Annotated in this window: 207 protein-coding genes and 4 pseudogenes; 125 read left to right on the top strand and 86 right to left on the bottom strand. The window is 67.9% G+C overall.

Annotation, left to right across the window (positions count from 1 at the left end; genetic code table 11):
- Nucleotides 1–341 precede the first annotated feature (341 nt).
- Nucleotides 342–3278: an RICIN domain-containing protein gene (locus ACIHAO_RS19465; protein ID WP_396559652.1), complete on the bottom strand. Its 2937-nt coding sequence runs from the start codon at nt 3276–3278 to the stop codon at nt 342–344.
- A gap of 572 nt (nt 3279–3850) precedes the next feature.
- Nucleotides 3851–4117 carry a hypothetical protein gene (locus tag ACIHAO_RS19460; protein ID WP_396559650.1) on the bottom strand — a complete coding sequence of 89 codons (267 nt, stop codon included), beginning with the start codon at nt 4115–4117 and terminating at the stop codon, nt 3851–3853.
- A gap of 6 nt (nt 4118–4123) precedes the next feature.
- On the opposite strand from ACIHAO_RS19460, the gene ACIHAO_RS19455 reads away from it, so the two are divergent.
- The 5 genes from ACIHAO_RS19455 (at nt 4124) to ACIHAO_RS19435 (ending at nt 11335) form a co-directional block, all read left to right on the top strand.
- Complete coding sequence (locus ACIHAO_RS19455) at nt 4124–4711, top strand: hypothetical protein (RefSeq protein ID WP_396559648.1); 588 nt, start codon at nt 4124–4126, stop codon at nt 4709–4711.
- A 154-nt stretch (nt 4712–4865) separates the two neighbouring features.
- On the top strand, nt 4866–9161 hold the full coding sequence (locus tag ACIHAO_RS19450) for a DNA/RNA non-specific endonuclease (RefSeq protein WP_396559646.1): 4296 nt from the start codon (nt 4866–4868) through the stop codon (nt 9159–9161).
- Nucleotides 9162–9210: 49 nt separating this feature from the next.
- A complete protein-coding gene (locus ACIHAO_RS19445) occupies nt 9211–9768 on the top strand; it encodes an SMI1/KNR4 family protein (protein ID WP_396559644.1) in 558 nt (185 codons plus the stop codon).
- Nucleotides 9769–10181: 413 nt separating this feature from the next.
- A complete protein-coding gene (locus tag ACIHAO_RS19440) occupies nt 10182–10736 on the top strand; it encodes an SMI1/KNR4 family protein (protein WP_396559642.1) in 555 nt (184 codons plus the stop codon).
- Between the two features lie 86 nt (nt 10737–10822).
- Nucleotides 10823–11335, top strand: coding sequence for a hypothetical protein (locus ACIHAO_RS19435; RefSeq protein ID WP_396559640.1), 513 nt, complete (start codon nt 10823–10825; stop codon nt 11333–11335).
- A gap of 350 nt (nt 11336–11685) precedes the next feature.
- Here the strand turns inward: ACIHAO_RS19435 and ACIHAO_RS19430 are convergent, their stop codons facing one another.
- Both ACIHAO_RS19430 and ACIHAO_RS19425 read right to left on the bottom strand, forming a co-directional pair.
- A complete protein-coding gene (locus tag ACIHAO_RS19430; RefSeq protein WP_396559638.1) occupies nt 11686–12015 on the bottom strand; it encodes a hypothetical protein in 330 nt (109 codons plus the stop codon).
- Nucleotides 12016–12403: 388 nt separating this feature from the next.
- Nucleotides 12404–12871, bottom strand: a complete 468-nt coding sequence (locus ACIHAO_RS19425; RefSeq protein ID WP_396559636.1) for a hypothetical protein — start codon at nt 12869–12871, stop codon at nt 12404–12406.
- A gap of 689 nt (nt 12872–13560) precedes the next feature.
- Here ACIHAO_RS19425 and ACIHAO_RS19420 point away from each other — a divergent pair.
- From ACIHAO_RS19420 to ACIHAO_RS19380, 9 genes and pseudogenes are all read left to right on the top strand, one after another.
- The gene (locus ACIHAO_RS19420) at nt 13561–13797 is read left to right on the top strand and encodes a hypothetical protein (protein WP_396559634.1); all 237 of its coding nucleotides are present in this window, start codon (nt 13561–13563) and stop codon (nt 13795–13797) included.
- Nucleotides 13798–14610: 813 nt separating this feature from the next.
- Entirely contained in the window at nt 14611–14856 is a 246-nt protein-coding gene (locus ACIHAO_RS19415; RefSeq protein WP_396559632.1) for a DUF397 domain-containing protein, read from the top strand.
- Nucleotides 14857–15052: 196 nt separating this feature from the next.
- Nucleotides 15053–15880, top strand: a complete 828-nt coding sequence (locus tag ACIHAO_RS19410; RefSeq protein WP_396559630.1) for a helix-turn-helix transcriptional regulator — start codon at nt 15053–15055, stop codon at nt 15878–15880.
- 56 nt (nt 15881–15936) lie between these two features.
- On the top strand, nt 15937–16818 hold the full coding sequence (locus ACIHAO_RS19405) for an SAM-dependent methyltransferase (protein ID WP_396559628.1): 882 nt from the start codon (nt 15937–15939) through the stop codon (nt 16816–16818).
- Between the two features lie 173 nt (nt 16819–16991).
- Nucleotides 16992–17195: a hypothetical protein gene (locus ACIHAO_RS19400; RefSeq protein WP_396559626.1), complete on the top strand. Its 204-nt coding sequence runs from the start codon at nt 16992–16994 to the stop codon at nt 17193–17195.
- Between the two features lie 348 nt (nt 17196–17543).
- Nucleotides 17544–17774 (top strand): annotated as a pseudogene (locus ACIHAO_RS19395) (NAD(P)-binding domain-containing protein); the annotation flags it as partial.
- Nucleotides 17775–17802: 28 nt separating this feature from the next.
- Nucleotides 17803–17943: a hypothetical protein gene (locus ACIHAO_RS19390; RefSeq protein ID WP_396559747.1), complete on the top strand. Its 141-nt coding sequence runs from the start codon at nt 17803–17805 to the stop codon at nt 17941–17943.
- A gap of 24 nt (nt 17944–17967) precedes the next feature.
- Complete coding sequence (locus ACIHAO_RS19385; RefSeq protein ID WP_396559745.1) at nt 17968–18237, top strand: hypothetical protein; 270 nt, start codon at nt 17968–17970, stop codon at nt 18235–18237.
- Nucleotides 18238–19051: 814 nt separating this feature from the next.
- Nucleotides 19052–19426, top strand: coding sequence for a DUF2188 domain-containing protein (locus tag ACIHAO_RS19380; RefSeq protein ID WP_396559741.1), 375 nt, complete (start codon nt 19052–19054; stop codon nt 19424–19426).
- 227 nt (nt 19427–19653) lie between these two features.
- On the opposite strand, the gene ACIHAO_RS19375 is transcribed toward ACIHAO_RS19380, so the two are convergent.
- The 6 genes and pseudogenes from ACIHAO_RS19375 to ACIHAO_RS19350 all read right to left on the bottom strand — a co-directional run bounded on the left by ACIHAO_RS19375 (nt 19654) and on the right by ACIHAO_RS19350 (nt 24011).
- Nucleotides 19654–20334 carry a PAS and ANTAR domain-containing protein gene (locus tag ACIHAO_RS19375; RefSeq protein WP_396559624.1) on the bottom strand — a complete coding sequence of 227 codons (681 nt, stop codon included), beginning with the start codon at nt 20332–20334 and terminating at the stop codon, nt 19654–19656.
- A 162-nt stretch (nt 20335–20496) separates the two neighbouring features.
- Nucleotides 20497–20640, bottom strand: a pseudogene (locus ACIHAO_RS19370) (short-chain dehydrogenase); the annotation flags it as partial.
- 39 nt (nt 20641–20679) lie between these two features.
- Nucleotides 20680–21141 (bottom strand): NUDIX domain-containing protein, encoded by a 462-nt coding sequence (locus tag ACIHAO_RS19365; protein ID WP_396559622.1) that lies wholly within the window; start codon nt 21139–21141, stop codon nt 20680–20682.
- Between the two features lie 71 nt (nt 21142–21212).
- Complete coding sequence (tmk, locus tag ACIHAO_RS19360) at nt 21213–21833, bottom strand: dTMP kinase (protein WP_396559620.1); 621 nt, start codon at nt 21831–21833, stop codon at nt 21213–21215.
- Between the two features lie 17 nt (nt 21834–21850).
- Nucleotides 21851–23314 carry a B12-binding domain-containing radical SAM protein gene (locus tag ACIHAO_RS19355; RefSeq protein ID WP_396559618.1) on the bottom strand — a complete coding sequence of 488 codons (1464 nt, stop codon included), beginning with the start codon at nt 23312–23314 and terminating at the stop codon, nt 21851–21853.
- Nucleotides 23292–24011: a hypothetical protein gene (locus ACIHAO_RS19350; RefSeq protein ID WP_396559616.1), complete on the bottom strand. Its 720-nt coding sequence runs from the start codon at nt 24009–24011 to the stop codon at nt 23292–23294. Before ACIHAO_RS19350 ends, ACIHAO_RS19355 begins: the two co-directional genes overlap by 23 nt.
- Nucleotides 24012–24514: 503 nt before the next feature.
- Here ACIHAO_RS19350 and ACIHAO_RS19345 point away from each other — a divergent pair.
- Both ACIHAO_RS19345 and ACIHAO_RS19340 read left to right on the top strand, forming a co-directional pair.
- The gene (locus tag ACIHAO_RS19345; RefSeq protein WP_396559614.1) at nt 24515–25801 is read left to right on the top strand and encodes a helix-turn-helix domain-containing protein; all 1287 of its coding nucleotides are present in this window, start codon (nt 24515–24517) and stop codon (nt 25799–25801) included.
- Between the two features lie 14 nt (nt 25802–25815).
- Nucleotides 25816–26175, top strand: a complete 360-nt coding sequence (locus tag ACIHAO_RS19340) for a hypothetical protein (RefSeq protein ID WP_396559612.1) — start codon at nt 25816–25818, stop codon at nt 26173–26175.
- Nucleotides 26176–26508: 333 nt separating this feature from the next.
- On the opposite strand, the gene ACIHAO_RS19335 is transcribed toward ACIHAO_RS19340, so the two are convergent.
- The 3 genes from ACIHAO_RS19335 to ACIHAO_RS19325 form a co-directional block, all read right to left on the bottom strand.
- Nucleotides 26509–27042 carry a hypothetical protein gene (locus tag ACIHAO_RS19335; protein ID WP_396559610.1) on the bottom strand — a complete coding sequence of 178 codons (534 nt, stop codon included), beginning with the start codon at nt 27040–27042 and terminating at the stop codon, nt 26509–26511.
- Nucleotides 27039–27947 carry a helix-turn-helix domain-containing protein gene (locus ACIHAO_RS19330; protein ID WP_396559608.1) on the bottom strand — a complete coding sequence of 303 codons (909 nt, stop codon included), beginning with the start codon at nt 27945–27947 and terminating at the stop codon, nt 27039–27041. Before ACIHAO_RS19330 ends, ACIHAO_RS19335 begins: the two co-directional genes overlap by 4 nt.
- 445 nt (nt 27948–28392) lie before the next feature.
- The gene (locus tag ACIHAO_RS19325; RefSeq protein ID WP_396559606.1) at nt 28393–28635 is read right to left on the bottom strand and encodes a hypothetical protein; all 243 of its coding nucleotides are present in this window, start codon (nt 28633–28635) and stop codon (nt 28393–28395) included.
- Between the two features lie 1882 nt (nt 28636–30517).
- Between ACIHAO_RS19325 and ACIHAO_RS19320 the strand changes: the two genes are divergently transcribed.
- Together ACIHAO_RS19320 and ACIHAO_RS19315 are read left to right on the top strand one after the other, a co-directional pair.
- Nucleotides 30518–31903, top strand: a complete 1386-nt coding sequence (locus ACIHAO_RS19320) for a multiprotein-bridging factor 1 family protein (protein WP_396559604.1) — start codon at nt 30518–30520, stop codon at nt 31901–31903.
- Nucleotides 31900–32454, top strand: coding sequence for an NUDIX domain-containing protein (locus tag ACIHAO_RS19315; RefSeq protein ID WP_396559602.1), 555 nt, complete (start codon nt 31900–31902; stop codon nt 32452–32454). Before ACIHAO_RS19320 ends, ACIHAO_RS19315 begins: the two co-directional genes overlap by 4 nt.
- A 48-nt stretch (nt 32455–32502) precedes the next feature.
- Here the strand turns inward: ACIHAO_RS19315 and ACIHAO_RS19310 are convergent, their stop codons facing one another.
- The 4 genes from ACIHAO_RS19310 to ACIHAO_RS19295 all read right to left on the bottom strand — a co-directional run bounded on the left by ACIHAO_RS19310 (nt 32503) and on the right by ACIHAO_RS19295 (nt 35868).
- The gene (locus tag ACIHAO_RS19310; protein ID WP_396559600.1) at nt 32503–33675 is read right to left on the bottom strand and encodes an FAD-dependent monooxygenase; all 1173 of its coding nucleotides are present in this window, start codon (nt 33673–33675) and stop codon (nt 32503–32505) included.
- Nucleotides 33672–34781, bottom strand: coding sequence for an MAB_1171c family putative transporter (locus ACIHAO_RS19305; protein ID WP_396559598.1), 1110 nt, complete (start codon nt 34779–34781; stop codon nt 33672–33674). The genes ACIHAO_RS19310 and ACIHAO_RS19305 overlap by 4 nt, the downstream gene beginning before the upstream one ends.
- Nucleotides 34778–35323 (bottom strand): hypothetical protein, encoded by a 546-nt coding sequence (locus ACIHAO_RS19300; protein WP_038520651.1) that lies wholly within the window; start codon nt 35321–35323, stop codon nt 34778–34780. The genes ACIHAO_RS19305 and ACIHAO_RS19300 overlap by 4 nt, the downstream gene beginning before the upstream one ends.
- Before the next feature lie 65 nt (nt 35324–35388).
- Nucleotides 35389–35868 (bottom strand): XRE family transcriptional regulator, encoded by a 480-nt coding sequence (locus ACIHAO_RS19295; protein WP_396559596.1) that lies wholly within the window; start codon nt 35866–35868, stop codon nt 35389–35391.
- A gap of 300 nt (nt 35869–36168) precedes the next feature.
- Here ACIHAO_RS19295 and ACIHAO_RS19290 point away from each other — a divergent pair, with 300 nt between their 5' ends.
- Complete coding sequence (locus ACIHAO_RS19290; protein ID WP_396559594.1) at nt 36169–38469, top strand: helix-turn-helix domain-containing protein; 2301 nt, start codon at nt 36169–36171, stop codon at nt 38467–38469.
- A gap of 401 nt (nt 38470–38870) precedes the next feature.
- Nucleotides 38871–39230, top strand: a complete 360-nt coding sequence (locus tag ACIHAO_RS19285) for a DUF6355 family natural product biosynthesis protein (RefSeq protein WP_396559592.1) — start codon at nt 38871–38873, stop codon at nt 39228–39230.
- A 360-nt stretch (nt 39231–39590) separates the two neighbouring features.
- Here the strand turns inward: ACIHAO_RS19285 and ACIHAO_RS19280 are convergent, their stop codons facing one another.
- Complete coding sequence (locus tag ACIHAO_RS19280; protein WP_396559590.1) at nt 39591–40256, bottom strand: prepilin peptidase; 666 nt, start codon at nt 40254–40256, stop codon at nt 39591–39593.
- Between the two features lie 150 nt (nt 40257–40406).
- On the opposite strand from ACIHAO_RS19280, the gene ACIHAO_RS19275 reads away from it, so the two are divergent.
- On the top strand, nt 40407–41036 hold the full coding sequence (locus ACIHAO_RS19275) for a hypothetical protein (RefSeq protein ID WP_396559588.1): 630 nt from the start codon (nt 40407–40409) through the stop codon (nt 41034–41036).
- 508 nt (nt 41037–41544) lie between these two features.
- Here ACIHAO_RS19275 and ACIHAO_RS19270 read toward each other — a convergent pair.
- On the bottom strand, nt 41545–41820 hold the full coding sequence (locus ACIHAO_RS19270; RefSeq protein ID WP_396559586.1) for a hypothetical protein: 276 nt from the start codon (nt 41818–41820) through the stop codon (nt 41545–41547).
- Nucleotides 41821–42171: 351 nt separating this feature from the next.
- Here ACIHAO_RS19270 and ACIHAO_RS19265 point away from each other — a divergent pair, with 351 nt between their 5' ends.
- From ACIHAO_RS19265 to ACIHAO_RS19225, 9 genes are all read left to right on the top strand, one after another.
- Entirely contained in the window at nt 42172–42867 is a 696-nt protein-coding gene (locus ACIHAO_RS19265; RefSeq protein WP_396559584.1) for an SAF domain-containing protein, read from the top strand.
- A 38-nt stretch (nt 42868–42905) separates the two neighbouring features.
- The gene (locus ACIHAO_RS19260) at nt 42906–43790 is read left to right on the top strand and encodes a MinD/ParA family protein (RefSeq protein ID WP_396559582.1); all 885 of its coding nucleotides are present in this window, start codon (nt 42906–42908) and stop codon (nt 43788–43790) included.
- Nucleotides 43787–45166, top strand: a complete 1380-nt coding sequence (locus ACIHAO_RS19255; RefSeq protein ID WP_396559580.1) for a CpaF family protein — start codon at nt 43787–43789, stop codon at nt 45164–45166. Before ACIHAO_RS19260 ends, ACIHAO_RS19255 begins: the two co-directional genes overlap by 4 nt.
- Nucleotides 45163–46077, top strand: a complete 915-nt coding sequence (locus tag ACIHAO_RS19250) for a type II secretion system F family protein (RefSeq protein ID WP_396559578.1) — start codon at nt 45163–45165, stop codon at nt 46075–46077. The genes ACIHAO_RS19255 and ACIHAO_RS19250 overlap by 4 nt, the downstream gene beginning before the upstream one ends.
- The gene (locus ACIHAO_RS19245) at nt 46074–46967 is read left to right on the top strand and encodes a type II secretion system F family protein (RefSeq protein ID WP_396559576.1); all 894 of its coding nucleotides are present in this window, start codon (nt 46074–46076) and stop codon (nt 46965–46967) included. Before ACIHAO_RS19250 ends, ACIHAO_RS19245 begins: the two co-directional genes overlap by 4 nt.
- Nucleotides 46968–47048: 81 nt before the next feature.
- Entirely contained in the window at nt 47049–47216 is a 168-nt protein-coding gene (locus tag ACIHAO_RS19240; protein ID WP_396559574.1) for a hypothetical protein, read from the top strand.
- A gap of 2 nt (nt 47217–47218) precedes the next feature.
- Entirely contained in the window at nt 47219–47671 is a 453-nt protein-coding gene (locus ACIHAO_RS19235; RefSeq protein WP_396559572.1) for a TadE/TadG family type IV pilus assembly protein, read from the top strand.
- Between the two features lie 52 nt (nt 47672–47723).
- The gene (locus ACIHAO_RS19230) at nt 47724–48659 is read left to right on the top strand and encodes a hypothetical protein (RefSeq protein ID WP_396559570.1); all 936 of its coding nucleotides are present in this window, start codon (nt 47724–47726) and stop codon (nt 48657–48659) included.
- 62 nt (nt 48660–48721) lie between these two features.
- A complete protein-coding gene (locus ACIHAO_RS19225) occupies nt 48722–49126 on the top strand; it encodes a TadE/TadG family type IV pilus assembly protein (RefSeq protein WP_396559568.1) in 405 nt (134 codons plus the stop codon).
- Nucleotides 49127–49131: 5 nt separating this feature from the next.
- Here ACIHAO_RS19225 and ACIHAO_RS19220 read toward each other — a convergent pair whose 3' ends face one another.
- Nucleotides 49132–49656: a hypothetical protein gene (locus tag ACIHAO_RS19220; RefSeq protein ID WP_396559566.1), complete on the bottom strand. Its 525-nt coding sequence runs from the start codon at nt 49654–49656 to the stop codon at nt 49132–49134.
- A gap of 87 nt (nt 49657–49743) precedes the next feature.
- Between ACIHAO_RS19220 and ACIHAO_RS19215 the strand changes: the two genes are divergently transcribed.
- From ACIHAO_RS19215 to ACIHAO_RS19125, 19 genes are all read left to right on the top strand, one after another.
- Nucleotides 49744–50133 carry a hypothetical protein gene (locus ACIHAO_RS19215; RefSeq protein ID WP_396559564.1) on the top strand — a complete coding sequence of 130 codons (390 nt, stop codon included), beginning with the start codon at nt 49744–49746 and terminating at the stop codon, nt 50131–50133.
- Between the two features lie 33 nt (nt 50134–50166).
- Nucleotides 50167–50586, top strand: a complete 420-nt coding sequence (locus ACIHAO_RS19210; RefSeq protein WP_396559562.1) for a hypothetical protein — start codon at nt 50167–50169, stop codon at nt 50584–50586.
- The gene (locus ACIHAO_RS19205; RefSeq protein WP_396559560.1) at nt 50586–53495 is read left to right on the top strand and encodes a BTAD domain-containing putative transcriptional regulator; all 2910 of its coding nucleotides are present in this window, start codon (nt 50586–50588) and stop codon (nt 53493–53495) included. Before ACIHAO_RS19210 ends, ACIHAO_RS19205 begins: the two co-directional genes overlap by 1 nt.
- Before the next feature lie 942 nt (nt 53496–54437).
- Nucleotides 54438–54602: a hypothetical protein gene (locus tag ACIHAO_RS19200; RefSeq protein ID WP_396559558.1), complete on the top strand. Its 165-nt coding sequence runs from the start codon at nt 54438–54440 to the stop codon at nt 54600–54602.
- 39 nt (nt 54603–54641) lie between these two features.
- Nucleotides 54642–54938, top strand: a complete 297-nt coding sequence (locus ACIHAO_RS19195) for a hypothetical protein (RefSeq protein ID WP_396559556.1) — start codon at nt 54642–54644, stop codon at nt 54936–54938.
- A 46-nt stretch (nt 54939–54984) separates the two neighbouring features.
- Nucleotides 54985–55311 (top strand): hypothetical protein, encoded by a 327-nt coding sequence (locus tag ACIHAO_RS19190; RefSeq protein WP_396559554.1) that lies wholly within the window; start codon nt 54985–54987, stop codon nt 55309–55311.
- A 76-nt stretch (nt 55312–55387) separates the two neighbouring features.
- Nucleotides 55388–56587, top strand: a complete 1200-nt coding sequence (locus tag ACIHAO_RS19185) for an AAA family ATPase (RefSeq protein ID WP_396559552.1) — start codon at nt 55388–55390, stop codon at nt 56585–56587.
- 52 nt (nt 56588–56639) lie between these two features.
- The gene (locus ACIHAO_RS19180) at nt 56640–58397 is read left to right on the top strand and encodes a VWA domain-containing protein (RefSeq protein ID WP_396559550.1); all 1758 of its coding nucleotides are present in this window, start codon (nt 56640–56642) and stop codon (nt 58395–58397) included.
- 92 nt (nt 58398–58489) lie between these two features.
- Nucleotides 58490–58720: a hypothetical protein gene (locus ACIHAO_RS19175; RefSeq protein WP_396559548.1), complete on the top strand. Its 231-nt coding sequence runs from the start codon at nt 58490–58492 to the stop codon at nt 58718–58720.
- Nucleotides 58720–59268: a hypothetical protein gene (locus tag ACIHAO_RS19170; RefSeq protein WP_396559546.1), complete on the top strand. Its 549-nt coding sequence runs from the start codon at nt 58720–58722 to the stop codon at nt 59266–59268. The genes ACIHAO_RS19175 and ACIHAO_RS19170 overlap by 1 nt, the downstream gene beginning before the upstream one ends.
- The gene (locus ACIHAO_RS19165) at nt 59265–59906 is read left to right on the top strand and encodes a hypothetical protein (RefSeq protein ID WP_396559544.1); all 642 of its coding nucleotides are present in this window, start codon (nt 59265–59267) and stop codon (nt 59904–59906) included. Before ACIHAO_RS19170 ends, ACIHAO_RS19165 begins: the two co-directional genes overlap by 4 nt.
- Nucleotides 59903–60820, top strand: coding sequence for a hypothetical protein (locus ACIHAO_RS19160; RefSeq protein ID WP_396559542.1), 918 nt, complete (start codon nt 59903–59905; stop codon nt 60818–60820). Before ACIHAO_RS19165 ends, ACIHAO_RS19160 begins: the two co-directional genes overlap by 4 nt.
- Nucleotides 60821–60848: 28 nt before the next feature.
- Nucleotides 60849–61322 carry a hypothetical protein gene (locus tag ACIHAO_RS19155; RefSeq protein ID WP_396559540.1) on the top strand — a complete coding sequence of 158 codons (474 nt, stop codon included), beginning with the start codon at nt 60849–60851 and terminating at the stop codon, nt 61320–61322.
- Nucleotides 61323–61365: 43 nt separating this feature from the next.
- Entirely contained in the window at nt 61366–61809 is a 444-nt protein-coding gene (locus ACIHAO_RS19150) for a hypothetical protein (protein ID WP_396559538.1), read from the top strand.
- A 63-nt stretch (nt 61810–61872) separates the two neighbouring features.
- Entirely contained in the window at nt 61873–62064 is a 192-nt protein-coding gene (locus ACIHAO_RS19145) for a hypothetical protein (protein WP_396559536.1), read from the top strand.
- Between the two features lie 13 nt (nt 62065–62077).
- Nucleotides 62078–62566: a hypothetical protein gene (locus ACIHAO_RS19140; protein ID WP_396559534.1), complete on the top strand. Its 489-nt coding sequence runs from the start codon at nt 62078–62080 to the stop codon at nt 62564–62566.
- A complete protein-coding gene (locus ACIHAO_RS19135) occupies nt 62563–63375 on the top strand; it encodes a hypothetical protein (protein ID WP_396559532.1) in 813 nt (270 codons plus the stop codon). The genes ACIHAO_RS19140 and ACIHAO_RS19135 overlap by 4 nt, the downstream gene beginning before the upstream one ends.
- A 39-nt stretch (nt 63376–63414) precedes the next feature.
- Complete coding sequence (locus tag ACIHAO_RS19130) at nt 63415–63774, top strand: hypothetical protein (RefSeq protein WP_396559530.1); 360 nt, start codon at nt 63415–63417, stop codon at nt 63772–63774.
- A 577-nt stretch (nt 63775–64351) separates the two neighbouring features.
- Nucleotides 64352–65602, top strand: a complete 1251-nt coding sequence (locus tag ACIHAO_RS19125; protein ID WP_396559528.1) for a DNA/RNA helicase domain-containing protein — start codon at nt 64352–64354, stop codon at nt 65600–65602.
- 309 nt (nt 65603–65911) lie between these two features.
- On the opposite strand, the gene ACIHAO_RS19120 is transcribed toward ACIHAO_RS19125, so the two are convergent.
- The 13 genes from ACIHAO_RS19120 to ACIHAO_RS19060 form a co-directional block, all read right to left on the bottom strand.
- On the bottom strand, nt 65912–66766 hold the full coding sequence (locus ACIHAO_RS19120; RefSeq protein ID WP_396559527.1) for a hypothetical protein: 855 nt from the start codon (nt 66764–66766) through the stop codon (nt 65912–65914).
- 370 nt (nt 66767–67136) lie between these two features.
- Nucleotides 67137–67595, bottom strand: coding sequence for a hypothetical protein (locus ACIHAO_RS19115; protein ID WP_396559525.1), 459 nt, complete (start codon nt 67593–67595; stop codon nt 67137–67139).
- A 104-nt stretch (nt 67596–67699) separates the two neighbouring features.
- Entirely contained in the window at nt 67700–68839 is a 1140-nt protein-coding gene (locus ACIHAO_RS19110; RefSeq protein WP_396559523.1) for a hypothetical protein, read from the bottom strand.
- Between the two features lie 6 nt (nt 68840–68845).
- Nucleotides 68846–69439, bottom strand: a complete 594-nt coding sequence (locus ACIHAO_RS19105; RefSeq protein ID WP_396559521.1) for a hypothetical protein — start codon at nt 69437–69439, stop codon at nt 68846–68848.
- Between the two features lie 324 nt (nt 69440–69763).
- Entirely contained in the window at nt 69764–70738 is a 975-nt protein-coding gene (locus tag ACIHAO_RS19100) for a C40 family peptidase (RefSeq protein WP_396559519.1), read from the bottom strand.
- Nucleotides 70739–70809: 71 nt separating this feature from the next.
- Nucleotides 70810–71889 carry a replication-relaxation family protein gene (locus ACIHAO_RS19095; protein ID WP_396559517.1) on the bottom strand — a complete coding sequence of 360 codons (1080 nt, stop codon included), beginning with the start codon at nt 71887–71889 and terminating at the stop codon, nt 70810–70812.
- Nucleotides 71890–72019: 130 nt separating this feature from the next.
- Complete coding sequence (locus ACIHAO_RS19090; protein ID WP_396559515.1) at nt 72020–74581, bottom strand: type IV secretory system conjugative DNA transfer family protein; 2562 nt, start codon at nt 74579–74581, stop codon at nt 72020–72022.
- Between the two features lie 68 nt (nt 74582–74649).
- Nucleotides 74650–76620: a VirB4 family type IV secretion system protein gene (locus ACIHAO_RS19085; RefSeq protein WP_396559513.1), complete on the bottom strand. Its 1971-nt coding sequence runs from the start codon at nt 76618–76620 to the stop codon at nt 74650–74652.
- 6 nt (nt 76621–76626) lie between these two features.
- Nucleotides 76627–77880 carry a PrgI family protein gene (locus ACIHAO_RS19080; RefSeq protein ID WP_396559511.1) on the bottom strand — a complete coding sequence of 418 codons (1254 nt, stop codon included), beginning with the start codon at nt 77878–77880 and terminating at the stop codon, nt 76627–76629.
- 13 nt (nt 77881–77893) lie between these two features.
- Entirely contained in the window at nt 77894–80125 is a 2232-nt protein-coding gene (locus ACIHAO_RS19075) for a hypothetical protein (RefSeq protein ID WP_396559509.1), read from the bottom strand.
- A 153-nt stretch (nt 80126–80278) separates the two neighbouring features.
- Complete coding sequence (locus ACIHAO_RS19070) at nt 80279–80602, bottom strand: Mbov_0395 family pilin-like conjugal transfer protein (protein ID WP_257489866.1); 324 nt, start codon at nt 80600–80602, stop codon at nt 80279–80281.
- A 197-nt stretch (nt 80603–80799) separates the two neighbouring features.
- A complete protein-coding gene (locus ACIHAO_RS19065) occupies nt 80800–81876 on the bottom strand; it encodes a sigma-70 family RNA polymerase sigma factor (protein ID WP_396559507.1) in 1077 nt (358 codons plus the stop codon).
- Nucleotides 81877–82419: 543 nt separating this feature from the next.
- Nucleotides 82420–82602 carry a hypothetical protein gene (locus ACIHAO_RS19060; RefSeq protein ID WP_396559505.1) on the bottom strand — a complete coding sequence of 61 codons (183 nt, stop codon included), beginning with the start codon at nt 82600–82602 and terminating at the stop codon, nt 82420–82422.
- Between ACIHAO_RS19060 and ACIHAO_RS19055 the strand changes: the two genes are divergently transcribed.
- The 5 genes from ACIHAO_RS19055 (at nt 82592) to ACIHAO_RS19035 (ending at nt 87148) form a co-directional block, all read left to right on the top strand.
- Nucleotides 82592–83380, top strand: a complete 789-nt coding sequence (locus ACIHAO_RS19055) for a hypothetical protein (protein ID WP_396559503.1) — start codon at nt 82592–82594, stop codon at nt 83378–83380. The two genes, ACIHAO_RS19060 and ACIHAO_RS19055, sit on opposite strands and share 11 nt — an antisense overlap.
- Nucleotides 83381–83448: 68 nt before the next feature.
- Nucleotides 83449–84558 carry a TRM11 family SAM-dependent methyltransferase gene (locus ACIHAO_RS19050; RefSeq protein ID WP_396559501.1) on the top strand — a complete coding sequence of 370 codons (1110 nt, stop codon included), beginning with the start codon at nt 83449–83451 and terminating at the stop codon, nt 84556–84558.
- Nucleotides 84559–84699: 141 nt separating this feature from the next.
- Nucleotides 84700–85545 carry a DNA cytosine methyltransferase gene (locus ACIHAO_RS19045; RefSeq protein WP_396559499.1) on the top strand — a complete coding sequence of 282 codons (846 nt, stop codon included), beginning with the start codon at nt 84700–84702 and terminating at the stop codon, nt 85543–85545.
- A gap of 375 nt (nt 85546–85920) precedes the next feature.
- Nucleotides 85921–86409, top strand: coding sequence for a hypothetical protein (locus tag ACIHAO_RS19040; protein ID WP_396559497.1), 489 nt, complete (start codon nt 85921–85923; stop codon nt 86407–86409).
- 253 nt (nt 86410–86662) lie between these two features.
- Nucleotides 86663–87148 carry a recombinase family protein gene (locus ACIHAO_RS19035; RefSeq protein WP_396559495.1) on the top strand — a complete coding sequence of 162 codons (486 nt, stop codon included), beginning with the start codon at nt 86663–86665 and terminating at the stop codon, nt 87146–87148.
- On the opposite strand, the gene ACIHAO_RS19030 is transcribed toward ACIHAO_RS19035, so the two are convergent.
- Nucleotides 87149–87295: a hypothetical protein gene (locus ACIHAO_RS19030; RefSeq protein WP_396559493.1), complete on the bottom strand. Its 147-nt coding sequence runs from the start codon at nt 87293–87295 to the stop codon at nt 87149–87151.
- Nucleotides 87296–87339: 44 nt separating this feature from the next.
- Here ACIHAO_RS19030 and ACIHAO_RS19025 point away from each other — a divergent pair, with 44 nt between their 5' ends.
- From ACIHAO_RS19025 to ACIHAO_RS19015, 3 genes are all read left to right on the top strand, one after another.
- Nucleotides 87340–88155, top strand: a complete 816-nt coding sequence (locus ACIHAO_RS19025; RefSeq protein ID WP_396559491.1) for a hypothetical protein — start codon at nt 87340–87342, stop codon at nt 88153–88155.
- A gap of 251 nt (nt 88156–88406) precedes the next feature.
- The gene (locus ACIHAO_RS19020) at nt 88407–88682 is read left to right on the top strand and encodes a helix-turn-helix domain-containing protein (RefSeq protein ID WP_396559489.1); all 276 of its coding nucleotides are present in this window, start codon (nt 88407–88409) and stop codon (nt 88680–88682) included.
- The gene (locus ACIHAO_RS19015; protein WP_396559487.1) at nt 88675–90243 is read left to right on the top strand and encodes a tyrosine-type recombinase/integrase; all 1569 of its coding nucleotides are present in this window, start codon (nt 88675–88677) and stop codon (nt 90241–90243) included. Before ACIHAO_RS19020 ends, ACIHAO_RS19015 begins: the two co-directional genes overlap by 8 nt.
- 406 nt (nt 90244–90649) lie before the next feature.
- On the opposite strand, the gene ACIHAO_RS19010 is transcribed toward ACIHAO_RS19015, so the two are convergent.
- The gene (locus ACIHAO_RS19010; protein WP_396559485.1) at nt 90650–91717 is read right to left on the bottom strand and encodes a hypothetical protein; all 1068 of its coding nucleotides are present in this window, start codon (nt 91715–91717) and stop codon (nt 90650–90652) included.
- Between the two features lie 23 nt (nt 91718–91740).
- Nucleotides 91741–92688, bottom strand: a complete 948-nt coding sequence (locus ACIHAO_RS19005) for an NACHT domain-containing protein (protein ID WP_396559483.1) — start codon at nt 92686–92688, stop codon at nt 91741–91743.
- 424 nt (nt 92689–93112) lie between these two features.
- Here ACIHAO_RS19005 and ACIHAO_RS19000 point away from each other — a divergent pair.
- Nucleotides 93113–93622: pseudogene (locus ACIHAO_RS19000) on the top strand (IS701 family transposase); the annotation flags it as partial.
- A 454-nt stretch (nt 93623–94076) separates the two neighbouring features.
- On the opposite strand, the gene ACIHAO_RS18995 reads toward ACIHAO_RS19000, so the two are convergent.
- Nucleotides 94077–94700, bottom strand: a complete 624-nt coding sequence (locus ACIHAO_RS18995; RefSeq protein ID WP_396559481.1) for a hypothetical protein — start codon at nt 94698–94700, stop codon at nt 94077–94079.
- Nucleotides 94701–95063: 363 nt separating this feature from the next.
- Nucleotides 95064–95276, bottom strand: a complete 213-nt coding sequence (locus ACIHAO_RS18990) for a PadR family transcriptional regulator (protein WP_396559479.1) — start codon at nt 95274–95276, stop codon at nt 95064–95066.
- Between the two features lie 1067 nt (nt 95277–96343).
- On the opposite strand from ACIHAO_RS18990, the gene ACIHAO_RS18985 reads away from it, so the two are divergent.
- The 4 genes from ACIHAO_RS18985 to ACIHAO_RS18970 all read left to right on the top strand — a co-directional run bounded on the left by ACIHAO_RS18985 (nt 96344) and on the right by ACIHAO_RS18970 (nt 103182).
- Nucleotides 96344–97288 (top strand): DUF4231 domain-containing protein, encoded by a 945-nt coding sequence (locus ACIHAO_RS18985; protein ID WP_396559477.1) that lies wholly within the window; start codon nt 96344–96346, stop codon nt 97286–97288.
- A gap of 166 nt (nt 97289–97454) precedes the next feature.
- On the top strand, nt 97455–101084 hold the full coding sequence (locus ACIHAO_RS18980; protein ID WP_396559475.1) for a DUF4062 domain-containing protein: 3630 nt from the start codon (nt 97455–97457) through the stop codon (nt 101082–101084).
- Nucleotides 101085–101233: 149 nt separating this feature from the next.
- Nucleotides 101234–102322, top strand: a complete 1089-nt coding sequence (locus tag ACIHAO_RS18975) for an IS630 family transposase (RefSeq protein ID WP_396559473.1) — start codon at nt 101234–101236, stop codon at nt 102320–102322.
- A gap of 608 nt (nt 102323–102930) precedes the next feature.
- Nucleotides 102931–103182, top strand: coding sequence for a hypothetical protein (locus ACIHAO_RS18970; RefSeq protein WP_396559471.1), 252 nt, complete (start codon nt 102931–102933; stop codon nt 103180–103182).
- Nucleotides 103183–103411: 229 nt separating this feature from the next.
- On the opposite strand, the gene ACIHAO_RS18965 is transcribed toward ACIHAO_RS18970, so the two are convergent.
- On the bottom strand, nt 103412–103924 hold the full coding sequence (locus ACIHAO_RS18965) for a toll/interleukin-1 receptor domain-containing protein (RefSeq protein ID WP_396559469.1): 513 nt from the start codon (nt 103922–103924) through the stop codon (nt 103412–103414).
- 360 nt (nt 103925–104284) lie between these two features.
- Between ACIHAO_RS18965 and ACIHAO_RS18960 the strand changes: the two genes are divergently transcribed.
- The gene (locus tag ACIHAO_RS18960; protein ID WP_396559467.1) at nt 104285–105988 is read left to right on the top strand and encodes a toll/interleukin-1 receptor domain-containing protein; all 1704 of its coding nucleotides are present in this window, start codon (nt 104285–104287) and stop codon (nt 105986–105988) included.
- 700 nt (nt 105989–106688) lie between these two features.
- Here ACIHAO_RS18960 and ACIHAO_RS18955 read toward each other — a convergent pair.
- From ACIHAO_RS18955 to ACIHAO_RS18940, 4 genes are all read right to left on the bottom strand, one after another.
- Complete coding sequence (locus tag ACIHAO_RS18955) at nt 106689–108755, bottom strand: hypothetical protein (RefSeq protein ID WP_396559465.1); 2067 nt, start codon at nt 108753–108755, stop codon at nt 106689–106691.
- A 90-nt stretch (nt 108756–108845) separates the two neighbouring features.
- A complete protein-coding gene (locus ACIHAO_RS18950) occupies nt 108846–110606 on the bottom strand; it encodes a hypothetical protein (RefSeq protein ID WP_396559463.1) in 1761 nt (586 codons plus the stop codon).
- A 239-nt stretch (nt 110607–110845) separates the two neighbouring features.
- On the bottom strand, nt 110846–111562 hold the full coding sequence (locus ACIHAO_RS18945; protein ID WP_396559461.1) for a hypothetical protein: 717 nt from the start codon (nt 111560–111562) through the stop codon (nt 110846–110848).
- Between the two features lie 303 nt (nt 111563–111865).
- Entirely contained in the window at nt 111866–112699 is an 834-nt protein-coding gene (locus ACIHAO_RS18940) for a hypothetical protein (protein ID WP_396559459.1), read from the bottom strand.
- 143 nt (nt 112700–112842) lie between these two features.
- On the opposite strand from ACIHAO_RS18940, the gene ACIHAO_RS18935 reads away from it, so the two are divergent.
- The 4 genes from ACIHAO_RS18935 (at nt 112843) to ACIHAO_RS18920 (ending at nt 122394) form a co-directional block, all read left to right on the top strand.
- Nucleotides 112843–113841, top strand: a complete 999-nt coding sequence (locus tag ACIHAO_RS18935; RefSeq protein WP_396559457.1) for a DUF4238 domain-containing protein — start codon at nt 112843–112845, stop codon at nt 113839–113841.
- Nucleotides 113842–114262: 421 nt separating this feature from the next.
- Nucleotides 114263–120577, top strand: a complete 6315-nt coding sequence (locus ACIHAO_RS18930) for an AAA family ATPase (RefSeq protein WP_396559455.1) — start codon at nt 114263–114265, stop codon at nt 120575–120577.
- 249 nt (nt 120578–120826) lie between these two features.
- Nucleotides 120827–121039, top strand: coding sequence for a hypothetical protein (locus ACIHAO_RS18925; protein WP_396559453.1), 213 nt, complete (start codon nt 120827–120829; stop codon nt 121037–121039).
- 1148 nt (nt 121040–122187) lie between these two features.
- Entirely contained in the window at nt 122188–122394 is a 207-nt protein-coding gene (locus ACIHAO_RS18920) for a hypothetical protein (protein WP_396559451.1), read from the top strand.
- Here the strand turns inward: ACIHAO_RS18920 and ACIHAO_RS18915 are convergent.
- Genes ACIHAO_RS18915 through ACIHAO_RS18900 form a run of 4 tightly spaced genes read right to left on the bottom strand, consistent with a single transcriptional unit; the run spans nt 122361 to nt 125015 of the window.
- Nucleotides 122361–122774, bottom strand: coding sequence for a lasso peptide biosynthesis B2 protein (locus ACIHAO_RS18915; RefSeq protein ID WP_396559449.1), 414 nt, complete (start codon nt 122772–122774; stop codon nt 122361–122363). The genes ACIHAO_RS18920 and ACIHAO_RS18915 overlap by 34 nt on opposite strands.
- Entirely contained in the window at nt 122771–123031 is a 261-nt protein-coding gene (locus tag ACIHAO_RS18910) for a lasso peptide biosynthesis PqqD family chaperone (protein ID WP_396559447.1), read from the bottom strand. Before ACIHAO_RS18910 ends, ACIHAO_RS18915 begins: the two co-directional genes overlap by 4 nt.
- Nucleotides 123028–124839 carry an asparagine synthase-related protein gene (locus tag ACIHAO_RS18905; RefSeq protein ID WP_396559445.1) on the bottom strand — a complete coding sequence of 604 codons (1812 nt, stop codon included), beginning with the start codon at nt 124837–124839 and terminating at the stop codon, nt 123028–123030. The genes ACIHAO_RS18910 and ACIHAO_RS18905 overlap by 4 nt, the downstream gene beginning before the upstream one ends.
- 29 nt (nt 124840–124868) lie before the next feature.
- Nucleotides 124869–125015, bottom strand: a complete 147-nt coding sequence (locus ACIHAO_RS18900) for a lasso RiPP family leader peptide-containing protein (protein ID WP_396559443.1) — start codon at nt 125013–125015, stop codon at nt 124869–124871.
- 787 nt (nt 125016–125802) lie between these two features.
- Between ACIHAO_RS18900 and ACIHAO_RS18895 the strand changes: the two genes are divergently transcribed.
- Nucleotides 125803–129519 (top strand): FAD-binding protein, encoded by a 3717-nt coding sequence (locus ACIHAO_RS18895; protein ID WP_396559441.1) that lies wholly within the window; start codon nt 125803–125805, stop codon nt 129517–129519.
- A gap of 136 nt (nt 129520–129655) precedes the next feature.
- On the opposite strand, the gene ACIHAO_RS18890 is transcribed toward ACIHAO_RS18895, so the two are convergent.
- The 3 genes from ACIHAO_RS18890 to ACIHAO_RS18880 all read right to left on the bottom strand — a co-directional run bounded on the left by ACIHAO_RS18890 (nt 129656) and on the right by ACIHAO_RS18880 (nt 131941).
- Nucleotides 129656–129850, bottom strand: a complete 195-nt coding sequence (locus ACIHAO_RS18890; RefSeq protein WP_396559439.1) for an antitoxin — start codon at nt 129848–129850, stop codon at nt 129656–129658.
- Nucleotides 129851–130228: 378 nt separating this feature from the next.
- Nucleotides 130229–130936: a hypothetical protein gene (locus ACIHAO_RS18885; protein ID WP_396559437.1), complete on the bottom strand. Its 708-nt coding sequence runs from the start codon at nt 130934–130936 to the stop codon at nt 130229–130231.
- Nucleotides 130937–131941, bottom strand: coding sequence for a DUF4268 domain-containing protein (locus ACIHAO_RS18880; protein WP_396559435.1), 1005 nt, complete (start codon nt 131939–131941; stop codon nt 130937–130939).
- A 549-nt stretch (nt 131942–132490) separates the two neighbouring features.
- On the opposite strand from ACIHAO_RS18880, the gene ACIHAO_RS18875 reads away from it, so the two are divergent.
- On the top strand, nt 132491–132859 hold the full coding sequence (locus tag ACIHAO_RS18875) for a DUF3817 domain-containing protein (RefSeq protein WP_396559433.1): 369 nt from the start codon (nt 132491–132493) through the stop codon (nt 132857–132859).
- A gap of 131 nt (nt 132860–132990) precedes the next feature.
- On the opposite strand, the gene ACIHAO_RS18870 is transcribed toward ACIHAO_RS18875, so the two are convergent.
- Both ACIHAO_RS18870 and ACIHAO_RS18865 read right to left on the bottom strand, forming a co-directional pair.
- Nucleotides 132991–133257 carry a hypothetical protein gene (locus ACIHAO_RS18870; protein ID WP_396559431.1) on the bottom strand — a complete coding sequence of 89 codons (267 nt, stop codon included), beginning with the start codon at nt 133255–133257 and terminating at the stop codon, nt 132991–132993.
- Between the two features lie 367 nt (nt 133258–133624).
- The gene (locus tag ACIHAO_RS18865; RefSeq protein ID WP_396559429.1) at nt 133625–134020 is read right to left on the bottom strand and encodes a VOC family protein; all 396 of its coding nucleotides are present in this window, start codon (nt 134018–134020) and stop codon (nt 133625–133627) included.
- Between the two features lie 326 nt (nt 134021–134346).
- On the opposite strand from ACIHAO_RS18865, the gene ACIHAO_RS18860 reads away from it, so the two are divergent.
- Nucleotides 134347–134886 carry a hypothetical protein gene (locus ACIHAO_RS18860; protein WP_396559427.1) on the top strand — a complete coding sequence of 180 codons (540 nt, stop codon included), beginning with the start codon at nt 134347–134349 and terminating at the stop codon, nt 134884–134886.
- A 448-nt stretch (nt 134887–135334) separates the two neighbouring features.
- Here ACIHAO_RS18860 and ACIHAO_RS18855 read toward each other — a convergent pair whose 3' ends face one another.
- On the bottom strand, nt 135335–138121 hold the full coding sequence (locus tag ACIHAO_RS18855) for an ATP-binding protein (RefSeq protein ID WP_396559425.1): 2787 nt from the start codon (nt 138119–138121) through the stop codon (nt 135335–135337).
- Nucleotides 138122–138355: 234 nt separating this feature from the next.
- Between ACIHAO_RS18855 and ACIHAO_RS18850 the strand changes: the two genes are divergently transcribed.
- From ACIHAO_RS18850 to ACIHAO_RS18830, 5 genes are all read left to right on the top strand, one after another.
- The gene (locus ACIHAO_RS18850; RefSeq protein ID WP_396559423.1) at nt 138356–139876 is read left to right on the top strand and encodes a S8 family serine peptidase; all 1521 of its coding nucleotides are present in this window, start codon (nt 138356–138358) and stop codon (nt 139874–139876) included.
- A 30-nt stretch (nt 139877–139906) separates the two neighbouring features.
- Complete coding sequence (locus ACIHAO_RS18845; protein WP_396559421.1) at nt 139907–141364, top strand: trypsin-like serine protease; 1458 nt, start codon at nt 139907–139909, stop codon at nt 141362–141364.
- A gap of 143 nt (nt 141365–141507) precedes the next feature.
- Entirely contained in the window at nt 141508–142479 is a 972-nt protein-coding gene (pip, locus tag ACIHAO_RS18840) for a prolyl aminopeptidase (RefSeq protein ID WP_396559419.1), read from the top strand.
- Nucleotides 142480–142654: 175 nt separating this feature from the next.
- A complete protein-coding gene (locus ACIHAO_RS18835; protein WP_396559417.1) occupies nt 142655–147226 on the top strand; it encodes a DUF6531 domain-containing protein in 4572 nt (1523 codons plus the stop codon).
- An 11-nt stretch (nt 147227–147237) separates the two neighbouring features.
- Nucleotides 147238–147609, top strand: coding sequence for a hypothetical protein (locus tag ACIHAO_RS18830; RefSeq protein ID WP_396559415.1), 372 nt, complete (start codon nt 147238–147240; stop codon nt 147607–147609).
- A 562-nt stretch (nt 147610–148171) separates the two neighbouring features.
- Here the strand turns inward: ACIHAO_RS18830 and ACIHAO_RS18825 are convergent.
- Nucleotides 148172–148684 (bottom strand): hypothetical protein, encoded by a 513-nt coding sequence (locus ACIHAO_RS18825; RefSeq protein WP_396559413.1) that lies wholly within the window; start codon nt 148682–148684, stop codon nt 148172–148174.
- Between the two features lie 183 nt (nt 148685–148867).
- The gene (locus ACIHAO_RS18820) at nt 148868–149146 is read right to left on the bottom strand and encodes a DUF3892 domain-containing protein (protein WP_125793322.1); all 279 of its coding nucleotides are present in this window, start codon (nt 149144–149146) and stop codon (nt 148868–148870) included.
- 221 nt (nt 149147–149367) lie between these two features.
- On the opposite strand from ACIHAO_RS18820, the gene ACIHAO_RS18815 reads away from it, so the two are divergent.
- Nucleotides 149368–149943, top strand: coding sequence for a hypothetical protein (locus ACIHAO_RS18815; RefSeq protein WP_396559411.1), 576 nt, complete (start codon nt 149368–149370; stop codon nt 149941–149943).
- Between the two features lie 87 nt (nt 149944–150030).
- Here the strand turns inward: ACIHAO_RS18815 and shbA are convergent, their stop codons facing one another.
- Entirely contained in the window at nt 150031–151200 is a 1170-nt protein-coding gene (shbA, locus tag ACIHAO_RS18810) for an RNA polymerase sigma factor ShbA (protein ID WP_396559409.1), read from the bottom strand.
- Nucleotides 151201–151391: 191 nt separating this feature from the next.
- Between shbA and ACIHAO_RS18805 the strand changes: the two genes are divergently transcribed.
- A complete protein-coding gene (locus tag ACIHAO_RS18805) occupies nt 151392–151643 on the top strand; it encodes a WhiB family transcriptional regulator (protein ID WP_125793324.1) in 252 nt (83 codons plus the stop codon).
- 95 nt (nt 151644–151738) lie between these two features.
- Here the strand turns inward: ACIHAO_RS18805 and ACIHAO_RS18800 are convergent, their stop codons facing one another.
- Together ACIHAO_RS18800 and ACIHAO_RS18795 are read right to left on the bottom strand one after the other, a co-directional pair.
- Nucleotides 151739–153301, bottom strand: a complete 1563-nt coding sequence (locus tag ACIHAO_RS18800; RefSeq protein ID WP_396559407.1) for an MDR family MFS transporter — start codon at nt 153299–153301, stop codon at nt 151739–151741.
- A 37-nt stretch (nt 153302–153338) separates the two neighbouring features.
- Nucleotides 153339–153965, bottom strand: coding sequence for a TetR/AcrR family transcriptional regulator (locus ACIHAO_RS18795; RefSeq protein ID WP_396559405.1), 627 nt, complete (start codon nt 153963–153965; stop codon nt 153339–153341).
- A 100-nt stretch (nt 153966–154065) separates the two neighbouring features.
- On the opposite strand from ACIHAO_RS18795, the gene ACIHAO_RS18790 reads away from it, so the two are divergent.
- A complete protein-coding gene (locus ACIHAO_RS18790; protein ID WP_396559403.1) occupies nt 154066–154809 on the top strand; it encodes an SDR family NAD(P)-dependent oxidoreductase in 744 nt (247 codons plus the stop codon).
- A gap of 175 nt (nt 154810–154984) precedes the next feature.
- A complete protein-coding gene (locus ACIHAO_RS18785) occupies nt 154985–156181 on the top strand; it encodes an LCP family protein (RefSeq protein WP_396559401.1) in 1197 nt (398 codons plus the stop codon).
- Between the two features lie 624 nt (nt 156182–156805).
- On the opposite strand, the gene ACIHAO_RS18780 is transcribed toward ACIHAO_RS18785, so the two are convergent.
- Nucleotides 156806–158059, bottom strand: coding sequence for a DUF222 domain-containing protein (locus ACIHAO_RS18780; protein ID WP_396559738.1), 1254 nt, complete (start codon nt 158057–158059; stop codon nt 156806–156808).
- A 361-nt stretch (nt 158060–158420) separates the two neighbouring features.
- Between ACIHAO_RS18780 and ACIHAO_RS18775 the strand changes: the two genes are divergently transcribed.
- Complete coding sequence (locus ACIHAO_RS18775) at nt 158421–159722, top strand: neutral zinc metallopeptidase (RefSeq protein ID WP_396559399.1); 1302 nt, start codon at nt 158421–158423, stop codon at nt 159720–159722.
- Nucleotides 159723–159791: 69 nt separating this feature from the next.
- Here ACIHAO_RS18775 and ACIHAO_RS18770 read toward each other — a convergent pair whose 3' ends face one another.
- The 10 genes from ACIHAO_RS18770 to ACIHAO_RS18725 all read right to left on the bottom strand — a co-directional run bounded on the left by ACIHAO_RS18770 (nt 159792) and on the right by ACIHAO_RS18725 (nt 168405).
- Nucleotides 159792–160961 (bottom strand): acyl-CoA dehydrogenase family protein, encoded by a 1170-nt coding sequence (locus ACIHAO_RS18770; RefSeq protein ID WP_396559397.1) that lies wholly within the window; start codon nt 160959–160961, stop codon nt 159792–159794.
- A 1-nt stretch (nt 160962) separates the two neighbouring features.
- Nucleotides 160963–161901, bottom strand: a complete 939-nt coding sequence (locus tag ACIHAO_RS18765; protein ID WP_396559395.1) for a 3-hydroxyacyl-CoA dehydrogenase NAD-binding domain-containing protein — start codon at nt 161899–161901, stop codon at nt 160963–160965.
- A complete protein-coding gene (locus ACIHAO_RS18760; RefSeq protein WP_396559393.1) occupies nt 161898–162644 on the bottom strand; it encodes an acetoacetate decarboxylase in 747 nt (248 codons plus the stop codon). Before ACIHAO_RS18760 ends, ACIHAO_RS18765 begins: the two co-directional genes overlap by 4 nt.
- 1 nt (nt 162645) lies before the next feature.
- On the bottom strand, nt 162646–163413 hold the full coding sequence (locus tag ACIHAO_RS18755) for a crotonase/enoyl-CoA hydratase family protein (RefSeq protein ID WP_396559391.1): 768 nt from the start codon (nt 163411–163413) through the stop codon (nt 162646–162648).
- A gap of 9 nt (nt 163414–163422) precedes the next feature.
- The gene (locus tag ACIHAO_RS18750; RefSeq protein ID WP_396559389.1) at nt 163423–164580 is read right to left on the bottom strand and encodes a CaiB/BaiF CoA transferase family protein; all 1158 of its coding nucleotides are present in this window, start codon (nt 164578–164580) and stop codon (nt 163423–163425) included.
- A 328-nt stretch (nt 164581–164908) separates the two neighbouring features.
- Nucleotides 164909–165817, bottom strand: a complete 909-nt coding sequence (locus ACIHAO_RS18745) for a LysR family transcriptional regulator (RefSeq protein ID WP_396559387.1) — start codon at nt 165815–165817, stop codon at nt 164909–164911.
- 4 nt (nt 165818–165821) lie between these two features.
- Complete coding sequence (locus tag ACIHAO_RS18740) at nt 165822–167177, bottom strand: histidine kinase dimerization/phospho-acceptor domain-containing protein (protein WP_396559385.1); 1356 nt, start codon at nt 167175–167177, stop codon at nt 165822–165824.
- Nucleotides 167174–167863 (bottom strand): response regulator, encoded by a 690-nt coding sequence (locus tag ACIHAO_RS18735; protein ID WP_396559383.1) that lies wholly within the window; start codon nt 167861–167863, stop codon nt 167174–167176. Before ACIHAO_RS18735 ends, ACIHAO_RS18740 begins: the two co-directional genes overlap by 4 nt.
- Nucleotides 167864–167875: 12 nt before the next feature.
- Complete coding sequence (locus tag ACIHAO_RS18730) at nt 167876–168040, bottom strand: hypothetical protein (RefSeq protein WP_396559381.1); 165 nt, start codon at nt 168038–168040, stop codon at nt 167876–167878.
- Nucleotides 168037–168405, bottom strand: a complete 369-nt coding sequence (locus ACIHAO_RS18725) for a hypothetical protein (protein WP_125793336.1) — start codon at nt 168403–168405, stop codon at nt 168037–168039. Before ACIHAO_RS18725 ends, ACIHAO_RS18730 begins: the two co-directional genes overlap by 4 nt.
- 73 nt (nt 168406–168478) lie before the next feature.
- On the opposite strand from ACIHAO_RS18725, the gene ACIHAO_RS18720 reads away from it, so the two are divergent.
- The 3 genes from ACIHAO_RS18720 to ACIHAO_RS18710 are packed head-to-tail and all read left to right on the top strand — an operon-like array spanning nt 168479 to nt 171318.
- Nucleotides 168479–170287, top strand: coding sequence for a CocE/NonD family hydrolase (locus ACIHAO_RS18720; protein WP_396559378.1), 1809 nt, complete (start codon nt 168479–168481; stop codon nt 170285–170287).
- A gap of 51 nt (nt 170288–170338) precedes the next feature.
- A complete protein-coding gene (locus ACIHAO_RS18715; RefSeq protein ID WP_396559736.1) occupies nt 170339–170920 on the top strand; it encodes a TetR/AcrR family transcriptional regulator in 582 nt (193 codons plus the stop codon).
- Between the two features lie 35 nt (nt 170921–170955).
- Entirely contained in the window at nt 170956–171318 is a 363-nt protein-coding gene (locus tag ACIHAO_RS18710; protein WP_005166650.1) for a helix-turn-helix domain-containing protein, read from the top strand.
- Here the strand turns inward: ACIHAO_RS18710 and ACIHAO_RS18705 are convergent.
- On the bottom strand, nt 171303–171920 hold the full coding sequence (locus tag ACIHAO_RS18705; protein WP_396559376.1) for a TetR/AcrR family transcriptional regulator: 618 nt from the start codon (nt 171918–171920) through the stop codon (nt 171303–171305). The two genes, ACIHAO_RS18710 and ACIHAO_RS18705, sit on opposite strands and share 16 nt — an antisense overlap.
- A gap of 84 nt (nt 171921–172004) precedes the next feature.
- Between ACIHAO_RS18705 and ACIHAO_RS18700 the strand changes: the two genes are divergently transcribed.
- The 5 genes from ACIHAO_RS18700 to ACIHAO_RS18680 all read left to right on the top strand — a co-directional run bounded on the left by ACIHAO_RS18700 (nt 172005) and on the right by ACIHAO_RS18680 (nt 176654).
- On the top strand, nt 172005–172517 hold the full coding sequence (locus tag ACIHAO_RS18700; RefSeq protein WP_396559374.1) for a PH domain-containing protein: 513 nt from the start codon (nt 172005–172007) through the stop codon (nt 172515–172517).
- A complete protein-coding gene (locus tag ACIHAO_RS18695; RefSeq protein ID WP_396559372.1) occupies nt 172514–174019 on the top strand; it encodes a PH domain-containing protein in 1506 nt (501 codons plus the stop codon). Before ACIHAO_RS18700 ends, ACIHAO_RS18695 begins: the two co-directional genes overlap by 4 nt.
- A gap of 134 nt (nt 174020–174153) precedes the next feature.
- The gene (locus ACIHAO_RS18690; protein ID WP_396559370.1) at nt 174154–174915 is read left to right on the top strand and encodes an isocitrate lyase/phosphoenolpyruvate mutase family protein; all 762 of its coding nucleotides are present in this window, start codon (nt 174154–174156) and stop codon (nt 174913–174915) included.
- Between the two features lie 10 nt (nt 174916–174925).
- Nucleotides 174926–175945 (top strand): aminotransferase class V-fold PLP-dependent enzyme, encoded by a 1020-nt coding sequence (locus ACIHAO_RS18685; protein ID WP_396559368.1) that lies wholly within the window; start codon nt 174926–174928, stop codon nt 175943–175945.
- 88 nt (nt 175946–176033) lie between these two features.
- Nucleotides 176034–176654, top strand: coding sequence for a hypothetical protein (locus ACIHAO_RS18680; protein ID WP_396559366.1), 621 nt, complete (start codon nt 176034–176036; stop codon nt 176652–176654).
- A gap of 120 nt (nt 176655–176774) precedes the next feature.
- Here ACIHAO_RS18680 and ACIHAO_RS18675 read toward each other — a convergent pair whose 3' ends face one another.
- On the bottom strand, nt 176775–177713 hold the full coding sequence (locus tag ACIHAO_RS18675) for a ferritin-like domain-containing protein (protein WP_396559364.1): 939 nt from the start codon (nt 177711–177713) through the stop codon (nt 176775–176777).
- A 135-nt stretch (nt 177714–177848) separates the two neighbouring features.
- On the opposite strand from ACIHAO_RS18675, the gene rimP reads away from it, so the two are divergent.
- From rimP to ACIHAO_RS18640, 7 genes are all read left to right on the top strand, one after another.
- Nucleotides 177849–178388: a ribosome maturation factor RimP gene (rimP, locus tag ACIHAO_RS18670; RefSeq protein ID WP_396559362.1), complete on the top strand. Its 540-nt coding sequence runs from the start codon at nt 177849–177851 to the stop codon at nt 178386–178388.
- Entirely contained in the window at nt 178385–179425 is a 1041-nt protein-coding gene (nusA, locus tag ACIHAO_RS18665; RefSeq protein ID WP_396559360.1) for a transcription termination factor NusA, read from the top strand. The genes rimP and nusA overlap by 4 nt, the downstream gene beginning before the upstream one ends.
- On the top strand, nt 179422–179751 hold the full coding sequence (locus tag ACIHAO_RS18660) for a YlxR family protein (protein ID WP_396559358.1): 330 nt from the start codon (nt 179422–179424) through the stop codon (nt 179749–179751). The genes nusA and ACIHAO_RS18660 overlap by 4 nt, the downstream gene beginning before the upstream one ends.
- 144 nt (nt 179752–179895) lie before the next feature.
- Nucleotides 179896–182928, top strand: coding sequence for a translation initiation factor IF-2 (infB, locus tag ACIHAO_RS18655; RefSeq protein ID WP_396559356.1), 3033 nt, complete (start codon nt 179896–179898; stop codon nt 182926–182928).
- Between the two features lie 73 nt (nt 182929–183001).
- Nucleotides 183002–183295: a DUF503 domain-containing protein gene (locus ACIHAO_RS18650; RefSeq protein ID WP_125785253.1), complete on the top strand. Its 294-nt coding sequence runs from the start codon at nt 183002–183004 to the stop codon at nt 183293–183295.
- A 29-nt stretch (nt 183296–183324) separates the two neighbouring features.
- Complete coding sequence (gene rbfA, locus ACIHAO_RS18645) at nt 183325–183801, top strand: 30S ribosome-binding factor RbfA (protein ID WP_396559354.1); 477 nt, start codon at nt 183325–183327, stop codon at nt 183799–183801.
- On the top strand, nt 183782–184648 hold the full coding sequence (locus ACIHAO_RS18640; protein WP_396559352.1) for an alpha/beta hydrolase: 867 nt from the start codon (nt 183782–183784) through the stop codon (nt 184646–184648). The genes rbfA and ACIHAO_RS18640 overlap by 20 nt, the downstream gene beginning before the upstream one ends.
- 22 nt (nt 184649–184670) lie before the next feature.
- Here the strand turns inward: ACIHAO_RS18640 and ACIHAO_RS18635 are convergent, their stop codons facing one another.
- Complete coding sequence (locus tag ACIHAO_RS18635) at nt 184671–185714, bottom strand: TRM11 family SAM-dependent methyltransferase (RefSeq protein WP_396559350.1); 1044 nt, start codon at nt 185712–185714, stop codon at nt 184671–184673.
- Nucleotides 185715–185754: 40 nt separating this feature from the next.
- Here ACIHAO_RS18635 and ACIHAO_RS18630 point away from each other — a divergent pair, with 40 nt between their 5' ends.
- Genes ACIHAO_RS18630 through ACIHAO_RS18620 form a run of 3 tightly spaced genes read left to right on the top strand, consistent with a single transcriptional unit; the run spans nt 185755 to nt 188642 of the window.
- Nucleotides 185755–186753: a bifunctional oligoribonuclease/PAP phosphatase NrnA gene (locus ACIHAO_RS18630; RefSeq protein WP_396559734.1), complete on the top strand. Its 999-nt coding sequence runs from the start codon at nt 185755–185757 to the stop codon at nt 186751–186753.
- Nucleotides 186754–186811: 58 nt separating this feature from the next.
- Complete coding sequence (locus ACIHAO_RS18625) at nt 186812–188002, top strand: preprotein translocase subunit SecY (protein WP_396559348.1); 1191 nt, start codon at nt 186812–186814, stop codon at nt 188000–188002.
- A gap of 52 nt (nt 188003–188054) precedes the next feature.
- A complete protein-coding gene (locus ACIHAO_RS18620; protein WP_396559346.1) occupies nt 188055–188642 on the top strand; it encodes a histidine phosphatase family protein in 588 nt (195 codons plus the stop codon).
- A 539-nt stretch (nt 188643–189181) separates the two neighbouring features.
- Here ACIHAO_RS18620 and ACIHAO_RS18615 read toward each other — a convergent pair.
- Genes ACIHAO_RS18615 through ACIHAO_RS18605 form a run of 3 tightly spaced genes read right to left on the bottom strand, consistent with a single transcriptional unit; the run spans nt 189182 to nt 192203 of the window.
- Entirely contained in the window at nt 189182–190498 is a 1317-nt protein-coding gene (locus tag ACIHAO_RS18615; protein WP_396559344.1) for a PEP/pyruvate-binding domain-containing protein, read from the bottom strand.
- Complete coding sequence (locus ACIHAO_RS18610) at nt 190495–191109, bottom strand: transcriptional regulator (RefSeq protein ID WP_396559342.1); 615 nt, start codon at nt 191107–191109, stop codon at nt 190495–190497. The genes ACIHAO_RS18615 and ACIHAO_RS18610 overlap by 4 nt, the downstream gene beginning before the upstream one ends.
- Nucleotides 191106–192203 (bottom strand): TetR/AcrR family transcriptional regulator, encoded by a 1098-nt coding sequence (locus tag ACIHAO_RS18605; RefSeq protein ID WP_396559340.1) that lies wholly within the window; start codon nt 192201–192203, stop codon nt 191106–191108. Before ACIHAO_RS18605 ends, ACIHAO_RS18610 begins: the two co-directional genes overlap by 4 nt.
- A gap of 89 nt (nt 192204–192292) precedes the next feature.
- Between ACIHAO_RS18605 and ACIHAO_RS18600 the strand changes: the two genes are divergently transcribed.
- The 13 genes from ACIHAO_RS18600 to ACIHAO_RS18540 all read left to right on the top strand — a co-directional run bounded on the left by ACIHAO_RS18600 (nt 192293) and on the right by ACIHAO_RS18540 (nt 205056).
- Nucleotides 192293–193108 (top strand): alpha/beta fold hydrolase, encoded by an 816-nt coding sequence (locus ACIHAO_RS18600; RefSeq protein ID WP_396559338.1) that lies wholly within the window; start codon nt 192293–192295, stop codon nt 193106–193108.
- A complete protein-coding gene (locus tag ACIHAO_RS18595) occupies nt 193105–193548 on the top strand; it encodes a GbsR/MarR family transcriptional regulator (protein WP_396559336.1) in 444 nt (147 codons plus the stop codon). The genes ACIHAO_RS18600 and ACIHAO_RS18595 overlap by 4 nt, the downstream gene beginning before the upstream one ends.
- A 53-nt stretch (nt 193549–193601) precedes the next feature.
- Nucleotides 193602–194930 (top strand): MATE family efflux transporter, encoded by a 1329-nt coding sequence (locus ACIHAO_RS18590; protein WP_396559334.1) that lies wholly within the window; start codon nt 193602–193604, stop codon nt 194928–194930.
- 196 nt (nt 194931–195126) lie between these two features.
- The gene (locus ACIHAO_RS18585; protein WP_396559332.1) at nt 195127–196437 is read left to right on the top strand and encodes a nitrate/nitrite transporter; all 1311 of its coding nucleotides are present in this window, start codon (nt 195127–195129) and stop codon (nt 196435–196437) included.
- Nucleotides 196438–196466: 29 nt separating this feature from the next.
- Entirely contained in the window at nt 196467–197390 is a 924-nt protein-coding gene (gene truB, locus ACIHAO_RS18580) for a tRNA pseudouridine(55) synthase TruB (RefSeq protein WP_396559330.1), read from the top strand.
- A gap of 39 nt (nt 197391–197429) precedes the next feature.
- A complete protein-coding gene (locus ACIHAO_RS18575; protein ID WP_396559328.1) occupies nt 197430–198392 on the top strand; it encodes a bifunctional riboflavin kinase/FAD synthetase in 963 nt (320 codons plus the stop codon).
- A gap of 114 nt (nt 198393–198506) precedes the next feature.
- Nucleotides 198507–198989 (top strand): XRE family transcriptional regulator, encoded by a 483-nt coding sequence (locus ACIHAO_RS18570; protein WP_396559326.1) that lies wholly within the window; start codon nt 198507–198509, stop codon nt 198987–198989.
- Nucleotides 198986–199495, top strand: coding sequence for an RNA 2',3'-cyclic phosphodiesterase (thpR, locus tag ACIHAO_RS18565; protein ID WP_396559732.1), 510 nt, complete (start codon nt 198986–198988; stop codon nt 199493–199495). The genes ACIHAO_RS18570 and thpR overlap by 4 nt, the downstream gene beginning before the upstream one ends.
- Before the next feature lie 128 nt (nt 199496–199623).
- Nucleotides 199624–199893 (top strand): 30S ribosomal protein S15, encoded by a 270-nt coding sequence (rpsO, locus tag ACIHAO_RS18560; protein ID WP_003084034.1) that lies wholly within the window; start codon nt 199624–199626, stop codon nt 199891–199893.
- 253 nt (nt 199894–200146) lie between these two features.
- A complete protein-coding gene (locus ACIHAO_RS18555) occupies nt 200147–202411 on the top strand; it encodes a polyribonucleotide nucleotidyltransferase (protein WP_396559324.1) in 2265 nt (754 codons plus the stop codon).
- Nucleotides 202412–202505: 94 nt separating this feature from the next.
- Nucleotides 202506–203870, top strand: coding sequence for a pitrilysin family protein (locus ACIHAO_RS18550; protein ID WP_125793361.1), 1365 nt, complete (start codon nt 202506–202508; stop codon nt 203868–203870).
- A complete protein-coding gene (gene dapB, locus ACIHAO_RS18545; RefSeq protein ID WP_396559321.1) occupies nt 203867–204613 on the top strand; it encodes a 4-hydroxy-tetrahydrodipicolinate reductase in 747 nt (248 codons plus the stop codon). Before ACIHAO_RS18550 ends, dapB begins: the two co-directional genes overlap by 4 nt.
- Nucleotides 204610–205056 carry a tetratricopeptide repeat protein gene (locus ACIHAO_RS18540; protein WP_396559319.1) on the top strand — a complete coding sequence of 149 codons (447 nt, stop codon included), beginning with the start codon at nt 204610–204612 and terminating at the stop codon, nt 205054–205056. The genes dapB and ACIHAO_RS18540 overlap by 4 nt, the downstream gene beginning before the upstream one ends.
- A 67-nt stretch (nt 205057–205123) precedes the next feature.
- On the opposite strand, the gene ACIHAO_RS18535 is transcribed toward ACIHAO_RS18540, so the two are convergent.
- Nucleotides 205124–205645: a YqaA family protein gene (locus ACIHAO_RS18535; protein ID WP_396559317.1), complete on the bottom strand. Its 522-nt coding sequence runs from the start codon at nt 205643–205645 to the stop codon at nt 205124–205126.
- Between the two features lie 149 nt (nt 205646–205794).
- Between ACIHAO_RS18535 and ACIHAO_RS18530 the strand changes: the two are divergent.
- Nucleotides 205795–206202, top strand: a pseudogene (locus tag ACIHAO_RS18530) (GtrA family protein); the annotation flags it as partial.
- Nucleotides 206203–206268: 66 nt separating this feature from the next.
- On the opposite strand, the gene ACIHAO_RS18525 reads toward ACIHAO_RS18530, so the two are convergent.
- Nucleotides 206269–206829: a GNAT family N-acetyltransferase gene (locus tag ACIHAO_RS18525; protein ID WP_396559315.1), complete on the bottom strand. Its 561-nt coding sequence runs from the start codon at nt 206827–206829 to the stop codon at nt 206269–206271.
- Between the two features lie 59 nt (nt 206830–206888).
- On the opposite strand from ACIHAO_RS18525, the gene ACIHAO_RS18520 reads away from it, so the two are divergent.
- Complete coding sequence (locus ACIHAO_RS18520; protein WP_396559313.1) at nt 206889–208109, top strand: winged helix-turn-helix domain-containing protein; 1221 nt, start codon at nt 206889–206891, stop codon at nt 208107–208109.
- 368 nt (nt 208110–208477) lie between these two features.
- Here the strand turns inward: ACIHAO_RS18520 and ACIHAO_RS18515 are convergent, their stop codons facing one another.
- On the bottom strand, nt 208478–209386 hold the full coding sequence (locus ACIHAO_RS18515) for a DUF4097 family beta strand repeat-containing protein (RefSeq protein WP_396559311.1): 909 nt from the start codon (nt 209384–209386) through the stop codon (nt 208478–208480).
- 11 nt (nt 209387–209397) lie between these two features.
- Nucleotides 209398–209928: a toxin-antitoxin system HicB family antitoxin gene (locus ACIHAO_RS18510; RefSeq protein ID WP_396559309.1), complete on the bottom strand. Its 531-nt coding sequence runs from the start codon at nt 209926–209928 to the stop codon at nt 209398–209400.
- A gap of 133 nt (nt 209929–210061) precedes the next feature.
- Between ACIHAO_RS18510 and thyX the strand changes: the two genes are divergently transcribed.
- The 7 genes from thyX to ACIHAO_RS18475 all read left to right on the top strand — a co-directional run bounded on the left by thyX (nt 210062) and on the right by ACIHAO_RS18475 (nt 218321).
- Nucleotides 210062–210814, top strand: a complete 753-nt coding sequence (thyX, locus tag ACIHAO_RS18505) for an FAD-dependent thymidylate synthase (protein ID WP_005156312.1) — start codon at nt 210062–210064, stop codon at nt 210812–210814.
- Nucleotides 210814–211206 carry an ACT domain-containing protein gene (locus tag ACIHAO_RS18500; RefSeq protein WP_396559307.1) on the top strand — a complete coding sequence of 131 codons (393 nt, stop codon included), beginning with the start codon at nt 210814–210816 and terminating at the stop codon, nt 211204–211206. Before thyX ends, ACIHAO_RS18500 begins: the two co-directional genes overlap by 1 nt.
- Nucleotides 211207–211288: 82 nt before the next feature.
- Nucleotides 211289–212803: a serine/threonine-protein kinase gene (locus ACIHAO_RS18495; RefSeq protein ID WP_396559305.1), complete on the top strand. Its 1515-nt coding sequence runs from the start codon at nt 211289–211291 to the stop codon at nt 212801–212803.
- A gap of 110 nt (nt 212804–212913) precedes the next feature.
- Complete coding sequence (gene dapA / locus ACIHAO_RS18490; RefSeq protein ID WP_396559303.1) at nt 212914–213927, top strand: 4-hydroxy-tetrahydrodipicolinate synthase; 1014 nt, start codon at nt 212914–212916, stop codon at nt 213925–213927.
- A 5-nt stretch (nt 213928–213932) separates the two neighbouring features.
- A complete protein-coding gene (locus ACIHAO_RS18485) occupies nt 213933–215621 on the top strand; it encodes a ribonuclease J (RefSeq protein WP_221472739.1) in 1689 nt (562 codons plus the stop codon).
- Nucleotides 215622–215688: 67 nt separating this feature from the next.
- The gene (locus tag ACIHAO_RS18480; RefSeq protein WP_396559301.1) at nt 215689–216522 is read left to right on the top strand and encodes a pentapeptide repeat-containing protein; all 834 of its coding nucleotides are present in this window, start codon (nt 215689–215691) and stop codon (nt 216520–216522) included.
- Nucleotides 216523–216764: 242 nt separating this feature from the next.
- Entirely contained in the window at nt 216765–218321 is a 1557-nt protein-coding gene (locus ACIHAO_RS18475) for a VWA domain-containing protein (protein WP_396559299.1), read from the top strand.
- Here ACIHAO_RS18475 and ACIHAO_RS18470 read toward each other — a convergent pair.
- Nucleotides 218251–219660, bottom strand: a complete 1410-nt coding sequence (locus ACIHAO_RS18470; RefSeq protein WP_396559297.1) for an amino acid permease — start codon at nt 219658–219660, stop codon at nt 218251–218253. The genes ACIHAO_RS18475 and ACIHAO_RS18470 overlap by 71 nt on opposite strands.
- Before the next feature lie 152 nt (nt 219661–219812).
- On the opposite strand from ACIHAO_RS18470, the gene ACIHAO_RS18465 reads away from it, so the two are divergent.
- The gene (locus ACIHAO_RS18465) at nt 219813–220403 is read left to right on the top strand and encodes a DUF305 domain-containing protein (protein WP_396559295.1); all 591 of its coding nucleotides are present in this window, start codon (nt 219813–219815) and stop codon (nt 220401–220403) included.
- Here ACIHAO_RS18465 and ACIHAO_RS18460 read toward each other — a convergent pair.
- From ACIHAO_RS18460 to ACIHAO_RS18435, 6 genes are all read right to left on the bottom strand, one after another.
- Complete coding sequence (locus ACIHAO_RS18460) at nt 220380–221351, bottom strand: EamA family transporter (protein WP_396559293.1); 972 nt, start codon at nt 221349–221351, stop codon at nt 220380–220382. The two genes, ACIHAO_RS18465 and ACIHAO_RS18460, sit on opposite strands and share 24 nt — an antisense overlap.
- 186 nt (nt 221352–221537) lie before the next feature.
- A complete protein-coding gene (locus ACIHAO_RS18455) occupies nt 221538–222086 on the bottom strand; it encodes a hypothetical protein (RefSeq protein WP_396559291.1) in 549 nt (182 codons plus the stop codon).
- A gap of 71 nt (nt 222087–222157) precedes the next feature.
- Nucleotides 222158–223690 (bottom strand): alpha/beta hydrolase, encoded by a 1533-nt coding sequence (locus ACIHAO_RS18450; RefSeq protein WP_396559289.1) that lies wholly within the window; start codon nt 223688–223690, stop codon nt 222158–222160.
- Nucleotides 223690–223980: a hypothetical protein gene (locus ACIHAO_RS18445; RefSeq protein WP_396559287.1), complete on the bottom strand. Its 291-nt coding sequence runs from the start codon at nt 223978–223980 to the stop codon at nt 223690–223692. Before ACIHAO_RS18445 ends, ACIHAO_RS18450 begins: the two co-directional genes overlap by 1 nt.
- A 70-nt stretch (nt 223981–224050) precedes the next feature.
- Nucleotides 224051–224665 (bottom strand): NAD(P)H:quinone oxidoreductase, encoded by a 615-nt coding sequence (wrbA, locus tag ACIHAO_RS18440; protein WP_396559285.1) that lies wholly within the window; start codon nt 224663–224665, stop codon nt 224051–224053.
- Between the two features lie 48 nt (nt 224666–224713).
- Nucleotides 224714–225523 (bottom strand): lysophospholipid acyltransferase family protein, encoded by an 810-nt coding sequence (locus ACIHAO_RS18435; RefSeq protein WP_396559283.1) that lies wholly within the window; start codon nt 225521–225523, stop codon nt 224714–224716.
- 298 nt (nt 225524–225821) lie between these two features.
- On the opposite strand from ACIHAO_RS18435, the gene ACIHAO_RS18430 reads away from it, so the two are divergent.
- The 4 genes from ACIHAO_RS18430 (at nt 225822) to ACIHAO_RS18415 (ending at nt 230544) form a co-directional block, all read left to right on the top strand.
- The gene (locus ACIHAO_RS18430; protein WP_396559281.1) at nt 225822–228149 is read left to right on the top strand and encodes a DNA translocase FtsK 4TM domain-containing protein; all 2328 of its coding nucleotides are present in this window, start codon (nt 225822–225824) and stop codon (nt 228147–228149) included.
- Between the two features lie 84 nt (nt 228150–228233).
- Complete coding sequence (locus ACIHAO_RS18425) at nt 228234–229463, top strand: ATP/GTP-binding protein (RefSeq protein ID WP_396559279.1); 1230 nt, start codon at nt 228234–228236, stop codon at nt 229461–229463.
- Nucleotides 229460–230035 carry an RloB family protein gene (locus ACIHAO_RS18420; RefSeq protein WP_396559277.1) on the top strand — a complete coding sequence of 192 codons (576 nt, stop codon included), beginning with the start codon at nt 229460–229462 and terminating at the stop codon, nt 230033–230035. The genes ACIHAO_RS18425 and ACIHAO_RS18420 overlap by 4 nt, the downstream gene beginning before the upstream one ends.
- A gap of 44 nt (nt 230036–230079) precedes the next feature.
- Nucleotides 230080–230544, top strand: a complete 465-nt coding sequence (locus ACIHAO_RS18415; RefSeq protein WP_396559275.1) for a hypothetical protein — start codon at nt 230080–230082, stop codon at nt 230542–230544.
- Nucleotides 230545–230686: the final 142 nt, after the last annotated feature.

Here is a 230686-nt window from a genome sequence, read left to right as displayed (position 1 = left end):
TGACTGGCGACGCCCGCAGCTCCCGACGTCGGTCAAGCCATCACGATGGCCACGTCCACCGACTCGTTCCCATCCTGCCGAGGGGACGGGCCAAAGACGGCCTTGATCGGCTGGGGTCGGATTCGGCAAGCCCCCTGTGATCCGACCACGTCAATGGCGACCACGCGCAGATCTATGCGGCCAGGCAGGCTCCTGTGCGGCTGGGCCGTCGAGGACCTGGACGGCTAGTCATCGTCCGTATAAGGGAGTCATGACCGAGCGCGGGATCTACCACTACAGCCTCTCGCCGGCTTAGCGATCCGGGTGCTGGCTCCACCGCCGTGGAGCCAGCACCCGGGGTGTTATGGCGTGGTGCTGATCTGGATGGTGCTCCAGCGTTGGTTGGGGTTGCCGAGGTCGGCCCACTGGCCTACGAGTGTCGCGTTGGCGGTGCCGTTACCGAGGGCTTCGATGATCTTGGCGGAGTAGACACTGCGGAGGGCGAGTGTGCCGTTGGCCGCTGTGGTGAATTCCCATTGCTGGTTAACACCGTTGTGGCAGGTGTATTGGGTGATCGGTGTTCCGTTGTTGTAGTTGGTGGGCAGGTCGAGGCATTTGCCGGAGTTCTGGTTCTTGAGGTTGTACTTGTTGTCGCCGAGTGGGGTGAGTTTCCAGACCTGTTTGGTGCCGGCGACGCAGTCCCAGAGTTCGGTGCCCGCGCTGTCGCGTAGTGCGTCCTGGCCGACGCCGGCGACCTGGATGCACCGTCCACCGTTGGCGTTCTTGAGCTCGATCGAACCGGGGGTCATGGTGACGGTCTTGTAGTCGATGGTGCTGCCGCTTTCGTTGCTCCAGTCGATGCGCCCGTTCTGGAAGACGTTGCGGCGTCCCTTGGGCAGGGGGAGTTCGTCGGTGGTGGGGTAGCCAAGGTAGGACTTCTCGGCTCCGAGGGCGTTCCATCGGGCGCGGATGTTGCCGTAGATGGCGTGGGCGCCGGTGGCGGGGTGCCAGTAGATGGCGGTGCCGTTGCTGAAGTTGACATACTTGCCGACTCCGTCGGAGGCGGTGAGCACTTCGGAGCTGGGCAGACCGAGGATGCCGGTCTCGTAGCCGAGTTCGGCGTATTTTTTGTAGATCTCGCCGTGGACGGCCAGGACGCCGTTGGCCTGGGTGCGGTAGAGCGCGCCGGTGGAGAAGCGCTGGCGCGGGACGCTCGGGACGCCCGCGTCGGCGAGCGCCGCGGCGCGTTCGTTCTCAATGGGGTGTCCCAGGAGCCCCGTTTCGTAGCCGAGAGCTTTGTGACGGGTGTGGAAGTCGCCGGTGACAGTTAGACCGCCGACGTTGGGCATCCAGTAGACCGATCCGCCGGTAAACCGGTTGTAGTAGCCGGTGCCGTTACCGAAGCCGGTCTCGTCGGTGGTGGGGTAGCCCAATGGTCCGGTCAGGCCGCCGGCTTGGCTCCAGGTGACGCCGATCCCACCGTGCACCTCGTGGACACCGCTGGCCGGGCTCCAGAGGATATAGAGAGTGTCCTCGCCCCCCAAAGCATAGAGGAACTCGAGCTCCTGGCCCTGGCCATCTTTGGTCGTGGTCTGGCTGGTCATGATGCCGGGGATGGCGTTGGGGCCGCCCATGGCGAGGAGTTTGTCGAGTATCGGCCCGTTGTAGACGGCGCTGATCCTGTAGGACTCGTAAACTCCGCTGCCACTGCGGGTGCGATAGAGGCGGCCTTTCTCATAGGGGCGATAGCCGAGGTGGTTGGCGTCCAACACGGGGTCACCCAGTGGCTTGCCAAGCTTGTCCCGAAGTTCCGGACGTTCGGAGAGCGCCACGTCAAAGGGGGTGGGGGGTAGCGGGGTGTCGACGTCTAAGTAGTCGTCCCGCGAGCCGTCTACGTGCAGGGAGTGGTTCGGTGCCGCTTTGGACTTGAAGACAGGTGTCGTGGGGTCCAGGCACCAGGTCGCTGCGGTTTTGAACTCGGGTGTGCCATCGGTGGGGGACACGGTGAGGTGGTCCGACGACGGGGGGGAGGTGTCGCTGTTCCAGCGGATGTAGTTGTTGGGACGGGTGACCGGCTGGATCGAGTAGCAGGTCGGGTCGCTGAGCCCGGGTTCGATCTTCCAGACCACTTCCGGGTGGTTGCCCGGCTGCCAGTGGGTGAGGGTTACCCGGCCGCCGCCGCTGTCGGTCAGATACATGTCACCGTTCAGCCAGGTCATCGTGCGCAGGGACTGGGTCAGGTGCCGAGACTGGCCCTCGCGGAGGAACCGTTCTCTGTCGGTCGGTGAGCCTGCCAGGGCGGTGTCGGCGGCGGTGACGAGTGCGGGATGAACTCGGCTCTTGGCGGCGCGGGTGCGGATCTCGGTGATCTGGCGGACGTATTCCTCGTCGCGTTTGCGGAGTGCGTTGTCGATGTCGCGCAGGTGCGCTTCCTTCGCGCCGCGGTCGATGAAGGCTTTCCAGTCGGCGGGGTTGCGGCTGCGGACGGCTGCTTCGGCGGCTCCGTGTACCTCGGTGTCACGAGGTGCGCGGCTCCAGATCTCGATGACGAAGTCTTGGTCGCTGAGGTTGACCAGGGCCTCGTCGCCGCGGATGCCGAGGGCGTGCCAGGCGGCGTTGGCCTTGGCCTCGCGGGCTCGCGCGGCTGCCTTTTCGGCCTCGGTCTTGGCCTCGTCTTCCTGGGTCAGGCGGTCGATGTCCTTGCTGTGCTCGTCGAAGACCCCGACAGTGAGGAAGGTCCACTGTGCTTCGGCGGTGCCGCGCAGCGCGGCCCGCGCCGCCTCTTTGACTGCGGTGTCCTTGTGGTTGTCGGCGTTGAGGTCGAGGTAGACGATGAACTCGTAGACCGACTTCCCGAGCACGGTGTTGTCGGCCGGAATGTCGAGCAGGGCGGCGGCTTTGGCTTTAGCGGTGCGTTCCTCGTCCTGCCGGGCGCGGCGCTCGGTCACGATGGTCTGGTCCTGGATGTTAGCTGCGGCCATGCCGGTCTTGATGAACGTGGTGCAGGCGTCGTCGCTCTCACCGAGTGCGGCGATGGCCGCCTCCTTGACCTTCTGGTGCTCTGGCTCGAGCGGCTTCCGCTTGTCCAGGTCGTCGGCCGCGTAGTACATGGCGGCGGTGAAGTTGCGGTCGGTGAGGATCAGCAGTTCCGGGCCGGCGACGATGCCGAGGATGGCCGCGGCCTTGGCTTTCTCCGCTTCCGTCGACTGAGCCGATGTGGCCCGCTGAACTGCGGCAGCCGTCGCAGACCTGCCCGGGGTACCTGTTGCTGGTGGCGCGGAGAGCAGGCTGACCGCCATGACAGCCGCGGCGACGACCGCGGCCGTCTTTCCCGTACGTGCTCTGGGCGGGCGGGATACCGCCGCCGATCTGGCCGAATGTCTCACAAGAATTCCCCCTCTTGATGGCATGATGATCAATCAAATGGCGTATTACCGCTCAGCGGGAACCGCTTTCCTGGAAGGCGGTTCGCGAACGCGAGCCTGTGAGAACTAGCGCCCTCAGATAAATTCGGTCAATAGTCTCGGGTAACCGAAATGCAGACGTGATCAACGTCCCGTAATTGTAGTGACGGGTATCACATTGGATGGGTTGGAGGTCTTGGCGGTGTGCCATAGTTTCCCGGCCGTGTGATCACGTGGCTACTGGGGGGAGTGGGCTTGTGGGGAAGTTTTCTGCCGCGTGCAGGGTGCTCGTGATTGGGTTGATAGTCACACTTTCCTTTGCTGGCACGGCTTCTGCTGCAGGTGGCCGTGTGGGGCAGGTGCGGGCCGCGGGGATCGAGCAGTCGCCGTGGTATCCGATGGTGCGCCAGATCGCCCTCTATCACGCCGAGACACCGGTTCGTGTCTCAGCCTGGCAGGCCATATGGTCAGACGAAGGGGAATCCGCACTCCAGCGATTCGTGCTTTCCGGATTCGGTGAAGCCAGGGAACGCGCCCAGCAGAATTCCGCCCGAAACCGCGATTTCGTCCAGCGTGTACTGGCGACATATTCCGTCGAGTACTCGCCGCGGGTACACGCTGCCGCGAAACAGGCCTCCCAGGGCAGTGACGCTGACCGGGACCGTTTCGTGCGGACCGGTTTCGCCGAAGCGAAAGCGCTCGACACCGCCGCCCGAGAATCCGACGAGCAGCATCGGCAGGTGATCGCTGCGGAGGAGCGGGACTTCGTCCGCCTGCTGAGCGTCTCCGATCCCGGTGAGCAGGTCCGGCTGGCCGCACAGCATGCCCTGCGCCCGGGAAGCACGGACACCGATGTGCGGGAGTTCTTCGCCACCGGGTGGATGGCCGCGGCCGCCCTGGATGTGGAGATCTTCCGGCTCCGCACGCAGGACGCGGGGATCCAGTACCACGCGGTGATCCCACGGCTGGTGGCCGATGCCGAGGCGGCCGAGCTTGAGGCCCGCAACGCGGGGGAGGCCGCGGCGGAGCAGGCCCGTCTGGTCGCCGCCCGGGCCTGGGCCACCACGCGGGAGAAGGCCGAGGAAGCCCGGCAGGCGTGGGAGGCCGAGCGGCAGCTCTGCCTGGAGCAGGCCCGGTACTGGCAGACGGTGAAAGACCGCGCGACCGCGGAAACCGACCCGGTCTGGGCGGCGATCGTGACGGGCGCGGAGAAACAGCGCGGCGGCTGGACGACGGAAACGACGTTCGCCGGCGACGAGGCCGGGCGGTGGGCGGGAGCCCGCGATCAGGCTCAGCAGGGCTATGACCGGATGACCACCCGCCCCTGACCCGGCAGGTGCGTTCCGCCTGGCCACGACCCGACCGTGAGCCAGGTGTTTCTGACACAGATCGTTCTTCGAGGGTGGGGTTGTTGTGCGAATGCCGAGACGGATGCGCCGCGCGAGACAAGGGATCCTGGCCCACCGGTGGTGCCGGCGAACCGTGGTGGTGACCCTCGCCGCCGCCCTGGTGGCCGGGGGAGCAGGACCGGGCAGCTCGGTCGCCGCCCTCTCCGCGCCAGGCGCCCGTCATAGCGAGTGGCAGCCGCCCGCCAGTCCCGCCGCGGCCAGCGAGCCAACGCCGCCCGCGTCCGGGCCGGAAGGTGATCCGGAACTGGAAGCAGTCCTGCGGCAGCTGCAGCTGGACTTGCTGGCCGACATCGCCGCGTTCGACGAGGACGAGGAAGTCCGCGCCGCCGCCCGGGCCACCCTGCGCAAGACCGAAGCCGGCGACGCGACCGCGATCCCCGCGTTCTTCGACCACGGCCAGCAGAACGCCAAAGCGGCGGCGAGGAAACGCAAAGCCGACGCCGACGCCAACAACCGTGCCCTCATCGAACCGCTCACCGGCACCGGCGGCCCCGTGTTCAACGCCGCTGTGGGCCGCGCGCTGGCCGGCAACGCCTACGACCGGGCCGACTTCCTGGCCTTCGGCCGCGACATCGCCGCCGAACAGGACCGCCGCGAGGGCGCCTATGACAAGGAACTGAAGAACCGGCGGCGGATGCACGTCCAGGTCGCCGCCGACCGCGGCACCCCCGAGGTGTCCGCGGCGGCGAAGGCGGCGCTCGCCGCCGGGGACGCCGCGATCGCGGAGTTCCTCAAGACGGGATACCTGACCGCGGCACAGCGTGATGCCGACGCGCGGGAGCAGTACCTGGCAGAGCTGGAACAGAAACGCAAAGACGCGGTCGCGGCATCGGATCTGGCGCAGCGGACCGCGCGGGCGATGCGCGCCCGGACCAACCTGCTCGCCGCGCACGCGGACGGGGTCAAAGCGCTCGAGCGCACCGCGAACGACATGACCTCCGCAGCGAACGTCTCCCGCGAGACCGCCAGGTTGCTGGCCTCGGATCAGGCCGGGCACACCTACCACCCGGAGCTGTATCAGCGCGCGAAAGCCGACGTCGCCCGCGAGGCCGGCCGCGCCGTCACCGACGCCCGGGCCGCGCAGTCCGCGGCCGCGGGTGCGAAGACCCAGGTCGACATCCTGCTGCAGAACGGGATGCCGCACGGCGCGCAGTGGGCGAAGGTCGTGGAAGGCATGGCCGCCGCCGCGGATGCGGCGAAACGCGCCGCCGAGACCGCCGCCCACGCCGTCGACGCGATCTCCGCCGACGCGGCGGCCACCGACGCCGCCGAGAAGGCCAAAGCGCACGAGGAGAACGCCCGGCAGTGGCGGCTCAACGCCGAATCCCACGCCGCCGCGGCCGCCCAGCTCGCACAGGCCGCCAAAGATCAGGCCACCGCGGCCGCCGAGGCCTCCGAGCTGGCGCGCCAGGCCCGGGTCGACGCCGAAACCGCGCTCCGCAACGCCCGCGTTCACGCCGCGAACGTCAAACAAGCCCGTGTGGACGCCGAACGCGAACGCGACGTCGCCGCCGCGAAACGACAAGAGGCCGAGCACTGGCGCCAGCAGGCCGCCGCGAAACGACAGGAAGCCGAAGCAAAGCAACTCCAGGCCGCCCAGCACCGCGACGCCGCCCAACGCGACGCGGCCATCGCCCACCAGAAACGACTGGACGCCGAGGCCCAACAGCGGATCGCTGCGGGGAAACGCGGCGACGCCCAAGCCCAGGAACAGATCGCCGCCGACGCCTCCCGTGACGCCCGCGCCCAAGAAAAGGCCGCCCAGGACGCCAACACCAGCGCCCGCAACGAGGAAGCCAACGCGTTCCGGGCACGGGACGAGGCCGCGGCGATCGCCCAGTCCGCGGACACCGCGGACAAGAAGGCCACCGCCCTGGAAGGCCTGGCGCAGCGGATGCAGCAATCCACCGAGGTCGTGCAGGCGGACAAAGACAAGGCATGGGCCGCGGCTCACGCGGCGCGAACCGACGCCAACAAGGCCAAGGGCGCCGCACTGATCGCCCGTGGCCACGCCGACGACGCTCAAGCGGCGGCGGGCCGGGCCCGCGGCGCCGCGATCGAAGCCGACGCCGCCGCCGGACGGGCCCGCGCCCACGCCGACGCCGCGCAAGCCGCCGCCGCCGAGGCACGAGCCGCCGCCCGCGAAGCCGAAGTCGCCGCCGAGAAGGCCCGCACCGCCGCGAACGAGGCCCAGGCCGCCGCGGCCCGCGCCAACGAGGCCGCCACCCGCGCCGAACGAGAAGCCGCCGCCGTCCACGCCGAAGCACTGCGCGCCCGCGCTTCCGCCGAGGAAGCGACCGCGGCCGAGGCCCGCGCAGCGGAGAACGCGCGCAACGCCGCGAACCTCGCGCAGCAAGCCGCCGTGGAAGCAGCCATCACCCTGGACGCGGCCCACCGCACCCGGGATGAAGCGAACGCCGCCGGTGTCGAGGCAGCCACCGCCGCCACCCAAGCCGGCATCGCCGCCCGCGCCGCGACCGCGTCGGTACAGTCCGCGTCGGGCATCGCAGCGCCCGCCGATCAGGCCATTTCGATCGTCAGCCCCTTCACCGGCGCGGACATCGACGCCGACTTCATCATCGTGGTCGCCAACCGCGCCAAAGACGTCGGGGACACCCAAGTCAAGACCGCCCAGGCCGCCGCCGTGGACGCCGCCGCCCAAGCCCAGCGGGCAGCCGACGCCGCACGCAACGCTGCCGCCGACGTCGCCCCCGCCTACCAGGCAGCAGCCCAGGCAGCCAGCTCCGCCGCCGCTGCTGCCCGCTCCGCCGCGGCGGCACAGCAGTCAGCGGCCGACGCCGCCATCCACGGAGCCGCAGCCCGCAAGGCCGCGGCGGATGCCGCGGTCGTTGACGCCGGCGCCCAAGCCGATGCTCAAGCGGCCCGCGCGGCGGCGAACCAGGCAGCCGCTGACGCCGCCCTCGCCGGACGCCTCGCCGACCAGGCCGAAGCCGACGCCCGCGCGGCCCGGGCAGCCGCCGACTCCGCCACCCGCGCGGCGAACGAAGCGAGCGCCGCGGCCACCCGCGCGGAAAAGGACGCCGCAGCCGCCCAGCAAGCCGCCGCACAGGCTCAGGTTGACGCTGACGCGGCCCGTGCCTCGGCGAACCGGGCCGCGGAACACGCCCGAAACGCCGACGAGGCGGCCACCAACGCCGAGAACTACGCCAAAGACACCGAAGCCCGCGCCGGCAACGTGGCTGCCATCTCCAACGACATCCAGAAGCAACTCGCCGAGTTACAGGAACAGCTGAGACTGGAGAACGAACGACGGCAACGGGAGGAGGTCGAGCAAACGCTCGGCGATGACACGGACATTCCCGAGCTGACCGCGGAGGACATCGAGCTTCTGCGCGCCGAGCAGGGACAAGCCGGCGTCGACGAGTACAACCGCGCCCGCGCCGACGCGAACAAGCCGCTGCTGGACTTCATCGCCCAAGAAGGCGGGCAGATCATCCTCGACATCATCGGCTACAACGACGCCAAACGCTGCTTCACCGAAGGCGACTTCATCTCCTGCGTCATGACCGTCATCAACGCCCTGCCGATCCTCAAGATCGCCTCCGTGCTCAGCAAAATCCCCGACGCCGTCTCCGCCGTCGTCCGCATCGTCAAAGGCATCCGCACCTTCAAAGACCTCAAAGTCGCCGGGCGGCGGATCGCCAACAACCTGCGCGACGTCATCCGCCAACTCCGCAACTGCCGCGGCGCCACCACCCTCACCGCCGGCGCACCCGCCCACACTCAAGGCACGTGCAAAGTCCTCGATCGAGAAAAACGCATCAAGGCGGAGATGGACGAGCACAACAAGCAGCCGCAGGTCGCCCCGAGTCCCGGACGTCGCCTGACGCACGTCGCCAGCAAGACCGACCTCGATCAGTGCTTCCAGGGACGGATGCAGGCCAACATGCCCCAGAACTTCCCCATGGAACCCTTCACCTGGATGGGCACCCCCGCTCAACGAGCCACAGGCGGTATCGTGTGCGCAACACGCACCACCACGAACGACACCGCGCGCGCAACGCCTGTAGGGCATCCACTCGACGGCATGCTCAACGGCGTGAGGGTTGAGAAAGGCCATCTCATCGCAGCCCGGCTGCACGGCTCCAACTTGGTGGACAACATCGTCACCCAGTACCTCCGCGTGAATAAGTCAGACGTCAAGCTCATCGAGAACGCGGTGGCCAGAGTGCTCGACAGGAGCCCTGTTGGAGTATCCGTCCTGTACAAGGTGTGGGTGCAGTACCCCAGCCCCACAGCCGCTATGCCGCAATGGGTGTTCATCGACGCAGTAGGGTCCAACGGGTTCACCTGCTCCGCGGAAATCCAGAACGTCCCGAACGGAAACGCGACCAAGGTTCGATGCTAGAGTGGACGAAATCTGAATCCGGATATTCGCAACGGCTCCTGGAGGGGCGATGAATAACGAGCGCTACGCCTCGCTCGTAGGCAGCATTGCCCGCCTCGTCGATTGGCACGACGTGGCCAAGCCGAAGAAGTCTTGGTCCAGCGTCGAACGGGAGCTGGGAACAAGTCTCCCATCAGACTATAAAGAGTTGTTGACCCGGTTTCCTGGTGGTGTATTCCGCGGCGTCAACATCCACAGTCCTGTCGCCAACGAACAGGCATGGAACAACTTCAAAAACAATCTCGACCAAGAACTTCAAATCCTCGGGGACGAGGATCTCGAGTATCTCGAAAAAGTGACCTACCGGGTTTTCCCGGAGCCTGGTGGCCTGCTTCCCTGGGGAAGCGACGGCCAAGGTGGCACGTTCTGCTGGATCACCGAACCAGCCGATCCGGACCGCTGGCGGATCGCCTACTACAGTCAAGGCGCCGATGAATGGCGCGAGCATCCCGGCCCCGTTGCGCAGCTTCTTTATGAGATCTTGACGAACACGGGCGAAGACAACGTTCTCGGATGGGACTTCACCGAACTGCCCGTCGAGTTCGTTCCATCGTCCACTCACCACTAGAGACACCGTGGGCAACAGTGGCGCCACAAGCCTGGCCGAACACAGAGCCTTCGTCGCCAAGCTGGCAGCAGCCGGGATCGGCTGGTAGCCGTACCTGATCGAGAGGCACCTCCACAACAACGCGCACGCGTACCGGGTGGCAAGCCCAGCGGGCAGCAGAGGCGGCCCGCAACGCCGCCGCTGACGTCGCCCGTATCGCTATTCAGGCAGCTCGCTGCTGCTAGTTCGGCCGCTGCGACGCGGCAATCAGCGGCGGATGCTGGCTTCCATGGTGCAGCTGACCGCAAAGCTGCGGCAGCTCCAACGGCTTCGTCTGCTCCGCTGAAATCCAGGACACATTAGAGGAAACGCGACCAACTCGATGTTGACCGTCGCCAGCCACCCTAGCTACTTCGACCAACCCCGGAAAGTCGATGAGCCACTCCGAAATTTCGTCCCGCGTCGATGAGATCGCCGTCCTGCTGGGCTGGCAGCGGCAGTTCACTGTCGAGAAGTCCTGGGAAATCGTGGAGCAGAATCTGGGCATCGCGTTGCCGGCGGACTACAAGGAACTGCTTGCACGGTTCCCGGGCGGGGTGTTCAGGCGAATCGAGATCGACAGCCCAGTCGCGAACGAAAAGGCCTGGACGAAGTACAAGCGCGCCCTCGAAGAAATCCTCCAGATCCTCGGCGACGAGGATCTCGAATACCTCGACCAAGTCGACTACACCCTGTACCCCGAATTCGGGGGCCTGCTGCCGTGGGGATCCGACGGTCAAGGCGGAACCTTCTGCTGGATCACCGATTCCAGCGACCCCGACCTCTGGAGGATCGCCTACCACGACCAGGGTGCGGACCAATGGCGTGAACACGCTGGCCCGATCACCCAGCTGCTCTACGAAATCCTCACCAACACCGGGCAGGACAACCTGCTCCGTTGGGACTTCACGGACCTGCCCGTGGAGTACATCCCCTTTTCCAACCGCTAGCCCTTCACCGGCTGTCCGAGCGGGTGTAAGCGCGAGCCCCCTGCGGCCGCGGCGGTTAGGAACGTCTCGTGGCCGGAGGAGGCATCATGCCGGGGCAGGAACCTGTGGACATGCCGCGGACCGGCGATGTCGGTCACCGGCGCGCGACAGGTCGACGCAGGGTTCGGCGGCGAGGCGCGATGATGTCCGTTCCTGTGCTGGTGCTACTCGGTGCGCTGGGTGGAGTCGCGTTCATCCCGAAGGTGGCGAATCACTTCGGTTACGCCCTGCCGGGAGCGAAAGGTCTTCCGTACCGGATTCACTACAACGGCAGGGACTATCGCAGCGATGTGACCTGCGCAGGCGCGCGATGGTGCGAAGACGAGCGAACTCCTGAACAGCGAGTAAAACCGTACTGCGTCACTCAGACCGCGCTCGACCGTGCGCGTGGCAACAGCGGTACAGAGCTAGCGAAGGTCGATGACGTGTTCACCCTGTTCGGGCCTGCGCGCTCAGTCTTCACAGCTGGAGCCCTACCGCCGGGAGAGACAGTGACAACGGTCATCGTCGAGGCCTCCGTTGACTGCTATCTGACCTACGCCCTGATGGGTGGTCCTTAACGATCGGTGTCGGAGACGGTGAAGGAGCTTGGAATGTCTGTGACTGGCCCGCTTGCGGTGAATGCTATCGGCGCACTTGTTTGGGGGGCGCGGCCGCAACTCATGACGTTGACTGGGGCGTCGTCGAGCGGCACCTGGGGACCACGCTGCCTGGTGACTACAAGAAACCTATGGTCAGGTTCCCGTCGGGGATGCTCCGTAGCGTGATCAGATTCGTGAGCGCAGTGCAATCCAAAACCACCTGCGGTCGTTCAGCGAGTTCGACCAGGCTCTGACCAACGTGGGGACAGCCTGGGAATACGACACCTACCTCCCGCTTCCGGAGTCGCCCCTGGTTCGTGTTGAGCCTGTTAAAGGCGATCGGCGGGCAACCGGCCGGAGACGTCGATCAGGAAGTCGGCCTCTGCAAGGAGTGTCTCCCGGGTCAGCGGCCGATGCCCGCCGGTGCGAAGGGTCGCCCGCTCCAGATATATGGGCCACTGGGCGAGGCGTGTTTCCGTTCGCAGCCAGTCGCGCACGTCCTGGGTGAGCAGCTCCGCGGCCCGCTCGCGGTCGGCCGCGCGGACCTTCACTGCCCTGTCGAAGTCCCGGTCGAACGTCTTCACCTGCTCGAACTCCCGCATGACGCGGGTCGGGAACGCGCCGTGGGCGGACACGAACAGTGGGGCCGACTCCGGCATCCGCAGCTGGACCGAATGGAATGCCCGCTGTGTGCTGTCCCCGCCCGGCTGGTGCCGGACATCTCCGTAGCGAAGCCCGCCATCCAGTGCCAGCGCTCCCGCCGTCCGCTCACTTTGGACGCGACGATCAGCACAACGGCGAGGAGCCCGGCCCCGACCACGAGCATGAGGATCGCGCCGATCACCGTCGCTGTCGGCGAATCGGCATCGAGCGCCGAGACCATCCCGAACACCTTCCGTCGCCGTTCAGAAATCCAGGTCGTTCTTGGTCTCTTGATCGGACTGCACCTGGCCTCGGTCACCGTGGTCCGCGGCCTTCTTGCCGTCCTTGGCGTAGCCCGATCACCTTGCCGCCGGCGTCGAGGATCGCCCGGCCGCGCTTGTCCTGTCAGTCCCCGGTCGTCGAACCGGTCAGGCCCTTGACGACGCCGTCTTTCGCCGCTTTGCCCACGTCCCTGAGCATCTCGCCGCGCAGGGTCGCGTCGACGTCCACGGCGTCCTTCGTCGCGTTGAATACCGGACGAGGTGTGTCGAGCCGCTTGCCCAGCATGCCCTTCCCGCCCATCAGCGCGTCGACGTAACCCTTGCCTGACTCGGTGTTCGTCATCCGGTCGGCGAACCGGTCGGTTGCCCGGTTGCCGTCGGTCAGGAACTTGCCCATCTTGCTGCCGGCGAGTTTGGCCTGCATCTTGCGCAGCCAGGCCAGCACGTCGGACAGGAGCTTCCGGAGCCGGATGACGTACCCGGTCGTCTTCGTGGCCGTGGCCGCGAGCTTCGGTGGCGTCGCGGCACCGGCGGCGGCCGTGGAGGCGCCGCACGTGGGGACGGCCGCGGCGATCTCCGGTGGCTCCGACATACCTTGGAATATTCACGGTTCGTCTCGCACGTACACACTGTGCCCTCCTGGAAACTAGTCTGCATGGGTAGATGCACGTGCAGAACCACTCCTGCGCATCCCGTCCTCAATCCATGATCGCGACAACGGTGCCATCAAGACCCGCTCGAGTTGCCTATACCGTGAACCTGGAGGCCTGATCGCAACTAAAAGTAGCTTTTCATGCGACGTTCACTCGAACGAGTTATGAACCATATTCATGTCCGGAGACTGTATCTAGTGTGGTCGTCGCGCACCTTTGCGCATTGCGCAAAATCGGTTCTATAAATGATCTTGCTCCGTATGAATCAAAAGATCAGGAGGTGTCATCATGTCGCCAGAGGCAGCTCGAGCTGATTCTGGTGCCGATTCGCTTCCTCTCGATATAGAACGGCGCGACCCCCTCCGACAAGGGAGTCGCGCCTGTGTTGCCAGCCCAACAGCTAGTGAACGAAGGAATTGACAACATGCCGATGTTAGAGGCTGTCCCGCCGTCTAAGCCAGGCGAGAGGGACGGAGACCCGGCACGGCCGCTGAAGACCACCCGACCGGGCCCGGATCCGACGCGGGTCACGATCATCTTCACCGGTGACGGTCCGGCGTTTTGCCGGCAGTCGCCCATCGTGGCGTCCCTGGGGCCACGACGGGCGCGGGGTGCGCATCGTCGACCGGTGCCCTCGGTGATCGAGCTGATCGGGGACATCGTGGACAGCTCGGCCAGGACGTTGCGGACATTGTTGCTGGCCAGCGTGCTACTCACGCTCCTGCTCGCCGGAGTCGTCCTGAGTGCACGAAGTGTCCTCGCCGGCATCGGCGCGGTGCCCACTACGATCGTCAGTGTCCTGCTGGCTGTTTTACTGGGTCGCCGACGCGACGGCCGAACCTCGGAAACGGACCGGAAGAGCTGACCAGGTGAAGGATGGGGCCGGTTCCGCACCTGTATGCCGCCGCGGAACCGGCCCTACCTCCCAGCACGATCCCGTCGGCCGCTTGCCACATTGCCGGAGGATCACCTGCGCATTCAGCAACGAGGAGCGAATCGTGCCATAGGAGCAGCTGCACTGCCCGGCCAGTGCTCAGTGGAACAGACGGGATCAATTCCGATACCCCACCCTTCCTGAGTTAGGACGCGGCGAGCAGTGCACCGGGATATCCCGACCTCGTCGACGAGCAGCTCGACACCGTCGCCGGCCCGGCATCGAGGCGTCACCCGTTCGCGCACGTCGATATCCTGCGCCTCCACACATGCTCCCGGGTGCCGCGTCGCACCGGGAAGTTGGATACCAGCCTCCAGCAGTAACCGCCGGACCGTGTCCGGTCGGCGCTGCACCTCCGCATCGAGCAGCGGGATGGACACCTCACCTTGCTGGGACCGCGCAGTGAGCTGAGAGGCTACGTGTTTCCGGCGGTGGTCACGTAACGGACGGATCCCGCCAGTCATCGGCACGGCCAGAGATTCGCGGGCCACGATATCGGTCAGTTTGGGACAGAACCGCCGCATTCCCGCCCTGTATTCGGCGAACGGTTGGCTGGCGCCCACAAAGGCTTGGGTGACTGCGCTCGTGAGTTAGCACGAGCATCTGCTCGATACGCGAGCCATTCGGGTGAATGTCTGCCATGCAACCAGCCGATTGCCCTCCATGCCCTTGCGCTCGGAATATTCAAGTCCGACGCTGGAACTAGAATAGTCCAACATTTCAAAGGTACTTGACGAGGGGGCAGTGATGAGGTTTTACGAACCTGGCGGCGTCGACGGGACCTTCGCTGATCAGGGGTGGCAGCGCCCGCACCTCTGCGGGCCCAACTCCGGCTCCTGCGTGGAGGTCAACTTAGGGAATCGAGGCTTAGTGGGCGTTCGCGACAGTAAGAATCCCGACTCCCCGGTCCTGGTCTTTGACGACGAGGAATGGGAGCGCTTCCTCGAAGCGGCCAACGCGGGGCAGTTCCGGCGCAACCACAGGGAGTAACCCGCGGCTGGTGCTCACGTGGTTTCATCAACCCCACACGGCTGATGACCTCAATTGACGTGCCACACTCAGGCGAATTAGGCCGCGCCGTGTCCTACAATTGAGGAGTACTTCACCGCCGATTGGACGACACACTCTCGTGGCTCGTTTCGCTCCACCGCCCTCAGTCGCGACCCAACAGCGTGAACTCGGTCGCATGATCGCCGCCGCGAGGCGTGCGCGGGGACTGACCCAGCAGGACCTCGGGGACGCTATCGGCTACTCACAACCGAACGTCAGCAAGATCGAACGCGCCACCCTGCAGATCCGGCCGGCGGAACTGAAAAAGATCATCGCCACACTCGAGGTCACCTCAGCGGACGCCGAGAAAATGCAGGCGCTCAACGAAGCCGCCGAGGCGAGGCGGGTACGAGCGGAATTCCGGCTCGCCGCCACACCCGGCTGGTTCCGCGACATCCTCACCGCGGAAGGGGAGGCGAAGGCGATCTACAGCTGGACCGGTGAGCGGATCTCGGGGCTGCTGCAGTGCGAAAGCTACATGCTCGACCAGTTCCTGGCGAGCGGACGCGACGACGTGGACGACGCTGTCCACGAACGGCAGATCCGCACCCAACTGTTCGAACGGCACCCCGACCGCGACTACCACTTCATCATCAGCGAGAGCGCGGTCGAGCGGCTCCGCGGAGCACGCAAGATCGGCGGGATGGCGGTCGCACTCGAGCAACTCCGCCACATGATCGACCTGGCCGAACGACACCCGTCGGTCACCATCCAGATCGTCCCGTTCGACGACGGACCACTGTACGCCGAACTCGACTTCCATGTGCTCCAGTTCGACGACAGCGACCAGGACTTCGCCTACAACGAATCGATCAACGGCCTCACCACCCACGACAAGAAAGAAGTCCCCCACCATCTCGACGCCTGGCAAGCCATGCACAACAGTGCCCTCACCCCCGAGAAATCGATCGCCCTACTCCGCCAGGCCGCGGCCGGGTGCACACGCCCACCGCACCAGACCTGATCCGAACAGCTACCCGACGCATCTTCGACACCACGACCTGGAAGGAGACACACTCCGTGTCCGAGCCGAATGAGGAACAGTTCCCCCCGCCCGGGGTCGATCTCACACACCCGAGCCCGGCGCGAATCTACGACTACGCCCTCGGCGGCACCAGCAACTGGGAAATCGACCGGCAGTTCGCCGACAGGCTGATCGCCGACTATCCCATGGTCAAGTCCATCGCCCTCGCCAACCGCATGTTCCTGCACCGCGCCGTACGACACCTCGTCAAAGCTGGCATACGCCAATTCATCGACATCGGGTCCGGCCTGCCCACCATGGGCCATACCCATGAAGTCGCCGATCGCCTCGCCCCCGAGCAAGCTCGGGTAGTCTACGTCGACTACGAGCCCGTCGCCGTCGCCCACTCCCGCAGTATCCTGCATGAACACGGCGACGAAAACCGGCACACTGCCATCCACGCCGACATGCGCGATACAGACCGGCTTTGGGACGCCATCGCCGATACCGGCATCCTCGACCTCGATCAACCCGTCGCGCTGCTACTCATCGCCGTCCTGCATTTTCAGCAACCCCCAGCGCAACCCGACACCGACAGCGATGACATCGGCGCGAGCGTCGTCGCCCGCTACCGCGAACTCCTCCCCCCGAATTCCTACCTGGCTATCTCCCATGCCACCAACCACAACGTCCCCGCCACCCAAGCCAAATTGCTCGCCGACCTCAAAGCCCTCTACGACAACCTCAGCAGCCCCGCGATCTGGCGTACCCACCAGGAAGTCACCGACCTCTTCGGCAACTTCACTCTCCTCCCACCCGGCGTCACCTGGACCCCCCTCTGGCACCCCGAAGAAGCCACCAGTCACGACATCACCATCCAATTCAACGATCCCAGTGAATCCGTCATCCTCGCCGGCATCGCACAAAAGGAAACCTGACGACCTCGGTACAGCGTTTCCTTGGGCGGGTTAGCAGTCTCGGATGGGACATTCGTGAGTCTCACGGACCGATTTGCCCACGGCGAGAACATGTTCCAGATCTGCCATGCGAGCCGATCCTGGCGACGTCGAGGGAAGGTCCTGGCTTGCCGAATGGCGGGCGTGCTGACGTGGTGGAAGCGACGAGAGTCAATCCAGCGGCCCTCGCTTACCTCGGTCGCTACACCGGTTTCTTTCGGGCGCATTCGGAGTCAGACCTGCGGATCTTCTTCGTCTGGTGTCAGGATCGCGAACTCGTCCCGTTGGCAGCGGGCGAGCCCTACATCGTCAAGGGCAACCGGCCCACGCTGCACGCCCAGCACGCCGACCTGCCCTAGAAGACGATCCCTGTCCTCGACCAGGCCCGCGGACGCGGGCACAGCCGGACCGAGACCCGCACCCCGCGACTATGCGCGATCACCGGACCGGGCGACGCGGGTATCAGGTTTCCGCACGCCCGCCTGGCTGCCCGGATTGTCCGCCGCCGGCGCCCGAGCAGCGATACGAAGCGGTAGTCCACCGAGACCGTCTACGCAGTCACCAGTTTCGGGTATGCCGACGTCCGCGCCGCCAGGCTCTCGGAGAAACCCGAGGAAGCCAACAAGAACATCCTCGACTTCCTCGCCCGCTGATCACGCGCCAACCGCCAGATCAGTGGAATCACCAAACGAAGGAAAGGAAACGACATGATCGCTGAGAAGACTCCCGTCACCGTTATCGGTCTCGGCCCGATGGGGGCGGCCCTCGCGGCCGCATTCGTGAAGTCCGGCCACCCCACGACGGTGTGGAACCGCACGGCGGCCAAGGCGGACGCGCTCGTTGCCGACGGGGCCGTCCTGGCCGAATCTCCTGCCAAGGCGGCCGCTGCCAGTCCACTCGTGATCGTCTGTGTGCTCGACTACGACGCGTCGGACGCGATCCTGGAGCCGATCGCCGAAGACGCTGATGGGCCGCACACTGATCAACCTCACGGCCGACACCCCGGCACGATCCCCGCCCGCCGCGGCCTGGGCCGCCGAACACGGCGTCCACTACGTGGACGGCCGTCGATTCCGGCCGTTGCTCACCGAGGAGATGCGCGAATGAGACGCTTTCGCCGAACGGTATCCGGTGCTCGTCGGCCCGGTCTGCACCTGGCGCCCGTTCGATGCCGACCCGTTCGACTCGGAGCAGGGCCTGCGCGTCGTGTTCGGCATGCGGCTGTGTACGGCGACCACCTGCGTCGGCGTCTCGGTGGTCGCGGGGCCCACCGGTGTCGACGACGGTCAGCCACTCGGCGTGCAGCTGGTCGGGCCGTGCGACCGCGAAGACGTCTGCCTGGACGCGGCTCGCGCACTCGGGTCCCGCTTTGGCATCCTCGGCCCTGTCCGTCAGCCATAGGTATCGACGCAGGTTGCAGGCGTACCCGCGGGTGCCGGCTTTGGTGAGCCCGTCGAGTCCGTCGCAGGTGTTCACGGCGGTGCCGGCGGAGTCGGTGCGGGACTGGATCTGGCCGGTGTCGTGTCGTCGGCACGGCTGTAGCGGTAGCTGCAGGAGAACGCGACCTTGCCGATGGGTCGGTGACAGAGCGCTCGTCTTCTACGTCATTGACCCGTGGGTGAGGCGGGGCGGGGCAAGGGCGTTGTCCACGCTTCCGGCGTCGCTGCGCTGGGGAGTTCTGGTGCTGTCCACGCAGACTCTCGGTTGGGTGACGCTGACGAAGGCGGTGTCGGCGTGGAGACGGGCGGGATGGAAGTGGCCGGTTCCCGGCGTGCGTGCGTACGCCGGGAACCGGCCACAGTGGCCAGGCGGCGTGATCTAGGGGAGGGTCGCGCCGCGACCAGGTAATCCCACCCTGGGATTCCTGGAGATCTACCCGTATTTCCGAGGGTGGGAAACCGCACGTTCAGGTGGTGTAGCGAGCGACGTCCCGCACCGTCAGACACGCGACCGCGAGCAGGGTGGGGAGGTACGCCCGGCGGTCAGTTACACGAGGCGGGACTAGAGGGCAGCGCCATGAGTACGCACCCGCCTGCGCCATTCCGGCGAGAGACCGATCGGACGACGTTCGTACAGCTATGGGACCGGTACTCGCTGGCGCGTCGGTGTTGATGCGGAGGAGTGCAGCGGTGCATGGTGACGGCGCGACTACTTCGAGGTCGGCCGGTGGAAGAACAAGGTCGAGAGCAGCACGTGCGCGGCCAGTGTCCATGACATCAAGGCCGAGGCCACAGAGAAGGGCCGTGACATGGCGCGGGAACGTAAGGTCGAGCACTTCATCCGGAATCAGGACGGCCAGATCGGCGAGCGCAACACCTGCGGTCATGCCCCCGCAACATCCCCGGCTGAGCACCCGAAGCCCCGCGCTCTGTTTAAGCACCCCAGGGGGTGGCACTCATGGCACAGGGTGTTGTTCAGAGAACAGCAGCGCTCTGGTCCCGCCGGTTTACCCTGTGTCCGGCGGGACACAGGTAATTTCCCAAGGACGAGCCCAGTAAGGATCCGGGTCTCCGCCGGCGCTCCCTACTCGTCTGGCGCCGACCTCCGGTTCGCGGAACGCGGCTCGGGAGGCCATACGCCTGCAGCGTGACACCGAGTTCGGTGAGATCTCTGAATCCATACCCCAAGTTGCCGCCGAGCGCTCCGCAGTGGACCGGTGAGGTCGTAACTCGCAACGCGATGACGGCGCCTCGGCGACGTGGTATCTCCGTCAGCTGCGCGACCCTGATCATCGCGGTGCCGCGAGCGACAAGGTACGGCCGGCGAGCGGAGGCCCGGTTGCGTAGTGGGTCTCGGACCGTGGGCGCGCCCGGTGGCCTAGGCGGTGGGCGGGTCGGGGTGGTGGATGGTCAGCAGGAGGTGGTCGAACCGGGTGCGCTGGTCGGCGGGGCCGCCGCCGAGGGTGCTGAGGGCGGCGGCGAGTTTCTCGGCGAGTACCCGCAGTTTGGTGTTGGTCTCCTGGGATCTCCACTGCAGGACGTGGAAGGCCTGCTCGGCGTTGATGCCGTAGACGAGCATGAGCGCGCCTTTGGCCTGTTCGATGGCGGCGCGGGCTTCGAGGAGTTCGGGAAGTGTTTCGTTCAGGATCTGTCGGCGGTGGTCGTCCGAGTTTAGGTCGATGTAGTAGCCGGTGGTGCCGATGGTGGAGCCGGTGTCGTCGTAGAGCCGGTCGCCGACGACCAGCACGTGGTGTTCGAGGCCGGTGGTGTCGATGATGCGGTGACGGCTGCAGAACACGGCGCCTTCGTTGACCGTTGCGGCCAGGGTCCCAGCGACCGTGTCGCGGCCCTCGGGGTGTTTGTGCGACAGTAGTAACTCGGTGGTGGGCTGGATAGTTCCCGGCGCGTAGCCGTGAAGCCTGGCGACTTCGTCGGACCATTCCCATGTCTGGTCGGCGAAGTAGAACCGGAAACTGCCGACGGCGTGCGGGCGTCCAGCGATGATGCTGCTCAACTGTGAACGCGGAGCATTCATCTCGGAGGCGGCGGTGTCGGTCACCGGCTCATTTTGCCAAGGCCGCGACCGGCGCGGAAGTCCACTCCAAGGGCAGATCGGTCCCGCCTCAGGGACGACGTCCTTTCCGCCTCGGGTGCCACCGTCTGGATTACGGCTCTGGGTTTGGATCGAGGCTGAGCGGTGCAGCTCGACGTGCCGGTGCGGGTGCCCGAAGCTGCTGACGGTCACCACTCGGGAGTCGGGCGAGCGCAGCATCGCCTCGAGCAGGAGTCCGGTGAGCGCGAAGTGCCCGAGGTGGTTCACCCCGAACTGCAGGTCGAATCCGTCCTGGGTCTTCTGCCGAGGCGGTGCTCGAATCCTGTTTTGATGGGATCGAGCACGGGCTGTTCAGGCCAGTGCGGGCTGCGGCTGGTCTGCCCAGCCGAGCAGGCCGAACGGGACGCCGTCGAGGTAGGCGCGGATGCCGGCGAGCGGGTACGGGATGACGTCGTCGGGCAGGTTGTCGAGCGGGAACCACTTGACGGCCGAGCACTTGTCGGGCTCGCGGTTGTGCGGCTCCCCGGACCACCGGCGGGTTTCGAAGAACACGCCGAGCCTCGGTACGGGGCCGGAGCCAGTGACGTGCACGGTGCAGGCGTGGCGTAGATCGGCGGGGTCGATGGTCACTCCGACTTCTTCGGTGGCCTCCCGTGCTGCACCGGCTGGAAGGGATTCGTTGGCGTCGAGTTTGCCGGAGGGAAGGTGCCACATTCCGTCGCCGTAGGTGCCGCGTCGCTGTGTGAGGAGTAGCTGGTCGTCGCGGATGAGCAGGATGTGCACGTCGATGATGGTGTGTTGGCCGTCGAACATCCGGCGAGATCCTCACGAGGTAGCGGTGTCGAACCTGCGAGCCCGCCCGCGCTGGCGGGCTCGCAGGCAGGCTACGCCGTGGCCGCTTCCTGGGTGGGACCGTCTATGAGGTCGGCGATTCGGCCGGTGAGGTAGGTCGCGATGTCGACTGGGGAAGCTTCGCTGGTGTCTACCGCGACGATCGGGTGTCGCCACCATGTCAGCCGTCGGGCTGCTTCTTCGTAGAGCTTGCTTTCCTGTCGGCTGCTGTCCTCGCCGCTGTGGAACCGGTCGTGCGCGCCTCGGGCGGCTACTCGTTTCGCGGTCACGGCGGGCGGCGCTTGCAAGATGATGGAGAGGTCGGGTCGGTCGGCCGCTGCGTTGATCGCTTCGATGAACGGCAACGGGACTTCGTCCATGCGTTGCAGCACGAAGGACGAGGCGACGTAGCGGTCGCACACGACGATATGCCCGCTCTCGAGGTATGGACGTACTTCGGTCTCGAGGTGGTGATACCGGTCTGCGGCGACCAAACACGCCAGCGTGTACCCGCGGTAAATCTCGGTGTTGTGCCGGGCGGTCTCGCCGAGCGCGCCGTGCGACGGTTCGGTCGTGGCGTGCACCCGGTATCCGCGTTGGGCGAGGAATTTGCGCAGCAGGCGGGTTGTCGTGGTCTTGCCGACGCCGGCGGGTCCGTCGAGGGTGACGAACACTCCGCGGTGAGTGGGGGTCACGCGGCCGCCCTGCGGTCGTACTGCGCGCGGGAGACCGTGACGAGGTTGCGCCGGATGTAGTCGATGGGTGCCTCGCTCAACTGGATGTTGACGGAGAAATTGAACTCGTCGCGCTCGCGCATCGACTCGTCGACGCCGTCGGAGGTGAGGTCAACGGCGGTGTAGTTGAGCAGTTGCTCGGCCGTGTACTTGCCCGTCTTCATCAGCTCGCCCCAGTCAGGCGTACCGGGGTACGGGCGGTACTCGAACGCCGAGGCCCGGAACCGGCCCGGTAAGGGGTCGGTGATGTCCCACAGGTCGTGCACGAGCCGCACGGTGTCGTCGATCTCGGCACAGGTCTCGGTCGGAAAGCCCAGGATGAAATAGCCCTTGACGTTGATCCCGCGCTCGGTGAGGCGGCGCACCACCGTGCGTGCCATGTCCGGGGTGATGCGCTTGTCGATCCGGGCGAGCATCCGCGCGTTGCCGGACTCGACGCCGAGTGCGACCTCGCGCAGGCCGTTCTCGGCGAGGGTGTCGAGCATGGCGTCGCTCGTGCGGTACAGCACGTTGATTCGGCCGGTGGCGTCCCACTTCGCCCAGTCGCCGACGTGGTCCGCGGTGAACGCGTTCATCATCGTTGTGATGACGCGGGGGACGCCGAGGAACAGGTCGTCGACGAACCGGAAGGCGTTCACGCCGGTCCCGCGGAGCTGGTCCATCTCGGTGAGGATGTTGTGCGGCTCGCGGGTGCGGATGGTGATGTCCGGGTTCGCCGAGACTGCGGCGCCGCAGAACGAGCAGTCGTAGGGGCAGCCGCGGGCGCCGACCATGTTGGCCTCAAGGCGGCCGTTGTCGCGGTGTGGGTCTTGGATGAGGTAGCCGCGGTTGACGAACGGCAACGCGTTGATGTCCGGCGTCAGGTAGTGCTCGTTTTTGAGGCCGATTCCGCCTGTGACCGGCTTACGCATGATCGGGTCGAGCCACATCACCCCGGGCAGCTCGGTCCGCCGCTTGTGGTCGTCGAGCAGCGCGGCGACTCGCGTCTCGCCTTCGCCGATCACCAGGGCTTCGCACTGGCTCATCCGCTGGTCGCACAGGATCTCGGCCGGCATGGCTTTCGCCTGGTGGCCGCCAAGCATGACCATGATGTCGCGGTCGAGCCGCTCGGCGATCCGGGCGCTGATCTCGTACGTAGGGGCCAGCAGGTTGAACCCGGCCCACCGCGGCACGGACGCGTTCACCAGTCGGGTGGTCTGCTCGACGCCGAGCCCGTGCGCCTCGGCGTCGAGCACGCCGACGTTGAACCCTTGCGCGGCCGCGTAGGTGGCGATGTAGGCCATGCCGAGCACCGGGAGCGTGAAGTCGTTCACCCGCGGGCGCTCGTCGTAGTCGCGCAGCGGCGCGTTGACGAACAGGAGATCGATCTCCCGGCGGAGGTCGGCGCCGGCGATCAGGTCAGAGGGCAACTCCGGTTGCATGTCGAACTCCCCAAGCGAGGGTGAGCAGCGTCCACTCGGACAACTGCGCGCCGGCCATCGCTTGCCACAACCGCCCGAACTCAGGTTCGGGTTTCGGCCAGTCGACCGAAGGGGCGAGCTTGCCCGCCCAGGTGCGCACCGCGAGGTCAGCGAACGGATAGAGGCTGTAGTCGTTGGTGACGTCGGCGACCGTGGCCCCGGCCGTCCACGGGCCGATCCGACGGACGCCCTGCATCGCGCCGACGAGCTGCTCGCCCGTCATGCCCGCCCAGTCCTCGGCCGCCTTGAGGCTCGCCTCGGCGGCCGAGCGCAGGCCGCCGCGGAAGAACTTCATCCGTAGCACGTCGAACTCGTCGTCGGATAGGGCGAGCACGGTCTCGGGTGAGGGGAATAACCACGCCGGACCGGCTGCGGTGTCGTACCGCTCGCCGTAGGCTTCGCAGAATCGGCGGTAGTTCTCGCGCGCGGTCCCGGCCTTGATCACCTGCCGGGTCACCGCCAGGCCGAGGGCTTCCCACACATCCGAGGTCCGTACGCGAGCGACCGGGCCGTCGGATCGCAACGGATCGCACACCGCGGCATCGCCCACCAGAGTCCGCGGGTCGACCGTGTCGACAACAGGCGCGACGTCAGTGTCGCCGGAGAGCCGGATTGTGTCGACCAGATGCCCGCCGGTTGGCGCCGGTGTGCAGGTCACCGACCACACCGAACCTGCCGATCGGAGCACGCGCCGAGCGCGCCCGTCATCGTCACGCAGCCATCCGTAGTGATCAAGCATCATGATTGGGTGCGACACGTTCGGCCCTTCTCGCGTTGGTTCCCGGCATTCTCGCGGGCGGTGAACGCCCGGTTCCGCACCGACCGCATATTGCGGCTAACACGGCTTGCCTGCTGATGGCTCAAGGGCTGTCACAGGGTTCTCCTCGTGTGTCGCGGTCTGCGCGAGGCGTCCGTGGACGGCTTATAGAGGAGCCGACGACGTTCGGGTTATCTGATCTCAGGCAACCCTCGATGGCGTCCGGGTACCAGAGCGCGCACTGCGCATCAACTACGCACAAAGCAGGCATCGAAGCGCCTGACCTGCATAAACGTCCCTTTTTGCGGTCGTGGTCCGAACGGGTACAGCTGGCTGAACAGTGATCAGGCATGGCAGGTTTCTGGCTATCGTGACCGGTGACCAACGGGGCAGGGTGGTGTTACATGGGCGACCGGCGGACTGCTTTCGCCGTACGGCGGGAGGCGATGGGCTACACCCAGGAGACCTTCGCGGCCGCGGTGATGGTGGAGTCCTCCACCGTCAGCCGGTGGGAACGGGGAGAAGTGGCTCCGCAGACCTTCCGCAGGCCCCTGATCGCGAAGGCGCTCGGCGTCACCCTGCACGAACTGGGTACGTTGCTAGGGCAGGCACCGGCTCCGGCGCGGTACCCGGCGACCGTGGCCGTAGCTCCACCCGATCTTGCGGAGGCCGACGACATGAACCGTCGCGACCTGCTGCGCCTGTTCAGCGTGACAGGGGCACTGCTGGCGCTGCCCCCGGCAGCCGGAGAAGTCGACCGGGCCGCCGCGGTGGTGAGCGGCGGCGCCCTCGACACCGCGAGGGCGGAGGAAATCGCTGTGTTCGCCAATCATCTGTGGCGGGTGTATGGGCTGGCGTCGAACAAGAGCCAGGTGCTGCCGCTTGTGCGGACCCAGCTCGAGGTGCTCACCGACGCCCTGCGCCACTCGCAGGCACCCACGATCCGGCAACAGCTTTGCCGGATGGCCGCGGACCTGTTCCAGTTGGCCGGCGAAATCTACTTCGACGGCGACCGCTACACCGACGCGGCTCACTGCTACACCCTGGCCGCGGACGCGAGTAAGGAAGCCGGAGAGCCGGATCTGTGGGCCTGCGCGCTGACCCGGCACGCGTTCATCGCTCTCTACGAACGCAAGTTCGTCGACGCTGCCCTGCTGCTCGATCTGGCCGCCACTCTGGCGTCCCGGGGTGACACCGACTTGTCGACCCGGCACTGGGTGGCCGCTGTCCAAGCGGAAACCTTCGCGGGCCTCGGCGACCTCGACGCCTGCCAGCGTGCGCTCGACACAGCGGCAGGAGTCCAGCACCTGAACGGGCCCGTGCACAACGGCGGCTGGCTCCGCTTCGACGGTTCCCGCCTAGCCGAGGAACGCGGCACCTGCTATGTCGCGCTCGGCCGTCTCGACCTGGCCGAAGAAGCCCTGGCCGATGCCCTCACCGGCACGCTCACCACCCGGCGGAAGGCCGGCGTACTGACCGACCTGGCCATGATCGGGGTCCACCGCGCCGATCCCGACCAGGTCATCACTTACGCCGAGGCCGTCCTAGTCACCGCACGCCAGACGGGATCCGGGGTGGTCGCTCGCAAACTGCGTGACCTCCGGCCACACCTGGCCCCGTTGCTCGCCGATCAGAACATTCAGCGACTCGACGCCGAGATCGCCGACCTCGTCAGCGGCCACGCCGCATAGTGGAGGAAGACAGCATGTCCAACGACCGTGGCCGTGTATTTCGCGAAGCCTGGATCGCCGGAGTCATCAAGCACTACCCCGGCGAACCGAAACCCGGCTACATCACGCCCTGGGACGAGACACCGGACTGGGAACGCGACGCCGCCACCGCCGTCTACGACCAAGTACTGGCGTTCATTACCACCACGAACGGCGCCACCGCCAAGCTCACTCCAAACCAGAAGGGCCGCTTCGTCGCCTTGTGCTGGATCGGCCAAATCTTCAAACACTTCCCCGACCCGAAACCGTCCTACGTCGCGGACTGGGACAACCTCCCCGGCTGGCAGCAAGCCACCGACATCGACATCTTCGAACGCATCGAACAGGACGCTTAGAACCTGCCCTAGGCAGGCCGCAACCACAGGCAGGGACTCGTCACTGAAGCCCCGAGACTCCGTCTCAGTGACAGGTTCCTTCGCACGGGCGGTCTGCTTCTGGCCCTACATCGCCGTCCAAGTTGTTGTATCCCGTGACCGCGGCCGCGAAGAACGTTCGCCCTTCGTCCCATTGGTACTCGATCGCTTCCTGGGGCGCTGTGATGTTTGTCGGTGACGATCTGTCGCACGTTCTCGAAGTCGCGTTTGGTGTCTTCGCTGCTCATGGTGCTCTCTTACTTCGGGGAATGATGCGCTGAGGCCAGTGGCCAAGTGCGTCCTGACGTCGTATCGCTACTGATGACCACGCTCCGGGGCCGGGCGACCGGAGACAAGATCTGCCAGGGTGCCGTGCGGCAAAATATCGAGCCGGACCCACAGCAGCCTGTCTGCGGTCGTCTCCTCGCGGCCGCTGCTGCGGATCGCGTCACGGTGGTCGGCCACGGCCTGCGCGAGTGTCCGCAGCGTAGTCCGGACCTCGTCGATCGCGCGGTTCCGCGTGAGAAGGCGGACTCGGTGCTCTAGCTCGGCTCGGCGTTCACGTGCGCGGTTCGCGAAGTGGACGGTACGTGACTTCCATTCCTCGTACTCGGATGCCGCTTGCCGGTACTCCATACGGTTGCCCTCGAAGGCGCGCAGTTCGGCCCTGCGTTTGAGGAAGGAAACCTCGACCTGTTTGATCAGCATGCCGAGCGCGCGATAGGTCTGCTGGAGCCGCTCATCATCGGCTGTCATCGCCCGCCAGCGTGCCGCGTCCGGCCGGTTGATGTCCTGGCCGACCGCTTCGACGGCTGCACGGGCATCGTCGACGGCGTAGGGGAGCCTCATTCCCGCGCTTCCAGCGACGCCTCATCACGGCCCTGGGTCAGCGGCTGGTCTTGTTCTAGATGCCGCTCGATATCCGCCAGTGTCCTGGTGAACCATTCTCGAGTCTCTCGCCGACTGAGTGCCAGGTTCGCCAAGTGTTCCAGCTGACTTTCGTAGAAAGCGATGTCCCCTGGGCGCTCGAGGAAGAGGCTGGCGGTGGGCGCCTGAAGGTGGAGAACCGGCGGATGCTCGTCGTGCCGGTACAACGTGAACCCTGTGCAGAACTCAGCTGTCGAATCGCCTGCGAGTACGAGTCGGACGTGGCAGTGGGGAAGTGAGGACAGGATCGACAGATGCACCAGCTGCTCGTGTGCGACTGCCAGGTTGGCGGGAAGTGCCGTCTCGGAAATATAGAAGGTGAACGGGCCGTGTCGGCGTGTCCACGATGTTTGTCGATCGAGGCGATCCTGCACTGCGGCGTCGAGCGCGGGCCCGTCCTGATAGCGAAACTTCGTGAGGACAGTACGGATGTACGGCTCGATTTGGAGATGCCGGGGGATGCCTCGGGGGTCGTAGGTGGTGAAGGAGTCGCTTTCGGTATCGAGCAGGGTGACGACGAGAAGTCCGTCGGGACAGCCCGCAGGGTGGAGTCTGGCCAGGTAGCCGTCGTCAGGTTGGCGGTCTAAGGCCACGAGGCGGTCGAACTCGGCGGTCGTCGCTTTCGCCCATCCGAGATAGAATCCGACCCTTCCTTCCTTGGCTTTTGTGATTCCGGCCTCTAACCGCGAAATAGACGAGTGAGCCCAGTTCAGCTTGGACGCCATGGTTGCTGCCTGATATCCGGCGCGTTCACGGATTCGTCGAAGTTCGGCGCCCAACTCCCTTCGTTTGATGCTGGAGGTAAATTTCTCATCTTTCGCGTGCATGGGATCCTCGTTGTCGTGCTGGGCTATGGAATAGCATCGGGAGCTTGTTGCTGTTTGCCGTGCTCGTGTCGCTGGATGAGCGGTCTCGTGCTTTCGCATGGCGGCGAGGCGCAAGAAACGTTGTGGGGCAAGGCGAGTGAGAGGAACGCCAAGCCTGTCATTGAATCGGGTCACCGGACATGCCGGTGACACACGGAGTGCCGGTGATAACCGTCGCTCGGTACACGAGCGCGCCGTTGGGTGCCTCGAACGTTAGGACGGCGGCCCAGTCCGTGTTGCCAGTGGCGTTCTCGCCGCCTACGGTCCTTGGTTGGACGTCGTCGGCCGCCGCTGCGGACATCGTAAGAGCACTTGGTTGTTCGTTATGGCTAACTCCAGCCTCTATCGTGGACAGCGAAGGAGACTGAGTGTCGACCTCCGCTGTCGAGGTCTCCCCGGCAAGGAACTATTCGGTGACCTCCCGTACGAGCCGGGGCTTGTCGAAGCGTTGGTAGAAAAGCTCCAGGTAGATCAGGTCGTCGGACTCGATGTACAGCCGGCCTTGCTGGTCCAAGTTGAGACCCCACACCGACACGTCGGCCTGTGCAGGTGCGGAAAACCATGCGGCCGCAGCCGCGAATACCTCGGCGTAGTCGCGGCCACTGACCGCCTCGATCAGAACCGTGTTGTCGGCGAGCTGAGGGGACATGGGACTGTTCCTTTCAGAGGTACGAAGTTGGACGGCATGGAGTTCCAGGCATCTTCGGATGAAAGTAAGATCGCTGGTTCTAGACGCGGGACGATGGCGGATAGCAGGTGCCGCACCAGTTGACGGTCTGCTCGCCCGGGGGGAACGGCGGGCCGCACAGCTTCCCGCACTCGCTCACGCTCACGGTGATCCGACCGTAACGCAGCCGACGCAGATAGCGAGGAGAAACCCGGTGTAGGACAACGCGGCCGAAGAACCAGTACTCGACCAGCTCCGGCCAGACCCCATCGAGGGCCCCGTGGAACACCTGACCGGCCACGCCGCTCACCTCGCCGATTCATCGAGACCCAAGGCGTTATGCCGATCAGCGGGCTTCTGCCCCGTGATGCGGGGAACGACGTGCAAAGAAGACTGCTGAAGCGCGATCCCTAGCTGCCGCACCGTCATCGAGTGCGCCACAAGGATCGACTGAGGTACAGCCTCGACGACAAATGTCACCGGGGAACCAGAGCTGCGACCTTTGAATACCTGAGTTGCTGCCCCACCGCTCAGCAGTAGACAGTCCAATAGTGATGCCGTCAACACAGATGCCTTACCCACGTGGCCACCTCAGAATCGCGTCGACGACCGCCCCCGCACACCCAGTCACGGCCTGCCTCGTACGACCAAGAATCCTCGGGAAAACTTGCTCGCCGGTATAGCGGTGAGCAAAGGCGCGCTCGCAGGAATCCAGGAACAGGACATCCGTGTATTTCCCGTCGACACGGACGTACCATGCAGCGGCTACAGGGTCTGCCGCGCCGGGATACAACCGGTGAAACCCGTCTGCCATGGCGCGGTTAAGCACTACTCCCTCAGTCGCGCTCCACGGGCGCCCACAGTGAAGCAGTGATTCCGGGTTCACGACGCCTCGTTCGCATCGATAGTCACGAGATCCTCGGTTCTCGACCTGGGTGTGTCCACTCGCCGCGCTGTGGTGCCGCTGCGGTGCAAGAGCCGGAGAAGAGCACAGCGCCGCCGGTGTCCAGCCCGACCAGGCTCCGGCGGTTTCCTTTTTTCGCGCGCATACAGATCCCGAACATCGATCGGAACCGGGTGGGTGCCCTCGCGCGCCTGCGGGTGATTGAGTGCCCAGGCGCACCCTCGGCAGGCACGTCCTGAAGGCAGCTCATCAACCTGAGGAAGGATCACTGCCCCGCAGAGTGCGACCACCCCGACATTCGATCGGTCCGCAGTGTTCCCGTCACCGGAGACCTGGTGCTCAATCTTGGTAATGGCACAAGTGACCGGAGACGCGGCACGCGTCGCGGAAGGTCGACGTTTCTCGAGCATGATAGCGTCCATTGATTGACCGATTTGGAACGTTCGCGTTGTGAGGGAGTACGTAGGTCGGTTCCGGATTCATGAGAACCTCAAAATCTGTCCCAGTCGCAGGGATGTCAATTTGCCGGTCGGGAACGCGATATCCACGCTGCCCTAGCTGAATAGCAGGGACTGGGTGACACTGACGGCAGAGTTTGCAAACCCCGACGAACGCGCGCCAACAAAGCCCAAGTGATGTCATCGACAGACGGCAGCGGCATGGACGTTGAAGAACGGCTAGTGCTGTTAGAACGAGAAGAGTTAAAACGCGTTCGTCGCGTATCGGCTCGGATGGGCAATCGAGAGGGAACACAGTTTCCGCGTGCTTCGACAGCTGAAGGAAGGCAGTCGGTAGTCACAGGCACCAGCTCCTTGGACGGTGTGATGCCACGACACTGGTGTGCTTCGCCGTTGATGACCAGAGCACAAACCCAGCAGCAACTACGCAGGAACCTCGCACGCAATCGGCTGACCTGCGGTAATGTATGACCTGTCACGATATGTATTGGCAGGTGAACCTATGGCAACCAAAGAATCAGCCTTGGCTGCGGCCCGCTCGACGGTCGGGCTCACCCAGGAGAACCTTGCCTTCGCATTGGACGTGAGCGTCAGCACCCTCAGCCGTTGGGAGAACGGCTTAACCAAGCCGCTTCCTTCTAAACGTCCGAAGCTGGCCAAGCTTCTCCATGTATCCGTCGTAGAGCTGGACCAGCTGCTCACGCGGGATCGTAAGAATGCGTCAGACGTTGTCCTCGTAGCAGCTTCGCCGACTGGTGCGGCTCCCTTGGAGCCCTTGTCGATAGGGCCAGCTACGTCGCCGCGCTTCCCTCATACTCTCGATGATGCCTTGCGTGGCTTGGAAGCGATAGCCCGTGTTGACGACGGAGCCGACATGATGCCCGGAGCGCGTGCCTTTGAGGGTCGGCTGCCTGCTCAGGCTGTTCGTGCTTGGCGTCTCAGGGGAGAGAACATCGATATCCCGACCGCCGGTGTTCCCACGAGTGTCCGTGACATCGCCGAGATTACGGCGACGACAACTGCGCTTGATCGGCTCGACCGCCAGTTCGGTGGCGACTACAGTCGCGGGCTGGCGGTGAAGTACCTGACGAGCCGCGTGCTGCCCATACTCCGCAGGCCGGCATCCGATTCGGTGCGGCGGGAGCTATTTCAGGCTTCGGCGGTTTTGAGCGAGGTCATCGGCTATATGGCGTATGATTCGCAGCTCCACCGACTCGCCCAGCACTATCTCATCCTGTCACTCCGGCTAGCCAAGCAGGCGGGCAACCCCGCGTACGGATCGTTTGTGCTCGCCACCATGAGCCATCAGGCGTTGTACCTGGATCGGCCTGATCAGGCGTTGACTCTTGCTCTGGCCGCGCAAGAGACTGCTTCGTCCGCCTCCATCGCCGCCGTGAAGACTGAAGCAGCCATGCTCGAGGCTGCGGCGTGCGCGACTCTGGGCGATCAGGGGAGCAGTACTGAGGCCCTACGTCGAGCAGAGAAGTCATACGACCAGCACGGGCCGGCAGACGAGACTCCCTATTGGATGGCGCACTGGGATGATGCAGTGTTCGCGAGTTTCGCCAGCTCAGCGTGGCTTGAGCTCGGGAATGTTCGAGCGGCGGAACCGTACCTCCAGACCCTGTGGGACAACGCCCATGGGCAGGTCCGCCGCCAGGTCTTCGCCGCCGGGCAACAAGCCAAAGCGGCACTGCTTGAACACGATGTAGAGCGGTGTGCTCGCTATGGCACGATAGCGGCCGAAGCCGCTGCGGCCGCCAACTCGAAGCGCTCGCATCACATCGTCCGCGACCTGCTCAGCCAGCTTGAAGGGCGCAGGCAGCTGCGGCCTGTACGCGAGTTGACAGAGACGGTGGCCACGCTCCTACCAAGTGAGGCACCTTGACGCATGAGCAGCCCAACCACTGCGGTGATCGCACAGTCTTCCAGCACGACTTGAAGGACGAGGGCGATCCAGAGCCCGAGTTCAACGTGGGAATCGCCGAGCACCTGCCGCGAAAGAACGTTGCAGCAGGTGTACTCATCCGTGACGATTCGGGTCGGATCCTCTTCATATCACCGACCTACAAGCCGTTTCTAGACATACCAGGAGGCTTGACCGAGGACGAGGAATCGCCGCTAGCCGCTTGCTACCGCGAGGTTCGGGAGGAACTTGGGGTCGACTTGCAGATTGGCCGGCTGTTACTCATTGACTGGATGCCAACTCACGGCGTGTGGCGTGACAGTGTCCAGTTCATCTTTGACGGTGGCGTACTCGGCGTCGAGCAGATCGAGGCGATTCGACCGGCGGCCAACGAGGTCAGTCGCCTCGAGTTCCTCCACGTTGACGCTGCCAAACAACACCTCCGCCCATCAATGGCTCGGCGAGTTCGGCTGGCGCATCGAGCACTTCTGGACGGTTCGACGTATTACGCCGAGTTCGGTCGAACCCTGTAGGGTCGCAGCAGAAATAGAAGTAGAATAGATAGCCGTCGCTGAACTTTCTTAGTCCCAAACGATTTGGTGGTCGTGTAACCACGCTGGTGGATCCATGGCACCGCTTTGCGCTGCCTGGGCGATTCTGCGGTCGCGGCTTCGCTGTTCGATCCACCGCGGCGTGCCGCGTCGGTGCGTCGTGCGGCTGCGGCGGCTTGTCCCAGCTCGAATGACTCTTTCACGTCGCATGGCTTCGAAGGCTTCGAGTGCCGTCGCTGTCTCTTCGTTGCTGCGAAGTTGTTGGGCGAGAACAACTGCGTCTTCGAGGGCTAACGCGGCGCCTTGCTCTGTAGCTGGTGGGACGGCGTGGGCTGCGTCGCCGATGAGGATGATCTGGTCTGTGCGCCATGTCGGCATGGTGTCGAGGGTGCGTGTGTTGGAGGGCAGGATGACTGTCGCGGCTCGGATGATGTCCGCGGCAGGCGTACGGTCGCGTCGAAAGAGCTTCGTGAGGCGTTTGCGCCAGGTTTCGGTGTCGCGCGGTTCCTCGGTTGATAGTGGCTCTGGGGAGGCGATGTTGGCATACCAGTAGATGTCGCCGCCGGCGGTCGTATAGCCAAACGTTGCCTTCCGCCCCCAGTAGATGTGAAAGGCGTCCGGCGACGGAGGAGCGGCGGTGCTCGCGGGGGCGTAGCCGTAGACGAGGTGGGTTCCGGCGTAGTGGGGTTCTGGTGCGGAGGGAAAGGTCATCCGGCGGGTTGTGGAGTTGAGTCCGTCTGCGCCGATGAGCACGGTGCCTTCGGCTGTGGATCCGTCGTCGAAGGTTGCGAGAACGCTGCCGGAGTGGCTAGTCGCGGCTATCAGGCGCTTGTTCATGGTAACGGCCGCTCCGCGGGCGGCGGCCGCGGCGCGCAAGACGCGGGCGAGGCGGGCGCGGGGCATCGTGCGGGGGACGTCGTTGTATCCGTTGCCGGTGAAGGAGACCGTGCCGAGGTGTCGGCCGGTGCCTGAGCTGAGTTCGGTATTGGCGACGGGGTAGGAGAGCTCGGTGACGATGTCGTGTGCGTCGATGGCGCGCAGGGCGTTGAGACCGTTGCGTGGAAGGCGTAGTGCGGCTCCGCTGTAGTCGCCTCCGTCGTGCCGAGCTTCATAGACCTCGGCTGTGATGCCGGCTTTGCGCAGAGCTATGGCAGCTGCGGATCCCGCGATGCCGCCGCCGACGATGATCGCGTGATGGGTCACGCGGCCCTCCCCGAGGTGGCTGAGTGTCTTGCAGCGTAGGCACGTGAGAGCGCTACGAGTTCGTCGACCTCGTCGTGCGGCGAGTTGGTCTCCGGGATTGCGAGAGGGACGGCCCGCTGATGCTCGCCGTGGTCGACAGGGGAGCACTGGAGCGCTTCGGCGATGAGGTCTGACAGCGGTGTGTCGGCTGGACGATCCTCGCGGAGTTTCGCTACGCGTGGGCTAATTCGGACGAGTCCGTCTCGGCATTCGATCATCCGGCGGTAGTAGCGCCGGTGCACGTCCCATACGCGAAGGGAGTCCCACGGCGTGGTGGAGGCGCGGAGAAATTCGTCTTCAGGGAACGCATGGTGTAGAGCTGTCCACAATGGCCTAAGTGCTTGGTAGGCCTGACGTTGCCGCCACCAGATACGTATGGCGGTCAGTCGCATGCGGGCCGCCGGATAGAGGAGGCCAACCACGATCGCGACGATGCCGGTGAACGACAGCGTCCCGTTCGCGCCGATGATGTTCATGAACAGGGTTCCAGTGAACCAGTACTCCACGTCGATCGCGGCGAATATTCCGCTGGTTACGGCTGTCAACGCGAAGCCGACCGCCGCGACGCGGAGTCCCAAGGCCAGCCGCCGCTCGGCCTGGCGCGCGTAGCGCAAAGCTGAGATTGCGCAGGCGGCCAGCGCACAGCCCATGAATGCGTTCGCGGCGAAGTAGATGACCGACATATACGGGACGGACATCGGCGTCGGCGCCAGGGCGGCGGCACCGATCATGACGACTTCGGCGGCGAGGAGGACCAACAAATTGCGACGGGTGCGGCGTTTGGCCACCTGTCGCGACAGCGTCGCCGCATCGAAGAAGAACAGCAGGGAGAGAACGGCGGCCGACGTGGGAGCGTGCCATGCGACGGCGGACCACACCGGGCCCCCGCGCACGAGCGACGCGTCGCCGACGACGTCACGCAGGATGCGCCCAATGAGCGCGAAGGCGAGGAAGCCGACGATGCCTTGTAGGGGGAGGTTCCAGGGTTGCCGGCTGAGCTGATAGCCCTTCCAGACCAGGCCGCCGAGGAGGCAGCAGATCAGTGCGGCGCTGATGAGCCAGCTCATAGCCAGCCGATCCGGGCGCCGAGAGCGGTGTCCATGCCGCGCGCGGCGCCGTCAGAGGGCCGCGGGGCCGCGATGTTCAGGATGGACGCCCACTCGAGGATAATCGTTGCGACAGCTTCGGCCTCCCGTTCGTGGTCGGTGTCGTAGGCAGTTCTCCGAAGCGCCCGTTTCACCGCATCATCGCCGATATCCGGGTACTGCTCGCTCAGCGATCGTGTGTCTGGCGTCGTGAGCCCGTCGGGAAGGACGTCGCTGTCGAGAGCGCCCTGGTGGCCGCCGAGGATGTGGCCGAGTTCGTGCAGGACGATGTGGTCCTGGTGCAGTTTGGACGTTTCCTTCTGGAAGAGTATGTAGTCCGCTTCTCGTGTGGAGATCCACATGCCGAAAGGGCCGGGGACGGGGATGGGGTAGGCGATCAGGCGGATCGGTTTGCCGCGGATCTCGCCCATCTGACGGCATAGCTCGGTGACGTCCAGGGGTGGGCGAATATCGAGCTTGCTCAGCATCTCGCGGCATTGTCGGCGTATGCGCCGTTCTGACACCCGCACCCTCCCTTCGCACCAGCGACTTCAGGCAGCATCGCAGAAATCGCTATGGCCAGTCCGTTCTAGACGCCTGGAAGCCCTCCATCGGGTGGCGGCGGCCTCTCGGCTTGCTCTTGTTGGTAGACGAGTTCGAGCATGTCCTTCACCAGCTTCAAGCGTTCGGGGGACAGCTGCCCGGCGCGCATCGCCAGCAGCTGAATCTCCTCGTCACCCGAAAGGCTGGCCATCCTGGCGCGCTCCGCCTTCAGCGCTTCCAGCTGCTGGTCGACTTGCCGCACCAGCTCGTCGTCGTCATCGAAGAAGTACGCGACCGGGACCTCGAAGAAGGCGGCTAGCCCTTCCAGGTAGCTCTTCGTCGGATTGGTCTTCGTGCCGTTACGGAGTCCCCAAATGTAGCTCTGAGATGCCGTCCTGGCGTATCCGCCAGCGACAATGAATTCGGCGACCTGCTCGTTGCTGTACTCCTTGCCGTCCGGTCGCTTCTTCGTCGCGAAGAGGTCGTTCAGCTTCGCGGCGAGCGTTCGCGTCGCTTGCCCTGCCACCCCAGGCCTCCATGACAGCCGCCGTGTCTTCACTGATGAGACACCCAATCGGGTGATCACTTTCTCGTCAGTTGAAAAGAGCTTTCTCCTGAGAATAGTCTCGACTCAACGAATCCTCAACTGAGGAGAAAGTTCGCCACCCAGGTGGGCTAGCGGGCTTGGAGCCTCAAGGTCGGAGGAAGTTGATGGTGACCGCAAAGGCGCCAGTGCAGAAGGCAGGTCCGGGCTCGCCCCGGCGCAGCGGGGCAAGAGCGGCTCGCGTCTAGCGCGGTCGATTGCTCTGCGGATGGGGAGACGCAGATGCGACAGATCAACAGCTTTGCCGAGGCGGTGCACCGGCTGCGCCGTGAGCGTGGAATGAGCCTGGGTGACGTGGCCGCGAAGGCTCGCTACAGCCCGAGCTACTTATCCAAGCTGCTCCATGGCCACCGGCGCCTTCTGCCGGAGGTCGTGCGCCAGATCGACACCGTCCTCGACGCGAAGGGGCAGCTCGAACGCCTCGCCGAACAACAACGCTCCGAAGGTTCGGCGGGTGGGGGCAAGCCGATGCAGTTGCCCGCCGACGTCCCAGGCTTCGTCGGACGCGCAGACGTCCTGCGGACGATGGACGCCGCACTCGCGAGCCGGGTAGAGGGAGGTGCCCACACGATCGTGATCGAAGGAGGCTTCTGGGTCGGCAAAACGGCCCTGGCCGTGCACTGGGTCACCCGAAATCTGGATCGGTTTCCCGGCGGCTGCCTCTTCGCCGATATGCGCGGGCTCGGCCCCGGTGCACCCAGGACGCCGGAGGAGGTACTCGATGGCTTCTTGCAGGCATTGGGCGCCGGTCAGGCAGACCTGAACGGCGAACTCGAGGTCCGGTCCGCGCGGTTCCGATCGATCCTCGCCGAACGCCCCGCCGTGGTGGTCCTCGACAACATCGCCGACTACAGCCAGGTGCGGCATCTGCTGCCCGGCGGCGGCAGCGTCGTCGTCGCTACCAGCCGTGAGCACCAAGCCAGTCTGCTGCTGCGGACCGGCGGCGTGTCGATCGACTTGGCCGCCTTGCCGGTCGCCGACGCGCTGACCTTGCTCGCCAGCCGTGCCGGCCGTCATCGGCTAGCCGCGGACCCGGTGGCCGCGGAAGCGGTCGTACGGCGCTGCGGCCGGCTTCCCATGGCGGTCCTGATCGTCGCGGAACACCTCCAACAGCGTCCCGGCAGCACACTGGGCAAGATCGCCGCCCAGCTGGCGACTGACCGCCACCGGCTAGACCTTTTCACCTCGCCGGACCCCACGGTCAACATCCATGGCGTTATCGACCTGTCCTACCTCGCTCTGCCGCCGGCCGCGGCACGGCTGTTCCGTCTGTTGGGGATCAGCCCCGCGTACATCGTCAGCGCGGACTCCGCTGCCGTTCTCGCCGACATCGAACCCGACCTTGCGGAGTCGCTTCTCACCGTGCTTCGAGAGGCTCACCTGGTAACACCCATGCCGGATGGCCGCTACTGCATCGACTACCTCCTCCGGGCATACGCACACCAACGTGCGCTGGTCGAGGAACACCTCCGCGACGTTGAGAAGGCCCAAGACCGGGTTCTCAGGTGGTACACGGCGCGAGCGCTTTCCGCCAACAACTCGCTCATCCCGAACTGGCGTGACTCGATGATTAACAGCCTGCTCGCGGACTTCGACCAAGGCAGCCCTGGCTTCGATGAGGCAATGTCCTGGTGCCATACCGAGGTCGCGACCGCCCTGCAAATCGCGAAGAACACCCGCAGCCACCTCGCAAAGGACCTCCTGTGGGTCCTGCCGACGGCATTCCTCCCGTACTTCGCTATCACCAGGAGCTGGACGGACTGGCTTATCGCCGCCAACGACGGGCTCGACGCCGCAATCGCGGCGGAAAGCACTCCAGGGACTGCTCGTAGTCTGCAAGTCCTCGGCTGGGCCGAGCGTGACCTCGGCCGGACGTCTGAAGCCATCTCGCATCTCACGCAAGCCCTCGAGCTATTCGTCGAACTCGGCGACGAGCTGCCCGCGGCATGGACCGCACACGGCTTGGCGCTCGCTCTCGCCGATAGCCAACGGCACGGTGAAGCAATCACCCACTTCCTGGCGGCGGACGACCGGTTCCAGGCACTTCACCACGGCATCGGCGTCGTCATGAACCGGGCAGCACTCGCCCTTGCCTTCCACGAGGCCGGTGATCGCGAGCGAGCCGTCGACACCGCGCGCGAGGCACTGAGCCTCGCTCAAAGGCGCGACTCTGATGGCATCCACAGCGTCGCGCACCACAGCCTCGGCCTCCTGCTGCAGCGTAGAGGCGAACATAGGGCGGCTCTTACACACTTCGATGCCGCGATGTCCCTTCGGCGGCATCCGTGGCAACGATGGAACCTCGCTGACACACTGATCGCCCGAGCGGATTCCTTGCTAGCCCTGGGGTTCCGTTCGCAGGCCGCAGCCGCCTGCGAAAAAGCTGCCGACATACTGGAAAGCCTCCGCGATTCCCGGGCACATGAAATTCGTGCGCGCGCCGCGATGGGCGGAAAATCTGAGTGGGCAGCGAAGAACGGGCCCGTGGGTACAGTGTCGTGCTTTCCTTCGTGGGCACGGTAAAGCATTTGTAGCCACGATTGAATGCGATGATGTGGCCTGCCGTGCGGCCAAGCTGGCATGCGCTCTCGAGTTCATAAATCTAGCACTCAGTGTGAGCCCAATCAGGCTAGATCTGGTTGGGCTCAACTGGTTTTGGCGCCGGGGTGGCATCCAGTCTTCTTGGGCTCTCGAAGGCTTCGTGGTTAATGAAAAGCATTTCCGTCTTGACAGAGTCATTACAAGATCGACACAGAATCGGCACAACGTTGTGCTCGCCTGAGGGGTTCCCGTTCAACTTGTGACGGTGGATAGTGAATAGCAGAACAACGGAACTTGCCGCAGATCGGTTTCGTCGATCTTGTGGATCATCGGTGGCTCGTTGTTTGACTATTCACTTCCATTGCTCTTAAAGGGTTGAGGATATGATTGGAATTTCGTGGACTCGTGCGGTTCGATACGGTTTGGTCGGAGTGGTCGCAGCGCTTGCGGTCGCCGGGTCGAGTGTGACGGCAAACGCTGCCACGGCAAGGGAAACAGTGGCTGGCGGTCCTGTCGCCGTCAGCGAGGGATGTGGCTATCTCGGCTGGGGAAAGTACCGGCACTGCGACGGCGGAACCAGGTCCACAGTGATGCTGGACGTCGAGGATATCTTTGGTGGTCTCTTCCGCTACTGCGTCGGCCCCGGCACGACCAATCTCCAGCCGGTCATCAGATGGCGAGTGACTGGTGCCTGGTGGAACGGGGGCGTCAACTGCATTCCGGGCTATTACGGCCCAGCGTGATCGAGACTCGCCAGAGCCATCATCACCGGCCCGGGACTTGCTGATCGGCGGTTGCTCTGGTGCTCCGGGGAGGCCAGCGCCCCGGACGCGGCGTGGCGGGAATCCAAGCTCTCCGCCCCAGTTTGGCCCGTCACGCCGCACCCCAACTAGCCGTTCAGCGGCTAGCGCTCCGTCGGTGTCATCGGGGGATCGACGGAAGCCGCCGGGGTGGCACCCCTCCCCTCAAGCGCCACCCCGGCAACCCCGCAAGCGCAGAAGCCAGCAGGTAGGACAGTCCCGCTACGAGCGTTGTCAGGGAAGCAGGGAAGAACGATGACGAGCCAGGCACTCGTGGAGCCACATCACACGGCGACAGGCGTTCTAACCGTTCGCCAGTACCATAACCAGCGCGCCCGCCAGAAGGCACGGCCCGAACGGCACCACCACGGCGCCGTCTTCATCACGGCGTCGGACGCCGGGCGCAGCGACCAAGACCAACGCGAGCAGCGAGGCCGTCAGCAGCGCCCCAGCGACCTGGGCCCAGCCGATCCAACCGGTCACCAGACCGACCACGGCGGCCGCGCTGACGTCGCCGGCACCGATACCCCCGCCGGTGGCCACGGCGAGGATCAGGAACAGTCCACCCGCCGCGGCGAGTGCGGCAAGCGCTCGTACGCCCGGCGCGGGGTCGCGACGGACCAAACACAGCACCGCGAAACCCGCCATGGCGCCCGCAAGCAGCGGCCACATCAATGCCCGGGGCAGCCGATGCTCGCACCAGTCGATTACCGCCAGCGGAACCGCCAGGATGGTCACGAACCCGTAGACGGCGAGTTCGCCGCGTGCTTCCACTCGCCAGCCCAGCAAGCCGAGGGCGGCGGCCGTGAGCACCGCGCCGAACCACCAGGTCGCGGCCAGCCTCCGCTCCTGTCGCAGGAACCGGCGTGTGAGCCCTCTCGCCGCCGCACCGAGCACCAGGCCGACGGCCGCGCTGCCACTCCACCACCAGCTGCTCGCCGCCAGCTGCACGACTCCTCCACCCCTCACTTGATCACCTTGTACGCCATCCTGCCCGCCGGATCTTCCGGCCGACCGGCTCTCAAACCAACGGGTGAACTTCACGCGAGAGCTGCTGCCCGGAGCGCCATCACCACGAAAGTCGGTCTTGGGGCGAACCCGCTGCAGTGGAGCGTCACGGTGGTGCGGCTCGCCCACAACGATCTGCGATCGTCGATGAAACGGGGGACCGTAATGACCCACTACCGCAGCACCCGCCTCGCCCTGACCGGCCTTGCCGCTGCGGCCGGACTTGGCTTGAGCGCCTGCAGCTCGGACGACAGCGCAACTCCGGCTTCCGCGACGCCAGCACCGTCAATCGCACCCAGCACCACAGCCGCCTCGCCCGCCGACGTCGCCAAGCAGAAGGCCACTGCCGCCTACCTGGACATGTGGAGCGATATGGCCGAAGCTGCGACGACCTCGGACTGGCAAACACCAAAACTGGCTCAGAACGCGACAGGCGAAGCGCTGCAGACCATTTCCCGAAGTTTGTACGCCGATCACTACAATGGCCTGGTCACCAAAGGGCAGCCCGTCAATCACCCGAAGCCAGCTTCGGTAGAGCCACTCGACAACCCGACTTCGGTCACGCTCACCGATTGCGGCGACTCGACGAACTGGCTCAAGTACCGGGCTGACAATGGTCAACCAGCCAACGACGGGCTGAGCGGACGCCGACAGATCGAGGCATTGGTGAAGAAAGCCGTCGATGGCTCGTGGAAGGTGACGACCTTCGCGGTACACGAGGTCGGATCATGCACCGAGTAAGCAGGACCGCGCTGACAGCGGGCGCGGCGGTACTCCTTTCTCTCGCTGCGGCAAGCCCGGCTTTGGCCGATGGTTGGGGCAACGTCAAGTGCGGTGAAGCCGGAAACCCGTCCTGCGATCTCGGCGCTGGTCGCGGCGGCCACTCCGCTCCCATCCCGGGCCCAGTGCCCGGCCCGAAACCTGGTGGCCCGAAATCGCCGGCAGGCGAACAGAGCAAAGCCGCTCCGCCGCCCGGCGACCGGATTGTCGGCGGTAACAGCAACCAAGCCGATTGCTCGTACGTGCGCAGCAACTACCAGCCACCGGGGAACGGTGTGCAGACGATTCGCTCCCACCGACTCCGCCCGGGTTCTGATGGGGTGCAGTTCGTGTCGCTGGCCCGTCCGGGGGCCCAAGATGTGGTGCTGGCGCAAGGTCCAGGTTCGAGCGGCGCGTGGTACGTCTATCAGTGTTCCGGTCAGGGGCAGCGGGACGCGCTCTACCGGGCGCCGGTGTGGATTCCCGATGGTCAGGCACCGGGTGCCGCGCCGCTACCCTCGCCAGAAGAGTTGGCCGAGCAGGCGCGGTCGCAGCTGCTGTTGCCGAGTCCGGTGATTGGCTCAAGCCCGGCCGGAACCCAGCTGGTGCAGTTGCCGACGTGGTTGTGGCTGGACCGGGCGGTGTGGCGGCCGCAGTCTGCGACGGCTTCGGTTCCCGGGGTGTCGGTCACCGCGACCGCGACCCCGGCCGGGGTGTCCTGGGCCATGGGTGATGGCAGCACCGTGTCCTGCGCTGGACCGGGCACACCGTTCCCCGCCCACAGGGATCCGCGGGCGGCGTCCCCCGATTGCGGCCACACCTACCAGCGTTCGTCGGCCGGTGCGCCGAGCGAGCGGTTTCCGGCCGTGGCGACGGTGTCGTGGCGGATCACGTGGTCGGGTGCCGGGGCGTCGGGCACCTTCCCGAACATGGCCACCAGCGCAGCGGCATCCTTCCGGGTTGCCGAAGCTCAAGCCTTGGGCACCGGATAGCCGGACGACGTTCCCAACTGAATCAGCAGTTTTTCTCTTTCCTTTTTCTGACCGTGTATTCGCGGCGGCATTTGCTGACCGGGTGAATACGTGGTGCGGGTGAGCTATGCCTGGAGGGGTTTCTCGTGACCAGTACTGACAGTTCCGCGCGCGGCGGCGAAGCCCGGCCGGTGTCGTGGCTGGATTCCTCGGGTTCGCCATCGAGGTCGGCTGCGCGCCGCGGTCGGCGCCGGTTGCCGCATCTGGTGGCGGGGGTGCTGCTGGTGGTGCTGTGTGTCGGTGGCGCGGTGTGGTGGACGACCAGCACCCAGCACCGGGTTCCGGTGCTGGCGCTGGCGAAGCCGGTCCCGCTCGGGCATGTGCTGACGCCCGCGGACCTGCGCAGCATCGACGTGTCCGCAGCGCCGGGCGTGGCACTGATACCGGCGGATCGGGCGGCGAGCGTGCTGGGGCGGCCGATGGCGACCAGCCTCGGCGCGGGAACGCTGCTGACGCCGGACGCGGTGGGCGCTGCCGCGCTCCCCGCGGTGGGCCGGGCGGTGGTCGCGGTCGTCGTGAAGCCAGGGCAGGCCCCGCCCGAGCTAGCCGCCGGAGCCCCGGTGACCGTCGTCGTCACCGCCGCCACCACAGCCGGAAGCTCGGCCACCGGACAAGCACCAGGAACGTCCTGGCGTGCCACAGTCGTCGGGGTCACCCCAGCAGGCACGGACCAGACCACCGTGGTGTCGCTGGAAATCGACACCACCGGGGCGTCACGACTGGCTCAGGTCCCGGCCGGGCAGCTGGCGTTGGTGATGCAACCGGCGGGCGGTGAGCGGTGATGCTGATCGCCTTGTGTTCGGTGAAAGGCTCGCCGGGCGTGACGACCCTGGCCGTCGCGCTGGCCATGACTTGGCCGCATGCCGAGAGCACGCGCCGTCTGGTCGCCGAGGTCGACCCGTCCGGAGGCGATCTGGCGATGCGGTTCGGCCTGCCGGCCGCCCCGGGACTGGTGAGCCTCGCCGCCGCGGCACGTCGCACCCGTGATCCCGCGGTGGTGTGGGACCACACCCAGGCGCTGCCTGGCGGCGCCCGCGCGCTGGTGGCCCCGCCGGGTGGCACGCACGCGCGTGCCACGCTGTCGACCCTGGCCACGGCCTCGGACGGGCCGCTGTTGCCCGTCGTGGCCTGTGACGCGGGTGTGGTGGTGTTCGCGGATTGCGGGCGGGTGGATCCCGGATCACCGGCCGAGGCGATCGCGCGCTGCGCCGATGCTCTGGTGTTGGTGACCGGGGCTCAGGGCGACGACCTCGCCCACGCCGCGGCGCGGCTGGGGGAACTGGCGCGCTGGACGCCACGTCCCGGCTTGCTGCTGACCGGCGAGGGCTATCCGACCATGGATGTCGAGCGTGAGCTGGGGATACCCGCGATCGGGCGTCTCCCCCACGACCCGGCCACTGCCGCCACCCTCACCGGCCACCGGCCGCCACCGGCCCGCCGCCGCGGCAACAACGGTGGCCTTGCCCGCCACGCCGCCGCTCTCGCCCGCACCCTGGCCGAACCCGCCACTCCCATCGCCCCACCACCGGCGACCATGCCGGCCGGAGTCCCGGGTGTACCTGCCCAGCAGGTGCGCCGCCCCGGTGGCGTGCTCATCAGCCCGCCCGGCCTCGGGCCACCCCCGGCGTCCGCGCCGCCGCGGGTGATTGATCCGCGGCGCAACGGCCATCAGCCAAGCACCGCCGGGAAGGAGCCACTGGCATGACTCAGATCCATCACCCAGCCGCACCGTCCGCCGCGCCAGGCAACGGAGGCGATGCCGAGCAGCGGCTGCGTGCCCGGCTCCGGCAGGCGCTGACCACGGACCTACCCGGCCGGGTCGAGACCGTGTCCCGGACGAGCGGCGGCGGGTTGAGTGTGGCCCGGCGTCGCGAGGTGGGCCGCGAGGTCCTCGACACCGCGGTCGCCGCACACAGTGAGACCGAACTCCTGGCCGGGCGTGCCCTGGTGGATTCGGCGACGGAGCAGCGGGTCGTCGACCAGGTTTTGGATGAGGTGTTCGGCTTGGGCGGTCTGCAGCCGCTGCTGGCGGATCGGTCGGTGGAGACGATTGCGGTCAACCGCTTCGACCGAGTGTTCGTGCAGTACAACGACGGCCGCCGTGCTCAGGTGGCGCCGGTGGCGGCGTCGGACGGGGAATTCACCGATCTGATCCGCACTCTCGCGGCTCGGGCGTCGTCGGAGGAGCGCAGGTTCGATCGCGGCAGTCCGGCGCTGAACCTTCAACTGCCCGGCGGCGAGCGGCTCTTCGCGGTCCTCGGCCTGACGGCGGGTGGGGTGACGGCGTGCACGATCCGCCGGCACGGCTACCTCACCACCACCCTTCCGCAGTTACGTCGTCGCGGCACCCTCGACATCGGGCTGGAAAGGTTCTTGCGCGCGATGGTGCGGGCGCGGAAGAACGTGCTGATCACCGGCGGCACCGGCGCCGGGAAAACCACGCTGCTGCGGGGCCTGGCGGCGGAGATGGACCCGCTGGAGCGGATCGTCACGGTCGAGGACGCGTTCGAGCTCGGTCTCGATCGGGATCCCGAGCTGCACGCCGATGTCACCGCTCTGCAGGCCCGCGAACCCAACGTCGAGGGCGAGGGTGCCATCGATCAGGCGGAGCTGGTCCGCTGGGGCCTGCGCATGTCCCCGGACCGGGTCATCGTCGGCGAGATCCGCGGGTCTGAGGTCATTCCGATGTGCAACGCCATGTCGCAGGGCAATGACGGCTCCATGGCCACCCTCCATGCCAGTAGCTCGAAGATCGCGTTCACCCGCCTCGCCTCCTATGCCGCCCAGGGACCGGAACGGCTCCCGCTGGAGGCCACCGCGCTGCTTGTCGCGAGCGCGGTGCATTTCGTGGTTCATCTCGACCGAGCCGTCGATCGGACGACGCGGGTGATCGCCTCGATCCGGGAGGTGATCGACGCCGAGGACGGGGTGGTGATCTCCAACGAGGTCTACCGCCGCGGCCCGGGCCGCCGCGCCGTCCCGGTGGCCGGCGCCCTGCGCGCCGACACCCTCGACGACCTTGTCGCCGCAGGCTTCGCCCCCGACCTGCTGAGCCGTCCGGATGGGTGGTGGACGCCATGAGCATCGACACCACGACTATGCTCGCCGCCGCGCTCGGCTTGGGCGCGGGCGTCGGTCTGCTTCTGATCGTGGCCGCCTGGCACCGGCCCGCGGCGGTGCCGCCACCTTCGCGCCCTCCCATGTTGCTGCGCGCCGCACGCGAGCAGGCCGGAAGCCGGCGGGTGCTGCTGCGCCTGGCCGTGGCGGTCGGCGCGGGCGCACTGACCGGCGCCGCGACCGGGTGGGTGATCGGCGCGGTACTGGCGGCCGCAGGAGCGTGGTTCTTGCCCCGCCTGGTCGGCCCGGACCGCGCCCACGCCAGACGGGTCGCGCGGATCGAGGCCATCGCGTCGTGGACGGAAATGCTGCGCGACGTCCTGTCCGCCGCGGCGGGGCTCGAGCAAGCCATCCTCGCCACCGCCCCGCTCGCGCCCGCGGCCATCCGCGGCGAGGTCACCGCCCTCACCGCGAGACTGGAAAGCGGGCAGCGCCTGGCGCCGGCCCTGCGCACTCTCGCACGCGAGCTGGACGACCCGACCGCAGACCTCGTCCTCGCCGCCCTCGTGCTCGCGGCCGAGCACCAGGCCCGCCAACTCGGCGACCTGCTCGGCTCCCTCGCCACCACCGCCCGCGAACAGGCCGCGATGCGCATGCGCGTGGAGACCGGCCGCGCCCGGACCCGGACCTCGGTACGGGTCATCGTCGCCACCACCCTCGCCTTCGCCGCAGGGGTCGTGCTGTTCAACCGCGCCTACCTCGACGTCTACAACACCGCCACCGGCCAACTCGTCCTGCTACTCATCGGGTCCCTGTTCGCCGCCGGGTTCGCCTGGCTCGCCCGGATCGCGACCGGCGGACGGCAACCACGGGTGCTCATCCTGGACAGCCCAGCGGCTGGCGGCGCGCGAGACGGCGGAGGTGGGCCTTCATGATCCCGGCACTCGCGTTCGGCGCCGGTGCTGGCACAGGGCTCTGGCTGCTCCTGGCCTGGGCCGTGCCGCCTCGCCCGCCGCTGAGCGACCAGCTCGCCAAGGTCAGTGCCAGGCGGCCGGCCACGCCGATCGTCCTCACCGGCGAGGCCGCGTGGGTGCGCGCCTGGGGCCGCGTTTTCGTGCCCGGCCTGCGGATTCTCGGGCTGCCCGGTACGAAGATCGAGGCCGATCTGCGGGTCGCCGGCCGCGGCGTCGACACCCACCTGGCATCCAAAGCCGTGCTCGCCATGTGCGGGCTGCTGGCGCCGTGGCTCTTGCAAGCCGTGCTGGCAATGGGCGGACTGTTGCTGGGTGTCGAGGTGCCACTGCTGGCCGGGCTCGTGCTCGCCGCGCTCGGCTTCCTGGCCCCGGACCTCGAGGTCCGCGCCAAAGCCACCCAGTCGCGGCGCGAGTTCCGCGACGCACTCTCGGCCTTCCTCGACCTCGTCTGGATCACCCTCGCCGGGGGAGCTGGGGTCGAGGCCGCTCTCGGCGACGCCGCGGCCGTCGGGACAGGCCCGGCGTTCGACAAGATCCGCCGCGCGCTGCACGCCGCCCAGCTGACCCGCACCACCCCCTGGGCCACGCTGCGTCGGCTCGGCGAGGAACTCGACATCACCGAACTCGCCGAACTCGCCGCGTCGATCTCTCTGGCCGGGACCGAAGGTGCTCGCGTCCGCGCGTCTCTGGCGGCGAAAGCCCAAGCACTGCGGACTCACCAGGTCACCGACGCCGAAACCGATGCCCAGGCTGCAACCGAGCGCATGGCCTTGCCGGTGACGTTGCTGTTCCTCGGATTCTTGGGATTCATCGCCTATCCCGCTGTCATTCAGGTCCTCAACGGGCTTTAGCCCGCGCGGAGTCGTAGCGAGAAGCCTTGCACGGAAACGAAAGAAGGAGCCATGAAGCAATACGTCCGTACGATATCGACAGTGGTGTCGGTGAGGATCGCCGTGCTGCGAGCGGACCCTGAGCGTGGTGAGATCACCACCACCGTCATCGTCACCGCGCTGATGGCCATCGCCGCGATCACGATCATCGCGATCATCGTTGCGAAACTGACCGAAAAGGCCAACTCGATCAACCTCGGGATCGGCTGACCATGCCGATCCGAAACCGCTCACCGCGGCGACTGCGCGGCCCGCTGGCTCGCCGGATCCGGCACGCCATGTCCGGGGACCGGGGCGAGGTCACCGTCGAGCTGGTCATCGCGACACCTTTGCTGCTGCTGGCTTTGCTGGCGATCATCCAGTTCGCCGTGTGGTCCCACGCGACCCACGTCGCCCAGACCGCCGCCTCACAAGCCCTTGCCGCGGCCCGCGTCCAGCACGGCACCGCCGGCGCGGGACACGCCGCGGGACAACGGCTGCTCGACGACCTCGCCGCCGGCCCACTCCGCGAGCCCCAGCTCACCGTGACCCGTGACGCGACCTCGGTGGCGGTGAGTATCCGTGGTGAGGCCGCCACGGTCCTGCCCGGCGTGCAGCTGCACGTGCACGCCGAAACCGCCGGCGAGGTCGAGCGCTTCGTGCCCGACACGGGCACCACGCCCTGACTTTTCCTTATCCAGAGCCAGATTCTGGTGCGAGATCGACAGGAGTCTCCTAATGGGCAACCTCAGCCGTTCGCCGGTGCTCGACGGGGTGTTCCCGGACGGGCCGGACACCGTGCTGCTTCATCCCGCCGTTACCGCACGCCGCTGGCGGCGTCGGCAGATCGTCGCCGCGGTGCGACCGGGAATTGTCCTGAAAGGACTGTTTGGGGCAACTGTCGTGGGATTCGCGCTGGTGGCGGGAAACGGATTCGCCGGGAAGTTCATTTTCACCGCCGTGGTCCTGATCGTCGTGCTCGCCGGATGGCGTGCTACGTGCGTGGCCCGCGAGGGGCGGGGGCCGCACGGTGATACTCCCGGTACCCGGTTGCGTCGCGGTGAGGGTTGGCGCAGTAGGGACTTCGCCGACCTCGGTCCCGATACCGCGAGGTTGGTACGGGAATTGCTGGCCGGAGTCGACGAGCTGCACCGCACACCGGCCCGCGCCTGGATCGACCCCGCGCTGCCCGGTGAGGCGCACCGGGTGGTGTGGCAGGCCCTATGCTGTCTCGACCGCAGCCGCGACGCGCGCGCCCTCGCCGAGGAACTCGCCACCGATCCCGACGCCGGCGAGGACCTGGTGGCCGCGGCACGCCAGGCGGTCACCACGATCGACCACGGCCTGGGCGAGGTCGCCCGGCATCTGCATGGCTGCCTGCTGCTGACCCGAGCGTGGGAAGCGAAACTGCGGCGCACCGACCTGACTCACCGCACCGGCGATGTTCTGGCCGCTCTGCCCGGCCACGACCACCTTCGCCGACTGACCCAGGCCGCGGAAGTGCTGCCGCAGAACGTGTTCGCTCACGTCACCGCGGCCCGCGACCTCACCCAGGCCGGGGAATTCCCCTGGGAACGGCCATCCACGGAGTGGCCCCGGCTGACGCTGGTCCCACCTCACCGTGCGACCGCACCGCGTGGCGCCGGTGGCCCGGCAGGGGAGGGCTTGTCGTGACGTGGCGAGAGAGCCGACAGGTGGGAAGGATCCGGGTCTGGTGGTGTGCTGAGCGCGGCTCGGTGACTGCCGAAGTCGTGCTGGTGACACCAGTGCTGGTCATGCTGCTGGTGTTGCTGGCCGTGGTGGTGCACCGTGGTGTCGACGCCCGGCTGCGGCTCGACGACGCCGCCCACCAGGCCGCTCGCGCCGCCACCCTGCACCGCTCCACCACGGCCGCCGCCACTGCCGCTCGCGACACGGCCGGCACCGCGCTGGCTCAGGCGGGTGTGGTGTGCCGCGAGGTGACCACCACGCTGTCGGGCACGCTGGTTCCCGCCAGCGCGGTGACCGTGCACGTCAGGTGCACGGTCGACTTTGGACAAGCCACGCTGCTCGGCGTCCCCGGCGAGAAAACCCTGGAATCGTCCGCCAGCGAAGTGGTGGACACCCACCGGTCCCAGGCCCGCCCTGGCGGTGCCCGATGACGTCGTCAGCGCGCGAGTGGAATCCCCGGCACGAGAGCGCGGAGCTGGGCGCCGGTCAGCGTCCGGTGCTCAAGCAACGCCTCGGCGATCCGGCTGATGTCCGTCCAGTGCCGGTCGACGAGGTCCTGCGCGATCGCGGCCCACAGATCGGGCTGATCGACCGCGAGTCTGTACGCGCGGCGGGCTTCGACAATCAGGGCGAGGTCGTCGTGCCCGCCGTGCAGGTAGGCGCCGAGGCGAACATCCTCTGCGGTCACGCCCTCATGCAGCCGTTCGGCCTCGCTGGTCACCTCGAGGACATGACGGGCCTGGGCGAGCGGCCCGGCGTGCGCGACGACCGCCACCGACGACATGTCGACGCGGCGCGGCCGGACAGCGGTGAAACCCACGCGCCCGATGCCACGCGGCCGCAGCGTCACGTAGCGCAGCGACCGGCCCCGCAGCAGATAGACGACCACGTGCCCAGCCTCATGCCACGCGGTCAAACGATCCTCGCCCAGGTCGGGCGGTTCCGTCTCGGGCGCGGTCACGCCGCCCATTCTGCTCACCCCGCAGGCACGCCGGGCAGCGGCACGTCCGTGTACCGCTTGCGGTGGTGGCGGGCGGAGGAAGGCAGGGTGACAGCGTTCGTGCTCGCCCTCCTGCTCGGACTGCTTGCGCTGACCGGGCTGAGCCTGGACGGCGGCCTCGCCCTGGCGAGCAAGATCCGCGCCGGCGGGCAAGCCGAGTCCGCAGCCCGCGCCGGCGCCCAGGCGCTCGACCTCGCCGCATATCGCGCCAACGGCGTTGTCCGCATCGACCCGGTGCGGGCGCGTGAACTCGCGCAGCGATACCTGGCCAGCGTCGGTGCCACCGGCACCGTCACGGCTACCGGGGACACGGTGACCGTCGAGGTCACCGCCGTCTACCGGACCCAGCTGCTGTCGCTGGCCGGGGTCGGCGACATCCACACCCACGGGCGGGGCGCCGCCCATCCGCAGCGCGGGGTCACCGGCATCGAGCCCTGACCCGCTGGCACGTACTGGAGGGAGAACACCGGCATGGTCACCACCAACGACGAGATCACCCGACGCCTCGAGGAGCGAGATTCCGCGCGCAGCGCACGCCGCGCCCAGGCGGCCGGCACGGTGGGCGAGCTGGCCCGCCGACACGCCGACCTGGCCGAGCAGCTCGCCGACCTTGAACGCGAGCTCGGCGAGGTCCTCACCGCGGCCGGCGACGTCATCGACGTGCCCGAGCTCGCCGAGGTCACCGACGTCCCCGCCGCCGACCTCACCCGCTGGCGAGACCAGGTGACCAAGCCCGCCCGCGGCGGCAAACGCAAACGCCCCGGCACCGCGACGAACAACCGTGTCCCAGGCACCCCCGCGGCCACCGAAACCCGCACCGCCCAGCCCGCCGCACCTGCACAGGACGCTGTCCGCCGCGGCAGCGCAGCGGTCGGCGCTGCGAGTAACTGATGTTCGGCCGTGCGCCGCTCACGCACACCGCACGGCTGCCGGGCCGGGCGGTGCGCGGGTTGCTCGCCGCAGTCGTGCTGGCCGCGCTGGTGGCCGGGGTTCCGTGGGCGCTGATCCACGGCGTGGGCTGGCCGTTGCCGGATCACCTGCCTAGCCTGGACGAAATCGGCACAGCGCTGATGACACCCATGTCAGCACGGTTCCTGCTCGACGCCCTCGCCTGCCTGGCCTGGCTGCTGTGGCTCGTGTTCGTCCTCGACCTCGCCGCGTGCGCGGCCGACGTCGCCCGCGGCGGGCTACCGGACCTGAAACGGCAGGCAGGCCCGGTGCGGCGGGTCGCGGCCGTGCTTATCGGCGCCCTGCTCGTGGCCGTGCTGGGCCGCACGGCCACCGCCGCACCCCTCAACCCCGCCGACATCGCGCACCCCGCCGGTCACATTGAGGTGGCCGTCACCGCTCCCGTCTCCGCGACACCGGTCGTCGATGAGCAGCTTCCGGTCCAGCCCGGAACCGAGCGGGTCCAGCCACCGGAGAACGGGGTGTACGACTCGCTGTGGAGGATCGCGCAGCGCTGCCTGGGCGAGGGTGATCGCTGGCCGGAGCTCTGGGCCCTCAACCGCGGCAGCGTCCAGCCTGGAGGACGGATCCTGGCCAATCCGAACCTGATCCACCCCGGCGACACCCTCCACCTGCCCGGCACCAGCCGGCCGCCCGACCCGCCGACGCCGCCCCAACCGGAGCCGCCCGCATCCTCGTTGTCCCCGCCCGAATCAGCACCACCGGCACCGAGCACGACCGCGCCACCCTCCTCGCGAACTCCTCCGGTCGCGACGTCCCGCCCGACGCCAACGGCCGTCCCTGCCGCGGATGGATCTGCCGGGGGCGCGGTGAGCTGGGGGAGCGGTGAGGTGTTCGTCAGCCTGGGCCTGGCCGCGGCGGTCAGTGCCCTGCTCGTGCTCGCGCGACGGCGGCGCCACGCGCGCTACCGGCCCGGCAGCGGCCGGCGCGAAGACGACCTGCCGGTCGCCCCGGTGGTGTATCAGCTGCGGCTGGCCCATCTGTGCGCCCGGCACCGCGACGAAGACCACGATCTGAACGCCGACGCCGACACCGCGATCGGCGACCTGGCCGGTCGTGAACCTGGTGGCGGAGACCTGGCACCGCGGTCGACCACCGCACCAGAAGGAGCTGGTGACGAAGGTCGGCTGAGGGTGCTCGCGCCTCGTGTCCGCCGCGTGATCGGCGCCCCCGGGACCGGCGTCGGACCGGCGACGCTGCCGTCCGTGGTCGACATCGCGCTCGACGCCACGCCCCCTGACCTCGACGGCAAGGCCGCCGCAGCAGGCGAGGGGAACCAGGTCGCCCTCGACCTGGCCCGTGTCCACGGGCTCGGCCTGGTCGGACCAGGCGGTTACGCCGCGGTCCGCGCCCTGCTGCTCACCCTCCTGGCCACCTGCTCCGAGAACGCACCCACGCTCAGGGTTTACGTGCCCGGCGCAGACGTGGCCCGCCTGCTCGGTGTGCCAGGAGCGGCCACAGACCTGCCGACATCGATCACCGTGGTGGACGACCTGGACACCGCCCTGACCGCCTTCGACGCCGCGGCGCCGCCGCGGCGCGCTGTCGTGATCGCAACCCCACCCGGTGACCCCGGGCAGCAGTTGCGGCTGCAGCACCTGCTCGACAACAACGGCCAGCACGGGATCACCGCGCTGCTGCTGGGCCAATGGCGCGCCGGCGTGACCGCCTACGTCACCGCCGGCGGAGTCATTTCGGCCACCGATCCCGGACTCGGCGAACCCCTGCGAGGAGCCCGCGCCTTCACCCTGCCCGAGACCGCGACCCGAGACCTCCTGGCCTTCCTCCGCACCACCGCACCCCACAGCAGCGGCACCACCGACGCCGACCCGCCCCGTGACAACCCCGCACCTGGGAAGACAGTGACACCACCGGGCACGACGCCCCGGGCCGCGCCGCAGAACGCCGCAGGCGACCCGCGACGACTGGAGATCACCGCAGGACCGCCCGCACCGGATTCACCCCCGGCCAGCGAACCGGGCGAGGAACCACGCCCACATGTGACCGGCAGGGATCCGAGCCCACCGGCGCCACTCGCGCTGACAGTGTTCGGTGCCCCTGCCCTGCACTGGCGCTCCGACCCTCGCAAGGCTGAGGGGGAGCTGCGCGACGTGTCCGGCGCGCTGAGCAACCGCCCGCTCGAACTGCTGGTCTTCCTCGCGGTACATCCCGGAGGGGTGTCCCGGGATGCGATCGTCGACGCTCTCTGGCCGAACGACCCGCCCCGCAACCCCGCCAGCGTGCTGCGCACCGTTCTGTCCCGCATCCGCCGCGCCCTCGACACCGCCACCCGCGGCACCGCCGGCGACCTGGTCCTGGCCGAGCACGGCCAGTACCGGCTCGACCCCGCCGTGGTGGAGGTCGACTACTGGTCCTTCGCCGACGCGGTGACCCGCCGGCGCACCGCCGCGGCTGAGCGACGCACCGACGCCTATGAGGCGATCGTGGCGCACTACGGCGGCGCCCTGGCCGACGGCCTGGACTCCGACTGGCTCATCGCCGCCCGGGAAGCGACCCGGCGCGACGCGCTCGACGCCGTGGCCGCGCTCGCCCGCGTCCGCGTTGAGGCCGACCCCGACTACACCTTGGATCTGCTGGAAACCGCGCGGGCGTTCGATCCGCACAACGAACTGATCTACCGCGACATCATGCGCCTGCAGCACGCACTCGGCTGGCACGACGCGATCTCCCGCACCTTGGACCTCCTGCGAACCCGCCTCGCTGAAATCGACACGACGCCCACCGCGGACACCGCCGACCTCGCCAAGCGGTTACGCGCCCGCGACACCGGGATACCGGTCGGGGACTTCTCCCGATCCACGGCGCCATGAATGAACACGCCACCGGTTCGCGAACACGCCATGTCCATTCGGGATCGAGGCGTGTTTCCCGCGCGGTAAAGGTATTTGTGCGGAACAGCGAAATACCTCGATTTCCCGCCGCGATTCCGCCCGTGCCGATGCTAGCGTCGACCGTGGCAGCACAACCATCGAGGTCAAAGAAAAAGAATTTCGTGGGCGCACAATTGCATTCCCCTGCACCTCTGACATCGACTCTCGTCGAGTGTTATCGGCGACTCTCGCGCGCCACAAAAATACTCTGGCGCCACCATGGCGACCCGCATACCCTGCGCGCGGACACCACCTTGAACAGCAGGCCCGAGCCGACGGCGCGGTCACTCAGTGCCGCGCCCGCCGCCTCCGCCTATGCGGAGCGTGACTGCCAACCGTGGGACCGCCGACCCGGCCAATCAGCCTCGTCCTCCGGTATCCGCTTAAGGCGGATCCCCCCGTGTCAGTCGTTCCCGCAGGTCACGCCCCCTAAAGGGGGATCCACCGGTATCCCAGACTCGCTTGACACCAAGCAGGTGAACACATCAGGCCCGGCGGCGATGTCACGCGGCTTCCTCATCGTTTCACCAGCGCTCACCCTTGCACCTCACTCACCTGCCCCCTTTCTTCTGTTCTCTTTCTCTCTTTTATTAAAACAAACTACATTTACCCGCGGTTTCAGCTGTAGCCGGCCACTCCCTTCTTGGGCAATCTGCAACCGCCTGACCTGGGCAAACATGTCCGTGAAATCGCGCGCATTCACGCGAAAATATAGGCAAAATTCCCCGAAATTGACCCCGGAAAACTATTGCGCGGGCGCCCGGGGTCGAGTTACGTTTGTTGTGTCACCGGGAAAACCGGAAATCATCACAAACCACCGCACCGGGCGCGAATGGTCCCCCGGAAAGCGGAAAACCGGCAAACACGTGATTGGGGATTGCTATGTGCTACGCCGACACCACCGACAACCCGGGCGGCACCGCCGCCGCGCACTGCTATTGCGGTTGGTCCAACACCTACCCCGACCACGACACCGCCGACGCGGCCGCCGAATCCCACACCCGCGACGCCGAAGCGGCGGAAGCCGAATTCGCGGCCACCCACTGACCACGCCCACCGTGCCCACCGCGAAAGGGGCCGAACACCATGAACCACAACCCCGCCGCGCCGCACCCGGACGTGCCGACCATGCGCGCGGCCACTGTCGCCACGATCACCGCCCACGACTGCGAACGCTGGGTGTGCGTGTGCGGGAACACGCCACACAGTAGCGGTTTTTGCATGATCGACAGCAACGGCGATGACGCCGCCCACGCCCCCGAACGGTGGGTCGAACCCTTGTACAAGTGCGACGGATGCGGGCACGTGATCGACGCCGCGACCTACGACGACACCACCCACACCGTCGCCGTCGTCGGCCGACTTCCCCACCGCGTCCACTGATTACCCGACTGCGAAACCGCGACACCGCAACGAAAGGGGCAACACCATGAACCACGACGACAACCAGCCGGAACGCGTGGTGTACGTGGTCGACCCGACCATAAGCCGCGACGTGCAACCCGAAGTGGTGACCCGCACCAACACCGAAAACGACTGCACCGTCACGGGTGTGTTGATCGACCCCGCCGACCGTCAACAACTGTTGTACGGCACCGTAACCGGTCCCGACGGGCGTTTCATCGGTAGCTACTTTCCCGCCGACATCGTGCGGCAATCCGAATGGCGGGTGGTGACCGCCGACGGCACCGAATACTCCGCCCCCAGCGAAGGCCACGCCGTGCTCGCGCTCATCACCACGTCGCGCCGCGCGTAGCCATCCCGCGCCACCCGCCCCGGTCCCCGCCCACCATGACCGCCGAAACCCATTGCTGTGAAGGGAAACCAGCACGATGACCACGAACGCCACGACTCCGGCCACGGGCACCGCGCCCGCCGCCCCGGGCGCGGCCCACCGGTTGCGAAACGGCGAACTCCGCCGCATGGTGGCCGAACTGCTCACCCAGCAACCCGCCAACGCCGGAGTGACGGCGGGCGCCGCCGCTCGTCTCCTGAACCGGTCATCCGGCGCGGTGGGCAACGCCCTGGAAACCCTCGCCACGCGCGGGGAAGCGGACTACATGGGGCAGCCGTCCCGCGCCTACCGCGCCAACGCCAACACTCCCGCCGCCGCCGCGACCGTCGTGATCAGTACCCGCACCACCGACCCCGCGACAGGCGACGCCACCACGCCGCCCGCGCCCGTCACACCGAAACGCTGCCCCGGGCCGAAAAAGGTGACCACGCCCGCGCTGGTGACCGCACCGGTACAGCGCCCGAACGGACAGCTCTACCACCCGCGCAAGCTGGCGGGCAGTTCGGATGTGACGGTGTTGCGGCGGTTGCGGCAGAACAAGATTCCCTCGCTGCTGTACGGGCCCCCGGGTACGGGCAAGACGTCGCTGGTCGAGGCCGCGTTCGGTGACGCGGTGACCCTTCCGGGCGACAGTGACACCACGGTGGACGACATCGTGGGCGGGTACGTGCCCACATCGGGCGGGAGTTACGCGTTCGCGCACGGGCCGCTGGTGACCGCGATGCGTGAAGGGCGCGCGTTCTTCATCGACGACTTCACCCTCATCCCGGCGCCCGTGCTCGCGGTGGTGTATCCCGTCATGGACGGGCGCGGGCACATCACGATCAAGGCCAACAACTGGGAGCGTGTCGACGCCGCACCCGGGTTCTACGTGGTGGGCGGGCACAACCCCGGGGTGCACGGCGCGGTACTGAGCCCTGCGCTGGCGTCGAGGTTCCGGGTCAAAATCGAGGTGACCACCGACTACGACCTCGCCGCCCGGATCGGCGTCGACCCGAAAGTGGTGCGGGTCGCGAAAAACCTCGCCGGACGGCAGAAGAAGGGCGAGATCGGGTGGGCGCCCCAGATGCGCGAACTCCTCGCCGCGAAAGACACCGCCGCCGCGCTGGACCCGATGACCGCCGCCGGAAACCTGATCGCCGCCGCGCCGGAAGAAGACCAGGACATCGTCGCCGACGTGGTCCGCAACATCTTCGGCGCCCACGTCGCCCCGCTCACCGTCGGCGAACAGTTCTAGCCGCGTCCCCACCGGTTCCCGCCGCCCACGACCGTCCGGAAAGGACACAACGATGACCGCGCACATCGCCGCACCCGCCGCCACACCGACCGCCGTGTTCCCCGCCGCCCCGGGATGGCTGACCCTGTCGGCCCGGTTCGGGGACGAGGTCCCCGCCATCGCCGACCGCGACGACCTCGTGGTCACCGTCGCCCCCGGTGCGGGACACGACGCCCCAGCGTGTTTCTTCCCCGACCTCGCCGCCATCGAAGTCGACGGAATCCACCTCCCCAGCGGGGTCGACCCCGCCACCGTCGAACCGCACCGGGTCGGGGACCGCAAGCGCTACCGCACAGCATGGGGGCTGCTGACCCACGAATCCGCCCACGCGAAACACTCGGTATGGCGTGAACCTCCCGGGGCGCCACCGGGCGCGGCGGCGGCCGCGATCCTGTTGGAAGAGTCCCGGATCGAGGCCGCGCAGTTGCGGCGCCGCCCGCAGGACCGGTATTGGCTGCGTGGCAGCGCGACGAAGCTCATCCTCGCCGACACCCGCGCCAACGACCCGGCCGCCGCACCGACCATGACGAAACAGGATGCCGCGCAGTCCGCCGCGCTGCTGCTGGCACGTGTGGACGGCGGTGTCCTCAACGGTCGGGAAGTCGCCCGGGTCGAACGGGTCGTGCGCGGCATTCTCGGCGACGACACCCTCGCCCAGTTGCGCGCCATCTGGCGTACGGCGCACCGTGTCGCCGACGACAACGCCACCGCCATGATCGAACTCGGGTGCCGCTGGTGCGAAGCACTCGGCGACGACCCCGACCAGCCGCCGCCCCAGCGCGGCACGGCCGACCCGGGCGCGCAGCCCGGTAGCGGGAACGGCACGCCGTCACCATTGGCGCAAGCGATCACCGCCGCCGCCATCGCCATCGTCAACTCGGCTGCCGCCGACCCCGCGCCCACCGACCCCGTCACCGACGCCATGGAGGCCCGCGCCGCCGAGGACGCCGCCCGCGCCCGCGCGGCCAGCGCGGCGAACAAAACCTTCGGCCACGGGACCAGCCCGTACGCCAGCCACATCACGGGCACCCGCCCGCCGACCACGGCGGAACGGGCCGCCGCGCGGCAACTGGCCCGCGCGCTGACCACCGCCGGGGTCCGTGACCGCACCGCCACCACGACCACCTCGGCCATACCGCCCGGGCGACTCCGGGTGCGCGGCGCGATGACCGCCGCCGCGCAACGCGCGGCGGGCGCCATCCCCACCGCCGAACCGTTCACCCGCACCACCCGCAAAACCGTTCCCGCACCACCGCTACGGCTCGGCATCATCTGCGACGTCACCGGGTCCATGGAGGAGTACACGAAACCGGTCGCCTCGGCCGCGTGGATTCTCGCCGCCGCCGCACACCACACCGACGTGCCCGCCACTACCGCCACCGTGACCTTCGGGTCGCGCCGCATCACGCCGATCACCCACCCCGGAACCACCCCCGCCCGGGTCACCGAGTTCACCACGGGCTATGGCGGTCACGCCATCGACGACGCCACCGAAGCCCTCGACGGCGCCCTCGGCCTGTCTCGCCCGAACGCCGCCCGTCTTCTGGTGATCATCTCCGACGGGATCTTCGAAGACGAGACCCGCGAACCGGGCCAGCGGCTCCTCGATCGCCTACGCGCCACCGGATGCGCGGTCCTATGGCTCCTACCCGACGACGACCCCGCCAACCAACCGATGGACGGCGTCACCCTGCACACCCTCACCAACCCCGCCGCCACCGCCCGCGCCATCGGACAAGCCGCCACCGCCGCACTACGAGCCACACGCTAACCACCCACAGACCCCGGGCGGGGCGGACACCCTCCCCCTCATGCCCGCCCCGCCCGGGCCCACAACCACCCGCGAACTGGAGATGACCACCGATGACCGACACCACCATCGCCACCGTCGGCGAGCTGATCGCCGCCCTCGACCACTACGACCCCGCCGCCCCCGTACGGCTCGCGACACAACCCGCCTACCCCCTGGAAAACCTTCTCGCGCGCGTCGTGTGCATCCAGGATCGCGCCGATCAGCCCGTGGTGTGGCTAGGCGCGAGCGACCAGGTCGGATACGTGCCCGCGCCCGTCACCGACGCGCTGGGGTGGTCGTGATGACCACCGACGAAACACCCAGCAGGACACCTGCCTCGCTGGCCGACCGCGCGATCACCGTCGCCCGCCTTCACCGCGCCATCGCGCCGCGCGCGTTCGCCGATCGCCACGGTGCCCAGTCTTCGTGGAATCGCCGCGCGATCACGACAAGCCATATCGCGGCCGCGCTCGGCGTCGGTGCCGACACCGTGCTCGTGCGGGACGACCCGGACCGCCACTACGGCACCGGGGCCCTCACCCCGGGAGATTTGATCGAGGTCACCAACGACGGCCGCCGCTGGTACTTCATCCCCGACCTGTCCGGGTTCGTGATGTGGTCCTGGCTGCTGCTCGGCCCGTGCCCGGACTGCGAGGCACCGCGGGTCCCCATCGTGCGAGTCGCCGGCCTCGCCGACCTCGGCGCCCACCTCGACCCCGAGTCCGAGGAGCGCTTCTGCGACACCGCGCCCTTCGAATTCCACGACGACCCCGCCCATCACCCGCACTGCCTCTACTCCGCGAACGCGTCGGAACTCCGCGCGGGACACCGAAAGGAGCCCCGGTCATGACAACGACAGCCGTCGAGACGGCTGACAAACCCGCACGCATCAGCAAAGAAGGTCGGGTGGCTCTTGCTGCGATCGACGTCGCGACCGCGCTACCGGGCAAGTGGACGGTTGGCCGTGGCCGTGGCCGAGACCAGGTCGCGGACGTCGTGTGCTTGGCCACCGGAGTCAGTGTCGGTTTCCAACCGGTACCAGGGCCGGGCGCGTGGTGTTACCAGCTCGTTCCCGGGGACCTCCCGCGAGAACTTGACGATGTCTTCCTTTGGCACCGCCGAGACCCATTCCCTGTTGTCAGGTTCGCTGTCGGTGCCCCGGCCGCCGAGGTCGCGACCCATATCCACCAGCGACTGATCCCGGCCTTCCACCAGTGGCTCGACCGCGCCCAGACCGCCCGACGCGAACGCCTCCAAGCCCAAACGCGCCAATACGAAGCTCAGCGCGAGATCGCCGACCAGTTGGAAAGCGCGTTCCCGCAGGCACCCGAGCCCGCCCGCATCTACTTCCTGAGGGGCGACCGCATGAGCATCACGCTGACCATGTCGGTCGACGACGCGCTCGCCCGCATTCCCGCGCTCGCACAGGCACTCCGTGTCGACACCACCACACCATCCACATCGACGGAAACCCAGGAGACGACATGACCGCGATCAACGCCACCCTCACAGGCCTGCGCTCCCGCAATAGTCACAAGGTCTCCCGCGTTGAGGTCTTCCTCGGCACGGGCCCAGGGACCCAGTACGTCGGCTACCTGGAATCCGCATACCCGGACGGGACACCAGATCCCGCGACCGTCGCCTTGCTGCCTGTCGGACGGCGATTCCTGACCGCTGCCACCGAGACCGACTTCTATGCCGCGCTGGACACCCTGGCTGAGGCATGGTCGATGTGCGGTTTCGGGCCAGCGGTGTCCGGCTGCAATCACGACCTCGCGACGTGGAAGACGTGGCGGCGCAGGAACCTCCACGTGGGCGGCGCATACACCTTCGACGGCCGCCGAGTGTTGTACCTGCCCGACGTTGTTCGCGGCATCGACAACGTCGAGAATGACTGGCACAGCATCACTCTTCACAGCGAGAGGCCTCCGGCTTGGCGAGGTACCACGCTTGCCGGGCGCGCTCGCGAGGCCTTCGACCGGGCTCGCCGACAAGACCCGGGTTCTGACGTCGGCCGTGATCCCGCCTACCTCAAGCGTGCCGCCCTCCGCCGCGCCTTGGGGCGTGACGTGGCCGAGGAGTTCGGTGTGGCGAGGACGGCGGTGACGGTGACCGATGACCCCGACCGTCAGCACGGCGGGTGGCACTGGTTTCTGGTGACCATCGCCGACGGCGGCACCGAGTACCGGTTGACCTGTTGCAACGGCACGGTGGACGACCTGCGTGTCCTCGGGCCGTGCCCGGAGTGCGGTGGCGAGGTGCCGCTGCTCGCGGCCAACGACCCTGCCGCGCTGGGCCGCTACCTCGACGCACGGGCCACGGGCACCTCGGTGCCGTGCCCGCCCGGACTGACCTTCGGCGTAGGCCACACACCTGGATGCCCCGTCCGCGAGGACCTCTGACCCAGCAAGCCCGCCAGGAGAGGACTTCGTGTTGGTCACGCGCACCGACTTCTACCTCGGCACCGGACCGACTGCGCACTGGCTGGGTTCGCTGCAGTTCGCCTGCCACCCCGACAACCTCCTCAAGTTGTCTCACGGCCGCGCCACACTGACCGCGCGCGAGCCGTCGGCGTACCGGGCGGTGGTGAAGGACCTGCTGCTGATGTGGGCGGTCGGGGGACTCGGCGCCGCGCACGAACCCCGGAACGGGTGGCCGTGGGACTGGGAATCCAGCCACAGCAACGACTGGATCATCACCCACTTCGACGGTGCCGCGCACATGACGGCGGGTGGTGGCGACCGCTGGCACCGCCTCGACCCTGACGACCCGCGCCCGCCGTTGCGGTGCGGACCGCCGGACTTCGCGACGTGGCTACGCGACCCCCGTGCGGCACCAGCGGTCCCGCTCCCGGTGCACCGCCCGCCCGATTCACCCGCCACCGACTACTCGCACTTGCTCTGACGCAAATCCCACGACCTCAGAGTCCAGAAAGGACAGACCAACGATGACTACGTTCCTGCCTATTCCCCACGACCTCTACCGTCACGCCGAGCCGGAAGCGGGCGAGATCCTGCCCGCCCTGACCGGACGTGATAAGCGGTACCGCCCGGTCGAGCGATTCGACCCGAACTGGGGTTACATCCTCTCCGGTCGCGCGTCGACTGTCGCGGTGGTGTCCGCGCTGTATTGCGGCGAGCTCGACGTGCCCGAGCGCGCGTGGCCCGAGGTGCTGCTCCTGTACTGCCCGGACGCGTGGCGAATGCTCACCGAGGCGGAGGTCTCATTCGAGCAGTGGAATAGCGGCCGTTGCGAGGCGGTGCTGGGCGGCCGGGTCGGGGTCACCGCCAACACCGAACTCGGCGGCTACGCCGTGTTCGCGGTGATGGACGTGCCCGCCGTCGTGGCAGATGTCGTCGGCACGCTGGGCGCGATTCCCACCTTCAGCTGACCAACCCAATTCCCCGCACTACAGAAAGGTCGACACATCATGCGTGACAGGAGGAAGCGTCTTATGTGGACTGTGCTGGCCGTGCTGCTGCCCGGCCCGTGGACCCCGGTGATCGTGCTCGCTTACATCCTCGGCCGCGCCACCGAACACGACCAGGACGCCACCCACGACGGCGACGCTCCGCCGTATCCGCCGCCTGATCCGTACGCCTGTGTCCCGGCACCCGTGACCCCGAACCCGCATGCGTCACGATAAGGAGGACCTGGCGATGTCGAGCAACACCGACTTCTACCTCGGACGCGGCGAGGGCGCGGAATGGATCGGCTCCCTGTACGGGGAGTGCTATCCCGAGAACTTCCTCGCTGTCCCACCCGTGCGGCTGGCGGTGACCGCGACGACCGAGGCCATCTTCCGCGCCGCCGTGGCCGACGCTTTCGATGTGTGGGAGGAGGAACGTCTCGGCCGCGCGTATCGCCGCGAGCTCGGCTGGCCGTGGCTGTGGTATTCCAGCCACAACAGCACCTGGATCATCACCTTCGACCCCGGCGACGGCGCGGTGTTCTCCACGGTGAGCGGTGGTGTCCGCTGGCACCGTATCGACCCGCGCAACCCGTGGTTTCCCGAGGGTGACGACCCGCTCGGGCCGCCCGATTTGTACGCGTGGCTTCGTGATCCGGCCGCGCCACCGTCGGTGCCGATGCCGCTGATGCGGGAGAAACCCGCCGACATGCCCATCATCGGCGGTGACGCCCGATGAGCAGCACGACGCACGACTTCTACCTCGGGCGCGGCCCCGACGCCGACTGGCTCGGATCGGTCCACCTCGGCACCCGCAACGGCCGCTGGCTCGACGAGATCACGCGAGCCCGGTCCGCGGGCGGGTTCATCATCCTCGTCGCCCTCTTCCTGCGCACCGCCGAGATCCACGAAGCCGGCGAGGTGACGCTCGGAAACCATGCGTGGCCGTGGCCCTGGCCCACCAGCCACGGCACCGACTACGTGTATGCCTTCGACACTGACGCGGTGTGGACCGCGCGACGAGGTGACAGGTGGTCGCTACGCGCCGACGAGTACATCCCACCCGGACCCGACGAGACACCACTGGCCTTCCCGCACATGCGCGACAGCTGCGGCTACACCGGGATCGACGCCGCCGACACCACCGCCCGCCGCTACGGCCCACTGCTGGGCGACACCTATCAACACGACCTAACCCAGCTCGGACTGCGGATCCTCGCTGATGTCACAGGACCACCCGGTCCGGGCGAACCTGCCGCCCTCACCGAGCTCCGGGCACAGCTGCCACCGCACCTGCGCTACGCCCTCACTGCCTACGAGACGGACGTGGAGCTGGCATTCGAGGTCTTCGGCTACCACGACGGCGATCCAGCCGCCGCATCCGCCACGCACTCGCTCGCGCAACTGCCCGCCCTCTATGGATGGACCGATCCGTGCGGCGGCCCGCCCCGCTTCGGCGCGCGGGTCCGCGTCGCCGATGACGAGCGCCACACCACGCACCCGGTGCTGGAGGACCCTCGCGCCCGCGCGGTGCTAACCGCCTCCTGATCCCGTCTTCCAGCCCGCAACCCTGAAGGAGAAGACACCATGTCACCGAACAACACCGCACCCGTCGACCCGACCGCCGCAACAGAGGCGGTGGAGCCGCGCAGCGCCGCTGAGCACTGCGCCGCCGCCGAGGCCCTCTTCGCCCAGGCTCGCGCGATGTACCCCAGCCTCAGCAGCCGCGCGTATCACCAGGACGAGTACCGGCGCTGCCTCGACTGGGCACGCATGCACTTGCGCCTCGCCGAGGCCATCACCGCCGGAGCCGGACTGGTCCTCACGCAGCACCACCTGCTAACCAGCCCCAATGGGCGCCCGCCCTACACACATGCGGGCGCCGAGACACAGTTGTGGAACGAGCACTTCGAAAGCCAGCACGACCCGACCAGGAGGCCCGCATGACCACCCCGCTCTGGTTGCGCCCTCGTGGGCCCTTGCAGCCTGCCTGCCCGCGTTGCCACGTCAAGATCGGCCACATCCACGATGAGTGGTGTTCCGTGGCGCGCTGTCTTGGCCACCGGACTGCAGCGCACAGGTCACGACGAAGCGTGCTCATGCCCGCGAGACACCTGGTCTGGGCGATGGCCCGGCGCGGTCGGAATGCTTTGAGTTCGGCTGGACGTACGGGGACGGGCTCCCCGACCTCAACCGCCTGATGATCACCGCGACCTGGGACCCGGACACCCACCGCTGGATTCGTCCTGGCCACCAGACCTCGGCCGACTCGAACACGACCGTCGAAGCAGAGCCGCGATGACCACACTCTCTACCGCCCCGGACCCGCCCGGCGGGCATCGACCTCGCTCGCCGTGCGGTACCAGATCCCGTCTCGGAGAAATCCGAGGGTAGGGTGCGCCCCGGCCGCGACACCGCCGCAGAGCACGTGGTTCCACCACACCCTTCGCCTGGCCGCAGCTCGCCAGGCCACACGTCCAGCTGACGCACGTTCGTCTCACCAGTGAGGAGGACCGAACTCATCATGCCGAGCGCAGGATCCCCCTCGCGCCCCGCGGCGCCCACGCTGTTCGACCTCGCGGCCCGCTCACTCACCCACGCCGACGTGTTCGGCCTGGACCGCGATCAGCAGGCTGTCCTCGACCACGTCCGTCGGTACCTCGCCGACGAGGACGGCCCGAGGGCAGTCGTGGTGGTCGCCGGCGCCGCGGGCACGGGCAAGAGCGCCCTCGCGCTGACTCTGCTCGGCGAGGCGGTGCGCGCCGGCTACCTGGCCCGCCACGCCACCGGCTCGCAGGCGTTCACCACCGCGCTGCGCAAGACCGCCGGACACGGCTCCCGCGCCACCCAGAAGCTCTTCCAGTACTTCGGCACCGCCACCGACACCGACCCCGACGGGCTGGACCTGCTGGTGTGCGACGACGCGCACCAACTGCGGACCACCTCGAACACCCGCTACACCCCTGTCTCGCGCCGCAGCGACCGCACCCAGGCCGCACAGCTGCTCGAGACCGCCCGTGTCGTGGTGTTCCTCCTCGACGAGGACCAGGCGATCCGTCCCGGACAAATCGGCACCCGCGACTACCTCGCGACAGCCGCCCGAGCCTGCGGCACCACCCTGCACATCGCCGAGCTGACGAGCCAGCACCGCCATCACAACGTCCGCTACGACAGCTGGGTCCGTCGCCTACTCGGCCTCGACGACCCACTCAGCCCGCCGACCTCCTGGAGCGGGGACAAGGACTCCGCGCCGCGGTTCGAGCTGCGGGTGGCCGACAGCCCCGGCGAGCTGGAGCAGTTGCTGCGTCCGAAGACCGAGGTCGGGGCGAGCGCCCGGATCACGGCCGGGTTGTGCTGGCCGTGGAGCGACGCGAGTCCAGGAAATCCGTTGGTCGAGGACATCGTGATCGGCGACTGGCGCCGCCCGTGGAGTGTGAAGGGCCAGCGCGCGGTCAACGGGATGCCGCCCTCGCCATTGTGGGCGATCGATCCCGCGGGCGCCGGCCAGATCGGCAACGTCTACAGCGCGCAAGGCTTCGAGTACGACTACGGCGGCGTCATCCTCGGCCCCGACCTCCTGTGGCGCGACGACCGGTGGATCACCGACCCCGCCGCCACCCGCGACGACGCCCTCGACGGCGCGACAGCCGCCGACGTCGACCTATGGGTGCGCCGCACCTACCGCGTGCTGCTCACCCGCGCCACGGCGGGCACCGTGCTCTACTCCACCGACGCCGAAACCCGCGCCCTGCTGCACGCCATCATCGACGCGTAGCCGACAGGCCCCCGGCCGCTGTCACCAGTGCAGGGATGCGGCCCATCGACGGTATGGGCAACATAAGAAACAACCACGTTCGTGCTCGTGGGGGCGGGGAACGATGCGGCCAGTGGGCGGCGGGAAAGTGCCACCGCCGTACTGGACGGGCGCGGCCGAGGTTATCGCTGGCCATCGACCGCTTAACCCGTGGCGTAGGCGATCGCGGCGCTAACGGGGGCGGGACCAGCGCGCCGGAGCTATGAGAAGTCCGCGCGCAGGACCGGTTGCCCAAGAGGCGGTCCTGCGCGCGGATTAGGCGGGCGGGCGTCAGGATTTCAGCGCGGGCTCGGTGGCTTCGTCGCTCGTGTTCGGGACGTCGGTCTTGTCCGGGTTGATGGCGAACCGCTTCGGTGCCTCGCAGGTTTTGCGCGCGTACCCGTCTGCGACGAGCTTCTCCAGGGCGTTGTTGACCGCCCCGGCCGAACGGCCGAGGTCCTTGCCGATTTTGGCGGGCCCGAAGTCCTCGCCCGGGTGTTCGGTCAGGTACTCCTCCACCATGGCTCGCAGCCCGCCCTTGGGCAGTCGGTCCTTGTCCGGGCGGGCGGTTTCGGTGACCGCAGGCGACCCCGTCACAGACGGCTCGGGCTTGGTCGCGCCGTCCGTCGGATCCTCCCGTGCGGTGTCGGGCAACGGGGTGGTCCCAGCGTCGTCGGCGGCAGTAGCCGGACCGGCGTCGTCCTGGGAGGTGTCCGTGGTGGTGGATTCCGGGGCGTCGTCGGTGTTGGAGACGGTCATCTTCGTCGCTTCGGTGGTTTCGGCGATGTTGCCCGCCGCAATGTCCGGCTGTGCGTCGTCGGTGTCGGATGCGGTGGTGTCACGGTCCGACGGAGTGAGCGTCCATGTGTCGGGGTTGCGCGGGCCGTCTCCGGCGGTCCGGATAGCGGTGCCGTCGCGTCCCCAGCGGGCCAGGATCTTCGCGGCGGTCGAACGGCCGACTTCGGCGGCCTTCGCCAGTGCGGCGGTCGTAGAGGCGGGATTGTCGGTCAGCGCGGCCAGCACTTTGTCTTCCGTGGTGGGCGTGTTCTGCTTGCCGGGCGCATCGGACACGGCGTGCAGGTGGCGGTCGCTGTCGGTGGCGTCGGGGATCGTGGCGATGCTGATGTTGCGGTTCTTGCGGGACATGACGGACTCCATGTGTTGGTATGGAATGGGATGGTCATGCCCCGGCCGGGGCCGTTGGCCCGCCGGTGCGCATCCGGTTGTTCGGGCTACACGTCTATGGACGCTTCGTCACCGCGCCATTGTCAAGCGATCCGTCAAACAAGACACGTGTCTCATGTGGACACGTCGTGTCTTTCAGCGTTTGCCCGTATACGAACCGGACCACGTGTGGGTGCCGCCGTCGGGCGTTTCGGCGTTTCGCGATCCGCTCCGGTTGTCACGCAACCGGGGCGGCACCGGTGCGGGCTACGGTGCCGTAGCTGACAGCCCACTACGGGCGCGGCCCGTGATTGCCGCGCCCGTAAGGGGCATGTTGTCGTTTCGGGGTGGGTCAGGTCTGGGGCAGCGTGCCCCAGATCCCGATGCCGCCGACGCCTTCGGCGTAGGCGGTGCCGCTGTTGTGGACGGCTTGGATGACCACGAGGTACCGCAGCTGGTAGGGGCTGCTGACGAACCGGTTGTAGTGGCTGGCGAGTGCGAATGCCGACCGGAAGACCTCCCGCGTCACGTCCATGGTCGGCGCGTCGGCGGTGCCGTGGTCGCTGTGGGGCAGTCCGGTGATCGTGATGCGGATCTGATTCTGCGGACCGGATTCATCCGCCGCGACGGCGAACTCCGCGTCGGCGTGGATCATGTCGTCTTCCTGGATCGCGACGAGGTCCTCGCGGATGCGGGCGGCGATGTCCCGGAGCGGCAGCTCGGCGGTGTCGTCGTGAAAATCGCCCACGATCGCCACGGGGGCCGGAGTTGGTTGGGCCACCGGGGTGCCGATGCTTTCTGTAGTGGTCATGTTGCGGGTTCCTTTCCCATTGTTTTTCAATCGCCTGCGGGTGCAGGTCGTCTATTGTGGACAGTCGCGGCCCGCTCGCATCACGGCAGGTGGCTGTGTCCGGGTTAGCGGCGCAGGACGTGGACGCGTTCGCCGCCGATGAGGGGTTTGTCTTCTGGCCCGGCGAGGTGGTCGGCGATCCAGATGGGGCGGTGGTCGTCTCGGCTGCGGTAGTACTGGTTGCGCCAGTGGCCGCGAACGATCCAGCTGTGGTGGTATTCGCGTGTGCCTTGGCCGAAGGCGTCGCTATGGCGGTCGGCGGGTGTGGTGCGGGCGCGCCGGAGGTCGACGAGCCGGACGCCCTGATTGAGGGCGGGGTCGTAGCGTTCGATGCGGCGGCGGGCGGCGCGGGGCGCGGCTATCCGTTCGGAACGTACGAGGGTCTGGCCCATCAGGAGCCAGGTGGTGAGGATGGTGCGCTGCAACGCGAACTGTGCGTCGATCGTGGCGGCGGCGGTGCCTTCGGTCAGTGCGCTGGGCCAGCCCTTCATGTCGGTGAACGTCATGGGGGTGAGGCCGCACCATTGGTAGCCGTGTGGTGGGGAGAAACTCGGCGGAATCGGTGCGCGTTCGGTATTGCTCATGAACGTGGCCAGGAGGTGTTTGGCGGCTTGGTCGACGGCGTCGTCGTGGCTGGCGGGTTTGTTGTCCAGGGCGGGTAGCGGCAGGTTCAGCGCGGCGGCTTTCCGCATCTGGGACAGGGCGAAGTCGCGGGGTAGCCGGGCGAGCTTGCGGCCCACGTCGACCGCTGTTGGCAGGGGATCGGGGACGGTGCCCCAGGTCTGCACCCACAGGCCGCCACGCCCTGGACCCCACGACACGAGAGAGACGTCGTTGTGCAGTGCGTTGGCGGTCTGGGTGACGGGTGGGTGTTCGTAGACCATGAGTCCCACGGGGGCGGGCAGGTCTTCGGGGTGGAGGCGGTAGTCGACCAGCGTGGTCGCGGCGTGGCTGGCGAGGTCGGTCAGGTTGGCGGAGACGTAGAACAGTTCGGCGGCCGGGATCTGGGCGCGGAGTGTGTCCGCGATCGTGGCGCCGACGTCATCCAGCGGCGGGAACGCGGGCTCTCCCGCCGAGTCCTCGGGCCGGGGGCCGACGAAGAACCGGTACCAGTTGCCCGCGCCGTCCAGGCCGGGGTCCCGGGTCCATTCGGTCATGCGGGCCCGGATCTCGGGGACGTCGTAGGCCGTGACCACCGCTGTCATCGGTGGTCACCGGTCCAGGTCAGTGGCGAGTTTCGCCAGCGCGGTCTCGATGCCGCGCCGTAACGACGACGGCGCACCGGGATGATCGGTCAGGTACGCCACCATGTGCGGGACGGGGGCCGGGGTGTCGTCGCGTGCCAGCGTGACCAGCGCGTCAGGATGCCGCTGATACAGCTCACCGACCGTCACCGGGGTGACGGGGTACCACAGGTCACGGATCTCGTAACGGCCGTCGTCCCCGGGCCGGATCACGCGCGGCGGTGAACCGTCGGCTTCGCCCCAGGGGCCGCCGTCGTGGATTTCCAGGATGTCCCCGCGCCAGGTGAAGCGGTACTCGGCGTTGCTGTAGAACGGTTCCAGATGGATCCCGATCCAGCGCGCGACGGCGGTGCGGCACCGCAGTCCGACCTCGACGTCATTGTCTAGATTGTGCAGGGCGGGGAACCGGGTCTGGTCTTCGATGACGCCCGGTGGTGTCTCGTCGCCGGGGATGATGCCAGGGAATGCCGGTTTGTACGGCATCGCCACCCACACCTCGCCCCCCGGCAACACCGGAAGTGCCGCGGCACAGCCGGGAACGGCTGCCCGTGTTTCGTCCATAAGAGACACATCCCTGTGGCAATGCGGTGCGCGATCCGCGCTATGACATGTCCAGGGACGCTCCATACACGTCGGAATGTCAAGCCAGGTATAGGTTTTGACTCGACGCATCCGTGTAAATATCACGCGATCGGGAATTTCCCGCGATAACCTCGACGGTAACGACGGCGCGCATTTGTCATTCGCGACAGGTCAGGCGTGGATGGCGTTATGAGACCAGCCGAAAGCAAAGCCACGCGTACGATCCGCCGACCTCGAAGGCTGATTTGTACTGCGACTTGAGGCACAAGATCTGCGCGGCAGCAGAGCTCGCTTGCAGCGAGATCACTGTGCGGGCCGTGTGGCGCCCGCGTAGTCGTCGCCGGGACGCCGGTAGTCGTCGATTCGCACGACTTGACCGAAGTCCGGGGCGTTCACCATCTTCCCGGCCCCGATATAGAGCCCTACGTGCCGAATTTTCGAGGGTGTGCCATAGAAGACGAGGTCGCCCGGCAGGAGCTGCCCGTCGGGTACTCTTGGCCCGGCGTGGTATTGAGTGTGTGCGGTGCGGGGAAGCGAGATTCCGGCCGCGTGGTACGCCGCCTTAGTCAAGCCTGAGCAGTCGAATCCGCTGTCACCGTTCAACGGACCGTTGCCGCCCCACACATACGGCAACCCTCGTTGCCCGCACGCGTAGTTGATGGCGGTCATCGCGGCAGCGTTCGGCGCCTGGATGTCGTTGCAGTCACCAGTTCCGGCCGTAGCGGGCGCGGGCTGACAGCGCACCCCGGACACAGCCGCGACGACCGCACGCGCCTTATCCTCGTGCTGTGCGTAAGCATTGGGGAACCCTGAGCCCTGCACGGTCTGTGCGGCGTCGTTGACGCTCATGCTCTGCCAGTTCGGTGTGGCAGTGAGGCGCTCGAAGAACTTTGCCGCCGCGTAGGTCGGTGTGGTGATCTGTTGCGGGGTGCCCCAGCCCATCGAGGGGCGTTGCTGGAAAAGTCCGAGGGAGTCCCGGTCGCCGTAGAGCAGGTTGCGGAGCTTGGACTCCTGCATCGCGGCGGCGATCGCGACCACCCAGCCCGGCTCGGGTATCGCCATCTGTCTGCCGACCGCGACGATGGTGGCGGCGTTGCCCATCTGCTCGGCGGTCAGGCCCGTCACCGTGCCGGTCATCGCCCCGTCGGGTGTGCAGATCAGCGAACTCGCGCCGTTGCCGCCGGACAACGAGCTGACGATGCCGGCGACACCGGCGCCGATGAGCAACGGAATAGCGAGGACCACGGCGCCGACGGCGGCCCCGAGTTTGCTTCCCATGGCTGGATCGCGCTCCTTTCACGGCGATAGGTGGCAACGGGACGCGTTGCGGACGAGATGGCGCTGCCAGGTCAGTTCTCGCCGCGCGCGATCCGGTTCGGCGTTGCCCGCGGTGGGATTGGACTCGGTGGTGGCAGCCGGTACGGCGAGGCCGCCGCGGCGGCCTCGCCGTCACCGTCCTCGGTGCCGGGGCCGGCCGGTGGTTTCAGGCCGGGCCAGGCGTCGGCAAGGTCGGCGAGGTTGTAGCGCGGGACGGCGCGATCGGTGCGGGCCGAGGTCAGTGGTAGCCAGACCGCCTCGGCCGGGCTCGGGTGCGGCGAGGCGGGGTCGAGCAGGTCGGCCGCGGCGGTGGCTACCGGCACCGTGCGAGGGGCGTCGAGTCCGGCGTGGACGCGGGCCAGGGCGGTGCGGGCACCGGCTTCACGGCGGGTGGTCGGTAGCCACATCAGCACCGGCGTCGCGATCCCGGTCGACTCAGCCAGCCGCGCGTAGCCGGTCAGCTTGCGGCCGACCTTGGTGAGGGACTCGGTTCCGGTGTCGAATTCGAGGAACCACTCCACCTCCTTCGTGGTGCCGTGGTGGTGGGTGCGCCAGCGGCCGTAGCCGTCGGGGATGACGAGGTCGCCGAAGTGACGGGCGCAGCGGGATTCCGACCACCAGGCCGTCACCGCCTCGTCGGCCTTGGTGTGGCGGGTGCGGGCGATGAGAGAGGTGAAGAAGTCGTTGACGCCGACGGTGTGGGCGAGGCGCTGGTTGTGGGCGATGGCCATGGCGCGGTCGTGCCGGTAGCCGAGTTCCTTGACCTCGAGGCCGTGTTCGGCGGCGAGCACGGCGGCGCCGGCCGGGCCGAGGACGTAGTGCATCGGGGCGGAGCCGAGTTGCTGGAACGGCCGGAACCGGGAGATCGCGCGCCAGAGGTAGAGGTCGAGCACCCGCTGGCGTGCCGACCGCCCTGAGGGGAACGCCGCGTCCTGGATCTGGAAGCTGGTCAGGACCCGGTGCTCGTGCAGCAGGGCCAGGAGCCACTTGTCGCGGACGGTGAGACGGGAAGCGAGCATGGCTTGGTGCTCGACCGAGCTGGCGGCGCGGGCGGTATGACGTCCGGGCAGATGATCCCGCAAAGTGTGCTGGCGGGTAGTGGTCGTGATCAACGAGCGCTCCCTTGATCGTCAACAGACTGTGGACAACTGCTGTGGGCAGACCGATGCGGGCCATGGACGAGAACCGGGCGGCAGCGGCTGTTCCGTGTGGCGCGAAGGCAAATCCGCGTCCGGCGGGCGCCTAGGGGCGGGTACGGCGTGGGTCGGTCCGGGGCGGCCGGGTCGGGGAAGCCCGGCGCTCTGCCCGCGTCGCGGTGGTTGTGGCCGCTGGGCTTCCGGCGCGGGAGGTCGTGCTGGTTGCGGTGTTGTGTGCGCGGCGCTGGGCGCGGAGCACGGCCCGGATTTCGCGTGCCCGCCCGGGGATCGGGTCGGGCAGGGGTGTGGTGGTCATGGTGAAGGGCTCGGTTTCCTCGCCGTGCACGACCAGGCGTGCGGCGGCGTGGTAGACGCCGAGGTGGGACAGGTCGTGTTCGGAGAGCCGGGGTGTGGTGTGGCGGGCGAGTTCGCGGGCGTCTTCGGGGGAGGAGGAGTAGATGATTTTGTTGCGGGCGTTGGTGGAGAGGCCTTCTTTCAGTTCTCTCGATAGCTGGCCGAGGTGCTGGTGGGCCAGGATGAATCCGTTCCGGAACGCGCGGGCCTCGGCGAGCATGTCTTCCATGGGGTAGGGGAGATGCAGGAAGTTGTGGCACTCGTCGATCACGGTGTGCGCGTCGGGGCGCAGGCGCTGCGGGACACTGGCGCGGGCGGTGGTGGCCTGCCAGGTTCGGGCCACGACCAGCGACCCGACCAGCCGGGTGGTCTCTTCCCCGAGTGAGCCTTTGGGGATGCGCACGAGGCAGATCCCGCCCTCGTTGAGCACCTGCGACATGTCCACTGTGGAGCGTCCTCCGGCGATGGCTTCTTTTACGAAGGGGCGCAGCAAGAACGCACGGAGTTTGTTCATCAGCGGCGAGATCACCTGGGATCGGGAGCTGTCGGTGAGTTCGTCGTACCACTCCCAGAATCCGCGTAGCACGGGGTCGGTGAGGCCGGTGGTGATGCGGGATCGGAAGGCTTCGCTGGTGAGGAGTTTCGGGAGGTCGGCCAGGGTTGGTACGGCTTCTTGAGCGCGCAGGGTGAGGCAGGCTGCGCGCATGAGGTCGTCGGTGCGCGGTCCCCAGAACGCCGAGTACACGCGGCGGAAGACGGAGACGAGGTTGTCGACCTCACGGTCGGTTTCCCCGCCCTCCAGCGGGTTGAGGACGGGTGGGCGGTGCCGGGAGTCGGCGTCGAACAGCACCACCCGCTCGGCCGCGCTGCGGGGGAGCCGGTTGAGGATGTCGGTGACCAGGTCGCCTTTCGGATCGATTAGGACGACACCGCGCTGGTTGTCGACGTCGTCGAGGATGATCTGGCCGAGCAGGGTGGACTTCCCGGAACCGGTCGGTCCGATCAGGTGCAGGTGGTAGCGGGCGTCGGCGAGCCGCAGCCCGACCGGCCGGGCGTGGCCGGTGTCGGAGTGCCCCAGCGGCATCACGCCCGTCCCTGGGGCGGGGATGCCGGGTGGTGGGGCGACGGCTTTGGCTCCGGCGCGTTCGACGCCGGGGATCTCGGCGTCGGTGGGCAGATGCGCGAGCGCTGCGAGTTCAGGCACGGAGAGCAGGTCTCCACGGTCGAGGCGCCGGTCGGCGAGCGCGCGGGCGGGCCGGTGGAGGCGGGTGCGGGTGTAGTGGTTGTGGTCGGTGTAGGCGGCGAACGCGGCGGCCAGCGCGTGCGCCCGCCCGCGTGCGGTGTCGCGCGCCTGGCGCACCAGGTCGTCGGCCGCGTCGGCGGGAAGGTCGGTGGCCACGCCGTACCGGATCACGGTCTCGTACTGCGAACCGCGCTGCTTGCCCACGATCGCCTTGTTCTGTGTCGAGTACTCGAGCGACAGCTGCGGATCCTGGCTAATGCGTCGTGAGTCCGGGGTCCGGCGAGTGCGGGTGGCGTTCGCGCCTGGGGTGATCGCGTCGAGGATCCGTCCCCCGAGCCGTCCCGAGGAGCCGTGGTGGACCCGGCGGGCGGCGCGGCGGGCTTGGGCGACGCGTCGTCCGGTGACCGGGCGGGCGAGGATCTGCACGCAAGCCCGCTCGTCGCGGCCGAGCCCGACCGGCGCGCCGAGCAGACCGCGGATCGGGTCGGCGTCGAACCCGGTGCGGATCGGGAGGGCCTCGGCGCGGGCGAGGCGCAGCTGGCCGCCGACGGTGATCCGCCGGCGCCCGGACTCCAGCGCGGGGAAGGGTGGGGTGGCTGGGTTGGTGCGGGTGTGGGCGCCGGGCCAGGCAGCCTCGACCGCCCGTTCCACCAGCGACGGCGGGATGACGCCGGGGACCCAGAACTGCACGGTGACACCGTGCTCGCCGAACACGTACTCCATCGCCAGATGAGGCTGCCCGGCCCAGAACCGCCGCCAGGCGGGGCGGAGCAGTCCGACGAGGTTGGACCAGACCGCGGCCCCGCCGGCGGGATCGACGGTCGGCGGGGCGAGCACGGTGATCCGGCGAGCATCGGCCAGCAGTGCGGCGTGGCGGCGAGCGCGCCACCAGCGCCGCGCCACGACCGCGCCCGTCAGGACCACGGCCAGGGCCGGGACGGCGACTGGCCCCCAGGTCAGTGCCCAGTCGCCTGCGGCGGTGAGCATGCGACCGGTGACGCCGCCGGGGTCTCGCAGATAGTCACTCACCCCGTTCTGCGTCACCGGGGATGCCGCGGTGTGTACGGACATGACAGAACTCCCTTCCGGGAAAACCACTGTGAGACAAGGGAAAGCCGGGAAGCGGCACGAGGCCGGAATCACGCGGTGTCGAGGTCGACCTGTCTTGCGTCGTCGAACCCATCGTCGATATCGGCACTGCCGGTCTCGTCGACGGAGCCGGTGGTCTCGGCGGGACCGAGGTCGATGTAGGCCTCAGCGAGGCCGCTGTCGGTGGCATCCGGGTCCTGTTCGGCGAACCGGGCCAGTTCGGCGGGATCGGTGGTGATCAAGAAGTTCTCCGTGGGCGAGGCCAGTGACTGGACCGCCACTCGCAGCGTGCCGGAGCTGAGCAGGCCTTGGCCGCGGTCGGCCGACAGCAGGAACCGCCGCTCTCCGACGGAGAGGTCGAAGGCCTCGGCGATCTCGTCGATCGCCTGCGGCGCCGCGCGAAGGAGCACCTGGGTCGCGGCGTTGCTCACGATGGCTTTGCCCAGGTCGCTGCCGAGCAAATCAGCGGCGTCCTGGGTGGCAGTGGTCAGCCCGCACCAGTGTTTGCGGGCGGCTTTGGCCAGGCGCAGCAGGAACAGTGCGGCCTCCTGCTGGCGCATGAGGACTCCGGCTTCGTCGACCACGACCAGCCGGGGTCGGCGGTCGGCCGGGTTCGAGACGCGCCGCCAGACGGTGTCGAGCACGAGCAGGGTGCCGATCGTGCGTAGCTCGTCGGGCAGGTCGCGCAGGGAGAACACCACGAGGTGCCCGTCCGGGGTGGTCGTGGTGGGCCCGTCGAAGAGGTCGGCGAACGAGCCATCGACAAACGGGTGCAGCCGGGCTGCGAGGTCGGCGGCCATCGCGTCGCCACCGTCGCCGGTGGTGGCGAGTACGTCGCGCAAGTCGCGCAGCAGCGGCGCCGGGCGTGTCCAGGTGCGGGCGTCACCGGTGATGCCCGCGCGGTGGTAGGTGGCGGTGATCGCGGTGTCGAGCACGGCTCGTTCGGCGGCGGTGACCTCCGCGCCGAACAGCACAGCCAGGACAGTGTGCAGGAATAAGCTGCGCCTCTTGAGGGCGTCCTGTGGCGCGGTCCGGCGTCCGTTCGCGCCGAGGTGCACAGGCAGGTCGAACGGGTTCAGCCGGACTCCGCCCGCGCCGAGGTGGACGTAGGTGCCGCCGACCTGGGAGGCCAGGCGGGCGTACTCGTCTTCGGGGTCGATGACGAATGCCTGGACTCCGTGGGTGGCCCACCCGTTCTCGGTGTCGCCGAGTCGGCGGTAGAGGCTGCGCAGGGTCTCGAGCTTGACGAAGTACGACTTTCCCGCGCCCGACCTGCCGAGGACGACGGAGTTGTAGTTGTCGCAGGCGAACCGGTCCCAATGGACCAGCCCGGAGGAGCCGACGTTGTAGCCGTAGAGGACCCCTGACGGCGCGGAGGTCGTCGGGTCGGTCGGCGGGAGGTCCGGCGAGGTGAACGGATACGCGGCGCTGACCGCGGCAGTGTCGAACGTCCTCTTCAGACCGAGCGGGTCCAGACCGAGTGGCAGGGTGCTCACCCAGCCCTGCAAAGCCCGGTAGGTCGCGGGTTTCGCGTCCAGCAACAGGGACGCGCACAGCGACCGCAGCGCGGAGACTTCCTCAGCGAGAGAGGTTTCGTCCGGGGCGTGCACGGTGAGATACAGCCCGAAGCGGAACAGGCGTCCGTCGCCGCGGGCGATGCTGCGCGACAGGTCGGCGGCGTCCTCGGCGGCGGCGTCGAGGTCCGGGTCGTCGAGCCGGTCATGCTTCGCGTTGTGGCGGCGGGACGATTCGAGTTTGGCGCGTTGCTTGCGCAGTCCGCTGGCCGCCGTCGCCGGGTCGACGGGCTGGACGTGGACCGACACGTCCAGCCGCGCGGGGTAGGTCAGCAGCGGGGCGAGCCAGCCGGGGTAGACCTCCTGCGGATAGCCCGTGACGCCGAAGCTCGCGACGAATTCGTTGCCGACCTCGAGGTGCCGGGCGGACACCGACAGCGCGTCCGGGGTGAACGCTCCCGCCGACCCGGACCGGGCCACGGTGCTGTGGTTTCTGGTGCGTGCCATCAGGGGTTACCTGCTTTCGATCTCGTCGTCGTAGTCCCAGTCCTCGTCCTCGGACAGCCACGGGCCCGGCGCCTGCGAGCGACCGGAGCGCGGCGCGACAGTGGATGGACGCGGCGGAGCCGGGTGAGACGACGACGCCGCGAGATCGGCATCGCCGGCGGGGTCGTCGGGGCCGTAGAGGTCGGTGAAGGTGGTGGTGGAGGTGACGACCTCGTCGGCCCCCGCCAGCGCGGCCGAGGGCGGCAGGAAGGTGTCGGGGTTGCAGGCCGCCGCGAGTACGCCGGTCGCGGCGGCGGCGTCGAGTGGGGTGGCCACGATCCCGGCCGGGGTCAGCAGCTCGATGGCCTCGCCCAGGCGGCGCACCAGGCGTTGCTCGGCCGCCTGCCGTACTCCGTTCTCCACCGGTCCGTTGTCGTGGCGGTGGTGCCGCCATGGCAGCACGCTCGACGCGGTGGCAGGTGTGGCTGGGCCGGTTCGCAACGGTTCGCGCAGCACAAGCAGCACTTGGCGGCGGAGTAGATCCGCCTGGGCGGTGAGCTCAGCGAGGTAGTCCGCGTGGTCCCGCGCGGCCGCTTCCAAGGCGGGGTGCGGGAGACCGCCGGCGTGGGCCCGGAGTTCGGCGATCTGCGGGGCGAGGTCGAGCCGTTCGGCGCGGATGAGGATCTGCACGGGCGCGGTCAGTGAGTGCAGGTAGCGCGCGAACGAGGCGACGAGCGCCTCCTGCTCCCCGGGTGTGCGCAGCGAGAAGTTGACGGTGCTGCACACGGCGATGACCGCGAGCCCGTCCGTGCCGAGGTCGACGATCCCGGCGTGTGCGCCGGTGTCGGCGACACCGTGGGCGGGCAGCTCCAACGGTGCCGGGGACACCGGCTCGGTCCCGGCCGGTGACCGACGCCGTCCGCCACGGCTACGGGCGCGGGTGTCGGAGTGCTGGGCGGTGAGCCAGGCCGGGGCCGCGCGGACGCCTTCGGGCGCGGCGACCCGGTGCCGCGGAGACAGGTGCTGGCGGATCGCGGCGAGCGCGAGGCGGTCCAGGGGCAGCCCGTCACGCTGCCCGAGAGCCAGCACGGTGGCCGTGATCCCGACCGGGATGGCGACGATGAGGAACACCGGCAGCGGCACGAACCCACGGGTCAGCGAGTACAGGCCGTAGAGCAGGAGGCCGGTGACGCCGAGGATCGCGAGTTGCCGGGCGGTCAGCGGACCGAGCACCCGGTCCGGGCGGTCGACGTCGGCGGGCACACGCACAGGAGAAGTCATGGCGAATCGGTCCTCACTTCGTCTTCGGGCCCCGCCGGGTGGGCAGGTCCAGGGGCAGGCGCAGTTGCGTTCCGGCTCGCCGCTTCGGTGGCGGTGAAGCGCTCGCGCCGCTAGCAGGCTGCGGGGGTTGACGCCGGACGCCGAGGGGAAGCGGGTACTGGCCGGAGGCGAGTGGCCGGTTGCCGGTGTAGGCATCCCGTGCCGGACGACGGGAGGCGCGGGCCGCGCGGTTGATCTGGCCGGACGGGGTGATCAGCCCAGGCCCGGTTTGCCGCGGCGGGCTGGCCGGCGCCGGGTTGGTGAGGTCATCGGCGAGCGACCGCCGAGGCGTGGCCGGGGGTGCTGGACGCAGGTGGATTGGCAGCATCCCGGCGCTCGGCGCGATCAGCGCGCGGGGTAGATGCGCGGGCGGGCGGGCGTTGCGGTTGACCCGCCCATCCGAGGTGAGCAGCCCGGGCTGGGGCACCGGCGGCGGCATCCTGGCGCCTCGTGCGGCGAGGTCGTCTGCCAGGGACCGGCGTCCGACCCGGTCGGGGTTCCTGCGTGTGGTGATCGGCAGCCCGAGCTGGTCACGGGGCAGCGCGCCGGGCAGGGAGTCCGGTGGGAGCGCACGCGGGTTCGTTGCGACTGTCTGCTCGTCCCCGGAGCCACTCGTGGTGAACAGGGACAGCTGTCCCGGCCCGGGTTTCCTCCCCGCTCCGGTGCCGGTGTCCGTCATCTCACCCAGACGCGGGGATCGCCTGGGTGCGGGGCGTGTGCGGCGGACCCGTATCGGCAGCATGAACTGGCCCGAACGGGTCGACGGCGGATCCGCGGGTGCGGTGTCGTGTCCGCGCGCACGATGTGCCGGGCCGGGCTTGCGGCCCTTGCGGCCGAAGAGCGAGGTGGCGCCGCCGAGCAGGCCCATAGTCTTGTAGGCGATCGCGCCGCGCACTAGTGACCCGAGCAGCGAGCGGCCGCCACCGCCGCGCAGCGGTTGCAGGCACCAGAAGGGGATCTTGACCAAAATCCACATCAGCGCGACGCAGAACAGGAGATTGGTCACCCCGTTCAGCGTCGGCCCGAAGATGGTGAAACCGCCGGGGGTGAAGAACACCCGCAGCGACGCACTCAGCGCTCCGGCCTGTCCGATCGGGATGATCAGCAGCAGCCCGTAGGCCTTCCACCAGAACACGGCGACGCCCTCGGTGTGCGGCAATGCGTGCCACATCAGCACGAACGGCGCGGCGGCGATCAACAGCATCGTCGCGAGGACCCGCACGATGAACGTCAGCAGCAGCACGACGAGCATCACCGCGAGCGCGAGCCCGATGAACAGCAGCCAGCCCTGCCCGCCGTTGAGCGAGCCGAGGATCATGTCGGTCATCGCCTTGGCGGCGGTGTTCGGATTGACCGCGTCGGTCATCAGCGTCGCGCTGACGGCGTTGGAGATCTCGATGCCCTGGGTCGCGAGGAACAGTGACAGCGTCCCGGCGAGGAACCCGGCCGCGAGTCGGGGCGCGATCTCTTTGATCGTGTAGCGGGTTTGCAGGGTTTCGTAGGCCATCAGGATCAGGCCCGCGATCACGACGATGCTCCCGTAGAAGGCGAGCATCAGGTGCCAGGACTCGGTCCAGGCCTGGCCGATGCCGGGCAGGAGGCTCGGGTCCGGTGTGGACAGCACCGTTTTGCCCAGCAGATCGAGTAGCGGGTTCAGTGCGCCGATCACCAGGCCGCGGAAGAAGGTGTCGATGGCCTCGGTGACACACGCGACCGGGTCGGTGAACCCGCACTCGCTGTCGTCGTCGCCGGGGTCGCGGGGTACTGGCTGTGGGATGCAGTTCGGTCCGTCACAGGGCTGGCTCGTGGGCGACTGGGTGGGGAGGTTGCCGCACTCGGGCAGCACCGAGCCTGGGAAACACGACACCGGCGCCGACGGGCCGGGAATCAGCGGCGTACTCGGCGGGCCCGTGGGCGGCGCGGGGCGCGGCGACGACGTCCCCGGCAGAAGGCACGCCGGTTCGGCAGAGCCTGGCACGCAGCTGGGATTGGGCGGCAGCGGCAGTACCGGTGGCTGCGCGGGCGCCAGCGGTGCCGCCGCTGCCACGGGTGCAGGCGTGGGCCCGGGTGCGGCCGAGGCGGTCAGCGCGATTCCGGCGACGGCCACCAGCAGCGGCACCAGCACCGCGAGCGCGCGAGCCCACCGCCGCTGGGGCAGCCAGCGTCCGCGACGGCGCCGGGCGGGTGCTGCCGGTGGTCCGAGCATGAGCCGGTCGCCGCGCCCCGACCTCGTGTCCGTGCCGTCATGGTGAGGACTGGAATCGGCACTTCGGGCGGGGCGCACGGTCGGTGCCGCCGGTCGGCGCAGGGCGGGGTCGCGTGGACGCAAGGACGGTGTGTGGCGTGGGGTGGTCATCGCTCACACCCCGCCCACGATGCCCTTGAGGATCTCGACCACGAGCGGGGCGAGCGCGGCGAGCCCGAAGCCGATGCCGGCGGCTTTGAACGCGCCCTTGGCCTTCTCGATTTCGCCGGGGTCACCCGAGGCCATCAGGTAGCGCAGGCCGCCGATGGTGATGAACACGACCGCGACCCCGGCCAGGATCCCCATGATCCAGTTACGGATGTTGTTGAGGACCTGATCGACGGTCGCCGCGAGCGCGACATAGTGGACGGTCTCCGCCCGCGCGGCCGACGATGTCAGCAGGACCCCGGCGGCGACCAGCCACCCCAGCAGCAGCACTAGTCGACGACGGGTCACACAGTGACGAAGCCGGGGCCGCGTCGTGGCAGAACGGGCACGGTGGCATGGCCGGTTGGGGGCGGGCATCGTCCGAGGACGCGCCTCGCCTGGGCACACGGCGGTGGCCTGGATTCCGCGGCGGCGGGATGCGATGCGGCGAACCGGCTGGCGGACGGAGCGGGACAGACGGCGTGGTGTCAGTCGCATGAGTTCACCTCCCGGCCGGTCTGCGCGAGCGCAGCGGAGCCGAAACGGCTGGTGCAGAAACGGGGGTCCGCGGGCAGCTGGGTTCCGCGCGAAGCGATGTCCGATCGCGGGCCGGTTCGCGGCACGGGAAGGTCGGCAAGTCGTGGAAGACCGCGGAGCCAGGCAGGGGTTGATCGCTGTGCCTGGCGGATGCGAGACAACGATCCGGCAGGGTTGTCCTCGTTTCCGATCATGTCGGAAACCAGGCGCTGTTCAGCGCGGCTGCGTACCTTCCGGATCGCCCACCCGGCGCGGCCGAGAGGCCCTCCGGCGTCCTCGATCGGCACCTCGCCGAAGCGGGTGTCCCAGATCAGGGCGGCCTCCTCAAGGGTGAGGACACCGTCGCGGACAGCGGCCATCAGCAAGGCCTCGGGATGCCCGCCCAGACGGTGAGGCGGTGCCGAGCGGAAACGAGCGGATCTCGCCGAGAGCTCGTCCAATTCCTCGGTCAGCAGCGGGCCGTCGAGAGCCTCGCGCAACGCGAGATAGCCGCAGCGGAAAGCTACCCACCGCAGACGCGCGAGGATCGCCGGCCGGTCCAGATCGACCTCGTTCAACCCCTGCAGGAACCCGGTCAAGACGTCGGCGTGGATGTCGTGCTTGTCGCCGCGGAACCCTTTGGTCAAGGCCGCCGCGACGGACAGCAGTACGGGCAGCGCCAGCCCGACGCACGCGACGGTCCACGTGCCGCGCTCGGTTCGCGCGCGGGTGATCAGATAGGTCCACGCCGCGTCCCGCACGGCCTGCGTGCATTCCTCGGCCACCAGCACCGCACCCAGCTCATCCAGCGGCACCGGGCGAGCGGGCAGGCCCGCGATCTCGGAGCCGTTCACACACACCGGACGCGGGCCGGTCACCAGCCACTCAAAGCTGACAGCCGCGACATCGAACACCCCGCCCTCTATGCCTGTGCCACGGCCCCGGCGGACAGAGAAAGAGCCCGGTTCGGGCTCGACGTTCGATAACGATGAGTCCATGTCGGCCACACTCCCTAAAAGGCGAAATAAGGACGCCTCGAAGAAAGCCATAATCGGCGCCTCAAAATCGCCTCCAAGTCGCCTCAAAACCGCTTCGCGGGCGCCTCAAAACCGCCTCAATGCTCGGAGTCGCGAGCGATGGTCAGCGTGCTGCCTGGCGCGAGAATCCCATCGCGAGGCACCGTCTTCGAAGGAGAACAAGGGCTTTGAGCTGCACATGTGAGCTGGTCGGTTCAGGTTTCGCGCGGCGGCGCCTCAAGCTTCCGACTCGACAGGTGCGCGGTCGGGCGGCGCAACGAACCCTCAGTGCGCAATCAGATTCTGAAAGCGTTGACGCATTCGGCGTGCCGCGAGCCGGTTTAGCCAATTAATCTGAAAATTTCCGATACCACATGTCCAAAATCGACGTTTTTTGCGGAGTTAGGGGGTGACAGCGCCACACACCCGCATACGTGGTGGCAACTCGTGCTCGGAGGTCCTGATGTCCCCTCGTCCGCAGTCGCCGGATGGCCGCCCCGGTCGCCGCACAGACTCAACTCGCCCGCCGCGCACCCGGCGCGGTGGCGACCGCGCTCCCTACCCCGGAGCCCGCGTTCACAGCACCAAGGCAGGTGCCGGTGGGACCAACAGCACCTCGCGTCCCGAGGGCACGCCGACCTCGTCGCGCCGGCGCACGGCGCCGTCGTCGACAGCGCCGACTCCGGCGACGGTGTGGACGTGCGGGCCGGACCCGATCGACGCCCACGCGGTATGGCCGGTACCGATCGTGGAGTCCATCACGGCGGCGTTCACCGACCCCGGTGCGCACGTCGTCCTGGTAGACCTCGACCCCGCACCGACCACCGGCACGCGCTCCGATGCGGACGGCTCGGCGACGACCGGCGAGGCGTCGTTGGTGGCGGTGCGGGAGGCGGTGCGCGCGCTCGGCCGCACCGCCGACACGGTCACCTTCCACATCGGCGGCGGCTCCGCCGCGTCGTCGCGCCCGTTCTGGGCTGACCTCGTCACCGAGGCGACCGACCCGTCCGCGGTGCTGGCCGGAACACCGTCGGCCCCGGTGCGCACCGGTGTCCCCGGCAGCGCGGAAGGACCGGAGCCCGAGCGCGGCGCGCGTGCGGATCTCGTGATCGTGTCACTGCCCGCCCACGCCGCCGAGTCGGTGTCGCTGGACCGGCTCGCGCTACAGGCGGCGAACCGTCTGCGCCAGGGCGGCATCCTCGCGGTGTACACGCACAGCGACTGGACGCGGGGTCGGCTGGTCGATCCGACCGGCGCGATCGTCGCCGCTGCGCAGCACGCCGATCTGCTCTACCTGCAGCACATCGTCACGTTGCACGCTCCCGTGGAGAAGGGGCGCCTGCGGGCCGCACCGAGCGCGGCGGTGGCCGCCGAGTACAACCGCGCCCGGCATCACGCGGCGGTGCGCGGACTGCCCTCACCGCACCTGCGCGCGCATGGCGATGTCCTCGCGTTCGCGCAACCGGCCGACCCCGGCGCACTGCCCTCCGGGACCGGTCCGGCGACCGCCGCGCCCGGCGCTGGAGGTGGCCAATGACCCCGCACCTGCCGCGCCCAGCCGAGCCGTCCCCTGCCACTCCCGCACCAGCGAAAGGCAGCGCCCTCATGTCCCACCAGCACCCCGCAGCATCGACCGCCGCCGACGCGACCAGCTCGACCACCCACAGCAGCGCCGACCCGACCGTGCCGATCTCCCGCGCGCTCATCGACACCCTAGACACCGCCAGTGACACCAGCGCCGCACAGACGGACATCGTGACCGGACACGACCCGGCCAGCCCGACCGGTGCGTTCGATGCCGGCGACCTGCCGTTGTCGGTGTGGGCGACCGCGCAAACCTCCCCGGCCACCCAGCGCAAAGGCCGGTATGTGCCCGAGTCGACCGCACACCCGGCCAAGATGCTCCCGGCCGTGGCCACGCACGCCATCCACGCCTACACCCGCCCCGGCGAGCTGGTGTTCGACCCGATGGCCGGATCCGGCACCACCCTGGTCGAGGCGATCGACACCGGGCGCCGCGCGGTCGGCGTCGAGTACGAACCGCACTGGGTCAGCGTCGCCCAAGCCAACCTCGACCTGGCCCGGGACCGCGGCCACGACCACGACGGCGAGATCGTGCACGGCGACGCCCGGCAGCTGCCGTCCCTGCTGCCCGCGAAGTACCGGGGACAGGTCGCGCTCGTGATCACCTCCCCGCCCTATGGGCCGTCCACCCATGGGCAGGTCGTCACCGCCAGCACCGACTCCGACGACGGGAAGGTTCACAAGTACCACCACCGCTACGGCTCCGCACTGGATCGCGGGAACCTCGCCAACGTCGGCCATCACCGGCTGCTGGCCGGCTTCACCCGCATCCTCACCGGCTGCGCGGTCGTGCTGCGCCCAGGCGGGCACATCGCGATCACCGTGCGCCCGTGGCGCGAGCATTCGGAGCTCATTGATCTGCCCTCGCAGATCATCGCCTGCGGCCAGGCCGCAGGGCTGGTGCCGGTCGAACGCTGCGTCGCCCTCCTGGCCCGCGTCGCCGACCGCGAGCTGATCGCCCGCGGGAGCTTCTTCCAGCGCGACTTCATCCGCAAACAGCGTGAGCAGGGCCTGCCCTTGCACCTGATCGCGCACGAGGACGTCATCGTCCTGGCCAAGCCCCTCACGCCCAGCGGCACGTCGGCCTCGTCGGGCGACGGGGACGCGAGTCGTGAGCGGTGGGCGTCGTGAGCACGCGGGTGCACTGCTGGGACTGCGGCTGGGACGCGCACTTCCGGCATCCCGCCACAGCCCGGCGGGCCGCCAACCGACACCGCTGCCCGCCGCCAGGCAACGACTCGGACCGGCGACCCGTGGCGCGGGAGGCACAGCATGCCTGAGCGCCACACCGACACTGTGGATCCGCTGCGGTTCATCGCGACCGACGGCCCGGTCATCGGGTCGCTGTGCACCGGCGTGGCCGGTCTCGACCTTGGCGTCGCCGCCGTGCTCGGCGGGCGCATCGCCTGGTACTCGGAGGTCGACCCGCACGCGGCCGCGATCCTCTCCGCGCGCCTGCCCGGCGTGCCGAACCTGGGAGATCTGCGCGCGGTCGACTTCACCTCCGTCGCACCGGTCGAGGTGCTCACGGCGGGCTTCCCCTGTCAGGACATTTCCGCCGCCGGTCGGCGCGCGGGCATCGAGAAAGGCGCTCGCAGTGGACTGTGGAGCAACATCCTGGACGCCATTCGCCTACTACGACCCCGCCTCGTCGTCGTGGAGAACGTCGCCGCCCTCCGCTGGAAAAACGGCGGCCTCGACCGTGTACTCGCAGGGCTGGCCGAAGCGGGGTATGACGCGGTCTGGCGTTGCGTACGAGCCGCCGACATCGGCGCCGCCCACCGCCGCGAACGCGTGTTCCTGTGTGCCGTCCCCGCCCCGGGACGGGATGCGGATGATGCCGACCCCGCAAGCCCGCGACGGCGAACCCCGCGGCCCCGTCGATCCAGCACGGCGCCGCGCGGGCGGACATCAGGTCAACCTCAACGACGCGGTCGACTCGGTCGTCAAGCCGTCGCACCTTCTGCCGACCCCGACAGCGGCGGACTCGCGGTCGGCGGCGATCCAGACCGTGCAGAAGCCGGGCCGCCCGATCCCGGCAGGGTGCGTGACGCTGACCGACTCGGTGCGGCTGCTGCCGACCCCGACCGCCTCGGACGCGAAGAACTGCACCCATGACACGCACGACGGCGGACCGTCTCTTCCCGACCGCGCCCGCGCCCTGAGCACCCCGACGCCACCGCTGGACGGACCGCGGTGCGCGGCGGCCCACAGCGGAGGGCTCGATAGCTGCCTTTCCACCGGTGCGTGGCGCCTGTCGCCGACGCCCGACCGCGCACGGCGGTTCGTCCACCGACATCTCCGCCACGCCATGACAAGGAGGCCCAGCCCTCATGGACATTCCACGACTTCTGCCGACCCCGCGCGCGACTGACGGCACCAAAGGCTGCCCGGCACAGCGCGGATCGAAAGGCGATCTGATGTTGCCCTCCGTCGTCATCGCCGTCACCACGCCCGCGCCGAAGTCCCGAGCGCGGAAGGAGGTGAAGGACCGTGACGACCGCCCGCGCACCGCGCGCCCGCCGCACAGCACGCGGTGAACCCGGGCCGGTGGACTGGGGCGAGTACGGCGCCGCCGTGCACCGCTGGGAACTCATCACCGGCTGTCCCGCTCCGTACCCGACCCAGCCCGGCCGGCACGGACGTCCCGTGCTCGCGCCGCCGTTCGTCGAGTGGCTCATGGGCCTTCCCCCGGGCTGGGTTACCGCCGTACACCTCGAGCTGCCCCGCACCGCGCAACTTCGCGCTCTGGGCAACGGGGTCATGCCCCAGCAGGCCGCGCGCGCACTACGCCACCTGCTGGACGACATCACTCACCTGCACCGTCCGCCCTGCCACCCGCCGGCCAGCCCGGCGACGCGGGACAGGCACTTCGGCGTGAGCCGACCGGCACGAGCGGGCGGTGGCGTGACGCACCTGCCTGGCACCACCCAGGCCTCGGCCGCGCGCAGTCGCCGCAGCGGTACCCGCTCGCGTCGCTGAACCTGTGGCGCTCCGGGGCGTGGACACCGCCGAGCCCGCCCCGGAGCGCCACGCTCCACCCGCTTCCACAAAGTCGACTTCCCTGAAAGGGCTCTTCGCCATGCCCACACACAGCAGGACACGCCGCACCGCGACCCATCTGCGTCACTGGGTCCGTACCGCCGGCCACCGCCTCCGGTCGCTCTACCGGCGGTCAACGAACCGAGCACTCGCCAGCCACACGCCTTCAAGTGTTCAACCTGCGCAGCTTCCGGTGACGCGACGGTCGGCCGACGCGATCGCGGTCCTGATCCGCGCGGGCTGGAACGTTCACCGTCCGCCGTACGGCTACACCACGATGACCGTGACCGGAGCGCAAAGCCGCCGCGGAACACCTCGCACCCGCCTGACACCGGACCCGACCCGCGCCCAGGTGGTGCAAGACGTCTTCTACTGGCGCGCGGTCACCGGCCTGTCGGTCGAGCACATCACCGCGCGGCTCAACACCGACCACGCGCGCTATCCACCGCCCGGGACACACATCTCCTGGCCGCCCGCAGCAGTCGAGGCGATGTTGACCGACATCAAGTACACCGGCTACCAGGCCGCCGGCACCCGCGACGAGAACAGCATCTTCCTTCCCGTCGAGCAGTGGGTGCTCTCCGACCAGCCCGCGCACCGCGCCCTGGTCACCCCCGCGCTGTTCTGGGCTGCTCAAGATCCCGTGACCAGCGTGCGGCACGACAAGGAGGCGCGGTGATCATGGCATCGCGTCCAACCTCCGCAGCGCGTGCCGCCACGTCGCGCCCGCCGACACAGTCGTCGGCGCGTCGCCGCCCGTCCACGACGACATCGGCGGCCCGCCGACCGGGCACGCCGCGTCGCGAGCGTTACCCCGGCCGGCCACGCGGCCGATACCTGAGCCTCGGGGCAGGGGTGCAGAGTCTGTCCGTGTTGCTGCTCGCGTGCGAGGGGCAGATCCCGCGTTTCGATGCCGCGCTGTTCGCCGATACCGGCTGGGAACCCAAACAGGTCTACGCGCAACTCGACACCGCCCGCCGGATCGGGGCCGTGGCCGGAATTCCGGTCCTGACCGTGTCCAACGGCAACATTCGCCACGACACCCTGAACCCGAACGCGCGATTCGCGACGATGCCTCTCTTTGTCAAAAACCCTGATGGCTCGAGGGGAATGGCCCGCAGGCAATGCTCAGTTATCTGCACCATCTCCCGCTGGTTGATCATGGCGCTTCACGTCGTGATCAAGGAGAAGCCAGTGGACCTTCGCCGTCAGCTCATGGAAGGCCGTGCGTCCGTGCCCCGAGTCGGATCAGTTATGAAGGTGGAGCGGATCCACCCGCCCTACGTTGTCCTCGACCCGTCAGGCGTTGAGATCGTAGATGTCACGGGGTACCTGCGGGATCTGGCGTTGGGCGACGGCAGCCCGCTGACCGGCCGCAGCTACGCGTTCGGGTTGCTGCGGTGGTTCCGGCTGCTTTGGCTGCTCGGTGTGGCCTGGGAGAAGGCGACCGAGGCCGAGGTCGCCGTGCTCGTTGGCTGGCTACGCACCGCCCCGAACCCGCAGCGCCGACGGAGCACACCGGCCACCGGTCGGGCTGGCGTGATCAATCCACGGACCGGCAAGCCGACGCTGGCGGCCGGCTACGCCCGCACGACAACGGCAAAACGCTGCGAGGTCAGTTCTTCATCCACCGCTCCCTGTTGCCGTTGGACGAGGTTGACCTCGATGCCACCCGCGGCCGCCTGAGCGCCGAAGAAGACGACCCCGACGGCTGCTCCCCGTTCTCCTGCCGCAGCGGTTCCGAAGCGACCGCGTCGGTCCCGTAGGACCAGCCGAGCGCCAACACCGGCGCCGTTCCGGGACCTGCGCGGGTCACTGGCGCCGTTCCGACACCCGGCGACCCCAGCCGCACCGGGTGCCCGTTGACCGCGGTCGCCGCCCGCGCACGAGAACCCCATGGCCTACCAACGAACCCACCTCACAGAGAAGAGGTTGCTGTGCACGATCTCGACCGACGCCCCTCCACCGCACCTGACTCGGCAACCACTGCAGCGTCATCACCGGCGTGGTCGCGCGAACGGCTCGCCGCCCTCGGAGCGACCACCGACCTGATGACCGCCGCCCGCATGCTCGGCATCGGCCGCACAACCGCCTACACACTCGCCCGCAACGGAACCCTTCCAGTGCCCGCAATTCGCGTCGGCCGCAACTACCGCATCGCTGTCGCACCGCTGATCGAGCTACTCGGGCTCGACAAAGAGCCTCGTGCCTGACGCTTCCTCTCTGCGCGCATTGGAGCGTCCATGGTCGTGTCCAAACGCGACAACCCCACGGATTGCGGGAAAGGAAAAATCCGCGATGACGTTCAAAGGCAGCACATTCAAACGCTGTACCTGCACCGATCCCGGCACCAGGAAACAACTCGGGACTCAATGCCCGAAACTCAAGCGTGGCAACGGCACGTGGAGCTCCAATCACGGGACCTGGTCGTTTCAAGCTGAACTCCCCAAACATCACGACGGGACTCGCCGCACCCGCAGGCGGCACGGGTTCGCCTCGCAGACCGCCGCGCAAGACCAGCTCGACCAGATCGCTGACCTCCTCACGCTCGGCGAACGACGCGGCGAGGCCGCACACGCCACGATCGGCGACCTCATCGACAACCGGCTGCGTACAGGAGAACCGTTACCCACGCCCGAGGCGGTCGGCAAGCAGCTTGACGCAGGTAACGCCGACCTCGACGCAATCCCGACCGTCGGTCAATGGCTGACCAGCTGGATCGCGACACGCAAACAGATCCGGGAAGGAACCCGGTTGTCCTACCAGCGCCACATCACCAACTGGCTGCTCCCGCATCTGGGCCACTACCGACTCGACACGCTCACGGTCGAGCACATCTCCCGCATGTTCGATGCCATGGCCGAACGCAACGACACCATCACGGCCGCCAAGGGCAGCGACGACCCCGAGGTCCGCAAGAGCGCGCACGGCATGCGAGTCATGGGCGCGGCCACCATGCAGCGCTATCGCGCCACTCTGCGTGCCGCGCTGAACGCCGCCATCCGCGCCCAGATGATCACCTTCAACCCGGCCTCCTACGTTGAGCTGCCCTCCGGCCGACGCCCGAAGGCTCTGCTGTGGACCCCGGACCGGGTCGAGCGGTGGCAGCGCACCGGACAGAAGCCCTCACGGGTCATGGTGTGGACACCCGAGCAGATCGGCCGATTCCTCGACCAGGCCGAGGGCCACCCCTACTACGCGCTGTTCCACGTCATCGCCTATCGGGGTTTGCGACGCGGTGAAGCCTGCGGCCTGCCGTGGTGGAACATCGACCTGGCCAGCCGATCGATCACCATCTCCACCGCGATCGTGCAACTGGGATGGAAAGCCGAGTTCGGCGAACCCAAGAGCGAAGCCTCCGGCCGCGTCATCGCCCTCGACGAGGCCACCACACTGGTGCTGCGAAGGCAGAAGGAACACCAGCACGAACTGCGCGTGGCGGCCGGGACCGACTGGGTCGAGCACGAGCTGGTGTGCACCGAACGCGACGGCAGCCCGCTGCACCCGGCCAAGCTCACCGACGCCTTCCACGTCATCGCCGACGCCGCCGACCTCCCACCCGTACGCTTACACGACCTACGCCACGGCGCGGCAACCCTCATGATCGCCGCCGGAGCGGACCTGAAAGTCGTGCAAGAGTTGCTCGGCCACTCCTCCATCGCGGTCACCGCAGACACCTACGCCCACGTCCTGCCCGAACTCGCCCGCGACACCGCCGAAGCCGTCGCCGCCATCGTCCCGCGCGACCAACGACACAACTGCCACACCGCCTGATCTGGCTAGATCAGGCACCGGCCACACCTCCCCCTGGTTCTTCCGTCACGGCTGTCGAGACGTTCGTCGCGGACCGCGCCGAGTGCTGGCAGACGCTGATCTTGTGACTGTGAATGCCCTTATGGCGCGAGAACCTCGGTCTCGACGCCGAATCCGCGGAAGCCGCTTTCCTGGGCCAGACCCGTTCGGCTTCCCCTGACCCCAGTTGAACTGTCTCGCAAAGGCTGGTTCAGGGCGGCTGGATGGCTAGAAGTCGACCGCACCGCGGGTGCGGGCAACGTCTCCTTGGTGGCTGGACGCTTGCCGCCAGGCGATCGGCACCGTCTGGCGCCGATCAAATTCAAGCGCGCCTTTGGAGCCGTCTGCGCACTGGAGCGCTACGCCGGTGACTCATCCCATGACCTGATCAACCTGCTGCCGCAGCATTGTCGGAACGCGCGCTCGGAGTGTGAGTGTGCGCTAGGTAGTCCTGAAATGTCGCATGCTGGAACTGGTACACGCCTCCAACTCTTCGCAGTACTTGGCACGCGTACATGTAGTCCAGGAAAGCGACCAGCCGCAGCGGGAACGTGCGACCCGCAGCCAAGAACAAGCGTGAGATGCAGAAGCTGAACCAAGCCATCGCGAACCAGTGCACTACAAAAGATGCAAGCATGCCGAGTCCTAAGCCAAGCATCAGACCAGCAGCGAAGTAGCCGGTCAACGCTATGAGCGCCGCACCAACAGCCAGTACGCCCGCACCAATGACGAGGGTTCGGAGCCGGTCGATGCGCAGGATCTGATGGGGTGTCAAGTACCCGCTCGACTCCTTCACTTCGGTCCACCGCTGCCAGGGCTGCCAGCCGAGATAGAGCGCAAGGCAGATCGCGAGCGGAGCCGCCAAGGCGGTCTTCAACGGAGTGACACCAAGGGTATGCACTACCAGGCCGGCGACAACCCCGCAGAAGCCCCCGAACGCAAGCGTGTGGAACAAGCCCTGCGGTTGGAGCACCACACCTTTACTGCTGCTGACCCCAACTGGAGCCCGCACTTCCCGTCCAGGCACTAGTCGACCACCGATAAAGCCTGCCACGAGACTGACGGCTATCCCGATACCGAGTCCCAGCAACAGATTCCCGATCGTGATCCCCGCAACGAGCCCGACAAGGCACGCGACCATGGCCACGGTCATCCGGGCGGGTCGAGTGATGGCCTGCGGGAGCTGCCACAACGCGATGTCGTATAGATCGGAGCCGTCGAGGTGCTTCGCCAGATTGACTAGCCAGCGTTGGACTTTCTGTGGATCCCAGGATGCTCCGCGCCGGCCAGCTCGCGCCGCGTAGCGTCGGTCAATACCTGACAGAAGGTTCTGATACAGCTTTCCTTGGAGCGACTCAACAGTCTCGGTGTCGTCCAACAACATGGCGGGCATGCCAGCGTGCACGTTCTGTTCCGCGCGATGGATCAAACTAAGCATCAACGGGGTACGCAGCATCGCTGCGCCTGGCGAGTCGGAGTTCAATAGTCGCTGTAGACCTTGATCCACTGCTCACTTGTAGCGTTCGACGTCATCTCTCGCAAGTAGCCAACGGCTCGATCGAGCTCGATATCCTGAGCCTCAGCAACAGCCACTCCGGTGAGCACGCCGCCAGCTTCCTTCACGGCTGAGTACTCCTCAGATCGGCACGCCAGTACGAGGTCTTGACCGCCCAGCGTGTGCTCGATGTCCTGCAGAGCCCGGACGCGCACCTTTTCGGCAAGTTCATCTAGGCCGTCCAGTACCGGCAGCAGCCGACCTTGTGTTACCAACCGCTGAACGATCCGCAACCACTCACCGCGGTCCAGATCCTTCTTCACGTACTCGAATGAATCGTCTGCGATCCGGCGCGAGATCCAGTCCCTGAGCGCAACTGCGTTCGGGTTCCAGGAGGACAACGAGAGTGGCACGGGCACAGCCAGTTGCCGATACTGCGGATGGTCAAGGATCTTGATCACCACGGATACCGCGAGTGTCGACTTGCCGCTGCCCGGACGCCCTAGAAGCACCATGCGCCGCCTCGGCCGCAGCTGCATGAACTGATCGACGATCGCCGAGACATCTCGCATCGTCCCGGAGATCAGCAGGTCACTATCACCCAGACGGCCCGCAAGATCGGTCCGCGGTAGCCATCGGACGGCAACGAGGTCGCGCTCAGTGGCTACGAACCGATGTACGAGCTCCTCACTCCACTCGACGCGCACGGCATCCGCGATTCGTTGCAGGGCGTCAGGGGCCTGAAGCGTACGTTGAGTGTGAGGCAACACTTTGTCCACGAACACAGTCGTGATCACGCCCAGTGCGCTTGCAACGGCAGCCATTCCAGCGACTTGAAGGCCTTTGCCAGTTACGAAGAACCAGAGGCTTGTGCCGACAAGCACGAACACGGCCAGCACGGTGAACGCGCTGGCTACGCGCTTACGGTTCATCGCCGCCACCTCACTGTAGGAACCAAGTCAGGTCATTATGGGAGTAATCGACGATGTATCCATTCCCGTTAGCGTTTACTCCAAAGCGCGACAAGACCCCGTCCGGGGGCGTAGGATCTCAGCCCCCTCAGCACCCGTCCGTGGCCAGGGTTAGGCCAAGCGGTCGAGGCAACGTAGCCGACCTTCGCCAACGTCCGCTGTGCGTCACCGCCCTCCGCCATCGACTCGTACCTAGCCTAGCTGGGGCGCATTTGCGCGTATGCCGACGCGGCTCGGCCACCAGGTCGTGTCGGACCGTGGGTTCGGAGAACACTGCCTGCCCCGGCTTGTCGAGGACTTGGTCAGTGCTGGGGCTCACCGGCGCGACCTCGTAAGAGCGCGCCTGGGCGCTGAGTATCGGCGTGGGTCATGTACCTGCGGGGCGTGGCTGGAAGACCACGACGCTGCGTATGTGCTGGCCACCAAGGTCAACGACCTGCTGGACACCACCGACGGTGGTGAGGCCCGGGCGGACGAGCTGATCGCGGACCTGCCCGCACGGGCGTGGCGGCGGCTGTTGGTCGGGGCCGGCGCGCACGGGCCCCGCGAGTACGGCTGGGCGCGGATCCCGCTCGGGACCGGGTGGCGGGCCGGGCGCGGGCACTGGCTGCTCGCCCGACGCTCACTCTCGGACTCGACCGAGATCGCTTACTGCGTCTGCTACGGACCCCGCCGCTCGACCCTGCTGGACCTGGCCTGGATCGCCGGCACCCGCTGGCGGGTCGAAGAATGCTTCCAGCAGGCCAAGAACGAAGCCGGACTCGATCACTACCAGGTCCGGTCCTGGCGAGCCTGGTATGCCCACATCACGCTGTCGATGCTGGCCCACGCCTGGCTCGCTGTCTCCCGAGCCCTGGCCGTAAAAGGGGAATCGGTGTCGGCGAACCAGACATGATCGGATACCCGCAACCGGAGATCCGGCGCCTGCCGACCAGACTTGTCCTGCGTGTCACCGACCCCGCCGAGCACGTCTGGGCCTGGTCATGCTTCCGCCGCCGACGACAACACCAACCCCGCCTCAGCCACTACGAACGACGCGGCTACCCACTCACCTGACTGCCGTTGCAGTACTAGGCCGCGCTCAACCGGTTGGACCAGGCGAGTCGACCATGTGCCAGTGATTCGCCAACACCGCACCCACCAAACCCATGTCGACTGTTTTTACCGGGTGATCGACCAAGGACGCAGGTAGGGGGTCAACATCACCAGGGGGCGCGGGCGCCCAGACCGCCCCGGTGGTGCCCCATGTGGCGCCCCCACTTTCACGAACTCGGTCGCCGCCCGGTTGCCGAGAACCGCCAGCCGCTCGCGGCGCAATGTCAGGCGTAAGGCCCACTAGGACGCGGGACTCAGCCCGGCAGCAGGCGCTTTAGCGCCTGTGTCACGCCGACGCCCTTAGCATGCCTGAGTAACCGATTGCCGGGTTCCCGATCGCCCCACGCCTTGATTCCAGTGCTGCCAGTGCCGGTCTCGTAGTGTTGCTTCTCAAAGTCCATCGTCTCGACGTCGGAGCCACTCAGGTCCGACAAGCTGTGCTTATGTGTGGTGAAAACCGTAGTGCGGCCATGAGTATTACTCATGACCTCAGTTTCCGTCAGAATGATCTTCTTTAAGTTGCCGTCTGCGAGCAGTGCTACATAGTGCCGTTCGTGGTCGGTCTCCTGAACGGTGTAGGTGCGATCTTTTGTGCTGTGTTCGATGTGATGATGACGTTCTTCCAGCACCCAGTGGCGCCCTACGACGTCAACACGCTTGCTTACCGCGACCCGCTCACGCTTGTCCTCTACTTTGGTAAACAGGTTGAAGAGGCCGTGCTTAGTCTCGATCTGCTTCGTGACGGTTTGATACTCCGTGGCGGTGTAGAAGATGCCGTTCTCGGCAGGCGTGCGAGTCTCCCGAGCAACGCGCCGCGCAAAGGCGCGGATGCGAGACCAGTCAATAGTGGACGCGTAATAGGCCTGCCGATCGGGCATCAGATCACTTACCGCTCGTTGTGGGCCGGTTGCTCATGTCCACGCCCTGTTCGAGGTCGTCCTTGCGCTTGTCCCGCTCGTCCTGGGACTGCTTCTTGGCTTCAATGACGTCTTTCACGTCTTTGATGATCGCGGGCGGTTCCGGAGGAAGATTCAACGGCATTCGTGCTCTCCTGCCTTTCGGTGGCTTTGGTTCCGGCTGGACCGCTGTAGGTCGGCGAGCTTCCCGGAAGCGTTACGTGTCGATGTGTCATCAACTCTCGCCGCCCACTTCACGATCTTGTGGGCCAGCCAGGGCGACACCTCGGTGCACTCGTTGACCAAGTCCGAGGCCGACTGTACCTACTACGTTCAGCCAACCGTTCACGAAGCACCTCCGGGCAAGAAGCGGCGGCGAATCGCCGGCAGATCGACGGTGGCCGGTCGGCGCTGGGCAAGCAGTGCGGCCGCCTCGACCCTGCCGGTCGGTGTCAGCCGGTAGTAGCGGCGGCGCGGCCGGGCTTCTCCAGCGGGTAGTTCTACCCATGTCCCGACGATCCACCCCCACTCCTCCAGGCGGTCCAGGACGCCGTACACGGTGGGCCCGGAGCGCTGATCTCTTTCATGATCGTCCAGCCATGCGGGTCTTGATGCTGCTGAAAGCCCGCGACGAGCACCTCCGGTACGACTGCGCCCTATTTCTGTAATCAGCTGCGCGCTTGCTACCGACCACCTTCTGATTCACAATGCAGCGGCCGGCTCGATCGCCGCCATTGGGGATGACCGCGAGGCATGTCCCACATCGCCAACTGGTCTGGTGTTGCACTGCCGTCGACGCGTCGTCCGAGTCGCCGACCCGTTGTACCTGGATCAGTGGCGGGAACAGGTCGGCTGAGTCGACGGTGATGTCACACTTGCTGACAATATCCTCGAAGACAAGTCGCCGGGTTCATAATCAGGTGCCCGGGGACGAGCCGAGATCGCTTGGACTGCAGCCGGGTGTTCTCGCGTCACCAGCGGCCCCGGACCTCGGGCCGCTCAGCTGGGCCTGTTCGCTCTGACCTTCACCCGTAGGTGAACTGGAACCCGGTCGGTGCACCCGGGGGATCGGTGCACCGACCGGGAGTCAGGCAGGCCGAGGAGGATGGGCGCGCTTGGGGAGTCCGGACGCCGGGGTGATCCAGCCGGACTTGACCGTGGTTTCGCTGCCGGTAGACCAAGGTCGCTGTCCCAACAACACGTTGGGACAGCGTTGCTTATGCGCTGATCCCGCGCCAAACTGACGGACGGTCGTGAGGCGAAACGCAGAACTCCCTATTCGTCGACCTGTGTCGACATCCACGCGACGTACAACGCACGACGGCTTCCAGATGTGCGGGGAGGGCCTCGAGCGAACGCGAGTCGCAGAAGCTCCCGATGAGCGCCGCGCCTTGTCGTATGCGCTCAGGGCGTCGTCGAAATGCCCGAACGAAGCGGAGCGCTTGGCGCGAGTCGCCAAGGACCGACATCCGCGTCAGGAGAGGAAACAGCACGAGGAGTTCGCCACCTCGCTGATCGTGTACGAGCCTCGGCGCACAACCGCGGATACACCCGAGCTGCTGGAAGGACTGCCCGACCGTCCGCAGCTGCAGTAGTGCGCGGTTCGGAGATCGACGACGGCCCTCGTGGCTAGGATCGATGATGTTTCCCCTGAGGAGGTCGTTCCTGTGGTCAGTGTCGAACGAGGTCTCACCGATGCAGACCTCCCCGGGTTATTCGAGGCCGCAGACGCAGCGTCACTCGAGGGCCAACGACGGTACGTGACGGCTGTCCGGTTGAGCCTGGTTCTAGCAGTCGTGGCGGCGGCAACGGGCGTCGTCTCTTGGACGGTCGGGACGAGGGGAATAGACCTGGCGGCGTTCGGCACTGCGCTCGCGTTGGTCGGTATCTCGGCGACCGAGATCTACGTCAGCTCCATCCGACCCTCCGACCAGTGGTACGACGGCAGAGCCTTCGCCGAGTCCGCCAAGAGTCTCGCGTGGCGCTACAGCGTCGGCGGCATCCCGTTCGCAAAACAGGACGACGAGGACTCGGTACGCCGACGCTTCGGCCACCAGATGTCACGCCTGTTGGAAGAGGCGCCGCAGACGAGCATCAAGCCGTCACAGCGTCCGGTCGTCACCGAACGGATGGCGGCGCTGCGCGCCAGTGATCTTGCCACCCGCAAGGCCGCCTACCTCGAATATCGGATCATCGACCAGCTGAACTGGTACGCCAGGAAAGCCGATCACAACGTGAAACTCGCCGGTCGTTGGCGCATCGCGCTGCTGGTGATTGAGGTGTTCGGCATCGGAGCCGCGATCGTCAAGGCATTCGGTTACCTGTCCATCGATCTCGCGGGCGTTGTCGCGGCGGTCATCGCGGCTGGCACGGCTTGGGCAGGCTTGCGACAGTTCTCCACACTCGCACGGGCATACACCTTCGCGGCGAATGAGTTGGCCATCGCCCGGGAACGCCTCGAACTCGACGGCGACGAAACGAGCTGGGCGGCGGAGGTCGCCGACTCCGAGGAAGCCGTGAGTCGCGAGCACACCATGTGGCGGGCCTCCCGGTCACGCACGTCGAGCTAAACGCGCTCATCGGTGTCAGCTCGGCTCAGTAGACGCACCTGTGCTGGCCGGCTGACGAAACACTGGGGCTTCTGACACCGAATAGGCGGTATGAGCGCGTTGCGAAATTGGGCGAACCAGCGTGGCTGACAGCGGTTCGGCACCTGCCGGTTCGGGGTGGCGGCGGATGCCCGTGTTCGTCGCCTCGACATTTCGAGACATGGACTACGAACGGGACGTCCTCGCGCGGGTCGTGATTCCCACTGTCAATGAACGTCTCCGCGAACGTCGCGTTGGCGTGTCGTTGTACCCCGTGGACCTGCGGTGGGGCATCGAGACGGACGACAACCATGATCTTGAGACGCGTCAGCGGTTCATCCTCGAGACCTGTGTCCGCGAGGTCCGCCGCTGCTGGCCTTTGTTCGTTGGTTTGGTGGGCGGGAAGTTCGGGTGGATTCCACCGAAGGAGCTGCGGGAGGCCGCCCTCGAGACCGCAGGCCTGGTTGATCCGGGTTTCCCGCTTTCGGTGACCGCCCTGGAAATGGTGGTTGCGGCACAGGCCGCCGACGGAGTGGCGCCTATCCTGCTGAGCCGACAGGTGCCGGACGGCGGTCCGTCGCCGATACCCGATGCGGACCCGCCCGAACACGAGGGCCCCGGCCTGCTGCGGGCATACCTCGCCGGATTGGGGTATGACTACCGGTTCTATGCAGCAGAGTGGCGAAGCAGCGACCAGCGATATGAAAGCGCGGAGTTCGCGGCCGTCGCGACAGAAGCCCTGCTCGACACCGTGAACCGCCTCGTCACCACTCAGGACGCGACCGGCTGGTTGACGGCTGAGCTCGGGGTCCAGCAGTGGACCGCCGAACGCGAGGCGCGGCAGTTCATCGGCCGTGCCGACGAGCTACGGTTCGTCGGTGGCTTCTGGGGCATGTCACTTCGCCCGGACGAGCAAGACATTGGCGATGACCCCAACAGCCCGTTGTGGAGGATGCGCCACCAGGTCGGGGCCAGCACGATCGCGGTCGTCGGCGCGTCGGGGTCGGGTAAGTCGGCGCTGCTCGCGAAGGTCGCCACCGACCTGCCGATCGACGGGTGGCTCGCGGAGAGATTCGAACCTGCCCGAGCCTACGTTCAGGTCGGTGCGACGTCGGCCAGCGAACGTCTGCCCGTGTGCCTGTTGCTGCTGCTCGCCCAGCTCGATCCGGCGGCTGCCCAGTCCCTGGCCGAGCACCACAACCCGGACAGCGTTGAACTCGACGACGTGCTGGACACGTGGCTGACCGTCCTTGAGAGGGGGACTCGGCTGTTCGGCCCGCTGATCGTCGTGGACGGTCTTGATCGTTTACGGGGTCAGCTGATCGAGAGCCAGCCCATGGCCTGGCTACCCATCAGCTTGAGGGACCGCGTTCGGGTCGTGGTGTCAGTTGCCGACGACTCGTTCGAGGCGACGTTGCTGACGTGCCGGCCCTCGACTCATGTGCTTCCCCTCGGCGACCTCGACCGCGCGGACGCACTGGAACTCGTCTGCAGTCGGGTCGCGGCGCACCACCGGGCCGTCCCGACAACAGTGGTTGACGTTCTCGTCCGACAGGCGACCTCGCCGCGCTGGCTCGTTGTCGCCACCGACCTGTTGCTGACCCTGATGGCACACGACTACCTGGTGTTGCGCCGGCTCTCGGCGGCAGACGTGGACCCGGAAGTGGCGATCCGCCGCCTCCTCGAGTCGGTCGCCACGGAGTTGCCTGCCAGCCTCGAGGGCATTCACGAGGAGGCCTTCCACCGCCTGCTTGACCTCGTGGACGACCGGCTCGGATGGGTGCTCGGCATCCTAAGTGTGTCGGTTTTCGGACTCGGCGAGCAGAACCTCGAGGCACTGCTGTCGAGCATCGGCCCCGGTGCGAGCGCAGTAGACTTCGCGCTGTTCCGCGATGTGCTATCCGTACACGTGAACGTCATCCGCGACGAGTGGCGGTTCGCCCACCGCAGTGCCGCGGAAGGGGCGGACCGGATGCTCGACGCCGCGTCGGAAGCCGTGGGGCAGGACGTGAGTGTCGGCTACCGGCGCGGGCTCGTCAGTCACCTCGTCGGTCTCCCGCTCGACGATCCAGTGAGGTCGCGCGAGCTTCTCGTGCAACTGTTGTTCCTCGAGGAGGACACGGCCCTGGCCAGATGCCTTGCGGACGACCAGCTTGCCAGTGACCAGGCGGTCCAGATCTTCGGCATGGTCCTCGGCACCATCATTCGTACCGACTTGCGGGCCGGCCGCCTGGTGCGCCTGATCGCGGCGGCCGCCGAGGGTTGTGAACGGCTGACGACGGTCCAGGTGATCAGCGCTCATGTGCTGCCCGTGCTTGGACGGCACGAGTCGGTGGAACTCGCCGCGCACTGCCGGGAGGCCCTCGCTCAGACCCCGCCGCAGACACGAAGTCGGTTCGGTTTGGAACCCGCTGACCTGGAGCATCTCCTGGCCGCGGTCGTCGTTGATTCACTGGCGTCCCGCGAACCGGCCGCAGTGGACACCTGGTTCGAAGCCGCCCGAGACGGTGCTGCCGGACTGCGCGACCTGCCCGACCGGACGGCGCAGCAGACAGACATGCACACCTGGCTCGCCGTCGGTGCCGAGCTTCGAGCGATCACCGAGTACACCTTCGCGGTCAACGGTGGGTTGATCACGTCGTACCCGGGCGACCCGTCCGTGGCCCGCCGCCGGCTCGACGAGGCACGTGCACTGGCTGAGTGCATCGACGACCGGTACGCGGGTATGCGCCACTACCTACGCCATCTCGTGGCGATCGCTACCCGGGCCTCGGCAGCGACGTGGCCGAGCGCCGGTTTCCAGCCCGAAGATGGGGACTTCGGCAAGGTGCGGGCGCTGACAGACCGGACCCGCGGCAACGCCGACTTCGTACACCTGCTCGCCATGTGCGCACGCGTGCACGCGCTCGAGCAGTTGGCGACGCTCAGCGACGACACCGAAGTCACCCCAGCGGACGCGGTAGCCATACACACCGCGCTGGAATTTCTGGAAGAAGCGATCTGGCAAGTCAACGTGCAGCTCGCGATAACACCGGATTCCGTCGCGGCCCGAACCATTGCGATCCAATGCGACGCGCTGCGGACAGCGTTGTTGCACGCATGCGACCAGCACGCGTCGGCAGCGCGCGCCGGAATCAGGACCTGCCTGGCGCCACGCGCGGTCGACGTACTCGGGCGGGAGAACTTCATCAAGCTTGCCGGAGACATCCTGTTCGACTGGATTAAGTCGACTGTGGACGTGAGCCCCGTACCTCTGATCGACCGCATGATCCTTGAGACGAGCGAGTCGACCACCGAGCCGCCAGTCGAAGTGATCGAGGGGATGCTGCTGATCACGGCGCTGACCGCAGCTCGTCGCCTCGGCGAGATGGACGGGGCGATCCGCGTGGTCGAGAGGTCACTCGCGCTGGTTCGCTCCGGCGTCCTCGACCCGAGCAAGCTGCCGGTCGACGAGATCGTCGACGAGGCCGTAGCCGAAATAGAAGACGACCTGCTGGAGGCGGCAGAAGAAGGCGAAGGACTCGACGACGAGGACCGCGCCCTGCTGGCCCAGGCGGCGAGCGGCGCCTACTGGCTGCGGTCCGCGCTCATGAGGCACCGCCCGGCCCGACCCGCCGACCTCGCCGGCGCCACCTTCGCCGCGTCGCTGTCCGCGAGCCTCGGCCACCCCGACCAACGCGTTAACGCCCAGCGACTCCGCTGCCTGCTTGCCTCGTCCGACAAGGACCCGCGACGTCGGCGGCTCACCGCCCTCGCCGACAAACTGCTCGAAGGGTAGGTGGGTCAGCAGGCGCCACTGAGGCGGCTGAGGGTGATCCGCAGCATCCGGTGATCACCCTAGTGCCTCGTCAAGAAACGTTGACGTTGTCATCGGGTCGCGTGGACATCCGGGCTGGTGATCGCGAGGCTTGCCGGTGGAGGTGAGCGATGGCGCGTAAGCCTGAAGTATTCGTGCGGTCGCTGGAGCCGAAGGAGGCTCAGCGACTGGTGAAGATCACGAGGTCGGCTCGGGATCGGGTGCGGCTGCGGCGGTCCGGGATCGTGCTGGCCTCGTCGCAAGGCCGGTCCGCGGGTGAGATCGCGGTGATGTTCGCCGCGACCGAAGGCTATGTGCGGGAGGTGATCCACGCGTTCAACGACTCCGGGTTCGCGGCGCTGTCCCCAAATTGGAGGGGCGGCCGACCAGCTAAGTTCGGGTCGGCCGCCCGTGACCAGATCTGCCGCGTCGCCGCCTGCAAGCCCGCCGAGCTGGGATTGCCGTTCACGACCTGGAGCCTGACCAAACTGGTCAAGTATCTGGCTGAGCACGCGTGGATCAGAACGAGCACCGAGACCGTCCGGCAGATCCTGCGCAAGGCGGGCGTGTCCTGGCAAGCGACAAAGACCTGGAAAGCCAGCAAAGCCCCGGACTTCGTCGCCAAGAAGAACCGCATCCTCGACCTCTACGATCACCCGCCCGCAGACGGGCGTGTGGTCTGTGTCGACGAGTTCGGGCCGCTGAACCTGCAACCTCGCCCTGGCCGCGGCTGGTTTCAGACCGGCCGCCCGGCCCGGCTGCGCGCGACCTACAGCCGCACCAAGAGGGTCCGGCAGATGTTCGCCGCGCTCGACCTCGCCACCGGGCAGATGTTCTACCGGTTCCGTGATCGCAAACGCTGGCCGCAGTTCCTCGACTTCTGCAAGCAGCTCCGTCGTCGCTTCCCGACCGGGAAGCTCTACCTGATCTGCGACAACTACGGCCCTCACGGCAAAGCCGAGGCCAGAACCTGGTGCGCGGCCAACGACATCGAGCTGGTCTACACACCCATCAGCGCATCCTGGCTGAACTGGATCGAGTGCGAATTCACCGCAATCCGCTACTTCACCCTCGACGGCAGCGACTACCCCAGCCACACCGCTCAGGAAGCCGCCATCGCCAGCTACCTCCGCTGGCGCAACCGCCGCTGCCACCCCAAACGCCACTTCGCCGTCCACTCCACAATCCGCCGCCCGAATTACCTACCCAACGTTGCTTGATACGGCACTAGATACCTGGCTGATTCAGAAGAGTTCGACGAAAGGACGCAGAATCCTTGACAACACGGGCAAGCAGATCAGTGTCTCTTGAATAGTCTCATACTTGCTGGTCGCGAAGGAGGGAAGTCGGGGGCGTCCTAGCTATCCTCTGCGAAGTAGATAATACGGCACGAGCCGCGCCCAGCTCCAAGTACACGTTGGGACTGTCGTCGGAGATGTCAGCCAGCACGATCCGGGCGCCGCCGATGAGTCGTAGATCTGGCGTTGGACCTGTCACCCTTGATGTATTCGCCTTGTATGCACGGCATGGTGTTGATCGTTTGCGTGAGGTCTTTCACGGCGGCCCGTAGCGTGCGATGGTGAGCAGAAGTTCGCGATGAGGAAGACGTACGGTGCTTGGCTTCGGCTCGACTCTGTCTTCCGAGAGCATTTCGATGGCATCGTCAAGCGGGCCCTGTTGGCCCGGCGCTTATCGTGGTCGAGGACGAGGTGGCCAGGTTGGTCGCGGACCTCCGGTGGCAGGTCCATTCGTCCGTCGGCAACCGCCAGGGCAAAGGATACCTCGCGATGCCGCCAGCGCCCACTCCCGCAGGCCGTACTTCGATGCCTTGGATGCGTTCGGCAGCAGGAAGGGCAGCAGGAAGGGCGGCACGGTGAGGAACGCACCGCATCCCCTCGATTTCGGCGATGATCCGGTTCTCGACCCAGAAGGTGTGGTCCTCCGAGTCGTCGATCAGTTGCAAGCCAGCGTTCGTGAGCTCGGAGCGCACCGGTTAGGCGCGGGCTATATCGAGCTGCCATCGCACGCCACCCACCTCTCAAAAGTGACGGGGGTGGGCGAGGGTTTTTCACGGCCGTGAAGCCTGTCATTGCCTGGGTGAGGCTAGTGTCGAATGACGTCGAAGATACAGCAGTCAGCGCTCGACCGACGCCCGCGCCGTCGCTGCGGAGCCGTTAACTAATGTCAGTGCAACTTGATGATGCTGCCTGTGATTCCGCGGCAGTCGGGTTCGCCAAGGATTGATGTGAGGCGATGCTCAGGTAATACGCTCGCCGCAGCCTGATGTGAGCGGTGTGCCCTGGTCGTCCTTAGTCGCTCTCAACCAACATAAGCTCGTTATCAAGTGTGACCAACTCGGCGATCTTAGTGGCAATGGTTTCCATCGAATCGTCCGCGGTGTCCAACCCATTTCGGGAGCCAAGCAAAGGGCTGACTTTCCGGACCTCATCGTAAGTTGTCTCGTGCACGACAGGGATCAGCTGGTCGCGTGCTAAAAGTTCTGAGAGCTCCTTATCGGAGACCCCCCGATTGTCGACACGTGTGAGGAACGCAGGAGTGATGAGTACGAGACCTGCTCGCGACTTCGCCAAACCCCTGTCGATCTCTCGCATGAACGGATAGCCGAGCAGAATGTCTTTCTCGCTGAACCAGACCGACACGCCTTTGGCTTCGAGCAGGTCGTTTAGTTGCGTTGCTACACCGCGCCGGTCGTCCCAGGCGTGGCAGAGGAAGAGGTCGCGACGTTCGGGCTGCCGACCTCGTACCTCGACCTTGCGGCGGTAGGGAGTCAGCGCCCGGACTTGGTCAGGTGTGTAGGTCACGGGTGAGCTACTCGGCGACCACCTCGGCCGCGTTCCGCCGCCCACAGATCCACCCCCGCCGCTCGTGACGCCTCCAACGCTAGTGCGCGGTGTATAGCTCGGCGACGGGTAGGAGGTCCTAGGTGGTGAGTAATTCCCGTACCTTCGGCCGCTGCAAGCAGGACAGGCCGCAGCCCCACTGGCCGTTCGATGACCTTGGACTGGGGCCGTGCATCTGCTCATGAGCACACTATAGGCGCCGGGCGGCAGCACAGGCGTGTTGCAGCATCTACGAAGGTAGCCGAGCTCCGCGGGCGTAACCAGATGGCGGGGCACGCCGATAGAGCGTGGTAAGCCCACCGACGGACCGAACGGGGACCGATGACGATCTTCCTGTCCTACAGCAGCCGAGACAGAGACTTCGTCCGCCGGCTCACGGGTGACCTCGGTCGGGCGTCGATCGACGTGTGGATAGACGAGCGGGAGTTACGCGTCGGCGAACGGCTGACCGCAATCGGCGAGGCCATCGCGCGGGCAGATCAACTGATCGTCGTCGTGTCTACCGCGTCGGCGAACTCCTACTGGGTCGCCGAGGAAATCGACATGGCGGGCGCCGCAGGCGTGCGGGTGCTGCCCGTCCTGCTCGAAGACGTGCCGCCAGACTGGGCACCCCGGCTGTCAGAGATGGCTCACGCGGACTTCCGTCGGCCAACGGAGTACCGTCGAGCCACCCACAGGCTGGTCGCGGCCATCCAGGATGTGCAGGCGCACGAGATATTCCTGCGGGCCAAGGAAGCGGTGGCGCTCGTGCGCGCCGAACACGCACCGGTGGGCGAGCTTTTCGGCGTCTCGCAGCAGGGTGTGGCGAACCTGTATTCACTGGCGAACACCCGAGACTGGGAGTTTGCTGACACCACCGACGGCACCAGCCGGTTTTGGATCACTGAATTCCATGACGGCGAGACGGGGGCGATCCACTCCTTCGCCGTCGTGGACGGCCGCGTGGAGACGCTTCCCATGCTGTACCGGTACGACACTGATCCGGCGCCGGTGGCTGGGTCGGTGGTCGTGATGTCTTGCGCGGTCAACCACTTGAAAGGGATGTCCGAAGAAGAAGCGGCGGCCCACGTTAAGAGGCACCGTGACAACACGACCAACATCACCAGGCGGTACACCCGCTTCAGACCGGTGCCGCTGGTCTGGCCGTTCGTGGATTCGGATGTCGCGGTGGCCGCTGCGCTGGCGAGTTCAAGCGATCTCGACCGCTCTGCGGATCTGATGACGCTAACTCGACTGGAACGGGACAAGCGGGCAAGTGGACGGCCGACGTGGGTGGTGGCGTTCTTTGATCCCACGCTGACTGAGAGCGTCCGGGCGGTCGCCATCAACGCCGGCACGGGCGAGGTTCTCGAGCCTGGAGCGCGCACTGAATTGCTTAACGCCGACTTCTTCTCAATGCGTGCGGACGGAGCTGGCGGGTTCACCATCTCAATCGCCCATCAGCTGAGGGCGTTCAAGCGTCACCTTTGGGACATCCCGGAGCGGCTCACCGCCCGCGACGCGGTGGTCAAGGCCCGTGAACTGTTGGCGGCCCGGTACGGGGGGCGGTCGTGGCAGCTGGGCTTCGTCTCCAACACCGGTGTGGTGGAGAGCGTGGCGGCGCCGGAGATCTACTCACGCACCGACGCCCTGATGAACAGCGTTGGTCGTGCTGGACAATGGGTCGTCGAGGTGCTTGGACTGACGGCGACACCGGTCAGCGAGGACGGCCGGACCGGCACGGCCTACGACTACAAGCAGGTCCTGTGCACCGCTGGCGGCGCCGTCGAGCTACCGTCCGCCGAACGGCTTGTGTTGAGTGTACCGCTCTCCGCCACGCCGGTTCCCGGGCCTGACGAACTGATGGAAGCGGCCGACCGGGCTCGGGAGCGAGCTGTCCACGGTATGGCCGAAGGCTACACATCTGTTTCGATGGCCTTGACGCGAACGCCGCCCGAGGCGTCATGGATCTTCCGGTTCTATCACGGTGACGACTTGGTCGCCCGGACCGAGGTCTCGTTGGACGGCTTGAAAATTCTCGACTGACGTCCGGCTCAGGGTGTGGACTAGGACCGGGATGCCCGCCATATGAAGTGCTCGAGGCTGATGGCCTGCTTCGCGTCGGACAGTACAACTGGAGGCCTTTGGCCCCGGACGTCCTGGCGAACGCGGTGAGCGTCGTCGGCGAGTTCGTGCTGGAGCCGTTCGGCGACCCGGCAGCAGTCCACGATCGAGGGTCTCGGGCCCAGGGTCGAGGTCGAACACCAGCCGGTCCGGCGGATGGCGCGACGGTGGCGGGCCGGGGTCGACGGTGCACTGCGGGACGCGCATTTCCAGCGCGGCCCTGGTCGCCGCCTACACCAGGGCGGCCAGCGTTCGGCAGTTGAATGGTGGAGAGCCAGTCGGGGCGCTCCGGTGGACGTTCTTCTCTAGAACTGCTCGCCTCCGGTTCCGTCGCCCACGGTGCGAGCTTTGCGACGTGGATCGCGTCGTAAGTGGTCGTGGTCGGCGTGGTCCATCGGCGAACCTTTCCCGTCGCGGGCGAGGGCACGGTTTCTGTCGGAGGGCACCCTCACGGCAAGACGGTGTTCGACGCAGCGAGCCCGCTGCATACTGCTTTCTAACGGCTGGTGCTTCTCCAGCAAGGCGTTTCCAGCGTCTGCCCGTGGGGCGGGTAGGAAGCTTGTTCGGCTCTATGTTTGTGGTCGCGTGGATGGCCCTCGCGGTGCCTCAGATCTCGACAGGATCAGGTTGAGAGCCCGCTCGGCGTTGCTCGATTGCCGGCGATGACTCCGACCACGACCGATCGATTCAGGTGGGTACCTTGCGGCTTGTGTCGAGCTACCCACACCGATTCGTCGATCCTCGCTGTCCCGTCGGGGTGCGGGGCCAAGTCGAGGACGAGGAGTTGCCCGAGCGGTACGTTCGTATTTCCGTACTCTGCTGCTTGTTGCAGGTACTTCGCTTCCAGCTTGGCTCTGTCTGCTCGGGCCGTCTCACGCTTGATCTCGGTGAGGTACCGGATGGTTCCAAATGCAACGAGCACGTCTGCGCGCCCGGTGGCGACATCGCTCATCTCGACAGTGCAGAGGCCAGCCAGCGGGCCTGCGGCCAGCCACTGATGGTAGTCCTGCTGCAAGTCTTCTTCGAGTGGCTTCTTTTCGCCCTTATTCAGCAGGCGGCGGTAGTCCTTTTTCTTGGGCCAGCCCAAGGTCTTCGTTGTTAGGTCGGCTCGACTGAAGAGGAACAAGAGGGTTTGTTGGACGAGGAGGCTGAAGGTGCTCTTGGCTTCGCCGGTGAACGCTGGTGACTGGGCCAGTCCTTGGAGGATCGTTTGCAAGAGCGGGTCAAGCGCAGGGTGAGAGGTTCTGGATCGCGTGAGATCGCCGCTATATGCAAGTCCTTCTACGGTTCGAAGTTTGTTGTCATCGAGCCCCTCGGCGAGCAGGGCCGCCTGCTGCTCTCCCAGTACGCGGGTCAGCGACGGTGCAAGGGCGTATAGCCTGGTGGTATCCGGTGGGTGGTGGGGTTCGTCGTCACCCCGGTCGCCGTCAGCAGGACCTGACGAGGACGATCGTGGTTGTCGATCCCGAGCGCCAGTGGCGAGCAGTTCGATACGGGCAAGCAACAGTTCGGCGGTCTGCACGTCGAACGCGGGCGACGTGGACTTGGCGGCTTCAGTGATGGAGCGACTGAGCGCCAAGAGTTGGCTTTGCTTCTGCAGTATCGCGCCTTCGATGGCCGGTTCGATGATTGCCGCAAGGCCCGTGCTGTCCTTGCTGCTCGGTAGCGGCCGCATGGAACGGGCTTGTCGATACGCCTGGAGAACCGCATCGAGCGCTTCCCACACGTTGAACCAGACGGGGTGAGACAGGTAGTCAGTAGCGGCCTCCAGCACAAGGACCAGCCTGTGCCAAGCGAGTTCGGCTGCGAGCTTGGGACGAAGCCACGCGGGTTGATGCATGGCGGTCAGCCAGGCATCTCGCTGTTGGAGCGCCTCGGCAAGACGTTGCTTCGCATCCGTCAAGCGATATGCGTTCTGTGCACTGAACGCGAGGATTGCATCGCAGGCTGCCGCGTAAGCGCGGGCGTCATGGCGAGCTTCCTCAGCAGCGTCCACTGTGGCGAAACCGGCTCGCGCTGTCGTGAGCGACTCCATCGCGGCGGGCAGCGTCTCGGCTGACAACGCCACCCGCAGATGATCACATGCGAGCTCGAAAACCGCGTCGACGGCAGCAGCCTCGTGGTGGCGGAGCTGATCCAAAGCCTGACGAATTGGCTCCACGAACGCGGAGTTGTCCGCCCAACGGTCCATCGCGGCGCCGAGCAGCCGCGGAAGTCGTTCGGCGAACTCTTCAGGAACGTCGTTGCTGAGCGAGGTCAGACGACCAAGTACCGCGAAGGGGGTCACTGCGTTGGCGACGGCGAGGCGAACTGCACCCTCCAGCCGGCCGGCAGCCAAGAGAGGACTGTCGGCGATCGCGACAGTGAGTCCGTCGAGCAACGCATCATGCAGGCGTGCGCCCTGCGTCTGCACGGTGATAGGGCTCGCGAGCAATTCCTCCAGGCTGCTGGCGAGTGCCAACAGGCTGGTTTGATTCGACAGTCCCGTGACGAATTTGGCCGACGCGCCATCCCAGCCTGGCGGGCTAGCGCCCGCAGCTGCAGCAAGGGCTTGGGCGAGAACCGGTGCGAGCGGACTCGCTGCGATCTCTTCCGCGTGGTCGGCAACTGCAAGTTCGTCGAGTTCAGCCCAGGACGCGACAGCTCCATCCCCTGCGATCACGGCGAGCCGGTCAGCAAGCGTGGTCATCGGTGGCTCCAGCGGAGGGGCAGCGCCTCGTCTGTCCACATTGAGCGTCGACTACTCCGGCCCGCGAAGTGCAGCCTCGTTCCGTTTGCGTCACCATAGTGGATCGCCGGGCTTAGCCGCGATGACGCACTCGGCTGGAAGAGTCTCTGCGGCAAGCTGGAAGTCGGCCGTGGTGAGCAGCACCTGCAGCCCCTCCGCTGTAGCGAGGCGGTTGAGTTCACGGAAGATCACAGCGGCGTCGGCGTATTGGATTTCTTCTGCTTTCGGGCTGTCGATGAGGATTAGACCGGGATGCGTCGAAATGCCGTAGCGTGCGCCAACCCGTAGCAAAGCAACGATCACGGCAACACGGAGGCGAAGCTGCGCGCCTGGGTCCTGGTCCACGAATGGCTTTTCGGCACCACCACCCTTGATCACCTTTAGATGGGCAGCTCGGTCGATTTCCACGCTTTCCAACGCGGTCATGCCGAAGTGGTGCGCAAGGTCCACAATCTCCGCATTCAGGTCAGCGAACAGCTGGGACGCTGCACCCCTGCTCTCCGACTCCAAGACCTTGGCCGCGGCCTTCAAGACGGTAAGCGTGACGTCTCCATTGCCCGTCGATGTATCCGGCAGTTTGGGCAGGACCTGGAGTGCTCCTTCCCAGCGTGCCACCTCGACCTCCGCCGCGATCCGGTCGCGCGATGCCTTCGCAGTCGATGCGGTTCGCAGGTTGACCTGTACTGCCTGCAGTTCAGCTGTCAAGCGGATCAGATCCGCCTTAGCGGTCTCAAGTGCTTGCTTGGCAACTTTCTCGGCTGTTTTGCTGCCCTCGACGCGCTCCTTTGCCTCGACCTCAACGGCTTCGTCCTCGTTCTCGGCGCCGGCGACCTCGGTGGTGCATACGGCGCAGCGATGCACATCTCGTTCAGCTTGTCGCCTGTCTCCGCTGATCGGGGTTTCGCACCGGGGACAAGCGCTGGGGTTCAGGCCGTGGAAGAGCAGGCGTGCGACCTCGCTCTCCCGCATATCGTTGAGTGCCTTCTCGTCGAGCTGCCGGATTCTCCGAGCCTCTCGGTAGCCACGGTTGATCTCTGCCTGTTCGTCCTGGGCATCGGCAACCTGGCGGGCGAGCCGGGCGGACTTGTCCGCGAGTTCCGTCAAGTCGGGGCCAGGCGCGGCTTCCTGAAGTTGAGTGAGTGACTTGCGTGCCTCGTCGAGGGCTTTCTCAACACGGGTGCGTTCGTCTGCGCGCCCGGCGACTGCACGTTTGGTGTTCTCGGATTGCTTGTCTGCTTCGGCCTGGAGTACGTCGTGTGTTGCTTTGACACGTGCGAGGACTGCGGTTGCGGGGAGGTCGAGGAAGACCTGCAGAAGCCGTCCGGCCAGCCCTGCCATCTTCTGGTTGCCGAGTAGAGGACGATCCCGACCGAGCTGCAGATAGATCGCAGAGTAGTAGGATGGCCAACCGTGTGTCTGAGTTCGGACCCGCTCTGCGGTAGTGAACTTGTTGACGATCGGTTGGAGGTCAAGGCGATCGAGCATCAGCTCGGCCACTTTGACAGCGAAGTCATCCTCGTTGTCGGTTTCGATAAGTGCCAACAAGCCGCTGCCGCCGGCAGTCCCGTCTCTGCTGGTGAGTTGATCGGCGGTTGGAGCCGTGAATACGACTCCGGAGAGCAGGACCTCCGGAGTCAGGCTGAGTCGAAAGCCCATGGGTTGACCCGCGATGGTCGCGTCCAGTTCGAGTCGGGTCAGCCAGCGGCGGACGTCCCCTTGCAGCTTGGCCCGAGGTGCCCCGCGAAGGCACCAGGTGATCAGTTCTAGGACGCTGGTCTTGCCCTTCAGGTTGGAGGCGACCAGGGCCGTCAAGCCGTCGTTGAAGGTGAATGTCCGGTCGATAGGGCCCTCAGGCTGGACACCGACGCGGCTTCCGAGAATCCGGAGGCGATGGACGCGAACGGGGCGAGGCCGCGCGGGTGGGTAGGCCAGCGGCAGTCCACGTGTCGTGAAGACGTCCTCCACGTCCTCGCGAGTGGTCTTCGCCCGAGTCGCGATCCGAGCAGCTAGAGAACCATCCTGGTGAGATGGCGTATCCGCGGCGGACGAGCTCATACGACGATGTCCTCCCTGCCGGTCGAATCGGACTCCGACCGCAGGCGCTCCAGACGATCACGCGCTCTGGCGCTGATGCTCCCGATCCGTGTACCGCGCTCGGCCGTGGCGTACTCGGTCTGCAGGTACTGGCGTTCCTTCAACTCGTTGCCTCCACGCCCGTCCGCCAAGTCCAGCACCAACTCGATCCGCTCTACGTAGTATCGGAAAGGTGGTGCTTCCGCTACGACCGTCCGAGCGACCTCGCGCCCACGTTCCAGCAGGTAGTAGTCGTGACGCCAGGTCCGATCTAAGGTGCCGCGGCGCCGACGAACTACGAGACCGGCATAGCGAAGTACCGCCAGTGCGTCGTCCAGGGGCTCGTACGCGCCGAAGTGGTGGCGCAGCATCGGGTACCTGCGTACCTCTGGCTCCTCCGAGTCCAAGATTTGGCCGGCCAGGTCGAGGAGCCGTCGTTCACGGCTCTCCTCGAAGTCGTTGAGCAACTCGTCGGCCAGGAAGTCGGGATTGCGTACCCAGAAATCCAGCTTCTGGAGGCGGACCTGGCTCTCCACCACTCCGACAGCACCTGCGAGTGATGCGTCATCAGCAACCGGCGCTGGCAGCGGTTCGGCCGCACCGTCGATCAACAAGAGGATCCGGACAGCGTCCTGTTCGCGGCTCGTGACTGGATCACGGTCATTGCCAGCCTCGCCGTCGCTCAGATCATCCACAGTCCGTTAGAGTAGATGTCGGAGCGTGACGTCGGGGCTGTCAAATAGAGATCGCATGTGCTTCGTTACCTCGGAGGAACCGCTGACGCGCTCCATGATCAGGTCCTCACGGAACGTATCCGTTGCCGTTGATCAGCGAGCGATCGCGCCACGCCATCAAGTTTTCGCGCGCTAGGACCCTGCCAGGCACACGCTGACTAGCTGCCTTGTCGAACCGCAAGCGTCAGACCTTCGCAACCTGGGCACGGCCGGTTTGCGAGCTGGCGATGCAGTTCCAGTGGACACGCTGCGGCGCAGCGCGACCTAGGGAGCGGGGATGGCGGCGAGCTGATGGAGCACTCCGGCTGCACCCATCAGCAGAGAGATCGCGTCGGACCTGGTGTAGACGAAATCCTTCGTGACCTCGTCCGCGTGCGCGGCACCGCACGCCTGTGACCACAAGCCTTGCAGGATCACGCCCCAACGCACGTCCTGCGACCACTGGGTCGGGTCGTTCTGATCCTTGGGCGGCTTCGTCGGCCAGTGCTTGAGAGCCCGCATCCGTTCCAGAGCATGCCGGACTTTCACGACTGCCGGCTCATACTTGCCGTCAGTGATGAGTAGCTTTGCGTCACGTAGGTAAGCGCCGGCCGCCGATAGGAGGTCGCCGTCCGGCGGAAGCGGTACGGCGATGGTGACGGCCAGTGCGCGGCCGAGACCTTCGAGTTGCCGCCCCCACCTGCTCGTCGGAACGCGGATGGACTCCTGGTCGTGGGCGAACGGGTACTCGCCGAGCCCTTGGGGCAGGACGCCGGTCAGGTTCATCCGAATCTGTAGTTCTTGATCACCACGAGCCTGCTCCAGTGCAAGGACCTGTTGGTTGGACAGGGAACAGACGATGTCGACAGGACGGGCCCTGCCCGCAATCAGGGACACCGCGACCGGGACTACGTCGCCGAGCCACCGCGGCGCCGGATGCTCAACATAGAGTTCGCCGCTGAGCTGCAGGACCGTGATCCCGTCGGGGAGCGCGGTCGGTTCAACGAGAACAGGTATTCGCAGGCGATGAGCACCCAAACCAGCAGTGAGGGTTGCCGGCTCCTGGTCGGGAGCAGGAACGATCCTCAGCTCCACGCCTCCGTCGAACTTCAGGTGCACGGACGTCTCCCTCGTAGTCATTCTGTCCGCGCAGTGTCCATCACCGGAGCGAGGCCCGTGTACTCAATTGCATCGCATCGAGTCGTTGGCTCACCCGTGTCGACGAAACAAACGCCTTGACCTGGCGGAATAGCATCGTATGAGTGCCCAGACATCACCTCGTGCCGAGGTTCTACCTCCGTCGGTTCGCTGACGACAGGCAGAACCTCGTCGTCATCGACCGCCATCCGCCTCATCGGTCCCGGATGCGGCCGGTGAAGTTGATGTGCGCCGAAGAGGGCTACTACGCGATGCCAACCGAGACGATCGCCGAGAGTCACCGCGACGGTCACGATCCGGAGATCGTCGAGGGGCTGCTATCGAGGATCGAACACGAGACTGCTCGGGCGCTACCGCGCCTTCTCGACGGCCAGTTTCCCCCGACATCCGAGGACCGCTACGCGATCACCCAGTTCATCGCGGTCCAGATGACCAGAACGCAGCGGTTCCGCGAAGACACCGAGGCATTGATGACCTTGGCAGCGCAGCAGCACATCGAAATGGAATTGACAAACAACCCAGAGCAAATTCCTCGGTGGTTGAAAAGTCGTGGCGAAGCCCATGATGACGCTGCGGTCCGCGCGTTCCGGGACCGATTGGAGGGCGAAGGGTTCCCCAAGGTGAAACCGTCTCAGCCTTTCGCCGTCCAGGAGTCCCTCCGCATGGCGATGATTGACTTCCACCCGCGCCTGTTCCTGAGGCCCTGGCGCATGTTTCATTTCGATGCTGATTGCCTCGTGACCAGTGACAACCCAGTTGGCACCTGGTCACCGCAGCTGCCTGAAGAGCAGCCCATCGTTGACGGCCTCAACGCGACGATGATCGTGATGCCGCTGAACCGCCGGACCGCACTCGCACTCATGAAAAATGGCGCGGACCAGGCAGCTATGCTCCCGGCCACCTCGACGCGCGCCAAGCAGATCAATTTGGCAGTCATGAGCGAGGCGTCCAAGTGGATCTTTCACCATCCTGGTGACCGCCCGTTGGACAGCGTTGACATCCCACCGCGCACCGCGTTCGTCGACGAAGTCGTCGGCGTTCGCGCTCCCGGCGACGGCACGGTCCGGGAATTGCATCGAATAGTCAAGCGTCCGGTCCTCTAAAGACATCCGCTTCACGGGAAGCTCGCGCGGGACCTGACCAGCAGCCTTGCGCGCTGAGTATCAGCCATACTGCCTTCCGTAGTCGCACAGTGGCGGCGACCTTGACCGGGGCGGCGTCGGTGGTTAACCGGGTCGGTGGGGGTTGTCGACAACTGGCGACATCTGGCCCCCGAGTATCGATCTACGCGCGGACGTGGCGACCTGACGAGTTGTGCCGAATAAGGCTTCCACTCGATGACTTGTTTCCTCGGTTGGCCACCCACTTGGAGTCACCGTGACACGCCCGCGTGGTTCCTGCGAGGCATTGACCAGTGACCGTCGGCGTGCTCGGCAAACCGGAGGCATGGCGCACGGCCTGAGCGGTAGCCGCATACTTCGCGTGGGCGGGCTGGTAGGCAGGCCGATCACCTAATCTGGTCTGATGTCCAGCCTCCAGTCGGCCCATCGTGGGTACGAGTATCAGGATTTGTTGGCCGCGAGCCGACTTGTCGACCTGGTGCTCGGCACAGCTATCGCCGCACAAGTGGACAGGAAGCAGGTTGAGGGCGACCGGTTCGACGATCTCACGGTTGTGACGGTCGGCGGCCGTCGCGAACGCACTCAGTTCAAGCACACCGACAACGACGACAAGCCGTTGACAGTGGAGACCTTCACGACCGACAAACGCGATCTCCGCCTCGATCGTCTCGTGGTGGCTGCCATCGCCGACCGTGACGGAACGGTCGGCGATGTCACTGATCTCGCGTTTCGTGTCGTTCTGAGGGACACCTGGCCGGTCGACGAGGTGCTCACCGACGTTTTGGTGCCCGCTGACCCCGACCCGGGCCCGTTTGTAGTCGGTATGCAGACCCGGCGCTTGCGGTTCGACGTCGACCGACTCTGGCCGCTGCCAACGTCTCGACAGGCGACAGGGGCAAAATCCAAGCGGTCTCGGTTCGGATTCCTCCGCTCCGGCGAGAAGGCCGTTGACCGGGACGACCTGGGCTGGTTGTGCCGCCACCTTGTCATTGAGGTCGAGGCGCCCAGGTCGACTGGGTTCATGCACGATCCGGGACCGGCCGAGTTGATTCTGTTGACCAGGCTACGCACCGAGGTTGGTGCGGAGTCTTATCCCAATGCGGACCGGTCGGCGGTGGACGTCGCGGATGCGTTCACGGCCTTCGCGAGACAAGCCCGGCAGGGGCGGAGCGAGCCGACCGCCGAAGCACTGTTAGCGCGTGCCCAGATCAGGCGCGACTTCGGCGCCGTCTCACGAGCACACCCCGTCGACCGTTCGATCGAGGTGGGCCGCCCCACGACCGTGGCCGACGTTCGCGCAGCGGTGGAACATGCGGCCCGTCACGGGGTTCCGCTCGTCCTGACTGGGCCGCCGGGCCAGGGCAAGTCGTGGACGTGCGACCAGCTCGTCCGGGAACTGCTCTCGACCGGATGGCTCGTCGCGGAGCACTACTGCTACCTCAATGACACTCTCGACGAGCGCAACGAACGCGTGCGAGCCGAGACCGTCTTCGGCAGTTTGCTGGGACGGTTGGCCGAAGCCGATCCGAGCTTGGTCGGGACGCAGAGGCCCCTGTACGCCGCCAGCGAGGAGTCGCTGGCCAACGTTGTCAGGTCCGCAATGGAGGCCCAGCCCGATCGTCGGATCGCGCTGGTGGTCGACGGTCTTGATCACGTCGGACGGCTTCGAGAGGCCCTGCCGGGGACAGATCCGTCTGCGGCGCTCGCCTTCGCGCTGGCCGGACTCGACATGCCGACTGGCAGCGTCCTCATCGTACTCAGCCAGCCCGGCCAACACCTTGCACCGCTGCACCAGGAAAATGCCCATACCGTAGAGATCCCCGGCCTGTCCACGGAAGAGCTGAACGACCTGGCCGCCAAGCTCGGCGTGGTGGCCAGGTCCGCTGTGACAGTGTCCATCGTGGAGGACGAACAAACCGACAGCTTCCTCGCAACGCTCGGCGAGCGGTCTCGCGGCAACGCGCTGTACGCCACCTACCTTTGTCGGGAGGTCCGCAGGCATTCTCCGACCGAGGCGGATTCCGAGAGCATCCTTCGTGCTCTGCCGCCGTTCGACGGGACGTTGGAGAACTACTATGCTCACCTGAACGTCGCCCTCGGCAATAGCTCGGGTGTCGCAGAGATCATTGGCCTGCTTGACTTTCCCGTCAGCCGGATCGAATTGGCCGAGATGCGACCGGAGCTCGCCCACCGGCTCGATGACGCGCTCGCGACGCTGGCGCCCGTTCTGACTGAGCGAGCTGCCCAAGGTGGAATCCGGGTGTATCACGAATCCTTTGCGCGCTTCCTGCGGCGGGAACTGGAGGGCAACTCTGCCGCGCTGGCAGCCAATCTCAGGTTCGTTATCGAATGGCTTGATGCGCGAGGCTTCTACCGCGACGAGCGAGCATTCCGCTTCCTGCTACCGACGCTGGCCGCAGCCGGCCGTGACGAGGACGCGCTCAACCTGGTCGATGCCTCCTTCGCTGCGAACGCGGTGGCTGGCGGGCATCCGGCGTCCGCCATCGCCGCCAACCTCGCAGTGGCGGCCGACTGCGCCGGACGGCTGCGTGACCTGCCGGCCCTGGTACGTTGCGTCGAGTTGGCCCGCGCGGCCCAGAACTTCGAATACGAAGTACTGGACTCTTTTATCGTCGACTACATCGATGTGCCTATGGCGCTGCTGGGCCGCGAGGAGTTCGCCAGCCGTCTGATGTTCGACGGTTACACCGCGGTACCGGCGCGAGCCGGGCTCCAACTGTGCGCTGCCATCGACGCAGCTGGCGCTGTGGCTCCCTGGCAGGAGTACCTGCCAGCCTTCCTGAAATGGAACGAACACAACGACACTCACTACGACGCCGAGTCCGACAAGGCGGTCGACCTGGCTTGGGTACGTGGGCAGCTACGGCAGGCTGTGACCGAGGATCAGCGCAATGCACCGCAGCAGGAAGACATCGCCAGCTTTCTCAACGAAATCAACTTGCCGCCCGACGACGTCATCCCGATCGCCGCTGATGTGCTCGGCGTTCAATCTATCGCCGGACTTCTCGACCACCTCGACAGTCCATCGGACGCGGCGCTCGCCCTCGCCGAAGTCGCCCGTCGCTCCGCGGACCCGATATCTGTCGAACTGTTGGCCCGCCTGCTGCCCTTGGCGATGCGGGAGCCCGCACCGGGTAACGCCCACCGCCTGATCGAACTCGGAGCGGTGCCCCAGGACATCGACCAGTCATCCGTCAGCGAGGCGCGGACCGCCCTGATAGACCTCACCAGGGAGGTCACGGGGCAGGGGGCTCTTCATGTCGCGCAGCGGGTGCCGACTTGGCTCGACCAGTGCGCGATCGCCGCGCGACGCGACCCGACGATCCTGCCGACCGTGGAAGGCATGCTCGGCGGGGCAGGATGGTACCTATGCTGGCTGCGATTCGCGCTTGCATTGGTGCAGGCGGAAAGTGCTGAGGCAGATCGAGGTCAGCTCGCGTTCGATGCCGTCGGCAAGTTGGCAGGTGATCTAGATCCGTTCGCTGGCGAGCCTCGTGCCTGCGACCTTTACCCGATTCGGGAGCAGATCACCAGCACCCTGAGCCGCGCCATCGCTCTCCTAGACGACGACAAGTGGCCAGCGGCACTGCTCATCCTCCGCCACGTCAGCGAAGACGTCGGAGTGTCCCTGCGCGGGCAAGACGCCGGCCCCATTACTCCGGACACGCTTCTAACGCTGGCGATCGACGCGACGACCACACAGGGCCGCCGCGCCGCGACCCAAGAGTTGATCGACACAGCGCTCACCGAAGGTTCGGGACGACGCTACTATTCGACCCTGGCCGAGTACCGCCTCATGGCCGCGCGTTTCGCTATTGCAGGCGGTGACCTGGGCCGAGCGGAATCCTCTTGGCACGAAGCCAGCCGTCTCATGACCGCCTACGGGTTTCACAAGGACACCACGATCTATGAAGTGCTCGATCCACTCCAGACTCTTGTTGCCGCGGATCCCGCGAGGGGCCGAGCTCGCCTGGCCCAGGTGCAACCCACCTGTGAGCGAGTGACACGTCACACAGATGGGAAAGAAACCCGCGCTGCCCGAATCCGGTGGTGGGCCACCCTCGCTGCAGCCGACCCCGTGGGCCTCACTCGGCTGGCCGTGCCGGCACTGCTGAAACGATGCGGCCACATCAACGACTTGTACGCCGGCGCGCTCGAAGACGTGTGGCGGTCGTGGTATCAGAGCGCCGATCCAATCGTCGGCGGCGCACTTCGGTTGGCACTACCAATGACGAACGACTCTGCCGATCCCGCCATGGCCGAGCGGCTGGCGAACATCACCGCCAGCACCGGGGAAGACCTTGCCGGACAGCTGCTCACTCTTCTCCTTGCCAGGGCCGACGAACGTCCGCTGCGCGACCCGGATGCCAACAGCGATGAGTCCATCGCACAACACGCAGCGTGGGTAAAGAAACTCAATCTCATTGCAGCGCAGGTGAATGCGCCGCAGATCTGCGTTCCTCCTACCGACGAGACGCCGCGCCGGCAACCCGCTACGGCGTCGCAGACGCCTGTCAGCCCTGAACAGAACGTTGTCAGCGAGTTCCCCAACGGTGTTGTCGGACTCAACCGCGCCATTCGCGCCTGGCGCCGCCGTCCCTATGACACGTCGAGCCTGGACTGGGCTCCCGAGAACTTCGCCACCATCATCGGCGATCGTCTGGTCCAGTTGGCGGAAGCCGGTACTGAGGAAGACGCGACAGCCGCACTGCGCAGTCTCGCCGATACAGCCGACACACTCGACCGCAGCGGCCTGCTCAAGCTACTGGGACATGAGCTGGAACGTCGCGGCAACCCCAAGCTTGCCGCCGTAGCCCTTGCATTGGCTTGGACCCGGGCGAGCGGCGACGGCTTCTGGATGAACTTCGGTGGGCAGAAGGAGCTGGAGTCACTGCGCCATGCCACTCTCCTGGACGCGGATGCAACGTGGGTGACCGTCGCTGCGGAGGTTACCCAGGTCGTCGCGGGCGGCCATCGTGGTTCACGCGGCGTCAGCCAAGCACTGATATACGCCGGCCTCGTGGACGGGCTCACGTCTCCCACCCACGGACACGGCGCAAGCTTTGCGGCGTGGGACGAGGCACACTCGGTGATTTCCCTCCGCACGCCACGAATGTCGTCCGAGGACGACCCGTGGGTGCGCTATACGCCATCTGAGGTGAACACGAACAGCGACCTGACCGGCGACATCGACGGCGTGTTCTGCGAAGCCGTACTCGGGACCATGGCACATCCTGGCCAGGAAAACCGTCGTCGGGCTCTCCTCGCCTACGAGTTACTCTTGCTGCACCGTCCCGAGGCGGCAATCAAGGCGTTGTCGGCTGTTCTGCCAGCTCTTAGCGAACCTGCCCTGCTGTCATGGTTGCTTGCGGTGATCGCCGACATCGACGCGTTGCAGCCCGTGGTGGCACAGCAGTGCCAAGACGCTCTTCAACAACACGCGAACGGGCCGCACCTGACCGTCCGAGCACTGGCATCAAAGCTCCTGGGGAGCCGCGCCACCTCACCACCCGCGACGCCGCCCGACGCCGCTCTTCTCGCCAACTCAGCGTTGTTGCTGCCCACAGGCGAAGAACCGTTCAGTGAAGAGGCAGCGCGGCTGGTGGGCGGGCTCGCCGGACACAGACTATTGGTAGCCGAAGAGTTGCTGCCCGATCTGGGTCTCGCCGTCGTCGCCCGCGTCGATGCCGCGCTGAGCGACACAGATAGGATGAAGGAAATCCAAGGTGAGGCACAGAACCTCGCAGATACAAGGCATCGGCGGTGGGCTGACGCGTTCACCGGCCGTCTTGCGCTCGTGGAGGAAGCCCTGCAACTGGCGGCATCCGGTGGCCGCGCCGCGCTTCTGGCCTCCGGACGACCGCCTGCGAACCCAGCAGCATGGGAGCACGCGCTCGCCCATGTTCTCGTCAACGATCCCAGACCGCCCCTTGCGATCGAGTGCATCCGCGAGCCTCGCCCCGATATCATTGCTCCACCCGACGCCAAGGATCCAATCTGGGCCCGTGCGCGCGACGTCGCCGGGGTGCAGTCACGACGCTCAGCGAAGGCTGATCTTGTTGAGACGGTGGCGTCCATAGACTTGGAGGAGTGCGACACCTTGTCGGCCGGCCGCTACCGGCATTGGCGAGTGATCGCCCGCACTGAGGAAACCACGGTGTTGCCGGTGTGGCCCGAGAGAGACAGTTTTCTGCGCCGGTCGGGCCGCGATCTCGCGGTGGAACTTCGTCGGCGCAGTGATGCGGCTGGGCTCCGCTGCCGTCCCTTCTGCGCTGAGAGCGCATCGAGCTGGTTCGCCGCTATGCCACCGTTGCTCAACGAGGTCTCCACCGACACCACCAGTCCGCTGATTGGCATCGACGTCAACGACGAGTTCATGGGTGACGCCCGCGGCGGCCTCGGTGTGCACGATCACCTACTGGTACCGAGCCTGTCGTTAAGACTGGCACTTTGCCTGCAGCCGGCCACTGAGCCGTTCGTGCTGCATGACGAAACCGGACCCGCGTTGACCATGATCACCTGGCGGAGTCATTACGAAGGTGGCGCCTACCATCTGCCCTGGCCGCGTACACGGGGCACGATGTTGTTGGTGAGCCCCGCAGCCTTCGAGAGGCTTCTAACTTGGGGTGCGGGGAACCTGCTCATTCGCGAGGTTGTGTATGGCGACCCATCGCTTGCCGACGGCGTGGATGGTTAATCTTTTTGTCATCTCAAGCACTATCCGAGGCGAGCCCTTCACAGAGCACCGCGATCTAACCAATGCTGCATCAGATGAAATAGCTGTCCTTTCCGCGTTGAGGTGATCATTTGATCGTCTTCTTCCTACGGCTTCCGCAGTAGTTGACTGCCGGCTTTGATGCCGTGGGTGGTCGCTGTGGCGAGTTGCCGCTGGGCATCGGGGCGTTCGAGCGCGTGTAGTAGTGCTGTGCCACGGCGGGTGGGGTACATGGACTGCGCGGTGGTAGAGCGCAGCGCCGATGTCGGTTTTGAGGCGGTGCAGCTGTCGGACCAGGGTGGCTTGGTTGACGCCAAGGTGATCGGCGGTGTCAATGGTGACGAAGGCCATGACGGCGCGGAAGTGGTGGAGACGTTGCCAGCGATGAGTCCTTCTTCAGCTGGGCGGTGGATGTCGCAGTGCAGGGTGACGGGAGTGTCTTGATCATTTGGGTGTGACTGGTGATTCCGGCGGTGCGGGAGGGGATGCCGCGCCGGTGAGCGGGGAGGGCATGGTGGTCCTGCTGGCGGCAAAGGTGCTGCCGAATGGGCGGGCACGTCGTCTCCGATTGGGCTCCGTTGCCCACGTAGAGCCCGATACAGGCCGACACGCAGCGGCACTCGGCCCGGGCTCAAACTGGCGTTGACCTGCGCAAACCGGCAGAAACTAGCATTCGACGACACTGGCTGACATGCCGGAGCTGCGGTCTCATAATCCCTTGGCCGTCGGTTCGAGCCCGACCCGGCCCACCATTTCGATGCCGCTGCCGACCTGCAGGGATGTGGGTCCTTCGGCAGTAATTTCGCCTCTGCGTTTATCGTGGCTGGTCTCCGTTATGTCTCCGTTTGCTCCGGTGTGCCAATAGGCGGAGGAGTGCTCTGCGAAGCCGGTTGGTGGCGTAGCAATTTTCTGTTTCCTCTCTCGCCACCGCGGTCAAGACCTGCCCGTTCCTCCGGAGGGCCCACCGAGGTGGCGATCCGTTCGGCAAGCCGGAGATCGAACGCGGTCGCGGCCATCGCCGCGTAGTGGACACCCCCGTGACGGTTCTCCTCGCCCACCCTGGCAGCGGACTCGATCAGGCGCGTCGCGCGGCGAGGATCGCTGGGCGCCACCACGATCGCCATGTCCGCCAGTGCTTTTGATTCATCCCACGAGGCATGGTGGGCAAGAGATGCCGCTTCGTTGAGCAGCTTCTTGGCCCGGCGGGGGGTCTGAGGGGGCCACCGCGACAGCCAGCTCGGCCATCGCCACCAGCGTCCACCGGTCCCAGAGCGGGCCGACGCCGCCGAGCAGCCGCTCGGAACGGGCGGGATCGGGGACCGCGAGCCGGGCGGCCATCGTCGCCAGAAGTGAATCGCGCCCGTTCGACCCTACGAACGAGGCAATCATGGATCACCCTGTGCGCGATCAGGTGCGCTTCGCCTGCCACGCAGGGTTCCCGCCATTCCCATCCGACGCCGAGGGCGGGTTTCCTGGTCGTCGACAGGAAGATCCAGCTCACGTCGGTGGGCCAGGCCGGGCGATCGAACCCGACGCGCCTGCGGTCGAGTCGCAGTCGGCCGAACGTGGTAGCACGGCTGCTCGGTGCGGAGTTGACCGATGTGAGCTGCAATGCCGCGACGATCGACGCTATGGCGGGCAGGCAACTCGGGATCGTCGCGCCCCAGTACGACGCGCTGCGGCCGGACACCGACCTGGTCACGATCACCGTCGGCGCCAACGACATCGGCCTCGGGTTCGTGGTGCCGTCCTGCTCTTGGATCACTCAGGTCGGGGGGACGACAAGTATCGGGCGGTAGTAGTCGCGGGGATAGGGTTCGTCGACGGGGTGGTCGTCGGCCTGTACCCAGGCGTGTGCGCCGAAGGGTCGTGTGCGTACGCCGGTGCACCAGGTGGGCCAGGTGCCCCGAAGCCGGCAGAGCAGGGCTGTGGCCAGGGAGCGTTGCAGGCAACCCTCACCGGCGCATTGCACGCTGGTGGCGAGCACGTTTTCTTTGGCTCGTGAAGCTTGGGCGTAGGTTGCGGGTCGAGCGCCCCGGCGTGCCAGTAACAGGATGGTTTGGATGCGGGCGGGTGATTGGCGGGTGAGCAGCCACGCGGCACCCACGGCCAGCAGTGCCGGGGGGCGTCGCCACCAGGAGAGCGGGGTGGGCGCGGTGACGGAGACCGGTGCGCTCATTCTGTGACCGCCAATCCACGGGAGCGCAGGGTGTCCAGGAAAGTAGTGACGTCCCGGGAGGCTCGTTCGGCGGTAACGGAGGTGCGCCGTACCAGGTTCTGCACGGCCTGTTCCGGCACTCCGCCGTCCATCATCACCTGTATCACTGTCGCGGCAGTGGGGTTGAGTTCCCAGTACCGCCCGGAGTTCTGGTCGAGCAGGACCATGCCGGTGTCGGTCGTGGTCACGGCCACGCGTGGGTGGAGGTGGAGAGTCATGTGATGCCTCCCGGGGTGGTGGTCGGTGTCAGGGGGCGCCAGCTCGCACAGGACAGCGAGTACTCCAGTGCCCCCAGTTGGAGGGGGTGCGGGGACAGCACGGCATCGCGCAGTGTGGCCTCGTCGACGAGGCCGTGCCGCACCAGCGGTGAGGTCGCGACGAGGTCCAGCAGGCGGTCGCGGACGCCGCGCAGGCCGTGGAAACAGTCGGTGGCGGTGGTGGCCTTCGTGGTTCGGGCCAGCACCTTCTCGGGTGTGGTGCCGCGCATCGCCTGGGTCAGCAACGGTTTGAAGTGCCAGGGCGTGCCTCGCTCGGGAAGCCGCACGGACAGGCATGCCTCCACTACGCGGTCGTCGAGGTAGGGCAGTGCGATGGTGGGGTGGTGCAGTTCCTGTGCCATCAGCCGGTAGAAGTGGCCGGCGCCCTGGATGCGTTGCAGCGCTTGGTGCTGACCACGGGCCGGCGCGAGCGGCCGGGCGTCGGTGGCGGCGTCGCGGACGGCGTCGGCCACCACGCTGATGGCGTGGTCGGTGGCCCAGGGCGGCATGCGCAGCGGAGGTCCCCAGCCGAACAGCGGACTCGCGGCGTCGGGCGCGGTCAGGTTCCTGGCTTCGGACGTCAGCCACTCGGCGTAGGTGGCGCGGTCCCGCAGACCGCGCGCGATACGCGTTTTCGACCAGCGGCGCCGGGCGCGATGTCCGCGGAGGTGGTCCAGCGCGGTGCGCGGGTCGCGGCGGATCAAATCGTGCAGGTAGCCATCGGGAGCGGAGACGACCTCGTCGCCACCGTGACCGGCCAGGTGGATGGTGACGCCGTGGTGTGCATACCGGTCCGCGTTCAGCCTCAGCGCCACACGCCCGCGGACCAGTGGTGAGGGCGCGTCGGTGGGTGGATGCGGCTCGTCGATCCCGGTGTAATAGTCCGGCAGGTCGTTCGCGTCGAGGATCTCGCGGCGCAGACCGGGCATCGCGGCCGCGGCGAGGTCGGCCCAATACGCGTCGTCGTTGTTGGCGTCGCGGCCGCTTTTGGTGATGGTGACCAGTTCGGCGCCCTGGCGGTGGGCGAGGAAGCACAGCGAGGTCGAGTCCATTCCTCCGGACAGGTCGCACCCCACCGGCCGGCCGGGGAAGGTGAGGCGTACTCGATCGGCCACCGCACGCGACAGTTCGGCGTTCAGCACCTCAGCGCCCTCGGCCAGTGACCTGACCGGTTCCGGCGGTGTCCACCAGCGCCGCACTCGGGCTCGCCCGTCGGGATCGACTACCAGTGCGGAGTCGGCGGGCACCGCTTTTAGGCCCTGCCACGGGGTCCGGACGTCGGCGAGCGGGTGGGGCAGGGATCTGAGCAGCCCCAGCGCGAGCCACTGCTCGTCCCGGCGCGCCCCGGTCAGCGCGGCGAGCACGTCCGCGCGGTCGGCGGCCACCGTGCCGTTGGGACGGGTGTGGAAAACCCGCCGTAAACCGGAGATCGTGCCTTGGAGGCGGTAGTGCCCATCCACCGATAGCGCGAGGTGGCAACTTCCCCGCAGCGTTCCGGCCAGCCGGTCCAAATCTTCGGGGCGCCGGACACGGGAGAGCTGCTCGGTCAGTGCGGAGGTGGTGCTCGGGCAGAGTCCGAGCACCACCAATCGCACACGTCCGGCCTCGATGGTCATGCTTTGCCCAGCAGGCAGGTCACCTATCAGCCACGGCCTGCCCGAGGCGTGTGACGCGATCCGTGTCGCCGTGGCCGGCAGCCGGTCCAGCACGTCGCGGACGTCGTCCGAGTCGGGGAACGCGACGAACCACTGCGTCGGGAACTCGTCCATGTCGGCCACGGTGTGAGGTCAGGAGCCGGTCAGAGCCACAGACCGCTGTCGTGATCGGGCCAGTCACCGAACCATCCACGAGTCTGTTCGGCGAAGCTGCCCGCGTCGAGCAGCATGGGCGGCTCGTAGGCGACCGTTGCCTGAGCCTCGTCTGCCTGAATTGTGAAGTCCTGCATGACGTCTCCTTTCTCTGTGGACCGGCTCATCCGGCCCCGACACCAGGAAAACCGCCGACCGGCGTCAATGGCAACCCTGTCGCCGCTAAACCGCTAATTCAGGCAGTCCGGGCAGGGATGCGTCACAGTTCGCTCAGTGGCGAACTCGCCCAGGAAGATCCACGGATTCAGACGTCGACGTGAATTGCGCACGCATTTGGAAACGTGCTGGGAACTACCAAAAGGGTGAGTTTGCTACCGTGTGAAACCGTTGGGGCGCATACGGGTTCGCGACGCGAAGTATCAGTCATCCACTATGTCTTGCGTGTTGCTGAACAACTCGTAAAAGCCATGCACGACCCAAGTCGAACCGCTCGGTCGGTGCTGGAGTCGACGCTGTCGGCAACTGGAATTTCAGCGCGGCGAATGTGTGTCCGCAAGAGGTCGCGGTCGTGCCGGTGCTTGGCGACCTCGTAAGCGACCACGTCGGCAATTGCTCCAGTGGAAACGTGATCGATGATGCTGATCGCCGGCCGCTGATCAACGCATCCCACGCTCCAGACGTCGAGCAGTCCATCCGCCCGGCCAGAGTCGCCGGGCCGTGCAGCGTGCCGACCTTGGCGAGGACGTTCCATGACTCCACGGAATGACCGCCTCGCGCTTCTTTGCCACTGCGCGCATTTGTGGCGCCCCCTTATCGGGTGAGGTCTTTCATGCGCTTGGTCGATCGACCAATGCGACAGCAGGCCGAAGGATCGTTTCCGTGCCCCACATTTGTGAGCCCGGTTGGGTCGACGCCGAACGACAGGTGCGTGATTGGGTTGTCCGTGTCGGCCTGGTGGCCAGTCCGGAGGGCGAGCGCGGGCTGGCCAGGATGGGGCAGGGCCGGTTGGCGGGCTGGCTGGCGCCCGGGGCGGGGACGGCGGAGCTGGGACTGGTGGCGAAGTGGGGTGCGTTCATCGCGCTCGTGGACGATGGTTTCGATGGCGAGCGGACTCCGCCTGATGAGGTGCGGGCGCTGCTGGATCAGGTGATCGGCGTGCTCGAGCACGGCGGGACGGGTGGGCATCCGGCTGTAAAGGCCCTGGCTGGCCTGTGGCCGCGCACTCTGGCTTCGGCCGCGCCCGGATGGGCGGCGCGGTTCACCGAGCTGTATCGGCGTTTCGCCGAGGCCACCTGCACCGAGACCGAATTGCGTGCCTCAGGAAAACAGCTGGGGCTGGACGACTATCTGGCACTGCGCAGGCACACCATCACGGCGCTGCCGACGATCGCGCTCGTCGAACGCGCCCTGCCCGAAGACTCCACACTCGATCCTTTGCGGGAGATCACGGCCGACATCATCGCCTGGGCCAACGACATCAGCTCCGCGAAACGGGAACTGGACGAGGGCACCGAGAACCTGGTCGGCGTGCTGGCCCGCGAACACGATTGCGATCTGCCCGAGGCCGCCGCGAGGGCACGGTCCATGCTGGCCGCGCGCATGGACGACTTCGACGCCTTCACCGGCGACACCGTGCGGATCGCGGTGCTGCGCCGGATCCGTGACGGCGCGCTGGCCTGGCAAGGCGAAACCCACCGCAACGCCCCGGGCGGGTTGCCCGGCGGCGGCAAGCGCGGTATCGCGGCCTTGACCCGGCATCTCGCGATCGCGGTCCGCGGCACGGGCGCGGTGGACGATCGCTGCGGAAGCCGGGTGCTGGAGTCGGCGCTGCTGCTGGCCTTGCTACGCGCCAATGGTTCCTATCCGCACGAGCAGGAACGGCTGACGAGGTTCCTGCGGGAGCGGTGGTCCGGCGCTGACGACATCGACACGCTGCTGATCGACGCGTGCCTCTTCCCGCACGACATGGCGGGGCGGGCGATCGATCGCGCCGCCGCACTGCCGATGACGGTGAGCCGGGGAACCGCCGGACGCGGACGGCTGAAGGAAGTCATGTTGCGCACCGTGCTGCACCTGCTCTGCGGTGCGCCGCTGAAGCACGAGGACGCCCCCGCGGCTGTGCCGCCGGAGCGGATCACGACGTTCACCGACGTGCACCTGCTGTCCGCCAGGGTCATCCACGCACACGCCTGCGCGCGGCCGCACGCGGTCTCGGGACCGGAACGGGACCGGCTGGTCAGCCTCCTGCGCGGCAGCCGGAACAGGCTGCTGTGGGAGGCCAGCGCCACCACGCACCTGCTCGGCCTGCACGCGGCCCACACCTTCCGGCGCACCGATCGGGCCGTCGTGGACGGGCTGCTTCGGGTGACGCTGGCGGTCAACGACGACGGCGGGTTGCCGTTCCTGGACAGCCAGGACCTCTGGCTCACCGCCGTCGCCGGACTCGAATTCCTCCACCACCGCGACCTCACGCCGCTCACCCACCGGATGGCCGAGTTCGTCGTGGCCTGGCAGGCACCCGACGGCGGGTGGCCGTTCGCGACCGGCATGCGCCAGACCGATGTGGACACCACGACCAGGTGCATGGAATTCCTCAACGCGGCACCAGGGCGATACTCCACGGCACTCGCCCGGGCCACCGGCTACCTCACCGCGATCGCCGACGCCGACGGCGGCTTCCCGACCTGGGTCCGCGGCGACGCCCCCGACCTGGACATGACCGCAGGCGCGATCCTCGCGCTGGCACCGGACTGGGAACGCCACCGCGAGCTGCTCACCGGCGCGGTGGACTTCGTGCTGGACGCCCAGCTGCCCGACGGCACCTTCGAACGCAGCTGGACGGTCAGCGAGTCGAGCGCCATCCTCCGGGCGCTCGACGCCTTGCACGCCATACCGTTCTTCGCCACGGACCGCCGGATCGCGGACGCGACCCGGCGGGCGACCACCCGGCTGATCGCCACCCAGCACTCCGACCGGGGCTGGGGCCAGACCGAGGACCAGCCCAGCGACGTGCTCTCCACCGCGCAGGCGACGCCGGTCGTGGCGCGTCACGGCGCGCCCGAGGCCGCCCTGCGCGCGGTCGCATACCTGATGGAACAACAGGAAGCGGACGGCGGCTTCACCTCGATTCCCGACCAGGTCGGGCCGCGGCCGTTGCCGTTCGACTATCCGGTGCTCACCGACATCCACACGCTCACCGCGCTCCGCCGCGCGAAAGCCGTCGCGCCGGCCCCGTCCCGTAGGCGCTCGAGATTCGCCGATCTCGCCGGGAGCATCGACGGCATGGTGCTGGAACCGGGCAACGCCGCCTACGAACAGGGCAGGCTCCTGGTGAACCAGCGTTTCGACACCGTGCGCCCGCAGGCGATGGTCTACCCGGCGACACCGCAGGATGTCGTCGAGTGCGTCCGCTACGCCCGGACGAACCGGCTGCCACTGGCACTGCGATCCGGTGGCCACAGCTACGCCGGCTACTCCACCGGTCCCGGTCTCGTGCTGGACACCAGCTCGCTCACCACCAGCCACGTCACCGCCGGCCGTGCCCGGTTCGGGGCCGGGGTCAAAGCCATGCAGGCGCACCTGGCGCTGGCAGCGGCCGGTGCCGGGCTGCCACTGGGCCGCTGCCCCACGGTCGGGCTCGCGGGCGTCACCCTCGGCGGCGGGATGAGCGCGTTCACCCGCGCCTGGGGATTGGCCTGCGACCATCTGGTCAGCGCGGAGATCGTCACCGCCGACGGCCACCTGCGCCGGGTCGGCGCCGGCCGGGAACCCGACCTGTTCTGGGCGTTGCGTGGGGGTGGCGGCGGGAACTTCGGCGTCGTCACGGACCTGGAGTTCACCACCGAAGACATCAAAGACCTCTCATTCACGTCTTTCCTGCTGTCCTGGCCGAGCCGCGACCTGCCCGCCGTTGTCCGGGGCTGGACCGCCTGGCACACCGACCCGGCCACCCCGCGCGAGATCCGCAGCGTCGTCGAACTGCTCAGCGACCGCGGTGGTCCCGCGCCGCCCGCGGCGACCGGCACGTTCATCGGCACTCCGGCCGAGCTGCACCCGGTGCTGGACCGCATGGTCGCCGCGATCGGCAGCCCCGAGACCCAGCGGATCCTGGTGCCGATGGGGTACGCGCAGGCGGCCTCGGAACCCGAACGCTGGGGCGGGGGCACCTGGGGCGCGCGAGTCGCGTTCGCCGCCAAATCACACATCGTCCACCGCCCGATAAGCCCGGCGGCGGCGCACGACCTCGCCGGCGCCGTCGCCGCGATTCCAGTGGCAGGGGGAGCCGGCGGCCTGCTCATCGAGGCCCTCGGGGGCGCCGTCGCCGACGTCGCGCCCGCAGCCTCGGCGTTTCCTCATCGCCGGGCGCTCGGCGTCGTGCAGTACCACTCTTTCTGGGACCAGACCACCGAACCCGACCACGTCGAGCAGCGGCTGACCTGGCTGCGCGACGTGCACACCACCATGCAGCCGCACCTGGGCACCGGCGGCTACACCAACGGCATGGACCCCGAGCTGACCGACTGGCTGGTCGCCTACCACGGCGACAACCACGCACGGCTGCGACGAGTGAAAACCGCCGTAGACCCAGAGAACTTCTTCACCTTTCCCCAATCGATCCCGCCGCACGGTGAAAACCCGTGAACGGCCGACACCCACCACACCATCGAAATCAGCGGAACACGCGGCCGCACGAGGCGATGAACACTCGAAGCGACCAAGCATCACAGGGGCGGCGGTGAGTCCGCGGACACGCCGAAGCGCAAGCCATATCCAGACATCATGAACGTGGCGGGTCGCCCTGGCCGTTGTCTCCGCCGAGTTGCTCTTTGAGCTTCTCTTGAGCGCTGTCGACCTGGCTGCTGTGCGTGTTTTGAGTCTTGTCGTCCACGAAGTCACCGGCCTTGTCGATCCCCGTGCCCGCCTGGTCCTCTTGGCCTTTGAGTAGCTGCTTGAGCTTGTCCAGCACCGACACGGCGATTCCTCCCTGATTACCGGTGACGCACGGCGAACTAAACCACGTGCCCTTGACGACTTCGACTCTCCGCCGGTACCGGAGTGACCGTCAAGGTCACCACGGACTGACACATCGTGACCTAACGCGATCACTCCTGCGTGACCGCGCCGAGTGCGCATTCCCTGCTTGGCTTATCCGTCGGCGAGACGCTAGTTGGCATCTTCCAGCTGTCCGCAGCGACTGATGTTCGGCCGGCGTTCTTGACCAGGGGCGGTTGGCTCGCAGCGGTGGCCAACGTCGGGGCACAGCTACTAACCGAAGGGGCGGCGAAGCTCAAGCAAGAAGCCGTGCCTCTGTGAGTTGAGCTACTGACCGAACGCTGTGCGATCGATTGTGCTATCTGTATTGCCGTTTTTGTGCGCTACGAATGACCGTTCGGACGTCGTCGGGTAAGGCCGCCACTATGATGTCGATATTCAAGTCGCGGAGTGCCGCAGCGGCCCATGTTCGCCCCTCACGGAAGGGCCTGGCCGCGGCGACATCGGAGAAGCACAGAACAAGTCGCGGTCTTGGCATGATCGTCGAGGCGATCCAGCTGAGTTTGAAGGCGTCGGCCAGCACCTTGTTCTTCTGAGCTGGCTTCGGTGGCCCCTGGTGAGCCCAAGCCTCGACCAGGACCGTGCGTGCGTCGTCGACCCCGTCAATTTCTACTCGAGCGCCGCTTGGTGTTGTGATCGGTCGCGGCGTCAGCTCAACGCCGAGCTCTTTCGTTAGGTACGCGATCATCAGGACTTCGGCGGCTCGTTGTTCCGCGCTCGAGCCGGGTGGTATGGCTGTCGTCGAGCTGTCATCGGCTCGAACACCGGCCGGCGCAACCGCGGAGTTCGCGCTCGGTGGCGCAGCAAGGCTGTTGACCAACTTCCCTGCTGGCCCGACATATCGATGGAGCCGCCTATCGGCGGCGAGACGACGGCATATTTGGTTCACCGTCTGTCGCTGTGCGACGTCAAGCGCTTCGGCGAGCTCGTCGTCGTCCCATGGCTGCGCTGTGGTGCGAAGAGTTTCGAGGATGCGCTCCGCGATGGTGCTCGGCGTGATGGTCACTCATGCCCCTCCGGCTAGCTGGTTTAGGGCCTGCTCGGCAGCTTTGGCGGTCTTCGCGAGGCTGCGGAGCCGGCCATCGAGGTGCTGGTGCAGTGCGATTGCCCGGGTGGCGCTCCACTGGATCGCTTGCTGCCGGGCAGTCTCGTCTGCCGTATTGAGGTCGAAGCCATCGAGGTAGGTGGCGATGCGGCTGCTGCGGTTGTCGTCGAGGCGGTCCAAGTCAAGAGCGAAGCCCACTGTCTCCTCCAACGACTCGCGGTCTGCGGCGAGTTCGTCGAAGATCTGCTTGGTCGACGGCTTGCTGCCGGTGTCGAGGTAGATCTCGACGCGGTAGCCCTGCTTGGTGAAGGTGAGGCTGTAGTAGCCGAACTGCCCGGAGGCGAAGCTGCACCAACTGTCGGTCTGTGTTTTCGGAGTCCGGATGGCCGTGTAGGTCGTGGCGATCCGGTCGAAGACGTCTTCGAAGAAGGCCATGCGCTGCTGGTTTTTTGGCGAGGCCACAGCCTTGGACATCTCTTTTGCCGCTTTCGCCCAGTCGTTGGGCTCCACCACCACGTCCAGCACTGGGGCCTTCAAGGAGTCACCGATGTGTACCACGCTCAGCTCGATCCCGAAGGCGCGTACGTCGCTGTCGGTGCGTTCGTTGAGCCAGGTCAATGCACTGCGGTGTTCGTCGCGGAGCCGGGTGGTGATCCAAATGGCGGTGGAGGCCTCGAGGCCGCTGGCGTAGACGAGCAGCTGGCCGAGGTGGGAGTGATCGCTCGGCTCGAGCTGGTTCTCGATGATCACGGTCTTGCCGGCTGGGTCCGTGGCGTGGATGTCGAGGCGGAAGTCGCCGACCAGCACCTCTTGGCCGACGACCGTGAGAGGAAGACCGATCACGTCGCTCAGTACGTCGATGTTCGCAGCGAGCCAGGGAGTGAAGTCGTTGGCCTCATGTTCCCACACGTCGCGCGGGTTGGTGAGGCGTTCGAGCCGACCTAGTCCAAGAGCGTCAGGTGCCATCTGCCATAAGTAGCATCGAGATTGCCCCAGCACCTAGGGGCACAGGACTCTGTCGCGGTCGGGTATGAGGCTAAGCCGCAAACGTGATTCCGCGCAGAGCCTCGTTGGCCTGCCGCGGCGAGTGACCCTTATAGCCGCGAACTGTTGCGGTCCGTCACGCTCGCCTAACAGCCGAGGCCCTCGGTGACCGCGGCAGGGGACACCTTTGCCTGCTCCGCATACCAGGGTGGCGTTGCGTGGTCAGCTTCGCCGCCCGACGGCCGACTCAGGTGAGTCGGCCGAGAGTGCGGGCCGGGAGTTCAGCGGCGGTGAGCCGGCAGGGAGCCCGTTTATCACGCGTACCAGGTTTCATCGACGCGGAGAACCGGTACCGGCTACGGCTGTTGGGTTCGCCGGCGTTCTCCGTGAAGGCCGGGCTGGGTACCAGCCAGGCGTGCATGATCTGGTCTTGGCGACCGCAACGGGCATGCCCGTTCCGGGCTGCCGAAAGAACCACACGGCTGTCCGGGATAATCGCTGGATGGACTGCCCAACGAACGGATGTGGAACGTGACCCTCGACATCGATGTCGCCACTCGCCCGATCGCCCGCATCGGAAAGGCTTTCGCCGCGGTCGCATTCGTTGAAGCAGCGACATGGGCAGGCCTGCTGGCCGGCATGTTCCTCAAGTACGTCACCGAAACCACCGAGCTAGGCGTGCGGATCTTCGGCATGATGCACGGCATCGCCTTCATCGCCTATGTGGTCGTGACCATCGCCGCCGCGGTCACCTTGGGTTGGAACCTGCGGGTCACGATCATCGCTGTTCTGGCAGCGATTCCTCCACTGGTAACCCTTCCCCTGGAGATCTGGCTGCGTCGCACGGGCCGCCTCGCCTCGGCGATACCCGGCATCGATGGGGAGCCTCTACCTCGTTAAGCAGCCCCGCTAGGACGTGACCGGCACGAACCGATCTGATCTCTCCCTGCTGAGCCTCACGAGCCTGCGATCGAGCGGCAAGGCGCACTCGGTCGTCGTCAAGGCCTGCTGACCTTCTCACGTATCCGTTCCTATCGGAGACGTTCGTTGTCGTACGCGGCGAAGGCCTCCGCCGCGTCGCCATCCAAGATCATCGACAGCGCGTAGGAGATAGCCCAGATCCATTCCTCGAGGCGCGCCGCGTCCTCGTCGTCGATCAGGCCGTTCCCACGGAGCATGCCGTCAGGCGCGACGCCCCAGGCTCGCGCGAAGTGACAGATCCCGACCACGGCGGAAACGACTTCACGCGGCACCGAGTCGGCTTGCAGCTGGTCGGTGAGAGCCTGCAACGCGGCCATCACCTCATGGTAGTTCTCCTCGCGCAACCCACTGAAGGGTCGTAAAGACCCGAGAATATTCGTCGAACGCCTCGTTCAGACTCATCGGGCTCTCCTTATCGCCTCGGACAACCCGCGCCGCTACGAAGCAGCAAGTCACAGCACCGCTGTGAACCACTTATCCTGCTGAGCGGAGTCCTTCCCGACAGTGGTGTGAGAGTCGTATTGCTAGTGGCAGTCATGGGTGAATCCGGTCGCCGTCGACGCGAAACCTGGCCATCGGTGGGTGTCGTTCCAGTGTCGGCGGACCATTGTTCGTTCGGTGGCACCCTGCTGGAAACAGTGGGTGCTCCCAGCTGGCTGCTCTGCTTGAGTGGCCCTTGACGGGTTAGGACCCGGTGACCGGCGAGGCGATTCCCACGAGGGTGCCGTAGGGGTCTCTGACATAGGAGACCACCTGACCCCAGGCAGTGTCGTGTGGCTCGGCCAGGGCGGTGGCACCCGCCGCGACCGCGCGGGCGAAGCCATCGGCGACGTCATCGGTAATGAAGGTGAACTCGAGCCCTGCCGGTGGCATGGCGGGATCGAGGGCGGCGTAGGGAACTGGCACTGCCTTCGCCCCCAGTTGGTGGCTGGTGAAGGCAAGTGCCGTGCTGCCGGTGTCGAGCTGGGCGAAATCGCCCGACTCGTGAACGAACGCGCGAGTGAGCCCGAAAGCACGCTCGTAGAAGTCAACAGCTTGGGCGACGTCCGAGACGTACACGATGGCGTAACCGAATCTCATTGCGGCTCCCGCAATAGTCAGGACGGAACAGGCCAACACCATCACAGAGCCGGCACCGCGGTCTTGAACGAATCGGACATCGCGCCGTCGATCACCAGCGTGCAGCATCCGAGGTGCTGCGGAGGAAGTTCATCAGGCCGGGCTCGATCGTTGGGTGCTGGACCTCGATTCCTGTCCGGTATGGGTCGTCGATCGCGACATCGAGCACGGTGCCGCCTCGTCCAATGCGGGTCCAGTTTCCGTCCAGTGCACCCGGCGAGACTTGCCGGGTCGTCGATTGCGGCGGCCCCGGCAGACCCGGGCATCCGTGTACGGAAGGATTCACTGTGTTCCAGAAACTCAAGATCTTCTCCGCTCTGGCCGCGGCAGTGTTCGGGCTGCTCGCCGTTGGCTCGTCCGCCCAGGCGGAGTCGGCCGCCCCGAAGCTGACGGCGGCCGAGGCGTCCGCGCAGTTCAAGCTGGTGCCGGCAAAGGACGCCGAGCGGCTGGCCGTTCCCGCCACACAATTGCAGGAGATCTGTGCGGCGTACGCTCCAGCGTGGACGGTCGTTCACGTCCCGACCAACACCTCGCTGTTCACCCAGTCCACCGACACCTCGCTCTGCATCGACCCCTCGACCGTCACGGTCACACGCCTGCAGCAGCCGACGATCGTGACGATCTTGCAGTTGACCGGCGGGCTCAACTTCAACCCGGCCGGGGTGGTCGACAACGCGGACCGTATTCCGGGACGGGTCTACAACGCCCTCGGCGTGAACTCGTTCACGTACTGCCCGCCGAACGCGGCCTGTGCGAGCGCGACCCATGTCGTTCAGGCCGCCGTGCAGGGTGACGGCGCGGTGTTCACCAGGGCTTTCTTCTCCTAGCCATGGTCTCTTGGGCGGTGTGGGAGGGTAATCGCTGCTGTCGGGGGTGAAGTACCGCAGCGCGGCGAACTCGCACTCGTTCCAGTTCGACCACGAGGCGTTGGACGGCGTGAACACCGACTCCATGTTCTGCTCAGTGCCCCAGGCGACGGTGGTATGCAAGACCAACAGTCGTTATCGCGTGGTGGCTGACTATTGTCGCGTGAATTGCACTCGGGAATTTGGTCCTTGGAAGTACAATCCGTTTCGGTCGGAGGTCACCTTCCCGTCAGGTGGCACCATTGTGAACAGTTGGTACGAGATCGAATAAAATGCGGGGCGGTACGGCTGTCCTGTCCGTGCGCTCTCGGTTCGCAGGTGTCGGCTTCGGTCGTTGAATCCGTCGAGGTCAGGTGGTTCAGCTCGGCTTCGAGCCGATTGGCCTGGGTCGCTTTGACTTCCGGCGGGTTCAGAGCCGGACATCGCGCCGGGACGGAGCGTCGAGTTTGCGGAGTACGTTGGCGACGTGGTCCTCGACGGTGCGCCGTGAGATGAACAGGGCTTGAGCGATCTCCCGGTTGGTGTGGCCGTTCGCCAGCAGGCGTGCGACATCGTGTTCGCGCGGCGACAGCTCCGTGCCGTAGCTGCGGCGGCCACGGACAGAAGGGATGACAGTGCCGGTGCTGCGGATGTGGTGGCGGCAGCGGGCCGCGTCGACGGTGGCGCCCAGGGCGTCGAACGTGATGGCCAGTTCACGGAAGATCGCGGGATCGGCGCCGGTGATACGAGCGGCTCGGTCGGCGCACTGCGCGGCGCGGTAGCGCTGCCCGAGTTCCTGGTATCGCAGCTGCGCGTCACGGTAGTACTGCTCCGCGTCGTCGTGATCTCCTGCCGCGGCTGCCACCTGCGCCCTGCACACCTTGAGCGCTATCCGCGCCGAGGGCGCGTCGATGCCGTCCAGCTCCTCCTCGGCCTCCGCGACGAGCTGCCGCGCGGCACCGATCTCGTCGTCGGCGAGGTGGCACGCGACAGCCTGGGGGACTATCTCGGCGGTCCATGCCCAGGAGCCCTTCCCGCGGAGCAGGGCAAGTCCGCGTTCCGCGTGACCGCGAGCCGCGGTGTCGTCCCGGCTGAGCAGCATGGCGGCCATCCCTCCCGCCGCGGCCACCGCCACCGGGATCACCGCCGTCGGGTGAGTGTCCAGGGCGGCGCGGAATCCGTGTTCGGCGGTCAGCCAGTCGCCGCGTGCGGCGGCCAGCCAGCCGATCACCAGGTTCAGTTCGTTCGCGATGTGTGGCAGGTGGGCATAGGTGTGGCTCAGCGCCTGTACCCGCTCGGCCAGACCTGACCACTCGCCCGCGAGCCAATCCAGCCGGGCCGCGGTGGCTTCGGTTGTCGCCACCACATAATCGGCGCCCGCACGTGAGGCCATCGCCAACCCGGTGTGCAGGAACGTTCGCCCCTGCCGGTCGCGGCCGGTCCACGAGCACGCGTCGGCCAGGTTGGCGTAGGCCCTGGCGAGATGCCTGATCTCAGCGGGGTCGTCGATGTCCTCGGGCGCGGGCAGCAGGGTGATCCGATCCCAGATGACCGGGTCACCGACGATGAGCTGCCCACCGAGCACCGTGGCCAGCACCGCCGTGCGCACCGGGCGCCGCGGCAGATGAGCGAGCAGGTCCTCCACCCGCAGAAGCCAGGCCCGGTGGTCGGCTACGGTGGCGATGTCAAGGTATGGCACGGAAAGCAGTGCCATCCCGGACGCGATGCGCTCGGGCTGGTCGCCGAGAAGCTCTATCGCGTGGGCGATTTCGGCACAGCCGCGGTCCAGCAGAGACTCGCGTACCAGCAGGGTGCCAAAGCACAGACGCACCTCGCCGCGCACGCCGGCGGCCAATCTGGGGTCTGACTGCAGCGCCTCGATGCGCATGAGCACGTCGGCGTCAGGCAGCCCGGCCAGCGCGTACCCACAGAGTTTTGTGGCCAGCCGGTTCAAGTCCTCGGCGGGCACGTCGCGGTCGGAGACCACTCGGGAGAGCAAGTCCACCGCAAGGGACATGTCCTTTGCCTCGGCCGCGGCGTCCGCGGCGCTTTCGCTGTATCGCAACCACTCTTGCGGCATGCCGGCCTCGGCGCAGTGCCTGGCGAGCCGCGCGACCGGCCACCCGGCCACGTCTGCCAGCACGCGTGCCGCGGCGCCGTGCAGCTCCCGCCGACGCGGTCCCGGCAGGGCCGCGTACACCGCCCGCCGCGCCATGTCGTGCCGGAGGCCGTACCGGTTCGGCGGGCTTTCCGTCAGCATGCCGGAGCGCACCAAGTTCACCACGGGGTGCAGTCCGGGAGACCCCGCGACCGCGGCGAGGATCTCCGCCGGCGCCGCATCGCCCAGTACGGCCGCCGCCTCGGCGACCGCACGCTCCGGTTCGATCAGCCGGTGCAGTCGTTCGAGCACCGACTCCTTCACCAGGACAGGCACATCGACGGTGGCCAGGACCCGGCCCGCCACCACCCCCTCGATCCGCGTGTCCACGAGCCGATCACGCAGCGCACGGACCGTTTCCGCGACCACGAAAGGAATTCCGCCGGTTTCGTGCAGAACCGCGGTCGCGAACGACTCCGAAACGACGCCGCCTGTCACGGCTTCGATCAGTGCCTGTACCTCCGGCTCCTCGAACGGCCGCAGTCCCAGGTGATGGGTGACGACCTCGGGAGGTGGGTGCACGACCGGACCCAGCGGGGCATCGCCGGGAAGTTCGTCGCGCCGGTAGGTCATGACCAGCGACAGTCCGGACGGCGGATCGGCGAGCAGGAATCTCAGCACCTGACGGGTGTCGTCGTCCGCCCAGTGCACGTCTTCGACCACGAGCACGGCCGGCCCGAGCGCGCGCACCAGCGCGCAGACCGCACGGAACATCCGGTGACGCTCGGCCTCCGGGCGGTCCAGCGGTGGCGGTGCCGGCGGCAGGAGATCGGCGAGTTCCGGCAGGTGTCCGCGAAGTGCGCCGGTCACCGGATCGGGATGGCCCACCCTGTCCCCGGCTCGCCCGAGACAGTCGAGCAACGGGCCATAGGGGAAAGGTTCATCCAGTGGCTGACAGGTACCGGCGGCCAGCCACAGATTCCTGCCGCGCACCGCCGCCGCGAGGGCGGCGATCAAGGTGGTCTTCCCGGCCCCCGCCTCACCTTCCACGAACGCCACCGCGGGTGGGCAGGTGACGACATCGAACAGGGCGGCCAGTTCCGCGGTCCGGCCGACCATCGGTATGGATCGTCCGCGCGCCGTCTCGCCACCCATTGGCACCTCCGCGCTGGTCACACCCATTCCGAGAGGCCGCAACGATACGTCGGACCGCCGTCACCACGTAACCCTGAGCACGGTAATGCCGTACCCCTCCGGGGTCTCACCACGATTGTTTCCGCTCCGTCCGCGCCGAATGGTGAAGCGGTGCGCCAGGCGCACACGGGAAATGGAGGAGAGATGCACAAGACCCGAATGACGTTAGGTCTGTTCGGCATCGCGGCCGCACTGGTGGCGGTGAGCCCCGCCGCGTCGGCCGCGACGCCCGAAAGCGACGTCGTGCAAGCCCGGCAGCCCCTTGCCGGTCGCTACATAGTGGTCCTCCGGGACGGCGCGCAGGCAGCCGCTCAGGGTGGGGCCGCCTCGTTGACCCAGCGCTACGGCGGTGCGGTGGTCGACACCTACGCGCTGACTCTGAACGGGTTCTCGGTCCGAGACCTGAGCGAGCGGCAGGCCCGGCGCCTGGCCGCCGACCCGGCGGTGCGGACGGTGCACCAGGACGGCGTCGCACGTGCCGCCGGAGAGCAGCCGAACCCGCCGTCGTGGGGGCTGGATCAGATCGACCAGCGCACGAAGACCTTGGACAAGAAGTACGTCTACCCCAACGGCGGCGAGGGTGCCACCGCGTACGTCGTCGACTCCGGCGTGGGTATTCAGCACACCGAATTCGAGGGCCGGGCCGCGCATGGCCGCGATTTCATCGACAACGACAACGACGCGAGCGACTGTTTCTGGCACGGTTCCCACGTGGCGGGCACCATCGCGGGCAAGACCGTCGGCGTTGCCAAGAAGGCCAAGGTGGTGGCGGTCCGCTCGCTGGGCTGTGGCGGTTCCGGGCCGGACTCGGCGACCGTCAGCGGACTGGAATGGGTGGCCGCCAACGGGAGCAAACCGGCCGTGGTCAACCTGAGCCTGGTCATGGACACCGTCGGCGTCGGCGACGCTCAAGTGAAAGCGTTGGTGGACAAGGGTTTCGTGGTCGCGGTAGCCGCGGGCAACAACGGCCAGGACGCCTGCACGGCCAGCCCCGGCCGTACCCCCGAAGCGTTGACCGTCGGCTGGATCAACCAGGGCGGCGGCCGTAGCGGGAACTACGGGAAGTGTGTCGACCTGTTCGCCCCGGGCGGCAACATCTATTCCACCGACCACACCGGCGGCTACCGAACCGGCAGCGGCACTTCGATGGCTTCGCCGCACGGTGCGGGTGCGGCTGCGCTGTACCTCGCCGCGAATCCCGGCGCGACACCGCAGCAAGTACGCGATGCGCTCGTCCGCAACGCCTCACCGGGGCTGGTGACCGATCCCGGCGCGGGCTCGCCGGACGCGTTGCTCTACACCGGATTCATCGGCGGTGGCACGCCGCCCAAGTGCGGTGTCAAGTCCAATGACGAGGATGTGTCCATCCCCGACGGCGGGGCCGCCGTAGGCAGCATCGTGACCCAGAGCGGCTGCGACGGCAACGCGTCGGCGGAACTGGCCGTACGGGTGGACATCGACCACACCTACTCCGGGGACCTCGCGATCGACCTGATCGGACCGAGCGGGGCCACAGCGGTTCTCAAACCAGCAGGTGGGGCCGGCGAGGCAAGCGGTGTGCATCAGACCTTCACCGTGAACGCCTCCGCCGAGAACGCCAACGGCACCTGGAAGCTTCAGGTGCGCGACATCCACCGCTTCGACACCGGCACCTTGACCGGCTGGTCGATCACGTTCTGATCCGGAACGCCCTGCGAACCGAGGAGCACGATGAGAACAGCACGTCTGGTCACAGCGGTCGCCATGGCACTGGCCGTGATCACTTCGCCCGCGACCGGGACAGCGAACGCCGGACCTCTCGCCACCGCCGCGACACCCACCGACCAGCTGCGTCCCCCGGACATGGGAACCCAGGTGGTCAACGGACAACGTACGACCGTGCGGGAAAACCCTTACATCATCGCGGGTCTGCGAGCCGGTGGCGGCGGTCCACAGGGACAGTCCTGCACCGCTTCCGTCGTCGGCAAGCGCAAGATCATCACCGCGGCGCATTGCATGATCGACGTCGGCGGCGCTAAGAGCTACCTCTACGGCGACGACGACCTGAACACTCCAGGTGACGAAACCTTCCGCACCCCTGTCGCCTCCTACAAAGTGCACCCCCGCTACACGGGGCCGAACTCCTGGCAGACCGGCTACGACGTCGCGGTGATCACCACAGAGACCGACCTGCCCGTCCCGGAGAGCCAGTGGGCCAAGGTGGCCGGATCGGGTGATGCCGAGCTGACCAAGCCGGGGAAGTCGGGCGCCGCGGTCGGCTACGGACGCACCTCGGCCAACGGTGGATCCGGCACGCTGTACAAGACCACGATGCCGGTCAACGACGCGACCACCTGCCAGGTGTTCAACGTGCGGGTGAATCCCGACCTCATGGTGTGCGTCGGGTACGACGACGGGCGCACCGCGACCTGCTCCGGCGACAGCGGCGGGCCGTTCATCGTGGACGGCGTGATCGTCGGTGTCGTTTCGTGGGGCTCGAGCGGATGCGACCGCTACAGCATCATGGCCCGGCTCACCAACGAAATGGGCGACTGGGCCCGCGGCGAGATCGGCGGCACTCAGCCCGGTGACGGGAAGTTCGGCGTCTCCCTCAGCCCGGCGGCGGGCAAGGTCGAACCCGGCAAGTACATCTCGACCTCCGTCGTGACCAAGGCCGGCGACGCGGGACCCGAAAAGGTCGACTTGGCCGCCACCGGCCTGCCCGCCGGCGCGACGGCCACGTTCCAGCCCGGCGCGTCCCTCAACTCCGGCGACGTCGCCAAACTCACCGTGGAGACCGCGGCGAGCACCCCGAAAGGCACGCACCGGATCACCGTCACGGCGAAAGGCCCATCCGGCACCAAGTCCGCCGACTACACCCTGACCGTCGGCGACGGCGGTTCCACGGAAGGTCCCAAGCCGACTGTCTCTCCCGGTGCGGGAACGGTGACATCCGGCTCGTTCGTCAACGCGACCGTCACCGTCGCCGGAGGAATGGGCAACAGCACACTCACCGCGACGGGACTTACGCTGAACCCGATGTTCCAGCCGGCCACCGTCGCCCCGGGCGGTACAGCACGCATGTCCATCGCCGCCCCGTTCCAGCGCGGCACCTACAAGATCACCATCACCGCGACCGACAGCACCGGCAAAACCGGTACCGCCGAATACAGCCTCACCGTCCAATGAGCTGACCCTGTGGAGCCCGTGACCACCATACGGTCACGGGCTCCACAGGCTGGCGCTAAGACGCACTGGTGGCCCGTGCTGCCATTTACGACTTCGAGCCCATCTCCCTCTCGTCGAATACCCGCGTGCGAGATCATGTGTGGATGGCATTCGATGACGCGCTTTATCCACCGATCGAGCCGTACGAATCAGGCATGTTGGATGTCGGTGACGGCCATTCGCTGTATTGGGAGGTGTCGGGCAACCCCGGTGGCAAGCCTGTGATCGTGCTGCACGGTGGTCCCGGGACGGGGAGCTTTCCTGGGATGCGGAGCCTTTTCGACCCGGACCGCTACCGGGTGATCCTGTTCGACCAGCGCAATTCCGGGCGCAGCATCCCTTCGGCCGCGGATCCGGTCGTGGACCTGTCGGCCAACACCACGCAGCACCTCGTCGAGGACATCGAGACACTGCGGAGCCACCTGGGAATCGTCCGCTGGCTGGTGTGGGGTCGCTCGTGGGGCGTGACACTCGCTCTCGCCTACGCCCAGGCGCATCCCGCGCGGGTGACCGAACTGGTACTCGCCGCCGTCACCACCGGCGACCGGCGCGACACCACCTGGATCACCCGCGACATGGGTCGCGTCTTCCCGCGCGAGTGGGAACGATTCCGCGACGGTGTGCCCGTCGCCGAACGCGACGGCGACCTGTCGGCCGCCTACAGCCGGTTGCTCCACGACCCCGACCCCGAAATCCGCGCCGAGGCCGCACACAGGTGGTGCGAATGGGAGGACACGCACATCTCGCTGGCCCCCGACGCCACCCCGTTCCTGTCGATCGCCGACCCGGGATTCCAGCTGACCTTCGCCCGTCTCGTCACCCACTACTGGTCCAATGGCTGCTTTCTCGACGAAGGGCAACTGCTGCGCGACATCGAGCGACTCCACGGGATTCCCGCCGTGCTGATCCACGGGCGCTACGACGCCAGCAGTCCACTCGGGATCGCTTGGTCACTGCACCGGGCTTGGCCCGGAAGTGTGCTCGTGGTTCTCGACGACACCGGACACAACGGCGACAGCATGACCACCGCGATCATCGCCGCCACCGACCGCTTCGCCCAAGAACAGAAGCAGTAATCGCTGGGGGACAGCGGATGATCGATGCCGGAGATGGTGCCCACAAGGGTTTTCAGGCAATTCCGGTAGGTCGTTCGGGCAGAGGTTCCCGTGTTCGTGGTGTCCCTGCTCGAAGATCACTAGCGTCGGCGGACGCGTCCAGGTCGAGTCGGATTCACGGGGGGTTGTTCGCCGCATGGCTAATCCGTTGGTCGCACCGGTGAAGGAGACATCGGCGGTGGCCGGGGTTCCGTTGCTGGAGGATGCGACAGGGCTCAAGGAAGCGATCGAGAGCAAGAACTGGGCGGCGGTCGCGATCGGCGCCGTCGGCACCGCTCTGGACGTGCTGACCGCGGTGATGGACCCGTTCGGCGCGGTCTTCGCCGCCGGTGTCGGCTGGCTGATGGAGCACGTCGGCCCGCTCAAGGAAGCCCTCGACGCGCTCACCGGAAACGCCGACGAGGTCAAGGCCCAGGCCGAGACGTGGACCAACATCGCCAAAGAGCTGGAGAGCGTCTCGGCGGAGTTGACGGACCTGGTCAAGAAGGACCTGCAGGAATGGAAGGGCGACGCCGCCGACGCCTACCGCAAACGCGCCGACGACACCTCGGCCTTGATCGCCGGCGCCCAGAAGGGCTCCGAAGGCGCCGGCAGCGGAGTCAAGACCGCCGGTGAAATCGTCGCGGCCGTGCGATCGCTGGTGCGTGACACCATCGCCGACCTGATCGGCCACCTGATCTCCTGGGCGTTGCAGGTCGTGTTCACCCTCGGCATCGGGTTGGCCTGGGTCGTGCCGCAGGTCGTGTCCGCGGTGGCCAAGACCGCGTCGAAGATCGCCCAGGTGACCACCAAGCTGGTCAAAGCCCTCAAGGCCTTGATGCCGCTGCTGAAGAAGGCCGGGACGCTGTTCGAGGACGCCGCCAAGGCGCTCAAGGGGCTCAAGGGCGGCACACCCAAGCCGCCGGGCAAGCCCAAGGGCATCGACACGAAGGGCCCGCCAGGCGGCAAAGGCGGCAAGAACGGCGACGACGGGGTCACCCCTTCCGGTGACCACGGCTCCCCGCCGCCGAGGAACGGCGGCGGAGACGGCACTTCGTCGAGCAGCGCTTCCGGCGGCGGGAATCATGGCGGCGGGAAGGACGGGCAGGGCTCGTCCGGCGGGCAGTCGTCCGGCGGTCACGACTCCCCAGCGGGTGGCGGGGGCTCCCACGGAAGCGGCGGTTCCCGCGGCGGTACCGGTCCGTCGGGCTCACGCGGTGGCGGCGGACTGCGCGGCGAGAAGCCGAACCCGCGTTCGCCGGACAACACGCGGTGCGTGACGGACCCGATCGACGTGTCGACCGGGCAGATGGTGCTCGACCAGACCGATGCCGAGTTCCCCGGCGTGCTCCCGCTGGTCTTCGAGCGCACGCACTTCTCGAACCACCGGGCGGGCCGCTGGTTCGGGTCGAGCTGGGTGTCCACAGTGGACCAGCGGCTGGAGGTGGACGATTCCGGTGTCACTTTCGCCGCCGCGGACGGGACCCTGCAGCACTATCCGGTGCCGGCCCTCGGTTCCGCGGTGTCCAGCGACCAGGGACCGGCACGCTTGCTGCGCCGTGGTGAAGACGGCGGTTACCTGATCGAGGACCGCTCCCAGGCGCTGACCCTGTCCTTCGCGCCGGGCGCGGCGGTGCTGCCCGTGTCGTCGATCACCGACCGGAACGGCAACCGGATCGACTTCGGCTACGACGAGCGGGGAGTGCCGCAGGAGATCACCCACAGCGCGGGGTACCGGATCCGGATCGAGACCGCGGGCAACCTGGTCACGGCCCTGCACGCGATCGCCGCCGACGGCGGTGAAACCGAGCTCATGCGCTACGGCTACACGGCGGGCCGGCTCACGGAGGTGATCAACCCCTCCGGGCTGCCCACTCGCTTCGACTACGACGCCGAGGGCCGGATCGTCGGCTGGACCGACCGCAACGACAAGTGGTATCGCTACGTCTACGACGGCGCGGGCCGGTGCGTTCGCACCGAAGGGTCCGGCGGATTCCTGTCCAGCACCCTGGAGTACGACACCGGGAACAGCACCACGTACTTCACCGATTCGCTGGGCAACCGCAGCGTGTTCCAGATGAACGAAGCCGGCCAGGTGATCCGGGAAGTCGATCCGCTCGGCGCGACGGTCGTGTCCGAATGGGACCGCTTCGACCGCTTGCTCCGGCGGACGGACCCGCTGGGCCGCACCACCCGTTTCGACTACGACGACGCGGGAAATCCCGTCACCGTCACCCGGCCCGACGGGTCTCAGACCCGGTTCGAGTACGGCGAGCTTGGGCTGCCGGTCATCATCGTCCAGCCGGACGGCGCGGTGGTCCGCCGCGAGTACGACGAGCACGGCAACCTCGCCCGGCTCACCGACGCCGCCGGGGCGGTCACGACCTTCGACCACGACGAGCGGGGCAGGCTCGGCGCCGTCACCGACGCGCTGGGCCACAGCTGGCGGATGAGCACCGACGGGGCCGGGCTCCCGCTCTCCCTGACCGACCCGCTCGGCGCGACCGTCCGCTACGAGCGCGACCAGTTCGGCAGGGTCACCTCCATCACCGATCCGCTGGGGGAGCGGACCCGGCTCGGCTGGACCACGGACGGCAAACCGGCCTGGCGCGAGTGGGTGGACGGCACCAGCGAGCGCTGGACCTACGACGGTGAGGGAAACCTGCGCGAGTACACCGACAGGCAGGCGCGGACGACCCGGTTCGAGGTGACGCACTTCGACCTGCCGTCCGTGCAGACCGGTCCGGACGGCAGCCGGCTGAGCTTCGGCTACGACACCGAGCGGCAGCTGGTGAGTGTCACGAACGAGCAGGGGCTGGTCTGGCGCTACGAGTACGACCCGGCCGGGAACACCATCGCCGAAACGGATTTCAACAACCGCACGATCCGGTACCGGCACGACGCGGCCGGTCAGCTCGTCGAACGCACCAACGGCGCCGGGGAAGTCACCCGGCTCGCCTACGACTCGTTGGGCAACATCATCGAACGCGGCAACGCCGCCACGAGCGCGACCTTCCGCTACGACCCGATGGGCAGGCTCGTCGAGGCACGCGACGCCGAAACCCACGTCGCGATCCAGCGAGACGTACTCGGCCAGGTCGTCTCCGAGAGCATCAACGGCCGGGCCGTGCACTCGGCCTACGACGCGGTGGGACGCCGGGTGCGGCGGCAGACCCCGTCGGGCGTGGCGTCGGCGTGGGAATTCGACGCCGCCGGCCACCCGATGTCCCTGCACTCCGCCGGGCGGCTGGTGCGGTTCGGCCACGACGCCGCCGGCCAGGAGATCCAGCGCAGCTTCGGCGATCAGGTCTTCCTGGCCCAGGGCTGGGACGACCAGCATCGGCTGAGCAGTCAGGTGCTCACCGGAACCGGCGGGAACGTGCTGCAGCAACGGTCCTACCAGTACGCCGCCGGTGATCAGGCGATCGCCATGCACGACCGGCTCGCCGGGCCCCGTACGTTCACCCACGACCGGGCCGACAGGGTCACCCAGGTGAGCGGACCGAACTGGACCGAGCGCTACCTCTATGACGCGGCGGGCAACACGACCGCCGCGGTCTGGCCGCAGGCCCCTGGCGCGGCACCCGCGGACGAGATCGGCGAACGGGAGTACCGCGGCACCCTCCTGCTCCGGGCGGGCGGCGTCCGCTACGGCTACGACGGCCAGGGGCGGCTCGTGCTGCGCCAGCGGAAACGCCTGTCGCGCAAACCCGACACCTGGCAGTACTCCTGGGATTCCGAAGACCGGCTGATCGGGGTGCGCACCCCGGACGGCACCCAGTGGCGGTACCGGTACGACCCGATGGGCAGGCGCGTGGCCAAACTGCGGCTGAACCCGGACGGTTCGGTCGCCGAGCAGGTCGACTTCGCCTGGGACGGCGCCGTGGTGACCGAACAGGCACACAGTGGCCCGGCGGACGGGATCCGGGTGACCGCGTGGGAGTACGAGCCGGACTCGTTCCGGCCGCTGCTGCAGCACGAGCACTCGTTCCCGCGCGACGCGCCCCAGCAGTGGGTGGACGAACAGTTCTACGGGATCGTGACCGATCTGGCCGGAACCCCCGCCGAACTCGTCGGGGAGCAGGGCGGGATCGCGTGGCACCGGCGGGCCACGCTATGGGGTGAGACGGTCGAGCAGAGCAGCACCGGTGTGTCCATCCCGCTGCGGTTCGCCGGCCAGTACCACGACCGGGAAACCGGGTTCGACTACAACTTCTTCCGCCACTACGACCCTTCGACCGGGCGCTACGGCAGCGCCGACCCGCTGGGGCTGGGCGGAGGCTTCCAGCCGCACAACTACGTCTCGAATCCGCAGGCGCTCGTCGACCCGTTCGGCCTCGCCCCCTGCCCGGAGGGACGGCTCAACAACGCCGTCGGGAAGTACGGCGGTCAGCCGCATACCTCCGGATCCGGCGCGGGCGGCTACCTGTTCCCCAGCCGGAGGGCCGCGCGCCAGGCGGCCGCGGAGTACATCGGGGACATGGGCCACGGCACGCAGGCGATCCGCATGAGCGACTTCCGCGGGGACAAGTGGATGAGCCCGAACGGGGTCATCGGACGCAAGAGCCACGACGGCGAGATCGGCTGGCGCGACGACCGGATGGGGCACGAGTTCAAGGGTGCCGACGGGAAGGTCGGACCGCATGTCAACGTCTGGGGGAACGGGACCAACCACAAGCTCCACTTCTTCTATCCCGACCTGCCTCGAACCTCGTATACCGGTAGATAAGGTGGGCGGCAATGTGGTGGATGATGCAGTGCGAGGACAGCCATGTGTGGTGGCGCCTGGTCGATGAAGAGCTTTCCGAGCCGCCGCCCGAGGATCTTCGGTGCCCGGAGGACGGCACCGAAGCCATCGTGGCCATGCGCCATCCCCTGGCCGACCGGGTGACGGTCGCCCTCGTCCCCGCCGCGTGGGAACGCGAGGGGAAGATCGGCTTCCGCGACCGGTACTTCCTGGAGATCTCCAGCAGCCGGTTCGCGGAAACCCTGCGCTCGGCCAGAACCTACTCGTGGGACAAGGCCCTCGAACGCCTTTCCTGGTTCAAGGACGTCGACTGGGAAGCCGCCCGACGCCGCTGGACGCGGGGCGACTTCACCAAACCGGAGTAGCTTCGCGGCCTCACCGCGGACTGTCGCGCATGGTCCAGTGACGGGTGGAGAACAAGGAGGGGCCGACCCGCGCCAACAGACCGGCCCCGGCAACCCTGTGTCCAGAGCGTCAGACCAGCCAGCCGAGCACGTGAGCCAGGTGCGCGAGCAGACCCGTGATCAGGTCGTGGCCGTGGTGCACGTGCTGGGTGAACATCTGCATTGAAAGGCTCCTTGTTCGGATTCGGTGTTCGGTTGTGCTCTCGCGAGGAGCGATCGCAGATTTCCACCACGTTGGCATCTGGTCAAAAACCGATTTCCGAGCCGATGGCGAGCCGTCAATCTTCCCACGATAAACATGTAGGTCTTTCGTGTTTTGCGCTGGGGGTCGGATCTTCGTGCGTTGACACTGTCGGTAGCGGGCTCGGAGTGAGGCGATGTGGACGGCTCGCGTCCGCTACGGCAAGTGGGCGGGAGCATGACACGAATCGGTGATCCACTTGCCACGAAAGGTGAGTTGGCAAGAAGTACCCATATGGGTGACAAGACGCCGAGTTGGCGTGGACCGCCGTCGGCTCCCGGCTCAGGTCCGGTAGGGACCGTGATCCCCGATATCCGGGCTCACGTGGGGATGATGCCCCTCTTGTCCGGGCACCGGCGTGACGGTCGGCTGCCAGACCGCGTCCGTCGGCGTCTGCCTGGTCCCGCGTTCGGGCTCGGGCCTGTTCGGAGACAGGGAACGTTCGGCCCCGTGCTCCTGGAAATGAGCCTCGACGACGTCGTCCTGCCGCTGGCGGGCGAGCACCGAGAGGGTGAGCACGTGCGCCACGGCCATCAGCAGCAGGAAGACGCCCAACCTGCCCACCAGCGCGGCCATCGACCCCGACCAGCCGGGTCCCACGACCGAGAGCAGGGCCAGCACGCCGATGGCCACCAGGTGGAAGACGGTGACCACCATCCACGCCGCCGATCCGGTTCCTTCGCCGCCCTCTCGTGGCCGCAGATAGCGGCGAGCGCCCCGATAGAGGATCTGGCCGTCCGCGACGACGAAGATCAGGCCGATGATCAGGAACCCCGGAAGCTCGTTGTCGGGCATCTTCTCCTCCTTCGTTCGCCCTCGGATACCCGTGGACCGGAGCTGTGCTGAACCTCAGGGCCGGGTCATACCGGATCGAGTGAACGAGGCCGGTCAGAAGAGTCGCGCTCCCTGGCGGTCGACCGGACCAGCAGGACCCGGCGCACTCCCGGGACAATACGGTCCTTTGTGGACGCTCCGGCCTCAGAAGCGGGGCAGCTCCAGCAGGTTGTTCTTCCAGATCCCGTCCGCCCGCGTGCGCAGGAATTTCGGGCCGAAGGTCAGCTTGAGGATCTCCACGGCGACCCGGTGGATTCCCTCGTCCACGTAGGCCTTGCCGTCGTCGTCCTCGATCCACGCCACGATCGCCGAAACGAAACTCTCGCCGGTTTCGCCGCTGCCGGGGTTGATCCAACGCAGTTTCGTGATGCTTTCGTGGAATTTCCCACCTTCGAGCCGCGCTGCGATGATCTTGATGGCCATGGTGCTACCTCTTCGGCTGGTTGCCCTCGAAGCGAACAGGGGTAATGCGGTACTCGCCTCCTGTCCGCACCTCGTTACGCCATCCGGCGGCCGTGCCTCGAACGTTACGAGTTCGAGCGCGGAGCTTCCGTTCTGAGTCAGATGACGCAGACTCCGCGTGTTCCGCCATGTCAAAGTCCTCGCGCCGGCCGGAGAACCTGCCGGAAGAGAGGGGAACGAACATGTGCGCAGCCCACAAGAAGACGGCCGGGATCCTGGGCGCGGCGGGAATCGCGCTGGCCGCGACGGTACTGGCCGGTTGCGCTCCGGACCCGGCGGCGGCACAGGTGTCGCCATCGCCGTCCGTCGCGGAGTCGGCCGGGGCGGTGGCCTGGATGAACGGATTCTGCGGCGCGGTCAAGGATTTCATCGAAGGCAACAACAAGATGACCTCGGCGACCGGCGAAACCGTCGAAGCCATCAAGAAGAGCACGAGCGACCAGCTCGGGCACTACGCGGCCATTCTGAGCAAGACCGTCGACGGCCTCGGCGCACTGCCCGCCGCGCCGGTCCCGGCCGGAGAGGCGGCGAAGAAGGACTTCCTGGGGAAGTACACCTCGGCACGCGACAAGACCGTGAAAGCGAAGGCCGATCTGGACGCGTCGGGGAAGAACGACACCGCGGCGCAAGCACGTGCGGTCGAAGGACTCATCTCCGCCCAGAAGGACACGCACGGCGCGCTCGATCCGGTCGCGGCCATCCTCGGGGCACCCGAACTGAAGACGGCCGCGGCGACCGCGGAACGCTGCCGCCCGTGAGCCGTGGGTCGTCCGTCCGATCACGTGTGCCGTCCCTCCAGACACGCGAGTCGTCCGCCCGATCACGGTTGGCTCTGTCCGGGGGTCTCACCAGTCTTCCGTGAGGATCTTGCGCAGCCGCGTCAAAGCCCGGTGCTGCGCCACCCGCACGGCGCCCGCGGTCGAGCCGACCACGCCGGCGGTCTCCTCCGCGGACAGGCCGACGACGATCCGCAACACGACGATCTCCCGCTGCTTGGCAGGCAGGATCCGGAGCAGTTCGCCCATCCGGTCGCTCAGTTCGTTGTGCAGCGCGTGTTGTTCCGGGCCGGCGGAATCGGAGACGCCGTCGGGGACTTCGGCGACGGGTTCGGTGCGGTTGCGGGCGGCGGCGCGGCGGGCGTCGGCGACCTTGTGCTGGGCGATGCCGTAGACGAAGGCGAGGAACGGCCGTCCGCGTTCGCGGTAGGTGGGCAGCGCGCGGAGGATCGCCACGCAGACTTCCTGCGCGACGTCGTCCGCGGAGGCGTACGTCCGTTCCTGTCTGCCGATCCGCGCCCGGCAGTACCGGATCACGAGCGGGCGGATGGTGGCCAGCAGGTGGTTCAGCGCCCGCCGGTCACCTCGTCCGGCGGCGGCGACGGGTTCGTCGAGGGTGTACCAGCGTGACGCCGTCACCTGTTCCGGTTCCGCCTTGCCCGGCTCCACCAGTGCGAGTTCCCTGATCATCGCGCGGTTCTTGATCCGGGACAGGGTGTCGTCGGCGTCGAGCCCCATCCGCAGCGCGTCGATGAAGGCGGCGTTCGCGCTGTCCAGGTGGTCGACGAACCCGGGGTCGTGTTCCGCCAGCCGACCGCGCGCGTGACGCAGTGTCGCGCTGACGGCCTCCTCCGCGATTCCGAGCACTCCGGCGATCTCCCGCGACGTGTAGCCGTCCAGTGACCAGGCCATGCCGAGCTGCTGGCGTTTCGGCAGCCGCCCCAGCATGGTCAGGATGGACGACGCCTCATCGGCGAGAACGGTGAGCTTGTCCTCCCGGCCGGCGTCGGCGAAGGCCCAGTCGGCCCGGACCGCGGTCTGCTCCTTCGCGCGCCGCTGCCCGACGCGGCGGACCCACGATTCCGGCTGGGTGATGCTCTGCCAGTCCTCGTAGGCGTTGAGCATCGCTTCGGCCGCCGCGTCCCGGGCCGGGTCCAGCGCGTGGCCCGTTTTGCAGAGAAAGCCGGTGAGCAGCGGAAATTCGGCGTGGAAGAACTCGTCGAACCCGTCGTGGCCCATCACCCGCACTCACCGCTCTCAGCCGCCTGACGCGAATGCCCTCACAGGACAGGTGCAGTGAGCGGGCCGCTGAGTGTAACGATTCGGTCAAGGTGAGGTTTGCGCGGTGCACCCGGCCGGATACCCGGCATCGGAGGGAGAAGTCGTTTGACGAGGAAGGGAAAATCGGGAAAAGAGGAGGTGATAGGAAAATGGAAACGAGAATGGCGGGCGACCTCGGTGAGGCCGCTTGCCGCGGTGAGGATCCCGAACTGTTCTTCCCGGTCACCGAAACCGGCCCCGGCGCACGGCAAGCGGCGAGGGCGAAGGCCGTTTGCGCACGGTGCCCGGTCATTTCGGCCTGTCTGGCCTACGCCGTCGACAACGGGTTGACCGACGGCGTTTTCGGCGGGCTGACCGGCAGCGAACGGCGCCGCCTAATTCGCGTCGGCAGTGCCGCCTGAAACCACTTGATCGCGCTACCGAATTTCCACCGTGGTTTTCGCGCGCGAAAAAAGAGGGGCCCGGTTCGGCGAACCGGGCCCCTCTCTCGTGGTGGTCAGGCGACGGTCTCCTCGGCCAGCCGCTCGTTGCCCGACTGGGTCTTGAGCGGCTTGTGCTTGAGGAAGGCGACGGCGACGACGACCAGCAGCGCGATCGGCGCGCTGATCAGGAACAACTCGCTGGTCGCGTCCCCGTAGGCCTCGCGGACGACGTTCGCGACCGGCTCGGGCAGCGTGGCGATGTTCGGCACCGCGCCACCCTCGCCGCCACCGGGCAGCGGCCCGAGCTTCTCGCTCATCAGCGCGACGACCCGGTTCGCGAGCACCGCGCCCAGCGCGCTCACCCCGATGGAGCCGCCGAGGCTGCGGAAGAACGACAGCGTGGAGGTCGCCGTGCCGAGGTCGTGCGCGTCGACGTCGTTCTGCGCCACCAGGACCAGGTTCTGCATCAGCATGCCGACGCCGACCCCGAGCACCACCATGAACGCGCTGAGCACGACGAGGTTCGTGTGGGCGTCGAGCGTCCCCAGCAGGGCGAGGCCCACGGTCATCAGCACCGAGCCGAGCAGCAGATGGCTCTTCCACTTGCCCGTCCGGCTGATGAGCTGGCCCGAAACCGTCGAGGAGACGAGGAGGCCGAAGATCATCGGCAGGCTCAGCAGTCCGGCCACCGTCGGCGACTTGCCGAGCGACAGCTGGAAGTACTGCGACAGGAAAACCGTCCCGCCGAACATCGCGACACCGACGAGGAAGCTCGCGAGGGTGGTCAGGGTGATCGTGTGGTTGCGGAACAGGCTCAGCGGCAGGATCGGCTCCGCCACCTTCGACTCGACGTAGACGGCGAGGGCGAGGATGACCACACCGGCGGTCACCAGGCCGGCCGTCCACCACGAGCCCCACGCGAACTGGTGCCCGGCCAGCGAAGACCACACCAGCAGCGTCGAGACACCGGCCATGATCAGGAACGCGCCGAGGTAGTCGACCTTCACGTCACGTTTGATCGTCGGCAGGTTCAAAGTGCGCTGCAGGAGCAGGATCGCCGCGATCGCGAACGGGACCCCGAGGAAGAAGCACCAGCGCCAGCCGAGCCACGACGTGTCCACCATGAGGCCGCCGATCAGCGGGCCCGCGATGGTCCCGACGGCGAACACGGCACCGAAGATCCCCGAGTACTTCCCGAGTTCACGCGGCGAAACGATGGCCGCCATGATCACCTGCGCGAGCGCGGTGAGCCCGCCGGCGCCGATGCCCTGCGCGACCCGGCTGCCGATCAGGAGCTCGATGTTGCCCGCGAAACCGGCGACCAGCGAACCGACCACGAACAGCCCGAGCGAGAGCTGGATCAGCAGTTTCTTGTTGTACAGATCGGAAAGCTTGCCCCAGAGGGGAACCGTCGCGGTCATCGCGAGCAGTTCGGTGGTGACCACCCAGGTGTAGGACGACTGCGAGCCGCCGAGTTCGGAAACGATCCGCGGCAACGCGTTCGCGACCACCGTCGAGGCGAGGATGGCGACGAACATGCCCATCATCAGCCCCGACATGGCTTCGCGGACCTGTTTGCGGCCCATCGATCCCGGTGGCGCGTCCGGTTCTCGCGGTTCGGTCATGGATACGGACATGGTTGTCCCCCTTCGTGTTCCTGTGGAGCCGGACGCGTCAGCGCGCGCGGCCGCCGGGCTCCGGGAGCCCGGCGAGAAGTGTTTCGACGGCTTCGTCCAGCAGATCGAGCGCGGACACCTTGCCGTCGCGCTGGTACCAGAGGATCAGCGTCGCGTTGACCGCGGCGCCGAGCGTGGTCAGCAGCAAAGTCGGGTAGAGGTCGGCCTCGGGATCGGTGCCGGTGCGGCGCGCGATCGCTTCAATCGTCGGCGCGATCGTCTGGTGGTTCATCGCCACCACGCGTGAATGCAGCGAAGGATTCTCGTGGATCGCCCGCATCCGGCCGAGCCACTCTTCGCGGTTCTCCTCCACGAGGGTGAAGTCCTCTTTGATCGCGTCGATGAAGGCCCGTGGAGTGCGGACTTCCTTCGGCGCGGCGAGGAATCGCTCGATGGTGCGTTGTGACCGTTCGACGTGATCGGCGTAGGCGATCACCACCGCGTCCTCTTTGGACGCGAAGTAGTTGAAGAACGTACGCGGCGAGACCCCCGCCGCCGCGCTGATGTCCTCGACCGTCACCTGGTCCAGACCGCGTTCGGCGACGAGCCGGACGGCGGTGGTCGCCAGCGCGCGGTGGGTTTCCAGCCGCTTGCGCTCGCGGAGACCTTTGACGGGTTCGGGCATGGGCACCACGATACGCCCAAAGATGCAGAGACTGCAAAATTGCAGTTTGTGAACCGTGCCACTGCCGGGCGACGACGAGCCGCCTGGCAGACTGCGTCCCGTGAGCGGAACGGTGCTGGTACTGGGCGGACGCAGCGAGATCGGCCTCGCGGTCGCGGAGCGGCTCGCCAAGGGCGGGGCGCGCCGGATCGTGCTGGCCGCGCGACGGAGCGGGGACCTCGGCGCGGAGTCCGAGCGGCTGCTGGCCGCCGGAGCGGAGACCGTCGACGTCGCCGAATTCGACGCCGACGACCTCGACGGCCACGGCCCGTTCCTCAAGAAGGTCGTCGCCGAGCACGGACCGCTCGATGTCGTCGTCACCGCTTTCGGGATCCTCGGCGACCAGGCGCTCGCCGAAGCCGACGCCGGCCACGCCGTCGCGATCGTGCACACCGACTATGTGGCGCACGTGAGTGTGCTGACGCATGTGGCCAATGTGCTTCGTGAGCAAGGAAGCGGAAGCCTCGTGGTGTTCTCGTCGGTCGCCGGGGTGCGGGTCCGGCGGGCGAACTACGTCTACGGATCGGCGAAAGCGGGCCTCGACGGTTTCGCGAGCGGGCTGGCCGACGCCCTGCACGGCACCGGCGTGCACCTTCTCCTCGTGCGGCCCGGGTTCGTCATCGGCCGGATGACTGAGGGAATGGCGCCCGCGCCGTTCTCGAGCACCCCCGATCAGGTCGCCGACGCGACGGTCGCCGCGCTCCGGAAGCGCCGGGACACGGTATGGGTGCCGGGACTGCTGAGGCTGGTGTTCGCGGTGATGCGCGTGGTGCCGCGCGCGATCTGGCGCCGGATGCCCCGCTAGGGAAGCGCTGCGCGGTCGGTCCGGCACTCCGTGTCGCGACCGGTTGTCTGCTTGATCACTTCGGCTGGTCCGAACGGGCTTTAAGACCCGCTTATGACACGTTTCTCAGGTATTTCCCAGCTAACGCGGTGATCCTCGATCTCGGGGGATCATTCACGGAAGCGGGGAGAAGGTCGTGCTGCTCACGTCGCGTGGACGGCGGATCGGCGGCCGCGTCGCACTGGGCCTGGTGTCGACGGCCGTACTGGGGGTCACGGGTTTCGCGTGGACGCAGTTGAGCCGTTTGGACGACGCGATCGTCACGGCCGACGTGATCGCCCCCTCCGCGCAGATGCCCGACGGCCCGGCGGGCGAGCCGCTGAAGGTGGCGCAGAACATCCTGCTCGTCGGAATCGACTCGCGGACCGACTCCAACGGGAATCCGCTGCCGCAGAACGTCCTCGACGCGTTGCACGCCGGAAGCGACGACGACGGCGGCGACACCACCGACACGATGATCGTGGTCCACATCCCGGCGGGCGGAGCGGGCGCGACAGCCATTTCCATCCCGCGTGATTCCTATGTGGACATCGCGGGCGGATTCGGCAAACACAAGATCAACTCGGCGTACAGCCGCGGCAAGAACGCCGCGATGAACACGCTGCGCGCTCAGGGTTTGAGCGGTCCGCAGCTCGAGGTCAAGGCCAACGAAGCGGGCGCCAAACTCACGATCCAGACCATCGAGCAGTTCACCGGCCTTTCGATCAACCACTACGCGGCGGTCAACCTGGCCGGGTTCTCCGCGCTGAGCGAAGCCGTCGGCGGTGTCGAGGTCTGTCTCAACGCACCGGTGCAGGACAAGTTCTCCGGGGCTTCGTTCCCCGCGGGCAAACAGTTGCTTTCCGGCCCGCAGGCGCTCGCTTTCGTCCGGCAACGGCACGGGCTGCCCAGCGACCTGGACCGCATCGCGCGGCAGCAGGCGTTCCTTTCGAGTATGGCCAAGACCGTCCTCGACGCCGGGACGTTCACCGATCCCACCAGGCTGAGCGCACTGGTCGGCGCGATCCAGGGCTCGGTCGTGCTCGACCGCGGCTGGGATGTGATCGGCTTCGCGCAACAGTTGCGGGGGATGAGCTCGGGGGCGCTGAAGTTCCAGACCATCCCGGTCCAGAGCCTTTCCCTGCCGACGCCGTCCGACGGCGACGCGGTCAAGGTCGACCCGGCCGAGGTGAAGGCGTTCGTGAAATCCACGCTGACGTCGACAAGTGCCGCCGCGGTGGGCGAGCCGACCGGTGGGATCGGGATCAAGCCGGTGGCGGCCACGTCTTCGGTCGCCGCACCGCCTTCGTCGAAGTCTTCCGCGCCGCCCGAGATGGCGGGCTGTGTGAACTGAGCGGGGATAGATCGCATCGGTGCGGTCTCGTTCATGGTGCGGTAGCACGTCGTCCCGATGGTCGGGGACGCCGTCGAGTACTTGTGTGCGGCAGCTGCCGCACACCCCGTCGGTGCAGGACGCGTACCGCGAGGTTGACCTCGTGGATGGCGGCCAGCAGGGCGCCGTCCACGGGCGCCCGCACGGTCTGCCCGCAGCGTCGCAGGTCCGCGTTGAGCGGCCGGCTTTCCCTGCCCTGGGTGTGGCGGCGAATCTTTCTACCCGCGTGGAGATCGGCCGGCTCGGGATCGGGAACATGGATGGTGAAGGGTTCGATGTCGGGCACAGGGCCGAAACTACGGGCGGGTCACGCGGTTTCCCATGCGTGGAATGGGGGTCTGGCGGTCAGGGGTTGCGTAGTTCCCGCGTCGACGGCGTGATCCCAGGCCCGGTTTCGAGGATTCCGCCGCACCGCACCGGGACACCGGCGGCCGGGTTGACGTTGTCCGGTGTGGAGGCGAGTTTCCTTGGCTCAGCCGAGGGAAGTCCTTCAAGCGCCGTGCACTACGCATCTGAACCAGTGCTGCCAGCCTGTAGGCATGCCGAAGGGCCCGTCGCCGGTGTGGCTGGCGGGCTCCTCGGGGTTTAGACGTGGTGCAGGGTGTTGCGGCGGGGTTTTCGGAGCGGGTCCCGGTATTGGGGTGGGATGAACTCCGGTAACCCCTCGGCGGCCATGCGGACTTCCCAATCACCGTGGTGGATCAGTCGATGATGGAAACCGCACAGCAGCACGAGATTCCGGAGATTCGTAGGGCCTCCGTCTGCCCAGTGATGAATATGGTGAGCGTGACAGTTCTTCGGCCTGCGGTGACACCCGGGGAACGCGCAACCGCCATCCCGGATGTTCAACGCTCGTCGCTGGCCGGGGGTGACGAACCGTCGCAGCCGCCCCACATCGAGGGGCTCACCAGCCGCGCTCATCACGACCGGCAGCATGAGGCAGTCGCAGGCGGCGAGCCGGGCTTCGCGGGCGGTCATGGTTCCGACATAGTCGAGGCAGGCGGTCCCGAGGCCGGACTTCAACTCGTCGAGTCCGATGGTGACGTGCAGCAGAGTGCGATACCCGCTGGTACCGGGCTGGTCCGGGCAGGCGACGGCGAGGTCCAGGATGTCGACCCACGCGTCACCCATGCGTTCGCATTTCATCCGCAGATCGGCCTGGCCGAATTCGTCCACCGGCCGCGGCGCCGCATACGCCTCCAGAGCCGCCGCGGTACGGGCCCCGGTTTCGTCATCGAGCAGGCCGGTGAGTTTCCAGAAGCCGTCCTTGCGGCGCTCCAGGGTGATTTCCCGGCGCGGCTGAGCGGGTTCGGGATCTTTCGGTTCATTCCCGTCGGGATCCAGCAACGCGAGCAGGTTCGCCTCAGCTTCCGCGAGCTGCCGGGGACCAGCACTCGGGGCGAGGTTGGCCAAGATCTTCTCTGCACCGGCCCGATCCTCAACCGAGGAATCGGCCGGGAGCCTCTTCAAGAACTTCAAGATCTGATCGATCCGCTCATCCCCGACCAGACCCTCGGCAGCCACCGCAGCGGTAGCGGGCGCGACCGCGGGAACCTCGGTGCCATCCAAAGCGCACGTCGGGTTCAACGCGAGGGCCCGGTTCACCACCGCGCAAGCCTCACCGACTGATAGTCCCGCTATATCGGCGAACCAGTTGGCCGTACGGCCATAGCCATACAGGTCTTTGACGCCACGAGACTCGATCTCCGCCAGATACCGCCCCAGTCCGGCGGTGGCCATCCTGATTACCTGCAAGGACTGCTGCACGCCATGGGCAAGCTCCAACTTGCCGGCGCGCCACAGTTCCTGCGGCAACTCGGGAAGGAAAGTCTCGGACACCCCACAATAATACCGCAAAACAATCGAACAGGCGTTCGTAATTTTAAGCAACAATGAGCCAGTGCATTTACCACTGACGGGTGATTTTGGGTGCATACCTGCATCTGGTCAGGTGCTCTCTCGGTCTACGAACGCAGACCGAAGAAGCAAGTAGTCACCTACTTGCGAAGGCCCCCGACCGGCTACCCGCGAACCCACCCCAAGATTCTTTTGAACCGCACCGAATCGCCGTCCGTGTAGACGACATCGGAAACCACGGGAGACGGGGGATCGTGCGATGAAGTGCCGGCCTGCCTGGACGATTCTGTTGAGCCTCTGCCTCACCGCTTGCACCGCGACCGTGGGCGGAGTCGCGCAACCGGTGGATCCCACCCTGATCGGCGGTCTCGTGATCACCGACGGCCCCAGTGGCCTCAAGCCTGGCGTGCTCGACGCGGGTCTCCCGGTCGACGGTGGTGACGGCGGGGAGATCGACAGGCTCGCGGCCAACGCGGTCGCCGACGTCCAGCGGTACTGGCGGGAGCATCTGCCCGCGGTGTTCAAGCGCGACTTCCGGCCGCTGGCCACCCTCCTCTCCTACGATTCGGCCGGTCGCGGCACGGAGATCTGCGGCGCCTCGACGGCCGGGTTGGTGAACGCCTTCTACTGTGCCGGGCAGGACGTCGTCGCGTGGGATCGCGGCGAACTACTGCCGATGCTCAACGACTCCATCGGGCAGGCGGCGGTCATGGCCGTGCTCGCCCACGAGATCGGTCACGCCGTCCAGTTCCGGTTGGGGCTGCCTGGCGCGACACCGTCGATCGTCAAGGAGCAGCAGGCCGACTGCTACACCGGGTCGTACCTCCGCTGGGTCGCCGAAGGCAAATCGCCGATGTTCCAGGTCTCCACCGGCCGCGGGCTCAACGAGGTGCTCACGGCGCTGTTCCAGATCCGTGACTCCGCCGGCGTGGCTTTCGACGACGACAGCGCGCACGGCAACGCGTTCGATCGGGTGTCCGCGTTCCAGTTCGGCTTCACCGACGGGCCCGCCCGATGCGCCAGGATCGACGAGCGGGAAGTCGAAGGCCGTAGTACGCAAGGCGCGGCCGACGAGCGGGCCGCGGCGGAGAACGTCCGCCTCGACGACCGTCAGGCCTTGGCCGACCTCACCACCAGTTTGCGGCAGGCTTTCCGCCTCGCGGCCGCCCCGCCGACGCTCACCACCGGAGCGGCCTGCGGCGTGACGGCGGAGGACGCGCTCGCGTCGTACTGCTCGGAGTCCAACCAGATCAACCTCGACCTCGATGGCCTCGTCCGGATCGGCACCCCGCCGCGCAGGGGGCGGCAGGGCGGCATCGGTGACTTCGCCGCGTTCGCGGAGGTCGCGTCGCGCTACACGCTCGCGGTCCAGCAGGAGGGCGGCTTCCGGCTCGACGGTCCGGTGGCCGCGCAGCGGACGGCCTGTCTCACCGGTTTCTGGGCGTCGACGATCGTGGACGGCGGGGCGCTCACGTTGTCACCGGGCGACCTCGACGAGGCGATCGCCGAGATGCTGACACGGAACAGCCTGATCGCGGCGGACGTCCGGGGCCGGACGCTTCCGGCGGGCTTCGCCAGGGTCTCCGCCTTCCGTGACGGCTTTTCGTCCGGAAGCCAAAGCGCCTGCGGTGACAAATACCGCTAGCAAGTCCGTGAAGGCCTCCTTGAGGGACTCTGGGTCCCTCAAGGAGGCCTTCACGGACAGGCGGTCAAATCACACGAAAGCGCTCTGGCCGGTGATGGCCTTTCCGACGATCAGCGTGTTCATCTCCCGGGTGCCTTCGAACGAGTAGATCGCCTCGGCGTCGGTGAAGAACCGCATGATGTCGTTGTCCAGCACGATCCCGTTGCCGCCGAAGATCTCGCGGCCCCAGGCGACGACCTCCCGCATCCGCGAGGTCACGAAGGCCTTCGCCAGCGAGGAGTGCTCGTCCTTGAAGATCCCGGCGTCCTGCAGGCGGGCGAGCTGCACCAGCATGCCCCACGAAGCGGTGATGTTGCCGAGGCTCTTCACGAGCAGGTCCTGCACCAGCTGGAACCGCGCGATCGGACGGCCGAACTGCCGGCGCTCCTTGGCGTAGTCCAGCGCGAGTTCGTAGGCGCCGATCATGACGCCCAGCGCCTGCCAGGCAACGCCGCCGCGGGTCGCGCGCAGGATCTCGGCGACGTCGCGGAACGAGTCGATGCCGTGGAGCCGGTTCGCTTCCGGCACCCGGACGTCGGTCAGGGTGATCTCCGCGTTCTCCACGATCCGGAAGGCGAACTTGTTCTCGATCTTGACCGGGACGAATCCGGGGGAGTCCTTCTCGACGACGAAACCCTTGACGTGGTTGTCTTCCTCGTCGCGGGCCCACACGATGACCAGGTCGGCGAAGGTCGCGTTGCCGATCCACTTCTTGGCACCGTTGAGGATCCAGGTGTCGCCCTCACGCCGCGCCGTCGTCCGCATGCCGCCCGCGACGTCGGATCCGCCGAGCGGCTCGGTCATCGCGAAGGCGCCGATCTTGTCCATCGCCGCCATCGACGGGAGCCAGCGGTCACGCTGTTCCTGGTCGCCGCCCGAGTAGATGCTGTACATCGCGAGTCCGTTGTGGACGCCGAAGAAGGTGGCCACCGACGGGTCCGTGCGGGTCATCTCCATCGCCATCATGCCGCTGAGCAGGTGGCTGGTGGCCGGGAGGTGTTCGCCGTAGCCCTCGTAGGGCAGCCCGGCGACGCCGAGTTCGCGGAACTTGCCGACGAGCTCGTGCGGGAACTCGCCCTTGGCCCAGTACTCGTTCACCAGCGGCTTGACCTCGGCGCGCATGAAGTCCCGTGTCTTGAGCAGCAGCTTGCGCTCTTCCTCCGGCAGCAGGTCCTCGTAGTCGTAGAAGTCGGCGGTCATCTCAGTTCTCCTCCTTGCGGGTACTGACGGCACTGTCCAAAGCGGACAGCACCGCGAGCTGCTTGCGGTCGCGCGCCTCGGCCAGTTCCGAGTACGTGGAGGAGCCGTAAGCGGATTCCACGGCTTCGATGAGCCGTTCCTGTTCTTCGGGGTTCTGCGAGGGCTGACCGAGGCCCGCCCACATCTTCTTCATCGACTTGCCGATGTGCTCGGCCATGTGCCGGTAGCCGCCGGGGCCGCCGCCCAGATGCGAGCCGAGGAACGGCCCGACGGTGGACCAGCGGATGCCGAGCGAGTTCGTCATCACCGCGTCCAGTTCGGACGGTGACACGACGCCCTGTTCCACCAGGTAGATCGCCTCGCGGCTCAGCGCGTTCTGCAGCCGGTTGCCGACGAAGCCGGGGATCTCCTTGCGTTCCACCACCGGGGTGCGGCCGGCGAACCGGTAGAACTCGACGGCGCGGTCCACCGACTCGGCGCTGGTGCGCTCACCGGGTACGACCTCGACCAGCGGGATCAGGTGCGGCGGGTTGAAAGGGTGTCCGATGAGGACTCGCGACGCGTCGTCCAGCTCCGAAGCGAAAGCCGTCGAGGGGATCGCGGAAGACGAGCTGAGAAGCAGCGCGTGAGACGGTGCTTCGCGGACCAAGGTCGCGAACAGTTCCTTCTTGAACTCGACGTTCTCGGGTCCGTTCTCCTGCACGACATCCGCGTTCCGGACGGCTTCGGAGACGTCAGCGGCGAGGTGGACGCGAGGGGCGAGGTCCGCGGCGTCCCGGCCGAGATGCGGGGCGAACGTCTCCAGTGCGTCGGCGACGGCGTCGGCGAGGTCCGGCCGCGGGTCCGAGACCAGGACCTCCATGTCGTGCGCGGCGAACAACGCCGTCCACGACAGGCCGATGGTGCCCGCGCCGATCACCGCGGCGGTGCGAAAAGTCATGACCGTGCTCCCTTCAAGTAGTCGAAGACCGGCTTGACCGGGGCGAGTGTCAGGTCGGTGAGGATGTGGCTCGCCGAAACGACCTCCAGCACCGGGAGATCGGCGAGCGGGGCCAGCACGTGCTGGAACAGTTGCAACCGCGCCGGCCCGGTCCACGCTTCCTTGACCACCACGTCGGTGATCTCGGTGCGGACCAGTTCGAAGACCCGCGGCGAACCGTCGTAGTCCGGGATGGTCTTGAGCATGAACGTCGGAACGGTGATCTGCGCTTCGGCCTCGCGGACGTCCAGCCGATGGTGCTTGTAGCCCATGGTCGCGGTCGCGACCCGCTGGCTGCCGTAGTCGAGCGTTCCGACGAGCGCGCCGTTCTCGGCGAACAGCTTCGGCGATCCGATGGTCTTCGGGTAGGCGCTGATCTCCCGGCCGGACGCGGTGGCCGGGAAGTTGTCGAGGTACATCGCGTGCAGGTACTCGCCACGCTCACCCTCGAAGCTCACCGGGATCGCCTGTCCGGACTCGGTGTAGGGCCCGTAGCCGCTGACATCACCCATCTTCATCACCTCGAACCGCACCAGCGGCTCGTCGATCTTCAGCGGCTCCGGCACGACGGCGCGCAGGGCGTCGGCGTCGGTGCGGTAGACGATGTTCAGGTACTCGCGATTCGTGAACCGGGGGACCACCGGCGCGTACGCCGGGTTCGTGAGCGGCGTGGTCACATGCCGGAGGACTTCTTGCTGCTTCATCTCACTCACCTGTCCACTGTGGAGCGCGGCGTTCGGCGAAGGCCCGCATGCCCTCGCGCACGTCGGCCGACTTCATCAGCGCCGGGAGCTCCGCACGCTGGGTGGCAAACGCTTGCGCGTCGGGGACTCCGTCGGCGGCGCGGACGATCTTCTTGACCAGGGCCAGCGCCAGGGGAGCGTTGGCGGCGACCTGTTCGGCCAGTTGCAGGGCGACCGCGGCGGCCTCGCCGCTCGGGACGACCCGGTTCACCAGGCCGAGGCTTCCGGCGCGTTCGGCACCGATCGGCTCGCCGGTGAGCAGGAACTCCATCGCCAGGTGGTGCGGGATCCGCTTCGGCAACCGGATCACGCCACCTCCGGCGGCGAGCAGTCCGCGTTTCACCTCGGGCAGCCCGAACTTGGCGTCTTCGGCGGCGACGATCAGGTCGCAGCCCAGTGCCAGTTCGAACCCGCCGCCCATCGCCCAGCCTTCGACGGCCGCGATCAGCGGTTTCGACAGTTCGGCCTCGGTCAGCCCGCCGAACCCGCGGCCGGGGATCTCGGGCGACTCGCCTTTCAGCGCCGCCTTGAGGTCCATGCCGGCGCTGAACGAGCCGTCCGCGCCGGTCAGGACTCCGGCCCGCAGGCCGGGATCGGTTTCCAGGAGGTCGAGTGCTTCGGCAAGACCGGCGGCGACGGCGGCGTTCACCGCGTTGCGGGCTTGCGGCCGGTCGATCGTGATCAGCAGCGTGGCGCCGACCCGCTCGGTCCGTACTTCGTTGGTGCTCATGGTTCTTCCTCAGCGAATGGTGGCGAGTTCACGCAGGACGTCTTCGGTGTCCTGACCCGGCAGGGGAGCCAGGCGCCGCACGGAACCCGGCGTGGCGGAGAACTTCACCGGGATGCCGATGGTGCGGATCGCGCCCTCGCTCGGGTGCTCGACGACGTCGAGCAGGTGACCGTCGCGGACGTAGTCGTCGTCCTGCGCGGTGTCCAATTCCAGGACCGGGGCCATCGGGATGCTGTGCTTCGCGCAGACCTCGGTCCACTCTTCGGTGGTCAGCGCCGGGGCGCAGTCCGCGATCATCCCGGCCAGCGCTTCGTGGTCGGCGCCGTCGATGGCGTCCCCGTTGACCCGGGGATCCTCGGCCAGTTCCGGCCGCCCGGCGGCGTGGAAGAAGTCGCGGAAGTTCCGCGGGTTGTAGGGGATCACGCAGGCCATCCCGTCCTTGGTGTGCACGGCCTGGTGACCGGGGTTCAGCGACGGGCCGAAGCCGGTCGGGCTCTCCGCGGGCTCGAAAACGTGCCCGGCCAGGTGCTCGACCAGGTTGAACGCGATCAGCGTGTCGGTCATCGGGATCTCGACGCGCTGGCCCTCACCGGTCCGGTCGCGGTGCACCAGCGCGGCGAGCACGGTGTACGCGATGGTCAGGGAGGACACCTTGTCGCCGATGATCGTCGGCAGGTACACCGGCCTCCCCAGGGCGCGGTTCGCGACGTCGACCAGGCCGGACGACGCCTGCACGGTCTCGTCGTAGGCGGCGTGGCCCGCGCGGTCCGAGTCGCTGCGGAAACCTTGCGCGTGGGCGTAGACCAGGCGTGGGTTGCGCGCGGCGACATCGGCGTAGTTCATGCCGAGCCTGCTCAGCGCGCCCGGGCGCATGTTGGTGATCAGTACGTCGGCGGTGTCGATCAGCTTGAGCGCCTGCTCGCGCTGCTCCTCGTCCTTCAGGTTGAGGGCGACGCTGCGCTTGTTGCGATTCACGTTCAGGTTGAGCGGCGTCATCCCCGGTGTCGTGCGGAACTTGCCGACCCGGACGGTGTCGGCCGGGGACTCGATCTTGATCACGTCGGCACCGAGGTCGCCGAGGATCTGCGCGGCGTACGGGCCCATGACCACCGTCGAGAGGTCGATCACGCGAACACCGTCCAGCGGTCCGGTAGCGGTTTGTGTCATTTTGCTTCCCTTCGCCGTTGTTCGCTCTACAACCGAAGTTAGGCGCGAATAGCGGGAAAGGGAATGATCAAGAAACGAAGAATGGTATGACCACGGTGGTCATACCATTCTTGAGGCGAATTTGTCGGGGTTGTGGCGTCGTGCTTTATGTCAGGTTGAGGTACATGAAGGACCCCTTCCTGTACCTAGGCGCAAGGAAGGGGTCCTTCATGTACTGGGGTGACGCGGGGCCGTGAGTGGCAATGGTCGTTCTAACGGCACTTGCCACTCACGACCCCCGTCGAGAACCGCACATCTAGTCATCAATCAGACATTGCCGGGGATGGCGTCAGGTCGAAAGCGGTTCGGCGAAGATCTCGCGGGCCGCTTCGACCAGTCCGGCGAGGTCGCCCTCCGCAGCGCGGTCGCGGCGCCACACCAGCGCGGTCTCCAGCTGGGGACGGAAATCCGAGAACGGGAGGATGGTGGCGCCGTCGACGAGGAACAGATGCATCGGGCTGGCCGGGTCGAGCATCGTGATCGAGAACGAGGAACCGTTCGCCACCAATTCGGAAATGCCCGAATATTCGGTTCCGCCGACTTTGAGCCTTTTCTTGATGCCCGCCTTCGACAACGTATGGTCCATGTCGTCCGAATAGGCAGGAATGCTTTCCGAGGCGGACGGGATGTAGGACAGATCACTCAATTCGGCGATGGTGACGGTCTCCCGCCCGGCGAACCGGCCGGCCGGGACGACGGCGCCTAGCCGCTCCACCTGCACCGGGACGATCTCCAGCGCGGGATCGGTGACCGGCATCCGGACCAGCGACAACGCCAGTTTGCCCTCGTGCACCGCGGCGACCAGATCGGGTGTCGTCCCCGGCCAGCGTTTGAGTTCGAAACGGTCGTGGCTGCGCTCTTCGAGCTGTTTGACGCGTTCGCGCAAAGCCGGGTGCACACCGGCGGGCATGCCGATGAACACGGTGCTCCGCCGCGGTTTCACCGCTTCCTGAAGCCGCCAGGGGATCGCGTTGACCTGTTCGAGGACGTCCCGCGCGATGGGCAGCAGCGCGGAGCCCGCCGCGGTGAGCGTGACGTGATGAGTGCTGCGGTCGAACAACCGGTGGCCGAGTTCGTGTTCGAGATCCTTGATGCGCTGGCTCAGCGGGGAGGCGGCCATATGCAGTTTGCGGGCCGCCTGGGAGAAGTTCAGTTCCTCGGCGACGGCCACGAAGTACCGCAGGTGCAACATCTCCACTCGTTCACCCTAGCCGCAGGGCCACGGTGAACGCGGCTCCGCCTTCCGGCGCCGGACCCGCCGTCAGCGTTCCGCCCATCCGGGTGACCAGGCCGTACGCCAGCGCGAGCCCGATCCCCGAACCGACCGGACGGCTGTCGCGGTACCGCCGGTTCAGCACGCCGCGGTCGAACGCGACCGGATAGTCCTCCGGCGCGAGCCCGGGGCCGCCGTCGCGCACCGCCAGCCAGGCCTGCCCGTCGGCGGTCACCAGGGAGAACACGATCGGCGCGCCCGCCGGGGTCACGCGCAGCGCGTTCTCGGCCAGCCCGTCGACGACCTGGCGAAGCCGTCGCGGATCGGCGATGACCGGGACCTCACCGGCGGGCCGTTCGACCAGCAGCGTGACGTCCTGCCGTTCGCACCGCAGCCGCCAGACGTCGGCGCATTCGCCGACCAGCGCGGCGAGATCGAGCCTGGCCGGGTCGAGGCGGAACTCGTCGGCGCCGAGCCTCGCCAGCTCCAGAAGGTCGCTGACCAGGCGTTCCAGCCGCACGGCCTCGCGATGGATGGTCTGCCCGGCGCGGCGGGCATCCTCGCCTTCGGCCACGCCGTCGCCGATCGCCTCGGCGAATCCGGTGACCGCGGTCAGCGGCGTCCGCAGTTCGTGCGAAACCGAAAGCAGGAACTCGCGTTGCCGCGCCTCGCTGTACTGCAGGGCGTCGGCCAGTTCGTTGACCGACTTCGCCACGTCCGCGACCTCGGACGGGCCTTCGACCGGAACACGCAGGTCACGGCGTCCGGACCGCATCCCGTTCGCCACCGACGCGGCCCGGCGCAGCGGCCGCGACAGCATCCGGCTCAGCACCAGCCCCGCGACCGCGGCGACCGCCAGCCCGGCGCCGAGCGCGAGCACGATGTTGCGCACCAGCAGCCGTCCGCGCGCTTCGCCGATCTTCGTCGACTGGACGAGCGCGAACGCGGCGCCCTTCGCGCCCACGGTGCGGACTTCGACGAGGTACTGCCGTCCTTCGACGAACACCGTGTCCGAGCCGGCGCGCGTCAATCCCGCTTTCGAAGCGGCGATCGCCGCGACCGTCCCGGCACCGTCGAGCGTTCCGTTCGGACGGCGGACGACGACGTCGATCCCTTGGCCGCGAACGACTTCCGCGACCTTGCCGACGGCGAGCCGATTGCCGATCCCGGTCTCGTCGAGCTGGCTCGCGACCACATCGGCCTGCGCCGAGAGCGACTGCCGGAGCACCTCGACCCCGGCGGTGCGGACGAGCCGCGCCGCGACCAGGCCGGCCACCACCACCGCGACCGCGGCGATCGCCAGGCACACCACGGTGATCCGCAGCGCGAGCGACGTCCGTTTCATCCGGCGTCCGCCGCGTAACCGATGCCGCGGACCGTCCTGATCGGACTGCAGGCACCCAGTTTCCCGCGCAGCTGGGCGATGTGGACGTCGACGGTCCGGGTGCCCGCCGACGCCGCGTAACCCCAGACCGAGCTGAGCAGTTGCTCGCGGCTGAACACCTGGCCGGGCCGTCGCACCAGATGGGTGAGCAGTTCGAATTCGGTCGACGTCAGCGCGATCTCGGTGTCGGCCGCCCAGACGCGGCGCTGGGTGACGTCGACGCGGACGCCGCCCGCCGTGTAGGTCTCGGCGGGCGACGGCACTCCGGCGGCGCGGCGCAGGACGGTCCGGACCCTGGCCGAGAGTTCACGCGGGCTGAACGGTTTCGTCAGGTAGTCGTCCGCGCCGATCTCCAGGCCCAGCAAGCGATCCAGTTCTTCGTCGCGGGCCGTCACGAACAGCACCGGTGTCCAGTCGCCGCCGGTGCGCAGGGTCCGGCAGATCTCGATACCGTCCATTCCGGACAGTCCGATGTCGAGGACGATCGCGACCGGCCGCAGCCGCCGGATGGTGGCGAGCGCGGCGCCGCCGTCCGCCTCCACGTGCACGCCGAACCCGTCCCGCCGCAGGTACAGCGAAGCGAGTTCGGCGATCGCGGGGTCGTCCTCCACGACCAGTACCAGCCCGCGTCCCGGTGGTGTCGTCACCGGCCGATCCTGTCACGGGGCAGGGTCGCCTGCCATGTCCTGCTCGATCGCGTCGAGGGTCCGCTGGACGTCGCTCAGCTCACCCGGCGCCGGGCTCGAAGCCGGCTTTTCCTCGGTGCAGGCGGCCGCGCCGAACAGCGCGAACGCGGTGAGGGATGCGGCCAGGAGCCGTTTCACTTGCCGGCCTTGCAGTGCGCGCCCGTGAACGCGTCCAGCTTCTGCTTCGCCGCGGCGAGTTCGGGAAGCCGTCCGCCGCGGGTGTCGGCCCGTTTCTGGAGCCTGTCGGCGGTGTCGTTGTGGCCCTTCTTGCGCTGGTTCTCGGCCCTGGCCTTGAGATTCGCCACGGACCCGCGGATCTCGGGGCCGCCGTTGATGCGTTCGGTGAGCTTCGCGGTGCGCTGGGTGAGCTTGGGCAGCCATTCGGCGCACAGTTGCTGCGACTCCTCGGGGCTCAGGGTGATCGGGGCCTGTGCCGAGGCGGCGGGGGCGAGGGCGACGAGGCCGGCCGCGGTCAGGCAGACGGCGATGGTGTGTTTCAGCATGCGAAGAGCGTCGCGCGGCCGGATACGAGAATTGTGGGGACGATGTTCGGGTTTTGTAAGCGATACTCGGTCGATGGGGCTCAAGAGTGTGACCGCCACCGTCGTGGCGATGCTGCTGCTCACCGCCGCACCCGCGATCGCGACGCCCGAGTTCGTCCTGCGCGACGGCGTCAGTGAGCCGGTGTTCTCCTACGAGAAGGCCATCCGGGAGACCGCCTGGGTGGAGACCGGCCAGGACCTCGACCGCGACGGCCAGGTCGACCGCGTCGCCGCCGACATCATCCGTCCGGCCGAACCGGCCGCGCGCGGGCACCGCGTTCCGGTGATCATGGACGTCAGCCCGTACTTCGAAAAGATCGGGCGCGGCAACGAGCGCCAGCCGAAGACGTACCTGCTCGACGGCACGCCGTCGCAGTTCCCGCTCTTTTACGACAACTACTTCGTCCCGCGCGGATACGCGGTCGTGCTGGTCGACGTCGGGGGCACCAATCGCTCCTCCGGGTGCTTCGACGACGTCGCGTCCGGCAAAGGCGTCGTGAACTGGCTCAACGGGCGCGCGCACGCCTTCCGCACGCCTTTCGGGCCCGAGCGGGTCCGCGCGGGCTGGGCGAACGGGTCGGTCGGCGCGATCGGGAAGTCGCAGGACGGGGCGACGGCGATCGGGATGGCGGCGTCCGGGATCGAGGGCCTGAAGACCATCGTGCCGATCGCCGGGGTCAGTTCCTACTACGAGGTCCACAATTCCCACGGCGCCTACTTCGGCTGGGCCGGCGGCCCCGGCCTGTACAACGAACGCGCCGAGAAGCTGTGCCGTCCGTTCGAGGAGGACAACGCGCGGCGCGCGGGAACCGACGGGAACTTCAACGAATACTGGCGCGGCCTCGACTACGTGGCGAAGACCGGCAAGATGCGCGCAAGCGTTTTCGCGTCGATGGGCTTCCACGACCTCAACGTCAACCCGATCCAGTTCGGGCCGTGGTGGGAGGCCCTGAACGCGTATGGCGTGCCGCGCAAGGCGTGGCTGCACCAGGCGGCGCACGTCGACCCGTTCGACCTCGACCGATCGCTGTTCGTGCGGACGCTGCACCGCTGGTTCGACCGGTGGCTGCTCGGCGTCCGCAACGGCGTCGAGACCGAACCCGCGATCCGGATCGAGCACACGCCGGACCGCTGGACCGACGAACGCCGCTGGCCGCCGGCCACGAAGTCGCGCGAGTTGTGGCCTTCGGTGTCGGGCGGGCTGACGAGCCGCCCGGGAAGCGGGGCGGCTTCGGTGACCGACGACCCGGCGCGGGGGGCGTCGCAGTGGGTCGAGAACCCGTCGCAAGCCAGCCCGGACCGGCTCGTCTTCGCGGCTGAACCGGTACGGACGGACACGCGTGTCGCCGGGACCGCCACCGTGACGGTGACCGCCCGTTCGACCAAGCCGGGCGCGCGGCTCGGCGCGGTGCTGGTCGACTACGGTCCCGCGACCGTGCGGAACACGAAGTTCCCCGCGCTGGGCATCAAGAACTCCGAGACCCGCTCTTGCTGGGGCGCGGGTACCACCGCGGACACCGGATGCTTTCTCGACACCGTCGCGGATCCGGCCACTGTGGACAAACGGATCGTGGCCACCGGCTGGGCCGACCTCGGCCACCACCGGTCACTGTGGCGGGGCGAACCGCTCGTACCGGGCAAGGCGTACACGATGACGTTCCGGCTCAGCAGCCTCGACCACGTCGTCCCGGCCGGGCATCGGCTCGCGCTCGTACTGGGCGGGACCGACGGGGACATGTTCGACCCGGCGCTGCCCGCGACCGGTGCCGAGGTGACCTTCGAGCTGGGCGGGACTTCGCTGTCTGTGCCGGTCGTCGCCCGCGCCTCGCGCGGCGCACCATAAAGTAGGCGCATGGCCGCACCACGACGCACGCAGGAGGAACGCAGCGCCGCGATGCGCGTCAGGCTGCTCGACGCCACGATCGACTGCCTCGTCGAGTACGGCTACGCGGGCACCACGACCACCCGCGTCGCCGATCTCGCCGGGGTGACCCGCGGCGCGCAGGTGCATCACTTCCCGACCAAGACCGACCTCGTCACCTCCGCGATCCGGCATCTCGCGGCCAGGCGCACCGAGGTCGCGATGGCGGAGATCGACCGGCTCAAGGCGTCGTCCGACCCGGTCGGCGACGCGTTGCAGCTGATGTGGGAGATGCATCAGGGGCCGGTGTTCTCGGCGACCGTGGAGCTGTGGGTGGCGTCGCGGACCGACGCGGAACTGCGCGCCCAGATGGCCGTGGTCGAGCCGATCGCGACCAGCAGCCTGGTCGAGTTCGGCAAGGCGCTGCTGCCGGACCACGCGGCGCATCCGGAGTTCCTGCACGCGGTGTACACGGCGATGGACGTCGTCCGAGGGATCCTCATCGCCAGCTGGGCGACCCGCGACCAGACCGCACTGGAGGCGCGGTGGGAGCGCGGCCGCCGTCATCTGATCCTGCTGTTCGAGGCGCTGATGCAGCCCGCTCCCTCTCGCTAAGCGTGTTACTCTCCGGAGGAGAGTGAGGAGGTCACGTGCTCGGAAACCCGTACGACCCCGACTGTCCTACCCGCGCGCTGCTCGACCGCATCGGCGATCAGTGGACCGTGCTGATCGTCGGCGTGCTCGGTGACGGCCCGCTCCGGTTCACCGAGATCGGCAAACGCGTGCGCGGCATCTCGCAGAAGGTCCTCACCCAGACGCTGCGCAGCCTCGTTCGCGACGGCATCCTGACGCGCACCGCGTACCCGGAGATCCCTCCGCACGTCGAGTACGAGCTGACGGAGCTCGGGCGCAACCTCGCCGAACCGCTCGACATGCTCGACAAGTGGGCCCGCGTCCACATGGGCGAAGTGCTCGACGCGCGCAAGAGCTACGACGGTCAGCTCACCGCCTGACCGAACAGCCGGTCGAGGTGGTAATCCACAGTGGACAGCGCCTCGTCCGGGGTGCGGTGCTTCATCACGATGTTGGTGCCCTGCGAATCGGCGAGCGCCCAGAGGATCGCGGACTCGTGCATCGGGTCGGCGGACTTGTCGACCTCACCCGCGTCCTGTCCCTGCCGGATCAGGAGGGCGAGCAGGTCGAACAGCTGAGGGACACCGTCGGTGAACGCGGCCGAGAAGGCGGGATCCGAGATCGCGCGGATGAAGAACGCGACGCCCATCAGCCAGTCGCCGCGCCTGCGCTCGTCGAGCGGCAGGATCTCGGTCAGGATCGCGCGGATGATGGCCTTGGGTGTCGACGGCAGTTCGCCGGCTTCCAGCTGCGCCTTGATGCGCGCTTCGTACACGTGTGAGCGGCGTTCGACGGCGAACAGCAGCATCTCGTCCTTGGTCTTGAAATAGTGCTGCACCAAGCCCATCGACATGCCCGCTTCGGCGGCGACGTGCCGGAGGCTGACTCCCTCCAGGCCTCGTGTGGCCGTCAGCCGTGTCAGCGCCTCGGCGATCTCCGCCCGCCGCGCGGCGTGATCCACCTGCTTCGGCACCTTCACCATCCGTTCCGCTGTTTGCAATGCGATCGCATTGCCACTACGGTCGCATGCTATTACGATGCGATCGCATTGTAAACGATCTCGGGGGTGAACTCGGTGGAAGCCGAACGGGGGAAGGTGCGGTTGAGGCCGCCGCGGAACGCGCTGGATCAGCGGGTCGTCGGCTGGTGGCGGCTGCAGGGAACGCTTTTCTGGGGCGCGCCGGTGCTGGTACTGGTGGTGCTCGGGCTGCTCATCACGCCCGCGCGGTTCTGGCTGCTGACCCCGGCGGCGGTGTTCGCGGTGCTGGGGCTGGTCTGGGTGATCGCGATGCCGCTGTGGTGGTTCAAGGTGCATCGCTGGGAAGTCACGGAGACGGCGGTGTACGCGCGCTCCGGCTTCTTCTGGCAGGAGTGGCGGGTCGCGCCGATGTCGCGGATCCAGACCGTGGACACCCTGCGCGGGCCGTTGCAGCAGGTGTTCAAGCTCGCGACCGTCACGGTCACCACGGCCTCGGCGCGGGGCGCGGTCAAGATCCGCGGGCTCGACCACGAACTGGCCGCGAGCCTGGCGGAGCAGCTCACCGAAACGACGCAGGCGACGCCGGGGGACGCGACATGACCTCGGGCGAGTTCGAAGGCTGGAGCACCCTCGACAAACGCACGCTCGCCGTCACCGCGCTGATGATGGCCGGCGTGGCCGTCGGCGCCGCGATCCCGACGACGCTCGCGATCGTGGGTGGCGGCGCGAGGCTCTGGGTCGCCCTCGCCTGGGTCGTCGCCGGCGCGGTGGTCCTCGTCGGCGGCGGCGTACTGGCGGAGCTGTTCTACTGGAAAGGGGTGCGGTACCGGCTCACGCCGGACCGGCTGGAGACGGCGTTCACCCTGGTCTTCCGCTCGAGGAAATCCCTTCAGCGCGAACGGATCCGCAACGTCGACCTGACGGCCAACCCGCTGCACCGCGTGTTCGGCGTCGCGGTGGTGACCATCGGCACCGGCTCGCACGAATCGGGCGGACAGGGCCGGATCAAGCTCAACCCCGTCTCGCGCGCCGAGGCCGAGCGACTGCGCGCGGACCTGTTGCGCCGCGCGGAAACCACGGAGGCCGACGAGGACGCGCCGCTCGCCGAACTGGACCGGGGCTGGATCCGCTACGCGCCGATGTCGTTCCTCACGCCGACCCTGGGGCTCGCCGCGGGCGGTGGCCTCATGCAGATCTCCGAATGGGCGGGCCTGCAGAAAGGTCTGATCGACTGGGTGATCGGCCTGTTCCGCGGGATCCCGCTGGTGGCGGCGATTTTGATCCTGTTGGCGATCGCGATGGTCGTCGGCGTGGTCGGCGCGCTGGGCCTGTGGATCGAGATGTGGTGGAACTACCGGCTCGACCGCGAATCCGGCGGCACACTGCGGGTGCGCCGAGGGCTGTTCACCACCCGCTCGATCTCGATCGAGGAACGCCGGATGCGCGGCATCGACCTCGTCGAGCCGCTCGGGAACCGGATCTCCGGCGCGGCGCGCGTCGACGCGATCGCCACCGGCATGCGGCAGAGCGACGACAAGGACAAGACCGACTACCACACGCTTCTGCCCGCCGCGCCCGTCGCGATCGCCAACCGGGTCGCCGCGACGGTGCTGCGTGAACCCGTCTCACCGACCGAAGCCGTCCGGCTGACCGGACATCCGCGCGCCGCGCGGGGACGGCTGCTGCGCTGGTGGATCGGTTCGGTGGTGGCCCTGCTGGCGGTCTTCGCGATCCTCGGCCTCCTGCTGACCGACGTCCTGCTGGTGATCGGCGCCGCGCTCGGTGTCGTGCTGCTGCCGGTTTCGGTGCTGCTGGCGCTCGACGCCTACCGCAACCTCGGACACGGGATCACCGGGCGATACCTCGTCGGACGGCACGGGACGGTGCGGCGGAGCACGTTCGCGCTGGAACGCGAAGGCGTGATCGGGTGGACGGTGAAACAGTCGATCTTCCAGCGGCGCAAGGGTTTGCTGACCGTCGTGGCGACCACGGCCGCCGGAGGCGGTGCGTACGCGGTGTACGACGCCGGGGAGGAGCAGGGGCTGCTGTTCGCCGAGGAGTCCGTGCCGGACCTGCTGACGCCTTTCCTGGAACGGGCCTGACGCTTCGGCTCGCCGGGCCGTGAGGGCCTCCTTCCCTACCCTCAAAGTAGGGAAGGAGGCCCTCACGGAACTTCCCGCACGGCGGGCCGGACACGTCGGCCGTCGCCGAAGCGTCCGCTCGCTACCGTCGTGCCATGACCGCATTCGCCGCACTCCACGTCCCCGGATCCCCGCTGCTCCTGCCGAACGTTTGGGAGTTCGGCACGGCCGCCTTCCTGGCCGCGCAAGGCTTCCCGGCGCTCGGCACGACCAGTCTCGGCGTCTCGGCCGCCGAGGGCGAGCCGGACGGCGCACCGTCCTCCAAGGACGCCACCGTCCGGCTGGCGCGGCGGCTCGCCGAGCTCGACGTGCTGATCAGCGTCGACCTCGCGGACGGGTTCAGCGACGACCCGGGCGAGGTCGGGGCACTGGCCGCGGATCTCGCCGAAGCCGGTGTCGCGGGCGTCAATCTCGAAGACGCGCTGGGCGACCCTGTGCGGCACGCGGCCAAGATCGCGGCTGCGAAGGAGCACGCTCCGGATCTCTTCGTCAACGCGCGGACGGACACGCATTGGCTTGGGGAGCCCGACATCGGCACCGCGATCGAGCGCTGCCGGTCCTATGTGGACGCTGGAGCCGACGGAGTGTTCGTGCCGGGGCTCGCCGAACCCGCGGACGTCGAGCGGTTGGTGAAGGCCGTCGCGAAACCGCTGAACCTGCTGTTCCTCCCCGGCAAGGTCACCGTCGCGGGAGCGGCGGAACTCGGCGTCGCACGGATCAGCCTCGGATCGCTGCCGTACCGGATGGCGCTGGCCGCCACACTGCGCACGGTGACGGCCGTTCGCGACGGCGGCGAACTCCCGCTGACCCCGCCGTCCTACGGCGACGTCGCGGCCCTGCTCCCGGAATCTCCTTAATCTCGGGAGCATGCAGAGCTTCGGAGCCGAATTCGCCGTCCCGCCCGGCTATCTGAACACGCCCAGTATCGGCATCCCGCCGTCGCACGCGGCCGACGCGGTGGCCGAGGCGGTCGAGCGGTGGCGGCGCGGCGAAGCCCGCCCGGCGGACTTCGACGAGCCCGTCGCGCGGACCCGGGCCGGGTTCGGCGCGCTGATCGGGGTCCCGGCGGAGCGGGTCGCGATCGGGGCGTCGGTTTCGCAGCTGATCGCGAACGTGGCGGCCGGTCTGCCCGACGGCGCCAGTGTGCTGGTCGCCGGGAACGACTTCACGAGCGTCACCTTCCCGTTCGCGGCTCAGGCACATCGCGGGGTGAAGGTCACCGAAGTCCCGTTGACCGAGCTGACCGAACGCGTCGAGGGGCACGAACTCGTCGCGGTCAGCGTCGTCCAGTCGGCGGACGGCACCCGGATCGACCTCGGCGCGCTCCGCGCCGCGGCCGAGGCGGCGGGTGCGGCGGTCCTGCTCGACGCCACCCAGGCCGCCGGCTGGCAGCCGCTCGACCTCGGCTGGGCCGACTGGGTGGTCGCCGCGGGGTACAAGTGGCTGCTCGCGCCGCGCGGGGCGGCGTGGCTGGCCGCGCACCCGCGGGTGCTGGAGCGGGCCGTGCCGGTCGCCGCGAACTGGTACGCGGGGGAGGACCGCTGGCAGACCGTCTACGGCCTCCCGCTGCGGCTAGCCGAGGGCACCCGGTCGCTCGACCTGTCCCCGGCCTGGCTCTCGTTCGTCGGCGCCGCCGTCTCGCTGGACTACCTCGGCTCCCTCGACCTCGAGGCCGTCCGCGCGCACTGCGCGGGACTCGCCGACTCACTCCTCGAAGCGCTCGGCTCACCCGGTCAGGGGAGCGCGATCGTCTCGCTCGACGCCGACGCCGCCCGGGTGAAGGAAGCCGGCATCGTGGCCGGTACCCGGGCCGGAAGGCAGCGATTCGGGTTCCATCTCTACAACACGGCTGACGACGTCGAACGGGTGATAAGCACGTTCAGGTGAACCGCCGGAGCGGCGTGAACTACCGTATGTTCCCGTGGTTGGTGCGCAATTTACCCCGGGACCGACGGAAACGGCCCGGCTTCAGCCGGTGCGACCGGCAGGGCCGGGCGGGCCATCGCCCGCGCCGTCGCCGTCGAGGGACACCAAGGGCCTGGCGCTGAAAGGCGCCGGGCTGGTCGCCATCGCGGTCGTCTCCGCGCTGCTCTGGTGGCTGATCCGGCACGAGCCGGAGCCGGCCCCGGTCGCGGACACGCCGACGAAGAGCGGCCAGTTCCAGTACACGCTGGTCGAAGGCCCGCAGGTCACCACCGACTGCGCGAGCAAGGCCTACGGCGACACCAAGGGGTTCTTCACGCAGACACCGTGCCAGCGGCTGTCGCGGGCGCTCTACACCACGGAGACCGGCGGGAAGAAGGCGCTGGTGTCGGTGGTCCTCGTCACCATGCCCGGCGAGGTCACCGCGACCCAGCTCAAGGCGCTCACCGACAAGGACGGCACGGGCAACGTGTCCGATCTGGTGCGCGACGGCACCTTCAAGGCGCAGGGCGCCCCGAAGATCTCCGGACAGGACGCGGCCTACGACTCCCACGTCACCGGACCCGAGGTGGCCATCGTGCTGGCCGGTTTCTACAACAAGCAGACCGACAAGGCGACGCTGGAGCGGATCGCGACCGACGCCTTGCGGCTTTCGGGCGACCTGCGCCGCTGACCGGTCCCGTCACGCCCACACGAGCGCTATGAAGGACTCCTTCATAGCAAATTTTGCTATGAAGGAGTCCTTCATAGCGCGCGCGATGGGGACCGAAGCGGACCTAAGAGGCGAAGGCCGTTAAGCCGACTGGCCCGGCATCGCGATCGCCACCGGCTTCGCGCCGAACTCGGCCCGCCAAGCGGTCCCTCGCCGCGCAGAGCCGATCAGCGCGTTCAGCGCCGTCGTCCGCAGAGCCGCGTCGTCGGTCCGGTCGACAACGCCGAGCCAGGCCGCCGTCGCGTCCGATTCGGCCGTCGCCACGAGTTCCATCGCCGAGTTCGCCTCGGTCACCGGCCTCGGCGGCACGTACGCGGCCTCCGGTCCGGTGGGGGTCTGCCCGGCCGCGGAAAGCATCCGCTCGCAGACGTTCCGCCGCTTGACGTGCTCGGCCGTGCCGCGGCTCACCGCGCCGGTGAAGGCGGCCGGCAGGTACGCGCTGACCAGCCCGTACACCCAGACCGCCGCGTGTTCGGCGGCCAGCGCCTGCTGGACGGCTTCCGTCGTCTCCCCGCCGAGCTGGACTCCGGCTGGCACCTCGACGGGTCCGGCGTCGTCGCCTCGGCCGAGTTTGTCCGAGCTCTGTTGCAGTGCCGCGCAGCCCGCCGCGATCGAGGCGACCATCCCGGCGCGGTAGCGGGGCAGTGAGGGCACGAGACCTTCGGCCTGTTTGCGGGCCTGGGCGAGCCGTTCCTTGAGCCCGTCCACCGACGACGGCGGGTTCTCCGCAGGGCCCTGCTGTTCCGGTTTCGGCCGGTTGAGCCGGTCCACCTCGGTCTTGAGTGCCGCCGCGTGCGCGGCCCGTGCCGTCGCGACCGCTTCGCCCTCGGCGCCTGGCAACGCCTTCGCGCCCGCCGCGTCGGTCTCCGCGGCACGCAGCAACGGGCCCAGCGGATCGGGGGTTTCGTCGAAGCCGGGGGAGCAGGCGGAGGCCAGCGGCACGGCCACCACGGCCAGCGCTCCCATCCGCAGGAAAGTGCGACGGCTCGGCGAGGTGGGCTCTGTCGATCTTCCGGTCACGCCGCCCCATCCTGCCAGTACCCCGTGCGGGGCCGCCGCTCGCGCGTCACGCGGGGGTGACCGGATAAGCTGGACCACTACCGAACCCGGATCCACACCGCCGGGTCGCCCACAGCCGAACAGGAGCGCTCCACCGTGCCCAACGACCTCGCCAGCAGGCTGGAGCCCATCGTGGCCGAAGCCGTCAAGGCCGCGGGTTTCGACCTCGATTCCTTCGAGGTCCAGCAGGCAGGCCGCCGTCAGCTGGTCAAGGTCGTCGTCGACGGGGACGACGGCGTCGGGCTGGACGAGGTGGCGAGCGTCAGCCGGGCTGTTTCCGCCGCGCTCGACGAGAACGAGCACGTGATCGCGAGCGCGTACACGCTCGAAGTCACCTCGCCCGGCCTCGACCGGCCGCTGACCGTGCGGCGGCACTGGCGGCGCGCGAAGTTCCGCCTCGTCAAGATCACCCCGGCCGAAGGCACCGCCTTCATCGGCCGTGTCGGGCACGCGGGGGAGAAGTCCGCGCGCGTGCTCGTCGACGGTGAGATCCGGGACGTCTCCTATGCCTCGGTGGCCAAAGCGGTCATCGAGATCGAATTCAAGCAACCACCTGCCGAGGACCTGAAACTGTTGGAAAACGATGCGTCGGCCCTGAACGCCGCCACCACGGAGCCGAAGGAGGAGCCGAAGTGAACGTCGACATCGCAGCGCTGCGCGCGATCGAACGGGACAAGGACATCCCCTTCGAGACGGTGATCGAAGCGATCGAAACCGCGTTGCTCACCGCGTACAAGCACACCGAGGGCCACCAGTCGCACGCCAGGATCGACATCGACCGCAAGAGCGGGCTGGTCCGCGTCCTCGCGCACACCCTCACCCCGGACGGCCAGACCGACGAGGAATGGGACGACACCCCCGAAGGCTTCGGGCGGATCGCCGCGACCACCGCGCGCCAGGTCATCCTGCAGCGTCTGCGCGACGCCGAGCACGAGAAGACCTTCGGCGAGTTCTCCGCCAAGGAGAACGAGATCGTCGCCGGCGTGGTGCAGCGCGACGCCCGCGCCAACGCCCGCGGCATGGTCATCATCCAGGTGGGCGACATCGAGGGCGTGCTGCCCGCGATCGAGCAGGTGCCCGGCGAGACCTACGAGCACGGCGACCGGATCAAGGCCTACGTCGTCACCGTCTCGCGCGGCAACCGCGGCCCGCAGATCACGTTGTCGCGTTCGCACCCGAAGCTGGTGCACAAGCTGTTCGCCCTCGAAGTCCCCGAGATCGCCGACGGCACGGTCGAGATCGCCGCCGTCGCGCGGGAACCCGGGCACCGCACCAAGATCGCGGTCCGCTCGACGGTGCCCGGCGTCAACGCCAAGGGCGCCTGCATCGGCCCGGTCGGCGCGCGGGTGCGCAACGTGATGAGCGAACTGGCCGGCGAGAAGATCGACATCATCGACTTCTCCGAGGACCCGGCGAAGTTCGTCGGGAATGCGTTGTCGCCCGCGAAGGTTGTGTCCGTACGGGTCGTCGACGAGCGGGCCAAGACCGCTCGCGTCGTCGTCCCGGACTACCAGCTTTCGCTCGCGATCGGCAAGGAAGGGCAGAACGCCCGGCTCGCCGCCCGCCTCACCGGCTGGCGTATCGACATCCGCAGTGACGCCGCCCCTGACCAGGGTGACGAAGCACACGCCGGGCAGCCGCGGCCCGCCGCGGCAACCGGTTCGGCTGAGTGAAGGTCGAAGCGGTAGACTTACGAGTGGTTCAGAGCCCGCGGCCGGGAACCGACCTCCAGCATGACCGGGAAACCCCGGTTCGCACCTGTGTGGGTTGCCGTAAGCGGGCCTTGATCGGCGAGTTGCTGCGAGTGGTCGCGGCGGACGGTCGGTTGATCGTCGACGAACGTCGGCGGTTACCGGGCCGGGGTGCCTGGTTGCACCCCGTGCCGGACTGTCTGGCCAAGGCCGAGCGGCGCAGGGCGTTCCCCCGGGCACTTCGTGTTCCAGGGTCGCTCGACGCCCAGGGTGTCCACGAACGCCTGGAGCGGCACGCCGAAGGCTAAGGGCGCCGGGACATCCCCGGTGCCGGATGGAATCAGGAAGCAGGTCGACCCGTCATGAGTCAGCCGTGAAGCTGAATCAATGAACGCGCGACAATAGGACGAGGTCTGCGGGTCTGCCGCCGGCCTCCCCAGATGAGGAGAGCTGTGCCAGGCAAGGCCCGAGTACATGAGCTCGCGAAAGAGCTCGGCATCACCAGCAAGGAAGTTCTCGCCAAGTTGAAGGAACAGGGCGAGTTCGTGAAGTCCGCGTCGTCCACCGTCGAGGCGCCGGTCGCCCGCCGTCTCCGTGACGCGTACCCGTCCAAGGACGGCAAGAAGAAGTCGGTCCCGACCCCCGGCCCGCGCCCTTCGCCCGCGCCTCCCGCGAAGCCCGCTGCCCCGGCTCCGGCCGCGAAGCAGGCCCAGCCCGCGCCCGCGGCGAAGACCGAGGCCCCGGCCGCTCCAGCGGAGTCCGCTCCGGCTGCGTCGGCCCCGGCCCAGCAGCCGTCCCGGCCCAACACCCCGGGCGTCCGCCCGGGTCCGCGCCCCGGCCCCCGGCCGCCGGCGCCCAAGGAAGAGGTCGCTCCGGCGGCGAAGGCCGCTCCGGTCGAGCCGAAGCAGTCCGAGCCCAAGGAAACCCCGGCAGCACCGGCCACCCCGCCGGCGTCCCAGGCGCCGTCGCAGGGTTCGGTCGTGCCGCCGAAGCCGCAGGGCCCCAAGCCCGGCGGCCCGAAGCCCGGCCCGCGCACTCCGCGTGTCGGCAACAACCCGTTCGGTGTGGGTTCCGGTTCCCCGGCCCCGCGTCCGTCCGGCCCGCGTCCCGGTGGCGGCCAGCAGGGCGGCGACAACCGTCCCCCGCGTCCCGGTGGTGGCCAGCAGGGTGGCGACAACCGTCCGCCGCGTCCCGGTGGCGGCGCTCCCGGTGGTAACCGGCCGAACCCGGGCAACATGCCCCCGCGCCCGAACCCCGGCATGATGCCGGGCCGTCCGGCCCGTCCGGCCGGCGGTCCCGGTGGAGCCCGTGGTGGCCCCGGCGGCGGAGCCCGTGGTGGCCCCGGTGGCGGCGCTCGTGGCGGTCCCGGTGGTGGCGGCGGAGGCTTCCGCGGCGGTCCCGGTGGTGGCGGCGGCGGTGGCGGTTTCCGTCCCGGCGGTGGCGGTGGCGGCGGTTTCCGTCCCGGTGGCGGTGGCCCCGGTGGCGGCGGCGGTGCCCCGGCCGGTGGCGGCGGTTTCCGTGGCGGCGGCGGTCGTGGCGGCCCCGGTGGCCGCGGTGGTACCGCGGGTGCCTTCGGGCGTCCCGGTGGTCCCGCTCGCAAGGGCCGGAAGTCCAAGCGCCAGAAGCGCATGGAGTACATGGACAACATGCAGGCGCCCAGCGTCGGTGGCGTTCGCCTGCCCAAGGGCAGCGGCGAAACGATCCGCCTGCCGCGTGGTGCTTCGCTGACCGACTTCGCCGAGAAGATCGACGCCAACCCGGCTTCGCTGGTGCAGGTGCTCTTCCACCTCGGTGAGATGGTCACGGCGACGCAGTCCGTGTCGGACGACATCCTCGAGCTGCTCGGCGGCGAGATGAACTACGTCGTCCAGGTCGTCAGCCCGGAGGAAGAAGACCGCGAGCTGCTGGAGACCTTCGACATCACCTACGGCGAAGACGCGGGTGAAGAAGAGGATCTGCAGGTCCGTCCGCCGGTCGTGACCATCATGGGTCACGTCGACCACGGTAAGACCCGGCTGCTCGACACGATCCGCAAGACGAAGGTGCGCGAGGGCGAAGCCGGTGGCATCACCCAGCACATCGGCGCCTACCAGATCGAGACCGAGCTCGAGGGCAGCCCGCGTCTCGTGACGTTCATCGACACCCCGGGTCACGAGGCGTTCACCGCCATGCGTGCTCGTGGTGCGAACGCCACGGACATCGCGGTCATCGTGGTCGCGGCCGACGACGGCGTCATGCCGCAGACGGTCGAGGCGATCAACCACGCGCAGGCCGCCAAGGCCCCGATCGTGGTCGCGATCAACAAGATCGACAAGGAGGGCGCGAACCCGGACAAGATCCGGCAGCAGCTCACCGAGTACAACCTCGTGGCCGAGGAGTACGGCGGCGACACGATGTTCGTCGAGATCTCGGCGCGGGAGAACATCAACATCGATGGTCTCCTCGAGGCGATCCTGCTGACCGCGGACGCGGCGCTCGACCTGCGGGCCAACCCGAACATGGAGGCCCAGGGTGTCGCGATCGAGGCGCACCTGGACCGCGGTCGCGGTCCGGTCGCCACGGTGCTGGTCCAGCGCGGAACGCTGCGCGTCGGTGACTCCGTCGTCGCCGGTGACGCGTACGGCCGCGTGCGGAAGATGGTCGACGAGCACAACGTCAACGTCACCGAAGCGACCCCGTCGCGTCCGGTCCAGGTCATCGGGTTCACCTCGGTGCCCGGCGCCGGTGACACGTTCCTCGTCGTCGACGAGGACAGGGTCGCCCGGCAGATCGCCGAACGGCGTTCGGCCCGTACTCGCAACGCGCTCAACGCGTCGCGTCGTAAGCGGGTCAGCCTGGAAGACCTCGATGAGGCCTTGAAGGAGACGAGCACCCTTAACCTGATCATCAAGGGTGACAACTCCGGTACGGTCGAAGCCCTCGAAGCCTCGCTGATGCAGCTGGATGTCGGCGAAGAAGAGGTCGAGCTCAACGTGGTCCACCGCGGTGTCGGTGGCGTCACGGAGTCCGACATCGACCTGGCGACCGCGTCCAACGCGATCGTCCTGGGCTTCAACGTGCGGGCACAGGGCAAGGCGACCGAGCGGGCCACCCGCGAGGGCGTCGACGTCCGGTACTACACGGTCATCTACCAGGCGATCGACGAGATCGAAGCCGCGCTCAAGGGCATGCTCAAGCCGATCTTCGAAGAGGTCGAGCTGGGCAAGGCCGAGATCCGCGGGATCTTCAAGTCGTCGAAGGTCGGCACGATCGCCGGTTGTATGGTCATCTCGGGCGAGATCCGGCGTAACGCCAAGGGCCGTCTCCTCCGTGACGGCAACGTCATCGTCGAGAACCTGCCGATCAACTCGCTGAAGCGCGAAAAGGACGACGTCACCGAGGTCCGCGAGGGCTTCGAGTGTGGTCTCACCTTGGGTAACTACAGCGACCTGAAGCTCGGCGACGTCATCGAGACGTACGAGCAGCGCGAAAAGCCGCGTGCGTAAGTGACACGGGCGGCGCTCCCTCGCATCTGGGCGGGGGAGCGCCGCTTCACTTCTCGACAACCCAGAACCCCTTATGTTCGTAGGAGCTCTTGAGCTCGACATCCTGCTGGGCGACGTCCACTCGCTCAAGCAGAAGCGATCCGTGATCAAGCCGGTGCTGGCCGAGGTACGCAGGCGTTTCGACGTCTCCGTCGCCGAAGCCGGTCAGCAAGACCTGCATCGGCGGGCACTGATCGGTGTGGCCGTGGTCGCGGCGACTGGCGTGCACGTCCGTGACGTGCTCGACTCGTGTGAGCGCTTCGTGGCCGGAAGGCCGGAGTTCGAACTGCTCTCCGCCCATCGCCGGCTGCTCGGCCCGGATGACTAGCAGAAGATCTTTCGAGGAGACGAATCCCCATGGCCGACCCCGCTCGGGCTCGTAAGCTCGCCAAGCGGATCTCACAGATCGTCGCGCACGCGATCGAGCACGACATCAAGGATCCGCGGCTCAACCACGTGACGATCACCGACACGAAGATCACGGCGGATCTGCACGACGCCACGGTCTACTACACGGTGCTCGGCGAGAACCTGGAATCCACGCCCGATCACGCCGGTGCCGCCGCGGCGCTCGAATCCGCCCGCGGTGTGCTGCGGACGAAGGTCGGTCAGGGCACGGGAGTCCGCTACACTCCGACGCTGGCCTTCGTGGCCGACAGCATTCCTGAGGACGCCAAGCGCATCGAAGACCTCCTCGCGAAGGCCAGGGAAGCCGACGCGGAGGTCGCCCGGCGGGCGACCGGTGCGCAGCACGCCGGTGAAGCCGACCCGTACAAGCCGCCGCGGGAAGAGGCCGAAGACGATGAGTTCGCCGATGGGGAGACCCGTAGCTGAGGGAGTGGGCCACGCCGTGAGCCGGCGTGGCCTGCTGCTGGGAGCCGCGGCCCTCGGCGGCTCGGCGCTGGTTTCCGCTTGCGGCGCCGAAAACCCGCCCTTGATGGGGCCTCCGCCGGTGGCCCCGCCGACCACTCCGACGCCGCTCACCGAAGCGGTCACGGTGCAGAAGATGCGGTCCGCGGCCCGCAACCGCGACGTCAACCTCGTCATCATCGCGCCGGACGGCGTGTCCCGGGTCGGGATGCCGGTCTGCTTCGCCCTCCACGGGCGCGGCGCGGATGCCCGCACGTTCCTGAACCTCGGTGTGCAGGACGCGCTGAACAAGGTCGTCGCCGCCGGGTTGCCCGGTTTCGCGGTGGCCGCCGTCGATGGGGACAACTACTGGGTGGACGTCGGCAAGGCCGACGACCCGCAGCGGATGCTGTCCGACGAACTCCCCGGCTGGCTGGCCCAGCGCCAGCTGCGGCCGGCGTCGGCGATCTTCGGGATCTCGATGGGCGGCTTCGGCGCGCTGCGCTACGCCCGCGATCACAAGAACCTCAAAGCCGTCGCCGTGGCGAGTGCCGCGCTCTTCGTGAGCTGGCCCGATGCCAAGTCCCGCAAGGTCTTCGCGGACCGCGCGCAATGGGAATCGCACGAGCCGCTGCTGCACACCGGCGACCTCTCGGCGTCGTCGACGGGGGTGTGGTGCGGGAATTCGGATCCCTTCGCCCGCGCCGATCGCAAACTCATCAAGGCACTCGACCCCGCCGTCGCGAAGATGTCCGACGGTGAGCACAACGACGACTACTGGCGCGGGATCATGCCCGACGTGCTGAAGTTCGTGGGGGAACGCATCACCTGACCCTCACGGATCCGCGCCGAGGTCAGGCCGGTTTCGCCGCGACGATCAGGTCCCGCACGATCGCCTGGTCCACACGGTGCGAGAACTCCGCGAACGGCCCGTCCTCGCGTACCCGCAGTCCCGCCTTGCCCAGGATCGCGGCGAGTTCCTCGCGCGGCGCGACGTTGGTGTTCCAGGAGATGCCGAGCGCGCCGCCGGGCCGCAGCACCCGTGTCCACACCGGGACGGCGGCCGCGAGCAGGTCCCGCGGGCTGCGCGCGAGCGACGCGTCCTGGGTGCGGTGGCTGCCGTGCTGCACGCCGTACGGGGCGTCGGTGACGATGAGGTCCACCGAGTTCGGCCGCAGCAGTTCGTCCGTGGTGAGCGTGTCGCAGTTGAGGTAGCTCAGCTTGCGCACCTCGCCGGCCTTGTACTGCTCCTTGGTGATCCCGAAGCCGATGTCGAGCCGCCTGCCGAGGCGGACCTTGTTGCGGCGCACCTGACCGGTTTCGGCGCTGTGCTTGACGCGCTTCTGCTTCAGCCAGGTCTTGATGAACAGTTCGTAGGAGTCGAAATCCTTGCCGTCGACGTCGAGACCGGTCGCGTCGAAGCCGTACATCATCGCCTGGTTCAGCGTGGTGCCGCGGCCGCAGAGCGGATCCAGCAGGTGCAGCGGCTCGTCCAGCATCGCGGCCGGGTTCGCCGTCGACATCAGGGTGACGTTGACGAGCAGTTTGGTGAACAGCTCGTTCGTCTTGCCGGGGTACTTCTGGATGGTCAGCAGATCCGAGTCGAAGTTCGCGAGCGGGCTGATCGTCACCGGCTTCAGGACGCCGTCGCCGAGTTCGAACAGCGCGTACAGCGCGGAAAGGTTCGAAAGGAGCGCGAGATCGCGTTCGCTCAACGGGGCGGGCGTGGTGAAGGTGAGGTAGCCGACGCCGCCAAGTTGCGTCTCGCCGATCTCGGAGACCTCGGTCTCCAAAGCGGACAGACCGAACACCGCCAGCTCCGCGCGCAGCAGGGCCGGGGTGGAGTCGGTGTAGACCCGGTTGGCGGACGGGTAGACCAGGATCGCGTACTCGGACATCCGGTAGAGCGTAGCTTGACTGATTGTGACAGCGACTCCAGTGCCGAACCTCAAAGAAGCCGCCGCCCTGCTGGCGCGCGCGAACGACGTGACCCTGCTCGGCCATGTCCGTCCGGACGCCGACGCGCTCGGCAGCGCGCTGGCGCTGGGCCGGGCCCTCCAGTCGCGCGGGGGCGTCAAGGTCCGCGTGTCGGTCGGCGAGCCCGAGGAAATGCCCGAAACCCTGCGGAGCCTGGACGTCGGCGGGCTCTATGTCCCCGCGAGCGAGCTGCCGGAGAGTGAGCAGTTGCTGGTCGCGCTGGACACGCCCACCCCGGGCAGGCTCGGGAAGCTCGCGTCGCGGGTGGACGCCGTCCGCGCGGCCGGGGGCGACGTCCTGGTGATCGATCATCACGCGTCCAACGTCTTCTACGGCACGCACCACGTCGTCGACGACACCGCCGAGGCCACCGCCGTCCTCGTTTTCGCGTTACTGCGGGAGCTGGGCACGGAGATCGACGAGCCGATCGCGCGCTGTCTCTACGCGGGGCTGGTCACCGACACGAGCGGGTTCCGCCGGGCCCGGCCGTCCACCCATCTGATGGCCGCGAAGCTGCTCGAAGCGGGTGTGGACCCGGACAAGGTGGTCCGCGAGATCGTCGACGACCATCCGTTCGCGTGGCTGCCGATGCTTTCGGACGTGCTCGCGGGGGCCCGCCTCGAGCCGGACGAAGCACGCGGTTTCGGGCTCGCGCACGCGGTCGTGACGCTCGACGTCGCGCGGAGTGTGCGCGCGGAGGAGGTCGAAGCGGTCATCGATGTCGTCCGGTCCACGCGGGAGGCCGGGGTCGCCGTGGTGCTCAAGGAAGCCGAGCCGACCGGGCCGAAGCAGCGGTGGACGGTGTCGCTTCGTTCGGCGGGCGGCGTCGACGTTTCGGCGGCGGCAGGGGAACTGGGTGGCGGCGGTCATCGGCAGGCGGCCGGATGCACCGCGGAGGGCACGGCGGGCGAGGTGCTCGACAAGCTGAGGGCGGCCTTGTCGAGGGCGCCTTTGCTGTGACCTGGGCGCGGGCGGTGTCATCGTAATTTCATCGGTCGTCCCTAGCGTGATCCCCACGATGAACGACAGAGCCTCCCTCCGCCGCCGGATCCTGGTCACGCTGGGTGTGATCGTGGTGTTCCGGCTGGGCCAGAGCGTGCCCGCCCCCTCCGTGACCGTCCGCGCACCGGAAACCGATCACCCGCTGCGCTGGATCCTCGACCTCCTCACCGGCGGCGGCCTGTTCACGCTGCCGGTGTTCGCTTTCGGTGTCCTTCCCTGCCTGGCCGCGCCGCCCGTCCTGCGCGCGCTGATCGTCCTGATCCCGCGGCTGGCCGCGCTGCGGGCCGAAGGGGAGGCCGGCGCACGTGTGCTGAAGCGCTACCGGCGACGGCTCACCGTCGGACTCGGCCTGCTGGGCGCGATCGGCGTGCTCGGGTTTCGCGGTCAGGACGCCCTCGACACGGTTGTCGCCGTGGCGTGCCTGACGGTGGGCACCGCGCTGGTCCTGCGGCTGACCGAGGTGATCACCGAGCGGGGATTCGGTGACGGCGTGCGGATCCTGCTGCTCGCGCAGGTGCTGGCCGTGCTGCCGCCGGAATTCCTGCGGCTGTACGAAAAAACGGGCTGGGCGGCCATCGCGGTCATGGCCGTGGTGACGCTGTCGATCACGGTGATCACGATCGTCGTCGCGCAGGGACAGCGTCGCGTCCCGGTGCAGTACGCGAAGCGGATGATCGGCAGGCGTGCCTTCGGCGGGACCGCGACCTACATCCCGCTTCGGTTCCCCCAGGCGAACAGCCCGGCCGTGCTGGCCGCGGTGCTGCTGTCCGTACCGGTGCTCTTGCCCGGCGCGACCTGGCTGGGGTGGCTGCGTGACGAGGGCGATCCCAGGCGGATCGCGGTCTATTTCCTGCTCGTCTGCCTCTTCGCCTTCATGAGGGCGGCCGTGGCACAGGACATGGACAAGGTGGCGAGCGAGCTGGTGCGGGTCGGCGGCTTCGTCCCCGGGATCCGGCCCGGGAACGCGACCGCCGAATACCTCGACTACGTGAACCGCCGGATCATCGCCTTCGGAGCTCTCTGCTCCGGAGTGGTCGCGGTGCTCCCGGTCGCCGGGCTGGGCTTACTGGACGTGAGCCCCCGGGTTCCCGTCGTCGGCGTGGCCTTGCAGGTGGTCCTCGTGTTCCTCGTCGGTGTCGCGCTCGACACCACGCGGCAGATCCAGGCACTCCGTCTCCAGCGGCAGTACGAACCGTTCCTCCGCTGAGTAAGATGTTGTTACCATTGGGATGGTAACAACATCCAGGAGCGAGGGCGTCATGGCGACGAGACACCTGTACGTGGTCCGGCACGGGGCTGCGGATCCGTTCGGCGAGTTGACGGAAGTGGGGCGGCGCCAATGCGAACTGCTGGCGAAGCGGCTCGCGCGCCTGCCGGTGGACGCCGTATGGCATTCACCGCTGTCGCGTGCGGTGAAGACCGCGGAGATCATCGGCGAGCACCTCACGGGTACGTCGGTGGGCGAGGCGGCGGAGCTGGTGGACAACGTGCCGCACGTGCCCGCCGATCCGCCTCCGGCCTGGCGCGGGCTGTTCGACGGCTACGACCCTGAGGAAGCGGCTGAGGGGGCGCGGATCGCCGCCGCGTTGACCGAGCGGTTCGCTCGCCCTACCGAGAGGGAAACGCACGAAGTGCTGGTGACACACGCTTATCCGGTCGCCTGGTTGGTGTGCGACGCGCTCGACGCGCCACCGGAGCGCTGGCTGGGATTGAGCTGCGGGAACACCGCGTTGACGGTGATCGACCACTACGACGGCGCCGCCCCGTCGTTGCTGATGTACAACGACATGGGGCATCTCCCGGACGAGCTGCGATGGACGGGCTTCGGGCCGGGCCAGCGTCCCTGAGCGTCGTGAGGAGTAAGGGTCGCCGGGGGCCGTGAGTGGCGATTCGGGTTCTGGCGAGCCTCTGCTTAGGTACCTACTGTGTGACCTGCGACGTTTCTTGGGTGATGCCGGGTTTGAAGTACATGAAGGACCCCTTCCTGTACTTAGGCGCAAGGATGGGGTCCTTCATGTACTGGGGGTGCGCGTGAAGGCCCCCCTTCCCTGCTCTTCGGCGCTTCCCACGGCCCGGCGTCGAACTCTCATGTCGTGAAGGGCCCCTTTGAGACGGTGAAGGTCTCAAAGGGGCCCTTCACGACATCCCCGCGACCGCGAAAACTCACGCGAGCGCCTGACTGGAGTCCTGTACGTACCTGGGGAAGGTGTGAAGGTCGAGTTTCCTTCGCTGAGCCGAGGGGAAGGGGGCCTTCACGCGCAGCCGCTGTGACTGCTAGTGCCTGGGGGGCGAACGTGGGGATTACCGAGTCCGCAGCCTGGCACCAACCGCCGCCGAAACCCGCGTAGATACCTAAGGCACCCGTGGCCTTAACCCGAAGCGCCACTCACGACCGCGGCAGGCGAGCGGCTTCTTCGGCCCAGGCCAGGAAACGTTCCAGATGGTCCCCGGTCTCCCTCGTGACCGTCGGCACGCGGCCGAGGGCGACCTCGCCGCCGGTTCCGTCGATGGTCACGAGCGTTCCTTCGTCGAGAGTGCGCTCGCCCACGGTGATCGACGCGTTCGTTTCGTCGATGGCGAGTGTGCCCATGCCGACCACGGCGGGTTTGCCGAGGGAGCGGGCGACGACGGCGGCGTGACTGGCCGGGCCGCCGCGTGCCGTGAGGATGCCCGCCGCCACCGCGAGTCCGTTCATGTCGTTCGGGGAGGTTTCGGGGCGGACGAGGACGACCGGGCCGTCGGCCGCCATCCGTCTCGCCGCCTCGGTGGTCGTGGCGATCCTGCCGGTGGCGACGCCTGGGCAGGCGCCTGTTCCGCGACCGAGCAGGGTCGTATCCGGCCGCGGGGCGATGCGAGGCGTGCGGGCGCGTTCGATCTGCCGGCGTGAAACCCGGTGCAGCGCCTCGGTTCGGCCGATCCGTCCTTCGTCGGCGAGGTCGACGGCGACCCTGATCGCCGCGGCACCGGTGAAACGTCCGGGGCGTACCTGGAGGAGCCACAGGACCCCGGTTTCGAAGGTGAACTCGACATAGACGGCGTCGCGGTAGTGGTCTTCCAACCGGTCCAGGGCGTCGGTCAGTGCCTTCCACACGCGCGGTTCGCGGGTGGTGAGTCCGGTGAGGGGCAGCACAGGCGAGGTGCCCGCGACGACGTCTTCCCCCTGATGGCCGAACAGCACGTCACCGAACGGGGTGGGCTCGCCGGTGTTGGGGTTCCTGCTGAAGGCGACTCCGGTGCCGCTTCGGCCGTCTCGGTCGCCGTAGACCATCTCCTGGACGATCACGGCGGTGCCCAGATCGTGGTCGATGCCGTGCAGTTCCCGGTAGGTGCGTGCCCGCGGTGTGTCCCAGGAGGCGAAGACCGCCTCGACGGCCGTCTCCAGCTGCTCGGCGGTGGGCCGGAGATTCAGGATGGTGTCCATCATGCCGGGCATCGACACGCCGGCCCCGGAGCGCACCGACACGGTCAATGGTGACGAGCCTGCGGTCTCTTCCAGCGTTCGCGTCGCCGCGGTCAGCTCGTCACGGAGCCCGTCGGGGAAGTGGCCGTCGCGCAGGAAAGCACGGCACGCTTCGGTGGTGACGACGAATCCGGCCGGCACCGGCAGGCCGAGCCGGTGCAGATCGAGGAGTCCGTGGGCCTTCGCGCCGATGAGCCCGGGATCCTCCCGGGTGTCCGGAGTGAGCTTTCGCAGCCACTTCACCGCGGAATGCCCAGTGTCGCAAGGAGATCTTCGTGCAGTTCGGCCCAGACGACGTGGTACGACGCGGTCGAATCCGCGACGTAGGCATGCTCGCCTGATCGGGCCCGGCCGAGGGCGCTCGCCAGTCGCACGCGATACCGGCCGAAGCGCGGCAGCGCCGCCTCCAAGGCGTGACACACCGGCATCATGCGCTCGTGCAGGTCGGCGAAGCGACCGAGGACGCGGGCGTCGTAGGCCGGGTCGTCGTGGTCGTTCACGATCTGCTCTCCCTCCACGGGACGGAGCTGCCATGCGGTGCAGAGGTCGAGCAGTTCCGGGTTGAGCACCAGGAACCGGTCGAAAGCAGCCTTGACCGCCGCGCGAGCACCGGCGGCCTCCAGCTGTGCGGTGATGCGCTCGGCATCGGCTTCGCGACCGGCGTCGGTGCACCCCCAGGCGTCAAGGCCGCTCAGCCGCGTGACCTGCCCCGCGACCGCGAGGTCGATCAGCTCCGACTCGAGTTCGGACTCGCTCAACCCGGTGGTCGCCGACAAGCGCGGCAATCCGGCGTAACCGCCGCAGCGCAGGGCATGCAGCACGAGCAGCCCGGTATCCGAACCGGCGCGGGTCACGTCGTGGCTCCTTCGGTACGGGCGGTTTCCGATTTCGCGACGGCGTACGCGGCGCCCCGGCCCTCGGCGCGGGCGACGACGGCCTTCCCGCGGACGCGCACCGCGGCTTCGGTGCTGTCGCCGACTTCTGACAAGCCGACCGCGGCCGCGACGCGGGCATCGTCGTCGAACACGAGATGAAGGTGCCCCGGCAGTGGGGAAGGGGAGACCTGACGCAGGCACGACACCAGGTCGCCGACGCGCAGGCGAATGAGCTGGCCGGTGTTCGCGGCATCGCCGGTGACGACGACGATGGTGACCTGCTCGCCGGGCCGCGCCGACCGCACGGCCTCCTCGGCCGCTTCCAGCCTCGCGCCTCCCAGCACGACCACCACGCCTTCCGAGGCCAGATCGACCACGTCCGCGGTGAGCGGATCGCGGACATCGGCGGGCGGCGTCCATGCCTCCCGCACCCGAGCCGCGGGTGTCACGTAGGGCAGATGAGCCGGTGCCCAGACGTCTGTCAGGTCGAGGCTCGCCAGGTGCTCGCACGCGCGTGCCCGGTCGAAGGGGTCGCCGAAGCCGGGAGCCTGCTCCGCGATGAGACTCGAACCGCCGAGCAGCGTCAACGCCAGCTCGGCCAGGCGGACACGGCGCCCCGGCGGGTCTTCGGGGGCGCAGGACTCCAGCGTCAGCGCCAGCAGCAGCGCTTCCAGCCGGGCGGTCTGGGCGAGGACGACTCGTCCCGTTTCGTCCTCGATGACACCGGTCAGGGAACGCAAGTGCAGGCGTCCACCGGCGGCGGGGTCGTCGACCAGGGGCAGCCTGTCCAGCCAGACCCGCGCGAACGTGCTCAGCGCTTCGCCCGCAGACCCCGGCTCCTCGGCGGCGAGGGGGGTGTCCGCCTGCTCGACCAGGTCGACCAGCACCGCGAGATACAACGCGCGTTTGCCGGGAAAGTTCGAATACACCGCCCCCCTGGTCAGTTCCGCCCGCTCGGCGATGCGGTCCACTTTCGCCGCGCCGTACCCGTACTCGACGAACTCCGCCCGTGCCGCCGCCAGGACCGCGGCACGGGTCCGCGCCTGCTGCTGCGCTCGTGTCAGCCGGACCATCACACTTCCTTCCCTCGCCTCGACGGCAGGATACCAACACCATTCCGATGATTGCGACATCTGGTCGGTGAATTTGCTATATTCGGAAAATGCTGAATATAAGCGAGGTGCTGCACCGGGACGGCGCAGAGTTGCGCTACGGCGACCTCCCGGGGGAGCGGCGCCCGATCGTCTTCACCCATGGCGCCGGGATGGACCACCGGATGTTCGACGCGCAGGCGGAGGCCCTGCATGAGGCAGGCCACCGGGTCGTCAGCTGGGACCAACGCGCGCACGGCGAGTCGAGCCTCGCACCGGGTGCCCGTTTCACCGCGACGGCGGCGCTCGACGACCTGATCGCCCTGCTCGATCACCTCGGGCTCCACCGGCCGATCCTCATCGGACACTCGCTCGGCGGGAACCTTGCGCAGGCGCTCGTCCGCCGCGTCCCCGAGCGCGCCCACGGCCTCATCGTCGTGGGATCCACCTGGAACGCCGGTCCGCTCGGCCCGGGGGAGCGGCTCCTGCTGAAGCTCGCCGCCCCGGCACTGGCGCTGATCCCCGCGTCGCGGCTGCCGGGCATCATGGCCCGCGCCTCGGCCGAGACGCCGGAGGGGATCGCCGACTGCGAGGCGGTGTTCGCCCGGATGCCCAAACGTGTCTTCCTCGACGTCTGGCGGGCCACCGTGTCACTCGTCCACCCGGAACCGGGGCACCGCTCGCCGGTTCCGCTCGGCCTCGTTCGCGGCGACGGCGACCGCACCGGCAACATCGCGTCCGCGATGCCCCGCTGGGCGCGGGCCGAAGGCGTCACCGAGCACGTCATCCCCGGCGCCGGGCACGTGGTCACCCTCGACGCGGCGGAGGCGACGACCAAGGCCATCAGGGCCATCATCGACGGCTGGGACGCGGAGCCTTCGGCATGACGGCCGCGGAAGACCGCGCCGAGTTCGTCACGGCCATGGGCGACTTCCTCGGGTCGTGGAACCTGCCCCGGACGACGGGCCGGGTCTACGGACAGCTCCTGCTCGGCTCCGGACCCGTGTCGCTGGACGAACTCGGCGCGGCACTGGGCCTCAGCAAAGGGGCGGTGAGCGTGGCCGTCCGCGAGCTGGTCTCGTGGGGGCTCGCCAGGACCATCCCGCAGCCGGGCAGCCGCCGTCTGCTCATCGAGGCGGTGAGCGGATTCGAGCAGCTCCTCGCCGCCAGTCACGAACGGACCCGCGCCTTCGTCCGAGTGCTCCGGAGTGGAGCCCGGTCCGCCGAGGGCGAGCCGGCCGAGGCCAGACTGGAGGAGGTCGCCGAATTCTTCGAGTCCTATGTGGACGCCGGAGACCGGATGCTGCGCGGCAGGCGGGCGCGATGACCACGTTCGCCACACGAGCCGTTCGAGTGACCGCGGCCGACGTTTAGTCTGCGGTGGTGCCTGAAGCTTCCGAACTCGACGAGCGCGTCCCACCGAAACGCGTACTCGGCCTCGCCGTGCCCGCGCTCGGCGTCCTCGCGGCCGAACCGCTGTACGTCCTGGTGGACACGGCCGTCGTCGGGCATCTCGGCGCCCTGCCGCTGGCCGGGCTCGCGGTCGGCGGTGTCGTGCTGTCGCAGGTTTCGAGCCAGCTGACGTTCCTTTCGTACGGCACCACGTCGCGGACGGCACGGCTGCACGGCGCCGGACGTCGCGGCGACGCGGTCCGCGAAGGTGTCCAGGCGACCTGGCTCGCGGTGATCGTCGGGCTGGTCGTGATCGTCGCCGGGCAGCTGCTGGCCGCGCCCATCGCCCGGGTCCTCTCCGGGGACGCCGCGATCACCGACGCGGCCGTCTCCTGGCTGCGGATCGCGCTGTTCGGGACGCCGTTCATCCTCATCACGATGGCGGGCAACGGCTGGATGCGCGGCGTGCAGGACTCCGCGAAACCGTTGCGCTATGTCTTGGCGGGCAACGGGATCTCCGCCGTGCTGTGCCCGCTTCTGGTGTACGGCGCGGACTGGGGACTGGAAGGTTCGGCGATCGCGAACGTCGTCGCGCAGGTGATCTCGGCGTCGCTGTTCATCGTGGCACTGGTGCGGGAGCGGGTCGGGCTGCGCCCGGAACCGAAGGTGATGCGCGCCCAGCTCGGCCTCGGCCGGGACCTGGTGCTGCGCAGTCTCGCCTTCCAGGCGTGCTTCGTCTCCGCCGCCGCGGTCGCCGCGCGGACGTCCACCGAGGCGGTCGGCGCGCACCAGGTCGTGCTCCAGCTGTGGACGTTCCTCGCCCTCGTCCTGGACTCGCTCGCGATCGCCGCGCAGTCGCTCGTGGGCGCCGCCCTCGGCGCCGGTGCGAGCAAACGGGCGCGTGGTGTGTCGAACCAGATCACCGTGTACGGCCTGATATTCGGCTGTTTCCTCGGTGTCGTGTTCGCGTCGGTGGCCGGGGTGCTGCCGCAGGTGTTCACCTCGGACGCGGCCGTGCTCGGGCAGATCCCGCACGCGTGGTGGTTCTTCGTCGCGCTGCAACCGATCGCCGGGGTGGTGTTCGCGCTGGACGGTGTCCTGCTCGGCGCCGGCGACGCCGCCTTCCTGCGCAACGCGACGCTGCTGAGCGCTGCGCTGGGGTTCCTGCCGCTGGTCTGGCTGTCGCTCGCGTTCGGCTGGGGGCTGGCCGGGATCTGGACCGGGCTCTCGCTGTTCATGCTGCTGCGGCTGGCGACCTTGCTGGTGCGGTGGCGCTCGGGACGATGGGCCGTGGAAGGCGCCGTCCGCGCGGCCTGACCCCGCGCAATTCGTCACCTACTTGCGTCCCGGACCACCGCAAGTAGGTGACGAATTGCGGAGGTGGCGAGCGTCCCTGTGGCGAAAATTACCCGGGTAACGGCTATGTTTCGTCATTGCTTAGGAGTTACAACTATATGAGGCGGCAGCGCGGGCGTCTCTTGTTGCCCGGAGCCGTCCTCGAGGAGGAAACACTGTGACAGGCCGAGCCACCCGCCGGTCCTGGTTCATCTGGTTCGCCGCCGTCACCGTCTATCTTCTCGCCGTCTTCCACCGCACGTCGTTCGGCGTCGCCGGGCTCCAGGCCGCCGACCGCTTCGGCGTCGGCGCGGCCGCGCTCGGCACGTTCACCGTGCTGCAGGTCGGCGTCTACGCCGCGATGCAGATCCCCACCGGCGTCCTCGTCGACCGCTACGGCCCGCGCCGCGTGCTCACCGGCGCCGTGTTCTTCCTCGGCCTCGGCCAGCTCCTGCTCGCGGTCGCCGATTCCTATCCGCTCGGCCTGCTCGCCCGCGCCGTCGTCGGTTTCGGTGACGCGCTGACCTTCGTGAGCATCCTGCGGCTGATCGCCACGCATTTCCCCGGCCGCCAGTACGCGTTGCTCGCCGCGTTGACCGGGGCGATCGGTTACGTCGGCAACCTCGCCGCGACCCTTCCGCTCGGCCTGCTGCTCGACGGTCCCGGCTGGACCCCGACGTTCCTCGCCGCCGGCCTGGTGACCGCGTTGTACACCGCCGTCGTCGCCCTCCGCGTCGAAGACATCCCACGCGGTGTGCCGGAACCCGTCCGCGAAAAGGTGCATCCGAAGGTGCTGGGCCGCCAGGTCGCCGACGCGTGGCGCACCCCGGGGACCCGGCTCGGATTCTGGGTGCACTTCAGCACGATGTTCGCCCCCAACGTGCTGACCATGCTGTGGGGAGTCCCGTTCCTGGTGCAGGGACAGGGATATCCGAAGTCCACCGCGAGTTCGCTGCTGATCGTCTTCGTGTTCGGCTCGATGATCGGCGGCCCGATCGTCGGCGGCCTGATCGGACGGCGGCCGTCGCTGCGGATGCCGCTCGTCGGCGGGTACATCGGCGGCGCCGCGGTGATGTGGGCGGTCCTGCTCGGCTGGAACGGGACGGTCCCTGTCGCGGTCCTGGTCCCCGCGTTCGCGTTCCTCTCCCTCGGCGGCCCCGCGTCGATGATCGGCTTCGCGCTGGCGCGGGACTACAACCCGCTCTCGCGCGTCGGCACCGCGACCGGGGTCGTGAACGTCGGCGGGTTCGTCGCCACGACGATCTCGGCGCTCGCGGTCGGCGTGCTGCTGGAGTGGACGGGCGGCACGTTCCGCCTGGCGCTGCTGTCCGTCATGGCGGTGCTCGCGTTCGGCACCTTCCGGATGCTCGTGTGGTGGCGGCGCACCCGCGCCGTGCTGTTCGAGGCCGAGGCCCGCGGCGAGGAGATCCCGGTGCAGATCCGGCGCCGCCGCTGGGACGCCGAAGCGCCGATGCCCGTCTCGTCCTAGGCGAAGGCCCGAAAGATAGGGTTCGGCCCGTGTCGCGCCCCAATCAGGTTCCCGCCAAGAAACGTCCCGCTCCGCCGCCCGGTCTCGTCATCGTCGACAAACCGTCCGGGATGACCTCCCACGACGTCGTCGCCAGGGCGCGGCGCTTCATGGGCACCCGCAAGGTCGGGCACGCCGGCACCCTCGACCCGATGGCCACCGGCGTGCTGGTGCTCGGCATCGAACGCGCGACGAAACTCCTCGGCCATCTCGCGCTGGACCGCAAGACCTACCTCGCGACCCTCTCCTTGGGACTGTCCACCACGACCGACGACGCCGAGGGCGAGCCGATCGCCGAAGCCGCCCCGGAAACTGTCGAGAAGATCACCGACGACGCGATCGCCGCCGGGATCGCCCTGCTGACCGGCGACATCCAGCAGGTGCCGAGCGCGGTCAGCGCGGTGAAGATCGACGGCAAACGCGCGTACGCCAGGGTCCGGGCCGGCGAAGAGGTCGTGATCCCGCCGCGTCCGGTCACCGTGCACCGCTTCGATCTGCTCGCCACCCGCCGCGAGGCCGGCCGGATCGAACTCGACGCCGTCGTCGAGTGTTCGTCCGGGACCTACGTGCGGGCGCTGGCCCGCGACCTCGGCGCCGGGCTCGGCGCCGGCGGGCATCTGCTCGCGTTGCGGCGCACCACGGTCGGGCCCTTCACGCTCGCCAAGGCCCGCACTCTCGATCAGCTCGAAGACAAGCCGGAACTGTCGCTGGACCTCGACGCCGCCGTCGCCGCCGCGTTCCCGCGCCGCGATCTGGACGCCCGTATGGCACAGGCGGTCCGATATGGACAGAGGGTGCCCGCGGCCGGGATCGACGGGACCTACGGGATGTTCGGACCGGACGGCCGGGTGCTCGCGCTCGCCGCGGACGAAGGCGAACTGGCCCGCTCGGTGGTCGTGTTGCTGCCCGCTTAGGGTGGTGCACGAAGCAGGCCTGGAGGAGACGGGGCACAAGTGCAGCGTTGGCGTGGTTTGGGTGACCTTCCCGGGAGCTGGGGACGGTGCGTGGTGACGATCGGCGTCTTCGACGGCGTGCACCGCGGTCATCAGGAGCTGATCTCGAGGACGGTCCGCGCCGCCGCCGAACGCGGTGTGCCGAGTGTGGTGCTGACCTTCGACCCGCATCCGTCGGAGGTGATCCGGCCGGGCAGCCATCCCGCGCAGCTGACCACGTTGCGCCGCAAGGCGGAACTGGTCGAGGGTCTGGGCGTCGACGTCTTCTGTGTACTGCCGTTCACGCTGGAACTGTCGAGGCTGACAGCGCACGAGTTCGTGCACGAGGTCCTCGTGGACAAACTGCACGCGGCCGCGGTGATCGTCGGCGAGAACTTCACCTTCGGCGCCAAGGCCGCCGGTGACGTCAATCTCCTCCGCACGCTGGGGAAGCGGTTCGGTTTCGTGGCCTACGGCGCGGAATTGCAGGGGCTGCTCGCACAACAGCAGACCGAGAACGAGATCACCTTCTCCTCGACCTACGTCCGCTCGTGCATCGACGCCGGAGACGTCATCGCGGCGTCCGAAGCGCTCGGCAGGCCGCACCGGCTGGAGGGCATCGTCGTCCGCGGTGACGGCCGGGGGCACGATCTCGGTTACCCGACGGCGAACCTGTCGACGCCGCGTTTCGCCGCGGTGCCCGCCGACGGGGTCTACAGCGCCTGGTTCACCCGTTCGTCGGATTCCAGCCGACGGCTGCGCGCCGCCGTGTCGGTCGGGACCAACCCGACCTTCTCGGGCCGGGAGCGCACCGTCGAGGCCTTCGTCCTCGACATCGACGAGGATTTCTACGGGCAGCACGTCGCGCTCGATTTCGTCGCCAAGCTGCGGGATCAGGTCCGTTTCCCGACGTCGGAGGGCCTGGTGAAGCAGATCGACGAGGACGTCGCCCGGACCAGGGACCTGCTCGGCGAGCAGGACTGATCGTTTCGGCGCAGGCCGGATGACAATCGACAAACACGCCCGCCCACGTGCGTTCCGGTGGCAAGATGTCACGGACCGCGCATGGCGTTCGATGGGGTTAGGGGAGCGGACCAGGTGGAGGACCACAAGATCGTCCAGCGGAACATCGCGCTGCAGAAGGAGTGGTACGGGGAGCCGCTCGGCGATCGCGTGCGGAGACTGGTCGTCGCCTTCGACATCTCCCAGGCATTCCTCGCGGAGGTCCTCGGCATCAGCGCGCCCATGCTCAGCCAGGTGATGAGCGGGCGCCGCGCGAAGATCGGGAACCCGGTCGTACTCGCCAAGATGATCATGCTGGAGCGCAAGGTCCTGGTGCCGGCGGTCGCCGCGGGGGACCGCAAGGCCATGCAGGAGGCACTGGAAGACGTCCGCGATTCGCGGCCGACGGTGGGCAGGGACAGCATCCCGGTCGGCGCCGTCGCCGACGACCAGGGTGTGCTCGTGGCGCTGCGGGACATCGGCGAGGACGAAGACCTCACCGAAGCCGCGAAGATGCTCGACGACGACTTCCCAGCGCTGGCGGATCTGCTGCGCCGCGCCGCGAGGAACGGATCCTGATTCTCTTCAGTGCGTTGATCCCGCCGGACGGTGTCCTCGACGAGGTCGCTGCCGCGCTGGGTGCACCCGAGGACGAAGGTTTCCGCTGGTCGACACGGGAAAACTGGCATATCACGCTCGGTTTCCACGGCGAGGACGACGCGGCCGAGCGAGGCGAGTGGCTCGCCGGGCGGCTGGCAGGCGCGGGCCCGATCGACCTCCGGCTGGAAAAGGCCGCGACATTCCCCGGGGTGCTGTGGTTGAGTGTTGCCGGAACCGGGCTCCACGAGCTGGCCACGAAGGCCGGTGCGGGGAACGAAGGCAGGCCGTACGTGGCCCACCTGACACTGGCCCGCTTCCCCCGCGACCGGCCGGAAGCCGCGAGCGCGTGGGTGGAGCGGCTGGCCGGGTTCACCAGTGAGACCTGGACGGCGACCGAGGCCGTTCTGATGAGCAGTGACCGTGAGCAAGGGTCGTCGCGTTACCGGGTGATCCGGTCGTACGCGTTGGACCACGCCCGCGCCTGAAGCCGCTGATCACGAGGCTGGTAGCCTTCATGATTGGGTCCGGCTGCAGTCCGTGGCGGCCGTGACCGTCTCACCCGGCGTGAAGACATCGTCCGGGCCGCACGGCACAGATATCTAGGAGCACCACAGTGGCGTTGTCCACCGAAGAAAAGAAGTCGATCCTTGCCGAGTACGGCGTGCACGACTCGGACACCGGATCCCCCGAGGCCCAGGTCGCGCTGCTGACCAAGCGCATCGTCGGCCTCACCGAGCACCTCAAGGCTCACAAGCACGACCACCACTCCCGTCGCGGGCTTCTGCTGCTGGTCGGCCGCCGCCGCCGGCTGCTGAACTACGTGATGAAGGTGGACATCGAGCGTTACCGTGCGCTGATCCAGCGTCTCGGCCTGCGCCGATAGCTTGAACCCGAGGGGGAGTGACCGCGACGGTCGCTCCCCCTCGGTCCAAGTACACCGAAGCTCTGTCTTTTCGAAGAGCGTGGCGCGAGCGCGCACGAGGAACCGTCCGCCGGTCCTCGGTAGTGGTTCCCGGGCAACGGCCCGGGGGCTTCGATCGAAGACCGGCATCACTCCTCGAGCGTCCGCAGGCGAAACAGGTCCCAGGGTGGGAGACTCGCGCCGTTACAGAGGATCAAAAGAGGAGATACACCCTATGACCGACTCCACCGGAGTCACCGTGCACGAAACCGAAGCCGTGATCGACAACGGCCGTTTCGGCACCCGCACCGTCCGCTTCGAGACCGGCCGTCTGGCCCGTCAGGCCGCGGGCGCGGTCGTCGCGTACCTCGACGAAGAGACCATGCTGCTCTCGGCGACCACCGCGTCGAAGCACCCGAAGGACCACTTCGACTTCTTCCCGCTGACCGTGGACGTCGAGGAGCGGATGTACGCCGCCGGACGCATCCCCGGCGCGTTCTTCCGTCGCGAGGGCCGCCCGTCGACCGACGCGATCCTGACCTGCCGCCTGATCGACCGGCCGCTGCGCCCGTCGTTCACCGACGGTCTCCGCAACGAGATCCAGGTCGTCATCACCGTCCAGAGCCTCAACCCGGACGACCCGTACGACGTGCTCGCGATCAACGCGGCTTCGGCCTCGACGCAGATCGCCGGCCTGCCGTTCTCCGGTCCGGTCGGCGGCGTCCGCGTCGCGCTGATCGAGGGCCAGTGGGTCGCGTTCCCGACCTGGAAGCAGCTCGAGGACGCCACCTTCAACATGGTGGTCGCCGGTCGCATCGTCGGTGACGACGTCGCGATCATGATGGTCGAGGCCGAAGCCACCGACCGCACGCTCGACCTGATCGCCGACGGCGGCAAGGCGCCGGACGAGGTCTCGGTCGCCGAGGGCCTCGAGGCATCGAAGCCGTTCATCAAGGTGCTGTGCGAGGCCCAGCAGCAGCTGGCCGACGTCGCCGCCAAGCCGACCGGTGAGTTCCCGGTCTTCCTCGCCTTCGAGCAGGACGCGTTCGACGCCGTCGCCGCCATCGCGACCGACGACCTCGCCAACGCCCTGACCATCGCGGGCAAGCAGGATCGCGACAACGCGACCGACCAGGTCAAGGCCGCGGTGCTGGAGAAGATCGGCCTTGGCGAGGGCGAAGCCTTCCAGGGCCGCGAGAAGGAGATCGGCGCGGCGTTCAAGGCCCTGTCGAAGAAGATCATGCGCAAGCGCGTCCTCACGGACAAGATCCGCATGGACGGCCGCGGCCTGACCGACATCCGGTCGCTCGCCGCCGAGGTCGCCGTGATCCCGCGGGCGCACGGTTCCGCGCTGTTCGAGCGCGGTGAGACCCAGATCCTGGGCGTCACCACGCTGAACATGCTCCGCATGGAGCAGCAGATCGACTCGCTCTCCCCGGAGACCACGAAGCGGTACCTGCACCACTACAACTTCCCGCCGTTCTCCACCGGCGAGACCGGCCGCGTCGGTTCGCCGAAGCGGCGCGAGATCGGCCACGGCATGCTCGCCGAGCGCGCCCTGGTCCCGGTCCTGCCGAAGCGTGACGAGTTCCCGTACGCGATCCGTCAGGTCTCCGAGGCGCTGGGCTCCAACGGCTCCACCTCGATGGGCTCGGTCTGCGCCTCGACCATGGGTCTGCTGAACGCGGGTGTCCCGCTGAAGGCGCCGGTCGCCGGCATCGCCATGGGCCTCATCTCCGACGAGGTCGACGGCGAGACCCGCTACGTCGCGCTGACCGACATCCTCGGTGCCGAGGACGCCATGGGCGACATGGACTTCAAGGTCGCCGGCACCAAGGACATCATCACCGCGCTGCAGCTCGACACGAAGCTCGACGGCATCCCGTCGGAGGTCCTCGCGGCCGCGCTGAAGCAGGCGAAGGACGCTCGCCTCACCATCCTGGAGGTCATCGCCGAGGCGATCGACGGCCCGGACGAGATGAGCCCGTACGCCCCGCGCGTCACCAGCGTGAAGATCCCGGTGGACAAGATCGGCGAGGTCATCGGCCCGAAGGGCAAGATGATCAACTCGATCACCGAGGAGACCGGTGCCGACATCTCCATCGAGGACGACGGCACGATCTACGTGGGCGCGGCCGACGGCCCGTCGGCGGAGGCGGCGATCGACAAGATCAACGCCATCGCCAACCCGCAGCTGCCCAAGGTCGGCGAGCGCTTCCTCGGCACCGTGGTGAAGACGGCCGCGTTCGGCGCGTTCGTCTCGCTGCTGCCGGGCAAGGACGGCCTGGTGCACATCTCGAAGCTGGGCAACGGCAAGCGGATCGCCAAGGTCGAGGACGTGGTCAACGTGGGCGACAAGCTCCGCGTCGAGATCGCCGACATCGACAACCGCGGCAAGATCAGCCTGATCGTGGTCCAGGAAGAGGACTCGGCGGACGCCAAGGACGCCAAGGCGGCCGAAGGCGAGAAGGCCGACGCTCCGAAGGCCGACGCCCAGTAGGTCCGGCCAGATCGACGTGAAACGTCATGAAAGGGTCGTTCAGGACATTTTTCGTCCTGAACGACCCTTTCATGACATGTGAGTAAGGGATCCGTTGGCTCGTCAGATCTTTGGGCACGAACAGCCCGTCGGCAGCACCCGCACCCTGGAGTCCACTTCGGACGGTGCGGTGGTCAAGCGCAGTGTGCTCGCCGGAGGGCTGCGGGTCATCACCGAACACGTGCCCGCCTCCCGGTCGGTGACGGTCGGGCTGTGGGTCGGGGTCGGATCCCGTGACGAGCCTTCGTCGGTCGAGGGCGCGGCGCACTACCTCGAGCACCTGCTGTTCAAGGGCACCACGAACCGCGACGCCACCCAGATCGCCGAGGAGATCGACGCGGTCGGCGGCGAGTTCAACGCCTTCACCGCGAAGGAGCACACCTGCTACTACGCGCAGGTGCTCGACGAGGATCTGCCGCTCGCGATGGACCTCGTCACCGACGTCGTGTTCGAGGCGCTGTGCACGGACAAGGACGTCGAGACCGAGCGCAGTGTCGTGCTCGAAGAGATCTCGATGCGTGACGACGACCCCGAAGACCTGCTGCACGAGACGTTCGTCGGCGCGATCCTGGGCGACCACGCGCTGGGCCGTCCGGTGCTCGGCAGCGAGAAGTCCATCGTGGAGATGTCCGCGTCGGCGCTGCGCGGGTTCTACCGCCGCCGCTACACGCTGCCGCGGATGGTGCTCGCCGTCGCGGGGAACATCGAGCACACCCAGGTGCTTCGCTTGGTGCGCAAGGCTTTGCGGCACAAGCTGACCGGCACGGCGACGCCGGTGGCGCCGCGTGGCGGCCGTGCGCGGATCGCGATGGCGCCGAAGCTCGCGCTGCACACCGACGACACCGAGCAGGCGCACGTCATGCTCGGCCTGCGGTCCCTTTCGCGGCACGACGACCGCCGGTTCGCGCAGTCGGTGCTCAACGCCGCGCTCGGCGGCGGCATGAGTTCGCGTCTGTTCCAGGAGGTCCGCGAGAAGCGCGGGCTGGCGTACCAGGTGTACTCGTCCGTCGCGAGCTACGCCGACGCCGGGCACATGGCGGTGTACGCGGGCTGCCAGCCGGAGAAACTCGGCGAGGTCGCCGGGCTGATCCGCGAGGTGCTCGAAGTCGTCGGCAAGGACGGGCTGAGCGAAGCCGAGGTCGCGCGGGCGAAGGGGCAGCTGCGAGGCGGGCTCGTGCTCGGTCTCGAAGACACCTCGTCGCGGATGTCGCGGATCGGCAAGAACGAACTGAACTACGGCCGCTATCTCGGCGTCGACGACACGGTGGCGCGGATCGACGCCGTCACCACCGAAGAGGTCTGTGCGCTCGCTCGCACTCTGCTGCGCCGCCCTGGTGGCGTGTCGGCGGCGGCGGTGGTCGGGCCGTACGCTCACGCCGACGACCTTCCGGACGATCTGCACGAGGTGATCGCATCATGACCGCTGGAATTCGCGTCGGCGTGCTGGGCGCACGCGGCCGGATGGGCCAGGAAGTGGTCAACGCCGTCGACGGCGCCGACGACATGGAGCTCGTCGCCGCGCTCGACGCCGGTGACGACCTCTCGGTGATCAAGCAGGCGCAGGTCGTCGTCGACTTCACCCACCCCGACGCCGTGATGGGCAACCTGGAGTTCCTGACCGGCAACGGGATCCACGCCGTCGTCGGCACCACCGGGTTCAGCGAGGAGCGGCTGGAGAAGCTGCGCTCGTGGCTCGCGGCCGACCCGTCGGTCGGCGTGCTCATCGCGCCGAACTTCGCGCTCGGCGCGGTGCTGGCGATGCGGTTCGCCCAGCAGGCGGCGCGGTTCTACAACTCGGCCGAGGTCATCGAGCTGCATCACAACCGCAAGGCCGACGCGCCTTCCGGCACCGCCGCGCACACCGCGCGGCTGATCGGCGAGGCCCGCGCGGAAGCCGGCCTCACCCCCGGCGAAGACGCGACGACGTCCGAAATGGACGGTGCCCGCGGCGCGCTCGTCGACGACGTCCGCGTGCACTCGGTCCGGCTTCCCGGGCTGGTGGCGCACGAGGAGATCCTGTTCGGCGGCGAGGGCGAGACCCTGACCATCCGGCACGATTCGCTGCACCGCACGTCGTTCATGCCGGGCGTGCTGCTCGGCGTGCGCTCGGTGCTCACCCGGCCCGGCCTGACGGTCGGTCTCGAGAACGTCCTCGACCTGTGAGGGCCCGCAACTTCGCGCTGGTGATGACGGCGGCGCTCGCCGTCTACGTCGTCCTGCTGGCGGGCCGGGGCATCGCGTTGGTGCGCACCGGTGAGACGGTGCCGGTGCTCTTCGGCATCGGAGTCCTGCTGCTGCCGCTGCTCGGGGTCTGGATCATCGTGACCACCTGGCGCTCCGGCGTCCAGATCCAGCGGCTTTCGCGGCGGCTGAACGAAGAAGGCGGCCTGCCCGACGTCTCCGACCTGCCTCGGCGGCCTTCCGGCCGGGTGGATCGCGACGCCGCGGACGCCTGGTTCGACGAGCGCCGGGCCGAGGTCGAGGCGGATCAGGAGAACTGGCGCGTCTGGTACCGGCTGGCATACGCGTACGAGATCGCCGGCGACCGGAAACGAGCCCGCGCGACGATGCGGCGCGCCGTCGAACTCGAAGCCACTTCCCGCTAACCCCCCCGCAATTAGTCACCTACTTGCGAGGTCTCCTTACGCAAGTAGGTGACTGATTGCGGGGTTGTCAGTAGTGGAACCAGCCCGCGAAGAGGGCGGGGGAGGCGGCCAGCAGGCTGAAGCGCAGCCAGCGGCCGAGAAACCCGGTGGCCAGGAAGCTCACCAGCGGCATCCGCACCAGCCCCGCGAGCACACTCGTGGCCATGTACGGCGGCAGGCCCAGGACCGAACTCACCCCGTACGTGCCCGCCATCCAGTGCGGATGCCGATGGCAGCGTTCACGCAGGGCGTCGAGCCGGGCACGCAGCTTCTTGGTCCGTGCCTGCCACCGTTCCCGGCGCGGGGTCGGCGGCCGCTCCCGGTGCAGGCGGTCGTGCAGCGGTTTCGGCAGTTTGATCGTGCCCTTCGCGGCGAGGTAGTAGAGCGTCTTCCCGCCGACCTGGCCCGCCGCGACGATGGCGCCGAGCAGCAGCCACGGCATCGTCGGCTGGCTCGCGCACAGGCCGATGAGGAACATCTCGATGCTGACCACGGGCAGGATCGCCGAACCGAAGGCGACACCGAACGACAGGAGCAACCAGCCCACCATCGTTGCCTCCCCGTTACCTTCGTCTTCACCAAGCTATCAGTTGAAAATCAGGACGCACTGGGGACAGCCCCCGTTCCCGGCTTCGGGGCCGCACCAGAAGATCACCTGTTCGTCGGCTCGCGGCCACCTGCCGCTGCCATGCTGAATCCGTGGCCGACGTGCACGACGCGGTCCGCGGCAAGGATTTCGCGGATCGCTTCGCCGACTTCTGCGCGGCCGTGGTCCGGCGCCTCCCCTTCGGGCTTTCCCGGCTGGTGGCGCCGAGTTTCCTCGGTTTCGCGCTCATCAACGGGTTCACCTTCGGGGTCGACCTGGTCTTGCTGACCCTGCTCCGGAGCTGGCTCGGCCTGCCGGTGTGGCTGGCGATCACACTCGCGTACGCGACGGCGTTCGGATTGAGCTTCGTGCTGAACCGCAGCATGAACTTCCGCTCGCACGCGCCCGTCGGCAGGCAGGCGGTGCTGTACGTCGTCGCGATCGTCGTCAACTACGTGGCGTTCCTGCTCGGCGTCGGCGCGGGACTGGCCGCGCTGGGCGTCGACTACCGCCTCTCCCGGCTCATCGCCGGGGCGTGCGAAGGCGTCTTCATGTACTCGGTGATGCGCTGGGTCGTGTTCGCGAAGTCAGGGAGTGAGCTCGAGGTCGAGGCCGCCGGTGAGCCGGACTTCGCGCACGTTCGTGCTTCCGGTGTCGAGGATGCGGACGGTCCCGTCGGGCGACCAGCCCGCGCGCCGGAAGAAGCCCAGTGACGCGTGATCGGTCTGGGCGACCCAGCTGATCCCGCGCGTGGCGCCGTCCTCGCGCAGCCAAACGGACGCGTTCGCCAGCAGCCGTCCAGCGTGCCCGCGCCGTCCCCAGCGGGGCTCGACCAGCAGCGAGGCGATGAGCGCCGTCGTCGAAGCGTCGTCGGGCAGTGCTCCGTCCGCGGTGGCCACCTCGCTCTCCGGAGCGCGGCCGGCGACACAGAAACCGACGGTGAACTCGCCTTCGGTGGCGACGAAGACACGCGTGCCCGGGTACTCGATCGTTTCGGCCCAGGTCTTCTCGAGTTCCACGTCGTCGAGTCCAGCAACGGCCGCTTCGCCGAGCAACTCCGTGTAGGCGCTTCGCCAGGTGTCGCGTTGGATGCGCGCGATTTCGGGGGCGTCGGACACGACTGCTGGGCGGACTTCGGCGGCGGCCATGCTGCGCAGATTAGCGGTGTGGCGGAAAACTGTCGGTGGTGGATGGCACCATTCGGACGATGAGCACTACGACCATCAGCGGGCCGGTCGCGCGCCGGATCGCGCTGGCCGCACAGGGGTTCGCCGAGGCACGTCCGGGCGGGGCGGTGACGAGGCGGCATCTGCAGCGCGTGCTGTCGCGAATCCAGTTGCTGCAACTGGATTCGGTGAACGTCGCGGTCCGCGCGCACTACATGCCGCTGTTCTCCCGGCTCGGCGCGTACGAGCCCACGCTGGTGGACGACGCGGCCTGGTCCCATTCGGCGCGCAAACCCCGGATGCTGGTCGAATCCTGGGCGCACGAGGCGAGTCTGCTGCCGGTGGGGGACTGGCCGCTGCTGCGGTCCGGGGCGAAACGCATGGGCTGGTGGACGAACTACGCGCGGGTGCTGGAGCAGACACCTCAGCTGGTGGACGACATCCTCACCGTGGTCAAGGAACAGGGACCGATCGGCGCGGGCGGTATCGAGCGCGCGCTGGAAAGTGAGTCGGGTGGTTCCAAACCCGGCTCGTGGTGGGAACGGTCGGAGGTCAAGAAGGCCTGCGAGTGGCTCTTCGGCATGGGCCAGCTGACCACCGGCACGCGCCGGTCGTTCGAGCGGCTCTACGACCTGACCGAACGCGTCGTCCCGCCGGAGATCCTGTCGCTGACCGTGAGCCCGGAGGAAGGCGCCCGCGAACTGATCACCCGCGCGGCCGTCGCGCTGGGCATCGGCACCGAACCGGACCTGCGCGACTACTACCGGCTCGGCCCCGACGTCAGCAAGCGGGCGGTGGCCGAGCTGGTCGACGCGGGCGTCCTGGAACCGGTGACCGTGGACGGCTGGCCCGCCCCGGCATACCGGCACGTCGCGGCGAAGGCGCCTCGCACGGTCACTGGCCGCGCGCTGCTGTCGCCGTTCGACCCGCTGATCTGGGAACGCGCCCGCACCGAGCGCATCTTCGATTTCTTCTACCGCATCGAGATCTACGTTCCCGAGCCGAAACGGATCTACGGCTACTACGTGTTCCCGTTCCTGCTCGACGGCGAACTCGTCGGCCGGGTCGACCTCAAATGCGATCGGGCCGCCGGGGTGCTTCGCGTTCAGGGCGCCTTCGCCGAGCCTGGCGTGGATGTCGCGCGGGTCGCGAGTGAGCTGGCCGGGGAACTGCGGCTGATGGCGGAATGGCAGGGGCTGGACGGGGTCGTGGTGGGGGAGCGGGGCGACCTCGCTCCGGTGCTTTCGCGCCTCGTGCGCTGAGCCCCTGCGCTGTGCTTCGCCGACTGCAATGAAGGGGCCTTTCATAGCAAAATTTGCTATGAAAGGCCCCTTCATTGCAGTCGGTTTCCTCGCGAGGCCGGCCGTCGCGGCGACAGGGAGCGCAAGGGTTGCGAAAGCCACCTTCGCAACGTGGCCACGCCGGGCGACTCGGCCGGATGTCCGTGAAGACCACCTTCGCCGCTCATCCTGAGGCAGCGCTCGGGCCCAGATGTCATGAAAGGGTCGTTCAGGACGAAAAACGTCTTGAACGACCCTTTCATGACTCTTGCCCGGCCGAGGGACCTTCGCTCCCACCCCCGTGGAAAAGTGAGAGCAAAGGTCCCTCGATCCCCCTGCGGGCCCGCGGCTCAGCCGGCCGCGCTGGTCACCACCGCGTCGCCGGTGCCGGTGCGTGCCCGCACCTTCAGCGAAACCTCCGCGGGCGCGGTCTCCGAGACATCCAGCTCGCTCGACACCGACCCGGTCGTCGACGAAAGGTCGATCTCCGCCTGGACACCGCCGCGGATCCCGACCCGGACCTCACCCGATCCGGTGGTCAGCTCCAGCGTCCCGGAGGCGGCGTCCGCCACCGAGAGGTCGCCGCTGCCGGTGCGCGCGAGGACCTCGCCCGCGACCTCGCCGAGCCAGACGTCGCCCGTGCCGGTCGCGACCGTGGCCGAACCGCTCACCGAGGACGCTTCGACGGAGCCGCTGCCGGTGCGCAGTTGCAGGCCGGACAGCGTCGGGCCGAGTTTGACGTCGCCGGTGCCGGTGCGGACGATCGCCGAACCGTCGGCCCGTTCCAGGCCGATCTTGCCCGCGCCGGTCATGAGGTCCGCCCGTCCGGCCGAACCGGTGACCGTGACGTCGGCCGCCCCCGCTCGCACTTCCAGGTGCGAACCGGCGGGCGCCCGGACGGTCACGGCGAGCGGGACGTTCTTCAGCTGCCAGGCCTTCGGCGCCTGGACGACCAGCCGGTTGCCGACCTTCTCGATCCGGGTCTGCGCCACGGCGTCGCCCGCTGAGCCCGCAGGCGAACCGCCGAGCTGGTCGCCGAAACGTTCGCCCACCCAGCTGAGCAGGCTCGTCATCCCGTCCACCCACGGCTGCTGTTCGCCGCCGTCCCGGCGGACCTCGGCGTGGATTCCGCTCTCGCCGGTCAGTTCGATGGTCACCCGGCCGATGGCCACGCTCACGTCGATCTCGATCGGGCCCTCGGCCTCGAACTCCTCGACGCGCACGGTCTCTTCACCGGCGGGAATGTTTTCCTCGGTCATTTCCGTCCCCCTCAGCCCTGGACCCAGCCGTGCAGGTGCGAACCGGCACCGCCGTCCGGCTTCTGCTTGTGCTGCCAGTGCTCGCTGCCGCTCTTGCCCAGCGCCCCCTGGACGGCCTGCGAGACGAACGTGTTCAGCGAAACGCCCTGAGCGGCGGCCGCGGCCTCGGCCTGACCCTTGACCTGCTCGAACAGGCGCAGCGTGATGCGGGTGATGTCGCCGGTGTCGATCTTGGGTCCGCGCGGGGCCTCCCGCGGTGCCTCCTGGCGGGGCGCGGACTGCTCGGCGCGCTCCCCCGAACCGGAGCCGGTGACGACGACGCGCACGTCGCGGCCGTCGAGCCGGACGTCGACGACGTGCCCCGGCAGCGCCGCGGTCACTTCGGCGGCCAGGTCGGCGAGAGCGTTCATGATGGTCAGGCGGGCGGCCGGCTCCAGCGCCGACGACAGCAGCGCGGCAGCGCGCCGCGTCTGCTCGTCGCCGGCCGAAGCCGTGTTCGCGAGGTCCTCGCGAAGGCTTGTGATGTACGGCGTCAGATCCATGACACCACTATGACGTCACTTGTGATGTCAGTCAAGGCGGCGATGACGTCATCGTGATGTCGCCCCGGCGTCGAAGACGGCGGCGGTTACGCTGCCCGGAGTCGTGGAGCAGGGGTCGAAAAGGAGTGCGAACGTGGCCGAGACCGTGTCACCCAAGGTTCAACTGATCGCGAAGACGGAGTTCTTCCCGCCGTCGGACGTGCCGTGGTCGACCGATGCCGACGGTGGTGAGGCGCTGGCCGAATTCGCGGGCCGCGCCTGCTACCAGTCCTGGAAGAAGCCGAACCCGAAGACGGCCACCAACGCCGGCTACCTCGAGCACATCATCGACGTGGGCCACCTTTCGGTGCTGGAGCACGGGTCCGTCAGCTTCTACATCACCGGGATCTCCCGGTCGCTGACGCACGAGCTGATCCGCCACCGGCACTTCTCCTACTCGCAGCTTTCGCAGCGCTACGTCCCGGAGCGCGACGCCGCGTTCGTCGAGCCCGACGTCATCGCGCAGGACCCGGAGCTGCACGCGAAGTTCCTCGCCGCCTCGCAGGCCGCCGTAGACGCCTACACCGAGCTCCTCGCCGGGCTGGAGGAGAAGTTCGCCGACGTGCCGAGCGCGACCCTGCGCCGCAAGCAGGCCCGTCAGGCCGCCCGCGCCGTGCTGCCGAACGCGACCGAGACCCGCATCGTGGTCACCGGCAACTACCGCGCCTGGCGCCACTTCATCGCGATGCGTGCCACCGAGCACGCCGACGTCGAGATCCGCGCCCTGGCCATCGACTGCCTGCGCGAGCTGCAGAAGGCCTCGGGCAACGTGTTCGCGGACTTCACCATCTCCGCGCTGCCCGACGGCACCGAGGTCGCGTCCAGCCCGAAGGTCCTCGAGGGCTGATGCGACGCCTCGCGATCGACGTCCGGCCCGGCGAATACGCGGTCGCCCGCCTCGCCCCGGACGCGCCGATACCGGCGAACCTGCTCGACCCCGGCGAGCCCGTGCTGATCTCCATCACGCGGACCCCCGAGGAGCTTTCGGTGATCTGCCCGGCCGGTCTCGCACCGGACGGTGCCACGGTCGAGGACGGCTGGCGATGGCTGTCGGTCCGCGGGCCGCTGGCCTTCACGCTGACCGGCATCATCGCCGCGCTGTCGAGCGAGCTGGCCGCCGCCGGGGTGGCGCTGTTCTCGATGTCCACCTTCGACACCGACCACGTGCTGGTCCGGGCTCCCGAACTCGAGCGCGCGGTGAAGGCGCTCCGGGAAGCCGGGCACGAGGTCACGGTCTGATTCACCAGCTGGGCGAAGGAACCTTTCGGCGCGCGAACGGGTCCGAGTTAGCATCCTGCGCGAACCGAAGGAGCACCGAACCTTGACCGACGAACAGACCCGTCCGTACGGGCCGCCCCAGCAGACGCGGCAGGCCGCCGGCGCGCGGATCGTCGCCGGCCGATACGCCCTGCTGGGCGAGCTCGGCCGCGGCGGGATGGGCATCGTCTGGCGTGCGCAGGACCAGGTGATCGGCCGTCAGGTGGCGATCAAGGAACTGAAGTTCCCGAACGCGCCCGAGGACGCTTCGGTGCTGACGGAGCGGATGCTGCGCGAGGTCCGCTCCGCCGGTCGTCTCAACGATCCGGCCGTGGTCACCGTGTACGACGTCGTCACCGAGAACGGCGCGACCTACATCGTGATGGAACTGGTCGAGGCGCCGACGCTGGCCGACCTGGTGCGCGACCGCGGCCCCCTGCCCGCCCAGCAGATCGCGCTGGTGGGGGAGCGGGTGCTGTCCGCGCTGCGGGCCGCGCACGCCGCCGGGATCGTGCACCGCGACGTCAAACCCGCGAACATCATGGTCGCGCCGGACGGCCGGGTGAAGCTCACCGACTTCGGCATCGCGCACGCCGCCGACGACCCGCGCCTGACCACCAGCGGCATGATCGTCGGTTCGCCCGCGTTCATGGCGCCGGAACGGGTCGAAGGCCGCGACGCGATGCCCGAATCCGACCTCTGGTCGCTGGGCACGACGCTGTTCTTCGCCGCGGAGGGCATCGTCGCGTTCGAACGCTCGACCACCGCCGCGACGTTGCACGCGATCATGACCGAGGCGCCGTATCTGACCCGGGTCCAGGGCCCGCTGGCCGCCGCGATCCTCGGCCTGCTGGTCACCAAGCCCGAGGCGCGGATGTCGTACGACCAGGTGCGCAGCCTGCTCGCGGCCGCGCAGGGCGTGCAGGCCCAGCCGACGCCGCCCTCGGGCGGCACCGCGATGATGCCGCAGTCCGGCTGGCCGATGACCCGGCTCGCCCCGGCCCCGGCGAAGCGCAACCTGCGCCCGCTGTGGCTGAGCCTGGCCGCGGTCGCCGTGATCGGTGCACTGGTCGGTGGCATCTTCCTGGGTCGCTGGATGGCCGCGCCGGAGGGGAACAACCAGGCGCAGCCCACCCTGACCTACGGCATCAACGGTCAGCTCAAGGTCGAAAGCTCGCTCAGCGAGTGCTACAACATCCCGCTGCAGCAGCAGTCGGCGGCGCTGAACTCCGACACCCAGGGCACCTGCAGCAAGGATCACCTGGTCGAGGTCTACGCGAAGGGAAGCCTTCTCGACGTGGAGTCCGCCGGTAGTGACGATGCCGCGGTCGCCGGGTATCCCGGCGCCGATGCCGTCAACAGGATCGCCGAGGCGGTGTGTTCGGCCACCTTCAACTCGGACGTGGTGCCGCCGCAGCAGCGGGCGGGGCTCTACTGGCGGGCGGTCGTCCCTACCGAGGCGGAGTGGAACCGGCCGCTGAGCGAGGAGAACAGGAACTACTCGCGCGGCTACTTCTGTCTGCTCGCCAAGACCGACGGCGGGCAGCTCACCGCGCAGATCACGACCAAGGTCAAATAGCTCACAGAGAGTTTGCGCCGAGTTCGCCTTCGTCGCGGAAAATCTCCCGCATTCTCGGGAATGACCACGTCGGCAAGGGGTCGAACGGCCGCAGGAGGTACCTTCACAGCATGTCCACTCCACCTACCGCAGCGCCGGGAAGACCGTTCGGGCGCGTGCTCACCGCGATGGCCACCCCCTTCGACGCCGACGGCGCGCTGGACCTGAAGCGGGCGCAGGAGCTGGCCGAACACCTCGTGGAACTGGGCAACGACGGTCTCGTCGTGAACGGCACGACCGGGGAGAGCCCCACCACGACCGACGCCGAAAAGGCCGAGCTGGTCCGGGCGGTCGTCGAGGCCGTCGGTGACCGCGCGACGATCGTCGCCGGGGCGGGCACGAACAACACCGCGCACAGCATCGAGCAGGCGAAGCAGGCCGAAGCGGCGGGCGCCCACGGCATCCTCGTCGTCACGCCGTACTACTCGCGGCCCAGCCAGGCCGGGCTCTACGCGCATTTCACCACCGTCGCCGACGCCACCGAGCTGCCGGTGATGCTCTACGACATCCCGCCGCGCTCGATCGTCCCCATCGAGGTCGACACGCTGCTGCGGCTGGCCGAGCACCCGCGCATCCTGGCGGTCAAGGACGCCAAGGGCGACCTGATCGCCGGCTCCGAGGTCATCGCGAGCACGCAGCTCGCCTACTACTCCGGCGACGACGGCCTCAACCTCCCGTGGGTCTCCGTCGGCGGCACCGGCGTGGTCAGCGTCATCGGGCACGTCGTGGCGGGCCGGATCCGCGGCATGATGGACGCCTACGAGTCCGGCGACACCTCGACCGCGCGCACCAACCACCGCGGCATGCTGCCGGTCCTCCGGGCGATGTCCCGCGTCGGCGGGGTCGCGTTCTCGAAGGCGGCGCTGCGGCTGCGCGGCTTCGACATCGGCGACCCGCGCCTGCCCATCGTGGCCGCGAACGACGAGCAACTCCAGGCGATTTCCGCCGATCTCGCCCAGGGAGGCGTGCCGCTCGGCGAAAGCGCCGCCAGTGACTGGCATGGTGCTCGGGTGGCACAAGCAGATTCAGCGGCGGCCTACACGGCGCCGACCTCACATACCAGCGTAGGGACCATGCCTCGGTGAGTTCATTGTCAACCGGACCCGGACCGACCACCCCGCCGCCGGCGCTGCCCGAAGGCGCCCTGCGCGTCGTGGCGCTCGGCGGGATCGGCGAAGTCGGCCGCAACATGACCGTCTTCGAGTTCGGCGGCCGTCTGCTGATCGTCGACTGCGGGGTGCTCTTCCCCGAGGACGACCAGCCCGGCGTCGACCTGATCCTGCCCGACTTCCGCGCGATCGAAGACCGCCTCGAGGACATCGACGGCCTCGTCCTCACCCACGGGCACGAGGACCACATCGGTGCCGTCCCGTTCCTGCTGCGGCTCTTCCCGGACCTGAAGATCTACGGTTCGCGGTTCACGAACGCGCTGCTCGCGGCCAAGGCCAAGGAGCACCGTCAGCGGCCGAACCTGATCGAGGTCCGTGAGGGCGAGCGCCGCAAGGTCGGCGCGTTCGACCTCGAGTTCTTCGCGGTCAACCACTCGATCCCGGACGCGCTCGCGGTGGCCATCCGCACGCCGGCGGGGGTCGTGCTGCACACCGGCGACATCAAGCTCGACCAGCTCCCGCTCGACGGCAGGCTGACCGACCTCGCCGGGTTCTCCCGGCTCGGCGACGAGGGCGTGGACCTGTTCTGCGTCGACTCGACCAACGCCGAGGTGCCCGGGTTCGTCATGCCGGAGCGCGACATCGGCCCGGTGCTCGACGACGTCGTCCGCAAGGTCGGCCAGCGCGTCATCGTCGCCTGCTTCGCGAGCCACGTGCACCGCGTCCAGCAGGTGCTCGACGCCGCCGTGCGGCACGGCCGCCGGGTCGCCTTCGTCGGCCGGTCGATGGTCCGGAACATGGGGATCGCCGCCGACCTCGGCCTGCTGAACGTGCCGGACGGCCTGCTGGTCAACCTGGACCAGGCCAGCGACCTGCCCGAGAGCAAGGTGCTGTTCGTGTCGACCGGTTCGCAGGGCGAGCCGCTTTCCGCGCTGTCGCGGATGGCGCGCGGCGAGCACCGGCAGATCTCGATCCGTGCCGGTGACACCGTCGTGCTGGCCAGCTCGATGATCCCGGGCAACGAGACCGCGGTCTTCGGCGTCGTCAACGGCCTCACCCGGCTCGGCGCGAACGTCGTGCATCAGGGCAACGCCAAGGTGCACGTGTCCGGGCACGCGTCGGCGGGCGAGCTGCTGTACCTGTACAACGCGGTGCGCCCCAGCAACGTCATGCCGGTGCACGGCGAGTGGAAGCACCTGCGCGCCAACGGTGAACTGGCCGTGCGCACCGGTGTCGCGCCGGAGAACGTGGTCATCGCCGAGGACGGCGTCGTGGTCGACCTCGTCGACGGCAAGGCCACCCGCACCGGCCGCGTCGAGGTCGGGCACGTGTACGTCGACGGCCTTTCGGTCGGCGACGTCGGCGAGTCGACGCTGTCCGACAGGCTCGTGCTCGGCGAGGGCGGCTTCATCGCCATCACCGTCGCCGTCGACACCAGCACCGGCCGCGCGGTGACCCGTCCGACGGTGTCCGGACGCGGTTTCTCCGACGACCCGAAGGCGCTCGACGCCGTGCTCCCGATGGTGGAGATGGAACTCGCCAGGACCGAGGCCGAGGGCATCACCGACACCCACCGCATCGCGCAGGCCGTGCGCCGCGTCGTCGGCCGCTGGGTCGCCGACACCTACCGGCGCCGTCCGATGATCGTGCCGACGGTCATCCCCGTTTAGCCGTGAGCACGTGAGAAGGCCCCTTTACTCAGTCGAGTGAAGGGGCCTTCTCGCGCATAATCGCCGCATGATGATCGGATTGCACGTCGTCGGCGCGCTGGCCGGGGTGGCCTTGGGAGTGGGCGCGGTCTACCTCGGGCGGACGTTCATCGAGGGCGTCCGCCGTGACCGGCGGATACAGCCCGAAACCGTGACTTCGGGGCTCCGGCGGGACCACTGGGAGCGCATCGACGAGATGCTGGACAGCGAGGACGCCTCTGAGCGCCTCGAAGGCTTGGCCGTCCTGGAGCGCTACGGGCGCGAAGACCCTGACTATCGGGAAGATGTCGTCTCGCTGATCTGTACTTACCTGCGCAGACCCTTCGAATACCCGGTAGAGGACGAGGAAGAACTCGAGGTCCGGCTTGCCGCGCAGAGGATTCTCTCGCGGCACTTTCGCTGGCCCGAGGGGGAGGCCCGGCCCCTCGAGTTCTGGGACCTCGACTACCTGGACCTGCGGGACGCGGTGCTCGTCGAACCTGATTTCGCGGACACCGTCCTCGATGACGCCGATTTCAAGGACAGCCTGATCGTCCGCGGGGACTTTCGCCGAACCCGGTTCCTGTCGTACGTCGACTTCGACAGGGCGTGCTTCACCGGAGACACCGACTTCCGTACCGCGTCGTTCCCCAGGTACGCGACCTTCATCGGCGCGCTGTTCAGCGGCACGACCACCTTCGACGGCGCCGAGTTCGAACAAGGCGCCGACTTCACCGACGCGCGGGTGGAGCGACCCGACGCCGCGCACACGTGGCCGTCGCCCTGGCGCGCGTGGGCGAACTCGCCGGTCGCCCAGGCGCGGCTCATCCCGATGAAGACCGATTCGCGGCCGCCGTCATCAGCAGAGCGAAGGCGATCGTGATCGCCTGACCGAACAGGGCGTTGCGGGCTTTGCGCTGTTCCGCGCGCGTGGGCCGGTTCATCACGGATACCCCCGATTTCGAGTGTTCTCCTTACGGGGCAAGTGTTCCGCGACCCGGGGTCGGCCACCTCCCGCCTCGGTACGGTTTCTCCTACGCCGAAAGTCGCAGCCTTCCCCTAAGGGTGGGGCCGGCGTACCCTCGGACGCTCCTCGAACCCCATGCCGGGAGACCGGGAGAGTCCATGGGACGCCACACCACCGCCCGGACCCGAAGACGGATACTGCTCCCGCTACTGGCGCTCGCGCTGGCGGCCGTGCTCGGCGCGGCCACCTGGGTGACCGTGACCCTGGCGCGTTCCGATCCCGGTTGCGAGCCCGAGCGGGTCGTCGTCGCCGCGACGCCCGACATCGCCCCCGCCGTCACCCGGACCGCCCGCGACCTCGGTCTCGCCTGTGTCGCGTTCGACGTCCAGGCCAGGGATTCCCTCCAGATGGCGGACGAGCTGTCCGGGACGGCGCCCCGGCCGCAGGCCTGGATCCCGTCCTCGACGCTGTTCTTGAGAAGGGCCGACGGTGTTCCCCTCTCCGGGCCGTCGGTGGCCAGTTCGCCGGTGGTGCTCGCGGTCGCGGAACCGGTCGCGAAAGAACTCGGCTGGCCCCGCAAGCCGCTGACCTGGCCGGAAGTGCTCGGCCACGCCGGAATCGTGGCCGGGATGCCGGATCCCGTGCGCGACCCCGTCGGTGTTTCGGCGCTGCTGGCACTGCGCCACGTCACGAAGGGCGCCTCGGATCCGGCCGCCGCGTACGTGGCCCTGCTCCGGAAGTTCTCCACCGGCGCTTCGCCGACCGCGTTCCCCGCGGCGGAGAACGCGGTGCTGCGGCACAACTCCGAGCTTTCCGAAGGCGAGACCGCGCTGGTGGCCGTGTACTCACCCGCCGCCCCCGCGCTCGACTACCCGTTCGTCGAGATCGCGGGCGCGACCCAGCAGCAGGGCAAAGCCGTCGCGGAACTGGAACGCGCCCTGCTCCACGGTGCCGCGACCGGCTCACGGTCGGAGCTGCGCGCCCCGGGTGGGCAAGCGTTGCGGCTCGCGGAAACAGATCAGCGTGTCGAGGCACAGGGACAGCGCAGCGCCGAGATCCCGGCCGCCGCCGACGTCGACGAAGTGCTCCGCCAGTGGGCCGGGGTGAACGCGAGCGCCCGGGTCCAGGTGTTGATCGACGTCTCCGGTTCGATGAGCGCGCCGGTCCCGGGAACCGGGAAATCCCGGCTGCGGCTCACGCTGGAAGCGGCGGAGAACGCCCTGGGGCTGTTCAAACCCGCGTCACAGATCCGTTTCCTGACCTTCGCGACCAAAATGGACGGTGAACGCGACTATCGGGAGATCCTGCCGATGGCGCCGGTCGGGCAGCAGCTGGCCGCCGTGGACCGGCTGCGCGCCGTCCGCGCCGTGCCGGACGGGCAGACCGGCCTGTACGACAGCGTCCTCGACATCTATCGGCTGGCACGCGAGGAATGGCAGCCGGGGAAACTGAACCTGGTCATCGTGATGACCGACGGCCGCGACACCGACCCCGGCGGCATCGGCCGCGAGAACCTGCTGGCCGAGCTGGGAAAGCTGCACGACCGGAAGCGTCCGGTACCGTTGATCGCCCTCGGGATCGGCCCCGACGCCGACGAGACCGAACTCGGGCAGCTCGTCGTCCCGGTCGGCGGCCAGGCCTTCCTCAGCCGTGATCCCGCGAAGATCGGAGAGGTGTTTTACGGTGCTCTCGGCCGGATCGCCGGCGCTGGATGAAGTAGACGCCGAGGATCACCGCCAGGCTGATCAGGCTCAGGTACAGCTGGGCCCGCGTGTCCGCGTCCACGAACAACATCGACGCGACCACGGCCAGCGTCCCGGCGAGCGTGAGCCGGCTCAGCCACGGATAGCCCCACATGCGCAGCTTCAGCCGCTCCGGCGCCTCGGCCTCCAGACGGCGCCGCATCCGGAGCTGTGAGCCCGCGATGATCGCGTAGACGAACAGCGCGACCGCGCCCGCGGAGTTGATGATGAAGTAGAAGATCTTGTCCGGTGACAGGAAATTCATCACCACGGCCACGTACCCGACCGAAGTGGACACCAGGATCGCCTTCCACGGCACGCCGCGCCGGTTCGTGTCCGCGATCCACTTCGGCGCCCAGCCGTTGCCGTGCAACGCGAACAACATGCGGGAAGCGGTGTACAGCCCCGAATTCAGCACCGACAGCACGGCCGTCAGCACCACCGCGCTGACCACGGTCTCGGCGGCGGGGATGCCGAACCGGCCGAACGCGGCGGCGAACGGGCTCGTCGTGGTCGGGATCTCCCGCCAGCCGGTGATCATCACCAGCAGTGTCACGGAGCCGACGTAGAACACGATGACCCGCCAGACGATCGACGAGGTCGCCTTGCGCACGGCCGTTTCGGGCTCCCGCGATTCGGCGGCGGCGATGGTGACGATCTCCGCGCCGAAGTAGGAGAAGATCACGATCACCACGCCGTGGACCACCGAGAACCCGCCGTTGGCGAAGAAGCCGTCCTGCGCGATGTTGCCGACCGAGAACGAACCGCCGGGCCAGAGGCCGAGCACGAACAGGACGCCCACCACGAGGAACACCACGATCGTGGCGATCTTGACCGACGCGAGCCAGAACTCCGTCTCCCCGAACGACCTGGCCGAGGCGAGGTTGGCGGCGGTCAGCAGGAGCATCAGGACGAGCGAGAAGACCCATTGCGGCACAACGGGAATCCAGGTCTGCAGGATCTTCGCCCCGGCGACGGCCTCGAACGCGACCACGCCGACCCAGAAGTACCAGTACAGCCAGCCGACGGTGAAACCCGCCCAGCCGCCCAGCGAAGTCCGCGCGTATTCCATGAAGGAACCCTGGGACGGCGCGGCCGTCGCCATCTCGCCCAGCATCCGCATCACCAGCACGACGATCAGGCCGCCGATGGCGTAGGAGAGGACGGCCGCCGGGCCGACGGTGTGGATGACCGCGCCGCTGCCGATGAACAGGCTCGCGCCGATGATGCCGCCGAGCGCGATCATCCGGACGTGGCGTTGCCGCAGGTCCGGGCGCAACCCCGGCCGCCCGGTCGTGGTTTCTGCGCCCATTCGCGGTTACCCCCTGTCGGAGTGGCGGTGGATCGCGGGATTGTCGCACCACGAGGCCGGGAGGAAAAGTGTTTGCGCAACCCCCGGTGCACAGGCCGATGTGGACTCTGCCAACCTAGGCATCTCCACCGCGCGTTCCGAGGAGCTCTTCGATGTCGCACGCCGCCCTCCGGTTCCTGCCCGCCGTCGCCATGGCCGCCGTCGCGCTCGCGGGCTGCTCGGACGAGGCACCCCAGTCGCGGACGGCGCCTCCCGGGTCTTCACCGATGGCGCAACAGGCCGCCGTTCCGTTCAACGACGCCGATGTCGCGTTCGCCCGGCAGGCGCTCGCGCACCACCAGCAGGGCGTGGATCTGGCTTCACTGGCGGAAACCCGCGCGGAGAACGGCCAGTTGAAGGCGGTCGCCAAACGCGTCATCGACACGCACGAACCGGAGATCGCGCGGCTTTCCGGGCTCATCGAGGCGTGGGGCCAGCCCGCGCCGGACGACCCGAACCTCGAACACATCCAGCGCGACGGGTACATCGGCCCCGGCGACATGGCGGAACTGGCGGGACTGTCCGGAAAGGACTTCGACCGCCAGTTCACCGCCCGCCTGATCCGCCAGCGCGAGGCGGGCGTCCGCATCGCCGAAGCCGAAACCCAGCACGGCCGCAACCCCGACGCCCGCGACCTCGCCGCGACGACGTCGCGTTCGCAGCAGCAGGAGATCAGCGAGCTACGAGGCCTCCAGCAGGGTTGAGTCCGTCTGGACCACGTTCGAATTCAGCTGGACGATGTACGCGCCGGTCAGCAGTACGACCGCGCCCGCGGCTTGGATCCAGCTGAGCGCCTCGCCCAGCAGCAGCCAGGCCGCGGTGGCGGCGATCAGCGGCTCCACCAGCCCCACGACGCTCGCCACCGACGCCGGGAGATGCCGCAGCGCCGCCATACCCGTCGCGTAGGCGAGGACGGTCGCGATCAGCACCAGCGCGATCAGCAGCGACCACACCGGCGGCTCCCACGGCCCGAACGACGCCGGGGCGCCGAGCAGGCCCCACGGGATCGTCCACGGCGGCGCGACCGCGCACACCAGGACCGCGCCGATCGTCATCCCCCAGGTGACCATGCCGAGCGGATCGCGGTCCGCGACGCCCCGTTCCCCGAGCAGGAAGTAACCCGCCGAACAGACGGCCGCGCCCAGCCCGGCGAGCAACCCGACGACGTCCAGGCTCAGCCCCTCCCAGACCTGCGCGACCAGCACGAGCCCCGTCATCGCCAGCGCGATCCCCGCCCACATCGCCCTCGGCAACCGCACCCGCCGCACGAACCGCACCCACAGCGCGATCAGCACCGGTGAGGTGAACTCGAGCAAAATCGCGATCCCGACCGGGATCCGGCCCGCCGCGAGGAAGTACATGAGCTGAACGCCCGCCACGCCGAGCGAGCCGTACGCCAGCAGCAGCGGCCACTCGCGCTTCGTCACTTTGAGGAGCTTCGGCCGGAAGACGGCGACCAGCCCGAGCAGCACGATCGCCGACAACCCGATGCGGATCGCCGCGACCTGCTCCGGCGACAACCCCGCCTGCATCGCCGGTTTGCCCAGCACACCCGACGTCCCGAAGAAGACCGCGGCGAGCAGGATGAGCGTGATGCCCCGGCCGCGATGCGCGACATGCGGGGCGGGGGCGGCGGCGAGTTCGGCGGTCACGGCCGGAGGGTAGAGGCCGGGCGACGGCGGGGCGACCCGTTTTCCCAGCGGCTGGGCCGGTCGTGAGACTGCTGTCCGTGAAGGCCTCCTTGAGGGACCCAGGGTCCCTCAAGGAGGCCTTCACGGACTTGATGATCGCCACGCGCGCACCACAGGCACCTGCGGTCACACCGGCCGCGCGTGAAATCAGAAAGAGGCGCCGCCGTCGGTCCAGTTGGTCTGGGCGAAGTCCTCGTCGTCGACGGGAGCGCGGCGCGGCTTGCGGACCGGTTCCGGTTCCGGGGGAGCGGCGACCGGCTGCTCGGGTTCGGTGGCTTCGACGGCCTGGGGTTCGGGCGTGCCGTCCGGCCAGACGCAGGGGGAGGTCGCCCCGACGTAGAACTTGCCGAGGTCGTTCGCCTTGATCGACATGTCGAAGGCATCGCCGGTGTTTCGCGCGAAGACATACTGATCTGTCGGCCGGGAGTCGGTCAGAATCTTGAAGGCGTGCGCTTCCCACCACTGGATGATCGCCGTGAAGTGTTCGGGGAACCGCGCGGAGTCCAGGCCGACGATCTCGTAAGTCGCGGAGATCTCGAAGCGGCCCAGCGGTCCCTTGTCGGTCGGATCCGTGCACTCCGAACGATTCCGTGTGAACGGCTTCAGTTCGGCAGAGGCGGGCAGCGCCGACAGCGCGCCTTGGATGTATTGCTCGACCTTGTCGCGAGCCTGCTGTTCGGTGATCGTCGATTCCATATGGTCCCCACCTCCAGGGGAACAAGCCGCCGAGAACATCAGCGAGGCGAGGATGAATGCGAAGGCCCGGTTCACGTAGTCGGCTTCCCGGCGATGATCTGGCCGAGATTGTTCAACGACGGGTTGTTGTCTTCCCAGTATTCGCTGTGCGCCTCCGAGCTGTACCCGCCCCACCCGTCCGTGCCCGGCGCCGAAGTGAACACCTGCCCGCCGAAGTCCGCGTCGGCCGGGTCCTGGCCGAGGATCGGGTCGTAGCCGGCGATCTCGACGTTGGCCAGGTTGATCATGTCGTGTTCGGCCACGGTGGCGTGCACGTGCTTGCCGATCTCGTCCTGGTTCACCCCGTCGAGGTGCAGTTCGCCGACGTCGTGCGCGCCGACGCCGGGGCTCGCCACGAAGACGAGTTCGTCCGCGGCGAGGCCGCCGTCGACCGCCGCGTGACCGACGACGGTGGTGCCGTAGCTGTGGCCCAGCACCGTGTTGTGCGAAGGCGGCCCTTGGTGTGTTTCCCGTAGCCCGTCCTGGAATCCGGCGAGGGCCGCCTTGCCGCCGTCGGCGTACTTGGCGCTCGCGGCGTCGGTGATCTCGTTCGGCGCGTCGTAGCCGAGCCAGGTGATCACCGCGGTCGACGGTGAACCCGAGGTGGTCGCCGCGGCCCACATCTTGTCGGACCGGTTGAGATCGCCGCCGATCTTCGCCAGTTCCGAACCGGTCCCCGGCACGTAGGTCGCCACATTCGCCGCGGTGTCGGGATTCCCCGCCGAAACGATCGCCTTCCCGTCGCCGCTGGTGTCCAGCCCCAGCAGGAACGCCTGCGGCTCCGATTGGGCCAGCCGCCGTTCGATGGCTTCCAGGCCCTTGAGCTTGGGATCGCCCTGGAGTCGCGCGATCTCGCGGGCGAGGACGGCACGGTTGGCCGCGTCGCGGTCGGCCGCCGGGATACCGTCGAGATTGCCGACGAGTCCCGGGTTCCCTTGCAGCAGCGCGACTTTCGCCGTATCCGACAGGCTCGCCCACCATGCCTTGTTGTCGCCGGGGGAGCCGTTCTCCGGCGGCCCGATGATCGACAGGCCGCTTTGCGCGGCCCCGGCGTCCGCCGCTTGGGCGAGGGTGCCGCCACCCTGTTCGGTGATTTCGCCACGAAGGGCCCGGCCCAGGATCGCGGCGAAATCGGCGTCGACGTCCGCCGCGCGGCGTAGGCCCTGTTCGATCCGGTCGGCCAGTTCCGCCATCACGCGGGATTGGTCAGGCCGCACGGCGCCGACGGAGATCTCGCCGCCGGGGCCGATGGCCAGGCCGTTCCGGTGCGCCAGTTCGTCGGTCTCCCGCACGAACGCGACGATCCGGTCCAGCGCGATCTGCACCTCGTGGGCACCCCGCCGGACCGCGGACGCCTCGGCGACGAGCCGCTCCAGGGTGGAGGTCAGCGATTCGCCCCGGATCGACGCGGCGGTGGCCGCCTCGCCGGTCCAGCCCGTGAAGCGGGCCATGGCTCCGACGTCGTCGCTCGCGGCGATGATGCGGGTGCAGCCGTCGTTGAGCGCGTCGGCCACGCGGCCGATCGCGGCCGGATCCCACCGGCGCACGTCTCCCCAGGTGAGCATCAGACGGGGAGTTCTCGTGACGCCGCGAGCTCGTTCGAGCGGTAGCGGACGGCCGCCGCGTCGAGTCGTGCGGAGTAGTCCGCGGTGTTCTCGGCCCAGCCTGGCACCGCGCGGCCCCGGGCGTCGGCGAGCAGCCGGGCCGCTTCACCGGATACGCCACCCGGCAAGCCCGCCGCGACGTCGTTGAGCGCGGCCGCGAGGTGCACCTTCCCGACGTCGTCCGAAGCGCGTTTCGCCGCTTTTGATGCCGCGCCGATCGATTCCAGGACCACTTCGTAGCCGCCGGTCATCCCGCTTCCTCCCCGTAGCGTGACGCTGTGTGACCACTCTACGACGCAAGAGGCGGGTGTGCGGTTCCCTTCACCCGTCCTTGAAAAGGCCGTCGGCGACGTAGCGCGAGACAGTGGCGAGCCGTCGCCCCTGTAACCGGAGGGCGTCCAGGGCGAGTTCGTCGGGCTCGGCGGATTTGCGCGAGACGAACGAGCCGCCGTACGGATTGCCCGATTCCAGCAGTCGCGGGTCGGTGTAGCCGAGGGGCAGGACGATGGCGCCCCAGTGGTAGAAGATGTTGTTGGTCGCGAGCACGGTCGATTCGAGCCCGCCGTGCGCGGTGGACGCGGTGGTGAACGACGTCGCGACCTTGTTCACCAGCTTTCCCTTGGCCCACAGGCCACCGGTGCTGTCCAAAAAGGACTTCAGCTGGGCGGCGGGGCCGCCGAACCTGGTCGGGCTCCCGGCCGCGAAACCGTCGGCCCATTCCAGGTCGTCCAGCGTCGCCGTCTCGTGGTGCGGCCCCGCGTCCACCCACGCCTGCCAGCGCGGATTGCTCGCCACCGCACCGGGCGGGGCGGTTTCGGGAACCGTGCGGACGCGGACTTCGGCTTCGGCCTCGCGGGCGCCGTCGGCCAGCGCCGTGGCGAGTTTCGCGGTGTTTCCGGTCGCGCTGTAGTAGACGACGAGGATGCGGGTGCTCACGTCCGCCGACCCTAGGCGAACGCTGGCACCCGTCTCAGGATCCGGAACTCAGTACTTCTTCCACGGGCTGACGGTGTCGGTCGGCCGCGTCGGGTCGTGGAAGCGCGGCTTGTCGAGTTCGTCGCGGCGCAGCGGGACCAGGCCGTCGGTGATCGCCTGCATGATCTTGGCGTGCGCGCGGACCCCGGCGCCCGGCCGGTCCGGCTCGACCTCCGACAGGTCCACCGGCTCGCCGAAATGCACCTTGAACCGCGGCCGCCGCATGGGCGCGCTCAGCCCGGACTTCGCGAGCGGCAGCAGGTCGGCGGGGCCGTTGACGGTCTCCGTCCCCCAGTACACGGCCTCGTGCGCGCCCCATTGGCTGATCGGGATCACCGGCACCCCGGCGGCCAGCGCGAGCCGCGCCGCGCCGGTCTTGCCGCGCTCCGGCCACAGGCCGGGATCGTGGCTGATCCGGCCCTCGGGGTAGACGATCAGCGGGTCACGGGTGGTGCGCAGCGCTTCGGTGGCTTCGGTGAACTGGCCGATGGCCGTCGAAGCCTGTTTGCGGTCGACCCGCAGGTGGCCGCTGACCCGCAGCGCGGGGCCGATGACCGGCGCGTCGAGGATGCCGCCCGCCAGCATGAACCGCGGGTTGATGCCGATCCGTTTGCAGGCCGCCATCAGCACGAACGCGTCGAACACGCCGATGTGGTTGGCCGTCATGAGCAAGGGTTTGCGGCGCAGTTCGGCCGGAACACCGCCGGTCACGGTGAGTTTGCCGACGAAGTTGACCAGCCCCCGGTCGATGTTCAGCATCGTGCGCCAGATGGCCGGGGCGCGGCGAGCCGAATTTTCGTCCTGATGCAGCGCGAACATGGGGCAGAGCATGTCATGAACCACTTTTCACCCGGATGGCCGCTCAAGCTGTGACCTGAGACGAATGTTCAAGATGTGCTCCGAGTGGCAGCCGGGGCTGGAGGGTCGAGGCGGTTACCGTGGAGGCATGGCTAGCGGGTCGACGACCAGGAAACGGAGTACGGCGCGAAGCGGCGGCAGCAAGGGGCCGGCGCGAAAGCCGCGTACCCCGGCGAAGCCCAGGTCAACGGCTGCGAGGAAGCCCGCTCCACGGCGTCCCGCACCGCGGAAGAAGTCGTCCGGCACGTTCGCCAAGGGCGTGCGCGGCACCTGGAACCTGCTCGCGAAGGGCCTCGGCACGCTCGCGCGGACCGTCGGCCGCGGCCGTGAACTCGAACCGGAACACCGCCGGGACGGTCTCGCGCTGGGCCTGATCGCGCTGGCGCTGGTGATCGCGTTCGGTGTCTGGTGGCGGGCCGCGGGCCCGATCGGTGGCTGGGTGGAGGTCGGCACGCGCTCGCTGCTGGGCGCCGGAGCCGTGACGCTCCCGCTGGTGCTGACCGTGGTCGCCGTCGCGCTGATGCGTTCGGAACCGATGCCGGAAGCCCGGCCGCGGATGGTGATCGGCACGCTGCTGGTCATCCTGTCGGTACTCGGCCTGCTGCACATCTTCACCGCGCTGCCCGAGACCAACGACGGCCGGATGTACGCCGGTGGGGTGATCGGCGCGTTCTCCGGTGGCCTGCTGACCATGGGCGTCACCACCTGGGTCGCCGTGCCGCTGCTGGTGCTGGCGCTGCTGTTCGGCACGCTCGTGTTCACCGGGACCCCGGTCCGGGAGATCCCGCACCGGCTGCGGAACTGGGGCCTCGACCCCGAAGAGATCGAAGAGGCCGAGGCCGAGCGCAAGGCCATCCACGACGAACGCGACGCCGTCACCGAAGCCGACCCGAAGTCGGTGCGCCTGCGGAAGCCGTCGCGCCGCCGCCAGTCCTCGGCCGACCACGAGGGCGAGCAGCTCGACATCGAGGCCGCGCTGGCCGAAACGCCGACGCCGCTGCGGCCTCCGAAGCCAGCACCCAAGCCTGTCGAAGAGAAGAAGCCGAAGAAGGCCGAGGCTCCGCTGGCGGTCACGAGGACCGTCGAAGGCGACTACAAGCTCCCGCCGCCGGATCTGCTGAAGCTCGGCGACGCGCCGAAGTCCCGCAGCAAGGCCAACGACGCCATGATCGAGGCGATCACCGGCGTGCTGGAGCAGTTCAACGTCGACGCGCAGGTCACCGGCTTCACGCGGGGTCCGACGGTCACCCGGTACGAGGTCGAACTCGGCCCGGGCGTGAAGGTCGAGAAGATCACCGCGCTGACCAAGAACATCGCCTACGCGGTGGCGACCGACAACGTCCGGCTGCTGGCGCCGATCCCCGGCAAATCCGCGGTCGGCATCGAGGTGCCGAACTCCGACCGCGAGATGGTGCGCCTCGGCGACGTGCTGCGCGCGCCGTCGACGGTCAAGGACAACCACCCGATGGTCATCGGGCTCGGCAAGGACATCGAGGGCCATTTCGTCACCGCGAACCTGACGAAGATGCCGCACCTGCTGGTGGCGGGGTCCACCGGTTCCGGTAAGTCGAGCTTCGTGAACTCGATGCTGGTGTCGCTGCTCGCGCGGGCGACGCCGGACGAATGCCGGATGATCCTGATCGACCCGAAGATGGTCGAGCTGACCCCGTACGAGGGCATCCCGCACCTGATCACGCCCATCATCACCCAGCCGAAGAAGGCCGCCGCCGCGCTGGCCTGGCTGGTGGAGGAGATGGAGCAGCGCTATCAGGACATGCAGGTCAACAAGGTCCGGCACATCGACGACTACAACAAGAAGGTGCGCTCGGGCGAGATCACCGCGCCGCCCGGCAGCGAGCGCGTCTACCAGCCGTACCCGTACATCATGGCGATCGTCGACGAGCTCGCCGACCTGATGATGACCGCCCCGCGCGACGTCGAGGACGCGATCGTCCGGATCACCCAGAAGGCGCGTGCCGCCGGTATCCACCTGGTGCTGGCGACCCAGCGCCCGTCGGTCGACGTCGTGACCGGCCTGATCAAGACCAACGTGCCGTCGCGGCTGGCGTTCGCGACCTCCTCGCTCACCGACTCGCGGGTCATCCTCGACCAGCCGGGCGCGGAGAAGCTCATCGGTATGGGTGACGCGCTGTACCTGCCGATGGGTGCCGGGAAACCGGTCCGCATCCAGGGCGCCTTCGTCGGCGACGAAGAGATCTCCGCCGTGGTGAACTTCGCCAAGGAACAGGCGCAGCCGGACTACCAGGACGGCGTCACCGCCGCGAAGGCCGGCGAGAAGAAGGAAATCGACTCCGACATCGGCGACGACCTCGACGTCCTGCTGCAGGCCGCCGAGCTGATCGTCACCTCGCAGTTCGGCTCGACGTCGATGCTGCAGCGGAAGCTGCGGGTCGGTTTCGCCAAGGCCGGACGCCTGATGGACCTGCTGGAAAGCCGCGGCGTCGTCGGGCCTTCGGAGGGCTCGAAGGCACGGGACGTGCTGATCAAGCCGGAGGAGCTGGAGTCGGTGCTGTTCATGATCCGCGGCGGCGGGGACGCGAACGGCGGCGACGTCTCCGACGACTGACCGGGCCCCGGATGAGGCTTCAGGCCGTTCTGTGCGGTTTACTGGTACAGAACGGCCTGAAACTTTGCCAGGAAGGTGGCCAGGGTGCTCCGAAGCTTCCGGTTGGGCAACCATCGCTCGTTTCGTGACGAACAGGAGCTCCTCCTGATGCCCGCGATGCCGGGGGACGAGCGTGCGGCCGTTCCGGTGGCCGCGATCTACGGGGCGAACGCCTCCGGTAAGTCGAACCTTCTCGACGGGCTGACCTACATGGCGGTCGGCGTACTGACGTCGAAAGTCCTCGGCGCCGGGCCACGCAGCATTTTTCGCCTGGATGCCCAAGCGGGGGAGCTTCCGTCGACCTTCGTGATCGAAATCCTCGCTGAAGGAACTCGGTACACGTACGGCTTCCGGGCCGGTGACGACGCGGTCCTGGAGGAATGGCTGTACGCCTACCCGGAGAAACGTCGGCGGGTGGTGTTCGAACGAACCGGAGACGACCTTCGGTTCGGGTCCACTTCGGCGAACTTGAGGAGCAAATTCGCCGCTCTGGAGGAATTGATCCGTGGAGATGTGCTCTTACTGAGCTTCTGCTCCGGGCTGGAACTCGGCCCTCTGATGCCGGTCTACCGCTGGTTCGAGCGCTCGCTCCGGATCGTTTCCGCCGAGGGAGCGTGGGCTCCCGATGACGTGGGGAGCCGAGTGGGGAATTTCCTGCAGCGAGACGCGCGCAACAGCCGCCGCCTGCTGTCCCTGCTCGCGGCCGCTGACGTGGGAATCGCGGATGTCCTCGCGGAGCTCGTCGACGAGCCGCCGAGTCATCAGCACACGAGGCTGCTGCCAGGGCGAGTCGTCGGTACCGGGTCCGGGCCACGATGGAGGTTGAGGTTCTGGCACGGTAAGACCGAGTCGCCGTTCGAACTGCACGACGAGTCCGCTGGAACCAGGAACTGGCTCAGGCTCATCCCGACCGTTCTGGACGCGCTCGACGAAGGGCAGGTTCTCGTCGTCGACGAGATCGACTCGAGTCTGCATCCGTTGTTGACCGCGAAGCTCGTCAGCCTCTTCCAGTCCGAAACGACCAATCCCCACGGCGCCCAGCTCGTCTTCACCACGCACGACACGAGCCTCCTCGGCACCATGCTCGGGGACGCCGTCCTGGACCGCGACCAGATCTGGTTCGTGGACAAGAACGCGGAAGGGGCCAGCGAGCTCTATCCGCTCACGGACTTCAAACCGCGCAAGGACCAGAACACCGAGCGTCGCTATCTCGCCGGCAGCTACGGGGCCGTTCCGGTGCTGGGTGACTTCGCCGAGGCAGTGCAGGGCGGATGACCCGCAGGGAGAACAGCGGCCGGAGGCGGTCGGCGTTCCGGGAGCAGCGAACTTCGGTCCTCGTCGTCTGTGGTGCGGAGGCAACGGAGCCCGGGTATTTCGAAGGGCTCAAACGTGCTCGCCGGAACCCGGCCATCACGGTCAAGATCAAAGCGAAGCGTGGCGATCCGGACGCGGTGGTCAAATACGCGGCGGGAATGCGTGATCGCGCCGAAGGGACGTACGACGAGGTGTGGTGCGTGGTCGATGTCGACGAGTTCGACCTCGACAAGGCGGTCGCGACGGCTCGCAGGCTCCGGATCGACCTGGCGATCTCGAACCCGTGCTTCGAGTTCTGGTTGCTGCTGCATTTCGAGGCGTGCTCGGCGCCGATGACGTGCTACGGCGATGTGGCGAAACGACTGGTCAAGCACGTCCCGGGATTCGACAAGGCGGCGTTGCGGTTCGCGGACTACGAGAACGGGATCGAGGCCGCTGTCCTGCGAGCGAAGAAGCAGAACGGCGAGCCGGGCGGGGAGCACGGCCGTAACCCGTCGACCGGTGTCTGGGTGCTGGTCGACAAGATCAACTGAAAAACCGATGCAACGGACCGGAGCCTCCGCTACGTCCAGAACACGTGGACCCCAAGAAGCTGCTCGTCGTCCTCTGCGCCTTGGTCGGCCTCGCCTGCGGAGCCGGTAGCTCCGCCGCGCGCGAACAGCCCGTCGCGACCCGGCCCACGCTGGTCCAGCCCGCGCCGGTACAGCGGCCCCAGCCTGCCCAGGGCGCCGTCGAGCTGGGGGAGACCGTCGTCCTCAACGCCGGTGACACGACCGAGGTCGCGTCGAAGGACGTCAGTATCCGGTTCGCTCGCCTGGTGTCCGATTCCCGCTGCGCCGCGGGAATGGTCTGCGTCTGGGAAGGGGAGGCCGTGATCGAGCTGGCCTTGGCCGAACCGGGACGCGGTGAGCGGACGACGGCGGAAGTCGCCTCCACCGGGCGGGGTGGCCGGCAGTCCGTCGAGTTCGCCGCCTGCCGGGTGGACCTGGTCGCCGTGAGTTCGGGGGGCGACCAGGTCACCCTGCGGGTGTCCAAGGCTTGAGGTGGCGACGTCGGGGAAGCCGGTCGGTACAGCTGGTCGTGGGTGGGGGGTGTTGGTTTTTAAGCACAATACACACAAACACACCGCACCACACACGGGTTCGCCCACCCCCGGGTGGAGCCCCAAAAGACAACGGGACACC

The organism is Amycolatopsis sp. NPDC052450, assembly GCF_044547565.1.
GTDB lineage: Bacteria > Actinomycetota > Actinomycetes > Mycobacteriales > Pseudonocardiaceae > Amycolatopsis.
The sequence above is the reverse complement of the archived record's forward strand: the minus strand, read 5'-3'. Positions and strand labels throughout refer to the sequence as shown.

What these genes read in the sequence shown, in the direction of transcription:
- ACIHAO_RS19465 (WP_396559652.1), bottom strand. Translation starts at nt 3,278, where the DNA reads ATGGCGGTCAGCCTGCTCTCCGCGCCACCAGCAACAGGTACCCCGGGC.
- ACIHAO_RS19460 (WP_396559650.1), bottom strand. Translation starts at nt 4,117, where the DNA reads ATGCTGCTCGTCGGATTCTCGGGCGGCGGTGTCGAGCGCTTTCGCTTC.
- ACIHAO_RS19445 (WP_396559644.1), top strand. Translation starts at nt 9,211, where the DNA reads ATGAATAACGAGCGCTACGCCTCGCTCGTAGGCAGCATTGCCCGCCTC.
- ACIHAO_RS19440 (WP_396559642.1), top strand. Translation starts at nt 10,182, where the DNA reads ATGAGCCACTCCGAAATTTCGTCCCGCGTCGATGAGATCGCCGTCCTG.
- ACIHAO_RS19435 (WP_396559640.1), top strand. Translation starts at nt 10,823, where the DNA reads ATGCCGGGGCAGGAACCTGTGGACATGCCGCGGACCGGCGATGTCGGT.
- ACIHAO_RS19430 (WP_396559638.1), bottom strand. Translation starts at nt 12,015, where the DNA reads ATGCCGGAGTCGGCCCCACTGTTCGTGTCCGCCCACGGCGCGTTCCCG.
- ACIHAO_RS19425 (WP_396559636.1), bottom strand. Translation starts at nt 12,871, where the DNA reads ATGTCGGAGCCACCGGAGATCGCCGCGGCCGTCCCCACGTGCGGCGCC.
- ACIHAO_RS19410 (WP_396559630.1), top strand. Translation starts at nt 15,053, where the DNA reads ATGATCGCCGCCGCGAGGCGTGCGCGGGGACTGACCCAGCAGGACCTC.
- ACIHAO_RS19390 (WP_396559747.1), top strand. Translation starts at nt 17,803, where the DNA reads ATGGGCCGCACACTGATCAACCTCACGGCCGACACCCCGGCACGATCC.
- ACIHAO_RS19365 (WP_396559622.1), bottom strand. Translation starts at nt 21,141, where the DNA reads ATGTTCGACGGCCAACACACCATCATCGACGTGCACATCCTGCTCATC.
- ACIHAO_RS19355 (WP_396559618.1), bottom strand. Translation starts at nt 23,314, where the DNA reads ATGCAACCGGAGTTGCCCTCTGACCTGATCGCCGGCGCCGACCTCCGC.
- ACIHAO_RS19345 (WP_396559614.1), top strand. Translation starts at nt 24,515, where the DNA reads ATGGGCGACCGGCGGACTGCTTTCGCCGTACGGCGGGAGGCGATGGGC.
- ACIHAO_RS19340 (WP_396559612.1), top strand. Translation starts at nt 25,816, where the DNA reads ATGTCCAACGACCGTGGCCGTGTATTTCGCGAAGCCTGGATCGCCGGA.
- ACIHAO_RS19335 (WP_396559610.1), bottom strand. Translation starts at nt 27,042, where the DNA reads ATGAGGCTCCCCTACGCCGTCGACGATGCCCGTGCAGCCGTCGAAGCG.
- ACIHAO_RS19330 (WP_396559608.1), bottom strand. Translation starts at nt 27,947, where the DNA reads ATGCACGCGAAAGATGAGAAATTTACCTCCAGCATCAAACGAAGGGAG.
- ACIHAO_RS19325 (WP_396559606.1), bottom strand. Translation starts at nt 28,635, where the DNA reads ATGTCCCCTCAGCTCGCCGACAACACGGTTCTGATCGAGGCGGTCAGT.
- ACIHAO_RS19320 (WP_396559604.1), top strand. Translation starts at nt 30,518, where the DNA reads ATGGCAACCAAAGAATCAGCCTTGGCTGCGGCCCGCTCGACGGTCGGG.
- ACIHAO_RS19305 (WP_396559598.1), bottom strand. Translation starts at nt 34,781, where the DNA reads ATGAGCTGGCTCATCAGCGCCGCACTGATCTGCTGCCTCCTCGGCGGC.
- ACIHAO_RS19290 (WP_396559594.1), top strand. Translation starts at nt 36,169, where the DNA reads ATGCGACAGATCAACAGCTTTGCCGAGGCGGTGCACCGGCTGCGCCGT.
- ACIHAO_RS19285 (WP_396559592.1), top strand. Translation starts at nt 38,871, where the DNA reads ATGATTGGAATTTCGTGGACTCGTGCGGTTCGATACGGTTTGGTCGGA.
- ACIHAO_RS19255 (WP_396559580.1), top strand. Translation starts at nt 43,787, where the DNA reads ATGACTCAGATCCATCACCCAGCCGCACCGTCCGCCGCGCCAGGCAAC.
- ACIHAO_RS19250 (WP_396559578.1), top strand. Translation starts at nt 45,163, where the DNA reads ATGAGCATCGACACCACGACTATGCTCGCCGCCGCGCTCGGCTTGGGC.
- ACIHAO_RS19245 (WP_396559576.1), top strand. Translation starts at nt 46,074, where the DNA reads ATGATCCCGGCACTCGCGTTCGGCGCCGGTGCTGGCACAGGGCTCTGG.
- ACIHAO_RS19235 (WP_396559572.1), top strand. Translation starts at nt 47,219, where the DNA reads ATGCCGATCCGAAACCGCTCACCGCGGCGACTGCGCGGCCCGCTGGCT.
- ACIHAO_RS19230 (WP_396559570.1), top strand. Translation starts at nt 47,724, where the DNA reads ATGGGCAACCTCAGCCGTTCGCCGGTGCTCGACGGGGTGTTCCCGGAC.
- ACIHAO_RS19210 (WP_396559562.1), top strand. Translation starts at nt 50,167, where the DNA reads ATGGTCACCACCAACGACGAGATCACCCGACGCCTCGAGGAGCGAGAT.
- ACIHAO_RS19205 (WP_396559560.1), top strand. Translation starts at nt 50,586, where the DNA reads ATGTTCGGCCGTGCGCCGCTCACGCACACCGCACGGCTGCCGGGCCGG.
- ACIHAO_RS19200 (WP_396559558.1), top strand. Translation starts at nt 54,438, where the DNA reads ATGTGCTACGCCGACACCACCGACAACCCGGGCGGCACCGCCGCCGCG.
- ACIHAO_RS19195 (WP_396559556.1), top strand. Translation starts at nt 54,642, where the DNA reads ATGAACCACAACCCCGCCGCGCCGCACCCGGACGTGCCGACCATGCGC.
- ACIHAO_RS19190 (WP_396559554.1), top strand. Translation starts at nt 54,985, where the DNA reads ATGAACCACGACGACAACCAGCCGGAACGCGTGGTGTACGTGGTCGAC.
- ACIHAO_RS19185 (WP_396559552.1), top strand. Translation starts at nt 55,388, where the DNA reads ATGACCACGAACGCCACGACTCCGGCCACGGGCACCGCGCCCGCCGCC.
- ACIHAO_RS19180 (WP_396559550.1), top strand. Translation starts at nt 56,640, where the DNA reads ATGACCGCGCACATCGCCGCACCCGCCGCCACACCGACCGCCGTGTTC.
- ACIHAO_RS19175 (WP_396559548.1), top strand. Translation starts at nt 58,490, where the DNA reads ATGACCGACACCACCATCGCCACCGTCGGCGAGCTGATCGCCGCCCTC.
- ACIHAO_RS19170 (WP_396559546.1), top strand. Translation starts at nt 58,720, where the DNA reads ATGACCACCGACGAAACACCCAGCAGGACACCTGCCTCGCTGGCCGAC.
- ACIHAO_RS19165 (WP_396559544.1), top strand. Translation starts at nt 59,265, where the DNA reads ATGACAACGACAGCCGTCGAGACGGCTGACAAACCCGCACGCATCAGC.
- ACIHAO_RS19160 (WP_396559542.1), top strand. Translation starts at nt 59,903, where the DNA reads ATGACCGCGATCAACGCCACCCTCACAGGCCTGCGCTCCCGCAATAGT.
- ACIHAO_RS19150 (WP_396559538.1), top strand. Translation starts at nt 61,366, where the DNA reads ATGACTACGTTCCTGCCTATTCCCCACGACCTCTACCGTCACGCCGAG.
- ACIHAO_RS19145 (WP_396559536.1), top strand. Translation starts at nt 61,873, where the DNA reads ATGTGGACTGTGCTGGCCGTGCTGCTGCCCGGCCCGTGGACCCCGGTG.
- ACIHAO_RS19140 (WP_396559534.1), top strand. Translation starts at nt 62,078, where the DNA reads ATGTCGAGCAACACCGACTTCTACCTCGGACGCGGCGAGGGCGCGGAA.
- ACIHAO_RS19135 (WP_396559532.1), top strand. Translation starts at nt 62,563, where the DNA reads ATGAGCAGCACGACGCACGACTTCTACCTCGGGCGCGGCCCCGACGCC.
- ACIHAO_RS19130 (WP_396559530.1), top strand. Translation starts at nt 63,415, where the DNA reads ATGTCACCGAACAACACCGCACCCGTCGACCCGACCGCCGCAACAGAG.
- ACIHAO_RS19125 (WP_396559528.1), top strand. Translation starts at nt 64,352, where the DNA reads ATGCCGAGCGCAGGATCCCCCTCGCGCCCCGCGGCGCCCACGCTGTTC.
- ACIHAO_RS19120 (WP_396559527.1), bottom strand. Translation starts at nt 66,766, where the DNA reads ATGTCCCGCAAGAACCGCAACATCAGCATCGCCACGATCCCCGACGCC.
- ACIHAO_RS19115 (WP_396559525.1), bottom strand. Translation starts at nt 67,595, where the DNA reads ATGACCACTACAGAAAGCATCGGCACCCCGGTGGCCCAACCAACTCCG.
- ACIHAO_RS19110 (WP_396559523.1), bottom strand. Translation starts at nt 68,839, where the DNA reads ATGACAGCGGTGGTCACGGCCTACGACGTCCCCGAGATCCGGGCCCGC.
- ACIHAO_RS19105 (WP_396559521.1), bottom strand. Translation starts at nt 69,439, where the DNA reads ATGGACGAAACACGGGCAGCCGTTCCCGGCTGTGCCGCGGCACTTCCG.
- ACIHAO_RS19100 (WP_396559519.1), bottom strand. Translation starts at nt 70,738, where the DNA reads ATGGGAAGCAAACTCGGGGCCGCCGTCGGCGCCGTGGTCCTCGCTATT.
- ACIHAO_RS19090 (WP_396559515.1), bottom strand. Translation starts at nt 74,581, where the DNA reads ATGTCCGTACACACCGCGGCATCCCCGGTGACGCAGAACGGGGTGAGT.
- ACIHAO_RS19085 (WP_396559513.1), bottom strand. Translation starts at nt 76,620, where the DNA reads ATGGCACGCACCAGAAACCACAGCACCGTGGCCCGGTCCGGGTCGGCG.
- ACIHAO_RS19080 (WP_396559511.1), bottom strand. Translation starts at nt 77,880, where the DNA reads ATGACTTCTCCTGTGCGTGTGCCCGCCGACGTCGACCGCCCGGACCGG.
- ACIHAO_RS19075 (WP_396559509.1), bottom strand. Translation starts at nt 80,125, where the DNA reads ATGCTCGGACCACCGGCAGCACCCGCCCGGCGCCGTCGCGGACGCTGG.
- ACIHAO_RS19065 (WP_396559507.1), bottom strand. Translation starts at nt 81,876, where the DNA reads ATGGCTTTCTTCGAGGCGTCCTTATTTCGCCTTTTAGGGAGTGTGGCC.
- ACIHAO_RS19060 (WP_396559505.1), bottom strand. Translation starts at nt 82,602, where the DNA reads ATGGACTCCACGATCGGTACCGGCCATACCGCGTGGGCGTCGATCGGG.
- ACIHAO_RS19050 (WP_396559501.1), top strand. Translation starts at nt 83,449, where the DNA reads ATGTCCCACCAGCACCCCGCAGCATCGACCGCCGCCGACGCGACCAGC.
- ACIHAO_RS19045 (WP_396559499.1), top strand. Translation starts at nt 84,700, where the DNA reads ATGCCTGAGCGCCACACCGACACTGTGGATCCGCTGCGGTTCATCGCG.
- ACIHAO_RS19010 (WP_396559485.1), bottom strand. Translation starts at nt 91,717, where the DNA reads ATGCTGCGTACCCCGTTGATGCTTAGTTTGATCCATCGCGCGGAACAG.
- ACIHAO_RS19005 (WP_396559483.1), bottom strand. Translation starts at nt 92,688, where the DNA reads ATGAACCGTAAGCGCGTAGCCAGCGCGTTCACCGTGCTGGCCGTGTTC.
- ACIHAO_RS18995 (WP_396559481.1), bottom strand. Translation starts at nt 94,700, where the DNA reads ATGCCCGATCGGCAGGCCTATTACGCGTCCACTATTGACTGGTCTCGC.
- ACIHAO_RS18980 (WP_396559475.1), top strand. Translation starts at nt 97,455, where the DNA reads ATGCCCGTGTTCGTCGCCTCGACATTTCGAGACATGGACTACGAACGG.
- ACIHAO_RS18975 (WP_396559473.1), top strand. Translation starts at nt 101,234, where the DNA reads ATGGCGCGTAAGCCTGAAGTATTCGTGCGGTCGCTGGAGCCGAAGGAG.
- ACIHAO_RS18960 (WP_396559467.1), top strand. Translation starts at nt 104,285, where the DNA reads ATGACGATCTTCCTGTCCTACAGCAGCCGAGACAGAGACTTCGTCCGC.
- ACIHAO_RS18955 (WP_396559465.1), bottom strand. Translation starts at nt 108,755, where the DNA reads ATGACCACGCTTGCTGACCGGCTCGCCGTGATCGCAGGGGATGGAGCT.
- ACIHAO_RS18930 (WP_396559455.1), top strand. Translation starts at nt 114,263, where the DNA reads ATGTCCAGCCTCCAGTCGGCCCATCGTGGGTACGAGTATCAGGATTTG.
- ACIHAO_RS18925 (WP_396559453.1), top strand. Translation starts at nt 120,827, where the DNA reads ATGGACTGCGCGGTGGTAGAGCGCAGCGCCGATGTCGGTTTTGAGGCG.
- ACIHAO_RS18915 (WP_396559449.1), bottom strand. Translation starts at nt 122,774, where the DNA reads ATGAGCGCACCGGTCTCCGTCACCGCGCCCACCCCGCTCTCCTGGTGG.
- ACIHAO_RS18910 (WP_396559447.1), bottom strand. Translation starts at nt 123,031, where the DNA reads ATGACTCTCCACCTCCACCCACGCGTGGCCGTGACCACGACCGACACC.
- ACIHAO_RS18905 (WP_396559445.1), bottom strand. Translation starts at nt 124,839, where the DNA reads ATGGACGAGTTCCCGACGCAGTGGTTCGTCGCGTTCCCCGACTCGGAC.
- ACIHAO_RS18900 (WP_396559443.1), bottom strand. Translation starts at nt 125,015, where the DNA reads ATGCAGGACTTCACAATTCAGGCAGACGAGGCTCAGGCAACGGTCGCC.
- ACIHAO_RS18880 (WP_396559435.1), bottom strand. Translation starts at nt 131,941, where the DNA reads ATGGCACCTGACGCTCTTGGACTAGGTCGGCTCGAACGCCTCACCAAC.
- ACIHAO_RS18870 (WP_396559431.1), bottom strand. Translation starts at nt 133,257, where the DNA reads ATGGCCGCGTTGCAGGCTCTCACCGACCAGCTGCAAGCCGACTCGGTG.
- ACIHAO_RS18865 (WP_396559429.1), bottom strand. Translation starts at nt 134,020, where the DNA reads ATGAGATTCGGTTACGCCATCGTGTACGTCTCGGACGTCGCCCAAGCT.
- ACIHAO_RS18855 (WP_396559425.1), bottom strand. Translation starts at nt 138,121, where the DNA reads ATGGTCGGCCGGACCGCGGAACTGGCCGCCCTGTTCGATGTCGTCACC.
- ACIHAO_RS18850 (WP_396559423.1), top strand. Translation starts at nt 138,356, where the DNA reads ATGACGTTAGGTCTGTTCGGCATCGCGGCCGCACTGGTGGCGGTGAGC.
- ACIHAO_RS18845 (WP_396559421.1), top strand. Translation starts at nt 139,907, where the DNA reads ATGAGAACAGCACGTCTGGTCACAGCGGTCGCCATGGCACTGGCCGTG.
- pip (WP_396559419.1), top strand. Translation starts at nt 141,508, where the DNA reads ATGGCATTCGATGACGCGCTTTATCCACCGATCGAGCCGTACGAATCA.
- ACIHAO_RS18835 (WP_396559417.1), top strand. Translation starts at nt 142,655, where the DNA reads ATGGCTAATCCGTTGGTCGCACCGGTGAAGGAGACATCGGCGGTGGCC.
- ACIHAO_RS18830 (WP_396559415.1), top strand. Translation starts at nt 147,238, where the DNA reads ATGTGGTGGATGATGCAGTGCGAGGACAGCCATGTGTGGTGGCGCCTG.
- ACIHAO_RS18825 (WP_396559413.1), bottom strand. Translation starts at nt 148,684, where the DNA reads ATGCCCGACAACGAGCTTCCGGGGTTCCTGATCATCGGCCTGATCTTC.
- ACIHAO_RS18820 (WP_125793322.1), bottom strand. Translation starts at nt 149,146, where the DNA reads ATGGCCATCAAGATCATCGCAGCGCGGCTCGAAGGTGGGAAATTCCAC.
- ACIHAO_RS18815 (WP_396559411.1), top strand. Translation starts at nt 149,368, where the DNA reads ATGTGCGCAGCCCACAAGAAGACGGCCGGGATCCTGGGCGCGGCGGGA.
- shbA (WP_396559409.1), bottom strand. Translation starts at nt 151,200, where the DNA reads ATGGGCCACGACGGGTTCGACGAGTTCTTCCACGCCGAATTTCCGCTG.
- ACIHAO_RS18805 (WP_125793324.1), top strand. Translation starts at nt 151,392, where the DNA reads ATGGAAACGAGAATGGCGGGCGACCTCGGTGAGGCCGCTTGCCGCGGT.
- ACIHAO_RS18800 (WP_396559407.1), bottom strand. Translation starts at nt 153,301, where the DNA reads ATGTCCGTATCCATGACCGAACCGCGAGAACCGGACGCGCCACCGGGA.
- ACIHAO_RS18795 (WP_396559405.1), bottom strand. Translation starts at nt 153,965, where the DNA reads ATGCCCGAACCCGTCAAAGGTCTCCGCGAGCGCAAGCGGCTGGAAACC.
- ACIHAO_RS18770 (WP_396559397.1), bottom strand. Translation starts at nt 160,961, where the DNA reads ATGACCGCCGACTTCTACGACTACGAGGACCTGCTGCCGGAGGAAGAG.
- ACIHAO_RS18765 (WP_396559395.1), bottom strand. Translation starts at nt 161,901, where the DNA reads ATGACTTTTCGCACCGCCGCGGTGATCGGCGCGGGCACCATCGGCCTG.
- ACIHAO_RS18760 (WP_396559393.1), bottom strand. Translation starts at nt 162,644, where the DNA reads ATGAAGCAGCAAGAAGTCCTCCGGCATGTGACCACGCCGCTCACGAAC.
- ACIHAO_RS18755 (WP_396559391.1), bottom strand. Translation starts at nt 163,413, where the DNA reads ATGAGCACCAACGAAGTACGGACCGAGCGGGTCGGCGCCACGCTGCTG.
- ACIHAO_RS18750 (WP_396559389.1), bottom strand. Translation starts at nt 164,580, where the DNA reads ATGACACAAACCGCTACCGGACCGCTGGACGGTGTTCGCGTGATCGAC.
- ACIHAO_RS18740 (WP_396559385.1), bottom strand. Translation starts at nt 167,177, where the DNA reads ATGAAACGGACGTCGCTCGCGCTGCGGATCACCGTGGTGTGCCTGGCG.
- ACIHAO_RS18725 (WP_125793336.1), bottom strand. Translation starts at nt 168,405, where the DNA reads ATGCTGAAACACACCATCGCCGTCTGCCTGACCGCGGCCGGCCTCGTC.
- ACIHAO_RS18720 (WP_396559378.1), top strand. Translation starts at nt 168,479, where the DNA reads ATGGGGCTCAAGAGTGTGACCGCCACCGTCGTGGCGATGCTGCTGCTC.
- ACIHAO_RS18715 (WP_396559736.1), top strand. Translation starts at nt 170,339, where the DNA reads ATGCGCGTCAGGCTGCTCGACGCCACGATCGACTGCCTCGTCGAGTAC.
- ACIHAO_RS18705 (WP_396559376.1), bottom strand. Translation starts at nt 171,920, where the DNA reads ATGGTGAAGGTGCCGAAGCAGGTGGATCACGCCGCGCGGCGGGCGGAG.
- ACIHAO_RS18695 (WP_396559372.1), top strand. Translation starts at nt 172,514, where the DNA reads ATGACCTCGGGCGAGTTCGAAGGCTGGAGCACCCTCGACAAACGCACG.
- ACIHAO_RS18690 (WP_396559370.1), top strand. Translation starts at nt 174,154, where the DNA reads ATGACCGCATTCGCCGCACTCCACGTCCCCGGATCCCCGCTGCTCCTG.
- ACIHAO_RS18685 (WP_396559368.1), top strand. Translation starts at nt 174,926, where the DNA reads ATGCAGAGCTTCGGAGCCGAATTCGCCGTCCCGCCCGGCTATCTGAAC.
- ACIHAO_RS18650 (WP_125785253.1), top strand. Translation starts at nt 183,002, where the DNA reads ATGTTCGTAGGAGCTCTTGAGCTCGACATCCTGCTGGGCGACGTCCAC.
- rbfA (WP_396559354.1), top strand. Translation starts at nt 183,325, where the DNA reads ATGGCCGACCCCGCTCGGGCTCGTAAGCTCGCCAAGCGGATCTCACAG.
- ACIHAO_RS18640 (WP_396559352.1), top strand. Translation starts at nt 183,782, where the DNA reads ATGGGGAGACCCGTAGCTGAGGGAGTGGGCCACGCCGTGAGCCGGCGT.
- ACIHAO_RS18635 (WP_396559350.1), bottom strand. Translation starts at nt 185,714, where the DNA reads ATGTCCGAGTACGCGATCCTGGTCTACCCGTCCGCCAACCGGGTCTAC.
- ACIHAO_RS18625 (WP_396559348.1), top strand. Translation starts at nt 186,812, where the DNA reads ATGAACGACAGAGCCTCCCTCCGCCGCCGGATCCTGGTCACGCTGGGT.
- ACIHAO_RS18620 (WP_396559346.1), top strand. Translation starts at nt 188,055, where the DNA reads ATGGCGACGAGACACCTGTACGTGGTCCGGCACGGGGCTGCGGATCCG.
- ACIHAO_RS18605 (WP_396559340.1), bottom strand. Translation starts at nt 192,203, where the DNA reads ATGGTCCGGCTGACACGAGCGCAGCAGCAGGCGCGGACCCGTGCCGCG.
- ACIHAO_RS18600 (WP_396559338.1), top strand. Translation starts at nt 192,293, where the DNA reads ATGCTGAATATAAGCGAGGTGCTGCACCGGGACGGCGCAGAGTTGCGC.
- ACIHAO_RS18595 (WP_396559336.1), top strand. Translation starts at nt 193,105, where the DNA reads ATGACGGCCGCGGAAGACCGCGCCGAGTTCGTCACGGCCATGGGCGAC.
- ACIHAO_RS18555 (WP_396559324.1), top strand. Translation starts at nt 200,147, where the DNA reads ATGACCGACTCCACCGGAGTCACCGTGCACGAAACCGAAGCCGTGATC.
- dapB (WP_396559321.1), top strand. Translation starts at nt 203,867, where the DNA reads ATGACCGCTGGAATTCGCGTCGGCGTGCTGGGCGCACGCGGCCGGATG.
- ACIHAO_RS18535 (WP_396559317.1), bottom strand. Translation starts at nt 205,645, where the DNA reads ATGGTGGGCTGGTTGCTCCTGTCGTTCGGTGTCGCCTTCGGTTCGGCG.
- ACIHAO_RS18525 (WP_396559315.1), bottom strand. Translation starts at nt 206,829, where the DNA reads ATGGCCGCCGCCGAAGTCCGCCCAGCAGTCGTGTCCGACGCCCCCGAA.
- ACIHAO_RS18520 (WP_396559313.1), top strand. Translation starts at nt 206,889, where the DNA reads ATGAGCACTACGACCATCAGCGGGCCGGTCGCGCGCCGGATCGCGCTG.
- ACIHAO_RS18515 (WP_396559311.1), bottom strand. Translation starts at nt 209,386, where the DNA reads ATGACCGAGGAAAACATTCCCGCCGGTGAAGAGACCGTGCGCGTCGAG.
- ACIHAO_RS18510 (WP_396559309.1), bottom strand. Translation starts at nt 209,928, where the DNA reads ATGGATCTGACGCCGTACATCACAAGCCTTCGCGAGGACCTCGCGAAC.
- ACIHAO_RS18500 (WP_396559307.1), top strand. Translation starts at nt 210,814, where the DNA reads ATGCGACGCCTCGCGATCGACGTCCGGCCCGGCGAATACGCGGTCGCC.
- dapA (WP_396559303.1), top strand. Translation starts at nt 212,914, where the DNA reads ATGTCCACTCCACCTACCGCAGCGCCGGGAAGACCGTTCGGGCGCGTG.
- ACIHAO_RS18480 (WP_396559301.1), top strand. Translation starts at nt 215,689, where the DNA reads ATGATGATCGGATTGCACGTCGTCGGCGCGCTGGCCGGGGTGGCCTTG.
- ACIHAO_RS18475 (WP_396559299.1), top strand. Translation starts at nt 216,765, where the DNA reads ATGGGACGCCACACCACCGCCCGGACCCGAAGACGGATACTGCTCCCG.
- ACIHAO_RS18470 (WP_396559297.1), bottom strand. Translation starts at nt 219,660, where the DNA reads ATGGGCGCAGAAACCACGACCGGGCGGCCGGGGTTGCGCCCGGACCTG.
- ACIHAO_RS18465 (WP_396559295.1), top strand. Translation starts at nt 219,813, where the DNA reads ATGTCGCACGCCGCCCTCCGGTTCCTGCCCGCCGTCGCCATGGCCGCC.
- ACIHAO_RS18455 (WP_396559291.1), bottom strand. Translation starts at nt 222,086, where the DNA reads ATGGAATCGACGATCACCGAACAGCAGGCTCGCGACAAGGTCGAGCAA.
- ACIHAO_RS18450 (WP_396559289.1), bottom strand. Translation starts at nt 223,690, where the DNA reads ATGCTCACCTGGGGAGACGTGCGCCGGTGGGATCCGGCCGCGATCGGC.
- ACIHAO_RS18445 (WP_396559287.1), bottom strand. Translation starts at nt 223,980, where the DNA reads ATGACCGGCGGCTACGAAGTGGTCCTGGAATCGATCGGCGCGGCATCA.
- ACIHAO_RS18435 (WP_396559283.1), bottom strand. Translation starts at nt 225,523, where the DNA reads ATGTTCGCGCTGCATCAGGACGAAAATTCGGCTCGCCGCGCCCCGGCC.
- ACIHAO_RS18420 (WP_396559277.1), top strand. Translation starts at nt 229,460, where the DNA reads ATGACCCGCAGGGAGAACAGCGGCCGGAGGCGGTCGGCGTTCCGGGAG.